General features: G+C 56.0%; 195 protein-coding genes, 10 tRNA genes, 3 rRNA genes, 2 other RNA genes and 1 riboswitch (2 of these 211 only partly in view). Of the genes, 123 read left to right on the top strand and 87 right to left on the bottom strand.

Annotated elements, in window-relative coordinates; genetic code table 11:
• A protein-coding gene (cspE, locus tag C3F35_RS10835; protein WP_032615822.1) for a transcription antiterminator/RNA stability regulator CspE crosses the window boundary here: on the top strand, positions 1 to 31 show its final stretch. 182 nt of this gene lie to the left of the window's left edge; 31 of the gene's 213 nt are visible here — the last part of the coding sequence; the start codon falls outside the window, past its left edge; the stop codon is at positions 29 to 31.
• 55 nt (positions 32 to 86) lie between these two features.
• On the opposite strand, the gene ghrB is transcribed toward cspE, so the two are convergent.
• The 6 genes from ghrB to C3F35_RS10805 form a co-directional block, all read right to left on the bottom strand.
• Complete coding sequence (ghrB, locus tag C3F35_RS10830; RefSeq protein ID WP_032615824.1) at positions 87 to 1061, bottom strand: glyoxylate/hydroxypyruvate reductase GhrB; 975 nt, start codon at positions 1059 to 1061, stop codon at positions 87 to 89.
• 27 nt (positions 1062 to 1088) lie between these two features.
• Positions 1089 to 2369, bottom strand: coding sequence for an MFS transporter (locus tag C3F35_RS10825; RefSeq protein WP_032615826.1), 1281 nt, complete (start codon positions 2367 to 2369; stop codon positions 1089 to 1091).
• Between the two features lie 108 nt (positions 2370 to 2477).
• A complete protein-coding gene (locus tag C3F35_RS10820; RefSeq protein WP_059308978.1) occupies positions 2478 to 3416 on the bottom strand; it encodes a sugar kinase in 939 nt (312 codons plus the stop codon).
• A 4-nt stretch (positions 3417 to 3420) separates the two neighbouring features.
• Complete coding sequence (locus C3F35_RS10815) at positions 3421 to 4170, bottom strand: sugar phosphate isomerase/epimerase family protein (RefSeq protein ID WP_103793562.1); 750 nt, start codon at positions 4168 to 4170, stop codon at positions 3421 to 3423.
• 101 nt (positions 4171 to 4271) lie between these two features.
• On the bottom strand, positions 4272 to 5288 hold the full coding sequence (locus tag C3F35_RS10810; protein WP_059308976.1) for a LacI family DNA-binding transcriptional regulator: 1017 nt from the start codon (positions 5286 to 5288) through the stop codon (positions 4272 to 4274).
• A 661-nt stretch (positions 5289 to 5949) separates the two neighbouring features.
• Positions 5950 to 6612 (bottom strand): OmpA family lipoprotein, encoded by a 663-nt coding sequence (locus C3F35_RS10805; protein WP_032615849.1) that lies wholly within the window; start codon positions 6610 to 6612, stop codon positions 5950 to 5952.
• Positions 6613 to 6828: 216 nt separating this feature from the next.
• Between C3F35_RS10805 and C3F35_RS10800 the strand changes: the two genes are divergently transcribed.
• Positions 6829 to 9108, top strand: a complete 2280-nt coding sequence (locus C3F35_RS10800) for a molybdopterin guanine dinucleotide-containing S/N-oxide reductase (protein ID WP_233211683.1) — start codon at positions 6829 to 6831, stop codon at positions 9106 to 9108.
• On the opposite strand, the gene C3F35_RS10795 is transcribed toward C3F35_RS10800, so the two are convergent.
• Together C3F35_RS10795 and tag are read right to left on the bottom strand one after the other, a co-directional pair.
• Positions 9071 to 9517 (bottom strand): N-acetyltransferase, encoded by a 447-nt coding sequence (locus C3F35_RS10795; RefSeq protein ID WP_103793564.1) that lies wholly within the window; start codon positions 9515 to 9517, stop codon positions 9071 to 9073. The two genes, C3F35_RS10800 and C3F35_RS10795, sit on opposite strands and share 38 nt — an antisense overlap.
• Positions 9495 to 10076, bottom strand: coding sequence for a DNA-3-methyladenine glycosylase I (gene tag / locus C3F35_RS10790; RefSeq protein ID WP_103793565.1), 582 nt, complete (start codon positions 10074 to 10076; stop codon positions 9495 to 9497). Before tag ends, C3F35_RS10795 begins: the two co-directional genes overlap by 23 nt.
• A 180-nt stretch (positions 10077 to 10256) precedes the next feature.
• On the opposite strand from tag, the gene C3F35_RS10785 reads away from it, so the two are divergent.
• From C3F35_RS10785 to dppF, 11 genes are all read left to right on the top strand, one after another.
• Positions 10257 to 10958, top strand: a complete 702-nt coding sequence (locus C3F35_RS10785; protein WP_032615858.1) for an autotransporter domain-containing protein — start codon at positions 10257 to 10259, stop codon at positions 10956 to 10958.
• Positions 10959 to 11152: 194 nt separating this feature from the next.
• Positions 11153 to 12355: an L-lactate MFS transporter gene (locus C3F35_RS10780; RefSeq protein WP_032615860.1), complete on the top strand. Its 1203-nt coding sequence runs from the start codon at positions 11153 to 11155 to the stop codon at positions 12353 to 12355.
• Between the two features lie 265 nt (positions 12356 to 12620).
• Positions 12621 to 14312, top strand: coding sequence for a kdo(2)-lipid A phosphoethanolamine 7''-transferase (gene eptB, locus C3F35_RS10775; protein ID WP_032615862.1), 1692 nt, complete (start codon positions 12621 to 12623; stop codon positions 14310 to 14312).
• Between the two features lie 91 nt (positions 14313 to 14403).
• Positions 14404 to 14480: transfer RNA gene (locus tag C3F35_RS10770), tRNA-Pro, on the top strand.
• A 35-nt stretch (positions 14481 to 14515) separates the two neighbouring features.
• Positions 14516 to 14647: non-coding RNA, RtT sRNA (locus C3F35_RS10765), on the top strand.
• 34 nt (positions 14648 to 14681) lie between these two features.
• Positions 14682 to 14813: non-coding RNA, RtT sRNA (locus C3F35_RS10760), on the top strand.
• A gap of 645 nt (positions 14814 to 15458) precedes the next feature.
• Complete coding sequence (gene dppA, locus C3F35_RS10745; protein WP_032615864.1) at positions 15459 to 17066, top strand: dipeptide ABC transporter periplasmic-binding protein DppA; 1608 nt, start codon at positions 15459 to 15461, stop codon at positions 17064 to 17066.
• Positions 17067 to 17227: 161 nt separating this feature from the next.
• Positions 17228 to 18247, top strand: coding sequence for a dipeptide ABC transporter permease DppB (gene dppB, locus C3F35_RS10740; protein WP_032615866.1), 1020 nt, complete (start codon positions 17228 to 17230; stop codon positions 18245 to 18247).
• 9 nt (positions 18248 to 18256) lie between these two features.
• Positions 18257 to 19159: a dipeptide ABC transporter permease DppC gene (gene dppC / locus C3F35_RS10735; RefSeq protein WP_103793566.1), complete on the top strand. Its 903-nt coding sequence runs from the start codon at positions 18257 to 18259 to the stop codon at positions 19157 to 19159.
• A gap of 10 nt (positions 19160 to 19169) precedes the next feature.
• Positions 19170 to 20153, top strand: a complete 984-nt coding sequence (gene dppD / locus C3F35_RS10730; RefSeq protein ID WP_032615870.1) for a dipeptide ABC transporter ATP-binding protein — start codon at positions 19170 to 19172, stop codon at positions 20151 to 20153.
• Entirely contained in the window at positions 20150 to 21163 is a 1014-nt protein-coding gene (dppF, locus tag C3F35_RS10725; RefSeq protein ID WP_059308972.1) for a dipeptide ABC transporter ATP-binding subunit DppF, read from the top strand. The genes dppD and dppF overlap by 4 nt, the downstream gene beginning before the upstream one ends.
• A 77-nt stretch (positions 21164 to 21240) precedes the next feature.
• Here dppF and coaA read toward each other — a convergent pair whose 3' ends face one another.
• Positions 21241 to 22191 carry a type I pantothenate kinase gene (gene coaA, locus C3F35_RS10720; RefSeq protein ID WP_103793567.1) on the bottom strand — a complete coding sequence of 317 codons (951 nt, stop codon included), beginning with the start codon at positions 22189 to 22191 and terminating at the stop codon, positions 21241 to 21243.
• Between the two features lie 337 nt (positions 22192 to 22528).
• Here coaA and C3F35_RS10715 point away from each other — a divergent pair.
• From C3F35_RS10715 to rpoC, 13 genes are all read left to right on the top strand, one after another.
• Positions 22529 to 22604 (top strand) — tRNA-Thr (locus C3F35_RS10715).
• Between the two features lie 8 nt (positions 22605 to 22612).
• Positions 22613 to 22697 (top strand) — tRNA-Tyr (locus C3F35_RS10710).
• A 117-nt stretch (positions 22698 to 22814) separates the two neighbouring features.
• Positions 22815 to 22889 (top strand) — tRNA-Gly (locus tag C3F35_RS10705).
• A 6-nt stretch (positions 22890 to 22895) separates the two neighbouring features.
• Positions 22896 to 22971 (top strand) — tRNA-Thr (locus tag C3F35_RS10700).
• A 118-nt stretch (positions 22972 to 23089) separates the two neighbouring features.
• The gene (gene tuf / locus C3F35_RS10695; RefSeq protein ID WP_059307073.1) at positions 23090 to 24274 is read left to right on the top strand and encodes an elongation factor Tu; all 1185 of its coding nucleotides are present in this window, start codon (positions 23090 to 23092) and stop codon (positions 24272 to 24274) included.
• A 230-nt stretch (positions 24275 to 24504) separates the two neighbouring features.
• A complete protein-coding gene (secE, locus tag C3F35_RS10690) occupies positions 24505 to 24888 on the top strand; it encodes a preprotein translocase subunit SecE (protein WP_003862342.1) in 384 nt (127 codons plus the stop codon).
• Between the two features lies 1 nt (position 24889).
• Positions 24890 to 25435, top strand: coding sequence for a transcription termination/antitermination protein NusG (gene nusG, locus C3F35_RS10685; RefSeq protein ID WP_003862341.1), 546 nt, complete (start codon positions 24890 to 24892; stop codon positions 25433 to 25435).
• A 156-nt stretch (positions 25436 to 25591) separates the two neighbouring features.
• On the top strand, positions 25592 to 26020 hold the full coding sequence (rplK, locus tag C3F35_RS10680) for a 50S ribosomal protein L11 (RefSeq protein ID WP_032615878.1): 429 nt from the start codon (positions 25592 to 25594) through the stop codon (positions 26018 to 26020).
• A 3-nt stretch (positions 26021 to 26023) separates the two neighbouring features.
• Positions 26024 to 26728: a 50S ribosomal protein L1 gene (gene rplA / locus C3F35_RS10675; protein ID WP_032615880.1), complete on the top strand. Its 705-nt coding sequence runs from the start codon at positions 26024 to 26026 to the stop codon at positions 26726 to 26728.
• 290 nt (positions 26729 to 27018) lie between these two features.
• A complete protein-coding gene (rplJ, locus tag C3F35_RS10665; RefSeq protein ID WP_024548056.1) occupies positions 27019 to 27516 on the top strand; it encodes a 50S ribosomal protein L10 in 498 nt (165 codons plus the stop codon).
• 66 nt (positions 27517 to 27582) lie between these two features.
• Positions 27583 to 27948 carry a 50S ribosomal protein L7/L12 gene (gene rplL / locus C3F35_RS10660; RefSeq protein ID WP_032615884.1) on the top strand — a complete coding sequence of 122 codons (366 nt, stop codon included), beginning with the start codon at positions 27583 to 27585 and terminating at the stop codon, positions 27946 to 27948.
• A 318-nt stretch (positions 27949 to 28266) separates the two neighbouring features.
• On the top strand, positions 28267 to 32295 hold the full coding sequence (gene rpoB / locus C3F35_RS10655) for a DNA-directed RNA polymerase subunit beta (protein WP_032615919.1): 4029 nt from the start codon (positions 28267 to 28269) through the stop codon (positions 32293 to 32295).
• Between the two features lie 76 nt (positions 32296 to 32371).
• Positions 32372 to 36595, top strand: a complete 4224-nt coding sequence (gene rpoC, locus C3F35_RS10650; protein ID WP_032615886.1) for a DNA-directed RNA polymerase subunit beta' — start codon at positions 32372 to 32374, stop codon at positions 36593 to 36595.
• A gap of 170 nt (positions 36596 to 36765) precedes the next feature.
• On the opposite strand, the gene C3F35_RS10645 is transcribed toward rpoC, so the two are convergent.
• From C3F35_RS10645 to C3F35_RS10600, 9 genes are all read right to left on the bottom strand, one after another.
• The gene (locus C3F35_RS10645; protein ID WP_032615888.1) at positions 36766 to 37083 is read right to left on the bottom strand and encodes a PTS lactose/cellobiose transporter subunit IIA; all 318 of its coding nucleotides are present in this window, start codon (positions 37081 to 37083) and stop codon (positions 36766 to 36768) included.
• Positions 37084 to 37086: 3 nt separating this feature from the next.
• Entirely contained in the window at positions 37087 to 37392 is a 306-nt protein-coding gene (locus tag C3F35_RS10640; protein WP_032615891.1) for a PTS sugar transporter subunit IIB, read from the bottom strand.
• A gap of 291 nt (positions 37393 to 37683) precedes the next feature.
• Entirely contained in the window at positions 37684 to 38817 is a 1134-nt protein-coding gene (thiH, locus tag C3F35_RS10630) for a 2-iminoacetate synthase ThiH (protein ID WP_103793547.1), read from the bottom strand.
• The gene (gene thiG, locus C3F35_RS10625) at positions 38814 to 39584 is read right to left on the bottom strand and encodes a thiazole synthase (RefSeq protein WP_103793546.1); all 771 of its coding nucleotides are present in this window, start codon (positions 39582 to 39584) and stop codon (positions 38814 to 38816) included. The genes thiH and thiG overlap by 4 nt, the downstream gene beginning before the upstream one ends.
• A 1-nt stretch (position 39585) precedes the next feature.
• Complete coding sequence (gene thiS / locus C3F35_RS10620; protein ID WP_059308968.1) at positions 39586 to 39786, bottom strand: sulfur carrier protein ThiS; 201 nt, start codon at positions 39784 to 39786, stop codon at positions 39586 to 39588.
• Entirely contained in the window at positions 39770 to 40525 is a 756-nt protein-coding gene (locus C3F35_RS10615) for a HesA/MoeB/ThiF family protein (protein ID WP_103793545.1), read from the bottom strand. Before C3F35_RS10615 ends, thiS begins: the two co-directional genes overlap by 17 nt.
• Positions 40518 to 41153 carry a thiamine phosphate synthase gene (gene thiE / locus C3F35_RS10610; RefSeq protein ID WP_103793544.1) on the bottom strand — a complete coding sequence of 212 codons (636 nt, stop codon included), beginning with the start codon at positions 41151 to 41153 and terminating at the stop codon, positions 40518 to 40520. Before thiE ends, C3F35_RS10615 begins: the two co-directional genes overlap by 8 nt.
• Positions 41153 to 43048 (bottom strand): phosphomethylpyrimidine synthase ThiC, encoded by a 1896-nt coding sequence (gene thiC / locus C3F35_RS10605; protein WP_059308965.1) that lies wholly within the window; start codon positions 43046 to 43048, stop codon positions 41153 to 41155. Before thiC ends, thiE begins: the two co-directional genes overlap by 1 nt.
• Before the next feature lie 77 nt (positions 43049 to 43125).
• A riboswitch (TPP riboswitch) is annotated at positions 43126 to 43234 on the bottom strand.
• A gap of 53 nt (positions 43235 to 43287) precedes the next feature.
• The gene (locus tag C3F35_RS10600) at positions 43288 to 43785 is read right to left on the bottom strand and encodes an Rsd/AlgQ family anti-sigma factor (RefSeq protein ID WP_032615904.1); all 498 of its coding nucleotides are present in this window, start codon (positions 43783 to 43785) and stop codon (positions 43288 to 43290) included.
• 95 nt (positions 43786 to 43880) lie between these two features.
• Between C3F35_RS10600 and nudC the strand changes: the two genes are divergently transcribed.
• The 6 genes from nudC to C3F35_RS10570 all read left to right on the top strand — a co-directional run bounded on the left by nudC (position 43881) and on the right by C3F35_RS10570 (position 48235).
• The gene (gene nudC / locus C3F35_RS10595; protein WP_077227923.1) at positions 43881 to 44654 is read left to right on the top strand and encodes an NAD(+) diphosphatase; all 774 of its coding nucleotides are present in this window, start codon (positions 43881 to 43883) and stop codon (positions 44652 to 44654) included.
• A gap of 40 nt (positions 44655 to 44694) precedes the next feature.
• A complete protein-coding gene (hemE, locus tag C3F35_RS10590; RefSeq protein ID WP_077227922.1) occupies positions 44695 to 45759 on the top strand; it encodes a uroporphyrinogen decarboxylase in 1065 nt (354 codons plus the stop codon).
• 9 nt (positions 45760 to 45768) lie between these two features.
• Complete coding sequence (gene nfi / locus C3F35_RS10585; RefSeq protein ID WP_032615910.1) at positions 45769 to 46440, top strand: deoxyribonuclease V; 672 nt, start codon at positions 45769 to 45771, stop codon at positions 46438 to 46440.
• Between the two features lie 41 nt (positions 46441 to 46481).
• Positions 46482 to 47072, top strand: coding sequence for a YjaG family protein (locus C3F35_RS10580; RefSeq protein WP_032615911.1), 591 nt, complete (start codon positions 46482 to 46484; stop codon positions 47070 to 47072).
• 186 nt (positions 47073 to 47258) lie between these two features.
• A complete protein-coding gene (gene hupA / locus C3F35_RS10575; RefSeq protein ID WP_032615913.1) occupies positions 47259 to 47531 on the top strand; it encodes a nucleoid-associated protein HU-alpha in 273 nt (90 codons plus the stop codon).
• A gap of 11 nt (positions 47532 to 47542) precedes the next feature.
• On the top strand, positions 47543 to 48235 hold the full coding sequence (locus tag C3F35_RS10570) for a DUF1481 domain-containing protein (RefSeq protein ID WP_103793543.1): 693 nt from the start codon (positions 47543 to 47545) through the stop codon (positions 48233 to 48235).
• 83 nt (positions 48236 to 48318) lie between these two features.
• Here C3F35_RS10570 and purD read toward each other — a convergent pair whose 3' ends face one another.
• A complete protein-coding gene (gene purD / locus C3F35_RS10565) occupies positions 48319 to 49611 on the bottom strand; it encodes a phosphoribosylamine--glycine ligase (RefSeq protein ID WP_032615915.1) in 1293 nt (430 codons plus the stop codon).
• A 15-nt stretch (positions 49612 to 49626) separates the two neighbouring features.
• On the bottom strand, positions 49627 to 51216 hold the full coding sequence (purH, locus tag C3F35_RS10560) for a bifunctional phosphoribosylaminoimidazolecarboxamide formyltransferase/IMP cyclohydrolase (RefSeq protein WP_032615916.1): 1590 nt from the start codon (positions 51214 to 51216) through the stop codon (positions 49627 to 49629).
• Positions 51217 to 51776: 560 nt separating this feature from the next.
• Between purH and C3F35_RS10550 the strand changes: the two genes are divergently transcribed.
• The 8 genes from C3F35_RS10550 to aceK all read left to right on the top strand — a co-directional run bounded on the left by C3F35_RS10550 (position 51777) and on the right by aceK (position 63186).
• Positions 51777 to 53316: ribosomal RNA gene (locus C3F35_RS10550) — 16S ribosomal RNA — on the top strand.
• Between the two features lie 85 nt (positions 53317 to 53401).
• A tRNA-Glu gene (locus C3F35_RS10545) sits at positions 53402 to 53477 on the top strand.
• 206 nt (positions 53478 to 53683) lie between these two features.
• A 23S ribosomal RNA gene (locus tag C3F35_RS10540) occupies positions 53684 to 56589 on the top strand.
• A 92-nt stretch (positions 56590 to 56681) separates the two neighbouring features.
• Positions 56682 to 56797: ribosomal RNA gene (rrf, locus tag C3F35_RS10535) — 5S ribosomal RNA — on the top strand.
• Together the 16S, 23S and 5S rRNA genes with 1 tRNA gene alongside form the textbook arrangement of a ribosomal RNA operon.
• 368 nt (positions 56798 to 57165) lie before the next feature.
• Positions 57166 to 58095: a homoserine O-acetyltransferase MetA gene (metA, locus tag C3F35_RS10530; protein WP_032615921.1), complete on the top strand. Its 930-nt coding sequence runs from the start codon at positions 57166 to 57168 to the stop codon at positions 58093 to 58095.
• Positions 58096 to 58365: 270 nt separating this feature from the next.
• Positions 58366 to 59967 (top strand): malate synthase A, encoded by a 1602-nt coding sequence (gene aceB / locus C3F35_RS10525; protein WP_103793491.1) that lies wholly within the window; start codon positions 58366 to 58368, stop codon positions 59965 to 59967.
• A 32-nt stretch (positions 59968 to 59999) separates the two neighbouring features.
• Positions 60000 to 61304 carry an isocitrate lyase gene (gene aceA / locus C3F35_RS10520; RefSeq protein WP_103793490.1) on the top strand — a complete coding sequence of 435 codons (1305 nt, stop codon included), beginning with the start codon at positions 60000 to 60002 and terminating at the stop codon, positions 61302 to 61304.
• A 124-nt stretch (positions 61305 to 61428) separates the two neighbouring features.
• Positions 61429 to 63186, top strand: a complete 1758-nt coding sequence (gene aceK, locus C3F35_RS10515; RefSeq protein WP_103793489.1) for a bifunctional isocitrate dehydrogenase kinase/phosphatase — start codon at positions 61429 to 61431, stop codon at positions 63184 to 63186.
• Here the strand turns inward: aceK and C3F35_RS10510 are convergent.
• A complete protein-coding gene (locus C3F35_RS10510; protein ID WP_032615930.1) occupies positions 63144 to 63566 on the bottom strand; it encodes an ASCH domain-containing protein in 423 nt (140 codons plus the stop codon). The two genes, aceK and C3F35_RS10510, sit on opposite strands and share 43 nt — an antisense overlap.
• Complete coding sequence (gene iclR, locus C3F35_RS10505; protein ID WP_072250920.1) at positions 63566 to 64390, bottom strand: glyoxylate bypass operon transcriptional repressor IclR; 825 nt, start codon at positions 64388 to 64390, stop codon at positions 63566 to 63568. Before iclR ends, C3F35_RS10510 begins: the two co-directional genes overlap by 1 nt.
• 194 nt (positions 64391 to 64584) lie before the next feature.
• Between iclR and metH the strand changes: the two genes are divergently transcribed.
• From metH to rluF, 3 genes are all read left to right on the top strand, one after another.
• Entirely contained in the window at positions 64585 to 68268 is a 3684-nt protein-coding gene (gene metH, locus C3F35_RS10495) for a methionine synthase (RefSeq protein WP_032615932.1), read from the top strand.
• A gap of 218 nt (positions 68269 to 68486) precedes the next feature.
• Positions 68487 to 70118 carry a Na/Pi cotransporter family protein gene (locus C3F35_RS10490; RefSeq protein ID WP_032615934.1) on the top strand — a complete coding sequence of 544 codons (1632 nt, stop codon included), beginning with the start codon at positions 68487 to 68489 and terminating at the stop codon, positions 70116 to 70118.
• A gap of 146 nt (positions 70119 to 70264) precedes the next feature.
• Complete coding sequence (rluF, locus tag C3F35_RS10485) at positions 70265 to 71140, top strand: 23S rRNA pseudouridine(2604) synthase RluF (protein ID WP_032615936.1); 876 nt, start codon at positions 70265 to 70267, stop codon at positions 71138 to 71140.
• On the opposite strand, the gene C3F35_RS10480 is transcribed toward rluF, so the two are convergent.
• The 3 genes from C3F35_RS10480 to rtcR all read right to left on the bottom strand — a co-directional run bounded on the left by C3F35_RS10480 (position 71141) and on the right by rtcR (position 74108).
• Complete coding sequence (locus tag C3F35_RS10480) at positions 71141 to 71413, bottom strand: DUF3811 domain-containing protein (RefSeq protein WP_032615937.1); 273 nt, start codon at positions 71411 to 71413, stop codon at positions 71141 to 71143. It lies immediately after the preceding gene.
• Positions 71414 to 71476: 63 nt separating this feature from the next.
• A complete protein-coding gene (panS, locus tag C3F35_RS10475) occupies positions 71477 to 72421 on the bottom strand; it encodes a ketopantoate/pantoate/pantothenate transporter PanS (RefSeq protein ID WP_059308958.1) in 945 nt (314 codons plus the stop codon).
• Positions 72422 to 72533: 112 nt separating this feature from the next.
• Positions 72534 to 74108 (bottom strand): RNA repair transcriptional activator RtcR, encoded by a 1575-nt coding sequence (gene rtcR, locus C3F35_RS10470; protein WP_103793487.1) that lies wholly within the window; start codon positions 74106 to 74108, stop codon positions 72534 to 72536.
• A 187-nt stretch (positions 74109 to 74295) separates the two neighbouring features.
• On the opposite strand from rtcR, the gene C3F35_RS10465 reads away from it, so the two are divergent.
• Positions 74296 to 75522: an RtcB family protein gene (locus C3F35_RS10465; RefSeq protein ID WP_077226927.1), complete on the top strand. Its 1227-nt coding sequence runs from the start codon at positions 74296 to 74298 to the stop codon at positions 75520 to 75522.
• A 5-nt stretch (positions 75523 to 75527) separates the two neighbouring features.
• Positions 75528 to 76316 carry a nucleotidyltransferase domain-containing protein gene (locus tag C3F35_RS10460; RefSeq protein ID WP_103793486.1) on the top strand — a complete coding sequence of 263 codons (789 nt, stop codon included), beginning with the start codon at positions 75528 to 75530 and terminating at the stop codon, positions 76314 to 76316.
• Positions 76317 to 76348: 32 nt separating this feature from the next.
• Here C3F35_RS10460 and lysC read toward each other — a convergent pair whose 3' ends face one another.
• A complete protein-coding gene (gene lysC / locus C3F35_RS10455) occupies positions 76349 to 77698 on the bottom strand; it encodes a lysine-sensitive aspartokinase 3 (protein WP_077226928.1) in 1350 nt (449 codons plus the stop codon).
• 304 nt (positions 77699 to 78002) lie between these two features.
• Here lysC and pgi point away from each other — a divergent pair, with 304 nt between their 5' ends.
• The gene (gene pgi / locus C3F35_RS10450; protein WP_032615948.1) at positions 78003 to 79652 is read left to right on the top strand and encodes a glucose-6-phosphate isomerase; all 1650 of its coding nucleotides are present in this window, start codon (positions 78003 to 78005) and stop codon (positions 79650 to 79652) included.
• 613 nt (positions 79653 to 80265) lie between these two features.
• A complete protein-coding gene (gene psiE, locus C3F35_RS10445) occupies positions 80266 to 80676 on the top strand; it encodes a phosphate-starvation-inducible protein PsiE (protein WP_032615949.1) in 411 nt (136 codons plus the stop codon).
• Positions 80677 to 80770: 94 nt separating this feature from the next.
• Here the strand turns inward: psiE and malG are convergent, their stop codons facing one another.
• From malG to malE, 3 genes are all read right to left on the bottom strand, one after another.
• Positions 80771 to 81661: a maltose ABC transporter permease MalG gene (malG, locus tag C3F35_RS10440; RefSeq protein ID WP_032615951.1), complete on the bottom strand. Its 891-nt coding sequence runs from the start codon at positions 81659 to 81661 to the stop codon at positions 80771 to 80773.
• A gap of 155 nt (positions 81662 to 81816) precedes the next feature.
• Positions 81817 to 83361 carry a maltose ABC transporter permease MalF gene (malF, locus tag C3F35_RS10430; protein ID WP_103793485.1) on the bottom strand — a complete coding sequence of 515 codons (1545 nt, stop codon included), beginning with the start codon at positions 83359 to 83361 and terminating at the stop codon, positions 81817 to 81819.
• 109 nt (positions 83362 to 83470) lie between these two features.
• Positions 83471 to 84661, bottom strand: coding sequence for a maltose/maltodextrin ABC transporter substrate-binding protein MalE (gene malE / locus C3F35_RS10425; protein WP_032615953.1), 1191 nt, complete (start codon positions 84659 to 84661; stop codon positions 83471 to 83473).
• Positions 84662 to 85030: 369 nt separating this feature from the next.
• On the opposite strand from malE, the gene malK reads away from it, so the two are divergent.
• From malK to ubiA, 5 genes are all read left to right on the top strand, one after another.
• Positions 85031 to 86140 carry a maltose/maltodextrin ABC transporter ATP-binding protein MalK gene (gene malK, locus C3F35_RS10415; RefSeq protein ID WP_032615954.1) on the top strand — a complete coding sequence of 370 codons (1110 nt, stop codon included), beginning with the start codon at positions 85031 to 85033 and terminating at the stop codon, positions 86138 to 86140.
• A 71-nt stretch (positions 86141 to 86211) separates the two neighbouring features.
• Positions 86212 to 87528, top strand: a complete 1317-nt coding sequence (locus tag C3F35_RS10410) for a maltoporin (protein WP_103793492.1) — start codon at positions 86212 to 86214, stop codon at positions 87526 to 87528.
• 113 nt (positions 87529 to 87641) lie between these two features.
• A complete protein-coding gene (gene malM / locus C3F35_RS10405) occupies positions 87642 to 88604 on the top strand; it encodes a maltose operon protein MalM (protein WP_103793484.1) in 963 nt (320 codons plus the stop codon).
• A gap of 181 nt (positions 88605 to 88785) precedes the next feature.
• Complete coding sequence (gene ubiC / locus C3F35_RS10400; protein WP_103793483.1) at positions 88786 to 89283, top strand: chorismate lyase; 498 nt, start codon at positions 88786 to 88788, stop codon at positions 89281 to 89283.
• A 12-nt stretch (positions 89284 to 89295) separates the two neighbouring features.
• On the top strand, positions 89296 to 90165 hold the full coding sequence (gene ubiA, locus C3F35_RS10395) for a 4-hydroxybenzoate octaprenyltransferase (protein WP_032615957.1): 870 nt from the start codon (positions 89296 to 89298) through the stop codon (positions 90163 to 90165).
• Positions 90166 to 90979: 814 nt separating this feature from the next.
• Here the strand turns inward: ubiA and plsB are convergent.
• Positions 90980 to 93409, bottom strand: coding sequence for a glycerol-3-phosphate 1-O-acyltransferase PlsB (gene plsB / locus C3F35_RS10390; RefSeq protein WP_103793482.1), 2430 nt, complete (start codon positions 93407 to 93409; stop codon positions 90980 to 90982).
• A gap of 155 nt (positions 93410 to 93564) precedes the next feature.
• Between plsB and C3F35_RS10385 the strand changes: the two genes are divergently transcribed.
• The 4 genes from C3F35_RS10385 to C3F35_RS10370 all read left to right on the top strand — a co-directional run bounded on the left by C3F35_RS10385 (position 93565) and on the right by C3F35_RS10370 (position 96385).
• Positions 93565 to 93933, top strand: coding sequence for a diacylglycerol kinase (locus C3F35_RS10385; protein ID WP_032615965.1), 369 nt, complete (start codon positions 93565 to 93567; stop codon positions 93931 to 93933).
• Positions 93934 to 94042: 109 nt separating this feature from the next.
• On the top strand, positions 94043 to 94651 hold the full coding sequence (gene lexA / locus C3F35_RS10380) for a transcriptional repressor LexA (protein ID WP_032615967.1): 609 nt from the start codon (positions 94043 to 94045) through the stop codon (positions 94649 to 94651).
• A 63-nt stretch (positions 94652 to 94714) separates the two neighbouring features.
• Positions 94715 to 96034 carry an MATE family efflux transporter DinF gene (gene dinF / locus C3F35_RS10375; RefSeq protein WP_103793481.1) on the top strand — a complete coding sequence of 440 codons (1320 nt, stop codon included), beginning with the start codon at positions 94715 to 94717 and terminating at the stop codon, positions 96032 to 96034.
• A 141-nt stretch (positions 96035 to 96175) separates the two neighbouring features.
• On the top strand, positions 96176 to 96385 hold the full coding sequence (locus C3F35_RS10370) for a CsbD family protein (RefSeq protein ID WP_032615972.1): 210 nt from the start codon (positions 96176 to 96178) through the stop codon (positions 96383 to 96385).
• Between the two features lie 69 nt (positions 96386 to 96454).
• On the opposite strand, the gene zur is transcribed toward C3F35_RS10370, so the two are convergent.
• Positions 96455 to 96970 carry a zinc uptake transcriptional repressor Zur gene (gene zur, locus C3F35_RS10365; RefSeq protein ID WP_032615974.1) on the bottom strand — a complete coding sequence of 172 codons (516 nt, stop codon included), beginning with the start codon at positions 96968 to 96970 and terminating at the stop codon, positions 96455 to 96457.
• Between the two features lie 112 nt (positions 96971 to 97082).
• On the opposite strand from zur, the gene C3F35_RS10360 reads away from it, so the two are divergent.
• The 4 genes from C3F35_RS10360 (at position 97083) to pspG (ending at position 100506) form a co-directional block, all read left to right on the top strand.
• Entirely contained in the window at positions 97083 to 97571 is a 489-nt protein-coding gene (locus C3F35_RS10360; RefSeq protein WP_032615976.1) for a cupin domain-containing protein, read from the top strand.
• A gap of 163 nt (positions 97572 to 97734) precedes the next feature.
• Positions 97735 to 99045, top strand: a complete 1311-nt coding sequence (locus C3F35_RS10355; RefSeq protein ID WP_103793480.1) for a conjugal transfer protein TraF — start codon at positions 97735 to 97737, stop codon at positions 99043 to 99045.
• An 80-nt stretch (positions 99046 to 99125) separates the two neighbouring features.
• Positions 99126 to 100121, top strand: coding sequence for a tRNA dihydrouridine(20/20a) synthase DusA (gene dusA, locus C3F35_RS10350; protein WP_059308948.1), 996 nt, complete (start codon positions 99126 to 99128; stop codon positions 100119 to 100121).
• 142 nt (positions 100122 to 100263) lie between these two features.
• Positions 100264 to 100506, top strand: coding sequence for an envelope stress response protein PspG (gene pspG, locus C3F35_RS10345; protein WP_032615982.1), 243 nt, complete (start codon positions 100264 to 100266; stop codon positions 100504 to 100506).
• 360 nt (positions 100507 to 100866) lie between these two features.
• On the opposite strand, the gene C3F35_RS10340 is transcribed toward pspG, so the two are convergent.
• Positions 100867 to 101850, bottom strand: a complete 984-nt coding sequence (locus C3F35_RS10340) for a quinone oxidoreductase (protein ID WP_032615984.1) — start codon at positions 101848 to 101850, stop codon at positions 100867 to 100869.
• 85 nt (positions 101851 to 101935) lie between these two features.
• Here C3F35_RS10340 and dnaB point away from each other — a divergent pair, with 85 nt between their 5' ends.
• From dnaB to C3F35_RS10310, 6 genes are all read left to right on the top strand, one after another.
• Positions 101936 to 103348 carry a replicative DNA helicase gene (gene dnaB / locus C3F35_RS10335; protein WP_032615986.1) on the top strand — a complete coding sequence of 471 codons (1413 nt, stop codon included), beginning with the start codon at positions 101936 to 101938 and terminating at the stop codon, positions 103346 to 103348.
• A gap of 205 nt (positions 103349 to 103553) precedes the next feature.
• The gene (gene alr, locus C3F35_RS10330; protein ID WP_059308947.1) at positions 103554 to 104633 is read left to right on the top strand and encodes an alanine racemase; all 1080 of its coding nucleotides are present in this window, start codon (positions 103554 to 103556) and stop codon (positions 104631 to 104633) included.
• Between the two features lie 507 nt (positions 104634 to 105140).
• A complete protein-coding gene (gene tyrB, locus C3F35_RS10325) occupies positions 105141 to 106334 on the top strand; it encodes an aromatic amino acid transaminase (protein WP_032615989.1) in 1194 nt (397 codons plus the stop codon).
• Between the two features lie 195 nt (positions 106335 to 106529).
• Positions 106530 to 107243 (top strand): acid phosphatase AphA, encoded by a 714-nt coding sequence (gene aphA / locus C3F35_RS10320; RefSeq protein ID WP_103793479.1) that lies wholly within the window; start codon positions 106530 to 106532, stop codon positions 107241 to 107243.
• 111 nt (positions 107244 to 107354) lie between these two features.
• Positions 107355 to 107771 (top strand): secondary thiamine-phosphate synthase enzyme YjbQ, encoded by a 417-nt coding sequence (locus C3F35_RS10315; protein WP_032615993.1) that lies wholly within the window; start codon positions 107355 to 107357, stop codon positions 107769 to 107771.
• Between the two features lie 2 nt (positions 107772 to 107773).
• Positions 107774 to 108127 (top strand): MmcQ/YjbR family DNA-binding protein, encoded by a 354-nt coding sequence (locus C3F35_RS10310; RefSeq protein ID WP_032615995.1) that lies wholly within the window; start codon positions 107774 to 107776, stop codon positions 108125 to 108127.
• Here C3F35_RS10310 and uvrA read toward each other — a convergent pair whose 3' ends face one another.
• Positions 108128 to 110953, bottom strand: a complete 2826-nt coding sequence (uvrA, locus tag C3F35_RS10305) for an excinuclease ABC subunit UvrA (protein WP_032615997.1) — start codon at positions 110951 to 110953, stop codon at positions 108128 to 108130. It abuts the gene before it with no gap.
• A 250-nt stretch (positions 110954 to 111203) separates the two neighbouring features.
• Between uvrA and ssb1 the strand changes: the two genes are divergently transcribed.
• Positions 111204 to 111734, top strand: a complete 531-nt coding sequence (gene ssb1, locus C3F35_RS10295; protein ID WP_032615999.1) for a single-stranded DNA-binding protein SSB1 — start codon at positions 111204 to 111206, stop codon at positions 111732 to 111734.
• A 97-nt stretch (positions 111735 to 111831) separates the two neighbouring features.
• Here ssb1 and C3F35_RS10290 read toward each other — a convergent pair whose 3' ends face one another.
• Entirely contained in the window at positions 111832 to 112113 is a 282-nt protein-coding gene (locus C3F35_RS10290) for a YjcB family protein (RefSeq protein ID WP_032616001.1), read from the bottom strand.
• A gap of 610 nt (positions 112114 to 112723) precedes the next feature.
• On the opposite strand from C3F35_RS10290, the gene C3F35_RS10285 reads away from it, so the two are divergent.
• Positions 112724 to 114052 (top strand): GGDEF domain-containing protein, encoded by a 1329-nt coding sequence (locus C3F35_RS10285; protein WP_223610485.1) that lies wholly within the window; start codon positions 112724 to 112726, stop codon positions 114050 to 114052.
• Between the two features lie 338 nt (positions 114053 to 114390).
• Positions 114391 to 115977: an EAL domain-containing protein gene (locus C3F35_RS10280; RefSeq protein ID WP_032616005.1), complete on the top strand. Its 1587-nt coding sequence runs from the start codon at positions 114391 to 114393 to the stop codon at positions 115975 to 115977.
• Here C3F35_RS10280 and soxS read toward each other — a convergent pair.
• Positions 115974 to 116300, bottom strand: coding sequence for a superoxide response transcriptional regulator SoxS (gene soxS / locus C3F35_RS10275; protein ID WP_039031951.1), 327 nt, complete (start codon positions 116298 to 116300; stop codon positions 115974 to 115976). The genes C3F35_RS10280 and soxS overlap by 4 nt on opposite strands.
• Before the next feature lie 98 nt (positions 116301 to 116398).
• Here soxS and soxR point away from each other — a divergent pair, with 98 nt between their 5' ends.
• The 4 genes from soxR (at position 116399) to C3F35_RS10245 (ending at position 121259) form a co-directional block, all read left to right on the top strand.
• The gene (soxR, locus tag C3F35_RS10270; RefSeq protein WP_032616010.1) at positions 116399 to 116857 is read left to right on the top strand and encodes a redox-sensitive transcriptional activator SoxR; all 459 of its coding nucleotides are present in this window, start codon (positions 116399 to 116401) and stop codon (positions 116855 to 116857) included.
• 273 nt (positions 116858 to 117130) lie between these two features.
• Positions 117131 to 117802, top strand: coding sequence for a glutathione S-transferase family protein (locus C3F35_RS10265; RefSeq protein WP_103793477.1), 672 nt, complete (start codon positions 117131 to 117133; stop codon positions 117800 to 117802).
• 309 nt (positions 117803 to 118111) lie between these two features.
• On the top strand, positions 118112 to 119461 hold the full coding sequence (gene ghxP, locus C3F35_RS10255) for a guanine/hypoxanthine transporter GhxP (protein ID WP_032616060.1): 1350 nt from the start codon (positions 118112 to 118114) through the stop codon (positions 119459 to 119461).
• Between the two features lie 151 nt (positions 119462 to 119612).
• Positions 119613 to 121259, top strand: a complete 1647-nt coding sequence (locus C3F35_RS10245; protein WP_032616015.1) for a Na+/H+ antiporter — start codon at positions 119613 to 119615, stop codon at positions 121257 to 121259.
• A gap of 94 nt (positions 121260 to 121353) precedes the next feature.
• Here C3F35_RS10245 and C3F35_RS10240 read toward each other — a convergent pair whose 3' ends face one another.
• Entirely contained in the window at positions 121354 to 122238 is an 885-nt protein-coding gene (locus tag C3F35_RS10240; protein ID WP_059308941.1) for a LysR family transcriptional regulator, read from the bottom strand.
• 101 nt (positions 122239 to 122339) lie between these two features.
• Here C3F35_RS10240 and C3F35_RS10235 point away from each other — a divergent pair, with 101 nt between their 5' ends.
• Together C3F35_RS10235 and C3F35_RS10230 are read left to right on the top strand one after the other, a co-directional pair.
• A complete protein-coding gene (locus tag C3F35_RS10235; protein WP_103793475.1) occupies positions 122340 to 122750 on the top strand; it encodes a CidA/LrgA family protein in 411 nt (136 codons plus the stop codon).
• Positions 122743 to 123432 carry an LrgB family protein gene (locus C3F35_RS10230; RefSeq protein WP_032616021.1) on the top strand — a complete coding sequence of 230 codons (690 nt, stop codon included), beginning with the start codon at positions 122743 to 122745 and terminating at the stop codon, positions 123430 to 123432. The genes C3F35_RS10235 and C3F35_RS10230 overlap by 8 nt, the downstream gene beginning before the upstream one ends.
• A gap of 74 nt (positions 123433 to 123506) precedes the next feature.
• Here C3F35_RS10230 and C3F35_RS10225 read toward each other — a convergent pair whose 3' ends face one another.
• Both C3F35_RS10225 and C3F35_RS10220 read right to left on the bottom strand, forming a co-directional pair.
• Entirely contained in the window at positions 123507 to 124784 is a 1278-nt protein-coding gene (locus C3F35_RS10225) for an ABC transporter substrate-binding protein (RefSeq protein ID WP_225321550.1), read from the bottom strand.
• 116 nt (positions 124785 to 124900) lie between these two features.
• Positions 124901 to 126196 carry a Gfo/Idh/MocA family protein gene (locus C3F35_RS10220; RefSeq protein WP_103793473.1) on the bottom strand — a complete coding sequence of 432 codons (1296 nt, stop codon included), beginning with the start codon at positions 126194 to 126196 and terminating at the stop codon, positions 124901 to 124903.
• 47 nt (positions 126197 to 126243) lie between these two features.
• Between C3F35_RS10220 and C3F35_RS10215 the strand changes: the two genes are divergently transcribed.
• A complete protein-coding gene (locus C3F35_RS10215; RefSeq protein WP_103793472.1) occupies positions 126244 to 127821 on the top strand; it encodes a hypothetical protein in 1578 nt (525 codons plus the stop codon).
• A 210-nt stretch (positions 127822 to 128031) separates the two neighbouring features.
• On the opposite strand, the gene actP is transcribed toward C3F35_RS10215, so the two are convergent.
• From actP to acs, 3 genes are all read right to left on the bottom strand, one after another.
• Positions 128032 to 129681 (bottom strand): cation/acetate symporter ActP, encoded by a 1650-nt coding sequence (gene actP, locus C3F35_RS10210; protein WP_032616029.1) that lies wholly within the window; start codon positions 129679 to 129681, stop codon positions 128032 to 128034.
• Positions 129678 to 129992 (bottom strand): DUF485 domain-containing protein, encoded by a 315-nt coding sequence (locus C3F35_RS10205; RefSeq protein WP_032616031.1) that lies wholly within the window; start codon positions 129990 to 129992, stop codon positions 129678 to 129680. Before C3F35_RS10205 ends, actP begins: the two co-directional genes overlap by 4 nt.
• A gap of 140 nt (positions 129993 to 130132) precedes the next feature.
• The gene (gene acs / locus C3F35_RS10200; RefSeq protein ID WP_103793471.1) at positions 130133 to 132091 is read right to left on the bottom strand and encodes an acetate--CoA ligase; all 1959 of its coding nucleotides are present in this window, start codon (positions 132089 to 132091) and stop codon (positions 130133 to 130135) included.
• 420 nt (positions 132092 to 132511) lie between these two features.
• On the opposite strand from acs, the gene gltP reads away from it, so the two are divergent.
• The gene (gene gltP, locus C3F35_RS10195; protein ID WP_032616035.1) at positions 132512 to 133825 is read left to right on the top strand and encodes a glutamate/aspartate:proton symporter GltP; all 1314 of its coding nucleotides are present in this window, start codon (positions 132512 to 132514) and stop codon (positions 133823 to 133825) included.
• An 88-nt stretch (positions 133826 to 133913) separates the two neighbouring features.
• On the opposite strand, the gene C3F35_RS10190 is transcribed toward gltP, so the two are convergent.
• Together C3F35_RS10190 and fdhF are read right to left on the bottom strand one after the other, a co-directional pair.
• Positions 133914 to 134588, bottom strand: coding sequence for a tetratricopeptide repeat protein (locus tag C3F35_RS10190; RefSeq protein ID WP_032616037.1), 675 nt, complete (start codon positions 134586 to 134588; stop codon positions 133914 to 133916).
• Positions 134589 to 134842: 254 nt separating this feature from the next.
• The gene (gene fdhF / locus C3F35_RS10185; RefSeq protein ID WP_103793470.1) at positions 134843 to 136990 is read right to left on the bottom strand and encodes a formate dehydrogenase subunit alpha; all 2148 of its coding nucleotides are present in this window, start codon (positions 136988 to 136990) and stop codon (positions 134843 to 134845) included.
• Between the two features lie 263 nt (positions 136991 to 137253).
• Here fdhF and C3F35_RS10180 point away from each other — a divergent pair, with 263 nt between their 5' ends.
• On the top strand, positions 137254 to 137985 hold the full coding sequence (locus C3F35_RS10180; RefSeq protein ID WP_032616044.1) for a response regulator: 732 nt from the start codon (positions 137254 to 137256) through the stop codon (positions 137983 to 137985).
• On the opposite strand, the gene C3F35_RS10175 is transcribed toward C3F35_RS10180, so the two are convergent.
• The 6 genes from C3F35_RS10175 to C3F35_RS10150 all read right to left on the bottom strand — a co-directional run bounded on the left by C3F35_RS10175 (position 137982) and on the right by C3F35_RS10150 (position 144288).
• Positions 137982 to 138995 carry a carbohydrate kinase family protein gene (locus C3F35_RS10175; RefSeq protein ID WP_104456749.1) on the bottom strand — a complete coding sequence of 338 codons (1014 nt, stop codon included), beginning with the start codon at positions 138993 to 138995 and terminating at the stop codon, positions 137982 to 137984. The genes C3F35_RS10180 and C3F35_RS10175 overlap by 4 nt on opposite strands.
• Positions 138992 to 139852, bottom strand: a complete 861-nt coding sequence (locus tag C3F35_RS10170; protein WP_059308934.1) for a ketose 1,6-bisphosphate aldolase — start codon at positions 139850 to 139852, stop codon at positions 138992 to 138994. Before C3F35_RS10170 ends, C3F35_RS10175 begins: the two co-directional genes overlap by 4 nt.
• Positions 139853 to 139862: 10 nt before the next feature.
• Positions 139863 to 140549: a D-lyxose/D-mannose isomerase gene (locus C3F35_RS10165; RefSeq protein ID WP_103793094.1), complete on the bottom strand. Its 687-nt coding sequence runs from the start codon at positions 140547 to 140549 to the stop codon at positions 139863 to 139865.
• A 130-nt stretch (positions 140550 to 140679) separates the two neighbouring features.
• The gene (locus C3F35_RS10160; protein ID WP_059308932.1) at positions 140680 to 141621 is read right to left on the bottom strand and encodes an ABC transporter substrate-binding protein; all 942 of its coding nucleotides are present in this window, start codon (positions 141619 to 141621) and stop codon (positions 140680 to 140682) included.
• Positions 141622 to 141775: 154 nt separating this feature from the next.
• Positions 141776 to 142771, bottom strand: a complete 996-nt coding sequence (locus tag C3F35_RS10155; protein WP_032616052.1) for an ABC transporter permease subunit — start codon at positions 142769 to 142771, stop codon at positions 141776 to 141778.
• Between the two features lie 2 nt (positions 142772 to 142773).
• Positions 142774 to 144288 (bottom strand): sugar ABC transporter ATP-binding protein, encoded by a 1515-nt coding sequence (locus C3F35_RS10150; protein ID WP_032616054.1) that lies wholly within the window; start codon positions 144286 to 144288, stop codon positions 142774 to 142776.
• 405 nt (positions 144289 to 144693) lie between these two features.
• Between C3F35_RS10150 and C3F35_RS10145 the strand changes: the two genes are divergently transcribed.
• Both C3F35_RS10145 and yjdP read left to right on the top strand, forming a co-directional pair.
• Positions 144694 to 146976, top strand: a complete 2283-nt coding sequence (locus C3F35_RS10145) for a hybrid sensor histidine kinase/response regulator (RefSeq protein ID WP_077226948.1) — start codon at positions 144694 to 144696, stop codon at positions 146974 to 146976.
• 72 nt (positions 146977 to 147048) lie between these two features.
• A complete protein-coding gene (gene yjdP / locus C3F35_RS10140) occupies positions 147049 to 147369 on the top strand; it encodes a DDRRRQL repeat protein YjdP (protein ID WP_032616058.1) in 321 nt (106 codons plus the stop codon).
• A 1527-nt stretch (positions 147370 to 148896) separates the two neighbouring features.
• Here the strand turns inward: yjdP and phnP are convergent.
• The 16 genes from phnP to C3F35_RS10055 all read right to left on the bottom strand — a co-directional run bounded on the left by phnP (position 148897) and on the right by C3F35_RS10055 (position 161104).
• Positions 148897 to 149655, bottom strand: coding sequence for a phosphonate metabolism protein PhnP (phnP, locus tag C3F35_RS10135; RefSeq protein ID WP_103793095.1), 759 nt, complete (start codon positions 149653 to 149655; stop codon positions 148897 to 148899).
• Between the two features lie 9 nt (positions 149656 to 149664).
• Positions 149665 to 150099, bottom strand: coding sequence for an aminoalkylphosphonate N-acetyltransferase (gene phnO, locus C3F35_RS10130; protein ID WP_059308930.1), 435 nt, complete (start codon positions 150097 to 150099; stop codon positions 149665 to 149667).
• Complete coding sequence (gene phnN / locus C3F35_RS10125) at positions 150092 to 150643, bottom strand: ribose 1,5-bisphosphokinase (RefSeq protein WP_103793096.1); 552 nt, start codon at positions 150641 to 150643, stop codon at positions 150092 to 150094. The genes phnO and phnN overlap by 8 nt, the downstream gene beginning before the upstream one ends.
• Positions 150640 to 151776, bottom strand: a complete 1137-nt coding sequence (gene phnM / locus C3F35_RS10120) for an alpha-D-ribose 1-methylphosphonate 5-triphosphate diphosphatase (protein WP_103793097.1) — start codon at positions 151774 to 151776, stop codon at positions 150640 to 150642. The genes phnN and phnM overlap by 4 nt, the downstream gene beginning before the upstream one ends.
• Positions 151773 to 152453: a phosphonate C-P lyase system protein PhnL gene (gene phnL, locus C3F35_RS10115; protein ID WP_032616075.1), complete on the bottom strand. Its 681-nt coding sequence runs from the start codon at positions 152451 to 152453 to the stop codon at positions 151773 to 151775. Before phnL ends, phnM begins: the two co-directional genes overlap by 4 nt.
• Before the next feature lie 54 nt (positions 152454 to 152507).
• Positions 152508 to 153263, bottom strand: a complete 756-nt coding sequence (gene phnK / locus C3F35_RS10110) for a phosphonate C-P lyase system protein PhnK (protein ID WP_032616077.1) — start codon at positions 153261 to 153263, stop codon at positions 152508 to 152510.
• A complete protein-coding gene (gene phnJ, locus C3F35_RS10105) occupies positions 153260 to 154105 on the bottom strand; it encodes an alpha-D-ribose 1-methylphosphonate 5-phosphate C-P-lyase PhnJ (RefSeq protein WP_103793098.1) in 846 nt (281 codons plus the stop codon). The genes phnK and phnJ overlap by 4 nt, the downstream gene beginning before the upstream one ends.
• Complete coding sequence (locus tag C3F35_RS10100) at positions 154098 to 155162, bottom strand: carbon-phosphorus lyase complex subunit PhnI (RefSeq protein ID WP_103793099.1); 1065 nt, start codon at positions 155160 to 155162, stop codon at positions 154098 to 154100. The genes phnJ and C3F35_RS10100 overlap by 8 nt, the downstream gene beginning before the upstream one ends.
• Positions 155162 to 155746: a phosphonate C-P lyase system protein PhnH gene (phnH, locus tag C3F35_RS10095; protein ID WP_032616083.1), complete on the bottom strand. Its 585-nt coding sequence runs from the start codon at positions 155744 to 155746 to the stop codon at positions 155162 to 155164. The genes C3F35_RS10100 and phnH overlap by 1 nt, the downstream gene beginning before the upstream one ends.
• Positions 155743 to 156195, bottom strand: coding sequence for a phosphonate C-P lyase system protein PhnG (gene phnG, locus C3F35_RS10090; RefSeq protein ID WP_059308924.1), 453 nt, complete (start codon positions 156193 to 156195; stop codon positions 155743 to 155745). The genes phnH and phnG overlap by 4 nt, the downstream gene beginning before the upstream one ends.
• Positions 156196 to 156921 carry a phosphonate metabolism transcriptional regulator PhnF gene (phnF, locus tag C3F35_RS10085; RefSeq protein ID WP_103793100.1) on the bottom strand — a complete coding sequence of 242 codons (726 nt, stop codon included), beginning with the start codon at positions 156919 to 156921 and terminating at the stop codon, positions 156196 to 156198. It abuts the gene before it with no gap.
• Between the two features lie 20 nt (positions 156922 to 156941).
• Positions 156942 to 157721 (bottom strand): phosphonate ABC transporter, permease protein PhnE, encoded by a 780-nt coding sequence (phnE, locus tag C3F35_RS10080; protein ID WP_032616090.1) that lies wholly within the window; start codon positions 157719 to 157721, stop codon positions 156942 to 156944.
• 486 nt (positions 157722 to 158207) lie between these two features.
• Positions 158208 to 159224, bottom strand: coding sequence for a phosphonate ABC transporter substrate-binding protein (phnD, locus tag C3F35_RS10070; protein ID WP_103793102.1), 1017 nt, complete (start codon positions 159222 to 159224; stop codon positions 158208 to 158210).
• 66 nt (positions 159225 to 159290) lie between these two features.
• The gene (phnC, locus tag C3F35_RS10065) at positions 159291 to 160079 is read right to left on the bottom strand and encodes a phosphonate ABC transporter ATP-binding protein (RefSeq protein ID WP_103793103.1); all 789 of its coding nucleotides are present in this window, start codon (positions 160077 to 160079) and stop codon (positions 159291 to 159293) included.
• Positions 160080 to 160212: 133 nt separating this feature from the next.
• Positions 160213 to 160644 carry a VOC family metalloprotein YjdN gene (gene yjdN, locus C3F35_RS10060; protein WP_103793104.1) on the bottom strand — a complete coding sequence of 144 codons (432 nt, stop codon included), beginning with the start codon at positions 160642 to 160644 and terminating at the stop codon, positions 160213 to 160215.
• A gap of 124 nt (positions 160645 to 160768) precedes the next feature.
• Positions 160769 to 161104 carry a zinc ribbon domain-containing protein YjdM gene (locus tag C3F35_RS10055; RefSeq protein WP_032616100.1) on the bottom strand — a complete coding sequence of 112 codons (336 nt, stop codon included), beginning with the start codon at positions 161102 to 161104 and terminating at the stop codon, positions 160769 to 160771.
• 589 nt (positions 161105 to 161693) lie between these two features.
• Here C3F35_RS10055 and crfC point away from each other — a divergent pair.
• Both crfC and C3F35_RS10045 read left to right on the top strand, forming a co-directional pair.
• Positions 161694 to 164051, top strand: a complete 2358-nt coding sequence (gene crfC / locus C3F35_RS10050; RefSeq protein WP_032616102.1) for a clamp-binding protein CrfC — start codon at positions 161694 to 161696, stop codon at positions 164049 to 164051.
• Entirely contained in the window at positions 164048 to 164926 is an 879-nt protein-coding gene (locus tag C3F35_RS10045) for a diguanylate cyclase regulator RdcB family protein (RefSeq protein ID WP_032616104.1), read from the top strand. Before crfC ends, C3F35_RS10045 begins: the two co-directional genes overlap by 4 nt.
• A 477-nt stretch (positions 164927 to 165403) precedes the next feature.
• Here C3F35_RS10045 and kdgT read toward each other — a convergent pair whose 3' ends face one another.
• A complete protein-coding gene (gene kdgT / locus C3F35_RS10035) occupies positions 165404 to 166399 on the bottom strand; it encodes a 2-keto-3-deoxygluconate transporter (protein WP_059308919.1) in 996 nt (331 codons plus the stop codon).
• A gap of 652 nt (positions 166400 to 167051) precedes the next feature.
• Between kdgT and proP the strand changes: the two genes are divergently transcribed.
• From proP to C3F35_RS09980, 11 genes are all read left to right on the top strand, one after another.
• Positions 167052 to 168554, top strand: a complete 1503-nt coding sequence (gene proP / locus C3F35_RS10030; protein ID WP_032616111.1) for a glycine betaine/L-proline transporter ProP — start codon at positions 167052 to 167054, stop codon at positions 168552 to 168554.
• 317 nt (positions 168555 to 168871) lie between these two features.
• Entirely contained in the window at positions 168872 to 170287 is a 1416-nt protein-coding gene (locus C3F35_RS10025) for an undecaprenyl-phosphate glucose phosphotransferase (RefSeq protein WP_032616113.1), read from the top strand.
• Positions 170277 to 171563: an outer membrane beta-barrel protein gene (locus C3F35_RS10020; protein ID WP_103793106.1), complete on the top strand. Its 1287-nt coding sequence runs from the start codon at positions 170277 to 170279 to the stop codon at positions 171561 to 171563. Before C3F35_RS10025 ends, C3F35_RS10020 begins: the two co-directional genes overlap by 11 nt.
• 1 nt (position 171564) lies before the next feature.
• Entirely contained in the window at positions 171565 to 172122 is a 558-nt protein-coding gene (locus C3F35_RS10015) for a polysaccharide biosynthesis/export family protein (protein WP_032616118.1), read from the top strand.
• Positions 172123 to 172124: 2 nt separating this feature from the next.
• Positions 172125 to 174242, top strand: a complete 2118-nt coding sequence (locus tag C3F35_RS10010) for a GumC family protein (RefSeq protein ID WP_032616120.1) — start codon at positions 172125 to 172127, stop codon at positions 174240 to 174242.
• Complete coding sequence (locus C3F35_RS10005) at positions 174239 to 175450, top strand: lipopolysaccharide biosynthesis protein (RefSeq protein WP_103793107.1); 1212 nt, start codon at positions 174239 to 174241, stop codon at positions 175448 to 175450. The genes C3F35_RS10010 and C3F35_RS10005 overlap by 4 nt, the downstream gene beginning before the upstream one ends.
• On the top strand, positions 175447 to 176823 hold the full coding sequence (locus tag C3F35_RS10000; protein WP_032616125.1) for a hypothetical protein: 1377 nt from the start codon (positions 175447 to 175449) through the stop codon (positions 176821 to 176823). Before C3F35_RS10005 ends, C3F35_RS10000 begins: the two co-directional genes overlap by 4 nt.
• The gene (locus C3F35_RS09995) at positions 176820 to 177818 is read left to right on the top strand and encodes a glycosyltransferase (RefSeq protein ID WP_098946280.1); all 999 of its coding nucleotides are present in this window, start codon (positions 176820 to 176822) and stop codon (positions 177816 to 177818) included. Before C3F35_RS10000 ends, C3F35_RS09995 begins: the two co-directional genes overlap by 4 nt.
• On the top strand, positions 177818 to 179029 hold the full coding sequence (locus tag C3F35_RS09990) for a glycosyltransferase family 4 protein (protein ID WP_103793108.1): 1212 nt from the start codon (positions 177818 to 177820) through the stop codon (positions 179027 to 179029). The genes C3F35_RS09995 and C3F35_RS09990 overlap by 1 nt, the downstream gene beginning before the upstream one ends.
• 1 nt (position 179030) lies before the next feature.
• A complete protein-coding gene (locus tag C3F35_RS09985) occupies positions 179031 to 180143 on the top strand; it encodes a glycosyltransferase family 4 protein (protein ID WP_032616132.1) in 1113 nt (370 codons plus the stop codon).
• Between the two features lie 2 nt (positions 180144 to 180145).
• The gene (locus tag C3F35_RS09980) at positions 180146 to 180553 is read left to right on the top strand and encodes a hypothetical protein (protein ID WP_077226960.1); all 408 of its coding nucleotides are present in this window, start codon (positions 180146 to 180148) and stop codon (positions 180551 to 180553) included.
• Between the two features lie 43 nt (positions 180554 to 180596).
• On the opposite strand, the gene galE is transcribed toward C3F35_RS09980, so the two are convergent.
• Positions 180597 to 181613, bottom strand: a complete 1017-nt coding sequence (gene galE / locus C3F35_RS09975) for a UDP-glucose 4-epimerase GalE (RefSeq protein WP_077226961.1) — start codon at positions 181611 to 181613, stop codon at positions 180597 to 180599.
• Between the two features lie 73 nt (positions 181614 to 181686).
• Entirely contained in the window at positions 181687 to 182661 is a 975-nt protein-coding gene (locus tag C3F35_RS09970; RefSeq protein WP_225321532.1) for a glucosamine inositolphosphorylceramide transferase family protein, read from the bottom strand.
• 382 nt (positions 182662 to 183043) lie between these two features.
• Between C3F35_RS09970 and C3F35_RS09965 the strand changes: the two genes are divergently transcribed.
• The gene (locus C3F35_RS09965; RefSeq protein ID WP_103793109.1) at positions 183044 to 184468 is read left to right on the top strand and encodes a DUF4832 domain-containing protein; all 1425 of its coding nucleotides are present in this window, start codon (positions 183044 to 183046) and stop codon (positions 184466 to 184468) included.
• A 567-nt stretch (positions 184469 to 185035) separates the two neighbouring features.
• Here C3F35_RS09965 and C3F35_RS09955 read toward each other — a convergent pair.
• The gene (locus C3F35_RS09955) at positions 185036 to 185707 is read right to left on the bottom strand and encodes a hypothetical protein (RefSeq protein ID WP_103793111.1); all 672 of its coding nucleotides are present in this window, start codon (positions 185705 to 185707) and stop codon (positions 185036 to 185038) included.
• 164 nt (positions 185708 to 185871) lie between these two features.
• Positions 185872 to 185947, bottom strand: a tRNA-Phe gene (locus tag C3F35_RS09950).
• Positions 185948 to 186119: 172 nt separating this feature from the next.
• Here C3F35_RS09950 and C3F35_RS09945 point away from each other — a divergent pair.
• Complete coding sequence (locus C3F35_RS09945) at positions 186120 to 186962, top strand: AraC family transcriptional regulator (RefSeq protein WP_059309155.1); 843 nt, start codon at positions 186120 to 186122, stop codon at positions 186960 to 186962.
• 36 nt (positions 186963 to 186998) lie between these two features.
• Complete coding sequence (locus tag C3F35_RS09940) at positions 186999 to 187589, top strand: LysE family translocator (protein ID WP_032616143.1); 591 nt, start codon at positions 186999 to 187001, stop codon at positions 187587 to 187589.
• Here the strand turns inward: C3F35_RS09940 and C3F35_RS09935 are convergent.
• The 5 genes from C3F35_RS09935 to aspA form a co-directional block, all read right to left on the bottom strand.
• Positions 187586 to 188161 (bottom strand): transcriptional regulator, encoded by a 576-nt coding sequence (locus C3F35_RS09935; RefSeq protein ID WP_032616144.1) that lies wholly within the window; start codon positions 188159 to 188161, stop codon positions 187586 to 187588. The genes C3F35_RS09940 and C3F35_RS09935 overlap by 4 nt on opposite strands.
• A gap of 47 nt (positions 188162 to 188208) precedes the next feature.
• Positions 188209 to 189918 carry a protein-disulfide reductase DsbD gene (locus tag C3F35_RS09930; protein WP_103793112.1) on the bottom strand — a complete coding sequence of 570 codons (1710 nt, stop codon included), beginning with the start codon at positions 189916 to 189918 and terminating at the stop codon, positions 188209 to 188211.
• Positions 189894 to 190217 carry a divalent cation tolerance protein CutA gene (cutA, locus tag C3F35_RS09925; RefSeq protein ID WP_032616146.1) on the bottom strand — a complete coding sequence of 108 codons (324 nt, stop codon included), beginning with the start codon at positions 190215 to 190217 and terminating at the stop codon, positions 189894 to 189896. The genes C3F35_RS09930 and cutA overlap by 25 nt, the downstream gene beginning before the upstream one ends.
• 113 nt (positions 190218 to 190330) lie before the next feature.
• On the bottom strand, positions 190331 to 191632 hold the full coding sequence (locus tag C3F35_RS09920) for an anaerobic C4-dicarboxylate transporter (RefSeq protein ID WP_103793113.1): 1302 nt from the start codon (positions 191630 to 191632) through the stop codon (positions 190331 to 190333).
• 114 nt (positions 191633 to 191746) lie between these two features.
• Positions 191747 to 193183 (bottom strand): aspartate ammonia-lyase, encoded by a 1437-nt coding sequence (gene aspA, locus C3F35_RS09915; RefSeq protein ID WP_032616148.1) that lies wholly within the window; start codon positions 193181 to 193183, stop codon positions 191747 to 191749.
• A 335-nt stretch (positions 193184 to 193518) separates the two neighbouring features.
• Between aspA and C3F35_RS09905 the strand changes: the two genes are divergently transcribed.
• Positions 193519 to 193989, top strand: coding sequence for an FxsA family protein (locus C3F35_RS09905; RefSeq protein WP_032616149.1), 471 nt, complete (start codon positions 193519 to 193521; stop codon positions 193987 to 193989).
• A gap of 78 nt (positions 193990 to 194067) precedes the next feature.
• Here C3F35_RS09905 and yjeH read toward each other — a convergent pair whose 3' ends face one another.
• The gene (yjeH, locus tag C3F35_RS09900) at positions 194068 to 195306 is read right to left on the bottom strand and encodes an L-methionine/branched-chain amino acid transporter (protein WP_032616150.1); all 1239 of its coding nucleotides are present in this window, start codon (positions 195304 to 195306) and stop codon (positions 194068 to 194070) included.
• A gap of 177 nt (positions 195307 to 195483) precedes the next feature.
• Between yjeH and C3F35_RS09895 the strand changes: the two genes are divergently transcribed.
• The 3 genes from C3F35_RS09895 (at position 195484) to C3F35_RS09880 (ending at position 198065) form a co-directional block, all read left to right on the top strand.
• The gene (locus tag C3F35_RS09895) at positions 195484 to 195777 is read left to right on the top strand and encodes a co-chaperone GroES (protein ID WP_032616151.1); all 294 of its coding nucleotides are present in this window, start codon (positions 195484 to 195486) and stop codon (positions 195775 to 195777) included.
• A 44-nt stretch (positions 195778 to 195821) separates the two neighbouring features.
• Positions 195822 to 197468, top strand: coding sequence for a chaperonin GroEL (groL, locus tag C3F35_RS09890; protein WP_032616152.1), 1647 nt, complete (start codon positions 195822 to 195824; stop codon positions 197466 to 197468).
• Between the two features lie 243 nt (positions 197469 to 197711).
• Positions 197712 to 198065 (top strand): DUF4156 domain-containing protein, encoded by a 354-nt coding sequence (locus C3F35_RS09880; protein ID WP_032616153.1) that lies wholly within the window; start codon positions 197712 to 197714, stop codon positions 198063 to 198065.
• A gap of 54 nt (positions 198066 to 198119) precedes the next feature.
• Here C3F35_RS09880 and epmB read toward each other — a convergent pair whose 3' ends face one another.
• Entirely contained in the window at positions 198120 to 199151 is a 1032-nt protein-coding gene (gene epmB, locus C3F35_RS09875) for an EF-P beta-lysylation protein EpmB (protein ID WP_059308910.1), read from the bottom strand.
• Between the two features lie 40 nt (positions 199152 to 199191).
• Between epmB and efp the strand changes: the two genes are divergently transcribed.
• The 3 genes from efp (at position 199192) to ecnB (ending at position 200208) form a co-directional block, all read left to right on the top strand.
• A complete protein-coding gene (gene efp / locus C3F35_RS09870) occupies positions 199192 to 199758 on the top strand; it encodes an elongation factor P (protein ID WP_032616155.1) in 567 nt (188 codons plus the stop codon).
• Positions 199759 to 199824: 66 nt separating this feature from the next.
• Positions 199825 to 199956, top strand: coding sequence for an entericidin A/B family lipoprotein (locus C3F35_RS09865; RefSeq protein WP_032616156.1), 132 nt, complete (start codon positions 199825 to 199827; stop codon positions 199954 to 199956).
• A 105-nt stretch (positions 199957 to 200061) separates the two neighbouring features.
• Entirely contained in the window at positions 200062 to 200208 is a 147-nt protein-coding gene (gene ecnB / locus C3F35_RS09860; protein ID WP_032616157.1) for a lipoprotein toxin entericidin B, read from the top strand.
• Between the two features lie 49 nt (positions 200209 to 200257).
• Here the strand turns inward: ecnB and C3F35_RS09855 are convergent, their stop codons facing one another.
• On the bottom strand, positions 200258 to 200845 hold the full coding sequence (locus tag C3F35_RS09855; RefSeq protein ID WP_032616158.1) for a helix-turn-helix transcriptional regulator: 588 nt from the start codon (positions 200843 to 200845) through the stop codon (positions 200258 to 200260).
• A 271-nt stretch (positions 200846 to 201116) separates the two neighbouring features.
• On the opposite strand from C3F35_RS09855, the gene sugE reads away from it, so the two are divergent.
• A complete protein-coding gene (gene sugE / locus C3F35_RS09850) occupies positions 201117 to 201434 on the top strand; it encodes a quaternary ammonium compound efflux SMR transporter SugE (protein ID WP_032616159.1) in 318 nt (105 codons plus the stop codon).
• Here sugE and blc read toward each other — a convergent pair.
• The 5 genes from blc to frdA form a co-directional block, all read right to left on the bottom strand.
• On the bottom strand, positions 201431 to 201961 hold the full coding sequence (gene blc / locus C3F35_RS09845) for an outer membrane lipoprotein Blc (RefSeq protein WP_032616160.1): 531 nt from the start codon (positions 201959 to 201961) through the stop codon (positions 201431 to 201433). The two genes, sugE and blc, sit on opposite strands and share 4 nt — an antisense overlap.
• An 86-nt stretch (positions 201962 to 202047) precedes the next feature.
• Positions 202048 to 202407 (bottom strand): fumarate reductase subunit FrdD, encoded by a 360-nt coding sequence (gene frdD / locus C3F35_RS09840; protein ID WP_032616161.1) that lies wholly within the window; start codon positions 202405 to 202407, stop codon positions 202048 to 202050.
• 10 nt (positions 202408 to 202417) lie between these two features.
• A complete protein-coding gene (frdC, locus tag C3F35_RS09835; protein WP_032616162.1) occupies positions 202418 to 202813 on the bottom strand; it encodes a fumarate reductase subunit FrdC in 396 nt (131 codons plus the stop codon).
• A 10-nt stretch (positions 202814 to 202823) separates the two neighbouring features.
• The gene (locus tag C3F35_RS09830) at positions 202824 to 203558 is read right to left on the bottom strand and encodes a succinate dehydrogenase/fumarate reductase iron-sulfur subunit (RefSeq protein ID WP_032616163.1); all 735 of its coding nucleotides are present in this window, start codon (positions 203556 to 203558) and stop codon (positions 202824 to 202826) included.
• Positions 203551 to 205341, bottom strand: coding sequence for a fumarate reductase (quinol) flavoprotein subunit (gene frdA / locus C3F35_RS09825; RefSeq protein WP_032616164.1), 1791 nt, complete (start codon positions 205339 to 205341; stop codon positions 203551 to 203553). Before frdA ends, C3F35_RS09830 begins: the two co-directional genes overlap by 8 nt.
• A gap of 310 nt (positions 205342 to 205651) precedes the next feature.
• Between frdA and epmA the strand changes: the two genes are divergently transcribed.
• The 3 genes from epmA to C3F35_RS09810 all read left to right on the top strand — a co-directional run bounded on the left by epmA (position 205652) and on the right by C3F35_RS09810 (position 208924).
• Positions 205652 to 206629, top strand: coding sequence for an elongation factor P--(R)-beta-lysine ligase (epmA, locus tag C3F35_RS09820; RefSeq protein WP_032616165.1), 978 nt, complete (start codon positions 205652 to 205654; stop codon positions 206627 to 206629).
• A 198-nt stretch (positions 206630 to 206827) separates the two neighbouring features.
• A complete protein-coding gene (gene yjeM, locus C3F35_RS09815) occupies positions 206828 to 208330 on the top strand; it encodes a glutamate/gamma-aminobutyrate family transporter YjeM (protein WP_103793114.1) in 1503 nt (500 codons plus the stop codon).
• A 276-nt stretch (positions 208331 to 208606) separates the two neighbouring features.
• Positions 208607 to 208924, top strand: a complete 318-nt coding sequence (locus tag C3F35_RS09810) for a DUF2645 family protein (RefSeq protein ID WP_032616167.1) — start codon at positions 208607 to 208609, stop codon at positions 208922 to 208924.
• Positions 208925 to 208970: 46 nt separating this feature from the next.
• Here the strand turns inward: C3F35_RS09810 and mscM are convergent, their stop codons facing one another.
• The 3 genes from mscM to rsgA all read right to left on the bottom strand — a co-directional run bounded on the left by mscM (position 208971) and on the right by rsgA (position 214430).
• On the bottom strand, positions 208971 to 212294 hold the full coding sequence (gene mscM, locus C3F35_RS09805) for a miniconductance mechanosensitive channel MscM (RefSeq protein ID WP_103793115.1): 3324 nt from the start codon (positions 212292 to 212294) through the stop codon (positions 208971 to 208973).
• Between the two features lie 16 nt (positions 212295 to 212310).
• A complete protein-coding gene (gene asd, locus C3F35_RS09800) occupies positions 212311 to 213279 on the bottom strand; it encodes an archaetidylserine decarboxylase (RefSeq protein ID WP_032616169.1) in 969 nt (322 codons plus the stop codon).
• A 98-nt stretch (positions 213280 to 213377) separates the two neighbouring features.
• Positions 213378 to 214430, bottom strand: a complete 1053-nt coding sequence (rsgA, locus tag C3F35_RS09795; protein ID WP_199186156.1) for a small ribosomal subunit biogenesis GTPase RsgA — start codon at positions 214428 to 214430, stop codon at positions 213378 to 213380.
• Between the two features lie 107 nt (positions 214431 to 214537).
• Between rsgA and orn the strand changes: the two genes are divergently transcribed.
• The 4 genes from orn to C3F35_RS09775 all read left to right on the top strand — a co-directional run bounded on the left by orn (position 214538) and on the right by C3F35_RS09775 (position 215678).
• Positions 214538 to 215083, top strand: coding sequence for an oligoribonuclease (gene orn, locus C3F35_RS09790; protein WP_032616171.1), 546 nt, complete (start codon positions 214538 to 214540; stop codon positions 215081 to 215083).
• A 198-nt stretch (positions 215084 to 215281) separates the two neighbouring features.
• Positions 215282 to 215357, top strand: a tRNA-Gly gene (locus C3F35_RS09785).
• Positions 215358 to 215438: 81 nt separating this feature from the next.
• Positions 215439 to 215514: transfer RNA gene (locus tag C3F35_RS09780), tRNA-Gly, on the top strand.
• Positions 215515 to 215602: 88 nt separating this feature from the next.
• Positions 215603 to 215678 (top strand) — tRNA-Gly (locus tag C3F35_RS09775).
• Positions 215679 to 215948: 270 nt separating this feature from the next.
• Here C3F35_RS09775 and queG read toward each other — a convergent pair.
• Positions 215949 to 217088: a tRNA epoxyqueuosine(34) reductase QueG gene (queG, locus tag C3F35_RS09770; RefSeq protein ID WP_059308905.1), complete on the bottom strand. Its 1140-nt coding sequence runs from the start codon at positions 217086 to 217088 to the stop codon at positions 215949 to 215951.
• Between queG and nnr the strand changes: the two genes are divergently transcribed.
• From nnr to rnr, 12 genes are all read left to right on the top strand, one after another.
• Positions 217087 to 218613 carry a bifunctional ADP-dependent NAD(P)H-hydrate dehydratase/NAD(P)H-hydrate epimerase gene (gene nnr / locus C3F35_RS09765; RefSeq protein ID WP_103793117.1) on the top strand — a complete coding sequence of 509 codons (1527 nt, stop codon included), beginning with the start codon at positions 217087 to 217089 and terminating at the stop codon, positions 218611 to 218613. The two genes, queG and nnr, sit on opposite strands and share 2 nt — an antisense overlap.
• The gene (tsaE, locus tag C3F35_RS09760) at positions 218606 to 219067 is read left to right on the top strand and encodes a tRNA (adenosine(37)-N6)-threonylcarbamoyltransferase complex ATPase subunit type 1 TsaE (protein WP_032616175.1); all 462 of its coding nucleotides are present in this window, start codon (positions 218606 to 218608) and stop codon (positions 219065 to 219067) included. Before nnr ends, tsaE begins: the two co-directional genes overlap by 8 nt.
• 16 nt (positions 219068 to 219083) lie before the next feature.
• Complete coding sequence (amiB, locus tag C3F35_RS09755; RefSeq protein WP_032616176.1) at positions 219084 to 220418, top strand: N-acetylmuramoyl-L-alanine amidase AmiB; 1335 nt, start codon at positions 219084 to 219086, stop codon at positions 220416 to 220418.
• Between the two features lie 9 nt (positions 220419 to 220427).
• Complete coding sequence (mutL, locus tag C3F35_RS09750; protein WP_032616177.1) at positions 220428 to 222275, top strand: DNA mismatch repair endonuclease MutL; 1848 nt, start codon at positions 220428 to 220430, stop codon at positions 222273 to 222275.
• Positions 222268 to 223218, top strand: a complete 951-nt coding sequence (gene miaA, locus C3F35_RS09745) for a tRNA (adenosine(37)-N6)-dimethylallyltransferase MiaA (RefSeq protein ID WP_032616178.1) — start codon at positions 222268 to 222270, stop codon at positions 223216 to 223218. The genes mutL and miaA overlap by 8 nt, the downstream gene beginning before the upstream one ends.
• An 85-nt stretch (positions 223219 to 223303) precedes the next feature.
• Complete coding sequence (hfq, locus tag C3F35_RS09740; RefSeq protein ID WP_032616179.1) at positions 223304 to 223612, top strand: RNA chaperone Hfq; 309 nt, start codon at positions 223304 to 223306, stop codon at positions 223610 to 223612.
• Positions 223613 to 223688: 76 nt separating this feature from the next.
• Entirely contained in the window at positions 223689 to 224969 is a 1281-nt protein-coding gene (hflX, locus tag C3F35_RS09735) for a ribosome rescue GTPase HflX (RefSeq protein WP_103793118.1), read from the top strand.
• 116 nt (positions 224970 to 225085) lie between these two features.
• On the top strand, positions 225086 to 226342 hold the full coding sequence (hflK, locus tag C3F35_RS09730; protein WP_077227713.1) for an FtsH protease activity modulator HflK: 1257 nt from the start codon (positions 225086 to 225088) through the stop codon (positions 226340 to 226342).
• Between the two features lie 2 nt (positions 226343 to 226344).
• Positions 226345 to 227346 (top strand): protease modulator HflC, encoded by a 1002-nt coding sequence (hflC, locus tag C3F35_RS09725; protein ID WP_032616182.1) that lies wholly within the window; start codon positions 226345 to 226347, stop codon positions 227344 to 227346.
• A gap of 266 nt (positions 227347 to 227612) precedes the next feature.
• Positions 227613 to 228911 (top strand): adenylosuccinate synthase, encoded by a 1299-nt coding sequence (purA, locus tag C3F35_RS09720; protein ID WP_032616183.1) that lies wholly within the window; start codon positions 227613 to 227615, stop codon positions 228909 to 228911.
• Between the two features lie 201 nt (positions 228912 to 229112).
• Positions 229113 to 229538 (top strand): nitric oxide-sensing transcriptional repressor NsrR, encoded by a 426-nt coding sequence (gene nsrR / locus C3F35_RS09715; RefSeq protein ID WP_032616184.1) that lies wholly within the window; start codon positions 229113 to 229115, stop codon positions 229536 to 229538.
• Between the two features lie 38 nt (positions 229539 to 229576).
• Positions 229577 to 230686 carry the start of a ribonuclease R gene (rnr, locus tag C3F35_RS09710; protein ID WP_032616185.1) on the top strand. The gene runs 1332 nt beyond the window's last position, so the window shows 1110 of its 2442 coding nt (coding positions 1-1110); the start codon lies at positions 229577 to 229579; its stop codon lies beyond the right edge, outside the window.

The following is a 230686-nucleotide window of genomic DNA, read 5'->3' as shown; positions in this document are numbered from 1 at the left end:
CCCAGCAGCTGGTAACGTTGTAAGCCTGTAAGCTTCCAACTCAGCTAAAAGAATTTAAAAACCCGCCTCTGGCGGGTTTTTTTCGTTCAGGGTTTGGCCTGCGGATTAACGCAGTTTTTATCGACCTTGCCCTGCAGGGCGTCGATCAGGTTATCCACTGCACAGGCCGCCATGTTGTAGCGCGTCTCATGCGTTGCAGAGCCAATGTGCGGCAGCGCCACGACGTTGGGCAGCTTCAGCAATTCTGAGCTGGCCGGTAGCGGTTCCTGCTCAAACACATCCAGCCCCGCCGCGTGGATCTCACCGTTTTTCAGCGCCGCAATCAGCGCCTGCTCATCCACCACTGGCCCGCGTCCCGCATTGATAAAGATGGCGGATTTCTTCATCTTCTCAAACTGCGCTTTACCCATCAGATGATGCGTCTCATCGGTCAGCGGCAGGATCAGGCAGACAAAGTCCGCTTCCTGCAACAGGGTATCCAGCTCACAGTAGCGTGCGTTGAAACGCTCCTCTGCTTCTTTATGCTGGCGGCGTGCGTTGTAGAGGATTGGCATGTTGAAACCGAAGTGGGCGCGCTGCGCCAGCGCCAGACCGATACGGCCCATCCCGACAATACCCAGCGTTTTGCCGTGCACGTCGGTGCCAAACCAGTCCGGGCCGATGCTTTTGGTCCATTCCCCGGCTTTAACGCGTTCGGCCACTTCCACCACCCGACGCGCGCTGCTGAGCACCAGCGCCATCAGCGTATCGGCCACGGTTTCGGTCAGTACGGTTGGCGTGTGCATCAGCAGGACGTTACGGGCATTCAGCGCATCGACGTCGAAGTTGTCATAGCCCACCGAAATGGTGGAGGTCGCACGAAGCTTCGGCATTTTTTCCAGCAGCGCGGCATCCACTTTTTCGCTGGAGCCGAGCAGCCCGACGGCACCCGCGAAGGCGTCAGCATGCTGCTGTACCGTCTCCGGGCTGAGGTTGTTGACCCGGGTGACGGTGAAATGATTTTCAAGGCGCTGCTGTAACGCATCAGGCAGGGCTTTATACAAAATGACGGACGGCTTCATGCTAATCTCCGTTGATATTTAAAGGGTTCAGGCGTGGCGTGCGCCGACGGGAATGTTTTGATTATTAGCAGGCTTAACAATCAAAGTAAGCCATACCGAGGCAAAAAGCGCCACCCCCATAAAGATGTACGAGGCCGACGGACTGCCGGTTGCACCGTTCAGATACCCCACAAACCACGAACCGAAGAAGGAACCCAGCGCACCCATGCTGTTGATGAGCGCCATCGCGCCGCCTGCTACGTTACGCGGTAGCATCTCCGGGATAATGGCAAAGAACGGACCATAAGGGGCGTACATGGCGGCACCGGCAATCACCAGCAGCGTATAGGAAACCCAGAAGTGGTTTGCCCCTACCGCCCACGAGCCGATAAAGGCGCAGGCAGCAATTAACAGCAGCGGCCAGACGAACAGCTTACGGTTTTGCAGCTTATCCGATGCCCAGGAGACCACGATCATGGCGATGGTCGCCGCCAGATACGGTACGGAAGAGAGCCAGCCCACCTCGACCATACCGAGGTTATCGCCCGCGCTACGGATGATGGACGGCAGCCACAGGACAAAACCGTAAACCCCGATGCTCCAGGTGAAGTACTGCATGCACAGCAGGATCACGTTGCGTGAACGGAAAGCTTCGCCGTAATTACGTACCGCTTTCAGCCCCTGCTGCTCTTTATCCAGCTGCGCCTGCAGCGCCGCTTTTTCATCTTCCGACAGCCATTTGGCCTGCGCGGGTTTGTCTTTTACCAGTACCCACCAGCAGAAGGCCCAGATCACCGCCGGAACGCCTTCAATAATGAACATTTCGCGCCAGCCGAAAGACTGGATCAGATACCCGGAGACTACCGACATCCACAGCACCGTCACCGGATTACCGAGAATAAGGAAGGTATTGGCGCGCGAGCGTTCGGATTTGGTAAACCAGTTGCTAATGTAGATCAGCATCGCGGGCATTACCGCCGCTTCCACCACGCCGAGGATAAAGCGAATGGCCGCCAGCGCCGGGATATTATTCACCACCCCGGTGAGGGAAGCACAGGCACCCCAGAGGATCAGGCAGATAAAGATCAGTTTGCGCACGCTGCGGCGTTCAGCATAAATCGCGCCGGGGATCTGGAAGAAGAAGTAGCCGAGGAAGAAGAGGGCACCCAGCAGCGAGGAGACGCCTTTGGTGATCCCCAGATCTTCGGTGATGCCTGCGGCGGATGCGAAGCTGAAGTTGGCGCGGTCGAGATACGCCAGGCTGTACGTGATGAACACGACAGGCATGATGTACCACCAGCGTTTTACTGCATTTGTTGCACTGTTCATAGGCTTGCCTCTGTGATTGAGGGGGTAACCGCCGCTGTCTGTAGGGTACAGGGTGGTCTGTTTGTTTATTTCCTCTCCCCTGTGGGGAGAGAGCCAGAGCGAGGGGACTTATGCTTCCAGTTGTTCTCGCGTCGGTAATCCTTCGCTGTCGCCCTGAACCTGAATCGCCAGCGAGCCGATGATATTGCCGCGGGTGATGGCCTGATGAAGCGTTTTACCTTCCAGCAGAGCACTGACCACGCCCACGGCAAAACCGTCTCCAGCGCCGACGGTATCGACAACGTTCTCGACCTTCACCGCTGCTACGGCACCTTGCTCGCCGTCGGCGGTTTTAAACCAGGCGCCGTCGGCCCCGGTTTTCAGGATCACGGCTTTCACGCCCCGGTTCAGATAAAAATCAGCGATCCCTTCCGGCGTCTTTTCCCCGGTCAGGATCTGGCCCTCTTTCACGCCGGGTAATACCCAGTCGGCCTGGAAGGCGAGGTGATTCAGCTTCTCCACCATCTCCGCTTCGCTTTTCCACAGCACCGGGCGCAGGTTCGGATCGAAAGAGATCGTCTTGCCCGCCGCTTTCATTGCGCCGGCAGCGTGATCGAGCAGGGCGTAAGAGCTGGGGGACAACGCCGCCGCCACGCCGCTCAAATGAAGATGCCTTGCTGCGGTAAACCAGACCGGGTTGAAATCCTCTACCGACAGGTGGCTTGCTGCCGAGCCTTTACGGAAATACTCCACGATGGGATCGGTTCCATCGGTAACCTTCGATTTAAGCTGAAAGCCCGTTGGATAACGGCCATCCAGGGTCACGCCTGCGGTCTCGATCCCCTCTTTTTTCAGAGTGTCGAGCACAAACTGGCCGAAGCTGTCATTGCCGACGCGGCTCACCCAGCCCACCTTCAGGCCGAGACGCGCCAGGCCGGTGGCGACGTTGAGTTCTGCACCGGCAACGCGCTTCATAAACTGATCGACGGCGCTAAGTTCGCCGGTTTTCGTGGCGACAAACATGGCCATGGCTTCGCCGATGGTGATGACATCCAGAGCATGCGGCATGGCGTTACTCCTCGCGCAGTAAATTGACGTAATGACGGGTGACAGCCGTCAGGTCTGGGCCTTCCAGCGGAAACTCAATTCCGCGTGGGGCGTCGGCAGGTAGCTGATCCAGCAGCGCCTGCCAGCGGGTGCTGTCATGATCCGGCGGCACGGCGCGATACTGTTGCTGATGGGGAACGGCGGCTTTTACATGAATATAGCTGACCGCAGGTGCCAGATGCTTCGCCGCCTCTTCCGGTGATTCTCCCACCCACAACCAGTTGCCCATATCAAAGGTCAGGGTCACCGGGAGATTCATCACCCGGCAGGCAGCTTTGAAACGCTGCATAGGGGCCAGCTGGCCATAGTTCGTCTGGTCATTTTCCACCACCAGCGTCATGCCGGTTTCATCCAGCAGGGCGCGCAGCGCATCGAGCTGCTGCCTATCGCTGAAATGACCGAGGGAGACTTTCAGCCACAGGGCATTGAGCGTCGCGGCTTCTTCAAGATAGCGGGGCAGCATGGGGTTGAGGATGCCATCCGGGGTAAACAGGGCATCGGGTGCGGAGTAGCAGGCCAGCAGGCCGAGCAGTTCAATGGAGCCAGCCAGAGTGGATAACGACGCCAGTTCGGCTTCGTTAAATAACTCCCGGCGGATCTCGACCCCGTCGGCACCCGCACCGGCGATCACGTGCAGGATGGCGCGTTGCCCCCCGGCTTCACGGACTTTGTCAGCGCCATACGCGGCGGTGACAACAATAATTTTTCTGCCCATTGGTGGACTCCATCACGTAGCTGATACTCTTTACGCTAGATGGAACCGGTTCCAAAGAAAAGTTCAGGATGCTGGATTTATGATCGCCATCACGAAGGGGGTTATCGGGCCGTGGAACCGCGGACGATCAGCTCGCCGGAGAAGACCTGCTCGCGCACCGCATCATCGGCGCCATTGATCCGGCGGACCACCTGCTCGACAGCGGCGAAACCAATCTGCCAGGTGGGCTGCTTGAGAGTGGTAATGCCCACGCCCGCCAGTTCGGCCCACTCCAGCTCGTCAAAGCCCAGCAGGCCGATGTCGCTCCCCCAGTGCAGACCAATGCGCTTCAGCGACCGGGCGACCTGTAGCGTTAACGCGCCGTTAGCGGAAATGACGGCTTTACGCATCCCGCGATGGCGGGTATGAAACTGGCGCAGGGCGTTGTCCAGCTGCTCAGACTCGTGAAGGGGAATTTCGACGTTTTCAGCCACCACGCCAGTATAGCGGGCAAGGGTGGTGCGAAAGGCGGTCAGGCGTTCGCGGCGGGTGTTGACCATCCCCAGGGGTTCGCTCAGGAACAGGATCGCTTCAAACCCTTGTTCAATAAGGTGTTCGGTGGCGGTGGTGGCGGCCTGGGTGTTATCCAGTCCCACCACATCGCAGGCAAAATCGGGAATTTTACGGTCAATCAGCACCATCGGCAGGGCAGACTGTTGCAGGCGGTTCAGTCCCTCTTCGCGCATCCCGACGGCGTTAACCACAATGCCTTCCACCTGATAACTGCGCAGCAGATCGAGATAGTGCAGCTCCTGGTCGACTTCGTTGTTGGTGTTACACACCAGCGGGGTAAAGCCTTTTTCCCGGCAGGCGGCTTCGATGCCGCTGAGGACATTTACGGAGTAGGGATTGGTGATATCGGCAATGATCAGGCCGATCAGGCGCGTGCGGCCATGCTTCAGGCCCCGGGCCATCAGGCTGGGGCGGTAATCGAGTTCGGCGATAGCCTGTTCAATACGGGCCAGCAGCGCGTCGGACAGCAGGTGTTTTTCGCCGTTGAGATAACGGGAAATGCTGGTTTTACCGGTTTTTGCGGCTTTCGCCACGTCGCTGATGGTGGGCCGTGTTGATTTGCTCATCGCTGATGTCCTTGCTTAGGGTGAGCATACCTTAACGCGAAAATGCCCGGTGGCGCTACGCTTACCGGGCCTGGGGAGTGTGCGGCCTGATGGCCTCACCCCGGCTCTCTCCCATAGGGAGAGAGAGAAAACCATCCCGAGCGCAGTCTGCTCCCTCCTCCTTTGAGGAGAATGAGAAAACCACACCGCGCACGGTCTGTCCCCTCTCCCCTTTGAGGAGAGGGTTAGGGTGAGGGGACATCTCTGCGGCCTGATGCCCTCACCCCGGCCCTCTCCCACAGGGAGAGGGAGAAAACCATCCCGAGCACGGTCTGCTCCCTCCTCCTTTGGGGAGAATGAGAAAACCACACCGCGCACGGTCTGTCCCCTCTCCCCTTTGGGGAGAGGGTTAGGGTGAGGGGACATCTCTGCGGCCTGATGCCCTCACCCCGGCCCTCTCCCACAGGGAGAGGGAGAAAACCATCCCGAGCACGGTCTGCTCCCTCCTCCTTTGGGGAGAATGAGAAAACCACACCGCGCACGGTCTGTCCCCTCTCCCCTTTGGGGAGAGGGTTAGGGTGAGGGGAAATCGCTACGGCCTGATGCCCTCACTCCGTCCCTCTCCCACGAGGAGAGGGTGCAAACATTAAAAACGGCAACCAGGTTGCCGTTTTGCTTTTACTTACTGCACCGGGCTTAAGGTGATCTCAACGCGACGGTTCTGCGCTTTGCCTTCTGCCGTGCTGTTGCTGGCGATCGGATTGGCCGGACCCATGCCGCTGGTGCGAATGCGATTTGCCGCGACGCTCTGAGTGATCAGCGCGCTGGCTACCGCGTCGGCACGCTGCTGGGAGAGACGCATGTTCAGATCCTGGCTGCCGGTGCTGTCGGTATAACCCAGCACGTTCACCGCGGTTTTTTCATACTCTTTCAGCACCATCGCCACGCCGGTCAGGGTGTTGGCACCCTCGGGTTTCAGCGTCGCGCTATTGCTGTCGAAGGTCACGTTGTTCGGCATGTTCAGAATGATGTTATCGCCACTGCGGGTGACGCTTACGCCGGTCCCTTTCATTTTGTCGCGCAGCTTCGCTTCCTGCACGTCCATGTAATAACCTGCACCGCCGCCCAGCGCTGCGCCTGCTGCGGCACCAATCAGGGCACCTTTGCCGCGATCTTTTTTCGAGGAGGAGAGGACGCCTACGCCTGCCCCAACCAGGGAGCCGATACCCGCGCCAATGCCTGATTTACCCGCTTCGCGTTCGCCGGTGTAAGGGTTGGTGGTGCAGCCTGAAACAACCAGTGCGCCGCTGACTACGGCGGCAATCATAAGTGCGCTTTTTTTCATCTTCTTTCCTTAAGCTTTTTTATTCTTTGCCACGACGGGCGTGGCGGTTGATTATGACGTGCAGTTACGGAGAAAATTCCGGGGATAACTCTTAAATTTGTGTCAAACCATAAACAGCCTCAATGAAGGCTGAAAAAACCTGCAACCGGCAATCCAGGAGCACACGCTGTGACCACTTCTACAAAAACCATTCTGACGGCAGCCCACTGGGGGCCCATGCTGGTCGAAACCGACGGCGACAAGGTGTTGTCATCCCGTGGCGCGTTGCCGACGCAGCACCCCAACTCCTTGCAAACCGCGGTGCGCGACCAGGTGCACAGTAAAACTCGTGTGCGCTGGCCGATGGTGCGTAAGGGCTTTCTGGCGTCACCCGAAAATCCACAGGGGGTGCGTGGGCAGGATGAATTTGTGCGCGTCAGCTGGGATCAGGCGCTGGATCTCATCGATGCGCAGCATAAACGTATACGCGAGAGTTATGGCCCGTCGTCGATATTTGCCGGTTCGTACGGCTGGCGCTCAAACGGCGTGCTGCACAAGGCGGCGACCCTGCTTCAGCGCTATATGAGCCTGGCGGGCGGCTACACCGGCCATCTGGGGGATTACTCTACCGGGGCGGCGCAGGCCATCATGCCCTATGTGGTGGGTGGCAACGAGGTGTACCAGCAGCAGACCAGCTGGCCGCTGGTACTGGAGCACAGCGAGGTGGTGGTGCTGTGGAGCGCTAACCCGCTCAATACCCTGAAAATTGCCTGGAACGCCAGCGACGAGCAGGGCATCCCCTATTTTGATGCGTTGCGTAAAAGTGGCAAACGCCTGATCTGTATCGATCCGATGCGCTCCGAAACCATGGATTTCTTTGGCGAGAGTGCCGAGTGGATCGCCCCGCATATGGGCACCGATGTGGCGATGATGCTGGGTATTGCCCATACGCTGGTGGAGAATGGCTGGCAGGATGAAGCCTTCCTTGCGCGTTGCACCAGCGGCTACGAGACATTTGCCGACTACCTTCTGGGCGCGACGGACGGCATCGCCAAAACCGCCGAGTGGGCTGCTGAGATTTGCGGGGTTCCGGCGGAGAAGATCCGCGAACTGGCGGCATTATTCCATAACAACACCACCATGCTGATGTCCGGCTGGGGTATGCAGCGCCAGCAGTTTGGCGAGCAGAAGCACTGGATGCTGGTCACCCTCGCGGCGATGCTCGGCCAGATCGGTACCCCGGGCGGCGGCTTTGGTCTTTCATACCACTTTGCCAACGGCGGTAACCCGACCCGGCGCGCGGCGGTGCTGGCTTCCATGCAGGGGTCGGTCAAAGGCGGTACGGATGCGGTGGATAAAATCCCGGTCGCCCGTATTGTCGAGGCGCTGGAAAACCCGGGTGGCTTCTATCAGCACAACGGTCTGGATCGCCACTTCCCGGATATTCGCTTCGTCTGGTGGGCGGGCGGAGCCAACTTTACCCATCACCAGGACACTAATCGCCTGATCCGCGCCTGGCAAAAGCCGGAGCTGGTGGTGATCTCTGAGTGCTTCTGGACCGCGGCGGCGAAGCATGCCGATATTGTACTGCCGGCGACCACCTCGTTTGAACGTAATGACATGACCATGACCGGCGATTACAGCAACCAGCATATGGTGCCGATGAAGCGGGTCGTGCCGCCGCGCGATGAAGCGCGTGATGATCTGGAGGTGTTTGCCGAGCTGAGCGAGCGCTGGGAGCAGGGCGGGGGCGAGCGCTTTACCGAAGGCAAAACCGATCTGGAGTGGCTGGAGACCTTCTATCAGATCGCCGGGCAGCGTGGCGCGGCACAGGGGGTGACGTTAGCGCCCTTTGACGAGTTCTGGGAGGCCAACGCCATTGTCGAAATGCCAGCGTCCGACGAGAACGCGAAGTTTGTGCGTTTCGCCGATTTCCGTCGCGATCCCGAGAATCATCCGTTGAAAACCGAGAGCGGTAAAATTGTCATTCATTCTGAGCGCATCGCCAGCTTCAACTATGCCGACTGTCCACCGCACCCGATGTGGCTGGAGCCGGACGAGTGGCAGGGTAATGCCGAGCCGGATCAGCTGCAGGTGCTCTCTGCTCATCCGGCGCACCGTCTGCACAGCCAGCTGAACTACTCCTCTCTGCGCGATCAGTATGCGGTGGCCGGGCGCGAGCCGGTGACATTACATCCGGATGATGCGAAAGCGCGCGGCATTGCCGATGGCGACGTGGTGCGCGTCTGGAACCATCGCGGCCAGGTGCTGGCCGGAGCGGTGGTGAGCGACGGCATCAAGCCGGGAGTGATCTGTATTCATCAGGGGGCATGGCCGGATCTGGATGCTGAGAATGGCGGAATTTGTAAGAACGGGGCGGTCAACGTGCTGACCAAAGATCTCCCCAGCTCGAAGCTGGGGAATGGCTGTGCGGGGAATACCGCGCTGGCGTGGCTGGAAAAATATCAAGGGCCGACGCTTACGCTGACGGCGTTTGATCCGCCTGCCAGCTCATAAGCCAGGTCGGGTGTTGGGTATCTTCCTGCCAGGCGCTGTCTTCAATACGAAAGCCCTGAGCATGGTAGAAATTCACCGCCCGGCTGTTCTTCTGGTAAACCTCCAGGCTTAACGACGGGTAGCGCTGCTGCACATGGTGGATCAGCGCGTGCCCGATCCCCTGTCCGGCATAAGCCGGGTCGACAAACAGCGCGCCGACATAGGCTGACTGCATCACACTGATAAAGCCGCAAAGCTGGCCTTTCTCTTCCCATACCCAGGTCTCTGCTGATGGCAGGTAGACCTCCCGTACCACCGGCTCGCTCTCCTGCCAGTACTGCGCATCAATAAATGGATGGGCCACGGTGGTGCTCTCCAGCCAGAGAGCCAGCAGTGGTTCGACATCGTCATTGAGCCATTTGCGGATCATCTTGACCTCCTGGATGGCAGTGGCAGGACGTGACGTGATCGTTAACCAGCCCGCAGGCCTGCATAAAGGAGTAACAGATGGTGGTGCCGACGAACTTGAAGCCACGCTTTTTCAGCGCCTTCGACAGGGCATCTGACGCGGGCGTAGAAGTGGGGATCCCGGCGAGTGTCGCCGCCTGGGTCACCTGTGGGGTGTTATCGACAAAGGACCAGACGAAATCGCAGAACTGCTCGCCATTCTCCTCCATCGCTAAATAGGCCCGGGCGTTGCCAATAATGGCTTCGATTTTGCCGCGATGGCGAATGATCCCCGCATCCAGTACTAACCTGTCGACGTCGGCGGTGGTCATCCCGGCGACAAGGACCGGATCGAACTGGTGGAAGGCGCGGCGGTAGTTTTCCCGTTTTTTAAGCACGGTGATCCAGGATAACCCGGCCTGCTGGCCCTCAAGGCAGATCATCTCAAACAAATTCTTTCCGTCAGTTTCCGGCACGCCCCACTCTGTATCGTGATAGGCGATGTAGAGTGGATCCTGGCTAACCCAGCCACAACGTTGCATCGGTTGTCTCCCTTTTTGCTCCTGAAATTTCAAAAATTTCAATCGGCCCGGCTTGACGTGTCATCTAAAGAGACAATAGTTAATACAGGCTGATACGCAACATTCTTCATGTAACCGCGTAGCCTCACTATAAACAATCACAAATATCGCCGAATTCGGCTCTTCTCTGGAGTCGCTTTGATGATTATAAAAAAAATAAGTGGCCGCCATGCCGTAGGCCTGGTGAGTTTCGTGGCCTGTCTGCTGACAGGCAACACAGCAAATGCCTGGCAACAGGAATATATCGTTTCAGATACGAAAAGTAATACCACTGAGCGTTATACATGGGATGACGATCACCCACCGCGTTATGAAGATATTTTAAAAGAGCGGATCCTCTCTTCACAAAATATGCCCGGACTGGCGCTGACGTTGCCCGATACGTCACCGACGGACGCCACCAGCACGATGAGCGTGGGCTGGAGTATTCCCATTATCCGCCGTGTCACCACCGGACCGGTTGCCGCCTGGCATTACGACGGCTCCACGCCCAATATGTATAACGAGTTTGGTGATAGCGTGAATACCCAATCGCTGACCGACCCGCTGTGGCACGCCAGCGTCAGCACCCTGGGCTGGCGCGTCGATACGCGGCTGGGCGATGTGCGACCCTGGGCGCAGATTAGCTATAACCAGCAGTTCGGTGATAATCAATGGAAGACGCAATCCGGGCTGGGGCGACTGACGCCGTCAACGCAGTACGGCAACTGGATGGATGTTACCGTTGGGGCCGATATGCTGATTAACCCCCATATGGCCGCCTATGCGTCAATGTCGCAGGCCGAGAATATGTCCACCGGGGAAGATTATCTCTATACGCTTGGTGTCAGCGCCAGGTTCTGAATACAGCGCATGAATGACCTGGTTTCCTCTTCTCTGGGGCGGGTATAGGCAGTCGTCCAGGTCATTCATTCCTGATTTTAGGCATTTCATTCCCGCCTCTCTGCACTTCATGCCGTTTTACCCCTGCTCATGTAGGGTTTTGGTTATCGTTGTCAGCAGTGAATTTCCCTTTTTTCTGCTGCAGGACAACTGCCATGAATACACCCTCTTATAATCGCACCCGCTGGCTGACCCTTATCGGTACCATCGTGACCCAATTTGCGCTGGGTTCAGTCTATACCTGGAGCCTGTTTAACAGCGCGCTTTCCGACAAACTCAATGCTCCGGTCAGCCAGGTGGCATTCTCCTTTGGTTTGCTGAGCCTGGGTCTGGCGCTCTCTTCCTCCGTGGCCGGTAAATTGCAGGAACGCTTCGGCGTGAAGCGCGTCACTATGGCCTCCGGGATTTTGCTGGGGGTCGGCTTCTTCCTGACCGCACACTCCAACAACCTGATGATGCTATGGCTAAGCGCCGGGGTGCTGGTGGGGCTGGCGGATGGCGCGGGCTATCTGTTAACCCTGTCGAACTGCGTGAAATGGTTCCCGGAACGTAAAGGGTTAATCTCCGCCTTTGCCATTGGTTCTTATGGTCTCGGCAGCCTGGGCTTTAAATTTATCGACAGCCACCTGTTGGCCACCGTCGGTCTGGAAAAAACCTTCATGATCTGGGGCGCTATCGTGCTGGTGATGATCCTGTTTGGGGCCACACTGATGAAAGATGCGCCGCAGCAGCAGGTGCAGACGGTCAACGGTGTTGTGGAGAACGACTTTACGCTGGCTCAGTCAATGCGTAAGCCACAGTACTGGATGCTGGCGGTAATGTTCCTGACTGCCTGTATGAGTGGCCTGTATGTTATTGGCGTGGCAAAAGATATTGCCCAGGGAATGGTGAAACTGGATGCCGCAACGGCGGCTAACGCAGTGACCATTATCTCTATCGCCAACCTCTCTGGCCGCCTGGTGCTGGGGATCCTGTCTGATAAAATCGCCCGCATCCGCGTGATCACTATCGGCCAGGTGGTGTCGCTGGTAGGGATGGCAGCGCTGTTATTCGCGCCGCTTAATGAAGTGACCTTCTTCGCCGCCATCGCCTGTGTTGCCTTTAACTTCGGCGGGACTATTACTGTCTTCCCATCACTGGTCAGTGAATTCTTCGGCCTGAATAACCTGGCAAAAAACTACGGCGTTATTTATTTAGGCTTTGGTATCGGCAGTATTTGCGGTTCGCTTATCGCTTCGCTGTTTGGCGGCTTTTATGTCACCTTCTGCGTTATATTCGCCTTACTTATCCTTTCCCTGGCGCTTTCCACTACTATTCGCCAGCCGCAGCGCGAAGTATTTAAACAAGCGCATGCCTGATTAAACCTCACCCTAAGGGCCGGATATTCCGGCCTTTTTTGTTTCTGCAAGACGTTACGAACACGTCATGAGTATGTCATCGGACTTGTTTTTTTGTAAATATTTGCAGGGATCACATTCTCTGTTGCCACTTTTCCTTTTCCCTGTGGTCTACTTACCGCGCTTAAAGACGTTTCCGATAACTGTCCCTGAGCAGTCAATTATCTTGTTTACTTTTTAACCAAAAGTGAAACGGTTTTACTTTACCTTTTTCCAGGTTGCATTAATGAAATATATCAAAGCGATGACGCAACAAAAGCTCAGCTTTTTGCTCGCGTTGTACATCGGTCTGTTTATGAATGGCGCGGTTTTTTTCCGTCGGTTTGATGGTTATGCGCAAGACTTTACCGCCTGGAAAGGAATCGCTGCGGTCGTTGAACTGGTTGCCACTGTACTGGTTACCTTCTTTTTGCTGCGTCTGCTGTCGTTGTTTGGACGGCGTATCTGGCGCGTACTCGCCACGCTGGTGGTGTTGTGCTCGGCGGGTGCCAGCTATTACATGACATTTATGAACGTGGTGATTGGCTACGGCATTATTGCCTCGGTCATGACCACGGATATCGACCTCTCGAAAGAGGTGGTCGGTTTGCACTTTATTCTCTGGCTGGTTTGCGTCAGCGTTCTGCCGCTGCTGCTTATCTGGAACAACCGCTGCCGCTATACGTTATTGCGCCAACTGCGTACGCCAGGGCAGCGCATCCGAAGCGCCGCGGTGGTGGTGCTGGCAGGATTAATGGTCTGGGGGCCAATTCGCCTGCTTGACCTGCAACAGAAAAACGTTGAGCGTACCTCCGGCGTGGATATGCCGAGCTACGGCGGTGTGGTGGCGAACTCGTATCTGCCATCCAACTGGATCTCTGCGCTGGGGTTATACGCCTGGGCGCAGGTGGATGAGTCCTCCGATAATAAATCGCTGATGAACCCGGCGAAGAAATTCACCTATCAGGCGCCGTCTGACATCGATGATACCTATGTGGTCTTCATTATTGGTGAAACCACGCGCTGGGATCATATGGGTATGCTGGGCTATGAGCGGGATACCACACCGAAGCTGGCGCAGGAGAAAAACCTTGTCGCCTTCCGCGGTACTTCCTGTGATACCGCCACCAAGCTCTCGTTGCGCTGCATGTTCGTGCGTGAAGGTGGCGCAAGCGATAACCCACAGCGGACCCTGAAAGAGCAGAACGTCTTCTCGGTACTGCGTCAGCTTGGCTTTAGCTCTGACCTCTACGCGATGCAGAGCGAGATGTGGTTCTACAGCAACACCATGGCCAACAATATCGCCTACCGCGAGCAGATTGGCGCCGAACCGCGTAACCGCGGTAAGAGCGTGGACGACATGCTGCTGATCGACGAGATGCAGCGCTCTCTGCAGAACAATGAGAACGGTAAACACCTGATCATCCTGCATACCAAAGGGTCGCACTTTAACTACACCCAGCGTTATCCACGCAGCTTTGCTAAATGGACGCCGGAGTGTAAGGGCGTGGATAAAGACTGCAGCAAAGCGCAGCTGATCAACTCTTATGACAACACGGTGACCTATGTAGATCACTTTATCGACAGCGTGATTGATCAGGTGCGCGATAAAAAAGCCATCGTCTTCTACGCTGCCGACCACGGTGAGTCGATTAACGAGAAAGAGCATTTGCACGGTACGCCGCGCAAGATGGCACCACCGGAGCAGTTCCGTGTGCCAATGATGGTGTGGATGTCCGACAAGTATCTGGAGAACCCGGATAAAGCCAAAATGTTTGCTCATCTTAAAGAGCAGGCGGAAATGAAAGTGGCGCATCGTCATGTGGAGCTGTACGACACTATTCTCGGTTGCCTCGGTTATACATCGCCAGACGGCGGGATTAACGAGAATAACAACTGGTGTAAAGTGCCTGACGGCGCGGCAAAAGCCGCAAAATAACTGGTCTGGCGACTTTATAGCCGATCGAAAGGCTTTTGCTAAATAAGGGATTGACGGAGGCAGAGCGTAGCAGTAAGATGCGCTCCGCATTCGGCGAGTAGCGCAGCTTGGTAGCGCAACTGGTTTGGGACCAGTGGGTCGGAGGTTCGAATCCTCTCTCGCCGACCACATTCGAAAACCCCGCTCATTTGAGCGGGGTTTTTTGCATCTGAAGGTTATGAGGATGAGAACCTCCGGGGAAGGAGATTCGACTCGAGCAAAGCGAGAGAACGTTGCTTCAGCAACGGCCCGCAGGGCGAGTCACGAAGTGACGAGTAGTCCTCTCTCGCCGACCACATTCGAAACCCCGCTCATTTGAGCGGGGTTTTTTGCATCTGAAGGTTATAAGGATGAGAGCCTCCGGGGAAGGAGGTTCGACTCGAGCGAAGCGAGAGAACGTTGCTTCAGCAATGGCCCGCAGGGCGAGTCACGAAGTGACGAGTAATCCTCTCTCGCCGACCACATTCGAAAACCCCGCTCATTTGAGCAGGATTCTTTGCATTTATCGCCCGCAGAAATGAATGCTTCGCAAGACTTACTCCGCATAATTCCACAAAATACGCCTTACCTCTGTTTAGCCCTGCCTGTTAACGTATTTGTGACATATTCCATTGTATTTTTTTATCTTTGGATTGATCTTTTTTCGCGTTGCTTATGGATAACCTCAGCATTTTCCCCTGTGCGTTTTAACGTTCATGGCATTTAGTGCGCAGATAATCGCCATTCTGAAAGAAAATTTACCCTGGTTGAATAAATGTTAATCACTGGTTGTAGCAGATTGCATAGAGAGTTGTGCTGCATCATGGCGGGTAGCATAAATTTCCCTGCTGAAAATACGCCCCGGTAGTTTTTTTAATCTTTGTTTGCCAATTCTCACACTTAGCGTAAATCCCCGTCACCTGTATTGACGTTTTCACATTCTGTTGACAGATTGTAGGGCACGAGGGGCAATTCAGGGAGGATCTGCGCTGCAACTCAGTCGCTATTCTGAAAGGAATCTCCATCCCTTATTACGCCTCAGGGCAACACCGACCGGACCGGGTAAAAAACAAATTAAAGGTCAGGCGGAGTAACACAACAAAAACATCACATTGGAGCAGAATAACAATGAGTATTTCCTTGAAGAAGTCAGGGATGCTGAAGCTTGGTCTGAGCCTGGTGGCTATGACCGTCGCAGCAGGCGTACAGGCAAAAACCCTGGTCTACTGTTCTGAAGGCTCGCCGGAAGGCTTTAACCCACAGCTCTTTACCTCTGGTACGACGTACGACGCAAGCTCTGTACCAATCTATAACCGTCTGGTTGAATTCAAAACCGGTACCACGGAAGTTATTCCAGGTCTGGCAGAGAAATGGGAAGTCAGCGAAGACGGTAAGACCTATACCTTCCACCTGCGCCAGGGCGTGAAGTGGCAGGACAGCAAAGACTTCAAACCTACGCGCGATCTGAATGCAGACGACGTGGTGTTCTCCTTCGATCGTCAGAAGAATGCTCAGAACCCATACCATAAAGTCTCTGGCGGCAGCTATGAGTACTTCGAAGGGATGGGCCTGCCAGACCTGATCAGCGAAATCAAAAAAGTGGACGACAATACCGTTCAGTTTGTACTGACGCGTCCAGAAGCACCGTTCCTGGCTGACCTGGCCATGGACTTCGCCTCTATTCTGTCAAAAGAATATGCCGACAACATGCTGAAAGCCGGCACGCCGGAGAAAGTGGACCTGAACCCGGTTGGTACCGGTCCGTTCCAGCTGCTGCAGTACCAGAAAGACTCCCGTATTCTGTATAAAGCGTTCGAAGGTTACTGGGGCACCAAGCCGCAGATCGACCGTCTGGTCTTCTCCATCACGCCTGACGCTTCCGTACGTTACGCTAAGCTGCAGAAGAACGAATGCCAGGTGATGCCGTACCCGAACCCGGCTGACATCGCGCGCATGAAGCAGGACAAAAACATCAATCTGATGGAGCAGGCTGGCCTGAACGTGGGCTATCTCTCCTTCAATACCGAGAAGAAACCGTTTGATGACGTGAAAGTGCGTCAGGCGCTGACTTACGCGGTGAACAAAGAAGCGATCATCAAGGCGGTTTATCAGGGCGCTGGCGTTGCCGCGAAGAACCTGATCCCACCAACAATGTGGGGCTACAACGACGACGTTAAGGATTACACCTACGACGTTGAGAAAGCGAAAGCACTGCTGAAAGAAGCGGGCCAGGATAAAGGCTTTACCGTTGAACTGTGGGCAATGCCTGTACAGCGTCCTTACAACCCGAACGCGCGCCGTATGGCCGAGATGGTTCAGGCTGACTGGGCGAAAATCGGCGTTCAGGCCAAGATCGTCACTTACGAGTGGGGCGAGTACCTGAAACGTGCTAAAGCAGGTGAGCACCAGGCCGTCATGATGGGCTGGACCGGCGACAACGGGGATCCAGATAACTTCTTCGCGACCCTGTTCAGCTGCGCAGCGGCGAAAGACGGTTCTAACTACTCTCGCTGGTGCTACAAGCCGTTTGAAGACCTGATTCAGCCAGCGCGTGCTGCAGAAGATCACAACAAGCGTATCGAACTGTACAAACAGGCTCAGGTTGTTATGCATGACCAGGCGCCAGCACTGATCGTCGCTCACTCAACCGTATACGAACCAGTACGCAAAGAAGTGAAAGGCTATGTGGTTGATCCACTGGGCAAACACCACTTCGAAAACGTTTCTGTTGAATAATAAGTAGGGTGTTCTCCCTCTCCTTTTGGGAGAGGGCAGGGGTGAGGGGCGTGCATGCACCCCCTCACCCTAATCCTCTCCGTCACGGAGAGGGAATTTACATTTGTGAGCAATACAGACGTCGCGCCCTCCCGCGTACGTCATTAGAGAGAATCCGGGTTATGTTGCAGTTCATCCTCCGACGTCTGGGACTAGTTATCCCCACGTTTATCGGTATCACCCTTCTCACCTTTGCCTTTGTCCATATGATCCCCGGTGACCCGGTAATGATTATGGCGGGCGAGCGTGGAATTTCTCCTGAACGTCATGCACAACTGTTGGCCGAACTGGGGCTGGATCAGCCTATGTGGCAGCAGTATCTCCACTATATCTGGGGTGTGATGCACGGTGATTTGGGTATTTCGCTGAAAAGCCGTCTGCCGGTGTGGGAAGAGTTCGTGCCGCGCTTCCAGGCAACGCTTGAGCTTGGTGTCTGCGCCATGATTTTTGCCGTCGCCGTGGGTATTCCGGTGGGCGTGCTGGCTGCGGTGAAACGCGGCTCCATCTTTGATCATACTGCCGTTGGCCTGGCGCTGACCGGCTACTCCATGCCTATCTTCTGGTGGGGCATGATGCTGATCATGCTGGTATCGGTGCAGCTTAACCTGACGCCCGTCTCGGGACGCGTCAGCGATATGGTCTTCCTCGATGATACTAACCCGCTGACCGGCTTTATGCTGATCGACACGGCTATCTGGGGCGAAGAGGGCAACTTTATTGATGCGCTGGCGCACATGATCCTGCCTGCCATGGTGCTCGGTACGATCCCGCTGGCGGTTATCGTGCGTATGACCCGTTCGTCAATGCTTGAAGTACTGGGCGAGGATTACATCCGTACCGCCCGTGCCAAAGGCCTGACCCGCATGCGGGTGATCATCGTTCATGCCTTGCGTAACGCCATGCTGCCGGTGGTGACCGTTATTGGTCTGCAGGTGGGGACGCTGCTGGCAGGGGCAATCCTGACCGAAACCATCTTCTCCTGGCCGGGACTGGGCCGCTGGCTGATTGACGCGCTGCAACGCCGTGATTACCCGGTGGTGCAGGGCGGTGTACTGCTGGTGGCGACGATGATTATCCTCGTCAACCTGCTGGTCGATTTGCTGTACGGCGTGGTGAACCCGCGTATTCGTCATAAGAAGTAAGGGGCCATCATGTCACAAGTTTCTGAAAATAAAGTGGTCGCAGCACCGGTGCCAATGACGCCGCTGCAGGAGTTCTGGCACTACTTCAAACGCAATAAAGGCGCGGTAGTGGGATTGATGTACGTTACCATCATGATCATTATCGCGGTGTTTGCGAACTTTCTTGCACCTCATAACCCGGCGGATCAGTTCCGCGACATGCTGCTGGCACCGCCAGCCTGGCAGGAAGGCGGAACATTCGCTCACCTGCTGGGTACCGACGATGTCGGTCGCGATGTGCTGTCCCGTCTGATGTACGGTGCGCGTCTGTCCCTGCTGGTCGGCTGTCTGGTGGTCGTGCTTTCGCTGATCCTCGGGGTTGTCCTCGGCCTGATCGCAGGTTACTTCGGCGGGCTGGTTGATAACATTATTATGCGTGTTGTCGACATCATGCTTGCCCTGCCGAGCCTGCTGCTGGCGCTGGTGCTGGTGGCCATCTTCGGTCCGTCGATCGGCAACGCCGCCCTGGCCCTGACGTTCGTGGCGCTTCCTCACTATGTGCGATTAACGCGCGCGGCAGTGCTGGTGGAAGTGAACCGCGATTATGTCACCGCGTCTCGCGTGGCGGGTGCGGGCGCGATGCGTCAGATGTTCGTCAACATTCTTCCAAACTGCCTTGCGCCGCTGATTGTTCAGGCGTCGCTTGGTTTCTCAAACGCCATTCTCGATATGGCTGCTCTTGGCTTCCTTGGCATGGGTGCGCAACCGCCAACACCGGAGTGGGGCACCATGCTCTCCGACGTGTTGCAGTTCGCGCAGAGCGCCTGGTGGGTCGTGACCTTCCCGGGTCTGGCGATCCTGCTGACGGTGCTGGCATTTAACCTGATGGGTGATGGTCTGCGTGATGCACTTGATCCCAAACTGAAGCAGTAAGAGGCACGAGATGGCGTTATTAAATGTAGATAAATTATCGGTGCACTTCGGTGACGTAGGCTCCGAGTTTCGCGCCGTAGATCGGGTTAGCTACAGCGTAAATCAGGGTGAAGTCGTTGGCATCGTGGGTGAGTCAGGTTCCGGTAAATCGGTCAGCTCACTGGCGATCATGGGTCTGATTGATTACCCGGGCCGCGTAATGGCGGAAAGCCTGGAGTTCAACGGTCAGGATCTGAAGCGCATTTCAGAAAAAGAGCGCCGCAACCTGGTCGGTGCCGAAGTGGCGATGATCTTCCAGGATCCGATGACCAGCCTCAACCCGTGTTACACCGTCGGTTTCCAGATTATGGAAGCGATTAAGGTGCACCAGGGTGGGAATAAGCAAACCCGTCGTCAGCGGGCAATCGATCTGCTGAACCAGGTCGGTATTCCTGACCCGGCCTCGCGTCTGGATGTTTATCCGCACCAGCTCTCCGGCGGGATGAGCCAGCGCGTGATGATCGCCATGGCGATTGCCTGTCGTCCGAAGTTGCTGATTGCCGACGAACCGACAACCGCGCTGGACGTGACCATTCAGGCGCAGATCATCGAGCTGCTGCTGGAGTTGCAGCAGAAAGAGAACATGGCGCTGATCCTGATCACCCATGACCTGGCGTTAGTGGCCGAAGCCGCGCACAAAATTATCGTGATGTACGCCGGACAGGTTGTTGAAACCGGCAACTCGCACGATATCTTCCGTGCGCCGCGTCACCCCTATACCCAGGCACTGCTGCGCGCCCTGCCGGAGTTTGCCCAGGACAAAGCGCGTCTGGCGTCACTGCCGGGCGTGGTGCCGGGTAAATATGACCGTCCGACCGGCTGTCTGCTGAACCCGCGTTGCCCGTATGCCACGGACAAATGCCGCATCGATGAGCCGGAACTCTATACCCTCAGCGACGGCCGTCAGTCTAAATGTCACTACCCACTCGATGACGCCGGGAGGCCCACACTATGAGTACGCAAGAGGCCACCATGCAACAGCCACTGCTGCATGCTATCGATCTGAAAAAACACTACCCGGTGAAGAAAGGGCTGTTTGCCCCGGAACGTCTGGTTAAAGCACTGGATGGCGTCTCCTTTACCCTTGAGCGCGGTAAGACATTAGCGGTGGTGGGTGAGTCCGGGTGTGGGAAATCCACACTGGGCCGCCTGCTGACCATGATTGAAACCCCGACCGGTGGCGAGCTGTATTATCAGGGCCAGGATCTGCTGAAGCACGATCCCGACGCGCAGAAACTGCGTCGCCAGAAAATCCAGATTGTCTTCCAGAACCCGTATGGCTCGCTGAACCCGCGCAAGAAAGTGGGGCAGATTCTGGAAGAGCCGCTGCAAATCAACTCTACGCTAAGCAAAGAGCAGCGTCGTGAGAAGGCGCTGGCGATGATGGCGAAAGTAGGGCTTAAGACTGAGCACTACGATCGTTACCCGCATATGTTCTCCGGCGGCCAGCGTCAGCGTATTGCTATCGCCCGTGGTCTGATGCTTGACCCGGATGTGGTGATCGCCGATGAACCGGTCTCCGCGCTGGACGTGTCCGTCCGTGCGCAGGTGCTGAACCTGATGATGGATCTGCAGCAGGATTTAGGCCTGTCGTATGTCTTCATCTCTCATGACCTGTCGGTAGTGGAACACATCGCGGATGAAGTGATGGTGATGTATCTGGGACGCTGCGTGGAGAAGGGGACGAAAGACCAGATCTTTAATAACCCTCGTCACCCTTATACCCAGGCATTGCTCTCTGCGACACCGCGCCTGAACCCGGATGAGCGCCGGGAGCGTATTAAGTTAACGGGTGAGCTGCCAAGCCCGCTTAACCCGCCTCCGGGCTGTGCTTTCAATGCCCGCTGCCGTCGTCGCTTTGGGCCATGTACCCAGTTGCAACCGCAGTTGAAAGACTACGGCGGTCAACTGGTGGCGTGCTTCGCTGTCGATCAGGATGAAAACGGCGAAAAGCCTCAGGTATAAGTCATAAAAAAACCGGCGAACTCGCCGGTTTTTTGTTTTCAGGCCCGGGCAAGCGACGTGCCGCCGGGCTTGTATCGTTACTTGCGCAGACGCACATGGTCGACAGCGTGTTTCTCACTCTTGGTGAGGATCAGGCTGGCGCGTTCCCGCGTTGGCAGGATGTTCTCTTTCAGGTTCACGTAGTTGATCTCGTTCCACAGCGAGGTCGCCACATTTACCGCTTCTGCTTCAGAAAGCTGGGCGTAGTTATGGAAGTAAGAGTCAGGATCGGTGAACGCCCCTTCGCGGAACTTCAGGAAGCGGTTGATGTACCAGTTTTGCAGCAGCGCTTCCGGCGCATCGACATAAATAGAGAAATCGACGAAGTCAGAGACAAACACATGATGCGGGTCATGCGGATAATCCATTCCACTCTGCAGAACGTTTAGTCCTTCCAGAATCAGAATATCCGGCTGTACCACCGTTTTGTCGCCGTCAGGGATGCGGTCGTAAATCAGGTGCGAGTAGACGGGGGCCGTCACGTTCGGCACGCCGGATTTCAGATCCGAAACAAACTTCACCAGACGGTGCATATCATAAGAGAGCGGGAAACCCTTCTTCTTCATCAGGCCGCGTTCTTTTAACACCTCATTCGGATGCAGAAAGCCGTCGGTAGTGATCAGCTCAACACTGCGGTGTTCAGGCCAGCGGCTCAGCAGCGCCTGCAAGACACGCGCGGTGGTGCTTTTACCCACGGCGACGCTGCCGGCAATACTAATGATATAAGGAATGCGTTGCCCGTTCGTACCGAGGAACTGCTCCAGTACGGCCTGTCGGCGGAGGTTGGAACTGATATAGAAATTCAGCAAACGCGATAGAGGCAAATATATTTCGGCCACTTCTTCAAGCGACAGGTCTTCGTTTATCCCTTTTAACCGTGCGATTTCGCCTTCCGTTAGGGTCATGGGGACGGAGTCACGCAGAGCAGCCCACTGGCTGCGGCTAAAATGGAGATAAGGCGTCATTAACGTTTGCTCTTTTTTGCTCATAAGCATGCTTGAGTGAAGCGTCTCATCCCACAGTAGGGGCTAGCCATGCGGGGTATGGCACATCACATAATAGTTAATTTTGGACAATGCGCAGGAGGGTAACACCAGATGAGCCGAATAATAAGAAAAAAAGTGGCCCAGTGTTGCGTTAAGCGGGAATGGTCACAGACAGTGTCTGCGACCTTTTGCAGTCAGTAAATGATGAATATTTGCGCGCATTTGCTTAGAAATACAGCGTTATTCTCTCTTCTCGCACAAAATGTGAGCGAAAGAACGATTTATGCAAATTTTTAGTTGCATGAACCTGCGGGTCTCCCTAAAATGCGCGCTACTTGATGCCGACTTAGCTCAGTAGGTAGAGCAACTGACTTGTAATCAGTAGGTCACCAGTTCGATTCCGGTAGTCGGCACCATCAAGTTCGGTGGGGTTCCCGAGCGGCCAAAGGGAGCAGACTGTAAATCTGCCGTCACAGACTTCGAAGGTTCGAATCCTTCCCCCACCACCACTTTCTGGCAGCGTTAACGCCGCCGGAGCTGGTTGGAAAAATTAACCAGCTCGAACTTAAAAAGAGAGAAATCTCTTTTTTTGTTACAGAAAGAACTGGGTAGCCGAGTTTCAGGATGCGGGCATCGTATAATGGCTATTACCTCAGCCTTCCAAGCTGATGATGCGGGTTCGATTCCCGCTGCCCGCTCCAATACGTGCTGATATGGCTCAGTTGGTAGAGCGCACCCTTGGTAAGGGTGAGGTCCCCAGTTCGACTCTGGGTATCAGCACCACTTCACTTCTCCCTCCCGTTTCTCTCTGTTTCAATGTAAATGAATTCAACAGTTCAGGCATTTCGCCTGGTTGATGTGGTGATATCACCGATTTATCCGTGTCTTAGAGGGACAATCGATGTCTAAAGAAAAGTTTGAACGTACAAAACCGCACGTTAACGTCGGTACTATCGGCCACGTTGACCATGGTAAAACAACGCTGACCGCTGCAATCACTACCGTTCTGGCAAAAACCTACGGTGGTTCTGCTCGTGCATTCGACCAGATCGATAACGCACCAGAAGAAAAAGCTCGTGGTATCACCATCAACACTTCTCACGTTGAATATGACACCCCGACTCGCCACTACGCACACGTAGACTGCCCGGGCCACGCCGACTATGTTAAAAACATGATCACCGGTGCTGCGCAGATGGACGGCGCGATCCTGGTTGTTGCTGCGACTGACGGCCCAATGCCTCAGACCCGTGAGCACATCCTGCTGGGTCGTCAGGTAGGCGTTCCTTTCATCATCGTGTTCCTGAACAAATGCGACATGGTTGATGACGAAGAGCTGCTGGAACTGGTTGAGATGGAAGTTCGTGAACTCCTGTCCCAGTACGACTTCCCGGGCGACGACACCCCAATCGTTCGTGGTTCTGCGCTGAAAGCGCTGGAAGGCGAAGCAGAGTGGGAAGAGAAAATCATCGAGCTGGCTGGCTACCTGGATTCCTACATCCCAGAGCCAGAGCGTGCGATTGACAAGCCGTTCCTGCTGCCTATCGAAGACGTATTCTCCATCTCCGGTCGTGGTACCGTTGTTACCGGTCGTGTAGAGCGCGGTATCATCAAGGTTGGCGAAGAAGTTGAAATCGTTGGTATCAAGGACACTGCTAAGTCTACCTGTACCGGCGTTGAAATGTTCCGCAAACTGCTGGACGAAGGCCGTGCCGGTGAGAACGTTGGTGTTCTGCTGCGTGGTATCAAACGTGAAGAAATCGAACGTGGTCAGGTTCTGGCTAAGCCAGGCTCCATCAAGCCGCACACCAAGTTCGAATCTGAAGTGTACATCCTGTCCAAAGACGAAGGCGGCCGTCATACTCCGTTCTTCAAAGGCTACCGTCCACAGTTCTACTTCCGTACGACTGACGTGACCGGTACCATCGAACTGCCAGAAGGCGTTGAGATGGTAATGCCAGGCGACAACATCAAGATGGTTGTTACCCTGATCCACCCAATCGCAATGGACGATGGTCTGCGCTTCGCAATCCGCGAAGGCGGCCGTACCGTTGGCGCGGGTGTTGTTGCTAAAGTTCTCGGCTAATTGCTGATAACATTTGACGCAATGCGCATGAAAAGGGCATCATTTGATGCCCTTTTTGCACGCTTTCGAAACAGAACCTGGCTCATCAGTGATTTTATTTGTCATAATCATTGCTGAGACAGGCTCTGAAGAGGGCGTTTTAGTCCGAAACGCAACAGAGCATTTCGGTTTGGTTCGCCTCGCTATCGCGGGGTGAAAATGTTTGTAGAATACTTCTGACAGGTTGGTTTATGAGTGCGAATACCGAAGCTCAAGGGAGCGGGCGCGGCCTGGAAGCGATGAAATGGGTAGTAGTAGCCGTATTGTTGATCGTAGCAATCGTTGGCAACTACCTTTATCGCGACATGATGCTGCCGCTACGCGCGCTGGCAGTGGTAATTCTGATTGCTGCAGCGGGTGGTGTCGCGCTGTTGACGACCAAAGGTAAAGCGACTGTCGCTTTTGCCCGCGAAGCGAGAACCGAAGTCCGTAAGGTCATTTGGCCGACTCGCCAGGAAACATTGCACACCACGCTGATTGTAGCTGCGGTTACCGCTGTAATGTCACTGATCCTGTGGGGACTGGATGGTATTCTGGTTCGCCTGGTATCCTTTATCACTGGCCTGAGGTTCTGAGATGTCTGAAGCCCCTAAAAAGCGCTGGTACGTCGTTCAGGCGTTTTCCGGTTTTGAAGGCCGCGTAGCAACGTCGCTGCGTGAGCATATCAAATTACATAATATGGAAGAGTTGTTTGGTGAAGTTATGGTTCCGACCGAAGAAGTGGTCGAGATCCGTGGCGGCCAGCGTCGCAAAAGCGAACGCAAATTCTTCCCGGGTTACGTGCTTGTTCAGATGGTGATGAACGATGCAAGCTGGCACTTAGTGCGCAGCGTACCGCGCGTAATGGGCTTTATCGGCGGCACGTCTGACCGTCCGGCGCCAATCAGCGATAAAGAAGTTGATGCGATTATGAACCGCCTGCAGCAGGTTGGTGATAAGCCGCGTCCGAAAACGCTGTTTGAACCGGGTGAAATGGTTCGTGTTAATGACGGTCCGTTTGCTGACTTTAACGGCGTGGTTGAAGAAGTGGACTACGAGAAGTCCCGCCTGAAAGTTTCCGTTTCTATCTTCGGTCGTGCGACCCCGGTAGAACTGGACTTTGCCCAGGTAGAAAAAGCCTAAGCAGCGATCAAAAAAGCGACGATTTAATCGTTGCACAGGGCGCGAGATTGGAATACAATTTCGCGCCTTTTGTTTTTATGGGTCTCGGCCCGTAAAACGATTTTTATTCACGGGGAGCCTCCTTGAGGCGCTATTACCCAATCAGAGGATTTTAGAATGGCTAAGAAAGTACAAGCCTACGTCAAGCTGCAGGTTGCAGCTGGTATGGCGAACCCAAGTCCACCAGTTGGTCCAGCTCTGGGTCAGCAGGGTGTGAACATCATGGAATTCTGTAAAGCGTTCAACGCCAAAACCGAATCCCTGGAAAAAGGTCTGCCAATCCCAGTCGTAATCACTGTTTACGCTGACCGTTCTTTCACTTTCGTTACCAAGACCCCTCCAGCAGCAGTTCTGCTGAAGAAAGCGGCTGGTATCAAGTCTGGTTCCGGCAAGCCGAACAAAGACAAAGTGGGTAAAATTTCCCGCGCCCAGCTGCAGGAAATCGCGCAGACCAAAGCTGCCGACATGACTGGTTCCGACGTTGAAGCGATGACTCGCTCCATCGAAGGTACTGCACGTTCCATGGGCCTGGTAGTGGAGGACTAAGAAATGGCTAAACTGACCAAGCGCATGTCCGTGATCCGTAACAAAGTTGATGCGACCAAACAGTACGACATCAACGAAGCGATCGCTCTGCTGAAAGAACTGGCTACCGCTAAGTTCGTTGAAAGCGTTGACGTTGCTGTTAACCTGGGCATCGATGCTCGTAAATCTGATCAGAACGTACGTGGTGCAACTGTACTGCCACACGGTACTGGCCGTTCCGTTCGCGTAGCCGTATTTGCCCAGGGCGCAAACGCTGAAGCTGCTAAAGCTGCAGGCGCTGAGCTGGTAGGTATGGAAGATCTGGCTGACCAGATCAAGAAAGGCGAAATGAACTTTGACGTTGTTATTGCTTCCCCGGATGCAATGCGCGTTGTTGGCCAGCTGGGCCAGGTTCTGGGTCCACGCGGCCTGATGCCAAACCCGAAAGTGGGTACTGTAACTCCTAACGTTGCTGAAGCGGTTAAGAACGCTAAAGCAGGTCAGGTTCGTTATCGTAACGACAAAAACGGCATCATCCACACCACCATCGGTAAAGTGGACTTTGACGCTGACAAACTGAAAGAAAACCTAGAATCTCTGCTGGTTGCGCTGAAAAAAGCGAAACCAACTCAGGCGAAAGGCGTGTACATCAAGAAAGTTAGCATCTCCACCACCATGGGTGCAGGTGTTGCAGTTGACCAGGCTGGCCTGAGCGCTGCTGCAAACTAATGCCTTTACGTGGGCGGTGATTTTGTCTACAATCTTACCCCCACGTTTGCTAACGAAAGTTAGCGGCTAAAGAATTTGTTCGTTGGAGCCTGGCCTATCCAGGCCTCCGTCGAAGACCGCAGGTGTTTCGCAAGAGACTTAATCCCCTGCGTAGACGGTGACAGAACGCTAAGATTATTTTTGGATACTCTGGCTTGTTTCTGCTCACCGTATTAAGACGCTCTTTCCGTTGGGAAGAGTGAAGTGAGTTCCGGGACATGAGTCTCGGCAAACATCCAGGAGCAAAGCTAATGGCTTTAAATCTTCAAGACAAACAAGCGATTGTTGCTGAAGTCAGCGAAGTAGCCAAAGGCGCGCTGTCTGCAGTAGTTGCGGATTCCCGTGGCGTTACTGTAGATAAAATGACTGAACTGCGTAAAGCAGGTCGTGAAGCTGGCGTTTACATGCGTGTTGTTCGTAACACCCTGCTGCGCCGCGTAGTTGAAGGTACTCAGTTCGAGTGCCTGAAAGACACGTTTGTTGGTCCAACCTTGATTGCATATTCTATGGAACACCCGGGCGCTGCCGCTCGTCTGTTCAAAGATTTCGCGAAAGCGAATGCAAAATTCGAGGTTAAAGCTGCAGCCTTTGAAGGTGAGTTGATCCCGGCATCGCAAATCGATCGCCTGGCAACCCTGCCGACCTACGAAGAAGCAATTGCACGCCTGATGGCAACCATGAAAGAAGCTTCGGCTGGCAAACTGGTTCGCACTCTGGCTGCTGTTCGCGATGCGAAAGAAGCTGCTTAATAGCAGTCATCTTTATCAAGTATTCGCTTACGTATAAACTTATTCTGATTTTCAGGAACAATTTAAATGTCTATCACTAAAGATCAAATCATTGAAGCAGTATCCGCTATGTCCGTAATGGACGTTGTAGAACTGATCTCTGCAATGGAAGAAAAATTCGGTGTTTCTGCTGCTGCTGCTGTAGCTGTAGCTGCTGGCCCGGTTGAAGCTGCTGAAGAAAAAACTGAATTCGACGTAATTCTGAAAGCTGCTGGCGCTAACAAAGTTGCTGTAATCAAAGCAGTACGTGCTGCAACTGGCCTGGGTCTGAAAGAAGCTAAAGACCTGGTAGAATCTGCTCCAGCTGCGCTGAAAGAAGGCGTGAGCAAAGACGACGCAGAAGCACTGAAAAAATCTCTGGAAGAAGCTGGCGCTGAAGTTGAAGTTAAATAAGCCAACCCTTCCGGTTGCAGCCTGAGAAATTAGGCTGATGGCTGGTGACTTTTTAGTCACCAGCCTTTTTGCGCTGTAAGGCGCCAGTAGCATTTCACACTGTTTGACTGCTGGTAGTCCTGACAATGCTTGTTTCTATCGACGACTTAATATACTGCGACAGGGTGCTCGCTCTGGGTAAATCGCAATGAAATGGTTTAAGCGTGATAGCAACAGGCATTGCGGAAAGTGTTCGATTTTCCGATCAACAAAATGGTGTTGCACAAACTGTCCGCCAATGGACAGATGGGTCGACTTGTCAGCGAGCTGAGGAACCCTATGGTTTACTCCTATACCGAGAAAAAACGTATTCGTAAGGATTTTGGTAAACGTCCACAAGTTCTGGACATTCCATATCTCCTTTCTATCCAGCTTGACTCGTTCCAGAAGTTTATCGAGCAAGATCCTGAAGGGCAGTACGGCCTGGAAGCAGCCTTCCGTTCCGTGTTCCCAATTAAGAGCTACAGCGGTAATTCCGAGCTGCAATACGTCAGCTACCGCCTTGGCGAACCGGTATTTGACGTTCAGGAATGTCAAATCCGTGGCGTGACCTACTCGGCACCGCTGCGCGTTAAACTGCGTCTGGTGATCTACGAGCGCGAAGCGCCGGAAGGCACCGTCAAAGACATTAAAGAACAAGAAGTCTACATGGGTGAAATTCCACTCATGACTGACAACGGTACTTTCGTCATCAACGGTACTGAGCGTGTTATCGTTTCCCAGCTGCACCGTAGCCCGGGCGTCTTCTTCGACAGCGACAAAGGTAAAACGCACTCATCCGGTAAAGTACTGTATAACGCGCGTATCATTCCTTACCGTGGTTCCTGGCTGGACTTCGAGTTCGATCCGAAAGACAACCTGTTTGTCCGTATCGACCGTCGTCGTAAACTGCCTGCGACCATCATTCTGCGTGCGCTGAACTACACCACTGAGCAGATTCTTGATCTGTTCTTTGAGAAAGTTGTCTTCGAAATTCGCGACAACAAGCTGCAAATGGAACTGGTGCCTGAGCGTCTGCGTGGTGATACCGCGTCGTTCGACATCGAAGCCGACGGCAAAGTGTATGTTGAGAAAGGCCGCCGTATTACTGCGCGCCACATCCGTCAGCTGGAAAAAGATGATATCAAACACATCGAAGTCCCGGTTGAATACATTGCTGGAAAAGTAGCTGCAAAAGATTACGTTGATGCATCCACTGGCGAGCTGATCTGCCCGGCTAACATGGAGCTGAGCCTGGATCTGCTGGCTAAGCTGAGCCAGTCTGGCCACAAGCGTATCGAAACGCTGTTCACCAACGATCTGGACCACGGTCCGTACATGTCCGAAACCGTACGTGTCGACCCAACCACCGATCGTCTGAGCGCGCTGGTAGAAATCTACCGCATGATGCGCCCGGGTGAGCCACCGACTCGAGAAGCGGCTGAAAGCCTGTTCGAGAACCTGTTCTTCTCCGAAGACCGCTACGATCTGTCCGCGGTTGGTCGTATGAAGTTCAACCGTTCTCTGCTGCGTGACGCGATCGAAGGTTCCGGTATCCTGAGCAAAGAAGACATCATCGAAGTGATGAAGAAGCTCATCGATATCCGTAACGGTAAAGGCGAAGTGGACGATATCGACCACCTCGGTAACCGTCGTATCCGTTCCGTTGGCGAAATGGCGGAAAACCAGTTCCGCGTTGGCCTGGTACGTGTAGAGCGTGCGGTGAAAGAGCGTCTGTCTCTGGGCGATCTGGATACCCTGATGCCTCAGGATATGATCAACGCCAAGCCGATCTCCGCAGCAGTGAAAGAGTTCTTTGGTTCCAGCCAGCTGTCTCAGTTTATGGACCAGAACAACCCGCTGTCTGAGATCACGCACAAGCGTCGTATCTCTGCACTCGGCCCAGGCGGTCTGACCCGTGAGCGCGCAGGCTTTGAAGTTCGAGACGTACACCCGACTCACTACGGTCGCGTATGTCCAATCGAAACGCCTGAAGGTCCAAACATCGGTCTGATCAACTCCCTGTCCGTGTACGCACAGACTAACGAATACGGTTTCCTTGAGACCCCGTATCGTAAAGTGACTGACGGTGTTGTAACCGACGAAATTCATTACCTGTCTGCTATCGAAGAAGGTAACTACGTTATCGCTCAGGCGAACTCCAACCTGGATGACGAAGGCCACTTTGTAGAAGATCTGGTTACCTGTCGTAGCAAAGGTGAATCGAGCTTGTTCAGTCGTGACCAGGTTGACTACATGGACGTTTCCACCCAGCAGGTGGTTTCCGTCGGTGCGTCCCTGATCCCGTTCCTGGAACACGATGACGCCAACCGTGCATTGATGGGTGCGAACATGCAACGTCAGGCGGTTCCAACTCTGCGCGCTGATAAGCCGCTGGTTGGTACCGGTATGGAACGTGCTGTTGCCGTTGACTCCGGTGTTACTGCAGTTGCTAAACGTGGCGGTACCGTTCAGTACGTGGATGCATCCCGTATCGTTATCAAAGTTAACGAAGACGAGATGTACCCGGGCGAAGCAGGTATCGACATCTACAACCTGACCAAGTACACCCGTTCTAACCAGAACACCTGTATCAACCAGATGCCATGTGTGTCTCTGGGTGAGCCAATTGAGCGCGGCGACGTGCTGGCTGACGGTCCGTCCACCGACCTTGGTGAACTGGCGCTCGGTCAGAACATGCGCGTAGCGTTCATGCCGTGGAACGGTTACAACTTCGAAGACTCCATCCTCGTTTCCGAGCGTGTGGTTCAGGAAGATCGTTTCACCACTATTCACATCCAGGAACTGGCGTGTGTGTCTCGTGACACCAAGCTGGGGCCAGAAGAGATCACCGCTGACATCCCGAACGTGGGTGAAGCTGCGCTCTCCAAACTGGATGAATCCGGTATCGTTTACATCGGTGCAGAAGTGACCGGCGGCGACATTCTGGTTGGTAAGGTAACGCCGAAAGGTGAAACCCAGCTGACGCCAGAAGAGAAACTGCTGCGCGCGATCTTCGGTGAGAAAGCGTCTGACGTTAAAGACTCTTCTCTGCGTGTGCCGAACGGTGTTTCCGGTACGGTTATCGACGTTCAGGTCTTTACTCGCGACGGCGTAGAAAAAGACAAACGTGCGCTGGAAATCGAAGAGATGCAACTGAAGCAGGCTAAGAAAGACCTGTCTGAAGAGCTGCAGATCCTCGAAGCTGGCCTGTTTGGTCGTATCTACGCGGTGCTGGTTGCCGGTGGTGTTGAAGCTGAGAAGCTCGACAAACTGCCACGCGACCGCTGGCTGGAACTGGGCCTGGCCGACGAAGAGAAACAAAATCAGCTGGAACAGCTGGCTGAGCAGTATGACGAACTGAAACACGAGTTCGAGAAGAAACTCGAAGCGAAACGCCGCAAAATCACTCAGGGCGACGATTTGGCACCAGGCGTGCTGAAAATTGTTAAGGTGTATCTGGCTGTTAAACGTCAGATCCAGCCTGGTGATAAGATGGCAGGTCGTCACGGTAACAAGGGTGTTATCTCTAAGATCAACCCGATCGAAGATATGCCGCACGATGCTAACGGTACGCCGGTAGATATCGTACTGAACCCGCTGGGTGTACCGTCTCGTATGAACATCGGTCAGATCCTCGAAACTCACCTGGGTATGGCTGCAAAAGGCATCGGCGACAAGATCAACGCCATGCTGAAACAGCAGCAAGAAGTCGCGAAACTGCGCGAATTCATCCAGCGTGCGTACGATCTGGGTACTGATGTTCGCCAGAAAGTCGACCTGAACACCTTCAGCGATGAAGAAGTGCTGCGTCTGGCAGAGAACCTGAAAAAAGGTATGCCAATCGCAACGCCAGTCTTCGATGGTGCGAAAGAGTCTGAAATCAAGGAACTGTTACAGCTGGGTGGCCTGCCAAGTTCTGGCCAGATCACTCTGTTCGACGGTCGTACCGGTGAGCAGTTCGAGCGCCAGGTAACCGTGGGTTACATGTACATGCTGAAACTGAACCACCTGGTTGATGACAAGATGCACGCGCGTTCTACCGGTTCTTACAGCCTGGTTACTCAGCAGCCGCTGGGTGGTAAGGCGCAGTTCGGTGGTCAGCGCTTCGGGGAGATGGAAGTGTGGGCGCTTGAAGCATACGGCGCAGCATACACCCTGCAGGAAATGCTCACCGTTAAGTCTGATGACGTGAACGGTCGTACCAAGATGTATAAAAACATCGTGGACGGCAACCATCAGATGGAGCCGGGCATGCCAGAGTCCTTCAACGTACTGTTGAAAGAGATTCGTTCGCTGGGTATCAACATCGAACTGGAAGACGAGTAACTCTCGCTCAAACAGGTCACTGGTGCCGGAGTAATTTCCGGCACCAGATTGTGCTAACTCCGACGGGAGCAAATCCGTGAAAGACTTATTAAAGTTTCTGAAAGCGCAAACTAAAACCGAAGAGTTTGATGCGATCAAAATTGCTCTGGCCTCGCCAGACATGATCCGTTCATGGTCTTTTGGTGAAGTTAAAAAGCCAGAAACCATCAACTACCGTACGTTCAAACCTGAGCGTGACGGCCTTTTCTGTGCGCGTATTTTCGGGCCAGTAAAAGATTACGAGTGCCTGTGCGGTAAGTACAAGCGCCTGAAACACCGTGGTGTGATCTGTGAGAAGTGCGGCGTTGAAGTGACCCAGACTAAAGTGCGTCGTGAGCGCATGGGCCACATCGAGCTGGCATCTCCGACTGCCCACATCTGGTTCCTGAAATCTCTGCCGTCCCGTATCGGCCTGCTGCTGGATATGCCGCTGCGTGATATCGAACGTGTTCTGTACTTCGAATCTTATGTAGTTATCGAAGGCGGTATGACGAACCTGGAACGTAACCAGATTCTGACCGAAGAACAGTATCTGGACGCGCTGGAAGAGTTCGGTGACGAATTCGACGCGAAGATGGGTGCGGAAGCGATCCAGGCCCTGCTGAAGAGCATGGATCTGGAGCAGGAGTGCGAGCAGCTGCGTGAAGAGCTGAACGAAACTAACTCCGAAACCAAGCGTAAAAAGCTGACCAAGCGTATCAAACTGCTGGAAGCGTTCGTTCAGTCTGGTAACAAACCAGAGTGGATGATCCTGACCGTTCTGCCGGTTCTGCCGCCAGATCTGCGTCCGCTGGTTCCGCTGGATGGTGGTCGTTTCGCAACGTCTGACCTGAACGATCTGTATCGTCGCGTCATTAACCGTAACAACCGTCTGAAACGTCTGCTGGATCTGGCTGCGCCGGACATCATCGTACGCAACGAAAAACGTATGCTGCAGGAAGCGGTAGATGCCCTGCTGGATAACGGTCGTCGCGGTCGTGCGATCACCGGTTCTAACAAACGTCCTCTGAAATCTTTGGCCGACATGATCAAAGGTAAACAGGGTCGTTTCCGTCAGAACCTGCTCGGTAAGCGTGTTGACTACTCCGGTCGTTCTGTTATCACCGTAGGTCCATACCTGCGTCTGCATCAGTGCGGTCTGCCGAAGAAAATGGCACTGGAGCTGTTCAAACCGTTCATCTACGGCAAGCTGGAACTGCGTGGCCTGGCCACCACCATCAAAGCCGCTAAGAAAATGGTTGAGCGTGAAGAAGCTGTCGTTTGGGATATCCTGGACGAAGTTATCCGCGAACACCCGGTACTGCTGAACCGTGCACCAACCCTGCACCGTCTGGGTATCCAGGCATTTGAGCCAGTACTGATCGAAGGTAAAGCTATCCAGCTGCACCCGCTGGTTTGTGCGGCATATAACGCCGACTTCGATGGTGACCAGATGGCTGTTCACGTACCGCTGACGCTGGAAGCCCAGCTCGAAGCGCGTGCGCTGATGATGTCTACTAACAACATCCTGTCTCCAGCGAACGGTGAGCCAATCATTGTTCCTTCTCAGGACGTTGTACTGGGTCTGTACTACATGACCCGTGACTGTGTTAACGCCAAAGGCGAAGGCATGGTGCTGACTGGCCCGAAAGAAGCTGAGCGTATTTATCGCGCTGGCCTGGCCTCTCTGCATGCGCGTGTAAAAGTGCGTATCACCGAATATGAAAAAGCTGAAAACGGCGAACTCGTTGCGAAAACCAGCCTGATTGACACGACCATTGGCCGTGCGATTCTGTGGATGATCGTACCGAAAGGTCTGCCTTTCTCCATCGTCAACCAGGCGCTGGGTAAGAAAGCGATCTCCAAAATGCTGAACACCTGTTACCGCATTCTGGGTCTGAAGCCGACCGTTATCTTCGCTGACCAGACAATGTACACCGGCTTTGCTTATGCAGCGCGTTCAGGTGCATCTGTTGGTATCGATGACATGGTCATCCCAGAGAAGAAACACGAGATCATCTCTGAAGCGGAAGCTGAAGTTGCAGAGATCCAGGAGCAGTTCCAGTCTGGTCTGGTTACCGCGGGCGAACGCTATAACAAAGTTATCGATATCTGGGCAGCGGCGAACGATCGTGTATCCAAAGCGATGATGGACAACCTGCAAACCGAAACCGTGATTAACCGTGACGGCGTCGAAGAGCAGCAGGTTTCCTTCAACAGCATCTACATGATGGCCGACTCCGGTGCGCGTGGTTCTGCAGCACAGATTCGTCAGCTGGCAGGTATGCGTGGTCTGATGGCGAAGCCAGATGGCTCCATCATCGAAACGCCAATCACCGCGAACTTCCGTGAAGGTCTGAACGTACTCCAGTACTTCATCTCTACTCACGGTGCTCGTAAAGGTCTGGCGGATACCGCACTGAAAACCGCTAACTCCGGTTATCTGACGCGTCGTCTGGTAGACGTTGCGCAGGATCTGGTGGTTACCGAAGACGATTGTGGCACCCTCGAAGGTATCACCATGACCCCGGTTATCGAGGGTGGTGATGTTAAAGAGCCGCTGCGCGATCGCGTTCTGGGCCGTGTGACTGCTGAAGACGTTCTGAAGCCGGGTACCGCAGATATTCTGGTTCCACGTAACACACTGCTGCACGAGCACTGGTGTGATCTGCTGGAAGCGAACTCTGTTGACTCCGTGAAAGTACGTTCCGTCGTATCCTGTGACACCGACTTTGGTGTATGTGCGCACTGCTATGGTCGTGACCTGGCGCGTGGCCACATCATCAACAAAGGTGAAGCTATCGGCGTTATCGCGGCACAGTCCATCGGTGAGCCGGGTACACAGCTGACGATGCGTACGTTCCACATCGGTGGTGCGGCATCTCGTGCGGCTGCTGAATCCAGCATCCAGGTGAAAAACAAAGGTAGCATCAAGCTCTACAACGCGAAGTCGGTTGTTAACTCTTCCGGTAAGCTGGTTGTGACTTCACGTAACACCGAGCTGAAGCTGATCGACGAATTCGGTCGTACCAAAGAGAGCTATAAAGTGCCTTACGGTGCTGTTATGGCGAAAGGCGATGGCGAACAGGTTGCTGGCGGCGAAACCGTAGCGAACTGGGATCCGCACACCATGCCGGTAATCACCGAAGTGGCGGGCTTTATTCGCTTCACCGATATGATCGATGGCCAGACGATTACTCGTCAGACCGACGACCTGACCGGTCTCTCTTCCCTGGTGGTTCTGGATTCTGCAGAACGTACCGCGGGTGGTAAAGATCTGCGTCCAGCACTGAAAATCGTTGATGCTAACGGCAACGACGTTCTGATCCCAGGCACCGATATGCCGGCTCAGTACTTCCTGCCAGGTAAAGCGATTGTTCAGCTGGAAGATGGCGTACAGATTAGCTCTGGTGATACCCTGGCGCGTATTCCTCAGGAATCCGGCGGTACCAAGGATATTACCGGTGGTCTGCCACGCGTTGCGGACCTGTTCGAAGCACGTCGTCCGAAAGAGCCGGCAATCCTGGCTGAAATCAGCGGTATCATTTCCTTCGGTAAAGAGACCAAAGGGAAGCGCCGTCTGGTGATCACGCCGCTGGATGGCAGCGATCCGTACGAAGAGATGATTCCAAAATGGCGTCAGCTCAACGTGTTTGAAGGTGAACGTGTAGAACGTGGTGACGTTGTTTCCGACGGTCCAGAAGCACCGCACGACATTCTGCGTCTTCGTGGCGTCCACGCGGTAACGCGTTACATCACCAACGAAGTACAGGACGTTTACCGTCTGCAAGGCGTTAAGATCAACGATAAGCACATCGAAGTTATCGTTCGTCAGATGCTGCGTAAAGCCACCATCGTGAATGCCGGTAGCTCCGACTTCCTCGAAGGTGAGCAGGTTGAATACTCTCGCGTCAAGATTGCTAACCGCGATCTGGAAGCGAACGGCAAACTCAGTGCGACCTTCGCACGTGACCTGCTGGGTATCACCAAAGCGTCTCTGGCAACCGAGTCCTTCATCTCCGCGGCATCGTTCCAGGAGACCACTCGTGTGCTTACCGAAGCAGCCGTTGCGGGCAAACGCGACGAACTGCGCGGTCTGAAAGAGAACGTTATCGTGGGTCGTCTGATCCCGGCCGGTACTGGTTATGCGTACCACCAGGATCGTATGCGCCGTCGCGCAGCGGGTGAAATCCCTGCTGCACCACAGGTGACTGCTGAAGACGCATCTGCCAGCCTGGCAGAGCTGCTGAACGCAGGCCTGGGCGGTTCTGACAACGAGTAATCGTTACGTCAGCCCATAAAAAAACCCGCTTCGGCGGGTTTTTTTTTGCCTGATACGCTGTGGTTATCTGGCCTGCTATTCGGTGTTATTGTTGCCCGGGGACGCTGCGTTTACCCGACCAGGAGTTTAAAGCTGTTACAGGCCCGGTAAGCGTAGCGCCACCGGGCGTATTAGTTCACCAGCGGCAAACGGCGATACAGCTCGATCATATCTCCCGCCAGATCCTGAATCACCATCGCATTCATGAGATGATCCTGGGAGTGAACGGTAATCAGGTTGACCGGCAGCTTGCCGGTTCCTTCATCCATACCAATCAGCTTCGTCTGGATGGTATGCGCATGCTTAACGAATTCACGCGACTCTTCCATCGCCTTTTCCGCATCGGCAAAATCACCTTTACGCGCCATCTGCAACGCGGTTAATGCTGAACTGCGGGCTGCACCTGCATTCACCAGCAGCTCCATAATGATGGTTTCTAAATCTTCCATGACTTACTCCAGCAGCTTGAGGGCTTTTTCGAGGACGGCATCGCCTTTCATCATGCCGTAATCCATCATGTCGATAACCGCGACCTTTTTGCCCAGTGGCTCTGCCTGTGCCTGAAGATTATTGAGTTCGTATTTGACCTGCGGGCCAAGCAACACGATGTCGGCTGCGGCAAGTTCATCTTTAAACTCAGCAACCGGGACGGCTTTGATGGTTACTTCGACCCCTTTTTTCTGCGCGGCGTCTTTCATGCGTTGAACCAGCATGCTGGTGGACATTCCCGCTGCACAGCATAAAACGATGTTCTTCATAGTCAGCCTCAATGTACATGTGTTTATTGATAATTATCCCGCGAGGCCCGCTTCGACAACCGCGTTACCGCGATTGTGTGTGAGTCATCACAAAGAAACCCGCTTTTTCTGAAACCGGTTACAACTGTTACAGTGCGGGGGAAGGCAGGGCGAAACGAGGAAGAAGCTTTCCGCCCTGGTCAGCATCCCTGCTGACGTAATGAGCATAAAAAATCCGGGCGAGAGCTGACAATCGCCCGTTAATGACGTTACGTAACGCCTCGTAAACATTTCATCGGCTTACAGGTTTTTTCAACCCGGCTGCGAGGCGCGTCCCAACCAGCTATCCCAGTCTTTCCACACTGGCTGCAATCCTTGTTGGCTAAGCGCCCCGGCAACCTCTTCCGGGCGACGGTTATCGTGCGGCGCAAACTGCTCCAGCTCGGGGTGATCATCGGCATAGCCGCCTGGCTGGGTTTTTGAAAAAGCACTGACGTTATTAATGGCCAGCGGAATAACGCGATCGCGAAATGCGGGGGATTCCCGGGTCGATAGCGATAGCTCCACTTCCGGTGCCAGCAGACGAAACGCGCAGATGGTCTGCACCAGCTGGCGTTCATCCATGATCGACGCCGGTGGGATCCCCCCGGCGCAGGGGCGCAGCCGTGGAAAGGAGATCGAGTACCGGCTCTGCCAGTAGTGTTGCTGCAGCCAGAGCAAATGTTCCGCCACCATAAAGTTGTCGACCCGCCAGTTGTCGGAAAGCCCGGTCAATGCTCCGAGGCCGATCTTATCGATCCCCGCGCGGCCCAGCCGATCTGGCGTTTCCAGCCGCCAGAAGAAGTCCTGCTTTTTACCTTTAAGATGGTGCCGGGCATACACCGCCTCGTGGTAGGTCTCCTGATAGACCAGCACGCCATCCAGCCCCAGCGTTTTAAGCTCGCCATACTCGGCCTCAGAAAGAGGCTGAACCTCCATTTGCAGCGAGGCGAACTGGCGACGAATGGCCGGGATATGGCGACGAAAATAGTCCATTCCCACTTTAGTCTGGTGTTCGCCGGTAACCAGCAGCAGGTGCTCAAAACCCATCTCGCGGATGGCAGCACACTCCCGGGCAATCTCATTTTCATCCAGCGTTTTGCGCTTGATGTGATTGCTCATGGAGAAACCGCAATAGGTACAATCGTTGGCGCACAGATTTGAGAGATAGAGCGGCACATAAAAGCTCACCGTGTTGCCAAAGCGCTGGCGGGTCAGGCGCTTCGCCCGCTGCGCCATCGGCTCCAGATAGCGGCTGGCGGCCGGGGAGAGCAGGGCCATCATATCCTCGCGCGTCGGCTGCCGGGCATTCAGGGCGCGCTCAACATCCGCAGGGGTTTTGCTGTTGATGCGCAGGCCAATATCGTCCCAGTCGAGCTGGCGCCAGCGATCGGTAAAAGTGTTCATGAGAAGGCCTCCAGAAATCCGGTTAACGGGCTGGTGGCCTGGGCTTCAACGCTTCGCGAACCGGGGCCAGACTGACGGGCCAGCACACCGGCTTCCACCGCCAGGCGGAAGGCTCGCGCCATAGTGACCGGATCGTCAGCGACAGCAATGGCAGTGTTGACCAGGACGGCATCGGCGCCCATCTCCAGCGCCTGTGCGGCATGGCTGGGCACGCCGATCCCGGCATCCACCACCACCGGTACGGTTGCCTGCTGAATGATGATCTCCAGCATTGCGCGGGTTTCCAGACCCTGATTGGAGCCTATCGGCGCGCCGAGCGGCATCACCGCCGCGCAACCCACCTCTTCAAGTCGTTTGCACAGCACCGGATCGGCACCGCAGTAGGGCAGCACCGTGAACCCCTCTTTGACCAGCATCTCTGCCGCTTTCAGGGTCTCGATGGGATCGGGCAACAGCCAGCGGGCATCGGGATGGATCTCGAGCTTCAGCCAGCGGGTCCCCAGCGCCTCGCGCGCCAGCCGGGCGGCGAACACCGCTTCCTCCGCGGTTTTGGCCCCGGAGGTATTGGGCAGCAGGCTTACACCTGCTTCCAGCAACGGCGCCAGAATGGCGTCATTGTGATTACGCAGATCGACCCGTTTCATTGCCAGCGTCACCAGCTGGCTGCCACTCTCACGAATCGCCTCCACCATCAGCTGCGGCGAAGCGAACTTCCCGGTGCCGGTAAATAGATGCGAATCAAAGGTTTTATCAGCAATACGTAACATCTCAGCCTCCGGCAATCACCTGAAAGAGCAGGATCTGATCGCCTTCGCGGACCTGCTGTTTATCCCACTGCTCACGCGGCAGGATCTGTTGATTCAGGGCCAGCGCGACCCCGGGTTTTAACTGGCGCAGCTGGTGGAGCAGGGTGGCGACGGTTAAGTCATCCCCGCACTGCATCGGTTCGTCGTTAAACAGGATCCGCATGCTGCCCTCCACACACCTGACAGCCGCTGGCACGCTGTAAAGCCAGTTGCCGCCAGCTCCCTGTCCGGGCATCGAACAGGCGCAGCGTATTGCGCGTTGTCTCGATGCCGCTGAGCAGTTTGATCGCCTCCAGCGCCTGCAAGGTGCCCATCACGCCAACCACCGGCCCGACGATCCCTGCGGTGCGGCAGTTGCGTTGCGGCTCGTCATCCTCCGGCCACACGCAGCGGTAGCAGCCCTGCGTCCAGGGCGGCGTCAACACCATCATCTGCCCGCCAAAGCCCACGGCGCTGGCAGTGATGAGCGGGGTATTGAGCAGCACGCAAGCGGCGTTAATTGCCTGACGGGTGGCCATATTATCGGTGCAGTCCAGCACCACGTCGGCGCGAGCGATCTCCTCCTGCAGCGCGTTGCCTTCCAGGCGCATCTGCAGGGCAATCAGCCGGATATCCGGGTTGAGTTGCTGTAGCCGACGCTGCGTCACGTGCGCCTTTGGCTGGGCGACGTCATCGGTGGTAAACAGGATCTGGCGCTGCAAATTACTCAGATGAACGTCGTCGTCGTCGGCCAGCACCAGGGTGCCGATCCCGGCTCCGGCCAGATACAGTGCCGCCGGCGCGCCTAACCCGCCGAGGCCCACCAGCAGGACCCGGCTGGCGAGCAGCTTTTGCTGCCCGTCAATGGCGATATCTTCCAGCAGGATTTGGCGGCTGTAGCGCATAAAGTCACGGTCATTCATCGCCCACCCCCGCCAGTTGCAGTAGCTGTGCCGTTGCCGCCTCCCAGTCATCGGCCTGGGTAATGGCGCTGACCACCGCAATACTTCCTACCCCGGTTGCCAGCACCGCCGGGGCGCGTTCCAGGCTGATGCCGCCGATAGCAACGGTGGGGTAATCCGCAAGGCGTTCAATATGGCTGGCTAACTGCTCCAGCCCTTGCGGGGCTGAAGGCATCTGTTTGGTCTGGGTCGGGAATACATGCCCGAGGGCGATGTAGGATGGGCGCGCCGCCAGCGCCACGTCGATCTCCATGTTGTCATGGGTCGAGACGCCGAGGCGCAAACCGGCGGCACGAATAAGCTCCAGTTCAGTGCTTTCCAGATCCTCCTGACCCAGATGCACGCCGTAAGCCTGATGCTTAATCGCTAGTCGCCAGTAGTCATTGATGAACAGGCGGGCATCGTAGCGACGCCCCAGGGCAACGGCCGCAATAATATCGGCTTCGACCTCGTCATCCTGTTTATCCTTGATACGCAGCTGGATTGTCTTTACGCCGACCGCAAGCAGACGTTCGATCCACGCCACGCTATCGACCACCGGGTACAGCCCCAGGCGAAAGGGTACGGGGGGGAAATCAGGCTGGTACATTAGGCCTCCTCTTTTTTGAGGTAGATTTCGCCGCCTTTGGCGCGGAAGCTTTGCGACATGTCCGCCATCCCTACTTCAATGGACTGCGCCGCAGCATAATCACGTACCTCCTGGCTGATTTTCATCGAGCAGAATTTTGGCCCGCACATGGAGCAGAAGTGCGCCACTTTGCCGGACTCCTGCGGCAGGGTTTCGTCGTGATAGGCGCGGGCGGTGAAGGGGTCGAGGGCGAGGTTGAACTGATCTTCCCAGCGGAATTCGAAGCGCGCTTTCGACATGGCGTTATCACGGATCTGCGCGCCCGGGTGGCCTTTCGCCAGGTCTGCGGCATGAGCGGCAATCTTGTAGGTGATCAGCCCCTGCTTCACATCCTCTTTGTTCGGCAGGCCGAGGTGCTCTTTCGGTGTGACGTAGCAGAGCATGGCGCAGCCGAACCAGCCGATCATCGCCGCGCCAATCCCGGAGGTGAAGTGGTCGTAACCCGGTGCGATATCGGTGGTTAGTGGCCCCAGGGTATAGAAGGGTGCCTCGTGACAGTGCTCCAGCTCCTCGGTCATGTTGCGACGGATCATCTGCATCGGCACGTGACCCGGGCCTTCAATCATCACCTGCACGTCATACTCCCAGGCGATTTTGGTCAGCTCGCCCAGGGTGTGTAGCTCGGCAAACTGCGCTTCGTCGTTGGCATCGCGAATGGAACCGGGACGCAGGCCATCGCCCAGCGACAGGGAAACATCGTACGCGGCGCAGATTTCGCAGATCTCGCGGAAGTGTTCATACAGGAAGTTCTCCTGATGATGGGACAGGCACCATTTCGCCATGATCGAGCCGCCGCGGGAGACGATGCCGGTCAGACGTTTAGCGGTCATCGGCACGTAGCGCAGCAGCACGCCCGCATGGATGGTGAAGTAGTCAACGCCTTGCTCGGCCTGCTCCAGCAGGGTGTCGCGGAACGCTTCCCAGGTGAGATCTTCCGCGATGCCGTTAACCTTCTCCAGCGCCTGGTAGATGGGCACCGTACCAATCGGCACCGGGCTGTTACGCAGGATCCACTCGCGGGTTTCGTGGATATAGCGGCCGGTGGAGAGGTCCATTACCGTATCCGCGCCCCAACGGGTGGACCAGACCAGCTTCTCTACCTCTTCCTCAATGGAGGACGTCACCGCCGAGTTACCGATATTGGCGTTCACTTTCACCAGGAAGTTACGTCCGATGATCATCGGCTCTGATTCCGGGTGGTTAATGTTGGCGGGGATAATGGCGCGGCCAGCGGCCACTTCGTCACGCACAAATTCCGGGGTGATGTTCTCCGGCAGGCGGGCACCAAAGCCTTCGCCCGGGTGCTGGTGGCGCAGCACTTCGCCACGAATACGCTCGCGGCCCATGTTTTCGCGAATGGCGATAAATTCCATCTCCGGCGTTACGATCCCTTTGCGGGCGTAGTGCAGCTGGGTTACACATTTGCCCGCTCTGGCCCGCTTCGGTGTCAGCAAGCCGGTGAAGCGCAGATCGTCCAGACCGTCGTCGGCCAGGCGCTCGCGGGTGTAAGCCGAGCTTTGCTCGTTCAGGGCTTCGCTGTCGTCACGGGCTTCGATCCACGGCTGGCGGAGCTTCGCCAGACCCTGCTGGACGTTAATAGCGATCGCCGGATCGCCGTACGGGCCGGAGGTATCATAGACCGGTACGGCTTCGTTCTCTTCAAACTGCGGGTTCTCTTTGCTGCCGCCGATTAACGTCGGGCTGAGCTGGATCTCACGCATCGGCACGCGAATATCCTCCTGCGAACCTGTCAGATAGATGCGTTTCGAGTTAGGGAAAGCAGTGCCTTCGAGAGTGTCGATAAAGTGTTGGGCGTGTGCGCGCTGTTCGCGGCGGGTCATTTTAGTGGCAGACATAGCTCGTTCCAGTAAGTTCAGGAAGTGGCTTGTCAGACGACGGATGAAGCAAGAGGAGATCGCCCGTTGGGCGATGCAATAAATTGACTCTTGTTCCCTTCGCAGGTCTTAACCTGATCAGGTTCCGCGGATCCCGAATTAACGGTCTCAGCCCGGCTTTCGCACTGGGCACTCCGACAAGAATAGGCTCCCCTACAACGGGAGCTGTGAATGTAAATTACGCGTTAACGAGAAATAACTCAAGCCGGTCGGGCGACGTTATCTTCGTTGCTCGCTTTCAGATTGTGATCCAGCGCAAGGGCGATCAGGCTGTCTTCCAGCGTAAAGCGTTGCTCCAGCGCCTCGCCGATATCGGAAAGCGCCTGCTGGAATTCCAGATAGTTATCCTGATCGATGGCGTTCTCCAGCGTGGAGTCGTAGTAATCCATGATTTGCTGAGTATTGGCTTCCAGCTGGGGGTAGAGCCTGGTGGCAGCTAACTGCGGACTGTTACCTTCCAGGTCACGGATAATGCGCTCATAAATATTGAAATGCCCGTTAGAGAGGTAATCAACAAGGCTCTGACAAAAATCGTCCAGCGCTTTTTCGTTCAGGCGCATATATGATTCTTTGCCAGGCTTAATGCCAACGAGATTGTAGTAGGCAACAAGCAGATGTTTACGCACGTGCAGCCAGCGATCGACCAGTTTGTTACATCCGCCAACGCGCTCTGTCAGGTTTTCTAGCTGGTTTAGCATGTTTGACTCCGCAAGGTTAAGATTAAAAGCTGCCCACCCAAAATGTAATAGTATTGTTACCAACATGCCTGTGAAGCAAAGGTAGTGCAATAGATATGGATCGTATAATTGAAAAATCGGATCGCGGCTGGTGGTTAGTCAGCCATGAACAAAAATTATGGTTGCCCGGTGGTGAATTACCATATGGCGAGGCCGGAAATTTCGATCTTGCGGGGCAACACGCACTAAATATTGGTGAGTGGAAGGGCGATTCTGTGTGGTTGATCCAACAAAATCGTCGTCACGATATGGGATCGGTGCGCCAGGTGCTCGATCTCGATGTCGGCTTGTTCCAGCTGGCGGGTCGGGCTGTGCAGTTGGCCGAGTTTTATCGTTCGCATAAATTCTGCGGCTACTGTGGCCATACCATGCACCCCAGCAAAACCGAGTGGGCGATGCTCTGCAGCCACTGCCGGGAACGCTATTACCCGCAAATCGCGCCGTGCATTATTGTCGCTATCCGCCGGGATGATTCCATCTTACTGGCGCAACATACCCGCCATCGCAACGGGGTGCATACCGTTCTGGCCGGATTTGTCGAAGTGGGCGAAACCCTGGAACAGGCTGTCGCGCGCGAAGTGATGGAGGAGAGCGGCATTAAGGTGAAGAATCTACGCTATGTCACCTCTCAGCCGTGGCCGTTTCCGCAATCGCTGATGACCGCCTTTATGGCCGAGTACGACAGCGGCGAGATCGTCATCGATCCGAAAGAGCTGCTGGCAGCCGACTGGTATCGCTATGACAACTTACCGCTCCTTCCCCCGGCAGGTACCGTGGCGCGCCGCCTGATAGAAGATACCGTGGCAATGTGTCGGGCTGACGATGTGTGACATGTTACACTGGGGATAAGACGCTTAAGGAACTGCAAAAATGACCGAACTGAAGAACGATCGTTATCTGCGTGCGCTGCTGCGCCAACCCGTTGATATCACCCCGGTATGGATGATGCGCCAGGCGGGCCGCTATTTGCCGGAATACAAAGCCACGCGCGCGCAGGCGGGCGATTTTATGTCGCTGTGCAAAAACGCGGAGTTGGCCTGTGAAGTGACGCTCCAGCCGCTGCGCCGCTATCCGCTGGACGCGGCGATCCTCTTCTCCGACATCCTGACTATCCCGGACGCCATGGGGCTGGGTCTGTACTTTGAAACCGGCGAAGGCCCGCGCTTTAGCTCGCCGATCAAGAGCAAAGCGGACATCGACAACCTGCCGATCCCGGACCCGGAACAAGAGCTGGGTTATGTGATGAATGCGGTGCGCACCATTCGCCGCGAGCTGAAAGGCGAAGTGCCGCTGATCGGTTTCTCCGGCAGCCCGTGGACGCTGGCGACCTACATGGTTGAAGGCGGCAGCAGCAAAGCCTTCACCGTGATCAAGAAGATGATGTATGCCGATCCGTTGGCGCTGCACGCCCTGTTGGATAAGCTGGCGAAAAGCGTCACCCTGTACCTGAACGCGCAGATCAAAGCGGGCGCGCAGTCGGTGATGATCTTTGATACCTGGGGTGGGGTGCTGACAGGCCGCGACTATCAGCAGTTCTCGCTCTATTACATGCATAAAATCGTTGATGGCCTGCTGCGTGAAAACGAAGGTCGCCGCGTGCCGGTGACCCTGTTTACCAAAGGCGGCGGTCAGTGGCTCGAAGCCCTGGCTGCAACCGGCTGTGATGCGCTGGGCCTCGACTGGACCACCGATATTGCCGATGCGCGCCGTCGCGTGGGAGACAAAGTCGCCCTGCAGGGCAACATGGATCCGTCTATGCTGTATGCTCCGGCCGCCCGTATTGAAGAAGAAGTCGCGACCATTCTGGCGGGCTTCGGTCAGGGCGAAGGCCATGTGTTTAATCTGGGGCACGGTATTCATCAGGATGTTCCGCCAGAACATGCAGGCGTGTTTGTGGAGGCGGTGCACCGACTTTCTGCCCAGTATCACCTGTAAGGAGTCGTTATGGATCTTGCGTCACTTCGCGCTCAACAACTTAAACTCGCTGCGTCGGTATCCCGTGAAGACCGGCTGGATAAAGACCCACCCGCGCTGATTGCCGGGGCGGATGTCGGGTTTGAGCAGGGCGGAGAGGTAACGCGGGCGGCGATAGTGTTGCTGACCTGGCCCGAACTGGAGTTGGTCGAGTATCAGGTAGCGCGTATCGCCACCACCATGCCTTACATCCCCGGCTTCCTCTCTTTTCGTGAATATCCCGCGCTGCTGGCCGCGTGGGATCAGCTTTCGCAAAGACCCGACCTGTTGTTCGTAGATGGCCATGGGATCTCCCATCCGCGCCGTCTCGGCGTCGCCAGCCATTTTGGCCTGCTGGTGGATGTCCCGACCATCGGGGTAGCGAAAAAGCGTCTCTGCGGTAAGTTTGAACCTCTGTCGGCTGAACCCGGCGCGCTGGCGCCATTGATGGACAAAGGCGAACAGCTGGCGTGGGTCTGGCGCAGCAAAGCGCGCTGTAATCCCCTGTTCATCGCCACCGGCCATCGCGTCAGTACCGACACCGCGCTCGCGTGGGTGCAGCGTTGCATGAGAGGCTATCGACTACCGGAGCCGACCCGCTGGGCCGATGCGGTGGCGTCCGGGCGTCCCGCTTTTGTTCGTTGGCAGGAAATTCAGCGCTGATTCAGGTAAACTGCGGCTAATTTTCGATTCGAGACTTCATCATGTTACAAAACCCGATTCACCTGCGCCTCGAGAAGCTGGAAAGCTGGCAGCATGTCACTTTTATGGCCTGTTTGTGCGAACGCATGTACCCGAACTATGCCATGTTCTGCAAGCAGACTGAATTTGGGGATGGCCAGCTTTATCGCCGTATTCTCGATCTGGTGTGGGAGACGCTGACGGTCAAAGATGCGAAGGTGAACTTCGATTCTCAGCTCGATAAGCTGGAAGAGGCGATCCCCGTAGCCGACGACTATGATGTCTATGGCGTCTATCCGGCAATTGATGCCTGTGTGGCTTTAAGTGAATTGATTCACTCGCGCCTGAGTGGCGAAACGCTGGAACATGCCATCGAAGTCAGTAAGGCCTCAATTACGTCAGTGGCGATGCTGGAGATGACCCAGGCGGGTCGTGAAATGACCGATGAAGAGCTGCGTTTAAACCCGGCTGTTGAGCAGGAATGGGACATTCAGTGGGAAATATTCCGTTTACTGGCAGAGTGCGAAGAACGCGATATCGAGCTGATTAAAGGCCTGCGTGCAGACTTGCGTGAGGCAGGCGAGAGTAACATTGGTATAAATCTTCACCAGTGAAACAATAAAACGTGATTTTACGCCTGTTTTGTCATACCTGTACTCTTCCCTTCTGCCCCCCGTCTGGTCTACATTTGGGGGGCGAAAATAAGTGGCTATCGGTGCGTGTATGCAGGAGAGTGCTTTTTTGGCATTTTCGTCGCACTCGATGCTTAGCAAGCGATAAACACATTGAAAGGATAACTTATGAACAAGACTCAACTGATTGATGTAATTGCGGACAAAGCTGACCTGTCTAAAGTACAGGCTAAAGCTGCTCTGGAATCCACCCTGGCTGCAATTACTGAGTCTCTGAAAGAAGGCGACGCTGTACAACTGGTAGGTTTCGGTACCTTCAAAGTGAACCACCGCGCTGAGCGTACTGGCCGCAACCCGCAGACCGGTAACGAAATCAAAATCGCTGCAGCTAACGTGCCAGCATTTGTTTCTGGCAAAGCACTGAAAGACGCAGTTAAGTAAGCCGCGTAGCAGTGAACAGTTTTATCGAGGGGGCGGTTTCGCCCCTTTTGTCTGTCTGGCGCCAGACAATGGCACTGGCAGGCATACTTTTGCTGTCTGCGTGCAGCCATGACTCCTCTCTCCCGCCTTTTACCGCCAGCGGTTACGCTGACAATCAGGGCGCAGTGCGTATCTGGCGTAAAGACACAGACGATGAAGTGCATCTGCTCTCCGCCTTTAGTCCCTGGCATAGCGGCAGTACCACTACCAGTGAATATCGCTGGCAGGGTGATACGCTGGCCTTCATCGACGTGAATATCTACAGCAAAGTGCCCGAGCATGTGCGGGTGCGTTTTGACGACCACGGTGAGCTGAGCTTTATGCAGCGCGACATCGGGGGTCTTAAGCAGCAACTCTCTACCGATCAAATTGACCTCTACCGCTACCGCGCCGAGCAGGTTCGTCAGACCAGCGATGCGTTGCGACAGGGACGCGTGGTGCTGCATCAAGGACGCTGGCACGCCGACAGCACCGTGACCACGTGCGAAGGCCAGACTCTGAAACCGGATCTTGATAGTTGGGCGATGGAACATATCGGACGCCGTCAGAGCCATTCATCTATGGAAGTGAGCGTTGCGTGGCTGGTTGCGCCGGAAGGATCACAGCTGCTGCTGGTGGCTAACGAAGATTTCTGTACCTGGCAGCCGACAGAGAAGAGTTTTTAAGTCCTGCAGATTAAGCCGGATGGCACTGACGCTTATCCGGCCTGGTCAAGAATCCCTCTCCCCTGAGGGAGAGGGTGAAGGGATTACTCCCCTTGCTCCCGCGCAATCGCACGATATCCAATATCGTTACGGCTGAAGCTACCGTTCCAGTGAATATCCGCCATCAGGGCATAGGCGCGCTGCTGCGCTTGTGCAACGGTATGGCCCAGTGCGGTAGCGCACAGGACGCGACCACCGTTGGTCAGCACACGATCGTCATCAGACAGCGTTGTGCCGGCATGGAACACCTTCGCATCTTCCACCTGTTCCAGCGGCAGACCGTGGATCTCGTCCCCGGTGCTGTAGTTGCCCGGATAACCGCCCGCCGCAATCACTACGCCCAGCGAAGCACGCTCGTCCCACTCGGAGGTTTTCTTGTCCAGCTTGCCTTCGCAGGCCGCCAGGCAGAGATCCACCAGATCGGATTTCATGCGCAGCATGATCGGCTGCGTTTCGGGATCGCCAAAGCGACAGTTGAACTCGATAACCTTCGGGTTGCCCTGCTTGTCGATCATCAGGCCCGCATAGAGGAAACCGGTATAGGTATTGCCTTCCGCTGCCATGCCTTTTACGGTTGGCCAGATGATGCGGTCCATGGTGCGCTGATGTACTTCATCAGTCACCACCGGCGCAGGGGAGTACGCACCCATTCCACCGGTGTTTGGGCCGGTATCAGCATCGCCAACGCGTTTATGATCCTGGCTGGTGGCCATCGGCAGCACATGCTCGCCGTCGACCATCACGATAAAGCTCGCCTCTTCACCGTCAAGGAACTCCTCGATCACGATACGGTGGCCCGCGTCGCCAAAGGCGTTACCCGCCAACATATCCTGAACAGCGGCTTCTGCCTCTTCGAGGGTCATCGCCACGATCACACCTTTACCGGCAGCCAGGCCGTCGGCTTTAATCACAATAGGCGCGCCTTTTTCACGTAAGTAAGCCAGGGCTGGCTCTACCTCGGTGAAGTTCTGATACTCCGCGGTCGGGATGTTATGACGCGCGAGGAAATCTTTGGTAAAGGCTTTTGAGCCTTCCAGCTGGGCGGCGCCTTCGGTTGGGCCGAAGATGGTCAGGCCCGCCGCGCGAAACGCATCCACCACGCCAATCACCAGTGGCGCTTCCGGGCCTACGATGGTCAGGTCGATCTTCTCGTTCTGGGCAAAGCTCAGCAGCGCCGGAATATCGGTTACACCGATAGCGACGTTCTGCAGGGTGGGTTCCAGCGCAGTACCGGCGTTACCGGGTGCTACAAAGACGGTTTTCACTTGCGGAGACTGCGCCGCTTTCCACGCCAGGGCGTGCTCACGCCCGCCGTTACCAATCACTAATACTTTCATTCTCTGCTCCGGGAATTAATGGCGGAAATGACGCATGTCGGTGAAGATCATCGCAATGCCGTGTTCGTCGGCAGCGGCAATGACTTCGTCATCACGGATAGATCCGCCAGGCTGGATCACGCAGGTGATGCCTACAGCCGCCGCCGCATCGATGCCGTCACGGAACGGGAAGAAGGCGTCAGAGGCCATGGCGGAGCCTTTTACTTCCAGACCTTCGTCACCTGCCTTGATACCGGCAATTTTCGCAGAGTACACGCGGCTCATCTGGCCTGCGCCTATCCCGATAGTCATGTTTTCTTTCGCGTAAACGATGGCATTGGATTTAACAAACTTCGCCACTTTCCAGCAGAACAATGCATCACGCAGTTCCTGTTCGGTTGGCTGACGTTTGCTGACTACGCGCAGGTCGGCTTCTGTCACCATACCCAGATCGCGATCCTGAACCAGCAGACCACCGTTGACACGTTTGAAGTCCAGGCCCGGAACACGCTCTGCCCACTGGCCGCAGGTCAGCACGCGAACGTTCTGTTTCGCCGCGGTGATTTTCAGAGCCTCTTCGGTAGCAGACGGGGCGATGATCACTTCAACAAACTGACGGGAGATGATCGCCTGAGCGGTTTCAGCATCCAGTTCGCGGTTGAAGGCAATAATGCCGCCGAACGCAGAGGTAGGGTCGGTTTTATACGCGCGATCGTAGGCATCCAGGATAGAGGTGCTTACCGCCACACCGCATGGGTTCGCGTGCTTGACGATCACGCAGGCTGGTTCGCTGAACTCCTTCACGCACTCCAGCGCCGCGTCGGTATCAGCGATGTTGTTATAGGAGAGCGCTTTGCCCTGAACCTGCTGTGCGGTAGCAACGGAGGCTTCTTTTACATCTTCTTCTATATAGAAGGCTGCCTGCTGGTGGCTGTTCTCACCGTAACGCATATCCTGCTTCTTAATGAAGTTCAGGTTTAAGGTGCGAGAGAAGCGACCAGAAGGGTCTTTGCTTTCGCCGTGATAGGCAGGTACCAGGCTACCGAAGTAGTTGGCGATCATGCTGTCGTAGGCGGCGGTATGTTCGAACGCTTTAATGGCAAGGTCAAAACGGGTGTCGAGATTCAGGGAGCCTTCGTTAGCGTCCATCTCTTTAATAATGGCGTCGTAGTCGCTGCTCTTTACTACGATGGCGACATCTTTATGGTTCTTGGCAGCGGAGCGCACCATGGTCGGGCCGCCGATATCGATATTCTCTACGGCGTCTTCCAGCGAGCAGCCTTCACGGGCAACGGTCTGGGCGAACGGATAGAGGTTAACGACAACCATGTCGATCGGCGCGATCCCATGCTGATCCATAATGCCGTCGTCCTGACCGCGACGACCCAGAATGCCGCCGTGAACTTTTGGGTGCAGGGTTTTGACGCGTCCATCCATCATTTCCGGGAAACCGGTGTAATCGGACACTTCGGTTACCGGCAGGCCTTTATCTGCTAACAGGCGAGCAGTACCGCCAGTGGACAGCAGCTCCACACCACGTGCAGAAAGTGCCTGAGCGAATTCGACGATACCGGCTTTATCAGAAACACTGAGCAGAGCGCGGCGGACTGGACGACGTTGTTGCATGGTAAATCCCCTGGATTTGACGATTACAGAGAGCGTTAGGTGAATTTTCTACATAAAAACTCAACTAACACACCTGGCAGGGCCTCTTTATTTAGCGCAAGCATTTTAACGAAAACGTTTGCGCAACGCTCGCACATTTTCACTTTTTCGTCGGGTTGTGGATAAGTCTGTTAATAATCAGGTGTAAGGCGGGGTTTTGCTGGGGAATGCAGCAGTCAGTCATTTTTCTGTCATTTAAGGGTTGCGGCCTGAAGAGAACTCCCTATAATGCGCCTCCATCGACACGGCAGATGTGAATCACTTCACACAAACAGCCGGGCCGGTTGAAGAGAAAAGCGTGAAATAATCGCTTGACTCTGAAAGAGGAAAGCGTAATATACGCCACCTCGCAACGGTGAGCGAAAGCCGCGTTGCACTGCTCTTTAACAATTTATCAGACAATCTGTGTGGGCACTCAAAGTGACATGGATTCTTAACGTCCTCGGACGAAAAATGAATACCAAGTCTCTGAGTGAACATACGTAATTCATTACGAAGTTTAATTCACGAGCATCAAACTTAAATTGAAGAGTTTGATCATGGCTCAGATTGAACGCTGGCGGCAGGCCTAACACATGCAAGTCGAACGGTAGCACAGAGAGCTTGCTCTCGGGTGACGAGTGGCGGACGGGTGAGTAATGTCTGGGAAACTGCCTGATGGAGGGGGATAACTACTGGAAACGGTAGCTAATACCGCATAACGTCGCAAGACCAAAGAGGGGGACCTTCGGGCCTCTTGCCATCAGATGTGCCCAGATGGGATTAGCTAGTAGGTGGGGTAATGGCTCACCTAGGCGACGATCCCTAGCTGGTCTGAGAGGATGACCAGCCACACTGGAACTGAGACACGGTCCAGACTCCTACGGGAGGCAGCAGTGGGGAATATTGCACAATGGGCGCAAGCCTGATGCAGCCATGCCGCGTGTATGAAGAAGGCCTTCGGGTTGTAAAGTACTTTCAGCGGGGAGGAAGGTGTTGTGGTTAATAACCACAGCAATTGACGTTACCCGCAGAAGAAGCACCGGCTAACTCCGTGCCAGCAGCCGCGGTAATACGGAGGGTGCAAGCGTTAATCGGAATTACTGGGCGTAAAGCGCACGCAGGCGGTCTGTCAAGTCGGATGTGAAATCCCCGGGCTCAACCTGGGAACTGCATTCGAAACTGGCAGGCTAGAGTCTTGTAGAGGGGGGTAGAATTCCAGGTGTAGCGGTGAAATGCGTAGAGATCTGGAGGAATACCGGTGGCGAAGGCGGCCCCCTGGACAAAGACTGACGCTCAGGTGCGAAAGCGTGGGGAGCAAACAGGATTAGATACCCTGGTAGTCCACGCCGTAAACGATGTCGACTTGGAGGTTGTTCCCTTGAGGAGTGGCTTCCGGAGCTAACGCGTTAAGTCGACCGCCTGGGGAGTACGGCCGCAAGGTTAAAACTCAAATGAATTGACGGGGGCCCGCACAAGCGGTGGAGCATGTGGTTTAATTCGATGCAACGCGAAGAACCTTACCTACTCTTGACATCCAGAGAACTTAGCAGAGATGCTTTGGTGCCTTCGGGAACTCTGAGACAGGTGCTGCATGGCTGTCGTCAGCTCGTGTTGTGAAATGTTGGGTTAAGTCCCGCAACGAGCGCAACCCTTATCCTTTGTTGCCAGCGGTTAGGCCGGGAACTCAAAGGAGACTGCCAGTGATAAACTGGAGGAAGGTGGGGATGACGTCAAGTCATCATGGCCCTTACGAGTAGGGCTACACACGTGCTACAATGGCGCATACAAAGAGAAGCGACCTCGCGAGAGCAAGCGGACCTCATAAAGTGCGTCGTAGTCCGGATTGGAGTCTGCAACTCGACTCCATGAAGTCGGAATCGCTAGTAATCGTAGATCAGAATGCTACGGTGAATACGTTCCCGGGCCTTGTACACACCGCCCGTCACACCATGGGAGTGGGTTGCAAAAGAAGTAGGTAGCTTAACCTTCGGGAGGGCGCTTACCACTTTGTGATTCATGACTGGGGTGAAGTCGTAACAAGGTAACCGTAGGGGAACCTGCGGTTGGATCACCTCCTTACCTTAAAGAACCTGCCTTTGTAGTGTCCACACAGATTGTCTGATGAAAAGTAAAAAGCAAGGCGTCTTGCCGAAGCAGACTATACGTCCCCTTCGTCTAGAGGCCCAGGACACCGCCCTTTCACGGCGGTAACAGGGGTTCGAATCCCCTAGGGGACGCCACTTGCTGGTTTGTGAGTGAAAGTCGCCGACCCCCATATCTCAAAACTGACTTCAGAGTCATGTTTGAGATATTTGCTCTTTAAAAATCTGGATCAAGCTGAAAATTGAAACGACGCACTGTGTCTGTTCCCCGTAACAGGAGCAGATGAAGGTGTGGTCGGGTCTCAGATTTCGCAATCATGAAGTGAAACAGCTTCGGGTTGTGAGGTTAAGCGACCAAGCGTACACGGTGGATGCCTAGGCAGTCAGAGGCGATGAAGGACGTGCTAATCTGCGATAAGCGCCGGTAAGGTGATATGAACCGTTATAACCGGCGATTTCCGAATGGGGAAACCCAGTGTGACTCGTCACACTATCGTTAAGTGAATACATAGCTTAACGAAGCGAACCAGGGGAACTGAAACATCTAAGTACCCTGAGGAAAAGAAATCAACCGAGATTCCCCCAGTAGCGGCGAGCGAACGGGGAGCAGCCCAGAGTCTGAATCAGCATGTGTGTCAGTGGAAGCGTCTGGAAAGTCGCAGGGTACAGGGTGATACTCCCGTACACGAAGATGCATATGCTGTGAACTCGAAGAGTAGGGCGGGACACGTGGTATCCTGTCTGAATATGGGGGGACCATCCTCCAAGGCTAAATACTCCTGACTGACCGATAGTGAACCAGTACCGTGAGGGAAAGGCGAAAAGAACCCCGGCGAGGGGAGTGAAATAGAACCTGAAACCGTGTACGTACAAGCAGTGGGAGCACCCTTGTGGTGTGACTGCGTACCTTTTGTATAATGGGTCAGCGACTTATATTCTGTAGCAAGGTTAACCGTATAGGGGAGCCGAAGGGAAACCGAGTCTTAACTGGGCGTTAAGTTGCAGGGTATAGACCCGAAACCCGGTGATCTAGCCATGGGCAGGTTGAAGGTTGGGTAACACTAACTGGAGGACCGAACCGACTAATGTTGAAAAATTAGCGGATGACCTGTGGCTGGGGGTGAAAGGCCAATCAAACCGGGAGATAGCTGGTTCTCCCCGAAAGCTATTTAGGTAGCGCCTCGTGAATTCATCTCCGGGGGTAGAGCACTGTTTCGGCTAGGGGGCCATCCCGGCTTACCAACCCGATGCAAACTGCGAATACCGGAGAATGTTATCACGGGAGACACACGGCGGGTGCTAACGTCCGTCGTGAAGAGGGAAACAACCCAGACCGCCAGCTAAGGTCCCAAAGTCATGGTTAAGTGGGAAACGATGTGGGAAGGCACAGACAGCCAGGATGTTGGCTTAGAAGCAGCCATCATTTAAAGAAAGCGTAATAGCTCACTGGTCGAGTCGGCCTGCGCGGAAGATGTAACGGGGCTAAACCATGCACCGAAGCTGCGGCAGCGACACTTAGGTGTTGTTGGGTAGGGGAGCGTTCTGTAAGCCGTCGAAGGTGACCTGTGAGGGTTGCTGGAGGTATCAGAAGTGCGAATGCTGACATAAGTAACGATAAAGCGGGTGAAAAGCCCGCTCGCCGGAAGACCAAGGGTTCCTGTCCAACGTTAATCGGGGCAGGGTGAGTCGACCCCTAAGGCGAGGCCGAAAGGCGTAGTCGATGGGAAACAGGTTAATATTCCTGTACTCGGTGTTACTGCGAAGGGGGGACGGAGAAGGCTATGTTGGCCGGGCGACGGTTGTCCCGGTTTAAGCATGTAGGCGGAGGTTCCAGGTAAATCCGGTACCTTTTAACGCTGAGGTGTGATGACGAGGCACTACGGTGCTGAAGCAACAAATGCCCTGCTTCCAGGAAAAGCCTCTAAGCATCAGGTAACATCAAATCGTACCCCAAACCGACACAGGTGGTCAGGTAGAGAATACCAAGGCGCTTGAGAGAACTCGGGTGAAGGAACTAGGCAAAATGGTGCCGTAACTTCGGGAGAAGGCACGCTGATATGTAGGTGAAGCCCCTGCGGGTGGAGCTGAAATCAGTCGAAGATACCAGCTGGCTGCAACTGTTTATTAAAAACACAGCACTGTGCAAACACGAAAGTGGACGTATACGGTGTGACGCCTGCCCGGTGCCGGAAGGTTAATTGATGGGGTTAGCGGCAACGCGAAGCTCTTGATCGAAGCCCCGGTAAACGGCGGCCGTAACTATAACGGTCCTAAGGTAGCGAAATTCCTTGTCGGGTAAGTTCCGACCTGCACGAATGGCGTAATGATGGCCAGGCTGTCTCCACCCGAGACTCAGTGAAATTGAAATCGCTGTGAAGATGCAGTGTACCCGCGGCAAGACGGAAAGACCCCGTGAACCTTTACTATAGCTTGACACTGAACACTGGTCCTTGATGTGTAGGATAGGTGGGAGGCTTTGAAGCGTGGACGCCAGTCTGCGTGGAGCCATCCTTGAAATACCACCCTTTAATGGCTGGTGTTCTAACGTGGACCCGTTACCCGGGTTGCGGACAGTGTCTGGTGGGTAGTTTGACTGGGGCGGTCTCCTCCTAAAGAGTAACGGAGGAGCACGAAGGTTAGCTAATCCTGGTCGGACATCAGGAGGTTAGTGCAATGGCATAAGCTAGCTTGACTGCGAGAGTGACGGCTCGAGCAGGTGCGAAAGCAGGTCATAGTGATCCGGTGGTTCTGTATGGAAGGGCCATCGCTCAACGGATAAAAGGTACTCCGGGGATAACAGGCTGATACCGCCCAAGAGTTCATATCGACGGCGGTGTTTGGCACCTCGATGTCGGCTCATCACATCCTGGGGCTGAAGTAGGTCCCAAGGGTACGGCTGTTCGCCGTTTAAAGTGGTACGCGAGCTGGGTTTAGAACGTCGTGAGACAGTTCGGTCCCTATCTGCCGTGGGCGCTGGAGAATTGAGGGGGGCTGCTCCTAGTACGAGAGGACCGGAGTGGACGCATCACTGGTGTTCGGGTTGTCATGCCAATGGCACTGCCCGGTAGCTAAATGCGGAAAAGATAAGTGCTGAAAGCATCTAAGCACGAAACTTGCCCCGAGATGAGTTCTCCCTGAGCCTTTAAGGCTCCTGAAGGAACGTTGAAGACGACGACGTTGATAGGTCGGGTGTGTAAGCGCAGCGATGCGTTGAGCTAACCGATACTAATGAACCGTGAGGCTTAACCTTACAACGCCGAAGCTGTTTTCGGTGACTGAGACAATTTTCAGCTGAACCAGATTAACCGGGTGGCCCGCGAGGCGGCCCGGACACAGAATTTGCCTGGCGGCTGTAGCGCGGTGGTCCCACCTGACCCCATGCCGAACTCAGAAGTGAAACGCCGTAGCGCCGATGGTAGTGTGGGGTCTCCCCATGCGAGAGTAGGGAACTGCCAGGCATCAAATCAGGTAAAAAGCCCATCCTCACGGATGGGCTTTTTACGTTGTGGCGCCGGGCAGCCGGACCCCACTGCATTTGCCGGGCATCAAAGCAGAACCCCGTACCGCAAGGTACGGGGTTTTTTGTCGTCTGCACGAAACCCTCAGGCCATACAACCCTGAAACCCAGAAACCGGCCGGATGGCGGCTTCGCCTTACCCGGCCTGCGGATCACGCCGCGCCGCCCGGCAATTCCAGCCGCACCTACTCCCCTTCCTTGAAACTTTCTCACCTTTCACATGCAGACTCGACATTTGGCTTATTCCTGGTTATTGTCAGCTATCTGGATGTCTAAACGTTTATACGTATGCTGTGAGGATATAAGGTTATGCCGATTAGGGTGCAGGACGAGCTACCAGCCGTCAATTTCTTGCGTGATGAGAATGTCTTTGTAATGACGGCATCGCGCGCTACAGGTCAGGAAATTCGTCCTCTGAAGGTGCTTATCCTTAACCTGATGCCAAAGAAAATTGAGACGGAAAACCAGTTCCTCCGCTTACTCTCTAATTCCCCGCTGCAGGTTGATATCCAGCTGCTGCGTATTGATGCGCGTGAATCCCGTAACACACCTTCAGAGCATCTCAATAACTTCTACTGTAACTTCGATGATATTCGCGACGAGAATTTCGATGGCCTAATCGTTACCGGTGCCCCGCTAGGTCTGGTTGAGTTCAACGATGTAGCCTACTGGCCGCAAATCAAGCAGGTACTTGAGTGGGCCAAAGATCATGTCACCTCTACGCTGTTTGTGTGTTGGGCGGTACAGGCGGCACTCAATATTCTTTACGGCATCCCTAAGCAAACGCGCACCGAAAAACTTTCTGGCGTCTATGAGCACCATATTCTGCACCCTCATGCATTACTGACGCGGGGCTTTGATGATTCCTTCCTGGCTCCCCATTCACGCTATGCCGACTTCCCGGCAGCACTGATCCGTGACTACACCGATCTGGAGATCCTGGCAGAAAGCGAAGAGGGTGATGCCTACCTGTTCGCTAGCAAAGATAAACGCATCGCCTTTGTCACTGGCCATCCTGAATACGATCCCGACACCCTTGCGAGCGAGTATTTCCGTGATGTCGAAGCGGGTTTAAACCCGGACGTGCCGTACAACTATTTTCCACAAAACGATCCGCAGAACAAACCGCGGGCAACCTGGCGCAGCCATGGCAACCTGCTGTTTACTAACTGGCTCAACTACTACGTCTACCAGATCACACCATACGATCTGCGCCACATGAATCCGACGCTGGATTAATCCTCTGACGATCCTCTTCCTGTAGCGTTTCAGCTCACCAGTTAAGGCACCTTCGGGTGCCTTTTTTATTTCCGAAATAAACTCCGCTTGATGACTAACTTTTAATTGCATAAATATCAGGCAGTTAAATGCATTTTAAATTAAAAATGGAAATAGTTTTTGATTTTACGATAAATCGAGATAGTCTTTATTTTGCTGAACGAAAACTACACAACGATCTTTCGTTCGCCTGGGGGAAGTGAATTTGGATCAATGACGAGGAGCAGCACAATGAATCAACAGGCAACCATTATCGATGAACTGGCGTTTAACCAACCGCATGGCGAGCAGGAGCAGCAGGTCCTGACGCCCGAGGCCGTTGAGTTTCTTACCGAGCTGGTGACCCGTTTCACGCCAAAGCGCAATAAATTACTGGCGGCACGTATCCAGCAGCAGCAAGACATTGATAATGGAAAGCTACCGGACTTTATTTCGGAAACCGCTTCCATTCGAGAAGGTGACTGGACGATTCGCGGCATCCCGCAGGACCTGCAGGATCGACGTGTGGAGATCACCGGCCCGGTGGAGCGCAAGATGGTGATCAATGCGCTCAATGCCAATGTGAAAGTCTTTATGGCCGATTTTGAAGATTCGCTGGCGCCCGACTGGAGCAAAGTGATCGAAGGGCAGATTAACCTGCGCGACGCGGTGAATGGCACCATCAGCCACACCAACGAAGCAGGAAAAATTTATCAGCTCAAGCCCAACCCGGCAGTCCTGGTCTGTCGTGTCCGCGGCCTGCATTTACCGGAAAAACATGTGACCTGGAATGGGGAAGCGATCCCCGGCAGCCTGTTCGACTTTGCCCTCTATTTCTTCCACAACCATAAAAATCTGCTGGCAAAAGGCAGCGGCCCCTATTTCTACCTGCCGAAAACCCAGTCCTGGCAGGAAGCGGCCTGGTGGAGTGAGGTCTTTAGTTATGCCGAAGATCGTTTCGGGCTGCCGCGCGGCACCATCAAAGCCACGTTGCTGATTGAAACCCTGCCGGCTGTGTTCCAGATGGACGAAATACTGCATGCCCTGCGTGACCATATTGTTGGCCTGAACTGTGGCCGTTGGGACTATATCTTCAGCTATATCAAGACGCTGAAAAATCACCCCGATCGTGTCCTGCCGGATCGCCAGGTGGTCACCATGGATAAATCATTCCTGAATGCCTACTCGCGTCTGTTAATCAAAACCTGCCATAAACGCGGCGCTTTCGCGATGGGCGGGATGGCGGCGTTCATTCCGAGCAAAGACAGCGAGCGTAACACCCAGGTATTGAAGAAAGTGAAGGCCGACAAAGAGCTGGAGGCCAACAACGGCCATGACGGCACCTGGGTGGCGCATCCGGGTCTGGCTGATACCGCCATGGAAGTCTTCAACCGCATTCTCGGTGATAACAAAAACCAGCTGCACGTCACGCGCGAGGACGACGCACCTGTCACCGCCGCCCAGCTGCTTGAGCCGTGCGAGGGCGAACGCACCGAAGAGGGAATGCGCGCCAATATCCGCGTGGCGGTGCAGTACATCGAGGCGTGGATTTCCGGCAACGGCTGTGTGCCGATTTACGGTCTGATGGAAGATGCCGCTACCGCCGAGATCTCACGTACCTCTATCTGGCAGTGGATCCATCATCAAAAGACCCTCAGCAACGGCAAACCGGTTACTAAAGCCCTGTTCCGCCAGATGCTGTCGGAAGAGATGCTGAACATTCAGGAAGAGCTGGGCGAGCATCGCTTCAGCAGTGGTCGCTTCGACGCCGCGGCACGCCTGATGGAACAGATCACCACCTCAGACGAGTTAATCGATTTCCTGACGCTGCCTGGCTACCGCCTGCTGGCGTGATTTCACCACATAACAATATGGAGCATCTGCACATGAAAACCCGTACCCAACAGATCGAAGCATTACAAAATGAGTGGACTCAACCGCGCTGGGAAGGCATTGAACGCCCTTACAGCGCAGAGGAAGTGGTGAAGTTACGCGGTTCGGTCAACCCGGAGTGCACCCTGGCACAGCTGGGCGCGGCCAAAATGTGGCGTCTGCTGCACGGAGAATCGAAAAAGGGCTACATCAACAGTCTCGGTGCATTAACGGGCGGCCAGGCGTTGCAGCAGGCGAAAGCAGGCATTGAAGCGATCTATCTGTCAGGCTGGCAGGTGGCGGCAGACGCCAACCTGGCCTCCAGCATGTACCCGGATCAATCCCTCTATCCGGCAAACTCTGTTCCGGCGGTGGTGGAGCGCATCAACAATACCTTCCGCCGTGCGGATCAGATCCAGTGGGCGTCCGGTATTGAGCCGCAGGATCCACGCTTTGTGGATTACTTCCTGCCGATTGTCGCCGATGCGGAAGCCGGTTTTGGCGGGGTACTGAATGCTTTCGAGCTGATGAAATCGATGATTGAAGCCGGTGCAGCGGCCGTTCACTTCGAAGATCAGCTGGCCTCAGTGAAGAAGTGCGGACACATGGGCGGCAAAGTGCTGGTGCCGACTCAGGAAGCCATTCAGAAACTGGTGGCGGCCCGTCTGGCTGCTGATGTGCTGGGCGTTCCGACGCTGGTGATTGCCCGTACCGATGCCGATGCGGCAGATCTGATCACCTCAGATTGTGACCCTTATGACAGCCCGTTTATTACCGGGGAACGTACCAGCGAAGGTTTCTATCGTACCCATGCTGGCATTGAACAGGCGATCAGCCGTGGCCTGGCGTATGCCCCTTATGCTGACCTGGTGTGGTGCGAAACCTCCACCCCGGACCTGGCGCTGGCTAAACGCTTTGCCGACGCCATCCATGCAAAATATCCGGGCAAACTGCTGGCCTATAACTGCTCCCCATCCTTCAACTGGCAGAAAAATCTGGACGATAAAACTATCGCCAGTTTCCAGCAGGCGCTGTCGGACATGGGCTACAAGTACCAGTTCATTACCCTGGCGGGCATTCACAGCATGTGGTTCAACATGTTCGACCTGGCGCACGCCTATGCTCAGGGCGAGGGCATGAAGCACTACGTCGAGAAGGTCCAGCAGCCGGAGTTCGAAGCCAGCAAACAGGGCTATACCTTTGCCTCGCATCAGCAGGAAGTGGGAACGGGCTACTTCGATAAAGTGACGACCATTATTCAGGGCGGCACCTCCTCCGTGACCGCACTGACAGGCTCAACCGAAGAAGCACAGTTCTGATCCCTTCACCCTGACCCTCTCCCCACAGGGGGGAGGGAACAAAAGGGCGTGAGTTATTACGGTTGGCACAATACAGCGTTACGCCTTCTCCCCTGTGGCGAGAGGGCAGGGGTAAGGGAGATCTATGTCGCGTGAGCTGGAGTTACTGATTGCACAAACCATTCTGCAGGGCTTCGATGCCCAGTATGGTCGTTTCCTTGAAGTGACATCCGGGGCGCAGCAGCGCTTTGAGCAGGCTGACTGGCACGCCGTGCAGCAGGCGATGAAGCAACGTATTCACCTTTATGATCACCACGTTGGCCTGGTGGTGGAGCAATTACGCAGTATTACCGGGCACACCATTACCGATGCCGCATTCTTACTGCGAGTGAAAGAGCATTACACCCACCTGCTGCCGGATTACCCTCGCTTTGAAATAGCGGAAAGCTTTTTCAATTCCGTCTATTGTCGGCTGTTCGATCACCGCTCTTTATCACCGGAGCGGCTCTTTATTTTCAGCTCTCAGCCTGAGCAACGTTTTCGTACCCTGCCGCGACCGCTGGCAAAAGACTTTTTCCCCGACCATGGCTGGGAAGCATTACTCACCAAAGTGTTAGCCGATCTCCCTTTGCGCCTGCCGTGGCAAAACCGTGCCCGTGATGTGGACTATATCATCGCGCATTTGTCCGAGGCGGTGGGGACAGAGACGCTGCAAAACAGCCATTTGCAGGTCGCTAACGAATTGTTCTATCGCAATAAAGCGGCCTGGCTGGTTGGCAAACTGATGACGCCCGACGGCACCGTACCGTTTTTAGTGCCCATACATCGTAGTGATGAAGGACAACTGGCGGTGGATACCTGCCTGACCACCAACACCGAGGCCAGCATCGTTTTCGGCTTCGCCCGCTCTTACTTTATGGTCTATGCCCCGCAGCCAGGGGCGCTGGTGGAGTGGCTGCGCGAGATCCTGCCTGGTAAAACCACCGCCGAACTGTATATGGCGATAGGGTGTCAGAAACACGCCAAAACTGAGAGCTATCGGGAATACCTGCACTATATCGCCCATGCCGACGAGCAGTTTATCGAGGCACCGGGCATTCGCGGAATGGTAATGCTGGTCTTTACCCTGCCGGGGTTTGACCGGGTCTTTAAGGTGATTAAGGATAAATTTGCCCCGCAGAAAGAGATGTCTGCCGCTCACGTCCGCGCCTGCTATCAGCTGGTTAAGGAGCACGACCGCGTTGGGCGAATGGCCGATACCCAGGAGTTTGAGAACTTCGTGCTTGATAAGCGACAGATTGCGCCGGAACTGATGGCGCTTTTGCTCCAGGAAGCGCCAGGCAAGATCACTGACCTGGGGGACCGGATTGCCATCAGCCATCTTTATATCGAACGCCGGATGGTCCCGCTCAATATCTGGCTGGAGCAGGCGGAAGGGCAGGTTCTCCACGACGCCATCGAAGAGTACGGCAACGCTATCCGTCAGCTGGCAGCGGCTAACATTTTCCCGGGCGATATGTTGTTTAAAAACTTTGGCGTCACCCGGCACGGACGGGTCGTGTTCTACGATTACGACGAAATTTGCTACATGACGGAAGTGAATTTCCGTGAGATCCCGCCGCCGCGTTATCCAGAGGATGAGTTCGCCAGCGAGCCGTGGTACAGCGTCTCACCCGGGGATGTCTTCCCGGAAGAGTTTCGGCACTGGCTATGTGCCGACCCGCGCATTGGGGCGCTATTTGAGGAGATGCATGCCGATCTGTTTCGGGCGGACTACTGGCGCAGGTTGCAAACACGCATTAAGAACGGGCACGTGGAGGACGTATACGCCTACCGCCGTCGCCAGCGGTTTAGCGTACGTTATGGCTGGCCAGTGAGTTCCACCACGGCAAACTCTTCGTAAATCAGCTCCATTTCCGGCGACCAGCTTCCTTCTCGCTCAAAGAACTGCTGATGAGCCGATTGCCAGTAAGCCAGGCTGAGATCGCCTTCCCCTTCCATGGCGGCCAGTTCGGCGGTCATTTCATCGAAACGTATCAGCCTGAGCGCGAGCGTGCGTATAACGCAGACGGCATCGCCTGCGCCGTTCAGCACAATATGGTACGCGCCGGGCGTGACGGGAGGCTGCTCCTGGCGGTAGCTGGCTAACGAACAGCAGGTGCCGCGCTTTTTACCGGCCACTACCAGCGCCGCCAGCTCGTCGGCCAATGTCGGCGAATCGCCAAAAGCCCAGCATAACGCCTGCGGATATTTATCCTGCCAGTAGGATTTTAACGTGCTCATCAGCGCGCTCCGCCGTACGCCAGCGTCACTTCTTTGGCAGCCTTAATCACCAGCGCGCCCAGCTCGGTCACCCGGTCATCGGTCATCCGCGAGATCGGCCCGGAAATGGAGATGGCGGCAAATGGCTCGCGATGCTCATCATAAATGCACGCCGCAAGGCAGCGCAGGCCGAGGGCATGCTCTTCATCATCAAAGGAGTAACCGCGCTTACGCGTCAGGGCTAAATCCTCTTTCAGATGTAACGGTGACACCAGCGTCGCGTGGGTATAAGCGTGTAAGCCTTTGCGATGCAACAGGCCGGTGACCTGCTCTTCGCTGAGCTGGGACAAAAATGCTTTTCCTGCTCCGGAGGCGTGCATCGGCAGCTTGCCGCCAATGGGGGCCGACATGCGCATCAGCTGGGTACACTGCACCTGGTCGATAATAATCGCCTGGTGATCGCTCTGGTCGAGCACCGCCAGGTTGACCGTCTCGCCGGAATCCTCCATCAGCTTACGCAGGATCGGGTGCACGATGGCGAGCAGGTTACGGCTCTGCAAAAAGCTGCTGCCGACGATAAACGCGTGGGCACCCACGGACCAGTGCCCCAGTTCGCCCACCTGACGCACAAAGCCCAGTTGCTGCATGGTGGTGAGCAGGCGATGGGTGGTGGAGTTCGGCAAGCCTGCCTGTTGGGCCAGCTCGGTCAGCGCCACGCTGCTGTGCGACTCGGCTATCCACTCCAGCAGTTTAAGGCCCCGCGTCAGAGACTGGACTTGTCCACCCGGCTGGGCGGTTGCGGCGGCGGGTTTTCTGCCGCGTTTAGCGGGAACGGTGGCGACCATGACAGGCTCCTTTTTCTGTATCGTGGAAATCATTTTCGTTTTATTTGGGCGTTTTGCAACCGCTATCCGTACTGATCGGAGCAGTTATAGTGAACATGTCTCATGTTACCGCGGTGTGACTTTTCCCTCTTGCAAGATTATGCCAGTATGGTCTGCTGGCCTTTTGGCCTGGTTGACCGTTGTCGGGAGCAAGTGTGAGCAGCAAAGTAGATCAACTGCGTGCGCAGTTAAATGAACGCATTCTGGTGCTGGATGGCGGTATGGGCACCATGATCCAGAGCTATCGTCTGAGTGAAGACGACTTTCGCGGCGACCGCTTCGCCGACTGGCCCTGCGATCTAAAAGGCAACAATGACCTGCTGGTTCTCAGCAAGCCAGAGATTATCGCCGCCATTCATTACGCCTATTTCGAGGCGGGCGCGGATATCGTTGAGACCAACACCTTCAACTCGACAACCATCGCCATGGCGGATTACCAGATGGAATCCCTGTCGGCGGAGATCAACTACGAGGCGGCCAAACTGGCGCGTGCCTGTGCCGATGAATGGACCGCCCGCACCCCGGAAAAACCGCGCTACGTAGCAGGCGTGCTTGGCCCGACCAACCGCACCGCCTCTATTTCACCGGACGTGAACGATCCGGCGTTTCGTAATGTCACCTTTGACCAGCTGGTGGCCGCGTACCGCGAGTCGACCCGTGCGCTGGTGGAAGGCGGTTCTGATCTGATCATGATTGAAACGGTGTTCGATACCCTCAACGCCAAAGCCGCAATCTATGCGGTGAAAGAGGAGTTCGATGCGCTGGGCGTGGATCTGCCGATCATGATCTCCGGTACGATCACCGATGCTTCTGGCCGTACCCTCTCAGGACAAACTACGGAAGCGTTTTATAACTCCCTGCGCCACGCCGATGCCCTGAGCTTTGGCCTGAACTGTGCGCTGGGGCCGGACGAACTGCGCCAGTATGTGCAGGAGCTGTCGCGCATCGCCGAATGCTACGTCACCGCCCACCCGAACGCCGGTCTGCCGAACGCCTTCGGTGAATACGATCTCGACGCCGGGACGATGGCGGCGCAGATCCGCGAATGGGCCGAATCCGGGTTCCTGAATATCGTCGGCGGCTGCTGCGGCACCACGCCAGAGCATATCGCCGCCATGAGCAACGCGGTGGCAGGCCTGGCCCCGCGCAAGCTGCCCGAACTGCCGGTTGCCTGCCGACTGGCCGGACTTGAGCCGCTGAACATCGGCGATGACAGCCTGTTTGTGAACGTGGGTGAACGTACCAACGTGACTGGCTCCGCGAAGTTCAAGCGCCTGATTAAAGAAGAGAAATACAGCGAAGCGCTGGACGTTGCCCGCCAGCAGGTTGAGAGCGGCGCGCAAATTATTGATATCAACATGGATGAGGGGATGCTCGACGCCGAAGCGGCGATGGTGCGTTTCCTTAATCTCATCGCCGGGGAGCCGGACATTGCCCGCGTGCCGATTATGATCGACTCCTCGAAATGGGAAGTGATCGAGAAAGGCCTGAAGTGCATTCAGGGCAAAGGCATTGTTAACTCCATCTCCATGAAAGAGGGTGTCGAACCTTTTATACATCACGCGAAGTTGGTGCGCCGCTACGGTGCCGCCGTGGTGGTGATGGCCTTCGATGAAGTCGGTCAGGCCGATACCCGCGAGCGCAAAATTGAGATCTGCCGCCGCGCGTACAAAATTTTGACCGAAGAGGTTGGTTTCCCACCCGAGGACATTATCTTTGACCCGAACATCTTTGCCGTGGCGACCGGGATCGAAGAGCACAACAACTATGCTCAGGACTTTATCGGGGCCTGTGAAGACATCAAACGCGAGCTGCCGCATGCCCTGATCTCAGGCGGTGTCTCCAACGTCTCGTTCTCGTTCCGCGGTAACGACCCGGTGCGTGAAGCTATCCACGCGGTATTCCTTTACTACGCCATCCGTAACGGCATGGATATGGGCATCGTCAACGCCGGGCAGCTGGCGATTTATGACGACCTGCCTGCCGAACTGCGCGACGCGGTTGAAGACGTGATTCTGAACCGCCGCGACGACGCCACCGAGCGCATGCTGGAGCTGGCTGAAAAATACCGCGGCAGCAAAGCCGACGACAGTGCCAACGTCCAGCAGGCCGAATGGCGTTCCTGGGACGTGAATAAGCGTCTTGAGTATTCGCTGGTGAAAGGCATCACCGAGTTTATCGAACAGGATACCGAAGAGGCACGCCAGCAGGCCACGCGCCCGATTGAAGTGATCGAAGGGCCACTGATGGACGGCATGAACGTCGTCGGTGATCTGTTCGGCGAGGGCAAAATGTTCCTGCCGCAGGTGGTCAAATCCGCTCGCGTCATGAAGCAGGCGGTGGCGTATCTGGAACCCTTTATCGAAGCCAGTAAAGAGAAAGGTTCCAGCAACGGCAAGATGGTGATCGCCACCGTGAAAGGCGACGTGCACGACATCGGCAAAAACATCGTCGGTGTGGTGTTGCAGTGTAATAACTACGAAATTATCGATCTGGGCGTGATGGTGCCGGCGGATAAAATCCTCAAAACCGCGCGCGAAGTGAATGCTGACCTGATTGGCCTCTCAGGGCTGATCACCCCGTCGCTGGACGAGATGGTCAACGTGGCGAAAGAGATGGAGCGCCAGGGCTTTACCCTGCCGCTGCTGATTGGTGGCGCGACCACCTCGAAAGCGCACACCGCGGTGAAGATCGAGCAGAACTACAGCGGGCCGACGGTATACGTACAGAACGCCTCGCGCACGGTAGGCGTGGTCTCGGCGTTGCTGTCAGCAACCCAGCGTGACGACTTTGTTGCCAGAACCCGCAAAGAGTACGAAACGGTGCGTATCCAGCACGCGCGCAAAAAACCGCGTACCCCGCCGGTGACCCTGGCGGCGGCACGGGATAACGACCTGGCCTTTGACTGGGCCAGCTATACGCCGCCCGTCGCCCATCGCCTGGGCGTGCAGGAGGTAACGGCCAGCATCGAAACCCTGCGTAACTACATCGACTGGACGCCGTTCTTTATGACCTGGTCGCTGGCCGGGAAATATCCCCGCATCCTCGAAGACGAGGTGGTGGGTGAAGAAGCCCAGCGCCTGTTTAAAGATGCCAACGACCTGCTCGACCAGCTCAGCGCAGAGAAAACCCTCAACCCGCGCGGCGTGGTGGGGCTGTTCCCGGCGAACCGCGTGGGGGATGATATCGAGATCTATCGCGATGAAACCCGCACCCACGTGCTGACGGTCAGCCACCATCTGCGTCAGCAGACCGAGAAGGTCGGTTTTGCCAACTACTGCCTGGCCGACTTCGTCGCGCCGAAGCTGAGCGGTAAAGCCGACTACATCGGTGCCTTTGCCGTAACCGGCGGGCTGGAGGAGGACGCGCTGGCGGATGCCTTCGAAGCGCAGCATGATGATTACAACAAAATCATGGTCAAAGCGATTGCCGACCGTCTGGCCGAAGCGTTTGCCGAGTACCTGCATGAGCGGGTGCGTAAAGTGTACTGGGGCTATGCACCGAACGAGAACCTCAGCAACGAGGAGCTGATCCGCGAGAACTACCAGGGGATCCGCCCGGCGCCAGGCTATCCGGCCTGCCCGGAGCACACCGAGAAAGGCACCATCTGGCAGCTGCTGGATGTCGAAGCCCATACCGGTATGAAACTCACGGAATCCTTCGCCATGTGGCCGGGTGCATCGGTGTCCGGCTGGTATTTCAGCCACCCTGACAGCAAGTACTACGCTGTGGCGCAGATCCAGCGCGACCAGGTAGAGGATTATGCCCTGCGTAAGGGGATGAGCGTCGCGGAGGTGGAGCGCTGGCTGGCGCCGAATCTGGGGTACGACGCAGACTAAGGTCACGTTTCCTTACAACAAACAGGGCACCCACAGGGTGCCCTGTCTCTTTCTGACATTTAAGACCTTATACTGAACGAAGGTTCCTTCGATATTGCCCGGTGGCGCTTTTGCTAACCGTACATGCGCCCAGGCGGGATAAGCCATCGCCGTCATCCGGCAAGACAGCCTGCAAGGAACCACAGGAAAACGGATAACGAAAAGGAGAACCGATACTCGTGTTGACACTGCTACATCTGCTTTCTGCCGTGGCGTTGCTGGTCTGGGGCACACATATTGTCCGCACCGGCGTAATGCGCGTTTTTGGCGCCCGCTTACGTACCGTCCTCAGCCGCAGCGTTGAGAAAAAGCCGCTCGCGTTCTGTGCCGGCATTGGCGTCACTGCGCTGGTGCAAAGCAGCAATGCCACCACCATGCTGGTCACCTCGTTTGTGGCTCAGGATCTGGTGGCGCTGACCCCTGCGCTGGTGATTGTCCTCGGCGCAGATGTCGGCACCGCGCTAATGGCGCGCGTATTAACCTTCGATCTCTCCTGGCTGTCGCCGCTGCTGATCTTCATTGGCGTCATATTTTTCCTTGGCCGCAAACAGACCCGCGCCGGGCAACTGGGACGGGTGGGGATCGGCCTTGGGCTGATTTTGCTGGCGCTGGAGCTGATCGTTCAGGCTGTCACCCCTATCACCCAGGCCAGCGGCGTGCAGGTCATCTTTGCCTCGCTGACTGGCGATATCCTGCTGGATGCGCTGATTGGCGCGGTGTTTGCCCTGATCAGCTACTCCAGCCTGGCGGCGGTGCTGCTTACCGCCACGCTCACCACGGCAGGGATCATCTCCTTCCCGGTGGCCCTGTGTCTGGTTATTGGTGCCAACCTCGGCTCCGGCCTGCTGGCGGTACTTAATAACAGTGCCGCCAACGCCGCAGCCCGTCGCGTGGCGCTCGGCAGCCTGCTGTTCAAGCTGGTGGGGAGTCTGGTCATCCTGCCGTTCGTCTATCCGCTCGCAAATCTGATGGACAACCTGCCGCTGCCAAAATCGGAGCTGGTGATCTACTTCCACGTCTTCTACAACCTGGTGCGCTGCGTGGCGATGGTGCCCTTTGCCGAGCCAATGGCGCGGTTCTGCAAGCGGGTCATCCGCGATGAGCCAGAGCTGGATGCGCGCCTGAAGCCGAAGCATCTGGATACCTCAGCCCTGGACACCCCGGCGCTGGCGCTGGCCAATGCCGCCCGGGAGACGCTGCGCATGGGCGATGCCATGGAGCTGATGCTGGAGGGGTTAAAAAAGGTCATGCACGGCGAGCCGCGGGAAGAAAAAGATCTGCGCAAGCTCGCGGATGATATCAACGTGCTCTATACCGCCATTAAGCTCTATCTGGCGCGGATGCCGAAAGATGAGCTGGCGGAGGAGGAGTCCCGCCGCTGGGCAGAGATCATCGAGATGTCCCTCAACCTGGAGCAGGCCTCTGATATCGTCGAGCGCATGGGGAGTGAAATCGCGGATAAATCGCTGGCGGCCCGGCGGGCGTTTTCCCTCGAAGGGGTCAAAGAGCTGGATGCGCTGCACGACCAGCTCCTCGCCAACCTGAAGCTGGCGATGTCGGTCTTTTTCTCCAGCGATCTGGCGAGCGCCCGTCGTCTGCGTCGTAACAAGCACCGTTTCCGTATCCTCAACCGCCGCTATTCCCACGCGCACGTTGACCGACTGCACCAGCAAAACGTGCAAAGCATCGAGACCAGCTCCCTGCATATGGGCCTGCTGGGGGATATGAAGCGTCTTAACTCGCTCTTCTGCGCGGTGGCATACAGTGTGATGGAGCAGCCGGACGAAGACGACAGCCGGGATGAGTATTAATCTGGATAACGCCTCGCAGGACCACACTGCGGGGCCTGATACGCAGGTCATGATGTTCAGCAAACCGGAGACCTGTCTCAGTGACCGTGGGCTGATCTTTTTACCAGCCCAAACCTAAGGTATATTTCGCCTCTACAGGAGAAATTATGCTGCCAACTCAATCCACCCGATTAAACAAATACATTAGCGAGAGCGGGATCTGCTCGCGCCGCGAGGCTGACCGTTACATCGAACAGGGCAACGTGTTTATCAACGGTAAACGCGCCACTATTGGCGATCAGGTTGTTCCTGGCGATGTGGTCAAAGTGAATGGTCAACTGATCGAGCCACGGAACGAAGAAGACCTGGTGTTTATCGCGCTGAATAAACCGGTTGGCATTGTCAGTACCACGGAAGATGGCGAGCGCGACAACATTGTAGATTTCGTTAACCACAGCAGCCGTATCTTCCCGATTGGCCGTCTGGATAAAGACTCTCAGGGGCTGATTTTCCTCACTAACCACGGCGATCTGGTGAATAAGATCCTGCGGGCCGGTAACGACCATGAGAAAGAGTACATCGTCACGGTCAACAAGCCGGTGACGGATGATTTCATTCGCGGGATGGGGGCGGGCGTTCCGATCCTCGGGACGGTCACGAAAAAGTGCAAAGTGAAGAAAGAGGCACCGTTCGCCTTCCGTATCACTCTGGTTCAGGGGTTAAACCGCCAGATCCGCCGCATGTGCGAACATTTTGGTTTTGAAGTAACGAAGCTGGAACGTACCCGCATCATGAACGTTAGCCTCTCCGGCATCCCGCTGGGCGAGTGGCGCGATCTGACCGACGACGAGCTGATTGAGCTGTTCAAGCTGATCGAGAACTCATCCTCAGAAGCGAAACCGAAAGCGAAGGCAAAGCCGAAAACGCAGGGCATCAAACGCCCGGTGGTCAAGGCGCCGCAAACGGAAGAGAAAAGCCGGGGCAAACCGGCCGGAAACGGCAAACGCTTTACCCAGCCAGGGCGCAAAAAGAAAGGGCGCTAATCAGCGCCTTCCACGGGTTGGGGTATTTGCCGACCAGGAAAATGTCGCCTCTTTATCCACCTTATAAGCCTGCTCTTTTCTCAGCTTGCGGGCTTTTTTAGCGTCCTGTTCACGCTGCGCCATCAGTTTGTCGATGTACTCTTTCTTCACGTGATTGGTTTCGGCGTTGGTCAGCAGTCGGCCATGGGCGATACGGGCGCGATCGAGCAGGGTTTTCAGTTCGCGCTGCTCGCTTTCCGTCATGTCTTTCTGGGTCAATCTCGGTGTGGACATACCTGAAGCCTCCTGTGGACGAGGCTTCAGTGTAAAGCATGCCTTCGCTGCCGCGAAGCTGAATTAACCTTCCTTCACCACATCGTGTTTCTTTTGGTCCTGGATCGGCTTACCTGACCAGTAACCCGCCAGCAGGGAACCGGAAAGGTTATGCCATACCGAGAACAGCGCGCCAGGCAGTGCCGCCAGCGGCGAGAAGTAAATTTTGCCGAGCGCAGCGGCCAGACCTGAGTTTTGCATCCCCACTTCAATCGCCAGCGTACGGCAGGTGGACTCGTCAAAGCCAAACAGCTTCCCACCCCAGTAGCCACCCAGCAGTCCGATGATGTTATGCAGCACCACAGCGATAATCACCACAAAACCGACAGAGGCGATGTGCGCCGCAGAGCCCGCCACCACGGCGCTGATAATCGCCAGAATGCAGACCATCGAAAACGCCGGCAGATACGACTCAAGGGCTTTCACCAGCCGCGGGAACAGGTGATGAATAATCAGCCCCAGCGCAATCGGGATCACCACGATTTGCAGAATGCTCAGCAGCATTCCCATCACATCCACCTGAATGTGGGCATCCACATACAGACGTGTCAGCAGCGGCGTCGCCACCACGCCCACCAGCGTGGAGACGGAGGAGATCGTCACCGACAGCGCCACATCCCCCTTCGCCAGATAGATCATCACGTTGGAGGCCGTACCGCTGGCCACGCTGCCTACCAGCACCATCCCGGCGGAGAGATCCGGCGGCATCTTAAAGGCGATGGCCAGCACCCAGGCGGCCAGAGGCATCACCAGGTAGTGCAGGAAAATCCCCGCCGCAACCGGTGCCGGGCGTGACAGCACGCGTTTAAAATCGTCGATTTTCAGGTGCACGCCCATGCCGAACATGATCAGCATCAGCAGCGTAGTGACCCACGGGCCAATGGAGGTAAAGGTGGTTGGCGTGTAATACGCGAGAACAGAGAGCAGCAGCGCCCATAACGGGAACAGCCGGGTGATAGCGGATAACATACGTATTCCTTGCGATTGTGTTGTGTCATGTAGTTATAAAAAAAGCCGGGTTCAAGCCCGGCTTAGAGATAGTGTTTATCCTGCTAATGATTTTTGTTCAACCAAATTTTCTTCATGATCCCGGGTGGAGGTGTTCCCAGCTCAGGCCAAAGCGGGCGAGATATTTGCGCAGCCTGTCGGCATCGTTAGGGTTGGCTTTCTTCATGCGCGAAACCGCAAAGAGTTCCCGTCCGGCCTCGGATAAAGAGGCGCTACGACGGCACACTTCCAGCACGGTTTCCAGCTGTCGCTGGTCGAAAAGATCCAGGTCCATGACCGGAGATGGCGCGGCGGTCTGCCAGCTCTCCTGCAGCCTGACGATCTCCTCCTCAACAAGCGCTAAGGTGATGCGCCCCTGTTCGGCAAGCGTGGCCATCCGCGCGACAGAGGAACCCAGTTCACGAAAGTTGCCGCGCCATAACGCCTGAGGCGAGTCAGCAAAACGCAAATAGCGCTCACGCGCCTCTTTGTCGAAACGCACCTGGGATTGCGTTTGCGTCGCGAAACGTTGCAGTTCGTACTCCACGTTGGGGGCGATATCCTCGCGACGCTGCGCCAGGCCGGGCAGGGCAAAACTCCACATATTGATACGCGCCCAGAGATCCTCACGAAAACGCCCTTCCGCCACCCACTGCCGCATATCCCGGTGCGTACCGGCAATCAGCTGAAAATCACTTTTTACCTCTTTATCGGAGCCAAACGGGAAGAAGGTTTTCTCTTCGATGGCTTTCAACAGCATGGCTTGTTCGTCGAGGCCCAGTTCAGCGATCTCATCTAAAAACAATACGCCGCCGTCGGCCTCACGCAGCAGTCCGGCGCGCGCGGTTGCCGCCCCGGTAAACGCCCCTTTGACATGGCCGAACAGGGTGGACATGGCGTTGTCCCCCCGCAGCGTGGCGCAGTTGACCGCCACCAGCCTGCCCGTCAGCTGATGGCGGGATTGCTTAAGCTGATATATACGGTTGGCGAGGAAGGATTTTCCGGCCCCTGTGGGGCCAGTCAGCAAAACAGGGGCGGTCGAGCGTAGCGCCACACGCTCGATCTGGTCGATGAGGGCGTTGAAGGTGGCATTGCGGGTATCAATCCCCGCTTTCAGGAACGAAATGGATTCCTGCTGCTCGCGCTGAAAGCGGCTGGTCAGCGTGGTATAGCGGCTTAAATCCAGGTCGATGATCGAGTAACGCCCGATGGGTACGGCCTCTTCGGAGGCATCCCTGCTGGCGGGGCCGGTCTGGATCAGGCTGGCGGGGAGATACCGCGCTTCGGTCAGTAAAAACCAGCAGATCTGTGCCACGTGGGTGCCGGTAGTAATATGCACCAGGTACTCTTCATTCTCGGTGTCAAACGTGTAGTGGGTGGCGAAGTCGAGGAACGCGGCGTAGACCTCTTCAAAATCCCAGGGATCGGCAATGGTGACGGGCCATGGGCGCACGGTGGTATGGGGTGAAAGCAGCCTGATGTCTTCCGTTATCTGTTCAGCCATCCCCCGATCCTGCGGCTGGTGGAGCAACTCCAGCCTGTCGACGGGGAGATCGGGCTGCTGGCAAAGGGCGACGGTCGGGCGCCATTTGCGTAAGCGGTTGGCCCGCTTGCCGCGTTTGTCCATCACCGTGCCCAGAACACCAATAACCACTCGCCGCTTTTTCATATTTATCCTGCAAGATAAAGATCGATACTAAAAGATAAAAATATTCTGCGGGTTAAGCAATATCTGGCGAGGCGTTGAAAATAAAAATCAATCTAATCAATTAGATAAATTTTATGTGTGGAGGCTAAGGATTCTGGCACGCTTCTGGCAATACTTCCGGTAACAGACAGTCCTGAGGGTCAGCACCATGAAAAAGAATGATTTTGACGTGTTAACGGCGCAGCACAGTGCGCCCGTAAAAATGTGGACGCATGGCGTGCCCGTGGAGCCAGAGGCGCGCGAGCAGCTGCTGAATACCGCGAAGATGCCGTTTATTTTTAAACATCTGGCGGTGATGCCGGATGTCCATCTCGGGAAAGGCTCCACCATTGGCAGCGTGATCCCCACCAAAGGGGCCATCATTCCGGCGGCGGTGGGGGTGGATATCGGCTGCGGGATGATTGCCGTGCGAACATCCCTTCTGGCAGCCGATCTGCCGGATAATCTTCACGGTCTGCGCAGCGCCATTGAGCAGGCGGTGCCACACGGGCGCACCAATACCCGCTCCCGTCGCGACAAGGGAGCATGGGAGAAGACGCCGGATGAAGTGGATAACCATTGGGCGACGCTGGCACCCCGTTTTAAAAGGCTGACGGATAAGTACCCGCAGCTGCTGAAAACCAATAACCATCAGCATCTGGGCACGCTGGGTACCGGAAATCACTTTATCGAGATCTGCCTGGACGAGCAGCAACGCGTGTGGGTCATGCTGCACAGTGGCTCGCGCGGCGTGGGCAACGCGATCGGCAATGTGTTTATCACTCTGGCGCAGAAAGATATGCAGCAGCATATCGCCAACCTGCCGGACAGAAACCTGGCCTACTTCCAGGAGGGGAGTCGGCACTATAACGATTACATCGAAGCCGTGGAGTGGGCGCAGGATTTTGCCCGCCATAACCGCGAGGTGATGATGGCGCGCGTGCTGGCCGCGCTCTCGCGCATTGTGCCAAAACCTTTCCTGACCCAGCAGGAGGCGGTGAATTGCCATCACAACTATGTCCAGAAAGAGCGGCATTTTGGTGAAGAGGTACTGGTGACGCGCAAAGGGGCGGTATCGGCGCAGAAGGGCGAGATGGGGATCATCCCCGGCTCGATGGGCGCGAAGAGCTTTATCGTGCGCGGCCTGGGCAATGAAGAGAGCTTTTGCTCCTGCAGCCACGGGGCAGGGCGGGTGATGAGCCGGACGGCGGCCAAAAAACGCTTCACCGTTGCCGATCAGATCCGCGCCACGGCCCATGTCGAGTGCAGAAAAGACAACGAGGTGATCGATGAGATCCCGATGGCCTATAAAGACATTGATGCCGTTATGGCGGCCCAGGCCTCACTGGTCGAAATCGTTCATACCCTGCGTCAGGTTGTGTGTGTAAAAGGATAAAAGAGATGACTGATAACGGTGTGGATACCGCCATGCGCGAGCGCGTGCGGCAGCAACTCCACGAAATAGAGCAGCGATTCAATGTCACCGTGCTGTACGCCTGCGAATCGGGCAGCCGGGGCTGGGGATTCGCCTCCCCGGACAGCGATTATGACGTGCGCTTCCTGTATGTGCATAAGCCTGACTGGTATTTACGCGTCGAACCGCAGCGGGACGTGATCGAGCTGCCCATAGACGACGAACTGGACGTCAGCGGCTGGGAGTGGCGCAAGGCGCTTGGCCTGCTTAAAGCGGCCAACCCTACGCTTATTGAGTGGCTGGATTCGCCGGTGGTCTATCAGCAGAGCGACAGGGTGATAACAGAGCTACGCACGCAGGTGCCCGCCTGGTTTTCCCCCGTTCGCGCGCGCTGGCACTACTACTCGATGGCGCGCAAAAACTTCCGCGTTTATTTACAGGACGAAGAGGTGCGGCTGAAGAAGTATTTTTACGTCCTGCGGCCGCTGTTAGCGGTGCGCTGGGTAGAGGCAGGAAAAGGCATGCCGCCGATGCGTTTTGCCGAACTGCTGGCGGGAAGCGAGCTTGATGCGGCGTTACGTCAGGAGATCGATGAGCTGCTGGCGATAAAACAGCGCGCGGGAGAAGCACAGTACGGCCCGAGACGCCCTTTGCTGCACGCTTTTATTCAGCATGAGCTCGAACGGGGTGAAAACCCACCCACGCTGCCCGACAGCCGCGATGGTGAGATAGCTTCGCTGGATTCACTGCTGATGAGAACGGTGTTGGCAGGATAAAAAAAGGCCCGGTTATCCGGGCCATGTTCATCTTACTCAAACAAGTTGTGATGCAGCTTCTGCACAACCTGCTCGGCTTCGGCGCCAGGCACCAGGAAGCACAGGTTGTAGCTGGATGCGCCATAGCAAATCATGCGGATGTTGAACGGCTCCAGCACGCCAAATACCTCTTTGCCCACGCCGCTGGCGCGGGACAGCTCGTTGCCGATGATGGCCACCAGGGCGAGATCTTCTTCCACCTCGACACGGCACAGTTCCGACAGCTCCATCAGCAGGGACTGGGTCAGCAGGGTATCGCCAGTGGAAGTGGAACCAGTGGTATCCAGGGTCAGGGCGATGTTCACTTCTGAGGTGGTCACCAGATCGACCGAGATGCTGTGGCGCGCCAGAATGCTAAACACTTCGGCCAGGAAGCCGCGGGAGTGCAACATGCTCAGGCTGTGCAGGGTCAGCAGGGTCTGCTTGCGACGCAGCGCCAGGGCACGGAACAGCGGCGGGTTTTCGGTGGTATTGCACACCATGGTGCCGCCCGCTTTTGGATCCTTGCTGGAGCCAACAAAAACAGGAATATCGCTGCGCACGGCAGGCATCAGCGTCGCCGGATGCAGTACTTTCGCACCAAAGGTCGCCATCTCAGCGGCTTCTTCAAAGGCGATCACATCAATACGTTTTGCCGCCGGTACCACGCGCGGGTCAGTGGTGTAGATACCGGGCACGTCCGTCCAGATATCCACGCGGGACGCCTTCAGGGCTTCGCCCAGCAGGGCTGCGGTGTAATCGCTGCCGCCACGGCCCAGCGTAGTGGTGCGGCCTTTGGCTTCGCTACCGATAAAGCCCTGGGTGATGACAATGCCTTCTGCCAGACGCGGTGCCAGCTGTTGGGTGGTCAGTTCGGCAATGGCGGTAATGTCCGGCTCGGCACGGCCAAAGCGGTCGCTGGTGCGCAGCACTTTACGCACGTCAAACCACAGCGAGTCAACGTTACGCTCGCGCAGCACTTCGACAAACAGCAGGGTCGACATCAGCTCACCGTGGCTGACCAGCTCGTCGGTCAGGGCGGTGGAGGTGGCCAGAGAGGCGGCTTCCGCCAGGGTGATGATATTTTCCAGCAGGCGCTCAATCTCTTCGCTGATCACGCTTGGATCGCGCAGGCGGCTAAGAATATCGAACTGAATTTTGTGCAGCGCTTCGAGCTTCGCCTGGCGCTCGTTCGCTTCCAGCCCTTCAGCAAGGGCGACCAACAGATTGGTGACGCCAGCCGAAGCGGACAGCACCACCAGGCGGGTATCAGGATCGGCCAGCACCACATCGGCGCTGCGGTTCATGGCGTCGTAATCGGCCACGCTGGTACCGCCAAATTTGGCGACAACAAAACTCGTCATAACAACCTCGTGTCAGGGAAGGAAAAAAGCGACCATGGCACAAGGACAAAATAGTTTTATCGGTGCAGGCGCAAATACCGTGTGTATAAATAAAATGTGCAGGGGATCCTGTCAACGCCGGGATTATGCGGATTTTTCATGCTGCCTTCCATATGAGAAACAGGACTTATAACAGCTATACTTTTGGAGCTTTTGAGCTGCACTTGATGCAGGCCAGGCCAATGGCATAAAAACCATCACAATTTTTGGCGACAGAGGCTACAATCGACCGAGGTCACAATTCTCAATTCAGAAGAGTATTGCTATGAAAAATATCAATCCAACGCAGACTTCAGCCTGGCAGGCATTACAGAAACATTTTGATGAAATGAAAGACGTCACCATCGCGGAACTGTTCGCGAAAGACGGCGATCGTTTCAGTAAGTTCTCCGCGACCTTCGACGATCAGATGCTGGTCGATTTTTCCAAAAACCGCATCACCGAAGAGACGCTGGCAAAACTGCAGGATCTGGCGAAAGAGACCGATCTGAGCGGTGCCATCAAGTCCATGTTCTCCGGTGAGAAGATCAACCGCACCGAAGACCGCGCAGTACTGCATGTGGCTCTGCGTAACCGTAGCAATACCCCTATTATCGTTGACGGCAAAGATGTGATGCCGGAAGTGAATGCCGTACTGGAAAAGATGAAAGCCTTCTCTGAAGCCATCATCTCCGGTAACTGGAAAGGCTACACTGGCCAGGCGATCACCGACGTAGTCAACATCGGTATCGGCGGCTCCGACCTCGGCCCGTTCATGGTGACCGAAGCGCTGCGTCCATATAAAAATCACCTCAACATGCACTTTGTCTCTAACGTCGATGGCACCCACATCGCCGAAGTGCTGAAAAAGGTGAACCCGGAAACCACGCTGTTCCTGGTGGCGTCCAAAACCTTCACCACCCAGGAAACCATGACCAACGCCCACAGCGCGCGCGACTGGTTCCTGAAAACGGCTGGCGACGAGCAGCATGTTGCGAAACACTTCGCGGCGCTCTCTACCAACGCCAAAGCGGTTGGCGAGTTCGGTATCGACACCGCCAACATGTTTGAGTTCTGGGATTGGGTAGGGGGCCGCTACTCCCTGTGGTCCGCTATCGGCCTGTCGATCATCCTCTCCGTGGGCTACGACAACTTTGTTGAGCTGCTCTCCGGCGCGCACGCGATGGACAACCACTTCGCCAACACCGCACCAGAGAAAAACCTGCCGGTACTGCTGGCGCTGATCGGCATCTGGTACAACAACTTCTTCGGCGCTGAAACCGAAGCGATCCTGCCGTACGACCAGTACATGCACCGTTTCGCGGCCTACTTCCAGCAGGGCAACATGGAATCCAACGGTAAATACGTTGACCGTAACGGCAACGCCGTGGATTACCAGACCGGCCCAATCATCTGGGGTGAGCCAGGCACCAACGGCCAGCACGCGTTCTACCAGCTGATCCACCAGGGCACCAAAATGGTTCCTTGCGACTTTATCGCCCCGGCCATTACGCACAACCCGCTGTCTGACCACCATCCGAAACTGCTGTCGAACTTCTTCGCGCAAACTGAAGCGCTGGCGTTCGGTAAAGCGCGTGATGTGGTTGAGCAGGAGTATCGCGATCAGGGTAAAGATCCTGCGACCCTGGACCACGTTGTGCCGTTCAAAGTGTTCGAAGGCAACCGTCCAACTAACTCCATCCTGCTGCGTGAGATCACCCCGTTCAGCCTGGGCGCGCTGATTGCCCTGTATGAGCACAAAATCTTCACCCAGGGCGCCATCCTGAACATCTTCACTTTCGACCAGTGGGGCGTGGAGCTGGGTAAACAGCTGGCTAACCGCATTCTGCCGGAGCTGGGTGATAACCAGGATATTAACAGCCACGACAGCTCTACCAACGGTCTGATTAACCGTTATAAAGCATGGCGTGCCTAATCTCGCTGCTGTGAACAGTTTCGGCTTATTGTCGTAATGCCGCTTAGTTAAGCCCGGTGGATTGTTCCGTTCACCTCAGGTTCAGCAGAAGATGGCATTCCACAACCCGTGAACGTGACAAGGGGGGCCGCCGGGCCCCCCTTGTCAATCCCCGCGGCCCCGCAATGAAACCGGTGCTTCGCACTGCGCTCACCTCCCGACCGGCTGCCTGCGGTCGGCTCAACGCGACATCCTGTCTCGATTCGCCTCTGGCCGCCATCCCTGGCGTCCAGCCCTTGTCATCCGGTCTCCGGTTCGCCGGTTTCAGCGGGGACTCAACACCCGTGCCACATTCAGGCGACTGAGAAGCGTGAGGGTGGGGGAGTCCGGCTGAACATCGCCGAAGCGATGACCGCAGCGGAGGGGGCATAAGCAGAGGTGCTGTAGTGAACGGAAGCTTTCCACTTCAGTCACTGAGAAGTACCGAATCGTTTAACTGACTGGCATTACGGCTTATTGCCGGCATTTTTTTACCTGCGGGTTTGCCACCTGAACAAAATATAAACAAAAAATATAGATCCCCGTCACATTTTTGCGTTATACAGGAACCTCGCCCCGGAGAATGAGGTGCTGTATGACATCCCTGACTCGCCCACGCGTTGAGTTTATCTCGACCCTTTTACAGACCGTGCTGAACCTGGGTCTGTTGAGCCTTGGCCTGATTCTCGTCATCTTCCTCGGTAAAGAGACGGTGCATCTGGCTGATGTGCTTTTTGCCCCTGAGCAAACCAGCAAATACGAGCTGGTTGAAGGGCTGGTGGTTTACTTTCTTTACTTCGAATTTATCGCCCTGATCGTTAAGTACTTTCAGTCGGGCTTTCACTTCCCGCTTCGCTACTTTGTCTACATTGGGATCACCGCGATTGTGCGGCTGATCATCGTCGATCATAAATCGCCCCTCGACGTGCTGCTTTATTCGGCGGCCATCCTGCTGCTGGTGGTTACGCTCTGGCTGTGCAACTCGAAGCGACTGAAACGGGAATAAAAAAAGGGCGGCCCGAGGGCCGCCGAATACAGTCACAAGTTTGGATCAAGACATCAAGGCAAAGTTGAGGGTTGCAGTGGTATAACAATGATACTTAACCTTTCACGCCCCCTGCGGTCAGGCCGTTCACCAGCCAGCGCTGGGCCAGCAGGAACACGACGGTGATCGGGATAGCGGAGAGTACGGCGGCTGCGGCAAAGTCGCCCCACAGGTAGTTTTGTGGGTTGAGGTATTGCTGCATCCCTACCGCCAGCGTGTAGCTGTTCACATCACGCAGCAGCAGTGACGCGACCGGCACTTCAGTGATTGCGGCGATAAACGACAGAATAAAGACGACCGCCAGAATCGGCACCGACAGGGGCAGCAGCACCAGACGGAATGCCTGCCAAGGGGTTGCGCCATCCAGCGATGCCGCTTCTTCCAGCGAATTATCGATAGTTTCGAAATAGCCTTTGATGGTCCACACATGCAGTGCGATGCCGCCAAGATAGGCGAAAATCACCCCGCCGTGGGTGTTCAGGCCGATGAACGGCACATACTGGCCGAGGCGGTCGAACAACGCATACAGGGCCACCAGCGACAGGACCGCCGGGAACATCTGGAAAATCAGCATCCCTTTCAGCAGTGTCGCTTTCCCTTTAAAGCGCATACGGGCAAAGGCGTAAGCGCAGGTGGTGGAGAGGGTCACGATACCAATCGCGGTGATGGTGGCGACTTTCACCGAGTTCCACAGCCACAGCAGTACCGGGAACGGCGGCGGCGTGACGCGGCCATCGGCGTGTTCCACGCTGAAGCCCAGCGCCAGTTTCCAGTGCTCCCAGGAGATTTGCTCCGGGATCAGGCTACCGGTGGCGAAGTTGCCGGAACGCAGGGAGATGGCGATAACCATCAGCAGCGGGAACATGATCGCCGCGATAAAAATCAGCAGCCCTAGGTGCGTAATCAGCAGGCGCAGCTTTTGAGATTTGGGTTGGACCATAGCCATAATATTCTTTACTCCTTAACACCGCTCCAGGCTATTTTGCTTGCCGTTTTGAACGCTGACAGTGCTCAGAATCCTCACGTACTTCGTGTACGCTCCGGTTCTTGCGTGCTGGCAGCGCCCAAACTGGCTGCGCCAATAACGCCTGGTGATTCCAGTTAGTCAAATTTCATGCGTGTGGCTTTCAGGTTCACCACTGCCAGCGCGCCTACCAGCAGGAAGATCAGGGTGGCGATGGCCGCCGCCAGACCGAAGTCCTGGCCCCCGCCGCCTTCAAAGGCGATACGGTAGGTGTAGCTCACGAGCAGGTCGGTATAGCCGGCCGGCGTGGTGGTGCCGAGACGGTCCGGGCCACCGTTGGTCAACAGCTGAATCAGCACGAAGTTGTTAAAGTTAAAGGCGAAGCTGGCGATCATCAGCGGCGTCAGCGGCTTGATCAGCAGCGGGAGCGTAATCTTAAAGAAGTTCTGGAACGGGGTTGCACCGTCCATCGCCGAGGCTTCGTACAGGTCATCCGGGATCGCCTTCAACAGCCCCATGCACAGGATCATCATGTACGGATAGCCGAGCCAGGTGTTGACGATAACGATCATCGTACGGGCGGTGGTCGGGTCGCTGAACCAGGCCGGTTTAATGCCAAACAGCCCGCTCAGCATCATGTTGATTTCGCCAAAGCTCTGGTTGAACAGACCTTTGAAAATCAGAATCGAGATGAACGACGGCACGGCATACGGCAGGATCAGCAGGACGCGGTAAATCGCTTTCCCTTTTAACGCTTCCCACTGCACCAGGCAGGCCAGCACCATGCCGACGGCCACGGTCAGGAGCACGGTCAGTACCGAGAAGACCACGGTCCAGACGAAGATAGCAAAGAAGGGCTTCTGGATGCCTTCGTCGGTAAAGACGCGGGTAAAGTTGTCCCAGCCGATGGTGACGGTATAGCCCGGGCTGAGTTTATCGTCGCCCCAGTTGCCGTCAGCATTCACAGACTGGTAAAAGCCGATGTCGTTGTTCGGACGGTACTTCACGCCGGTCTGGTTGTTGGTCAGCGTGCTGTCATTGCCCAGCGTATAGAGCGGGCGGGTACCGGAGAACTGGCGCAGCGAGCTCATGATCACTTTGCTTTCATCTGGCAGTTCGGCGGTCAGTTGGGTCAGCGCCTGGCGGTTCTGGGTGATGACACGCAGGTTAGCGCGCTCCCCTTCTGGCAGGGCGTCTGCTTCTTTCAGGGCCAGTTTCTGCTCGCCGCCAAATTTAAAGGCGTCGGAGACGTAATATTTGTTCGTGGTCGTGTCAGTCAGCGCCAGCTTCCACTCATCACCGGCCGGGTAGAGGCCAAAGTTGAAGGTCTTACCGGCCTGATAAGAACGGTCCATCAGCACCTGCTGGGCGCGCTCTTGCGCAAGCTGGTTGGTGCTGCTGTAGTTGGTGAAGGCAATGGCGATGGTGCAGATCAGCGGGAACAGAACAAACAGTCCCATCCCGGCCACACCCGGATAAACATAGCGCCAGGCGTAAGCTTTACGATTCGCAAAAATATAGAGGCCGACCGCGCTTAAGATCAGCGTCATGGCGGCAAACAGGTACTCCCCCTGGGCGTACATCAAAACAATAAGGTAACCCACCAGCAAACCCAGCAGACCAATCACTGACCATTTCAGCGTGTCGCTTTGCCACCAGTGTTTCTTTTTAACGACATCCATGGGGATCTTCCTCTACAACAATTAAACAACCCTCATCCCAGGCCTCTCCCTGAGAGAGAGGCCTTCTCCCTCAAGAGAGAAGGCCGGGATGAGGGGGTTACAGCCTGTCTTACTTGGTAATACGACCCTGAGCATCTTTCAGCGCGGCATCCACAGTCTGACGACCGCTGGCGGCGTTGATCACCGCAGTACGGGTGGCATACCAGAAGGCAGCCATCTGTGGGATGTTCGGCATGATTTCGCCTTTCTCGGCGTTGCTCATGGTGGCGGCGATGCGTGGATCTTTCGCCAGCGTTTCCTGGAAGGATTTCAGCGCCACAGCACCCAGCGGTTTATCCTTGTTCACTTCTTCCAGACCCTGATCGGTCAGCAGGTAGTTTTCCAGGAACTCTTTCGCCAGCTCTTTGTTCGGGCTGGCGGCGTTGATACCGGCACTCAGCACGCCAACGAACGGTTTAGACGGTTTGCCATTGAAGGTTGGCAGTACCGCGACGCCGTAGTTGATTTTGCTCTTATCGATGTTGGACCACGCCCACGGACCGTTGATGGTCATCGCGGTTTCGCCCTTGTTGAACGCGGCTTCAGCGATGGAGTAATCGGTGTCTGCGTTCATGTGTTTGTTCTTGATCAGGTCAACCAGGAAGGTCAGACCCGCTTTCGCGCCTGCGTTGTCCACGCCGACATCTTTCACGTCATATTTGCCGTCAGCAAATTTGAACGCGTAACCGCCATCGGCAGCAATCAGCGGCCAGGTGAAGTACGGCTCTTGCAGGTTGAACATCAGCGCGCTCTTACCTTTCGCCTTCAGCTCTTTATCCAGTGCCGGGATCTCTTCCCAGGTTTTTGGCGGGTTAGGAACAAGATCTTTGTTGTAAATCAGGGAGAGCGACTCAACCGCTACCGGGTAAGCAATCAGCTTGCCGTTGTAACGCACGGCATCCCAGGTGAACGGGAACAGCTTGTCCTGGAAGGCTTTATCAGGAGAAACTTCTGCCAGCAGGCCAGACTGTGCGTAGCCACCGAAACGGTCATGCGCCCAGAAGATGATATCCGGGCCGTCGCCGGTCGCCGCAACCTGCGGGAATTTCTCTTCCAGTTTGTCCGGGTGTTCAACGGTGACTTTGATGCCGGTATCTTTCTCGAATTTTTTACCCACTTCGGCCAGGCCGTTGTAGCCTTTGTCGCCGTTAATCCAGATTACCAGCTTACCTTCTTCAATTTTGGCGAGCGCCGGAGCGGAGATCATCATTGCTGCAAGGGCGGACAATGCGAAAACGCGTGCGCCAGTCTTGATATTCATATCTGCCATCCTTTTTGGTGATGTGCTGTGGATACATGAGGTGGTTCAACGTCGCTCAGTCTCCTTATTTGACATCCTCTTTCCATCCTCCCGTCCCCTACGCCCCACCCCCGTTTTATGTGATCTGCGTTGCATAAAATTGAGTTATGTGTCCCAGCGCACATAAAAGTACGGTGAATTTTGCCAGTGACATCACGAATTTAGCCTCAGCCCCCGAGCCGCGCTGGTGGAGTCCTCTCTCTCATCCTCCCGCCTCCTCCCCCATAAAAAAGGCAGGGGGTGGAGGATTCGCGACGCGTTGCGATACCGCATAGTCAGCCCATATTGAATGTTTCTGTCGATGACAGGTTGTAACGAAGGGAGTAGGGCATGGCGAGCGTAGAACTGCGTAACGTAACGAAAGCCTGGGGTGACGTGGTGGTATCGAAAGATATCAACCTCGATATTCAGGAAGGCGAATTCGTGGTTTTTGTTGGCCCGTCAGGCTGTGGTAAATCCACGCTGCTGCGCATGATTGCCGGTCTGGAAACCATCACCAGCGGTGATTTGATGATTGGCGATACCCGTATGAACGATATCCCGCCTGCGGAGCGCGGCGTCGGGATGGTATTCCAGTCCTATGCACTTTATCCCCATCTCTCCGTTGCCGAGAACATGTCGTTCGGCCTGAAGCTGGCCGGCGCCAAAAAAGAGACCATTAACCAGCGCGTGACCCAGGTTGCCGAAGTTCTCCAGCTGGCACACCTGCTGGAGCGTAAGCCGAAGGCGCTCTCCGGTGGTCAGCGTCAGCGTGTGGCGATTGGCCGTACGCTGGTGGCAGAGCCGCGCGTGTTCCTGCTCGATGAGCCGCTGTCGAACCTCGACGCCGCGCTGCGCGTGCAGATGCGTATTGAAATCTCCCGCCTGCACAAGCGTCTGGGCCGCACCATGATTTACGTCACCCACGATCAGGTCGAAGCGATGACCCTGGCCGACAAGATTGTGGTGCTGGATGCCGGTCGCGTGGCCCAGGTGGGCAAACCGCTGGAACTCTATCACTACCCGGCAGACCGCTTTGTTGCGGGCTTTATCGGCTCGCCAAAGATGAACTTCCTGCCGGTCAAAGTCACCGCCACCGCCATTGAACAGGTTCAGGTTGAACTGCCTAACCGCCAGCAGGTGTGGTTACCGGTAGACAGTGCAAACGTACAGGTAGGGGCAAACATGTCCCTCGGGATCCGCCCTGAGCATCTGCTGCCGAGCCACATCGCTGATGTGACGTTGGAAGGCGAGGTTCAGGTGGTTGAGCAACTTGGTCACGAAACACAGATTCATATCCAGATCCCAGCCATTCGTCAGAACCTGGTGTACCGCCAGAATGACGTGGTGTTGGTAAAAGAGGGTGCCACATTCGCTATCGGCTTGCCGCCAGAGCGCTGCCATCTGTTCCGAGAAGATGGCACTGCATGTCGTCGGTTGCACCAGGAGCCAGGCGTTTAAGCAATCCCAATAATAAGCACGAAACCATCAGGTGAAGTGTTCAAAGAAAAGCAATGATCTCAGGAGATAGAATAATGATTACTCTGCGCAAAGTCCCTCTGGCGGTCGCCATTGCGGCAGGCATCCTGTCTGCCCAGGCCGGCGCTGTCGACTTTAAAGGTTATGCTCGTTCTGGCATTGGCTGGACCGGGAGTGGTGGCGAACAGCAGTGTTTCCAGGCAACAGGTGCACAAAGTAAATACCGTCTTGGTAACGAATGTGAAACCTATGCCGAGCTGAAACTGGGCCAGGAAGTGTGGAAAGAGGGCGACAAGAGCTTCTACTTCGACACCAACGTAGCCTACTCCGTTTCACAGCAGAATGACTGGGAATCAACCAGCCCGGCCTTCCGTGAAGCAAACGTGCAGGGTAAAAACCTGATTGAATGGCTGCCAGGCTCCACCATTTGGGCCGGTAAGCGCTTCTATCAGCGTCATGACGTCCACATGATCGACTTCTACTACTGGGATATTTCAGGTCCTGGTGCAGGTATCGAAAACATCGATCTGGGCTTCGGTAAACTCTCTCTGGCAGCAACCCGTTCTTCTGAGTCCGGCGGTTCTGCAACCTTCGCCGATCGTGATGCCAATGGCGATCGCATTTATGACAACGTCGTACCTAACGATGTCTTCGATGTTCGTTTAGCGGGCATGGAAATCAACCCAGGCGGTACCCTGGAGCTGGGCGTTGACTACGGTCACACCAACATTCCAGACGATTACTACCTGCAGCCTGGCGCCTCTAAAGATGGCTGGATGTTCACTGCTGAACACACCCAGAGCATGCTGAAAGGCTTTAACAAGTTCGTTGTGCAGTACGGCACGGACTCTATGACCTCTAACGGCAAAGGTATTCCACAGGGCGGTAGCGTTGATAACGACGGTTCTATGATCCGCGTGATCGACCACGGTGCGATCACCCTGGCTGACCAGTGGGACCTGATGTACGTCGGTATGTACCAGAACATTGACCGCGACAACAACAACGGCACCGAGTGGTGGACCGTCGGTGTTCGTCCAATGTTCAAATGGACGCCAATCATGTCCACCCTGCTGGAAGTTGGCTACGACAACGTTAAATCTCAGAAAACTGACGATACCAACAACCAGTACAAAATCACCCTGGCACAACAGTGGCAGGCAGGCGACAGCATCTGGTCTCGTCCGGCTATCCGTGTCTTCGCAACCTACGCCAAGTGGGATGAGAAATGGGGCTACGCGAACAACGGCAGCGATAAGCAAGCAGGTTACACCCCTGGCGTAGCGTATAACGACACTTCTGCACGCACCTTCAGCCGTGGCGACAACGATGAGTGGACCTTCGGTGCCCAGATGGAAATCTGGTGGTAATACGTAACACCTGATGTATTGACCTAAAAGAGGGGCGCAAGCCCCTCTCTTCATAGGGTGCTGCGCGCTATTGCCTGGCCACCGCAGTGCTGATGCTATCTGAGGTAAACATAATGAAAATGAAGAAAAGTCTCGTCGCGCTGTGCCTCTCCGCAGGGTTACTGGCAAGTGCTCCCGCCGTCACCCTGGCGAACGTCAATTTTGTACCGCAAAACACCAGCGCCGCGCCTGCTGTACCGGCTGCCGCACTGCAACAGTTAGTCTGGACGCCTGTCGACCAGTCTAAAACCCAGACCACCCAGCTTTCTACCGGCGGCCAGACCCTGAATGTGCCGGGGATCAGCGGCCCGGTGGCGGCCTACAGCGTGCCTGCCAATATCGGTGAAATCACCCTTACGCTGACCAGTGTAGTGAACAAGCAAACCAGCGTATTCGCCCCGAACGTGCTCATTCTGGATCAGAACCTGACGCCATCGGCCTACTTCCCAAGCGAATACTTTACCTACCAGGAGCCGGGTGTAATGAGCGCTGACCGCCTGGAAGGGGTGATGCGCCTGACGCCTGCGCTGGGCCAGCAAAAGCTGTACGTCCTGGTGTTTACCACTGATAAGGATCTGCAGCAAACCACCAAACTCATCAACCCGGCAAAAGCCTATGCTAAAGGCACCGGCAACGCCGTACCGGATATCCCGGATCCGCTTGCCCGCCACGTCACCGACGGCGAGCTGAAGCTGAAAGTTTCTACCAATAATGCCTCCAGCGTGCTGGTCGGCCCGCTGTTTGGTTCTTCCGGCCAGGGTCCGGTCACCGTGGGTAACACCGCAGCACCTGCCCCGGTCTACGCCGCGCCAGCCGCTGCACCGGCTACTGCTGCTGCTCCTGTTGCCGCCCCGGTCGCCGCGAAGAAAGCCGAGCCGGTGCTGAATGACACCGAAACCTACTTCAATCAGGCCATTAAACAGGCAGTTGCTAAAGGTGACGTCGATAAGGCGCTGAAACTCCTCGATGAAGCCGAGCGTTTAGGCTCGACCACTGCCCGTTCCACCTTTATCAGCAGTGTAAAAGGCAAGGGGTGACCGTCTCCCCACAGTGCTGATTTTGTCAGTAGTTTGGTGCGCCCTTGCGGGCGCACTTTTTTTGCGCTGACTGCCGCTGTTGCATCTCTGTTGCGATAATGTTCGCTAGTTCACGTTTGCCCGCCCCCATTCCGCGTTTCTGCGATACAATAGCTTCACGTTATGTATCGGAGAGTCAGGCATGTCACACCCCGCGCTTTTGCTCCTGCGCGCACTGCGTAATTTTGACGAAATTCCTGCGCTGGAACCGGAGCAGCTCGACTGGCTGCTGCTGGAAGATTCCATGACCAAACGTTTTGAGCAGCAGGGCAAAAAGGTCACCGTCACCCTCATTCAGGAGGGATTTGTCACGCCTGACGCGGTGGCAGATGAGCTGCCGTTGCTGCCGAAAGAGGCACGTTACTGGCTGCGGGAGATCCTGCTCTGTGCCGATGGCGAGCCGTGGCTGGCCGGGCGCACCGTGGTGCCTGAGTCCACCCTCACCGGGCCGGAGATGGCGCTGCAACAGATGGGCAAAACCCCGCTGGGGCGTTATCTGTTCACCTCCTCCGAGCTTACCCGTGATTTTATCGAGATTGGGCACGAGGCCGGGCTATTGGGACGCCGTTCCCGCCTGCGCTTGAGTGGTAAACCCTTGATGCTGACCGAGCTGTTTTTACCGGCGTCGCCGCTGTACTAAGAGGAAGAAAAAATGGAGAGGAGTCTCACGCAGAACAAGCTGCTGGCGTACCACCGCCTGATGCGAACCGACAAGCCGATCGGTGCGCTGCTGCTGCTGTGGCCGACGCTGTGGGCGCTGTGGGTGGCTACCCCCGGCCTGCCGCCGCTGTGGATCCTGGCAGTGTTTGTGGCGGGCGTCTGGTTAATGCGCGCGGCGGGCTGTGTCGTCAACGACTATGCCGACCGTAAGTTTGACGGCCATGTAAAGCGCACCGCTAATCGCCCGCTGCCGAGCGGCGATGTCACCGAGAAAGAGGCCCGCACGCTGTTTGTGGTGCTGATCCTGCTCTCGTTCCTGCTGGTGCTGACCCTGAACACCATGACCATTCTGCTCTCCGTGGCAGCGCTGGCGCTGGCCTGGGTCTACCCGTTTATGAAGCGCTACACCCACCTGCCGCAGGTGGTGCTGGGTGCCGCCTTTGGCTGGTCGATCCCGATGGCGTTTGCCGCCGTCAGCGAAAGCGTGCCGTTGAGCTGCTGGCTGATGTTCCTGGCCAATATCCTTTGGGCCGTGGCCTACGACACGCAATATGCGATGGTCGATCGGGACGATGATCTGAAAATCGGCATCAAATCCACCGCCATTCTGTTTGGTCGTCAGGACAAGCTGATCATCGGGATTTTGCAGGTCGCGGTGCTGGGGTTAATGGTGGGCATTGGTTACCTGAACCAGCTTAACGGCGCATTTTACGCGGCGATCGCGGCGGCGGGCGTGCTGTTCATCTATCAGCAAAAGCTTATCGCAAACCGCGAGCGCGAAGCCTGCTTTAAAGCGTTCCTGAACAATAACTATGTAGGGCTGGTGTTGTTCCTGGGTCTGGCGGTGAGTTACTGGGCGTAAACAATGCCCGGTGGCGAGGTAAAAAAATGACAGCCTAAAGGCTGTAATGCCAGTCAGTTAAGCACTTTGATATTTCTAATTGACTGAGGTGGAAGGGTTCTGTTCACTAAAGTACCTCTGCTTTATGTCCCTTCCGCTGCGGTGAACGTGCCAGGGGGGGCCGCCTCCCCCCTGGCTACCCCGGCTCCCGGCAAAGAAAATCGCCGCTTCGCGGAATATTCGCCCCATCCCCGGGGCTCACCCCTTCGGGGCCAGCGCAGGTGCTGTTCAACATTGCTCCCGGCAATTTTGTCCTCAGCTTATTCCCTCCAGCTTTCGGGTCGGGCACCAGCCTGCATCCCTGCAGGCTATGCCCTCTCGGCGCGTCCCTGCGCCTCGCCCCGGCCTTACGGAAACGCTTCGTCGATTTTCAGCCGGATTCACGCTCCCTCACGCTTCTTAGTCGCCTGAAAGGGGCACCGGTGTTGAGTCCCCGCTGAAACCGGCGAACCGGAGACCGGATGACAAGGGCTGGACGCCAGGGATGGCGGCCAGAGGCGAATCGAGACAGGATGTCGAGTTGAGCCGACCGCAGGCAGCCGGTCGGGAGGTGAGCGCAGTGCGAAGCACCGGTTTCATTGCGGGGCCGCGGGGATTGACAAGGGGGGCCCGGCGGCCCCCCTTGTCACGTTCACGGGTTGTGTAATGCCATGTTCTACTGAACATGAGGTGAACGGAACAATCCATCGGGCTTAACTGACTGGCATTACAGCCTTTCGGCTACCATTTTTTATGTTTGCTCCCTCTCCCGGTGGAAGAGGGGCGGGGGCGGGCATCAGACCGCAGACTCGCCCTGCGTTGCGCTCTCAATCGTTAAGCGCACGTCAGAGGTAATCAGGTCTGCCAGCATCTGGTACACCTTCATCGTCTCTTCCGGCTCGGCATCACCACTGTCGCTGATATAACCCTCGTCACGCAGCGTTAACACCAGTGAACTGAATACCGCTTTATCGAAGAACTCCGGCGCGTTGATGCCGTGCAGCATCGAGAGACGCTGTGCCAGCGTGCGGCTCTCTTTCTCCAGCGTACCGCGGTTGATCGACGGGTTGGCGCTCAGCAGCCAGAAAGTAATGGCATAGCGCTGCACGGTTTCGCGTGCGCCTGCCGCCAGCAGTTGCAGCGTGCGCGCCCGGGACGGGTTGATCAGCAGAAGGTCATCTTTCTGCGAAATCAGGCCCTGGCGGGTCAGCTCTTCAATCTGCTTATCCAGCACCTCGGCCAGCTCGTCGTTGTTCCAGCGCAGGAACAGCTCGGCTTTCAGCATCGGGTAAAGGGCGGTGACATGCTCCAGGAGCGCCTGACGGGTGATCTGGCGATGCTGGGTGATGATGGCCGCCATCAGCGAAGGCAGCATCAGCATATGCGCAATGTTGTTGCGGTAATAGGTCATCAGCACCGCCTGCTCGCGCGGCAGAATGATGATATCGCCGATGGTGTCCTTCTCGACCTCAAACTTGTTCATCTGCAGCGCGTGCTCAAGCAACTCGCTGGCGCTGGCGGTCGGCACCGTGGCGTCTTCCGCGTACGGCACGTTGCGCAACAGGTTCAGGTAGCAGTCGAGCTGCTCGGTCAGCTGCTCGCGGGTAAGCGAACGCTGGCGAGAGCCAAGCAGGGCGGTACAACACAGGTTCATGGCGTTGGCCGCACCGGCGTTGTTAATGCGCACCATCAGATCGGCGGCAATGGCGTTAACCGTTGGCGTCAGCCAGGCCGGACGCACTGCTTCGATCGGGTCGATGGACTCACGCCACTCCGGCACACGGTGATTCAGGTAGGTAATCAGCGGCATAGGTTCGCCGAAGTTCACATACCCCTGGCCGAGGTTACGCAGCTTGCTCAGGCCCCGCAGCATCTGCAGCAGGCTCTCTTTCTCTTTGGTGGCGCCGCGCAGCTCTTTGGCGTAGGTGCCCACTTCCATCACGTGCTCGTAACCGATGTAAATCGGCACCAGGGTGATTGGACGCGTACCGCCACGCAGCATCGCCTGAATGGTCATCGAAAGAGTGCCAGTCTTAGGATCGAGCAAACGCCCGGTACGGGAACGGCCGCCTTCCACGAAGTATTCCACCGAATAGCCACGGCTGAACAGCTCGCCCAGATACTCGCGGAACACGGTAGAGTAGAGCTTGTTACCTTTAAAGGTACGGCGAATAAAGAACGCACCCAGACGGCGGAAGATCGGGCCTGCTGGCCAGAAGTTGAGGTTGATACCCGCAGCGATATGCGGCGGCACCAGCCCCTGGTGATAGAGCACATACGAGAGCAGCAGGTAGTCCATGTGGCTGCGGTGGCAGGGTACATAGACAATCTCATGGCCGTCGTGGGCAAGCTGCCGCACACGCTCGGCGTTGTGCACGTTAATCCCCTGATAGAGACGGTTCCAGGTAAAGCTCAGGATACGGTCGCTAAGGCGGATCATCTCGTAGGAGAAGTTGGCCGCAATCTCTTCCATCAGGGCGATGGCGTTTTGCTGCGCCTTCTCGTGGGAGATTTTTTTGCTGCGCGCTTCGTCTTCGACGGCACGGGCAATGGCTTTTGAGGCCAGCAGCTTGTTAAACAGATCCTGGCGAGCAGGCAGGCGTGGGCCTACCGCGGCAAGACGCTGACGGGCAAAGTGCATGCGCGCCACACGTGCCAGCTTCTGGGCGATGGTCTTATCCGTACCGTGTTCATCGGCCATGCGGCGCAGTGAAACTGACGGTGAAAAACGGACAAAGCTGTCGCGGCCAAGCCAGTTGACGGCGAAAAATTTCTGCACCCCGTTGAGCATACGCAACGGCGGATTCTCTTCGCCTTTATCGCGCCCCGGACGACGGCCAAACATGACCGACACGGGCACCATCTGCACATCCAGCAGCGGGTTGCTGCGGTGCAGATCGAGGTAATCATGGAACAGCTTGATCGACTCTTCTTTCGGTGTGTACCAGGTGAACACGCGAGGGCCACCGTGGATAAAGATGTAGCGCGGCAGTTGGGTGCCGTCGATCTCCAGCGGCTCCAGCGGATCGGGGAGATCGTGCGCCAGACATTGGGCGCGCAGCGTCAGCAAGTCGGCCTTCGAGTTATAAGGCAAAACGTACATAATAGGACGCGAGTTATCGAGTCCTAACTCCAGCGTAGGAACCGCCGGAATAGACTTGCTTTTTACCAGGACGCTTAATGGTAAATTAAGTAATTTGTAGTAAATTCGTGGCCAGCCAGACATAAACGATGTAAAGCCTCTGGTTAAAAATGCAATTGCGGCGCAAGGATAACAGAAAGCGCGCAAAATTTCTGTTGTTACCCGTCATACTTCCGGTGGCTGCGCAGGGCGCTTAAACCACCGTTTCTGACGCTATTTTCGAAGAAAGGTTTCTTTTAATGGCCAATAATACCACTGGGTTAACCCGAATCATTAAAGCTGCCGGCTATTCATGGAAAGGCATCCGTGCTGCCTGGATCAATGAAGCCGCATTTCGCCAGGAGGGTGTTGCTGTCATCGCGGCGATTATTATTGCCTGCTGGCTGGATGTGGATCCCATCACCCGCGTATTACTGATTGGCTCGGTGATGTTGGTGATGATAGTCGAAATTCTGAACAGTGCGATCGAGGCGGTAGTAGACCGTATCGGCACTGATTTTCACGAGCTGTCGGGCCGGGCGAAAGATATGGGTTCTGCCGCAGTGCTGATGGCGATTATCGTTGCGTTGTTTACCTGGGTCACGCTGCTTTGGGGACATTTACGATAAGCCTTCAGAAACCGCAAAAGTCTCTGGTTTTTTATGCGGTTTGTGGTTCCAAAATCACCTTTAGCTGTATATACTCACAGCATAACTGTATATACACCCAGGGGGCGGAATGAAAGCGTTAACGACCAGGCAGCAAGAGGTGTTTGATCTCATTAGGGATCATATCGGCCAGACGGGTATGCCGCCGACGCGTGCAGAAATCGCGCAGCGTCTGGGCTTCCGTTCTCCAAATGCCGCTGAAGAGCACCTTAAGGCACTGGCGCGCAAGGGTGTACTTGAAATTGTCTCCGGTGCGTCTCGCGGCATTCGTCTGCTGGTTGAAGCGGAAGAGGGTCTTCCCCTCGTCGGTCGTGTCGCCGCCGGTGAACCGCTGCTTGCGCAACAGCATATTGAAGGCCACTATCAGGTCGATCCTGGCATGTTTAAACCGAGCGCAGACTTTCTGCTCCGTGTTAGCGGCATGTCGATGAAAGATATCGGTATTCTGGACGGTGATCTGCTGGCAGTCCATAAAACTCAGGACGTGCGTAACGGGCAGGTTGTGGTCGCACGTATCGATGATGAAGTGACCGTTAAACGCCTGAAAAAGCAGGGTAACACTGTGCAACTGCTGCCGGAAAACAGCGAGTTTTCCCCGATTGTTGTCGACCTGCGTGAAAATAACTTTTCCATCGAAGGCCTGGCGGTTGGCGTCATCCGCAACGGTGAATGGTTATAATGCTTTTCTGACAGACTGCGGCAGTGTCGCAGTCTGGTTTTCTTGCCTCTGGCGAACATTTCCATGTCTCTCCTGACTTCTTCAGACAAGGCGTTGTGGCGTCTTGCACTTCCCATGATCGTCTCCAACATCAGCGTTCCTCTGCTTGGGCTGGTGGACACAGCGGTGATTGGTCATCTCGATTCGCCCGTCTATCTGGGTGGTGTCGCCATCGGCGCGACGGCAACCAGCTTCCTGTTTATGCTGCTGCTCTTTTTGCGCATGAGCACTACCGGGCTTACCGCTCAGGCCTATGGCGCGAAAGATCCGCTGCGTCTGGCCCGTGCACTGGTGCAGCCGCTGATCCTGGCGCTGGGCGCAGGGTTAATGATTGTGCTGCTGCGCACGCCGCTTATCGATCTGGCGCTGCATATTGTCGGTGGTAGCGAGGCCGTCCTGCATCAGGCGCGGCGCTTCCTTGAGATCCGTTGGCTCAGCGCCCCGGCATCGCTGGCTAACCTGGTGCTGCTCGGCTGGCTGTTGGGCGTGCAGTATGCCCGGGCACCGGTGATCCTGCTGGTGGTGGGCAACCTGCTCAATATCGTGCTGGATGTGTGGCTGGTGATGGGGCTGAAGATGAACGTGCAGGGCGCTGCCCTGGCGACTGCTATCGCGGAATACGCTACCCTGCTGATCGGCTTATGGATGGTCTGGCGGGTATTGGCGCTGCGCGGTATTTCGCTGGCGCTGCTGAAAACGAGCTGGCGCGGCAACATCCGTAAGCTACTGGCCCTCAATCGCGACATCATGTTGCGCTCGCTGCTGCTGCAACTCTGCTTCGGGGCGCTGACGGTGATGGGAGCACGGCTAGGGCCGGAGATTATTGCCGTCAACGCCGTGCTGATGACCTTGCTGACCTTTACCGCTTACGCGCTGGATGGCTTCGCCTATGCGGTCGAGGCGCACTCCGGGCAGGCCTATGGCGCACGGGAAAGCGGCCAGCTGCGGGAAGTGTGGCGGGCGGCCTGCCGTCAGTCTGGCCTGGTCGCGCTTACCTTTGCCCTCATCTATGCCCTGGCAGGCGATCAAATCATTGCCCTGCTGACTTCACTGCCCGAGCTGCGCGAGCTGGCGAGCCACTATCTTATCTGGCAGGTGATCCTGCCGGTGGTGGGCGTCTGGTGCTATCTGCTGGATGGCATGTTTATCGGTGCCACTCGCGGGGCGGAGATGCGCAACAGCATGGCGGTGGCCGCCGCCGGGTTTGGCCTGACGCTCTTCACCCTGCCGTGGCTGGGCAACCATGGTTTGTGGCTGGCCCTGAGCGTGTTCCTGGCCCTGCGCGGGCTGTCTCTGGGCTGGATCTGGCACAGGCACTGGCGCAACGGCAGCTGGTTTTCATAGCGGCCTCGCCTTGCCAAATGGTAAAAGATTCCGAATAACAAACCTAACGCCGCAGGCTTATCTATAATTATTATCACGTCCAGCACGAAACGTATTTCAGGACGAACTTAACCTTAACGACCGAACGAAGAGGAATGGATGATGAATAAAGACCAAGTCGGCGGTAACTGGAAACAATTCAAAGGTAAAGTGAAAGAACAGTGGGGCGACCTGACCGATGATGACATGACCGTCATCGAAGGTAAACGTGACCAGCTGGTGGGTAAAATTCAGGAACGCTATGGTTATGAGAAAGACCAGGCGGAGAAAGAAGTTGGTGACTGGGAAACCCGTAACAACTATCGCTGGTAATTAACCTATACCCGCAGGTACACGGATGTACGCCCAGGGCGACCTTACAGGTCGCCCCTTTTTTTGCCCTCAGCGCGGCTTTTTCTTCAGCTGGATAGAGTGATCGTGCTGGCAATCTTCCTGATGGCGGCAGGCTTCCACTTCGACGCAGTTACGGCACAGGCCGTGCGCCTCAATCACGTTGTGACGCAGGGCAAAGCCCATCTTCGCTGCCAGGGTATGCATGATATCTTCCACCCCTTCCGCGCCCTCTTCCTTCACGCTGCCACAGCGGTCACAGATAAACATCGCAGAGGTGTGGGTCGGCTGATCGAACAGATGGCACAGCACATAGCTGTTGGTCGATTCCACCTTATGCACAAAGCCCTGCTCCAGTAAAAAATCGAGCGCCCGATATACGGTAGGCGGCTTGGCCTGAGGCTCGCTTTCACGCAGCAGGTCGAGCAGATCGTAGGCGCTGATGGCCCCGTTTTGCAGACTCAGCAGACGCAACACTTCAAGGCGCTGCGGAGTCAGGCGCACATTGCGTTGCGCGCACAGCTTTTCGGCTTGCGCTAACAGTGCCTGCATTGTGGTCGTTTCCATTTTGCACCTCGAATAACGTGGAATAACAAACCGCCACTTTACCATGTTCTGGCCCAAACGCCGAGATCCACCGGGTGTGCTACCCTGACGAAAAACCACAGGGGATGAAAAGATGAAAAGACCGGACTGCATTCGACACTGGCGTGAAGTAGAAGGTGCTGACAACTCGACCTATCCTGACAGCCCAGAGCGTTTCTCCATTGGCGCGCCGCTGGCCCGTGCGCTGGGGCTTGGCCGCCTCGGTATCCACCACGAACGTCTGCCGCCCGGACGTCGCACTTCTTATCCTCATGCCGAAAGCGATGAAGAGGAATTTATCTTTGTGCTCGAGGGTTATCCCGAAGCCTGGATCAACGGCTATTTATGGAAGCTGGAGCCGGGGGATAGCGTGGGTTTTCCTGCCGGGACGGGGGTCTGTCACACCTTTATTAATAATACCAGTGAAGATGTGCGGTTATTAGTCGTGGGTGAAGCAAATAAAAAACATAACCGAATTTATTATCCGCTGAATCCGGTATATGCCGCCACGCGCGAAGATCGCTGGATCGATCATCCGCCGCAATTTTTTGGACCTCATGATGGAAAACCAGGGCAAAAATAATTTCTTGTTCTATACATATTTAAAAAGATAAGAAAATCAACGAGTTATCTAATACGAAAGTTTAGATAAATTCGTCGCCTAATACTTTTTTCACAAAGGACGTATGCCCCTGCGCGGCATTTAGCTGCCGGGGTTTATTCACCCACAATAAGTCAGGTGTCCTGTGAAAATAAAATTCAAATTTTCTGTGGCGGGAATTGCCACCGCTTTTCTTTTGTCTAATCAGGCCGGAGCTGCAAATACATGGACGGAAGCACGCGGCGATGCAATGGGTGGGACTGGCGTTGCGTCGGCGCATTATAGCAGTGGGGTATTGATCAACCCGGCCCTGCTGGCAAAATCCCAGGCGGAAGATGACGTCGCCATTATATTTCCCTCGGTGGGGGCGCAAATCAGCGATAAAGACAATCTGCAGGATAAGATCGACGAAATCAGCGATGAGATCCGCGCCGATCAGGAGATGATCGACGATCTGACCGTAGCGAGGATCATGGCCGATCCGCAGGGAACGCTCAGTGAGCTTCAGGGTGCCGCAGGCAGTCTGGCCGACCAGCTGGAGTTTCTTGAGGGAAAAACCGCGCACGGCAACGCCGGGGCAGGGATCGCCGTCAGTATTCCCGGCTCGGGGCTGTCGCTGGCGTTTGTCGCTAAGGCCAATGCCCACGCGCGCGTCAGCTCGGAGATCGATCAGCAGGATATCGATTTTCTTCGGAGATTGCAGGGCAGCATGGGGATGACCAACCAGATGGCGTTGGGTGCGGCGCGAAACGGCAGTGACGTGATTACCCGCAACCTTAACTCCATCGCCAAGGGCAGGGCGGCGATCGTCTCTGATTACGGCGTGGCGATTGCCCGCCAGTTTGATTTCAACGGCCTGCCGATTTCGGTCGGCGTGACGCCAAAGCTGCAACAAACCTGGCTCTACAACTACACCACCTCCATCTATACCTATGACAGCAGCGACTTTAACAGCAGCCGTTACCGCAATGACGATACCAGTTTTAACGTTGATGTCGGCGTTGCAGTGGACCTCGGTGAAAACTGGACGGTCGGTCTGAGCGGGCAGAACCTGTTGTCCCGCGACATTGATACCAACGATATCCGCGTTCTCAACGGGCGTACCGGGCAAGAGGTGAGTTATCAGGATACCTGGCAGATCCGCCCTCTGGTCACGGCGGGGGTGGCCTGGCATACCGGCCTGTTAACCCTCAGCGTCGACGGCGATCTGACTCAAACCCGGGGCTTCAAAAGCGAAGAAAATTCGCAGTATGTCGGGGCGGGGGCAGAGGTCTCTCTGCTGGGCTGGCTGGCGGTGCGCGGCGGCTTTCGCGGTGACGTGAAGGGCAACGACAGTAACGTCTTTACCGGCGGGCTGGGCTTCGCCCCCTTTAACACCGTGCATATCGATCTGACCGGCATCGTCGGCGAGGATGAAACCTGGGGGGCCGGAGCGCAATTTAGCGTGAGGTTCTGACAGGAACCGGAGGCGCTCTGCCTCCGGCAAATCTGTGCTATAGTAGCGCCCCCTTTTCACCAGATGCTTAAAATTTCGCCATGTCGTCAGAAAACTCGTCCATCTATCCTGCTCACCGTTTTTCCATCGCGCCGATGCTCGACTGGACAGACAGACACTGCCGCTACTTCCTGCGTTTGCTGTCGCGCCATACTCTGCTCTATACCGAGATGGTGACCACCGGGGCGATTATTCATGGCAAGGGCGACTACCTCGCCTTCAGCGAAGAAGAGCATCCGGTAGCCTTGCAGCTCGGCGGCAGCGATCCGGCCGCGCTGGCGCACTGCGCGAAGCTGGCAGAAGAGCGCGGTTATGACGAGATCAACCTCAACGTTGGCTGCCCCTCCGATCGTGTGCAGAACGGCATGTTTGGTGCCTGCCTGATGGGCAATGCGCAGCTGGTGGCCGACTGCGTGAAAGCGATGCGCGATGTGGTCTCCATTCCGGTGACGGTCAAAACCCGTATCGGCATCGACGATCAGGACAGCTACGAATTTCTCTGCGACTTTATCGGCACGGTAGCCGGCAAGGGCGAGTGCGACATGTTTATCATCCATGCCCGCAAAGCCTGGCTTTCTGGCCTTAGCCCGAAAGAGAACCGTGAGATCCCGCCTCTGGATTACCCGCGTGTCTATCAGCTGAAGCGTGATTTCCCGCAGCTGATCATGTCGATCAATGGCGGTATCAAGTCTCTGGACGAGGCCAAAGCGCATTTAGCGCATATGGATGGCGTAATGGTGGGCCGCGAGGCGTACCAGAACCCGGGCGTGCTGGCGGCGGTCGATCGCGAAATCTTTGGTGTGGATTGCGCCGATCGCGATCCGGTCGCGGTGGTGCGGGCAATGTACCCCTACATTGAGCGTGAGCTGAGCAACGGCACCTATCTGGGCCACGTGACCCGCCACATGCTGGGTCTGTTCCAGGGGATCCCGGGGGCGCGCCAGTGGCGTCGTTACCTGAGTGAAAACGCCCATAAAGCGGGAGCCGATATCGAGGTGCTGGAGCAAGCGCTGCGTCTGGTGGCAGACAAGCGATAATTTTCACTAAAACCTGGTCAAATTCACCACGCCCGGCACCGCATTGCCGGGCGTTTTTATTTACTATCAATCACTTATTTTTGGCACGGATCTTGTAATGGTCATAGCAGCGTATCGTTGTTATGCATTACTGGAGAGAGCCATGCTGGAACTACTTTTTGTGATTGGATTTTTTGTCATGCTGTTGGTAACCGGCGTCTCGCTGCTAGGGATCATTGCCGCATTGGTGGTTGCCACCGCGGTGATGTTTATCGGCGGGCTGTTTGCCCTGATGCTAAAACTGCTGCCGTGGTTGCTGTTGGCCGTGGCGGTGGTGTGGGCGATACGGGCGATTAAATCGCCAAAAATCCCACGCTATCAGCGCAATAACCGCTTTCGTTACTAAGGTATTGAGCGGTTCGTCACATCCTTGCAACTTTTACGGCAGCATTGCTTAGAACAGAATAGGATTTAGTTATCGAATCTGTCACTATTGCCGCCGTTAAAGAATTCATCGTGCTGTACCCTACATACAGCCGAACTAAAAAAAGAAAGGGCTTCCTCCGGGAAGCCCAATTTCTTTCTGACCCGTTATCATTCCTGCCGCAAATGCGTTGACTGCTTTCATTCACCCCAGTCACTTACCTGAGTAAGCTCCCGGGGTTCATTCAATTGTCGCGTTACCCGGCCTTTGGCCTCACCCCTTCGGGGCCAGCGCAAGCGCTGTTCAAAGCGGTTAAGCGTTTCGTCCTGCAACATGAATTATTCAGGGGATCAGCAGACTCGACCCCTGCGTCGCCCGGCTCTCCAGCACTTCATGCGCCCGTTGCGCATCAGCCAGCGGATATTTCTGCGCCTCCGCCACATCCACTTTAATGACGCCGCTGGCAATCAATGAGAACAGCTCATTGCTGGCCTCAACCAGTTCGTCATGATTAGTGATGTAGCCTTGCAACGAAGGACGAGTGGCGAACAACGACCCTTTCTGGTTGAGAATGCCGAGATTCACCCCGGTCACCGGGCCGGAGGCGTTACCGAAGCTGACCATCAGGCCGCGACGTTGCAGACAATCCAGCGAGGCTTCCCAGGTGTCTTTGCCCACCGAGTCATACACCACGCGCACCTTTTTACCGCCGGTGATCTCTTTCACCCGCTCCACAATGCTCTCTTCGCGGTAGTTGATCACCTGCCAGGCACCCGCCTGAAGCGCGCGCTGTGCCTTTTGCGCGTTGCCGACGGTGCCGATCAGTTTGGCGCCCAGCGCTTTTGCCCACTGACAGGCAATCAGCCCAACGCCGCCTGCGGCCGCGTGGAACAGGAACTGTTCATCGGGTTTGATCTCGTAGGTTTTACGCAACAGATAAAACACCGTTAACCCTTTCAGGAAGGAGGCGGCGGCCTGCTCAAAGGAGATGGCGTCAGGCAGAATGGCGGCTTTATCTGCCGGGACATTGTGGATCGAGCTGTAGGCGCCGAGGGCAGATTGCGCATACACCACGCGGTCGCCCTCTTTTATATGCTTAACGGCGCTGCCCACTTTGACCACTACGCCCGCCGCTTCGGTGCCCAGTCCGCTTGGCAGAGCCGGGGGCGGATAAAGGCCTCCGCGGATATAGGTATCGATATAGTTAATACCAATGGCTTTGTTTTCGACCTGGACTTCGTTATCGCCAGGCGCGGTGGGGGTAAACTCTACCGCTTTGAGAACGTCCGGGCCGCCGTGCTTATGAAATTCAATACGCGTTGCCATTTATCCTCCAGTGACATTTGGGTGGGGCAAATGTGATGAATCATGGTAAAATATCGACCCCATTTCTATCTCGGCTCCCTTCACTATGGCAGGAAATAAACCCTTCAACAAACAGACTGAGCCCCGCGAGCGCGATCCGCAGTTAGCCGGGTTAAAAGTCCCGCCGCACTCGATTGAAGCGGAACAGTCGGTGTTGGGCGGTTTAATGCTGGATAACGAACGCTGGGACGATGTTGCCGAGCGCGTTGTCACCGACGATTTCTATACCCGCCCGCACCGCCATATCTTTACCGAGATGGCGCGTCTGCAGGAGTCGGGCAGCCCGATTGACCTGATCACGCTCGCGGAATCGCTGGAGAGACAGGGACAGCTGGAATCCGTTGGCGGCTTCGCCTATCTGGCCGAGTTATCGAAAAATACCCCAAGTGCGGCGAACATCAGCGCCTACGCCGATATCGTGCGCGAACGTGCGGTTGTGCGCGACATGATCTCCGTTGCCAACGAAATCGCAGAAGCCGGTTTCGATCCGCAGGGGCGTAACAGCGACGAGCTGCTCGATCTGGCCGAATCCCGGGTATTTAAAATCGCGGAAAGCCGCGCCAATAAAGACGAAGGGCCAAAAAACATTGCCGAAGTGCTGGACGCCACCGTCTCGCGTATCGAGCAACTGTTCCAGCAGCCGCATGACGGGGTAACCGGGGTTAACACCGGCTATGACGATCTGAACAAAAAGACCGCAGGTCTGCAGCCTTCGGATCTGATTATCGTCGCCGCGCGTCCGTCGATGGGTAAAACCACCTTTGCGATGAACCTCGTCGAAAATGCGGCGATGTTGCAGGATAAACCGGTTCTGATTTTCAGTCTGGAGATGCCCTCCGAGCAGATCATGATGCGTTCTCTGGCCTCGCTGTCGCGCGTGGATCAGACCCGCATTCGTACCGGCCAGCTGGACGACGAAGACTGGGCGCGGATCTCCGGCACCATGGGCATTCTGCTGGAAAAACGGAACATCTATATCGATGACTCCTCCGGCCTGACGCCGACGGAAGTACGTTCCCGCGCGCGCCGCATTGCCCGCGAGCATGGCGGCATTGGCCTTATCATGATCGACTACCTCCAGCTGATGCGCGTTCCGTCCCTGTCGGATAACCGTACCCTGGAGATTGCCGAAATCTCCCGCTCGCTGAAGGCGCTGGCGAAAGAGTTGCAGGTGCCTGTTGTGGCGCTGTCGCAGCTTAACCGCTCTCTGGAACAGCGTGCCGATAAGCGCCCGGTAAACTCCGACCTGCGTGAGTCTGGCTCCATCGAGCAGGATGCTGACCTCATCATGTTCATCTACCGTGATGAGGTGTATCACGAGAACAGCGATCTTAAAGGCATCGCAGAAATTATTATCGGTAAGCAGCGTAACGGCCCGATCGGTACGGTGCGGCTTACCTTTAACGGCCAGTGGTCACGCTTTGATAACTATGCGGGCCCGCAATACGACGACGAATAGCGCTTCCTCATCCTTCACGCCGCAGGGGCGTTGACTGCGCCCGCTCACCCCGGCTTACTAAGCTCCCGGGGTGAACGGGCTTGTCACGTGACTCGGCTGCGTCCTCGCCCCTTCGGGGCCAGCGCAGGCGCTGTTCAAAAACGTGATAGCGTTTTTGTTCTGCATCGTGAATGATTCTGGAGAGTCTTTTTATTAAGGAATTCAAATGCAAGCGGCAACTGTAGTCATTAACCGCCGCGCTCTGCGACACAACCTGCAACGCCTGCGTGAACTGGCTCCCGCCAGCAAACTGGTTGCAGTCGTGAAAGCGAACGCTTACGGACACGGTCTGATCGAGACCGCGCGAACGCTCCCTGATGCAGACGCCTTTGGCGTCGCCCGTCTCGAAGAAGCCCTGCGCCTGCGCGAAGGGGGGATCACCCAGCCAATACTGCTGCTCGAAGGCTTCTTTAATGCCGCCGATCTGCCAACCATCGCCGAAAAACAGCTGCATACCGCCGTGCACAACAGAGAGCAGCTCGAGGCGCTGGAGAACGCGGTGCTCAGCGAGCCGGTTACCGTGTGGATGAAGCTCGACACCGGCATGCACCGCCTCGGCGTGCGCCCGGAGCAGGCTGAGGCTTTTTATCAGCGTTTAAGCCAGTGCCAGAACGTTCGCCAGCCGGTCAATATCGTCAGCCATTTTGCCCGCGCCGATGAGCCGGAATGTGGCGCGACCGAACAGCAGCTCGATATCTTCAATACCTTCTGTGAAGGCAAGCCGGGCTTACGCTCGATAGCGGCCTCCGGCGGTATCTTGCTCTGGCCGCAGTCCCACTTCGACTGGGCGCGTCCGGGCATTATTCTGTATGGCGTTTCACCGCTGGAGGGCAAACCCTGGGGGCCGGACTTCGGTTTTCAGCCAGTGATGTCACTCACTTCCAGCCTGATTGCGGTGCGCGAGCACAAAGCCGGTGAACCGGTGGGCTACGGCGGCACCTGGGTCAGCGAGCGCGACACCCGTCTGGGCGTGGTGGCGATGGGCTATGGCGACGGTTACCCGCGCGCGGCCCCATCCGGTACGCCAGTGCTGGTCAATGGCCGCGAAGTGCCTATTGTCGGCCGTGTCGCGATGGACATGATCTGCGTTGACCTCGGGCCAGAGGCGCAGGAGAAGGCGGGCGATCCGGTGATCCTGTGGGGAGAAGGTTTACCCGTGGAGCGAATCGCGGAAATTACAAAAGTGAGTGCTTACGAACTTATCACCCGACTGACGTCGCGGGTGGCAATGCACTACCTCGACTGATATCGACTTTCCCTCAATTCTGTATGAGTGAGAAACCCGCACGGACTGCTCTCTCTCCCTTAGGGAGAGGGCTGGGGTGAGGGGGAGCATGCGACTGAGGTGATTGTTCCGTTCACCTTAGGTTCTACACTTCTCTGCCAGCCGCGTCGCGGTGCACTCAGCTTATGCCTTCAGGCTTTCGGGTCGGGCACCAGCCAGCATCCCTGCAGGCTATGCCCTCCCGGCGCATCCCTGTGCCTCGCCCCGGCCTTCCGGAAACGCTTCGACGATTTTCAGCCGGACCAGGGAGTCGCTGTAAGTTATTTATCCCCTTAGAACGCCGACATGGCTTTAAGGGCAATAAAATACTGGGGAGCCCTCGGCCTTTTAGAGCCAGAGTGAGGGGAAACAGGCCGCACCGCAGGTTCTGTCGCCCACACCTCATCTTCCTTAACATCCTCTCGATCTTCTGCCGCTTCCGGTTTATTGTTGAATTCCCTGCCTCATTATTACCCGGAGAACCATCGCGTGTTCCAGAAAGTTGACGCCTATGCTGGCGACCCCATCCTCTCCTTAATGGAGCGTTTTAAAGAAGATCCGCGCGGCGATAAAGTTAACCTCAGCATCGGTCTTTATTACAACGAAGCCGGCATTATTCCGCAGCTGCAGGCGGTGGCCAAAGCCGAAGAACGTCTGAACGCTACGCCGCACGGCGCCTCGCTCTATCTGCCGATGGAAGGGCTGAACAGCTATCGTCACACCATTGCCCCGCTGCTGTTTGGTGCAGACCATCCGGTGCTGGTGGAAAAGCGTGTCGCCACCATCCAGACCCTGGGCGGCTCAGGCGCGCTGAAGGTTGGCGCAGACTTCCTGCACAAATATTTCCCGGAATCCGGTGTCTGGGTGAGCGACCCGACCTGGGAAAACCACGTCGCCATCTTTGAAGGCGCGGGCTTCACGGTGAACACCTACCCGTGGTTTGACGATCAGAGCAATGGGGTGCGCGTTGGTGCGTTACTGGAAAAACTGAGCACTCTGCCGGAACGCAGTATCGTGCTGCTGCACCCGTGCTGCCATAACCCGACCGGTGCCGATCTGACTAACGATCAGTGGGATGCCGTAATTGAGGTGCTGAAAGCGCGCAACCTGATCCCGTTCCTCGACATTGCCTATCAGGGCTTTGGTGCCGGGATGGAAGAGGACGCCTATGCCATTCGCGCCATCGCCAGCGCTGGCCTGCCGGCACTGGTCAGCAACTCCTTCTCCAAAATCTTCTCCCTGTATGGCGAGCGTGTGGGTGGCCTTTCCGTGGTCTGCGAAGACCAGGACGCTGCCGGGCGCGTGCTTGGCCAGCTGAAAGCCACCGTGCGTCGTATCTACTCCAGCCCGCCAAACTTTGGTGCGCAGGTCGTGGCGACCGTACTGGGCGACGACGCACTCAAAGCCGAGTGGCTGGCGGAAGTGGAAGCGATGCGTACCCGTATCCTTTCCATGCGCCAGACGCTGGTCGATGTGCTGAAAGAGGCGGTGCCGGGGCACAACTTCGACTACCTGCTGCAGCAGCGCGGCATGTTCAGCTACACCGGCTTCAGCGCGCAGCAGGTGGATCGCCTGCGCGATGAGTTTGGCGTCTACCTGATTGCCAGCGGACGTATGTGCGTGGCAGGCCTGAACAGCAGCAACGTTCAGCGCGTGGCGCAGGCCTTTGCCGCTGTAATGTAAGTACTTACTCGCGGCCTCCTTGCGTTGACGAAGGGGGCCGCAATCAGGAAACCCCGCGCTGTGATATCCCTCCTTTTATTACGCCTTTAATGAAGAATTTCCTTTCATTCCCCTCCCGCTGCGGTTATTTTCGATGTGGTTTTTGACCATCCGCTCAAAAATAAACAATAACGGTTTGAATATTCAGGGGTTAATATGCGCAAGATCACACTGGCTTTCAGCGCTGCCTGCTTATTACTCTCGCTTAGTCACCCGGTAGTCGCGCGCCCCTCATCACCCCCACCGTTATATACCGGTACCAACGCCGCCAGACTGGCCGAACAGGAGCCGATCCATTGGGTGTCTGTTACCCAGATAGAAAACAGCCTGATGGGACGTCCGCCCATGTCAGTGGGATTTGATATTGATGACACCGTCCTGTTCTCCAGCCCGGGCTTCTGGCGGGGTAAAAAGACCTGGTCACCGCAGAGCGAGGATTACCTGAAAAATCCGGCCTTCTGGCAGCAGATGAACAACGGCTGGGATGAGTTCAGCATTCCGAAAGAGGTGGCCCGCGCGCTGATTGCCATGCACGTAAAGCGTGGCGACAGGATCTGGTTTATTACCGGGCGTCATCCTAGCCGAACCGAAACCGTCACCAAAACCTTGCAGGACGCCTTTCTGATCCCCGCCGCGGCCATGAACCCGGTCATTTTTGCCGGTGACACATCGGGCATAAACAACAAAGCGTTGTGGATGGAGCAGAAACAGATCAAGATTTACTACGGCGACGCCGATAGCGACATCGCCGCAGCTCGCGAGGCAGGCGCCAGAGGCATTCGGGTGCTGCGCGCCTCCAACTCGACGTACAAACCGCTGCCGCAGGCAGGGGCGTTTGGCGAAGAGGTGATCGTCAATTCAGAATACTGAGTGCCCGGGACGGAAAAGTCGCTTTTTTAAGCAGATTTACCCGCTACGGGTTTTACCTTTCGTCGTATTGCTGCACACTTAGAAGGATTATCCTGTAACACGGAGCAGCACATGTGGTATCAGCAAACCCTGACCCTGCGCGCCAGGTCTCGTGGTTTTCACCTGGTGACGGACGAGGTCCTTGGACAGATCCGCGATCTTTCCCGCATCAACGTCGGTTTACTGCATCTTTTGCTGCAACACACGTCAGCCTCTCTCACGCTCAACGAGAATTGCGATCCCACCGTCCGTTCCGATATGGAGCAGCATTTTCTCAAATCCGTTCCCGACGGTGCCCGCTGGGAACATGATGATGAGGGGCCAGACGACATGCCTTCCCATATTAAATCCTCCATGCTGGGCGTCTCTCTGCTGCTGCCGGTGAATCATGGCCGCGTGCAGCTGGGCACCTGGCAGGGGATCTGGCTGGGAGAACATCGTATCCATGGCGGTTCGCGCAAAATTATCGCTACGCTACAAGGGGAATAATGATGACAATTTCGGAGATACTTCAGTACTGCATGAATAAGCCGGGTGCGGAGCAAAGCGTGCACAGTGACTGGAAGGCAACCCAGATTAAAGTCGCAGACGTGCTGTTTGCGATGGTGAAAGATGTGGAGGGGCGTCCGGCGGCCTCGTTAAAAACCAGCCCGGAACTGGCGGAGCTGCTGCGCCAGCAGCATACCGATGTGCGTCCCAGCCAGCACCTGAATAAAGCCCACTGGAGCACGGTCTACCTGGATGGGTCGATACCGGATTCGCAGATTTACTACCTGGTGGATGCCTCTTACAAACAGGCGGTGGAACTGCTGCCGGAGATGACCCGGCAGCAGCTTTCGGTGTAACTACTTCAAAAGAGGCTTAAGGAAGCGGGCCGTGTGTGAGGCTTCGCATTCCGCGACGGTTTCCGGGGTGCCGGAAACCAGGATTTCGCCGCCGCCGCTGCCGCCTTCCGGGCCGAGATCGACAATCCAGTCCGCGGTTTTAATCACGTCCAGGTTGTGCTCAATCACCACGATGGTGTTGCCCTGATCGCGCAGCTGGTGCAGCACGTCGAGTAACTGCTGGATATCGGCAAAGTGCAGACCGGTTGTTGGCTCATCCAGAATGTATAGCGTCTGACCGGTGCCGCGCTTGGACAGCTCACGCGCCAGCTTCACGCGCTGCGCTTCACCGCCCGACAGCGTGGTCGCCGACTGGCCCAGACGAATGTAGGTCAGACCGACATCCATCAGGGTCTGGAGCTTACGCGCCAGCGCCGGAACGGCATCAAAGAACTCACGTGCTTCTTCAATGGTCATATCCAGCACTTCGTGGATGGTCTTGCCTTTGTACTTAATTTCCAGCGTTTCGCGGTTATAGCGCTTGCCTTTGCACTGGTCGCACGGCACGTAGATATCCGGCAGGAAGTGCATTTCGACTTTGATCACCCCATCGCCCTGACAGGCTTCGCAGCGACCACCGCGCACGTTAAAGCTGAAACGACCTGGCGTATAGCCGCGCGAACGCGATTCCGGCACGCCAGCAAAGAGTTCACGTACCGGCGTAAAGACACCGGTATAGGTCGCCGGGTTAGAACGCGGAGTACGACCAATCGGGCTTTGATCGATATCGATCACCTTGTCGAAATGCTCCAGACCGGTAACGTCGCGATACGGCGCTGGCTCAGCCAGGGTCGCACCGTTCAACTGCGTCTGAGCAATCGGGAACAGGGTATCGTTGATTAGCGTCGATTTACCGGAACCTGACACACCCGTAATACAGGTGAACAGGCCAACCGGCAGGGTCAGCGTGACGTCTTTCAGGTTGTTGCCACGCGCCCCGGTGAGCTTCAGCACTTTTTCCGGATTCGCAGGCACGCGCTGTTTCGGCACTTCAATCTTGCGCTTGCCGCTCATGTACTGGCCGGTCAGGGATTCCGGTACCGCCATAATAGCGTCCAGCGGCCCTTCTGCCACAACCTGACCACCGTGGACGCCAGCCCCCGGGCCGATGTCGATCACGTGGTCGGCCGCACGAATGGCATCTTCGTCATGCTCAACCACAATCACCGTGTTACCGAGGTTACGCAGGTGGATCAGCGTGCCGAGCAGGCGTTCGTTGTCGCGCTGGTGCAGGCCGATAGACGGCTCATCCAGCACGTACATCACCCCGACTAAGCCCGCACCAATCTGGCTCGCCAGACGGATACGCTGCGCTTCGCCGCCGGACAGGGTCTCTGCCGAGCGGGAGAGGGTCAGGTAGTTCAGGCCGACGTTGACCAGGAACTTGAGGCGATCGCCGATCTCTTTCAGCACTTTCTCGGCAATTTGCGCACGCTGACCGGAGAGCTTCAGGTTGGTGAAGAAGTCCATCGCGTGGCCGATGCTCATGTCCGAGATGGTCGGCAGCGGCGTGTTTTCAACATACACGTGGCGCGCTTCGCGACGCAGACGGGTGCCGTCACAGGTCGCGCAGGAGCGATTGCTGATGAACTTCGCCAGCTCTTCACGTACCGCGCTGGATTCCGTCTCTTTGTAACGGCGCTCCATGTTGTGCAGCACGCCTTCGAACGGATGACGGCGTACCGAGGTATCGCCGCGATCGTTCATGTATTTGAACTCGATGTTCTCTTTCGCGGAACCGAACAGGATCACCTTGTGTACGGTTGGGCTGAGGCTACCCCACGGCGCTTCGACGTCGAATTTGTAGTGTTCCGCCAGCGACTTCAGCATCTGGAAGTAGTAGAAGTTACGCTTATCCCAGCCGCGGATCGCGCCGCCTGCCAGCGACAATTCCGGGTTCTGGATCACCCGGTCAGGATCGAAATACTGCTGCACGCCCAGACCATCGCAGGTCGGGCACGCGCCCGCCGGGTTGTTGAACGAGAACAGACGCGGTTCCAGCTCGCGCATGCTGTAACCGCACACCGGGCAGGCAAAGTTGGCCGAGAAGAGCATTTCGTCTGCTTTCGGGTCGTCCATATCGGCAACCACGGCCGTACCGCCGGAGAGATCCAACGCGGTTTCGAACGACTCCGCCAGGCGCTGAGTCAGATCGTCACGCACCTTAAAGCGATCGATGACCACTTCAATGGTGTGTTTCTTTTGCAGCTCCAGCTTCGGCGGATCGGAAAGATCGCACACTTCCCCGTCAATACGGGCGCGGATATAGCCCTGGCTTGCCAGGTTTTCCAGCGTTTTGGTGTGCTCGCCTTTACGCTCTTTAATGATTGGTGCCAGCAGCATCAGGCGTTTGCCTTCCGGCTGCGCCAGCACGTTATCCACCATCTGGCTGACGGTCTGGGCCGCCAGCGGAACATCGTGATCCGGGCAGCGCGGCTCGCCCACGCGGGCATACAGCAGACGCAGGTAGTCATGGATTTCGGTGATGGTCCCGACGGTGGAACGCGGGTTATGGGAGGTCGACTTCTGCTCAATAGAGATGGCCGGCGATAACCCTTCGATATGGTCGACGTCCGGTTTTTCCATCAGCGACAGGAACTGGCGCGCATAAGCAGAGAGCGATTCGACGTAACGACGCTGCCCTTCGGCATACAGGGTGTCGAAAGCCAGTGAAGATTTGCCTGAGCCTGAAAGCCCGGTCACGACGATCAGTTTGTCGCGAGGGATGACGAGGTTGATATTCTTGAGATTGTGGGTGCGGGCGCCCCGAACTTCTATCTTATCCATTCACCTTTCCCGGTAGGTAGATACACGGAATGCCTGGTTTGTTTGAAGGACAACCGGCAGAAACGATTAATTATGACACAAATTGACCTGGCTGGATATACAGTATTGGAATGCAAATTCTGGTGACTTGTGCAACAATGTATCCTTCGTGAGAACTCTGGAAGATGCTTCGAAACTATCGAAAGACCACGTGGAAATGGTACACTCGCGCGCTACACTCTTTTCAGACAAGTTTTCAGGAGACACGATCATGGCCAGCAGAGGCGTAAACAAGGTGATTCTCGTCGGTAATCTGGGCCAGGACCCGGAAGTACGCTATATGCCGAGTGGTGGTGCAGTGGCCAACATTACGCTGGCTACTTCCGAATCCTGGCGTGATAAAGCGACCGGCGAGATGAAAGAGCAGACCGAATGGCACCGCGTTGTGCTGTTTGGCAAACTGGCCGAAGTGGCCGGTGAATATCTGCGTAAAGGCTCCCAGGTCTATATCGAAGGCCAGCTGCGTACCCGTAAATGGACCGATCAGTCCGGCGCAGAAAAATACACCACTGAAGTGGTGGTAAACGTCGGCGGCACCATGCAGATGCTGGGTGGCCGTCAGGGCGGTGGCGCACCAGCAGGTGGCGGCCAGCAGCAGCAGGGCGGTTGGGGTCAGCCTCAGCAGCCTCAGGGCGGCAACCAGTTCAGCGGCGGCGCGCAGTCTCGCCCGCAGCAGCAGCCGTCTGCACCAGCGCAGTCTAACGAACCGCCAATGGATTTCGACGACGATATCCCGTTCTGATAATCAGAACCTGCGTTTCGCAACAACAAAAAACCCAGACCGCGGTCTGGGTTTTTTATTTACAGTTTTTCTTTTCAGAATGTCTCGCCCACAGGCATCAGGTGTACATCATTGGCCAGTCTGGTGGCGTATGGCTCATCGCCTCGACCATTACCGCTTTAACGTTATTCCAGATCGCCGCCACATCCAGCAGGGTGATACCCAGCAGGCCGGTGGCAAACCAGCATGCCGCCGCCAGACCCAGACAGGTGCTGATCACCGCCAGAACGGCGTAATCCGATTTACGAAACTGAATGTTCAGCGTGCTGGCCAGAAACATCAGCACCGCGCTCAACAACTCCCAGCGTGCAAACACAACGCCAGTGGTAATAGCTGCCATAAAAACGATCCTCAAAGATAACCGCCGCCGGGTAAAGCGCGACGTTGCCCACACACTGTGGCAAACTGGCTATCGGCAGGCTCAGACTGACAACAATGAAACAATGTTTCTTGTTACATAAGATGTGTGAACTATATCACATTTGTTCTTTTATTCGCCACTGGGCAAATGCATAAAAATAGCGATTTTTAAACCATGCTGTCAGCATGGTTATAATTGCTTGAAATATATATTTAGTCTGCCATGCGCTGTATTTATGATAACTTTGCTGATAATTCATCAGGATAAGAAAACATGTACAGAGCGAAGGCCGATGTACAATATTTACAGCCTCAGAGGTATGGATTATGCTTCTTCCGGTTGCTTAATATGTTCGTAATAAATAAATCAGGCTTGAGCTTTTTTTCTGTTTATTCTTTTTTCTTTTAATTTTACACACGCGTCTCTGGAAGATTCTCGGATTCATGTATCTGACTGAATGTCATTTCATTCCTGATTAATTCGTTGCGGTATTTCTGTCTCGTTAATGAGCTGCGAATAAACAATGAAGCAAGTAAATCGAGAAAATATTAATGACAGTACCCGGGCCTTGCATGCATTAGCTAAATTAATGCCAAAACTATCCTCCCATGCCACCTTAACGTCTCTGCTGGAGACGATAAATTATACCTTTGGCGCCCAGCTCAGCTGGGTAATGATGCAGGATGAGACGGGCCAGCCGCAGCTGGTCAGTGCCGGTGAGTTAACCTGCCATCCGCTGGAAATTAATGCTTTTCTTGCCAGCCTGTTATTGCAACGTCATCAGCGTTCATGGCAGACAATCGGCTGGAAAGAGAATACCGGCACGCTGATATTCCCTCCCGGCCATCCGGGACACCATCAATTACAGTGCGGGGTGCTGTGTAAAATGGCCCCGCATCAGCACGGCTACTTCTTCCTTGGGTTTACGCAGCCGCAAAGCCCCCTCACTGTGCTGAAAGAGGTGGTGATTATCCTCGTGGAAAAGCTGAAGGATGTTGTCACCGGGCTTGTCGCCCGAGAGCGCACGGCAAAAGAGATGCAGCGGATGATAGCCCAGTACAAAACACTGTTTGAACGGGCGCCGGTGCTGATGAACTCGTTCGACAGAAATAGCCGCTGCGTGTTGTGGAATGCCGAATGCGAAAAGGTGTTTGGCTGGACGATGGCGGAGATCAACGCCCATCCCGATCCGCTGGCGCAGTTTTATCCTGACCCGGAGATGCGTCGCCGGGTGCATGAGTCGGTCAACACCACCCCGCTGAACGACATGTACGAATGGCACCCGGTGCGCCGGGACGGGATGCAGCTGACGATCCTGTGGTCGAACATTTCCCTGCCGGACGGCTCAATCCTCAATATCGGGCTTGATATTACCGCCCGTAAAAACGCGGAGCGGCTTCTGGAAATGAAGGCCATGACCGACGATCTGACGGGCTGCTTAAATCGTTTTGCCATCCTGCAGCAAATTGCCGTTGCCCTTGAAGCCAGCCAGCGACAGGAGGCCGACAGCTACTTCTCAGTCCTGATGTTTGACCTGGATTTCTTCAAACAGATTAATGACCAGTGGGGCCACCTGGTGGGGGATGCCGCGCTGGTGCACTTCTGCGACTGCCTGCGGGCGCTGATCCCCCCAGATGCAGCGCTGGGCCGGGTGGGTGGAGAAGAATTTTTACTGCTGTTGCCGAAGACCCGCAGCGACACGGCGGTGCAGCTTTCCACCCGTCTCCGCCAGGCGCTGACCGTGACGCCGCTTAACGTGGGCACCCGAATGCTGACCCTTTCCTTTAGCGCAGGGGTCGTGGAGGTGAGCGGCGAACCGCACGATACCTCCTCGCTACTCATTAGCGCAGATAAGGCACTTTACGATGCCAAACGCGCGGGAAGAGGAAAAACAATCGTCGCGGTTGATTATTTATAAATCACTTTAATCATTATCATGGGATAAATAGCACAAAATCTCATGATGAAGTTGCGCTTTTTACATGCTGTAGGTAGTTTGAGTTAATCGACGACATTCTGTTGAGTTATCCGGGAGCCTGGCTTTCGACACCGGTAATTATTTTACTTAATAACCAGGAAACGAATACTTTCAGTTTGGCTTACGGACAAATATTATCGGCATAACCAAATATTAGGTTATTGGTGTTAAAAGTCAGTTGCTAACTTCGCATGATTCATGCAACGTAATCACCTGTTTAGCAAAGCATCCGGCCTTCATGATTACAGGCACATAAAAAGCAGGGATATAGGGCGGAAATGAATCGTAACGCACGGGACAAGGTGCTGAGGATAGTCGGGGTTATCATGGTAGTTTTGCTACCTGTGATGCTTGCGCTATGGTTTGCCCAGCAACGCGCGATTAACGAAACAAGCAGCCAACTTCGTTCCTTTGCAAAACTCGCTTTAGACAAAACTGAACTGGTCATTCAGCAGGTTGAGCTGGCTCGTCATGCTGCCGAACAGTATTCGGGCGATATTTGCACGCCGGCACACCGACAAAATATGTTGAATATCGTCCGGGGGCGACTCTACATTGCTGACCTGGTGTATGCGCAAGGCCGTGAATTCCTTTGCTCAACGACGAGCACCCCCGAGAATCCGTATACCATTTCCGCCGCCAATTACCAACGCCAGCCTGACGTCTCTATCTATTATTACCGCGACACCCCGTTTTATGAGGGATATAAAATGACCTATATGCAGTTAGGTCATTATGTGGTGGTGGTTAACCCCCTGACGTATAGCGAAGTAATGTCTTCTGACCGATCCCTGGCGTGGGGAGTATTTGATACGGTCACCAATACCTTTTTCTCCGCCAGTGAACAGGCTAATCAGAGTGAATTGAAAACCCAGATTAGCAATGACGATCTTATATTCCAGAATGAAGGCCGTTTTTATACGATTGTTCGCTCGGACAAGCGCCCGATTGCCGCCATTGTCTCAACGACTAATCAACGTTTTTATGAAGTCCTTTATCACCAGGCGACATTAACTCTGCCGCTGGGGATGATCAGCAGCATTATTATTTTATTAATGTGGTCGAGAACACGACGCGAATTTAATTCTCCGGGGCGCTTATTGCATCGGGCATTAAATAAAAGACAGCTTTGCCTGCACTACCAGCCCATTATCGATATCAAAACCAATGTCTGTGTCGGGGCTGAAGCGTTATTGCGCTGGCCGGGTTTTAACGGCCCGGTAATGAGTCCGGTAGAATTTATTCCGCTGGCAGAAGAAGAGGGCATGAGCGAGCGCATTACCGACTATGTAGTGGAAGAAGTCTTCAGCGATCTGGGTCCGTTTCTCGCCTGCAATCCGCATATCTATATCTCCATTAACCTGTCGGCAACGGACTTCCACTCTTCACGCCTGATTGCGATGATCACCGATAAAGCCCGCCACTACAATGTCCGGGCGCAGCAAATCAAAATTGAAGTGACCGAGCGTGGGTTTATCGACGTGCCGAAAACGACGCCGGTAATTCAGGCGTTTCGTCAGGCGGGTTATGAAGTGGCGATCGATGATTTTGGTACCGGCTATTCCAACCTGCACAACCTCTATTCGCTGAACGTCGATATCCTGAAAATCGATAAATCTTTTATCGATACCCTGACGACCAACAGCACCAGCCACCTGATTGTCGAGCACATCATCGAAATGGCTCAAAGCCTGCGCTTAAAAACCATCGCCGAAGGGGTGGAAACACCGGAACAGGTCACCTGGTTAAACAAGCGCGGCGTGCAGTATTGTCAGGGCTGGCACTTCGCGAAGGCGATGTCGCCGCAGGATTTCATGACCTGGCAGCAACAGCCTGTCGCGGCATCACTCGCCCACAGTCACTAGTTCAGCTGATGACGATAGTCGCTGGGAGTACGATCAAACTCGCGGCGGAATACGCGGGAAAACGTCTGCTGGGAGACATAGCCCAGATCCATGGCGATATCAAAAATAGGGCGCTGGGTGGTGCGTAACGCCTGAGCCGCCAACAATAATCTGCGTTGCCGAATGTACTCGCCCAGCGTCTGGTGCATGACGGCGCGGAACATTCTCTGTAAATACCATTTCGAGTAACCCGACTTTTTAGCCACCACATCAATACTCAAGGGTTGATCGATATGGTCATCCATCCATTCAATAAGTGTCTGAATAATTTGTTGATGCGACATAGAGCAGCCTCTTTCTGGTTACACCTGTATCGGTTAATTCGTCGTTTTGTCTGCGGGCGAGTATAATTCCTCAAGTTAACTTGAGGTAAAGAGGTTTTATGGAAAAGAAATTACCGCGGATTAAATCGCTGCTGACGCCGGGCGAGGTGGCAAGGCGTAGCGGCGTGGCGGTGTCGGCTCTGCATTTCTATGAAAGCAAAGGGTTAATTAAGAGTATCCGCAACACGGGCAACCAGCGCCGTTATACCCGCGATGTGCTGCGCTATGTGGCGATCATCAAGATTGCCCAACGCATCGGGATCCCGCTGGCCACCATTGGCGAGGCGTTCGGCATCCTGCCTGAGGGGCATACGCTGAGTACAAAGGAGTGGAAAGCACTCTCGTCACAGTGGCGCGATGAGCTGGATCGGCGCATTCATACCCTGGAGGCGCTGCGCGACGATCTTGACGGCTGTATTGGCTGCGGATGCCTGTCGCGCAGTGACTGCCCGCTGCGTAACCCTGGCGATAAGCTGGGCGAGCAGGGCACCGGCGCGCGGTTGCTGGAAGAAGATTAGCCCGACGCATAAAAAACTAAAGCGCCATACAGGCGCTTTAGTTTATTTCCGGTCTTTGTCTTTCTCTCTATCCCGCTGGTTCACAGGAGGGTTTCCCCCGACATCAACACCCCTCAGTCGAGCATGGTTTGGAGGTTCCGGTTTGTGCTGACAATTTAAGTCTAGGCCGGGAGGCCGGGTTTGCCAGTTCCACAGCGCACAAAATAGGCGAAATTTTTTCGCCAGGTTGTGCAATTTTCTATAGTTAGTGGGTAAGCCCAACTGGAGATGTCCATGATTAAGGTCCACCACCTCAACCAGTCCCGATCCCAGCGTGTGCTGTGGGCGCTGGAAGAGCTTTCTCTGCCGTATCAGATTGAACGTTATCAGCGTGATAAGACGATGATGGCACCCGCCGCATTGCGAAAAGTTCACCCGCTGGGTAAATCCCCGGTGCTGGAGGATAACGGCCTGATTCTGGCGGAATCGGGGGCGATCCTCGAATATTTGCAGGAGACCTACGATCCTACATCGCAGCTCAAGCCGCAGGATCGCGAGATGAAACTGCACTACCGCTTCTGGCTTCACTACGCGGAAGGTTCCCTGATGCCGCTGCTGCTGATGAAGCTGGTTTTCTCCAGCCTCGGTAAACCGCCGATCCCGTTTGGCCTGCGCTCGCTGGGCAAAGTGCTGGGGCAGGGGGTGCAAAAGGCGTATCTCAACCGTCAGCTGGAAACCCACGCCCGTTTTCTGGAGTCCTGGCTGAAGGATCACCGCTGGTTTGCCGGGGATAACCTCAGCATGGCGGACGTGCAGATGAGTTTTCCGGTGTTTGCCCTGCTGGAGCGTGGCGGCATCGCGGATCTCCCTTATCTGCAAACATGGATGAAAAACGTCGAAATGCGTCCGGCCTGGCAGCGGGCGATCCAGCAGGGCGGTCCGTTCGAAATCCCTGGCAAATCCTGAACGAACCCTGAAAATGTTATCAAATTGCGCATTCACGATAACGTTTGCGCATACTCTGGTTATTTCTTCACCGCCCCGCAGGAAAATAAGCGAAAAACGGCAAAGTTAAGTTGAAAATGCCCGTGTTCAGGACGGATAATCGTTTGCCTTTAATTCAACACCCGTTTTGTCAGCGTGAAGCTAAACGTTTGCTTTTTTTATGACGCCCCTCTTTGTCATAAACGCAGCACAGGGATATGACGTTTCGCTGGTCGTGGAGTGTCCATCACGCTGACCGACGACGATTATAATTTTCAGGGGATGTTTTCTATGTCTACGCCATCTGCGCGTACCGGCGGTTCACTCGACGCCATGTTCAAAATTTCTGCCCGCGGCAGCACCGTGCGTCAGGAGATCGTTGCCGGTCTGACGACCTTCCTGGCCATGGTCTACTCGGTGATCGTGGTGCCGGGCATGCTGGGCAAAGCCGGTTTCCCACCGGCGGCGGTCTTTGTCGCCACCTGTCTGGTTGCCGGTGTCGGCTCCATCGTGATGGGTCTGTGGGCCAACCTGCCGCTGGCAATTGGCTGCGCCATCTCACTGACCGCCTTCACCGCGTTCAGCCTGGTGCTGGGCCAGCAGATCAGCGTCCCGGTTGCGCTGGGCGCCGTGTTCCTGATGGGTGTGCTGTTCACCATCATCTCTGCCACCGGTATCCGCAGCTGGATCCTACGTAACCTGCCGCAGGGCGTTGCGCACGGCACCGGCATTGGTATCGGCCTGTTCCTGCTGCTGATTGCCGCCAACGGCGTTGGCCTGGTGATCAAGAACCCGCTGGACGGTCTGCCGGTTGCGCTGGGTGATTTCGCCAGCTTCCCGGTGATCATGTCGCTGATTGGCCTGGCGGTGATCATTGGTCTGGAAAAACTGAAAGTGCCGGGCGGCATCCTGCTCACCATTATTGGCGTCTCTGTTGTGGGGCTGATTTTCGATCCCGCGGTACACTTCTCCGGTGTATTTGCCATGCCATCCCTGAGCGATGAAAACGGCAACTCGCTGATTGGCAGCCTGGATATCATGGGCGCGCTGAACCCGGTTGTCCTGCCAAGCGTGCTGGCGCTGGTGATGACCGCGGTCTTCGACGCCACCGGTACCATCCGCGCGGTAGCGGGCCAGGCGAACCTGCTGGATAAAGACGGTCAGATCATCGATGGCGGCAAAGCGCTGACCACCGACTCCCTGAGCAGCGTCTTCTCCGGTCTGGTGGGTGCTGCGCCAGCAGCGGTATATATCGAATCGGCGGCGGGTACGGCGGCAGGCGGTAAAACCGGTCTGACGGCGATCACCATCGGCGTGCTGTTCCTGTTGATCCTGTTCCTTGCCCCGCTGTCCTATCTGGTTCCGGCGTACGCAACTGCCCCTGCGCTGATGTACGTTGGCCTGCTGATGCTGAGCAACGTGGCTAAAATTGATTTTGCCGACTTCGTTGACGCGATGGCCGGGCTTATCACCGCGGTGTTCATCGTGCTGACCTGTAACATCGTTACCGGCATCATGATCGGCTTCGCATCACTGGTGATCGGGCGTATCGTCTCCGGTGAATGGCGTAAGCTGAACATCGGTACGGTGGTGATTGCCGTGGCGCTGGTAGCGTTCTACGCGGGCGGCTGGGCTATCTAAGCTGTCAACTGCGCAAACAGACGGGTGGCTAAGGCCGCCCGTTTTTATTTTCGGAACACATCTTGTTGCCTTATGCGTTACTCTGAGGGAGATACACTGTGGCAAGATGCCAGTGATGTAAACGTACCAAAACCTCGCAAACAGGGAACGCATGGAAATCTTCTTCACAATACTCATCATGACCCTTTTGGTCTCCCTCTCCGGGGTAGTTACCCGCGTACTGCCCTTCCAGTTACCGCTGCCGCTGATGCAGATCGCCATCGGTGCTCTGCTGGCATGGCCGACGTTCGGATTGCATGTCGAGTTTGATCCTGAACTGTTTCTGGTGCTGTTTATCCCGCCTCTGCTGTTTGCCGACGGCTGGAAAACCCCGACGCGGGAATTTCTTGAGCATGGGCGCGAGATCCTGGGGCTGGCGCTGGCGCTAGTGGTGGTCACCGTGGTGGGGATTGGTTTTCTCATCTACTGGGTGGTGCCGGGGATCCCGCTGATACCGGCCTTTGCGCTGGCGGCGGTGCTGTCGCCCACCGATGCCGTGGCGCTGTCCGGTATCGTTGGTGAAGGACGCATTCCGAAGAAAATCATGGGTATTTTGCAGGGCGAAGCCCTGATGAACGACGCCTCCGGCCTGGTGGCGCTGAAGTTTGCCGTCGCCGTGGCGATGGGCACCATGATCTTCACCATCGGCGGGGCATCCGTTGAATTCTTGAAAGTGGCGATTGGCGGCATTCTGGCCGGGTTTGTGGTGAGCTGGCTGTATGGCCGTTCGCTGCGCTTCCTTAGCCGCTGGGGCGGCGACGAGCCTGCCACGCAAATCTTACTGCTGTTCCTGCTGCCGTTCGCCTCTTATCTGATTGCGGAACACATTGGCTTCTCCGGCATCCTGGCGGCGGTGGCGGCCGGGATGACCATCACCCGCTCCGGTGTCATGCGCCGCGCGCCGCTGGCGATGCGCCTGCGCGCCAACAGCACCTGGGCGATGCTGGAGTTTGTCTTCAACGGCATGGTGTTCCTGCTGTTGGGTCTGCAACTGCCGGGGATCCTCGAGTCCTCGCTGGTGGCGGCCGAGGCCGACCCGAATGTTGAAACCTGGATGCTGTTTACCGACATCGTGCTGATTTACGCCGCGCTGATGCTGGTACGTTTCGGTTGGCTGTGGACGATGAAAAGATTCAGCGTGCGTTTCCTGAAAAACAAACCGATGGAGTTTGGTTCCTGGACCACGCGTGAGCTGCTGATTTCCACCTTCGCCGGGGTGCGTGGGGCCATTACCCTCGCCGGTGTGCTTTCCATTCCGCTGCTGCTGCCGACTGGCGATGTCTTCCCGGCGCGCTACGAGCTGGTGTTCCTGGCGGCAGGGGTGATTCTGTTCTCCCTGTTTGTTGGCGTGGTGATGCTGCCGATCCTGCTGCAACATATGGAGGTGGGCGACCACGTTCAGCAGCATAAAGAGGCGCGTATCGCCCGGGCAGCAACGGCTGAGGTGGCGATTGTCACCATCCAGAAGATGGAGGAGCGTCTGGCCGCCGATACCGAAGAGAACATCGATACCCAACTGCTGAAAGAGGTGAGCTCGCGGGTGATTGGTAACCTGCGCCGCCGTGCCGATGGCCGCAACGACGTGGAAAGCTCGTTGATGGAAGAGAACCTTGAACGCCGCTTCCGCCTGGCTGCGCTGCGCTCGGAACGCGCAGAGCTGTACCACCTGCGTGCCACCCGGGAGATCAGCAACGAGACGCTGCAAAAACTACTGCACGATCTCGATTTGATGGAAGCGTTGTTGATAGAGAAGCAGTAGGGTGAGTGCGGTCTGATGCTTTGACCCCGGCCCTCTCCCACAGGGAGAGGGTGCAAACACTAAAAACGGTAACCTGGCGGTTACCGTTTTGCGTTTACCCCGGCACCCAAAACCCTTCGCAGCATTTCAGCCAGGCCTGGGCGCTGTGCGACAGATACACTCCCTCCCGCCAGATCATCCCCAACTGCCAGTGCAGGTCGCTCTGCAGCGGGATCCAGCGCAACGTGTTTTTATCCAGCCGCTCGCAGATGGGCTGCGGCAAAATCGCGATCCCAACCCCCGCCTGAACCATCGCAGCCAGAAAGTCCCACTGTCCACTGCGCACCGCGATGCGCGGCTTAACACCGTGCTGGCTGAACAGCTGCATCAGCTGGCGGCTGAGGGCAAAATCTTCGTTGTAGATCAGCAGCGGGTGCTCGGCCAGCAGTTCAGGATTAATGGTGTCGAGGGTCAACCAGTTGCCGGAGCGCGGCACCAGCACGCACAGCGGGTGGCTGAACAGCGGCAGTGCCGTCAGACCGCTGTCCTCCTCCACGGGCAGGGCGGTCATCGCCAGATCCAGCTCGCCGTTGATCACCGCCTGCTGGACGGTTAAGCCACCAAATTCAGAAATTTTCAGCTCCACGCCGGGATAGCGCTGGCGAAACAGGCCGATAGGCCCGGCCATCATCATCCCCACCATCGGCGGAATACCGAGGCGTAATATGCCTTTGTTAAGGTGGTTGATGTCGCCAAGCTCCGCCTCCAGCTGGCGAAATTCCGCGAGGATCGCCAGACCGCGCTCAAACACCACCCGACCGGTGTCGGTTAACAGCAGCTTACGCCCGTCGCGGATCAGCAGGGTACAGTTCAGTTCATCTTCGAGGTTTTTCAGCATTTTGCTGATGGTGGGTTGGGTGACAAAAAGCTTCTCCGCAGCGCGGGTGAAACTCTGCTGGCGTACCACTTCGACAAAGTAACGCAGCGTGCGTATGTCCATGACTATTCCTCGAAACTATACCTTTGATGATTTTAATTCATTTCAGTCAATTACGGGCGCTGACTATACTGGCGCTCCGTCTCATTTTGAGGAAATCCCCCATGACCGTGGCGTTAGGTCGCGTTACGCCTGCCGTCGTGCAACGACTCCAGGTACCGGTTCAGGTACTGCTTTACGCGGGTCTTTTTGTCTTCGCTGAATACCTTGTTGGCTGGCTACATCTGCCGCTGCCGGCCAATCTGGTCGGGATGGTGCTGATGTTCAGCCTGATCCTCTGCCGCGTTATTCCCCTGAATTGGGTGCGGGCAGGCTCACGCTGGCTGCTGGCAGAAATGCTGCTGTTTTTTGTGCCCGCGGTGGTGGCGGTGGTGAATTACGTCCAGCTGCTGATGGTGGATGGCTGGCGCATCTTTGCGGTGATCGCCCTGAGCACGCTGATGGTGCTGGGTGCCACCGCGTGGGTGGTGGATAAAGTCTATCGCTTTGAGATCGGCAGGCAGAAACATGACTAACTTTCAGGTCAGCGTGCTCTGTCTGGTGGTCACGCTGATTATCTATTTCGCCAACAAGCGCCTGTATCGTCGCTTTCGCAAACTTCCCCTGATGCCGCTGGTCTTCACCCCGATTTTGCTGGTAATGATGCTGGTGTGGGGGCATATCTCCTGGCAGAACTATATCGGTGAAGCGCACTGGCTGCTGTGGCTGCTCGGCCCGGCGACCATCGCCTTTGCGGTGCCCGTGTACGACAACCTCGCGGTGATCAAACGCCACTGGATGTCGCTTTCGGCCGGGGTGATCACCGCCACGGTGGTGGCCGTCACCAGCTCGGTCTGGCTGGCGCGGTTGTTTACCCTGTCGGATGAGATCCAGCGCAGCCTCGCGGTGCGTTCCGTCACCACGCCCTTTGCGCTGGCCGCGGCAAAACCGCTCGGCGGGCAGCCGGATCTGGTGGCGCTGTTTGTGGTTGTCACCGGGGTGTTTGGCATGGCGGTGGGGGACATGCTGTTTTTGCGGCTCTCGATCCGCGAAGGGATGGCGAAAGGGGCCGGATTTGGTGCCGCCTCCCATGGCGCTGGCACTGCCCGCTCCTATGAGCTGGGCCAGCAGGAGGGAGTGGTCGCCAGCCTGGTGATGATGCTCTCCGGCGTGGTGATGGTGCTGGTGGCACCGCTGGTGAGCTGGTTAATGTTCTGAGTCTTGCCCGGCGGCACGGCGCTTGCCGGGCCTGCGGTTCTCCAGGTCGGTAAGCGCCGCGCCACGCGACGATACTAACGGTTCAAACGCCGCACAATCCGTTCCACCTGCTGGCGAAAATCCGCTGCGACCTGGGCGGGGAGCTGGCCCTGCTCCAGTTTTTCCCGCGCGGCGGTGAACCTGTCGATCACCTGCAAATCCTCAATATAGGGCGTGGCGACGGCGGTCGTGTGCAGCGACTGCGCCTGGCGCAACCCGGCGATCACCGGATCCTGCGGGTCAATCAGCCCCTGCTCTGTGAGCTGTGTTTCCGCCGCCTTGTTAAGCGGAATGCCACGCTCCAGCCCCAGCGCCTCTACCGACTTAGGATCGTTAAGCAGGTAGTTCACCAGGATCGCCGCCTCTTTGGGATGTTTCGTGGATTTTGCCACCGACAGCATCTGCGCCGTTTTGAAATACACCCCCGATTCCTCCGTCCCGGGCTGCATGACGTAATCCCCCAGCACCAGCTTCGCGGGCGGGGTCATGTTGTTGGCAAACATGCGAATGGTGATGTTCCAGGTGAACAGGCCGCCCCATTCGCCGTTGATCCACGGCTTCATCTCATAGAGGTTGCCTTTGCCGTAGGAGGAGAGGGTTTTGGGTGACGGCAGAACGTGGTCATCGCTCAGGCGCTTCACAAAGCGGAAGGCCTCATCCCACTGCGCGTCGTTCCAGGCGAAGGTGCCGTCGCTATTGAACATCGGCTTGCGGTGCGTCTGCATCATGTAGGCATTGAGCAGCAGAATGACATCCTGATCGACCATAGTGTAGGGATAGTAGTTGTTGCCCAGTTTCTGCTGGAAGGTTTTCCCGGCGGCAAAAAACGCCTCCCAGTTTTTCGGGTACGCCAGCCCGGCTTTCTGCCAGGTCACGTCGTTATAGTAAAAGACCGGGGCGTTGACGGAGACCGGCAGGCCGTTGAGCTTGCCGTTGATTGTGGTGGATTGCAGATCCTGAGCCTGATACTGGCTTAAATCCAGCTCCGCTTTCAGCTTGTCGAGATCGTAATACCCGTCGCCGTTTTTGGAGAAGATTATCAGCCACGGCCAGTTGGTCTGCATCACATCCGGCTCGGTGCCGCTCGCCATCTGGGTGGTCAGGCGCGAAAGATGCCCGTCCCAGCCGGTGTATTCGGCCTTCACTTTGATATCCGGGTGTGACTTTTCGAAGGCGTCCAGCGCCTTCAGCGTGGCCTGGTGGCGGCTGTTGCCACCCCACCACGACATGCGTAATTCAACGGGCTGCGCCCAGGCAGAGGTACAGGTAAATAACAGCGATGCGATGACACCTGACAGGAGTTTATTCATTATTTATCTCCGGAATTTTTATTATTAAACAGGTGAGTAACGACACAATACTGACCAGTCGCGCTGGCGCGGCCTCCTGCCGCGCCAGCGCGGCCTCCTGCCGCGCCTTCATCATGCTCTTAGCGTTTCGTCAGACGGGAAACCAGCTCGAACTCCTTAAAATTGACCGGACGTTGCTGCTGCATGGAGATATTGCCCGCAATCCCGGTCAGGATGGACATAGCCCCTGCCCGGTGGTCGGCCGCGCGCTGCAGCGGATCCTGGCCCGGCGTGCCAAACAGGTCGGCCAGCATGGCGTTATCGCCACCGCCGTGGCCCCCTTCACCGAGGCTGAATTCCGCTTTCCAGGGTTCGGCAAACATCGGGAAGACGGTGAGATCGCACTGCTCCAGGCTGCCCTCGTTTTCGCGATCGCCCCCGGCGTTGACGTAGGACTTCTCGACGATCTTCATCTCCAGACGACCTTCAGTGCCGTTAAAGACCACGTTCAGCCCTTCCCACGGCAGGTAGGCGTTAAGGGAGTAGGTGAGCTGCACCTGATTTTGATATTTAACCAGCACCGACAGGGTGTCTTCGATGTTGATGCCGTCGCTGAACACGCTCTGGTCGCGGAAGTAGTTATCTTCATGCTCGGCATCGAGATAGAGCGCCTTAAGCTGGGCGTTCTCCGCCATCTGCAGGGCAAACGGATCCGCTTTCGCGTCGGCAAAGCCGTGGGCGCGTGGGTAGAACTTCGTCACGCCGCGCTGCTCGGCGTTCTCCCTGCCGTAGAATTGCAGGCTGCCTTCGGCGTAAACCCGTTCCGGGTAGCTGCCGAGCCAGAAGTTCATCAGATCGAAATGGTGGGTAGATTTGTGTACCAGCAGGCCGCCACTGTTGCGCTTTTCCCGGTGCCAGCGGCGGAAGTAGTCTGCGCCATGTTCGGTGTTGAGCAGCCACTCAAAGTGTACCGAAGTAACCTTGCCAATCGTGCCCTGCATCAGCAGCTCGCGCACCTTGCTGTGGTGCGGGGCGTATCGGTAGTTGAAGGCCACCCGCACGCTGCGGCCGGTCTCTTCGATGGCGTCGAGAATGCGCAGGGCGCGTTGTTCGTCGATGGTCATGGGTTTTTCGGTGATCACATCGCATCCGGCGTGCAGCGCCCGAACGATGTAGTCGTCATGGGTGCGATCCATGGTGGTCACGATGACAACATCGGGACGCGTTTCGCGGATCATCTCTTCAAACTGCGCCGCCTGCCAGAGGGAAACCGGCTCTGCCCCTTCGTTTTTTAATAGCTGCCGGGCATACTCCATGCGCGTCCTATTGGTATCGCAGAAGGCGACCAGTCTGGCATTTTCCCGCCAGGCACCGCCGATGGCGGAAATATATAAACCAGCACGACCACCGGTTCCTACCAGAGCATAATTTTTCATGGCATCCTCGAGTCAAATAGCAAAATAAATATCAGCAAGGTGACGCAATGAAACGTATTCCACATCAGTTGATGGAGCTGAACAGCACTTTTATCTGGCACTGGCCCTGGTTTATTCAGGGGGTGAAAAGCGCGAAACAGCACGGTTTCACTGGGATCATCCTGCACCAACAGGAACTGCTTTCGGTACTTGCGACGCCCTCGGCATTAAGTCAAAAGCTCAACGTCGAGAACCTTATTCATCAGCAAAATTACGCCCTGCAATATTTAATCCGCGTCGATCGCTATCTGGCGGAAAATAACTTATCGTTCTGGCTGCAAGGGGAGGCCGCGCCTGATGACGATATTATTAAGCGTAAATTTCCTGAACTGACGTTCGACGAAAAAAGCGCGCCGGATTTCTGGCACCATTTTTATGCCGCCATATTGCATCCGCTATTACACGCCTTGCCCCACCTCAGCGGGCTTATTCTCAGCCTGACGACACCGGACTTTCAGACCACCCGCTGGCAGCAAAGCCTGCATGATGTCTGGAGCCTGCTGCGCGCCCGGGGCAAAAAGCTCATCCTGCGCGACTTTATTGATAACAGCTGGCCGCGACAGCAGCTGGCTAACATTCTGGCGACGCTCCCGGACGACGTCCGGGCCTCGGTTAAAGCCACGGAGCTGGATTACCACCCCGGCTTTGCCAACCATCCGCACATCGCCACCCTGCCGGGGCATAAAAAGTGGATCGAGTACGATCTCTTCGGCACCGGTTACGGCTGGACCGCGCTGCCGTGTTATCTGGGCGATGAGATCAGCGGGCGCTTAAGCTGGGCGCTCAGCGCGGCCGAAAACGAAATCGAAGCTATAACTTCCCGTGTGAGCTGGCAGTGGCTGCCCGACAGCCGGGTGATGGACTCCGCCAACGCCATCAACCTGTTCGGTCTCACCGCCGCCAACCAGGCCGCCGATGCGGCGTTGCCCGCCACCTTCGATCGCTGGGCGGAACATCATCAGCTCGGCTTTCGCTCTTTGCAGGACAAGCATCAGCTCTCGGCCATTGTCCACGCCAGCTACGACTGGTTGTGTAAAACGCCAAACCTCCTCGGGCGACGGCTGCACTACCAGAGCCAGATCCCGGAGAGCATTGCCCAGGCGCAGCAGCTGCTGCATATGGACACCCGCAGCGCCAACTGGCTGCACGCCTGGCAGCCGCTGATGCCCGCCGACGATCCTGCGCTGGGCAAAGAGCAGCGTGAGCGGATGGCGCTTGAGAAAGAAGCCGCCTGCTTCCTCGCATCACGCACGCTGCAAAACCTGCGGGAGCTCATGCCGCGGATAACCTGCCAGGACGACACCCTGGCGACCCTGCTCGCCGCCTGGCGCAGCGCGGAAATCTACAGCCAGATGTTCTCCCACGTGGCCGCCGCGGTGACCGATGTGTTGTGGCGGGATCACTACGGTGCGAACAGTCTGCCTGCTGACACCCTGCAGAAGCATCAGCAGCGGCTGCTTCACTACACCGACACCCTGAATCGCTGGCTGGCGGACCCACCCGCCAGCGGCCCCTTGTTCCTGCCGCTACTCCTCAGCCCGGAGCGGCTGGAGCGCTTTGCCAGAAGCCTGAGCGAGTCGCTGTGACTAAAGCATAAAAACTGAGACGGGGATTGTCTGTACGGGGGGCAGAGGGAAAGCCGGGGATTGAGGTGAAATCGGGAAAAGTGTGATGGCCTTTGCGAATTGTAGATAAAGCCTGTGATGCACATCGGCTTTTTCCGTTCAGGTGACGTGATAAACGTCACCAGAAGGGGAAAAAAATGTGATCCCCGACCAGCGGCCGGGGAGGGGGTTTTAGTGCGCGCGGCCCTGTTCGACGCCCAGGCCGGTTTGTGAACGGATAAACTGGGCGCGGAATTTCTCACGCTCCAGGTTACCTTCTGGCGAGTTATCGGTAGCGGAGAAGAACCAGATGCCGATGAACGCCACGGCAATAGAGAACAGCGCCGGGTATTCATACGGGAAGATGGCGCTTTCGTGGCCGAGGATCTGCACCCAGATGGTCGGGCCGAGGATCATCAGGATCACCGCCGTCAGCAGCCCCAGCCAGCCGCCAATCATCGCGCCGCGTGTGGTCAATTTAGACCAGTACATGGAGAGCAGAATGATCGGGAAGTTGCAGCTTGCCGCAATGGAGAAGGCCAGTCCCACCATAAAGGCGATGTTCTGTTTCTCGAACAGAATGCCGAGCAGGATCGCCACCACACCCAGTACCAGCACGGTGATTTTGGAGACTCGCAGCTCGTCGCGCTCGCTCGCGCCTTTACGGAACACGTTGGCGTAGAGGTCGTGCGATACCGCAGAGGCACCAGCCAGCGTCAGCCCGGCCACCACCGCAAGGATAGTGGCGAAGGCCACGGCAGAGATAAAGCCGAGGAACAGGTTGCCACCCACCGCGTCGGCAAGGTGTACCGCCGCCATGTTGTTACCGCCGATCAGCGCACCCGCCGCGTCTTTAAACGCCGGGTTCGCCCCCACCAGCATGATCGCGCCAAAGCCGATGATAAAGGTCAGAATGTAGAAGTAACCCATAAAGCCGGTGGCGAAGAAGACGCTCTTACGTGCTTCACGCGCATCGCTCACGGTGAAGAAGCGCATCAGGATATGCGGTAAGCCCGCCGTACCAAACATCAGCCCCAGGCCAAGAGACAGTGCGGAAATCGGGTCTTTGACCAGCCCGCCCGGGCTCATGATCGCTTCCCCTTTCGGATGCACCGCCATCGCTTCGGTGAACAGGTTATTGAAGCTAAAGCCGACGTGCTTCATTACCATAAAGGCCATAAAGCTGGCACCGAACAGCAGCAGCACCGCTTTGATGATCTGTACCCATGTGGTGGCGAGCATGCCGCCAAACAGCACGTACATCACCATCAGTACGCCAACCAGGACTACCGCAACGTGATAGTTCAGGCCGAACAGCAGCTCAATCAGCTTGCCGGCACCCACCATCTGCGCAATCAAATAGAGGGCCACAACCACCAGCGAACCGCAGGCAGAGAGCATACGGATGGGGCCTTGTTTCAGACGATAGGAGGCGACGTCTGCAAAGGTATAGCGCCCGAGGTTACGCAGGCGCTCGGCAATCAGGAACAGAATGATCGGCCAGCCGACGAGGAACCCGAGGGAGTAAATGAGGCCATCATAGCCGGAGGTATACACCAGCGCGGAGATCCCGAGGAAGGAGGCGGCGGACATAAAGTCACCCGCAATCGCCAGCCCGTTCTGGAAGCCGGTAATGTTTCCGCCCGCCGTGTAGTAATCGTTACGGGAGCGCACGCGTTTCGATGCCCAGTACGTGATGTACAGCGTCAGCACGACGAAAATCAGGAACATGATGATCGCCTGCCAGTTGGTTGGCTGACGCTGAACCTCGCCGGTAATGGCATCTGCCGCATGGGCAGCAAAGGGAAGTGTGGCGGCAAGCGCCGTCAGAACTCGCTTCATGATGCTTTTACCTCGTGCAGGACAGCCTTATTAAGACGATCGAATTCGCCGTTCGCACGCCAGACGTAGACGCCCGTCAGCACAAACGAAATGATGATAACGCCAATGCCAATGGGAATACCGCGCGTGACGCTGGTGCCGGCGTGCAGCGGCGTACCAAGCCAGTGCGGCGCAAAGGCGATCAGTAAAATAAAGCCGACGTAGATAATCAGCATGATGATGGAAAGAATGAAGGCGAACCGTTGCCGTTTTTCGACAAGCTCCCTGTAGTGCGCACTGTTCTCTATCTGCTGACAAATATCGTTATTCATCAGATTCTCCAGAAGTATCGGTAGGGTTGAGGTTTATTGTTATTCCCTCTCCCGGAGGGAGAGGGTTAGGGTGAGGGTGAAGGAAGGAGCGGTCTGATGCCCTCACCCCAGTCCTCTCCTGCAGGGAGAGGGAGAAAAAATTACGAAGGCATTGCGATGGCCTGCTTCTCTTCGAGCAGTTTGTCCACCACGCCAGGATCGGCGAGCGTTGAGGTATCGCCTAAGTTGCTGGTATCGCCCGCGGCGATTTTGCGCAGAATACGGCGCATGATCTTGCCGGAGCGGGTTTTCGGCAGTGAGTCGGTCCAGTGCAGTACGTCCGGGGTGGCAAGCGGGCCGATCTCTTTACGTACCCAGTTACGCACTTCGGTGTACAGTTCCGGCGACGGCTCTTCGCCGTGATTCAGCGTGACGTAGGCATAAATCGCCTGGCCTTTGATGCTGTGGGGAATACCGACGACTGCCGCTTCGGCAATCTTCGGATGCGATACCAGCGCCGATTCAATCTCGGCAGTGCCCAGACGGTGCCCGGAGACGTTCAGCACGTCGTCCACGCGACCGGTGATCCAGTAGTAGCCATCTTCATCACGACGCGCACCGTCGCCGCTGAAGTACATGTTTTTGAAGGTGGAGAAATAGGTCTGCTCGAAGCGATCGTGATCGCCAAACAGCGTGCGCGCCTGGCCCGGCCAGGAGTCGGTGATCACCAGGTTGCCTTCGGTCGCGCCTTCCTGCGGATTGCCCTCGTTATCCACCAGCGCAGGCTGTACGCCGAAGAACGGACGGGTTGCCGAACCCGCTTTCAGCTGGGTCGCGCCTGGCAGCGGGGTGATCATGAAGCCGCCGGTTTCGGTCTGCCACCAGGTATCGACAACCGGGCACTTCTCGTTACCGATTTTCTTCCAGTACCACTCCCAGGCTTCCGGGTTGATCGGCTCACCCACGGACCCGAGGATGCGCAGGGAGGAACGGTCGGTCCCTTCAATGGCCTTGTCGCCCTCGGCCATCAGCGCACGGATCGCGGTTGGCGCGGTATAGAGAATATTGACCTGGTGTTTGTCCACCACCTGGCTCATGCGCGCCGGGGTTGGCCAGTTTGGCACCCCTTCGAACATCAGCGTGGTCGCGCCACAGGCCAGCGGGCCATACAGCAGGTAGCTGTGACCGGTGACCCAGCCCACGTCGGCGGTACACCAGTAAATATCACCCTGATGATAATCAAAGACATATTTGAAGGTGGTCGCGGCATAGACCAGATAGCCGCCAGTGGTATGCAGCACGCCCTTTGGCTTGCCGGTGGAGCCGGAGGTATAAAGGATAAACAGCGGATCTTCTGCGTTCATTGCTTCTGGCTGGTGCTGGTCGCTCGCCTGCTCAATCAGGTCGCTCCACCACAGGTCGCGGCCCTCATGCCATTCAACCGCATTACCGGTGCGCTTGAGCACAATCACGCTGTTGACGCTGTTCACACTCGGGTTTTTCAGCGCCTCATCGACGTTCTTTTTCAGCGGAACGGCACGGCCCGCACGCACGCCTTCGTCGGCGGTAATCACCAGTTTTGAACTGGAGTCGATAATGCGACCGGCAACCGCTTCCGGTGAGAAGCCGCCGAAGATGACGGAGTGGACCGCGCCGATGCGGGCGCAGGCCAGCATCGCGACGGCCGCTTCCGGCACCATTGGCATATAGATAGCGACCACATCACCTTTTTTGATGCCCTGGGCCAGCAGGACGTTGGCAAAGCGGCAGACATCGCGGTGCAGTTCGCGGTAGGAAATATGTTTGCTCTGGGATGCGTCATCGCCTTCCCAGATGATGGCCGTCTGATCGCCGCGCTCGGCGAGATGACGATCCAGGCAGTTGGCGGCGAGGTTCAGCGTGCCGTCTTCATACCATTTAATAGAGACATTGCCGGGGGCAAAGGAGGTGTTCTTGACCGTTTGATAAGGGGTGATCCAGTCAAGGATTTTGCCCTGTTCGCCCCAGAAGGCGTCAGGGTTGGTAATCGACAGCTGATACTTCTCCTGGTACTGCTCCGGGTTGATCAGGCAGCGGTCCGCAATATTTGCGGGAATGTCGTGTTTATGGACCTGGCTCATGGTTTTTGTTCTCCTTGTAGAATGTTAATAATATGTCGCAAAAACGTTAATTGTAGGGGCTTTGGAACCTTTGTTTACTATTTGGGCGACAGATCACGCAAAAATTAAAGAGTTCGAAAATTGAGCAAATGACACTTTGCAGAAAAATAATTACTCTTGAGGATTATTTGCATTTATAGATAAAAAAGCGTTTTTATAACAAAAGGTTATTTATCATTACTGATATAAATTAGCGTGATAACGCCTTTTGTCAGTCAAATGCCTCGTTCTTAAAGGCTTGCGCAGCATGCCGTGCAAATGGTACTGATACCGCGCGTTAAAAAACCCCATAAATGAACGCAACACAATTCATACCCTTTCAGTATGTGTCGTCCCCGCCGTTTTACGAGTACGAACACTTCATTGAGGAAGTCTCTTGTTATGAAAAATTTGAAAGTCAGCCTGGCCTGGCAAATTTTGCTGGCCCTTGTGCTGGGTATCTTGCTGGGCAGTTATCTGCATTATCACAGTGACAGCCGCGAATGGCTGATCGCCAACTTACTGTCGCCAGCCGGTGATATCTTTATTCATCTGATCAAGATGATTGTGGTGCCAATTGTCATTTCGACGCTGGTGGTCGGGATTGCCGGGGTCGGCGACGCGAAGCAGCTCGGCCGTATCGGCGCAAAAACGATTCTTTATTTCGAAGTGATCACTACGGTCGCGATCATTCTTGGCATCACGCTGGCGAATGTGTTCCAGCCTGGCGCGGGTATTGATATGTCGCAGCTGGCGACGGTGGATATTTCGAAATACCAAAGCACAACCGCAGAAGTGCAAAGCCATTCTCATGGCCTGATGGGCACGATCCTGTCGCTGGTGCCGACCAATATCGTGGCGTCGATGGCGAAGGGCGAAATGCTGCCGATCATCTTCTTCTCGGTGCTGTTTGGTCTGGGCCTGGCGTCGCTGCCCTCCACCCATCGCGAGCCGCTGGTGACCGTGTTCCGCTCCATCTCTGAAACCATGTTCAAAGTCACCCATATGGTGATGCGTTATGCGCCGGTTGGGGTATTCGCGCTGATCTCCGTGACGGTGGCGAACTTCGGTTTTGCCTCCCTGTGGCCGCTGGCGAAGCTGGTGCTGCTGGTTCACTTCGCCATCCTGTTCTTCGCCCTGGTGGTGCTGGGGCTGGTGGCGCGGATATGTGGCCTGAGCATCTGGATCCTGATCCGCATCCTGAAAGACGAACTGATTCTGGCGTACTCCACCGCCAGCTCCGAGAGCGTGCTGCCGCGTATTATTGAGAAGATGGAAGCCTACGGGGCGCCTGCGTCAATCACCAGCTTTGTGGTGCCGACCGGTTACTCGTTCAACCTCGACGGCTCCACGCTGTACCAGAGTATCGCGGCGATCTTCATTGCCCAGCTGTACGGTATCGACCTCTCCCTGTGGCAGGAGATCGTACTGGTGCTGACGCTGATGGTGACCTCAAAAGGGATTGCTGGCGTGCCGGGCGTATCGTTTGTGGTTCTGCTGGCGACGCTGGGTAGCGTGGGTATTCCGCTGGAAGGGCTGGCGTTTATCGCCGGTGTTGACCGTATCCTCGACATGGCGCGTACCGCGCTGAACGTGGTGGGTAATGCGCTGGCGGTGCTGGTGATTGCCAAGTGGGAACACAAATTCGACCGTAAGAAAGCCCTGGCGTATGAACGCGAGGTGCTGGGCCGTTTCGATAAGACGGCTGACCAGTAGTGTAAAAAAAGCCCGGTGGCGCTGCGCTTACCGGGCCTACCATACTATTCCCTCTCCCCTTTGGGGAGAGGGTCAGGGTGAGGGGATTTTACTCCCCGCTCAACGCATCAAACTCCTCGCAGCCGGTATCAAACCCTTCGCTACAGCTCAGATTAAACCAGTACAGCGCCTTCTGTTTATTGGGGGTGATAAACCCGGCCTCGCCCTGATGAAACACCTGACCTGCCCAGTATTCCGCGTAACCCGTGCGCGAGAGGGCGGAGCTTTGCTTAAACCACTGCGCGGCCTGCACATCATCCTGCGCCACCTCCACGCCGTTGGCGTAGATCAACCCCAGCAGCAGTTGGGCATCGACAGCGGCGTCATCCTCGGTATTCGCCGCGGCTTTATGCAGTAAGGTCAATGCCTGCGGGTAGTCGGTTTGCCCGGCACGGGTATTCACCAGCAACCGCGCCAGCATCACCGCACCCGGCGAGCTGCCCGCCACCGTGGCCTGCTGCGCCAGCCCCTTTGCCTGGGTTAAATCGCCGTGTTTAAACTTGATTTGCGCCAGCAGCGCCATGGCATCGATATCGCCGTTTTTGGCCGCTTTTTCGGCCCAGGTTTCGGCCTGCTTATCATCACCCGAGCTGTAATAGGTTTCGGCAAGGTAATACTGCGCGCGGCTGTCGCCCGCCTCAGCCTGCTTCAGGTACTGGCCGCCAATCTCTTCGGCGCCCACCAGGGAAGAAAAAAGGATCAATAAAAGATAAAGAGATTTCATGCGTTATTTTCGTAGGGGTAGATAACGGGCAGTATAAGCGTGGGACGAGAAGAAAAAAATGGGTGCATTAAGACCTCCACTATCCACAAGCCGGGCGGGTTTCCCCGCCCGCTGACGTTAGCCTGCCGCGCAGGCTGATTTAGCCGCCACGTCGTGCTGTTCATCCTTTATACCCGTCATACATCACGTAGCTGACGCCTGTAAAAATGGAGTGAATACTCACCCCATTTTTTTATGGTTCCGTTAATTAAGCCTTAGCCTGTGGCCATTTCACGTAAGGTATTTTTCAGTTTGTTATATTCCTCAAGAACATATTTTTCGGCAGCCGATTGATCCGCAATGGGTTCCACGCGCACCGCACAATATTTATATTCCGGCGTTTTGGTTATTGGGCTTAAATTCTCCGTCACCAGCTCGTTACAGGCGCCGATCCACCACTGGTAAGTCATGTACACTGCCCCGACGTTTGGCCGGTCACTCACCTGAGCGCGGGAAATGACCCGGCCTTTGCGTGAGTTGACCCACACCAGCGCCTCATCCTCAATGCCCAGCCGTGCGGCATCCTCAGTGTTAATCTGCACATAGCCGGGTTCATCGGCCAGCGCTGACAGGGCCGCACAGTTGCCGGTCATTGAGCGGCAGGAGTAGTGACCCACTTCGCGCACCGTGGACAGCACCAGCGGATAGTCGTCATCCAGCTTATCAATGGGGGCCATCCAGTCGCAGGTGAAGAACTGCGCCAGCCCGTTCGGGGTATCAAATTTTTCCGCGAACAGGTACGACGTGCCCTGATCTTCTGGCGATTCATCCCGGCAGGGCCACTGGATATAGCCCAGCTCGCCCATCTTTTCGTAGGTTGCGCCCTTAAAGCCCGGACACAGCTGGCGCAGCTCATCCCAGATTTGCTGGGTGTTGTCATAGTGCATCGGATAACCCATACGGGTCGCAATCTCGCTGATGATCTGCCAGTCGGTTTTCAAATCCCACTTTGGCTCGACCGCCTTAAAGAAACGCTGGAAACCGCGATCGGCGGCGGTGTAAACCCCTTCATGCTCGCCCCAGGAGGTGGACGGCAGGACGACATCCGCCACCGCCGCGGTTTTGGTCATAAAGATATCCTGAACAATCACCAGCTCCAGATCGGCAAAGGCCTGACGCACCGCCGGAAGTTCGGCATCGGTTTGCAGCGGATCTTCGCCCATGATGTAGGCCGCCCGCACCTCGCCGTGAGCCACACGGTGCGGCAGTTCGCTGATGCGGTAACCGGGATGCGCAGGCAGGCTCGCCACGCCCCAGGCTTTGGCAAATTTCTCGCGGTTTTCTGGCAACTTAACAAACTGGTAGCCCGGGTAGGTATCCGGCAGCGCGCCCATGTCGCAGGCCCCCTGCACGTTATTCTGGCCGCGCACCGGGTTGACCCCAACGTGGGCTTTGCCGAGATTGCCGGTCAGCATCGCGAGGCTGGTGAGCGAGCGCACCGTCTCTACTCCCTGCCAGAACTGGGTGACACCCATCCCCCACAGCAGGGTGGCCGTTTTCGCTCCGGCATACAGACGCGCGGCCTGGCGGATCTCTCCCGCACTCACGCCGGTAATGGCCTCGACCGACTCCGGCGTATAGCGTTCAACGATCTTACGGTACGCCTCAAAGCCTTCCGTGCGGGCAGTGACGAAGGCCCGATCGTAGAGCTGCTCGGCAATAATCACGTGGCCGATGGCATTAAGCAGGGCGATGTTTGAGCCGTTTCGCAACGCGATATGCATATCGGCAATGCGCGCGGTTTCGATGCGCCGCGGATCGCAGACGATAATTTTGGCCCCGTTCTGCTTCGCGCGCAGAATGTGGTTCGCGACGATCGGATGTGAATCCGCCGGGTTATAGCCGAAAATTAACACCAGATCGGTGTTATCAATCTCGTTGATGGCATTGCTCATGGCGCCATTCCCGACCGACTGGTGCAGACCTGCAACCGAGGGGCCGTGTCAGACGCGTGCGCAGCAGTCGACGTTGTTGGTGCCAATCACGGCGCGCGCAAATTTTTGCATGATGTAGTTGGTTTCATTCCCGGTGCCGCGCGAGGAGCCGGTGGTCTGGATCGCATCCGGGCCATGCTGCGCCTTGATGGCGCTGAGACGACGGGCGACGTAATCCAGCGCTTCATCCCTGGCGACGGACTCCAGCTTGCCGCCACGTGTGCGCCGGATCATGGGGGTTTTCAGCCGCGGGGTCAGGATTTGGGTGTCGTTGATAAAATCCCAGCCGTAGTAGCCCTTCAGGCACAGCTTGCCCTGGTTGGTTTTCCCCCCGGCTGCCTCGGCACGGACGATGCTGCCGTTATCGACGACCAGGCTTATCTTGCAACCTGATGCGCAATAGGGGCACACCGTGATGACGTTTTTCATCGGTCTCGCTCCAGTGTAAATGATGCTGACGTGTTGGTTTATTATGCGGCTTGCAGGCCACATTCTTATTGTGGGATTGCCCTGACTTTACGGGTGAATTCGGGTCAAAACCCTGACAGAAAACAGGCCCACGTCAAAAAATGCGACGGCGAAAGCGATGGGGATGTGACGGCGGTTGAAGATCCGCAAGGGAAAGGACGTTTTGGCTGGAGCCTTGCACATAATGGGCCAGACTGATCACTATCTCCCTGATGGAATCCAGTATGAAACCAGCAATTCTGGTGGTCGATGACGACACCGCGGTCTGCGAACTGTTGCAGGACGTCCTCAATGAGCACGTCTTCACTGTCCATGTGTGCCATAACGGCCAGGATGCCCTGCGTCTGGCGCAGCAAGCGCCGGAGATCGCGCTGGTGCTGCTGGATATGATGCTGCCGGATATCAATGGCTTGCAGGTGCTACAGCAGTTGCAAAAGCAGCGCCCCGAGCTGCCGGTGATCATGCTGACGGGCCTGGGCAGTGAATCGGACGTGGTGGTCGGCCTGGAGATGGGCGCCGACGACTACATTGGTAAACCCTTCAACCCCCGGGTGGTGGTGGCGCGCGTCAAAGCCGTGCTGCGCCGCACCGGTGCGCTGGCGGCAGAGCCGGTGGCCGTGCGGGCAGCCGGGATCAGTTTTAACGGCTGGACGCTGGACACTACCCGCTGTGAATTGATCGACGCCCGGCGCGGCGTGGTCGCCCTGACCCAGGGCGAGTACGGTTTGTTGCTGGCGCTGACGCAAAACGCGCGTCGGGTACTCAGCCGGGAGCAGCTGCTGGAGCTGACCCACAGCGAAAGCGCGGAGGTGTTCGATCGCACCATTGATGTGCTGATCATGCGCCTGCGACGCAAAATTGAAATTAACCCCCATCAGCCGCTGCTGATCAAAACCATCCGTGGGCTGGGCTATGTCTTTGCCGCCGACGTGCTGCACGGTGACAGGGCGGCCTAGGCCAGCGGATTCTCCTCGATAAAGTGCTGTAACTCCGCAAGGTTTTTTGCCCCGTCGATGGCGTTGGCCGCCAGCAGGCTGGCCCGCGCACAGGCATGCGCCATGCGGATGCTCTCCGCCAGCGACAGCGAGTCGTGGCAGCCATACAAAAAACCCGCGCAGAAGGCATCCCCCGCGCCGACGCTGCCGACGATCTCCTCCTGACTCAGCCGCCACGAAGGGATCCAGCCTCCTTCTTCGCCCGGCTCTTGTCCCCAGGCCCCTTCCGGGCAGTGGATCACCACCCGCGCCTTCACCCCGGCCGCCAGTAGCTCTGCCGCCGCCGCGGCAATATTGGCGATCGCGGGCCCATCCTGGTCATCGCGCGTTGGCAGGCCGCTGAACTCGCCCGCCTCCAGCTCGTTGATCACCAGATAATCGAGATGGCGCAGGGCAGGGAGCACCAGCGGCTGATAGCGCGGATCGCCCTTGCGCGACACGAGGTCGAGAGAGGTCTGGAACCCCAGCTCGCGCATCTGCGCCAGCAAGCGCGCGCTGCGGGTGCCGTACTCATCATCCGGCTTATCCAGGCTGTCCAGCAGCAGGAGATAGCCCAGATGGAAGATTTTCATGCTCTGATCGAGCCGGTCAAAGGCGGGCAGATCCAGCAGCCGGTTGGCCCCCGGCGAGTGGAAAAAGGTGCGCTGGCCGCTGGGGTCGGTCATCACCTGTGACATGGAGGTAGGGGCAAACGTGGTGCGCTGCACCCGCTGGCGGTTGACGTGATACTGGTCGAGCATAGCGAGAATGTAATCCCCGTCGTGATCGTCCCCAACCAGTCCCACCGCCTGCAGCGGGAGCCCGGCACGCATTTTCGCCAGGGTCAACAAGACGTTGAGCGGTGCCCCGCCGGTGGCGCGCTCGCTGTGGGTGATCTCCGCCAGCCAGCCGCGCTCGGGCCACTGCACAATCTGATGAACATGATCCACCAGCATGTTGCCCGCCGCGATAATCCCCCGGCGTTCCATCATGCGTACCCCGCGCTGCCAAAGGTGCGCATCTGCGCGGCCACGGTGTCGGTGATCGCCTCTTCGATGCCGAGCAGCAGTTCAGCAAACTCATCGTACAGCGGCTGTCGGTTGGCCATCCGCTGTTCCACCGCCGCCAGCGCCGCCTGCGACATGCCGGTGTAGAAGTTAATTTTGTGGATCCCGAGTTCAATGGCGCGACGGAAATCGGCGTCGCTGATCCCGGACCCGCCGTGCAGCACCAGCGGCAGGCCGGTTTGCTGCCGGATGGCATCAAGACGGGCAAAATCGAGCTTCGGCTCGCCCTTGTACTTGCCGTGAGCGTTGCCAATCGCCACCGCCAGCGCATCGATGCCGGTCTGATCGACAAACTCCCGCGCCCGCAGCGGATCGGTAAAAAGCGCTTCGTCGGCATGACCATACAGGGCGCCGCCCTCATCGCCACCGACGGCACCGAGTTCCGCCTCCACCGACACGCCCACCGCGTGGCACATCTTCACCACTTCCCGCGTCTGGCGGATGTTCTCTTCGTAGCTCAGGGTGGAACCGTCAAACATCACCGAGCTAAAGCCTAAACGCAGCGCCCGCACCACCGCTTCGAAATGCAGGCCGTGATCGAGATTCAGCACCACCGGAATATCATGCCGGGCGGCTTCGAATTTCACCGCCTCCACCAGTGAATCGAGCGACACATACTTAAAATGCACTTCGGCAATGTTGATGATAAAAGGCGAATTCTCCTGGCGAGCCGCGGCAAACAGTGCCCGCAGGAAGTGAGAGTCGAGGACGTTAAACGCCCCCAGTGCGTAACGGTGTTCGCGGGCGTGCGCCAGCCCGTCGGCGAGAGAGATAAGCGGCATGATTCACTCCTTACAGGCGAAACAGGCTGTATTCATTGCACAGGACCAGCACGGCCGGTTCGTCTTCATCGATATTGTTATAGCGGGCGGTAGGGTGCAGGAAGTGGTTGTCTGTCTCGTCGTCATTGACTGACGAGACTTCACCCACCAGCACATCACCAAAGCCCTTTTCACCCCAGAAGCTGTGGTATAAGCCGGGCGGCAGGCAGATGCTCTCCCCCGGTGCGAGGCGGATATGGCTGCCTGCCACGTGGGTCTGCTGGCATCCATCAATGGCGACCTTGATATCGCCAGCCTCTTTCTGTTCATGCTCATCGGCATTCCACAGCTCAACAATCAGGTTCCCGCCGCCGCGGTTGATGATGTCTTCGCGTTTGCGCCAGTGAAAATGCAGCGGCGTCACCTGGCCCTCACGCACGTGCATGATCTTCTCGGCATAGCATTTGTTCCAGGGTTTGCCGCCGGGAGAGCCGTTGCGCAGGGCAAAGAGGGTTAAGCCCTGCGTCGCAAAGTTATCGCCGCCGAAGGCGGTCACATCCCAGCCGAGCCGCAGGTCGAACACTTCTTGCCAGGCATCGGCGTAAAGCTGCTGCCAGCGGCCAGGGGGGAAGCTGGCAAAGGGGGGTAAATGCACATCGTGCATCGAGAAAAACTGTCGTGTGTGGCCGAGGATCTCGTTAATTTCGGAGCGTTTCATAATGACTCCTTGAGTGATGTGCAAATATTACCTCTCACCCTAACCCTCTCCCCATAGGGGAGAGGGAATCTGAACACCCTCTGCCCTATGGGGAGAGGGCCGGGGGGAGGGGCATCAGGCCGCACAAGGCTTACTTAACCGTCCAGCCTTTATAATTGCCGACGTTGCTCTTATCGATCATCGTCACCGGGATCAGCACGGGCTCTTTCGGCGCGGGTTTGCCCTGTAATATGTCATAGCCGATCTCAACCGCTTTCGCCGCCATGACCTGCGGATCTTGCGCCGGGGTGGCGATAAACAGGGAGTTTTCGCGCTTCAGCGCCTCTTCGGCATCCGGCGAACCATCGACGCCCACAATAAAGAACTCATTACGTTGCGCCTGTTTTGCTGCCAGATCGGCACCGATCGCGGTCGGATCGTTGATGGCAAACACGCCGTCGATCTTCGGATTGGCGGCCAGCAGGGAGGTCATTACCTCCAGCCCACCGTCACGGCTGCCTTTGGCGTTCTGGTTCCAGGAGAGCACTTTAATATCCGGGTGGCGCTTGAATTCAGTCTGGCAACCTTCCACGCGGTTTTGTACCGCAGAGACCGGCGGTCCGTTGATGATCACCACGTTGCCTTTGCCTTTCAGGCGGTCGGTGATCAGCTTACAGGCCATCTCACCGGCCTGGGTGTTGTTGGAGGTAATGGTCGCATCGGCACCCTCTGCCGCGACGTCAACCGCCACCACCACGATCCCGGCGTCTTTCGCGCGCTTCACCGCCGGGCCGATCCCTTTTGAATCCGCGGCGTTAAGAATGATCATATCGACCTTCGCGGCGATAAAGTTATCAATCTGAGAAACCTGCTGGCCGAGATCGTAGCCGCTGGACACCAGCGTCACTTTCACGTTATCCCCCGCCAGTTTGCGCGCTTCCAGCTCCGCGCCTTTGGTGATCTGCACAAAGAACGGGTTGGCCAGATCGCCCACCGTCACGCCGATGGACTTCAGCTCTTTGGCCTGGACAAACGGACTTGCTGCAAGCAGTGCGCCAGCACAGAGCGCGGTAACTAATGGCTTTAATCTCATGCTGTATTCCTCACGTAGGGTTTTCCCGTCATCCTTCTGGCCGCAGATGCGTTGGCTGCGCGCATTCACCCGAATCACTGACGACAGTCAGCGCATCGGGATTCATACACTTGCCGCCTTCCTGCGACCAGAATGATTCAGGGAAATATTGTTGTTATGCACTTTGATGGTGTCGGGTACGGTATTTGTCGATCAGCACCGCAATGATGATCACCGCCCCTTTGATCACCAGTTGCCAGAAATAGGAGACGCCCATCAGCGTCATGCCGTTGTTAAGGGTGGCGATAATCAGCGCGCCTACCAGCGTGCCGGTGATGGTGCCGATCCCGCCGACAAAGCTGGTGCCGCCGAGGATCACCGCCGCGATGGCGTCCAGCTCATAGCCGGTGCCGAGGTTGCCGTTGGCGCTGTACAGCCGCGAGGCGCTCATCACCCCGCCGAGGCCCGAGAGCAGGCCGCTCATGCCGTAGACAAACAGCAGCACCAGCCAGACCTTGATGCCCGTTAAGCGCGCGGCCTGCATGTTGCCGCCTACCGCGTAGATATGAACCCCGAGCGTGGTGCGGCGCAGGATGAACCAGCAGACCGCGATCACCGCGAGGGCAATCACCACCAGCCATGGCACCGGCCCGAGATAGTTATTGCCGATCCATTCAAAACTGATGCTGGAGTTGATCACCGTGGTGCCGTCGGCGAGCAGGTACGCCGCGCCGCGCAGCGCCGTATAGGTGCCGAGCGTGACGATAAAGGGCGGTAGCCCGGCAAAGGCCACCAGCGCCCCGTTAAAGGTGCCGAGCACCAGCCCGAGCATCAACGCCGCTGGCACCGAGAGCATGGACAACTCCGGCATCAGCGAGACCACCATCGCCGCCACCGCGGTGGTACCCAGAATCGAGCCGACCGAGAGGTCGATACCGCCGGTCAAAATAATGAAGGTCATCCCCGCCGCCAGCACGATGTTGATCGACGCCTGGCGGGTAATGTTCAGCAGGTTGCTTTCGGTAAAGAAGTTTGGCGCGATAAAGCCAAATACCGCGACAATCAGGATCAATATCGGCAGGATACCGATGGTTTGCATCAGATCGCCCATCAGCATTTTTTTGGCAGAGGCCGCTTTGGCCACCTGTTGCGGAGTGTTTGGTTGCGTCATGATTATACCGCCCGATGATGAGAGTCGTTAACGCCGGTCGCCAGCGTCATGATGTTTTCTTGTGTGATATCGGCCCGATGGAGTTCACCGGCAATGCTCCCTTCGCGCATGACATACACGCGATCGCTCATGCCGACCACTTCCGGCAGTTCGCTGGAGATCATCAGGATCGCCACCCCTTTGCGCGCCATCTGGTTCATGATCCGGTAGATCTCGCTTTTGGCACCCACGTCCACGCCGCGGGTCGGCTCGTCGAGGATCAGAATGCGTGGGCTGATCGCCACCCAGCGGGAGATGAGCAGCTTTTGCTGGTTGCCGCCGGAGAGACCGCCCGCCCGCACCTGGGAATGCGGGACGCGAATATTGAGCAGGGCGATGGCGTCATCGGAGATGGACTGCGCTTTTTTGCGATTCAGCATGCCAAAGGTGGCGTCGCGCTCCAGCGTCGCCATGGTGATGTTCTCCTGTGCCGCCAGTTCCAGAAACAGCCCCTGCTCCTTGCGGTTTTCGGTTAAAAAGCCAATCCCGTGGTCGATGGCGGCGCGCGGGGAGTGGATCACCACCGGCTCGCCATCCACTTCAATCATTCCGCCCGTGGCCTTACGCACACCGAAAATCAGCTGCGCCAGTTCGGAACGTCCGGCACCTACCAGCCCGGCAAGGCCGACGATTTCGCCGGAGCGCACCTGCAGGCTGCAGGGCTGCACTTTGCCGCCGTCGGTCAGGTGGTGGACGTTCAGGCGCGGGCTGCCGAGCGGGATATCGCGCTCTTTGTTGAACAGATCGCTCAGTGGCCGCCCGACCATCATCCGCACCAGTTCAGAGGCGTTGAGCTTGTCGCGGGTCAGACTGCCGACGTACTGCCCGTCGCGCAGCACGCTAACCCGGTCGGATAACTCATAGACTTCGGCCATGCGGTGGCTGATATAGATGATCGCCATCCCTTCGTCGCGCAGGCGCAAAATCAGCTCGAACAGACGGTGGGTCTCGCGTGAGGAGAGGGCGGCGGTGGGTTCATCCATTACCAGAATGCGGCTGTTGCGGTGCAGCGCGCGGGCAATTTCCACCTGCTGCTGCTCGGCGATGGTCAGCTTCATCACCAGGTCGGTGGCTTTGAAATGGGCGCCAAGACGATCGATCACCGCCTGCGCCTGGGCCGCCATCTCTTTGCGCTGCACCAGCCCACCGCGTGACAGCTCGCTGCCAAGGAAAATGTTCTCTGCCACGGTGAGGTTAGGGGCGAGCTGCATCTCCTGATAGATCAGGGTGATACCAGCCGCCAGGGCATCTTTCGGGCCTTTGATGTTAAATGGCTTGCCGTCGATCAGGATCTCGCCGCTGGTGGCGATGTAGGCCCCGGCGAGGATCTTCATCAGCGTGCTTTTTCCGGCGCCATTTTCGCCCATTAAGGCGTGGATCTCGCCGGGGTAGACCGTCAGATCCACACCCTTCAGCGCGTGAAAGCTGCCAAAGGTTTTGGCAATGTTGCGCATCTCTAAAACCGGGGTTCTGCTCATGGCGGATCTCCTGTGACGTTCGATATCCGCACTTCATCACATCCCGGTAAATGCAAAATGTCAGAAGTCGTTCATATTTGTCATAGTTATGAATAGTTAATGTGGATCACAGTTACGCCACTGAATCGCTTTCTCCCCTCACCCCGGCCCTCTCCCCAAAGGGGAGAGGGAGTAACGGTTCCCTTTCCCCTTTGGGGAAAGGGCGTACAGTCCACTCTGGCCTGTGGGAAAAGGGGGCTGTTCCCTTTCTTCTTTGAGGAAGGGTGTAACTGTTCACGCTCTCCTTTGTGGAAGGGGTTAACTGTTCCCTGTTCCCTTTGGCGGGGAGTCACTGTTCCCTCTCCCCTTTGGGGAGAGGGTTAGGGTGAGGGGTAAGAGCCTCAAACCGCACAGGAGCTGACATAAATGCCCTCACGCCGTCCCCCCTTCTTCGCCAGTGCACGTGGTCGCCTGCTGATCTTTAATCTACTGGTAGTAGCGGTAACCTTAATGGTCAGCGGCGTGGCGGTGCTGGGCTTCCGCCATGCCAGCCATATCCAGGAGCAGGTACAGCGTCAGACGCTGGACGACATGACCGGCAGCATGAACCTGGCGCGTGAAACCGCCAACGTGGCGACGGCGGCAGTCAGGCTATCCCAGGTGGTAGGGGCGCTGGAGTATAAAGACGAAGCCAACCGCCTGAAACAGACCCAGACGGCACTGGTTCACGCGCTGGAACAGTTGGCCGATGCGCCACTGGCGCAGCAGGAGCCAGCCCTGGTGAAGAGGATCATCCAGCGCAGCAATGCGTTACAGCAAAGCGTGACCGGCATGCTGGAGCGCGGGCAGCGACGCCACCTGGAGCGTAACGCCCTGCTCAGTTCGCTCTACCAGAGCCAGAGCTATCTTCGCCATCTGCAGGACATTAACCGTCGCTACGCCAGTAACCTGCCCGACGCCCGGCTGCTCAGTGAGATGGACCGGCTGATTGCCGCCGCCATCGAAACCCCCTCGCCGCGCGCGACTATTCAGCAGTTGGATACGGTAACGGCGATGCTGCCCCGCCAGGCCATACAGCCTGCGGTGAGCTTCGTGCTGCCCGATTTCAACGCCGAGCTGAACAAGCTCGGCCCGCTCTCCGGGCAGCTGGAAGAGAGCGATCTGGCGATCAGCTGGTATATGTTCCACATCAAGGCGCTGGTGGCGATCTTAAACAGCGATATCAATCAGTATGTGGAGCAGGTGGCGCAGGCCTCCCGGCAGCGCACCGCCGAGAGCCATCAGGAGCTGCGCTCGATCAGCGTCTTTATCACGGTATCTGCCGTGCTGGCGCTGATCATCACCGCCTTTGCCTGCTGGTATATCTACCGCAACCTGGGCACCAACCTGACCGCCATCTCCCGGGCGATGTCGCGGCTGGCCCACGGCGAACAGGATGTCTCGGTGCCTGCGCTACAACGCCGGGATGAGCTGGGCGAACTGGCCCGGGCATTTAACGTCTTTGCCCGTAATACCGCCTCGCTGGAGCACACCACCCGGCTGCTGAAAGAAAAAACCTCGCAGATGGAGGTGGATCGCCTCGAACGTCAGGGGCTGGAAGAAGCGCTGCTGCACAGCCAGAAGATGAAGGCCGTCGGGCAGTTGACGGGCGGGCTGGCGCATGATTTCAACAACCTGCTGGCGGTGATCATCGGTAGCCTGGAGCTGGCCGATCCCCATTCGCCGGATGCCCCGCGCATCGGCCGCGCGCTGAAGGCCGCCGAACGCGGAGCGCTGTTGACCCAGCGTCTGCTGGCGTTTTCCCGCAAGCAGTCCCTGAACCCGCACGCGGTGGAGATGAAGCCCCTGCTGGAAAACCTGGCCGAGCTGATGCGCCACTCCCTGCCTGCAACGATTGTGCTGGATATCGAAGCGCAAACCCCGGCATGGTCCGCGTGGATTGACGTCAGCCAGCTGGAAAACGCCATCATTAACCTGGTCATGAACGCCCGCGATGCAATGGAAGGGCAAAGTGGGACGATCAAAATTCGCACCTGGAACCAGCGCGTGACCCGCAGCGACGGGCGCAGGCAGGACATGGTGGCGCTGGAGGTGATCGACCACGGCAGCGGGATGTCGCAGGAGATAAAGTCCCGGGTCTTTGAACCGTTCTTCACCACCAAACAGACCGGGAGCGGCAGCGGGCTGGGGCTGTCGATGGTCTACGGCTTTGTGCGCCAGTCCGGCGGGCGGGTAGAGATCGAAAGCGCGCCGGGGCAGGGCACCACCGTGCGGCTGCATCTGCCGCGCGCCACCCTACAGGCGTTACCCGCGCCGGAAGCAGGGGCAACCACCGCCTTGCCGCCAGGCGACCGGTTGGTGCTGGTGCTGGACGATCAACCCGACGTCCGGCAGACGCTGTGCGAACAGCTGCACCAGTTGGGCTACCTGACGCTGGAGGCCGAGACCGGCGAACAGGCGCTGCAGATGCTGAATGCCTCTGCGGATATTGAGATGTTTATCAGCGATTTAATGCTGCCCGGCAATCTGAGCGGCGCCGAGGTGATTCAGCATGTGCGCCAGCATTTCCCGCATCTGCCGGTGCTGCTCATCAGCGGTCAGGATCTGCGTCCTGCGCATAACCCGCAACTGCCGGACGTGGCGCTATTACGTAAACCCTTTACCCGCGAGCAGCTGGCGCAGGCGCTGCAAAAAGCGGTCAGAATTTGAGATTCCTCCGCTACTCGCGCTACCTGCCGTTCATTACCGTAAAGCCAGCTCAACCGCTGTGAGACTGGCTTTATGAAACGTTACTCCACCGCTCTGTTATTTGGTCTGCTCTCTTTAACCAGCCAGCTGGCGCATGCCGACATCGTAGATGAGGCGATTGGCAATATTCAGCAGGCGATCAACGACGCTTATAATCCTAACAGCAGCCGCAACAATGATGACGATGACCGATACGATCAGCGGCGTCAAAGCGACAGCCGACAGTATGACGATCGCCGCAGACAGCTTGAGGACCGGCGTCAGCGTCTGGATGAGCGGCAGCGCCAGTTGGATGAAGACCGGCGTCGCCTGGAAGATGACGAACGGCGGTTAGAGGATGATTACGATCGTTAAGTACGTGTGGCCTGATGCCCTGACTCCGGCCCTCTCCCGCTGGGCTGAGGGCTCCCCACAAAAAATAGGCTCGGTCGGGCCCCTCTCCTGATACTGGCACGGTCAGCTCCCGCTCCTGATACTGGCACGGTCGGCCCCCTCTCCTGATACTGGCACGGTCGGCCCCCTCTCCTGATACTGGCACGGTCGGCCCCCTCTCCAGATATTGGCACGGTCGGCTCCCTCTCCCCTTTGGGGAGAGGGTTGGGGTGAGGGGAACATGCGGCTCAGGTGGTGGTTCCGTTCACCTTAGGTTCTGCACTTCTCTGCCAGCCGCGTCACCCGTGAATGTGGCTCCCTCTCCCCTTTGTGGAAAGGGTTGGACTGAGGGATCCCCCATAAAAAATGGGCACAGTCGGCTCCCTCTCCCCTTTGGGGAGAGGGTTGGGGTGAGGGGAACATGCGGCTCAGGTGGTGGTTCCGTTCACCTTAGGTTCTGCACTTCTCTGCCAGCCGCGTCACCCGTGAATGTGGCTCCCTCTCCCCTTTGGGGAAAGGGTTGGACTGAGGGATCCCCATAAAAAATGGGCACAGTCGGCTCCCTCTCCCCTTTGGGGAGAGGGTTGGGGTGAGGGGAACATGCGGCTCAGGTGGTGGTTCCGTTCACCTTAGGTTCTGCACTTCTCTGCCAGCCGCGTCACCCGTGAATGTGGCTCCCTGTCCCCTTTGGGGAAAGGGTTGGGCTGAGGGATCCCCCATAAAAATGGGCACGGTCAGCTCCCTCTCCCCTTTGGGGAGAGGGTTGGGGTGAGGGGAACATGCGACTCAGGTGGCGGTTCCGTTCACCTTAGGTTCTGCACTTCTCTGCCAGCCGCGTCACCCGTGAATGTGGCTCCCTGTCCCCTTTGGGGAAAGGGTTGGACTGAGGGATCCCCCATAAAAAATGGGCACAGTCGGCTCCCTCTCCCCTTTGGGGAGAGGGTTGGGGTGAGGGGAACATGCGGCTCAGGTGGCGGTTCCGTTCACCTTAGGTTCTGCACTTCTCTGCCAGCCGCGTCACCCGTGAATGTGGCTCCCTCTCCCCTTTGGGGAAAGGGTTGGGCTGAGGGATCCCCCATAAAAAATGGGCACGGTCGGCTCCCTCTCCCCTTTGGGGAGAGGGTTGGGGTGAGGGGGAACATGCGACTCAGGTGGCGGTTCCGTTCACCTTAGGTTCTGCACTTCTCTGCCAGCCGCGTCACCCGTGAACGTGTGAAGAGGGCTCGCCGCCGCCCCCTTCACAATCCCGGCTCCCGGCAAAGAAAATCGCCGCGTCGCGGTGCACTCAGCTTATTCCTCCAGGCTTTCGGGTCGGGCACCAGCCTGCATCCCTGCAGGCTATGCCCTCTCGGCGCGTCCCTGCGCCTCGCCCCGGCCTTCCGGAAACGCTTCGTCGATTTTCAGCCGGACAGGGGAGTCGCTGTAAGTCGTTTAAAATATTGTGATTATTTTATTGCTTTAAGGGCAAATGACTGGGGATCCCTCAGCCCACGGGGAGAGGGAGAAACCTTAATCCAGCATCAGTACCATCCCGTCATACCCCGCCTCGATTCCCTCTGGCAGCGGGTTGTCCATCATCCACACGTCAAACTGATGGCTGATATGGGTCAGGATCACCTGTGGACACCCGATCACCGCGTTCAACGCAACAACGGTATTCAAATCACAATGGTTGCGCGGCGTCTCGTCCCGCGGCTCGTGGCTGCAGTCAATCACCATCACCTGCGGGTGGTTGTTAACTAAAAACTTCACCGTTTTCTCCGGCAGCCCGGCGGTATCAGAAAGCCAGGCCACCCGGCTGTAGGCGCTCTCCAGCAGGTAGCCAAACGTCAGCTTCGAATGGTTGAGCGGCAGCGGCGTGACCCGCAGGCCCTGGAGTTCAAACACCACGAATGGCTCCAGCGTATGGCTAAAGTCGAGGATGCCAGGATGTTTAAACAGATCGTCGCAGCCCGCCTCGTCCGGCGGGCCGTATACCGGGATGGTCGCCCCCACGCCCCAGCGCAGCGGGAACAGCCCCTGGACATGATCCATATGGTAGTGAGTGAGCAAAAACTGCTGAAAACTGCCCGCGGGCCAGTCGTCCATCAGGTGGGGGATCCCCGCATCCAGCAGCGTGATCGCGTCGTTGAATTTGACCACCGCGCTACAGGGACGGCGACGATAGTCGTCCTGCAAACGCGCCCGACGGCAGGCCGGACAGTCGCAGCCAAAAGCGGGCACCAGCTGGGCACCGCCGGTGCCTGTTAACGTAATGGTCAGACTCATAGCGTCCCCTTACAGCGGTTTGGTGAAGCGAAAATGGCTCTGTGTGTACCCTTCACGAAGGTAAAAGCGGTGCGCGTCGAGGCGCTTTACGCTGGTGGAAAGCTCTGTCATCTCTGCGCCAGCCTGGCGCGCAAATTCCTCGGCCCAGGCCAGCAGCTGGCTACCCACCCTCAGTCCCCGCGCCTGCGGCATGACGACCAACTCCTGAATTTCGCCGATCCAGTTGGCATGATGCAGATGAAACTGCATATGCAGGCCGATCATGCCGATAATGTGTCCATTCTGTTCGGCCAACTGGTAACGCATGTTGTGATCCAGCAGGTTGGCCGCAAAACCGGCGTGAAAAGCCGATCTGTCCAGCTCGGCCTGTTTTAGTTCGCAAATCAGGCCGTATACCGCGTCAACGTCCTCCGCAGTGGCGGGACGCAACTCACACTCAGGCATGGTTTTTCTCCTTCTGGTGGATCAGTGAAAGAAAGTTATCGACGGACTGAAGCAAACTGCCGTCGTTATTCAGGACAGGGCAGTGGGACGGAGTGTAGCGCGCGGCGCGCTCCAGCCGCAGGTCGATCTCTCTGGCGTTCTCCCGGCCACGGCGTTGCAGGCGCTGGCGCAGAATGTCTGGCGACACCTGCAGGCAGACGGGCAGCAGCGCCCCGGCATAACGCGCCTGAGCCTGTGGAAGATGCGCGCGCGAACCGTTCACGACCACATCAAACCCCGCGTGTAGCCACAGGTCGATCTCCAGGCCCACCCCATAATAATAGCCGTTAGCGTGCCAGCTCAGGGCAAACAGTTGCTGCCCTGCGCGGGTAAAAAACTCTGGCTCGCTGAGGGCGATGTGGTTTTCACTCCCCGCGCTGGCGGGGCGGGTAATGTAGCGATGCGCCACCAGCAGCTGCGGGTGTGTCTGCTGGCGCAATGCTGCCAGCAGACTGTCTTTACCGGAGCCGGACGGCCCCATTAACCAGATCACTCTTCCCATCAGAACACCCGTTTTCCCTGACGCCAGACGTGGTCGATATGAATATGCTCGCCTTTGCGGTGCGCCAGCACCAGGTCCGCGCGTTTGCCTTCGCCAATCACCCCGCGATCGTGCAGGTTCAGGGCCTGCGCCGGGTTTTTTGTCACCAGACGGATCGCCTGCGGCAGGGTAAAGCCGTTCCCTGTATCGTCGGCCACCCGGAACGCCGCATCCAGCAGGCTGGCGGGATAGTAATCGGAGGAGAGAATGTCCAGCAGCCCGAGCGATGCCAGCGAACTGGCCGCCACGTTGCCGGAGTGCGATCCGCCGCGCACGATGTTAGGGGCACCCATCAGGACGTTCATCCCGTGCTGGCGGGACGCTTCTGCGGCCTCAAAGGTGGTGGGGAATTCGGCGATCACGCTGCCGAGCTGGTGTGATTCCAGCACATGATCCGCCGTGGCATCGTCGTGGCTGGCCAGGGCGATGTGGCGCTCCCGGCACAGCGCGGCAATGGCCTGGCGATTGGGCTGCGACCAGCGGGCGGCCAGCGCCAGTTGCTCCTCTTCGTAGCGCGCCATCTGCTCGTCATTGAGAGAGTATTTTCCCTGATAATATTCGCGGTACTTTTCGATATTGGCGAACTGGCGCTGGCCGGGGGAGTGATCCATCAGCGACACCAGGGTCACCGGCTCGCGGCCTACCAGCTTCTCGAACAGCGGCAGGGTGGTGTGATGGGGTAGCTCGCAGCGCAGATGCAGACGATGCTCGGCGCGGTTGAGGCCGCGTTTTTGCGTCTCTTCCACGGCGTTGATCATCTTCTCCAGATTCTCCAGACGGTCGCCGCCGTCGCGCACGTCGCCAATCGCCACCGCGTCCAGCACGGTGGTGATCCCGCTGGCGACCATCATCCCGTCGTGGCTACTCATTGCCGAGTGGGCCGGCCAGTCCACCTTTGGCCGCGGGGTGAAGAATTTGTCCATGTTGTCGGTGTGCAGCTCAATCAGCCCCGGCAGCAGCCAGCCGCCGTCGCCGTCCATCGCCTGTGGCGAGCGGCTCGGGGTTTCGGCAAAAGCCCGAATGACGCCGTCCTGAACCTCGATGGAGCCGTCAACGACCTCGTTTTCCAGCACCAGTTTTACGTTGTTTACGATCATGCGGTGATCCCCATCGGGTGCAGTCGATCCGCCACGCGATCCCGCACTGCATCGTCGTGGAAGATCCCGACGATCGCCGCGCCGCGCGCTTTGGCCTCTTCGATCAGTTCAATGACCGCCGCGCTGTTTTTCGCATCCAGCGAGGCGGTCGGTTCATCGAGCAGTAAAATCGGGTAGTCGACGATAAAGCCGCGGGCGATGTTTACCCGCTGCTGCTCGCCGCCGGAAAAGGTCGAAGGGGCGAGATGCCACAGGCGCTCCGGTACGTTGAGACGCGTCAGCAGGCTGGCAGCTTTGGCGGCGCAGGTCTCGCGCGGTACGCCAAGATCCAGCAAGGGCTGCATCACCACTTCGAGCGCCGGGACGCGCGGGATGACCCGTAAAAACTGGCTCACCCAACCGATGGTGGTGCGCCTGACATCCCGCACCTTGCGCGCTGGGGCCTGCACCAGATCCACCCATTCATCGCCGTGACGGACATGAATGTGCCCTTCGTCAGGCAGATAGTTGGCGTACAGGGAGCGCAGCAGCGTGGATTTTCCACTGCCGGAGTGGCCGTGCAGCACCACGCATTCGCCATTGTTGACCTCCAGAGAGGCATTTTGTAGCACCGGCAGGCGGACGCCGTTTTGCTGGTGGAGCACAAAGGTTTTACTGACGTTTTCTACGCGGATCATAATAGGTTCCTGGGTCCGATTGCCGGGTAAGCCACAGCCGCCACCCGGCAAAAATCAGTTCTGCAATACCGATGACACCAGCAGCTGGGTGTACGGATGATGGGGATCGTCGAGCACGCGGTCGGTTAGCCCACTTTCCACCACCTCGCCGCTCTTCATCACCAGCAGGCGGTCTGCCAGCAGGCGGGCAACGCCTAAATCGTGGGTGACAATGACCACGGCCAGGTTCAGCTCCACCACCAGACCGCGCAGCAGATCCAGCAAACGCGCCTGAACAGACACGTCCAGCCCACCGGTGGGTTCATCCATAAACACCAGCTTCGGATGCGTGACCAGGTTGCGGGCGATCTGCAGCCGCTGCTGCATCCCCCCGGAGAAGGTGGTCGGCAGATCATCGATGCGCGAGGCCGGAATTTCCACCTCTTCCAGCCAGTGCTGGGCGGTGGCGCGGATGTTGCCGTAGTGTCGCGCGCCGGTCGCCATCAGCCTTTCACCGATATTGCCCCCCGCCGACACCTGACGGCGCAGGCCATCCATCGGATGCTGATGCACCACTCCCCACTCGGTGCGCAGCAGGCGGCGGCGGTCGGCCTCGCTCATGCCGTACAGCGACTGGTCTTCATATAAAATCTCGCCGTTCTGCGGGGCCAGACGCGCGGAGATCGCCTTCAGCAGGGTGGTTTTGCCGGAGCCGGACTCGCCGACAATCCCCAGCACTTCGCCCGGCCACAGGTCGAACGATACGCCGCTGAAGCCTTTGCCCGGCGCATAGAGGTGGGTCAGGTTATTGACCGAAAGCAACGGTTTCATTGGCTGAGGGCCTCGCTCTGTTGGCGGCAGTAATCCGTGTCGGAGCAAACAAATATCCGCTTGCCCGTGTCATCCAGTACCACTTCATCGAGATAGCTGTGTTTCGATCCGCAGATGGCGCACGGCTCGTCCCACTCCTGTACCGTAAACGGGTGGTCATCGAAGTCGAGGCTCTCGACCCGCGTGTAGGGCGGCACGGCGTAAATACGCTTTTCGCGTCCGGCCCCGAACAGCTGCAATGCGGGCATCATGTCCATCTTCGGGTTATCGAATTTCGGGATCGGGGAGGGGTCCATCACGTAGCGACCGTTGACCTTCACCGGGTAGGCGTAGGTCGTGGCGATATGGCCGAAGCGGGCGATGTCTTCGTACAGCTTCACCTGCATCACGCCATACTCTTCCAGGGCGTGCATGGTGCGGGTTTCGGTTTCGCGCGGCTCGATAAAGCGCAGCGGCTCCGGGATCGGAACCTGGAAAATCAAAATCTGATCTTCGGTGAGTGGGGTTTCCGGGATGCGGTGGCGGGTCTGGATCAGCGTGGCGTCTTCGGTGCGCTCGGTGGTGTTCACCCCGGTAACGCGCTGGAAGAACTGGCGGATCGACACCGCATTGGTGGTGTCGTCGGCGCCCTGGTCGATGACCTTCAGCACGTCCGCTTCGCCAATCACGCTGGCGGTGATCTGAATACCGCCTGTGCCCCAGCCGTAAGGCATCGGCATTTCACGCCCGCCGAACGGCACCTGATAGCCAGGAATGGCCACCGCTTTGAGGATGGCGCGGCGGATCATGCGTTTGGTTTGTTCATCCAGATAAGCAAAGTTATAGCCGCTGAGGTTAGCCATTTTTGCGCTCCCGTTGCAGACGTTTCAGTAGCTCCAGTTCAGCCTGGAAATCGACGTAATGCGGCAGCTTAAGGTGCGAGACAAACCCGGCGGCCTCCACGTTATCCGCGTGGGCCAGCACAAACTCTTCGTCCTGCGCCGGGCCGCTGATGTTCTCGTCATAGTCCGGGGCCTGGAGGGCGCGATCCACCAGCGCCATGGCCATGGCCTTGCGCTCGCCCATGCCGAATACCAGCCCGTAGCCGCGGGTGAAGTGCGGCGGCTCCTCCTCTGGGGCGATAAAGCCATTCACCATTTCGCATTCTGTCATCAGCAGTTCGCCGACGTTCACCGCAAATCCCAGCTCTTCCGGCACAATCTCCACATTGATATAGCCGCTGCGAATTTCACCGGCGAACGGATGGTTACGCCCGTAGCCGCGTTGGGTGGAGTAGGCCAGCGCCAGCAGATAGCCCTCGTCACCGCGCATTAACTGTTGCAGGCGCGAGGCCCGCGAGCAGGGATAGACCGGCGGGGTGCGGGTGATGTCGTCCGGCTCGTCGCCGCGATCTTCCTCTGCTTTCGCCAGCCCCTGGTTTGCCAGCAGGCTAAAGACGTGCGGGGAGGCGGAGGATTGCGCCTCGCTGCTGTTCAATTGCGGGGCTTCGCCATTCGCCAGCAGGGTGAAATCGAGCAGGCGGTGGGTGTAGTCGTAGGTGGGGCCGAGCAGCTGACCACCGGGGATATCTTTATACACTGCCGAAATGCGCCGCTCGAGGCGCATATCCGCCGTATTCAGCGGCTTACTCACCGCCAGCTTTGCCAGCGTGGTGCGGTAGGCGCGCAGCAGGAAGATGGCTTCGACGTTATCGCCGCTGGCCTGTTTCAGCGCCAGCGCCGCCAGCTCGCGGTCGGCAATGCCGCCTTCGGTCATGACCCGGTCGACGGCAAGGTTGAGCTGCTGTTCTATCTGGGCGACTCTCAGCTCGGGAAGCTGCTCATCACCCCGGCGTCTGTGTTCCTGCAAGGCATGGGCGGCGGCGATCGCCTTCTCGCCCCCTTTGACGGCAACGTACATCAGCACACCTCCACATGGGTGGTGCGCGGGATCGCCAGCAGGCGTTCGCCGCAGGTTAACAGCAGGTCGATCCCCAGCGGGAACGGGTGCGGGCGCTCGGTCAGCTCATGAATAATGCACTCCGGCAATTGCGGGGCGACCATCCGCTCCTCAGCGATCCCGGCGCCGGTCAGGCGCAGCATGCGGCCACCGCTCAGGCTCGGCACCTGCAAAATCAGGGTGGCGCTGGTCTCCGGTGCCACGGCGCTGCCTTCGCTCAGGGCGTTAAGCTGCTCGTGGCCGATCTGCTCGTCAGCGACGGCGAACACCGCCAGCTGGGGTTGATCCACCAGCGGGGCGCTGGTGTGAAAACGCAGGTTCGAGCTGACGATATCGTTACTAACCGCGCCCGACAGCCAGACCGGGGTGTCGTTGTCGGCCAGCGTCAGCAGCACGCTGGTGGTGGCGAGGTTCAGCGGCTGCCAGCCGTGTTTTAACTGGTGCAGGGAGACGATCACCCCCGGTTCGCTCATCGCTTTCAACAGACGGCGAAAACTGTGTTGGGCATCCTGCACGGCAAGGGTAAAAGCGGGTTGAAGGGTCATGCGTTGTCTCCGCGAACGAGCGTAAAGAAGTCGACCCGGCTGGTGTTCACCTCGGCCTGACGCGCGGCAAGGCGTGCGGCGCGGTCGGCTTCCAGCGGGGCAATAAGGGTTTCCATCAAGGTCTGGAAGTGAGGCGCCTCCTGCAACAGGGCATCCACAACAGCGCACTGCTCGGCATGCGGTTTGTTACGCCCGAGCAAATAGCTGTAGCCGAGCGTGCCGCTGGCGAGGCGCACCACGGCACGGGTCAGGGTGGCGTCACCGGCAAAGTAGCGCGCTCCGGTGCCGCCCATCCGCGCCTGGATCTGCACCAGCCCGATTTCCGGGGCGCGGATGAGTTCGTAGTCCGGCGTCAGGTTGAGCGCCGAAAGACGGGCCTGTAACGCCGCAGGCTGGCTGTGGGCCAGCACGGCCATCCAGTGCTGGCGGGTGGAGGTATCGAAATGCATTCAGTGCTCCATGGTGAATTCAATCATGTCGGCGCGGGTCAGGCTGACGGAGTACTCCGTCGCGTCGATCTCGCCGTCACGGTGGTTGAGGGTGCGCACGCAGAGCAGGGGGGCCATGTTAGGAATTTCCAGCACCTTGCTCTCTTTGGCCTGCGCGCGGCGGGCGCTGATGCGCGTCTGGGTGCGTTTCAGGGCGACACCGGTGGCCTCGAACAGAAAGTCGTGCAGCGAGCCGCTGGAGAAGTTTTGCAGCACCGGCCAGAGGGCCATATCCGCGAAGTAGTGGTCGATCTGGCATACCGCCACGCCGTTCACCCGGCGCAGGGTGCGTAGGTGGATCACGTTATCGCCCTCCTTGATCCCCAGCGCATCGGCGACGTGGCTGGAGGCCGGACGCAGCACCGAAAGCAATTTTTCGCTGGTGGGGTGACTGCCCTGATCCAGCAGGTTCTGGCTGAAGCGTGCCTGGGCGTTGAGCGGGTAGTCGAATGGGCGCATCAGCACCAGCACGCCAACCCCCTGCCGACGCTGCACCCAGCCGCGCTCGACCAGCTGATCGATAGCGCGGCGCAGGGTGTGACGGTTCACTTCATAGCGGTCGGCCAGCTGCTGCTCGGCGGGGAGGTAGTCCCCGCAGCGGTAATGGGTACGCAGCTCCACTTCGAGTTTTGCCGCAATCTCTTGCCAGCGGGTTGGGTAACTGGTCGGATGTCTGGATAAGTGCATACAAATCAAAGCCTCGCTTCTCAGATGAAGTGCTTACGCAAACGTTGAGAAAGGAAATCCAGCAGGCTGACCGTGATGATAATGAGCACCATCAGGGCACAGGTTTGCTGGAACTGGAAACCGCGAATCGCTTCCCACAGGGTGACGCCAATCCCGCCAGCGCCGACCATGCCCACCACCGTGGCGGAGCGTACGTTGGACTCAAAGCGGTAGAGGGAGTAGGAGATGAGCAGCGGCATCACCTGCGGCAGGACGCCGTAGAGGATCTCCTCCAGCTTGTTGGCCCCGGTAGCGCGAATGCCTTCGACCGGGCCTGGCTCAATGGCTTCCACCGCCTCGGAGAGCAGCTTGGAGAGCACGCCGGTGGTGTGGATGAACAGCGCCAGCACCCCGGCGAACGGCCCGAGACCGACGGCGACGACGAACAGCATCGCAAAGACCATTTCGTTGATGGCGCGGCAGGCGTCCATCAGGCGACGCACCGGCTGGTAGATCCACCAGGGCACGATGTTGTCTGCGCTCATCAGGCCAAAGGGAATGGAGAGCACCACGGCCAGCGCGGTTCCCCAGACGGCGATTTGCAGGGTGATGGCCATTTCGCCGAGGTAGTCCTGCCACTGGCTAAAATCTGGCGGGAAGAAGTCGGCGGCGAAGGTCGCCATGTTGCCGGAATCCTGAATCAACGTGAGCGGGGCCATTTCGGCCCCCTTCCAGGAGATAACAAGGACCGCCAGCAGGATGGCCCAGCTGATCAGCGAGAACCAGCTGCGCTTCGGCGGTGGGACGGTGATGGTTTGCATGTTGGCTCCTTTGTGCGTTCTTCCTCTCCTTGTGGGAGAGGGCCGGGGAGAGGCATTAGCGTGCGTACTTTCCCCTCACCCTAACCCTCTCCCCATAGGGGAGAGGGGACTGTTCGGTGCGGTTTTTTACCCTCAGCCCATAGGGGAGAGGGGACTGCTCGGTGCGGTTCTTTACCCTCAGCCCATAGGGGAGAGGGGACTGCTCGGTGCGGTTTTTTACCCTCAGCCCACAGGGGAGAGGGGATTGTTCGGTGCAGCTTTTACCCTTTTCCCATAGGGGAGAGGGGACTGTTCGGTGCGGTTTTTTTACCCTCAGCCCATAGGGGAGAGGGGACTGTTCGGTGCAGTTTTTTACCCTCAGCCCACAGGGGAGAGAGGACTGCCCGGTGCAGTTTTTTTCCCTCAGCCCACAGGGAGAAAGGCCTGTCGGAGCCTTTTTTACCCTCTCCCCTGGGGGGAGAGGGCAGGGTGAGGGGTGTAAAAGTGTTACTGCACTGCTTTATTCACGCTGGTCATCGCGCCCAGCGCGGCGGTCAGACGGTCGAGATCGTCCAGCTGCGCCTGAATTTCAGACATCTTGCTGCTCTTCTCTTCGTCCTTCAGGCCCTTGTTCTCTTTCACGCCCTGGATCTGCTTGAACAGCGCCAGCTGGCGAATCGGCACCAGTTGCAGGTCGCTGGAGGCGCGGAACGGTGCCCAGCCCAGGCGTTCCAGTACGGTCTTCTCTTCGGCGGTTTTGCCGTAGTTCATAAAGAAGTCGTACACCTTGTCCTTGGTGCTTTCGGAGAGGTTTTTACGCCACACAATCGGGTCGCCCGGGATCAGTGGCGATTTCCAGATCACCTTCAGCTCTTTCAGCTTGTCCGGGGCGGAGGTTTTCAGCTTGTCGAGGTTTTCAGTGTTGTTGGTCGCAACGTCCACCTGCTTGTTGGCGACGGCCAGGGCGTTGGTTTCATGCCCGGCGTTGACCGTGCGTTTGAATTCGCTGGTGGAGACGTTGTTTTTGGCGAAGACGTAATAACCCGGGACCAGGTAGCCCGAAGTGGAGTTCGGGTCGCCGTTGCCAAAGGTGAGGTCTTTACGTTTGGCGAGCATGTCGTTGAGGTTGTTGATCGGGCTGTCTTTGTTGACGATCAGCACGCTCCAGTAACCCGGGGAGCCGTCGGCGGCTACCGTCTGGGCAAAGACCTGGCCGTTAGCGCGATCCACGGCTTCCATTGCCGAGAGGTTGCCGTACCAGGCGATATCGACTTTGTTAAAGCGCATCCCCTGGATGATGCCCGCATAGTCCGGGGCGAAGAAGGCGTTCACTTTGATCCCCAGTTTGCTTTCCATGTCTTTCAGGAAGGGTTCCCACTGCGGCTTCAGGTTCTGCTGTGATTCCGTCGAAATGATGCCAAAGTTCAGCGCCTTTTCTTGCTCCTGTGCAAACGCAGGGTTCACCAGGGTGCTAAGGCTGAACAGGCTGGTAAAGGCCAGCGCGGCAACGGCTTTGTAGCTCATCTATATTCCTCACGTTGACATTGTTCCAGGCTATTTCACTTGCCAGCCTGGTCTTTTCGGGTTTCGTTACGCAGCCTGCGCGTTTTCTTCGACGCGAGTAATGCTGCGGTAGAGATGGTCAAAACGGTCGTTATCAAACTGATGGCTGGCGCCATCAAAGAACACGTGCCCCTGTCGCAGGGCGACGATGCGCTCGCAGTAGCGCAGGGCGTAATCCACCTGATGCAGCGTCACCACAATGGTGATGCCGTCTTTCTGGTTAATGTCGTGCAGGGTTTCCATCACGATGCGGGCCGACTCGGGATCCAGCGAGGCAATCGGCTCATCGGCGAGAATGATTTTGGCTTTCTGCATCAGCGCCCGGGCAATCGCCACGCGCTGCTGTTGTCCACCGGACAGGGTGGAGACGCGCTGGTGGGCGAAGTGGGCCATCCCGACGCGGGTCAGCGCTTGCAGCGCTTCCTGTTTTTGCGCGGGGGAGAACCAGCGCAGGCAGGTGCGCCAGAACGGGGTGCTGCCGAGCGCGCCGATCAGCACGTTTTCCAGCACCGTCAGGCGGTTCACGAGGTTGAACTGCTGGAAGATGTAGCCGGTCTGCGCGCGGCTTTTACGGATATCGCTCGCCAGACGGCCGGCGCGCTGCACGGTATTGCCCAGCAGCTCCACGTGGCTGTCTGATGTTTTATCGCAGGTGATAAGGCCGCTTAAGTGGCGCAGAAGAGTCGATTTACCTGAACCGAATGGCCCCAGCAGCGCTACCATTTCGCCCTGCTGGACGGTCAGATCAACGGCATGCAGGGCCTTATTGTGATGGAAGGTCTTGCTCAGTTTCTCGACGCGGATGACGGTTTGCATGGATGAGGCCTCGATTCAAATGTGGCCTCATGCTGGCGGATCTATGTGACGTTTAGGTTAAGTGTTGGTTGCAAGGATTTGAAGAGTTGACGTGAAAGCGATGACAGGCGAGCGCGAGCGCCCGCCGCCGGGATTAGGGCTGTTTAACGACGTTGATCATCCAGGGTACGCCGTATTTATCGGTCACTTTGCCGAAGCCGTGCGCCCAGAAGGTCTCCTGCCAGGCCATGTCAATGTTGCCGCCTGCGGCCAGGTTATCGAACCAGCGCTTGCCTTCGGCGACATCCTGGGTGTCGAGCACCAGCGTAAAGCCGGAGTAGGTGGCATTACCGCTGAGCGTACCGTCGCTCATCATGATGTCGCTGCCGGCGATGCGGACGTTGGAGTGGGCGATAGCGGAGTCCGGGAAGGACATGCCGGACGGACAGCCCTCTTCGCTATTGTCGTCTTTGGGCATTTCGCCGAAGGTGATTTTATAAAGGAGTTCAGCGCCGACGGCCTGCTGATAGAAGGCGGTAGCCTCTTCGCAGTTACCGGCGAACGAGATGTAGGGACTTAACGGCATAATCGTTACCTCAGGTAAAGAGAAGCCCGTTAAGTGTAGTTCGGTATTTGTTGGCCGGATAAGCGTAGCGCATCCGGCAAAAGCGCCCGGCGTCGCGTCGCTTGCCGGGCCGACAAAAGAGGGATCAGTTCTTTTTCACGAACTCGGATTTCAGCTTCATTGGGCCAAAACCGTCAATTTTGCAGTCGATGTTGTGGTCGCCTTCAACCAGGCGGATGCCTTTTACTTTGGTGCCGATCTTCAGCATCGACGAACTGCCTTTGACCTTCAGATCTTTAATGACGGTGACGTTATCGCCGTCGGCCAGCAGATTGCCGTTGGCATCTTTAACGATCAGCTCATCGCTCTCTTGCGCAGGTTCTGCGTTGTTCCATTCGTAAGCGCATTCCGGGCAAATGAACATACCGTTATCTTCGTAGGTATATTCAGAGTTGCATTTAGGGCAGTGTGGCAGTGACATGGTGTTCTCCTCAAATAGTGCGAACCGGCGGCAATCAGGCCCGCCAAAAATCGACAGGTTGTCGAAAAAGGCGGCAAGTATAACGCATGTCCTTACAGTTGTCGGTGACATTATTTTTCGCTTTTGACGAAAAAAAGTCTTTTCAATGACACCCTTTGTCAGTGACTCAGGCGATGCTAGCGGTCAGACGCAGGCGAGAAACGCGCCTGATTAAAAGCGACAATATTTTATTGCGGCAAATTGATACGCCGTGCTATTTCAGATAAGGTTAAGGCGCTAATGATATTTAACTTACTTGCTTTAATAGCCATCCCCGGTCTGCAAGGGATGTTTTGCCCCTCATTTTTGGTGGGTAACAAACCATGGTTTTTCCTGACGTTTTTAAAAATTGAGCTACGCTCTTAATCTTTCGGTTTCCCTGACCGAAGGAGCGTACTTCGCTGCGTTAACCGTTAAAAGAATATATTTTCACTGTTGCTACAGAATTATATGGCTTCGAACATATTTACAACACGTAATCATATAAGCCGATCCTTCATTCTTAAAAACAATTCGGTTATATAAAATTTGTGTTAGGGAAGGCTTTAGTATGCACACACAAACAATATTTGAATTGAGCCAGGAAGCCGAAAGGCTGCTGCAACTCTCCTTGCAGAATCTTGAGGCACTAAGCACCATGCCTGCTGCGATGCTGGACAACGCCACGTCGGCCCTTACCGGCGAAACCAGCAATGTTTTACCTCTGCATTTTAGTACCCGTGGCTTAGAGGCGCAGCAGTCGATGCTGAATAATGAGCTGCGCAAAATTACCCGCCTGGAGATGGTGCTGGCGATCGTGGGCACCATGAAGGCCGGAAAGTCCACCACCATTAACGCCATTGTGGGCACGGAAGTGTTACCTAATCGCAATCGCCCGATGACTGCGTTGCCGACGCTGATCCGCCATACGCCTGGCCAGAAAGAGCCGGTGCTGCATTTTTCTCACGTCGCGCCTATTGATACATTAATAAAGCAAATGCAAAAAAAGCTCGCCAATTACGATCGCGGCAAGCTGGCGCAACAGTTAGAAATTGATAAAGATATGAATGCGCTACTTGGGCGTATTGAAACGGGTGAGGCATTTGAAAAACATTATTTAGGCGCGCAGCCGATATTTAATTGTTTAAAAAACCTGAACGATTTAGTCCGCCTTTCTCAGGCGCTGGGCACCGATTTTCCGTTCCCGGCCTATGCCGCGATCGAAAATATCCCGGTTATTGAGGTGGAATTTGTGCACCTGGCCGGGCTGGATGCTCATCTGGGGCAATTAACCCTGCTGGATACCCCAGGGCCGAACGAGGCCGGGCAGCCGCATCTGCAAAAAATGCTCACCGAGCAGCTCGCCCGCGCGTCGGCGGTGCTGGCGGTGATGGACTATACCCAACTGAAGTCGATTTCGGACGCCGAGGTGCGGCTGGCGATTTCCGCCGTCGGGAAATCGGTGCCGCTGTACGCGCTGGTCAATAAGTTCGATCAGAAAGACCGCAACAGCGATGATGAAGAGCAGGTGCGGGCGATGATCTCCGGCACCCTGATGAAGGGCCATATCTCCCCGGGCCAGATCTTCCCGGTGTCGTCGATGTGGGGATACCTGGCGAACCGGGCGCGTCACGAACTGGCGCTGCACGGTAAATTGCCTGACCACCAGGAGCAGCGCTGGGTGCAGGACTTTGCCGAAGCCGCGCTGGGTCGCCGCTGGCGGACCGCCGATCTGGATGATATTGAACACCTGCGCCACTCTGCCGATCTGTTGTGGGAAGACTCCCTGTTTGAGCAGCCGATCCGCAAGCTGATTTATGCCGCTTACGCCAACGCCTCGCTGTATGCGTTACGCTCCGCGTCACATAAGCTGCTGAACTACGCCCAGAACGCCCGCGAGTACCTGGATTTCCGCTATCAGGGGCTGACGGTGGCCTTCGACGAGTTGCAGCACAATATTACCCGTCTGGAAGATGACATGGCGCTGCTGCACTCCCGCCAGGCATCGGTGAGCGATGAGGTGCGGCATGAGGTGAGTCAGGCCCTGAGCGCCACAGATCTGTTTTTCGCCGCCCAGCAGAGCGAGATCAAGCGCGCCATCGGACATGTCTTCGATCCCGATAATATGCTCGACCTGGCGGGGTTTGACCCGCATAAGCAGCGTGCTGATGCCGCGGCGACGCCCGGCCAGCTGGTGCTGGAGGATGAAGGCCAGGCGCAAATCCTGTTGAGCAAAATCCGCTCTGCCTGTGAGCTGATCATGCTGGATGCGCAGGCAAAAATCGGTCGTGAACTGGCGCTGCGTTTCGACCAGCTGGAGTCTACGCTGGCGCGGGCGCTGAACGACGCCATGCGCCCGATTGAAACGCGCATTAAAGAGGAGTTGAGCCATGCCGGTTTCCGCGCTCGGATCAGCTTCCCGGCGTTTCAGGCCAGCCAGCTTAACTTCAATACCCGCGGGTTGTTCAGCGATGCCATCGCCGAGGAGAGTGAGCCTGCCGGTCAGTCCCAGGGCGCTGGCAGCGCGCTGCGCGAGACGGTCTCCCGCTGGTTGAACAATCCGGGCTGGGGCTGGGAAGATTACGTGATGACGCGAACGCGGTATGTTATTAACGTGTCACAGCTTCATGAGAAATTTAATCAGCATATTGATCACTTTTGTGAACAAATCCGTAAAGCTTTGTCCGCCCAGGTCGATGTCTCTGTTACAGCGGGTATGGCGACATTCTTCGCAGAATTCTCGTTATGCCTTGCAGGGTTACAGGAAAGCTTGCGTGATAGCCTCGCGGTGCGCCAGCAAAATGAGCATGCCACACGCGCGCTCAGCCAGCTGTTGCAGCAATGTATTACGACTGCGACGTGGATTCAGGAAGATACCCGACTGTTACGCGATGATATTCAAACGCTATTCGCGGCAGAGCAACCATGACAAAACAATTACTGGACGGTCCCGGACGGACGCTGGAATGCATACATCCTAAATTTATGGTCGACCTGGTGCAGGGGGCTGACGCGCAGCGTCACGCCTCTGTGGGGTCGCAACAGCAGCACTTTCGTGAACGTTTAACTCAGGAGATCATGGCGCAGGCTCAGCTTCGTCAGTGGGCGATGGGGGGAATGTTCAGCGAAAATGCTGTGCTGCGACTCGGGCTGGCGGAGAAGCTGGCGGGCATGGTTGATCCCGGCCACCTGGCGCTGACCCGCATGACCCAGGCGCTGAATACGATGCGCCAGCAGGCCAGCCTGCGCAATCAACCCGCCATTGGCCTGGTACATCAGTACGAAATCCTCTCCGCCCATTTCCATCAACGCGCGCAGTTTAAAGAGAAGGCGTTAACCCAGCGCGGGTTAACGGTGCAGGCTGGCGTTCACAGCGAACAGATTTTTACCCGCTGGCGGGCCGGACACTATGACGGCTGGTCGCTGGCCGGGCGCGGCTATGTGGTGCTGGAAGAGCTGCGCTGGGGGGCATTCGGTGACGCCTGTCGGCTGGCGAATGCGGATGTCAGCGCCATGCTCAAAGACAACCTGCGTAGCATGGTGGCCAACTACCTGGCGCAGGGGATCAATGCGGCCCCCACGACCCGTCATTTTTATCACCAGTGGCTGACCACACCCAGTACGCCGGGGATTATCGACCATAAAGATATGCTTGGCTGGCTGGGGGACTGGTGTGATGCCGACAGGCATCCGGTGTGCTGGTCGGTGACGCAGAGCTGGCAGAATGTGGCGCTGGGCATGCCGAGACTCTGTTCGGCGGCAAGGCTGGCAAAAGCGATGGTGGAAGAGGTGTTTGGAGAGTAGTTGATTCCCTCTCCCCTTTGGGGAGAGGGTTAGGGTGAGAGGAATATGCTGCACCGGTGGTTGTTCCGTTCACTTCCAGTCCATTGCTTCTCTGTTAATACGGAACCGGTGAACGTGCCAGGGTGGCTCAATCGCCACCACCCTGGCGACCCGGGCTCCCGGCAAAGAAAATCGCCGCTTCGCGGAATATTCGCCCCATCCCTGGGGCTCACCCCTACGGGGCCAGCGCAGGCGCTGTTCAAAATTGCTCCCGGCAATTTTGTCCTCAGCTTATTCCTTCAGGCTTTCGGGTCGGGCACCAGCCTGCATCCATGCAGGCTATGCCCTCTCGGCGCGTCCCTGCGCCTCGCTCCGGCCTTCCGGAAACGCTTCGGCAATTTTCAGCCGGACCAGGGAGCCGCTGTAAGGCATTTATTGTTCTGAAGGCACTGCACTGCTTTAAATGCAAAACCCTCCTTGTGGGGGAGGGCTTACATCTTAGTGGTGCAGAGATTCAACTACTTGCTGTTCCTCGGCTTTCGCCGGAACCTGACCAAAGCGTTTGGCATACAGCGCGGTGATAATTGGTACCAGAATCGCCGTCACGATGACGCTGGCGGCAACCAGCGCAGTGGCGGATGCGGCTACCGGTTCGAACGCCGGGTTAATCTGGGCGATAATAACCGGGTTCGCCACGGCAGCACCCGCTGCGGAAGAGGCGGCGACACCCGCAGTACCATTCCCTCCACCGATAACACGGTCGGCAATAATCAGCGGAATACCGGTGATAATGATAACCGCCACACCCAGCACGATACCCAGCAGGCCGGTATCCAGAATCACGTTCAGGTTGATGGTGTTACCCAGCGCGAAACCGAAGAACGGGATCAGTACCGGTGTCGCTTTGCTGAAGAAGTCGCGCAGATCGTGGTCGAGGTTGCCGAGGGCAAAACCGATCAGGAACGGCAGGATGGCACCGACAAAGTGGTGCGGTTCAAAGGAGGCCAGACCGGCGGAGCCGAGGATCAGCATGGTCATCAGTGGGCCGGATTCCAGAGACATCAGAACGAAGGCGCCGGACTCTTCTTTGGTGCCGTACTGGTTCATCAGGCTGGCGTAGAGGCCGCCGTTGGTCATGTCCATCGCAGAGACAATCGCCAGCACAGAGAGGCCCGCGAAGAAGCCGGTCTGAATGCCATTTTCCGGGATAAACATGGCGCAGATCATCGCCACTACCCATGCGACGGCAATTTTAGTAATAACCAGCGTGCCGGATTTACGTAATACCGTGCCCGTTGCGCGTAAATTAATGGAGGCGCCGATACAGAAGAACCATACCGCCAGAATCGGAACGGTTCCGGTAATCATGCCTTTAGTGAACCCACCAAAATAGGCTCCGGTATTAGGTGCTAAGGTATTTAAAATTGCACCCAGTACCAGCGGTACCAGCATCATCCCTCCGGGGATGCGTTCAATCGTGGCTTTAATCTTCATCATTAACCCTCACATCTCATCACGCATCGCCAGCGGACAAGAGATATTTAATAATCTAATGAATTCAACGAATTGTGACTTGAAGGTGTCAGGCGTTTCGTCGTTCATACAGCAGATATAACCAGTCTGGTTTTTTTAAACCTTCATCTGAAGGCCACCTGACTCGTTTTGACGCGCTTATGATGCGATCGTTGGAATGATGATTCAATGAAAATAAAACAGCGTTTTAGTTATCTCCATCACATATTTTAAGGAAACACGAATTGTGCATCTTGCTAATTAAAATGGCTGTGAATGCATTGTAAAAAAATGTCGTCTTTTTTTGATTTGACAGCAAATAATAACGGCTGAAAGCGTATTTTCAGAGGCGGGTATAAGAAAGAGCGCATTGGGGGTTATTTACAGTTTTGACACTTCCGTTAAAAACCTTAAACATATATGTGAAGTTGATCACAAATATAAACGCTGGTAGGGTATTGGCTCCATTTACAGCCCAGACAGGCGTCACAGGTTCGGTTGTACCGCTCCGAAAGGTCAGTGTAAGTAAACCTGCTACGCTTGAGAAAGGAGAATGCGCATGATGCGCTTCCCGGGTTCCACAGAGCGCGTTTTAGTGCGGTGGTGAGGACTGGGCTAATTTACGAGGATAGCCATGCTGAAAAGGAAAAAAGTAAAACCGATCACTCTGCGCGACGTTACCATTATTGATGACGGCAAGCTGCGCAAAGCGATCACCGCCGCCTCGCTCGGTAATGCGATGGAATGGTTCGATTTCGGTGTATACGGCTTCGTGGCCTATGCACTGGGTAAAGTCTTCTTCCCTGATGCCGATCCCAGCGTGCAGATGATTGCCGCCCTCGGGACCTTCTCTGTTCCCTTCCTTATCCGCCCGCTAGGGGGTCTGTTCTTCGGGATGCTGGGGGACAAGTATGGCCGCCAGAGGATCCTCGCGATTACCATTGTGATTATGTCGATCAGTACCTTCTGTATCGGCCTGATCCCGTCATATGCGAGCATCGGCATCTGGGCACCTATTCTGCTGCTGCTGTGTAAGATGGCCCAGGGCTTCTCGGTCGGGGGCGAATATACCGGCGCATCCATTTTTGTGGCCGAATACTCTCCTGACCGCAAACGCGGCTTTATGGGTAGCTGGCTTGATTTCGGCTCTATTGCCGGGTTCGTGCTGGGTGCTGGGGTCGTAGTGTTGCTCTCCACCGTGGTGGGCGAAGAGAACTTCCTCTCCTGGGGCTGGCGTATTCCGTTCTTCCTGGCGCTGCCGCTGGGGCTGATTGGCCTCTATCTGCGTCACGCGTTAGAAGAGACCCCGGCGTTCCAGCAGCATGTTGATAAGCTGGAGCAGGGCGATCGCGAAGGTCTGCAGGAAGGGCCAAAAGTCTCGTTCAAAGAGATCGCGACCCGTCACTGGCGTAGCCTGCTGACCTGTATTGGTCTGGTGATTTCCACCAACGTGACCTATTACATGCTCCTGACCTACATGCCGAGCTACCTGTCGCATAACCTGCACTATTCAGAAGATCACGGCGTGCTGATCATCATCGCCATCATGGTCGGGATGCTGTTTGTGCAGCCGATTATGGGCCTGTTGAGTGACCGCTTCGGACGTCGTCCGTTCATTATCCTCGGCAGTGTCGCGCTCTTTGTGCTGGCTATCCCGGCCTTCATAATGATTAACAGCGATGTGATCGGCCTGATTTTTGCTGGTCTGCTGATGCTGGCGGTGATCCTCAACTGCTTTATTGGTGTGATGGCCTCGACGCTGCCAGCGATGTTCCCGACGCACATCCGTTACAGCGCCCTGGCGGCAGCCTTTAACATCTCGGTACTGATTGCCGGCCTGACGCCGACGCTGGCGGCCTCGCTGGTGGAGAGCACCCAGAACCTGATGATGCCTGCTTACTATCTCATGGTCATTGCAGTGATTGGCCTGATTACCGGCCTTTACATGAAAGAGACGGCGAACCTGCCGCTGAAAGGGGCGACGCCTGCCGCGTCTGACCTTCAGGAAGCCAAAGAGATCCTGCGTGAGCACCACGACAACATTGAGCAGAAGATAGAAGATATCGATGCTGAAATTGCCGAGCTACAGGCGAAGCGTAGCCGGCTGGTCGATCAACATCCCCGCATTAATGAGTAAATAAAAAACCCGGCGCCCGCCGGGTTTTTTTTCATACCCAAATGGAATACAACGAAAGTTTATTGGCGGTTTTATTGAATAGTGCTTACGCTGTATATAAGCGGATGTCTCTATAAAATCGGCGCTTTCTTCTTTATAAGGGGTATGTATGCTGAGTTTTACACCCATCTAGTTGTTTACGCAGCCATCGTCTGAAATGCTGCCTCTTTTCGGTGACTGCTCTTTCCCCGAAACGGCATTTTACCTTTTTTAAATATATCCCTTGGTGCCACAGCACAAAAAAATAATACCGAGACTCATTCTAAGTAGGTCTGGACATGCTGAGAAATTCGCAAAAGATCACCCATGGAAGTTACTCAGTATTCATTAAATTAATTGATTTCTTCTCAATTAATTTAATTTTAATCCTGAGTGGATGGGTATTGGAAATGGAGTCGTTCGATACTGTAATTCTGATCAGCTTATTGTACTCGACCGCCTTTTTGCTGTTTGGTGAATACACGCAGTGCTATCTTTATCGACCTAAAAACAATAAGTTGCGAAATCAAAGACGTCTGTTTTTGACGGCTTTTTTTGCCATTCTTTTTATCGGCATGGTGCGTCTGCTGGTCGCGAAATTATACGCCCTGGGCTACGTCAGCTTTATCGATGTGCGCAATATTCCTGCCATGCCGCTCTGGTATGCCTCACCGGTCATTTTCCTGTACGTGGTTCGTCTGATTATTTTCAAGCTGTCAGCGAAAAAGAAAATAAGGGTGGCAATCATCGGGATTACCGATAACGGCCTGGCGGCGGAGCGGGCGCTGCGTCTGGAGTACGCCGACGTCCAGCTGGAGCTTGCCTTCTACGATGAACGCGGCCCGGAGCGCCTGGGCGAGCTGGCCACCAAAATTACCAGCCCCTATAACGGAACGGTGATCAAGCTGGTTGAAGAAGCCAATGCTGGCAGAGTCGATGAAATCTATATTGCCCTGCCGATGGTGGCGCTGGAGCGCATCCGCCATTTTCTGGCGATGATGTCCGACACCACCGTGGATACCTATATCGTGCCGGACTTTTACGCCTACAGCACCAACACCTCCCAGATCCGTTCCATCCACAACCTGCAGACCATCGGCATCTTTACCTCCCCGCTGGATGGCGGTGGATCGATTATTAAACGCGCAGAAGATCTGGTTTTGGGCAGCGTGATTATGGTAATGATTGTCGTGTTAATGATCGCTATTGCCATCGGTATCAAACTCACTTCACGTGGGCCTGTTTTCTTCAAACAGGATCGCTATGGCCTGAGCGGGCAGAAGATTAAAGTCTGGAAGTTTCGGACGATGAAGGTGATGGAAAACACCGACAAGGTGGTTCAGGCGACACGAGACGACCCTCGCGTCACCCGCTTTGGCGCATTCTTACGTCGGACATCTCTGGATGAACTGCCGCAGTTCATTAATGTAATACAGGGGAATATGTCTATTGTCGGTCCACGACCGCACGCCGTGGCGCACAATGAGCTTTACCGTAAGCAAGTCGAAAATTACATGATTCGCCACAAAGTAAAGCCTGGGATCACAGGTTTAGCGCAAATTAATGGCTATCGTGGCGAAATTGATGCGCTATATAAAATGGAAAAGCGAGTCCAGTACGACATTGAATATATTCAGAACTGGTCCTTTTGGTTAGATATAAAAATCATCATTAAAACCATTTTTAAGGGATTTGTCGGTAAGAATGCATACTAAAATTATTATTATCGCTGGGATTATAGCGTCTCCGGTCGCTCTGGCAGATTTAACACCAAAATCACACATTGGCTGGGCAGGCATCGACTTTAAAAGCCACGTGGGTGTGGATTATGGGCATAACGATAACGTGACCTTCCAGCATCACGATAGCGACGCCAAAGGCTCCGACTTTCAGGGGCTGAAGCCCGTTATAAGCCTGAACGGCGAGCGGGGCCAGGATAAGTACCTGTTGATGTACTCCGGGGATTATCGTCACTACTCCAGCGATTCTACGGACGATTATGACGATCACGTTTTCCGCTTTAACGGGGACTGGCGTTTTGGTCTGATGCACGGCTTGAGCCTGAAACTGGAAGATTCGCTCGGCCATGAGGAGCGCGGGCGTGGCGTGACGGAGGGGTTCCTGCCTGAACAATTCCGGCAATTTGGCGTCACGTCACCCTTAACCACCAATCTGTTTAACAGCGAGCTACGCTATAGTTATGGCGCACCGAACGGACGTGGGCGGGCTGACCTGGCACTGATGCACCGTGAGTGGACCTTTGGCAATACTGGCCAGGTTGAAAGCAAGGATGAGGACTTTGCGCAGTATATCAGGGAGCAGGAGTGGGACGAAAATACCCTCATTGCAGAAATTTTCGATCAGTACACATCTAAGACGCGTTTTCGCTATAGTTTTATTACCAACCAGTTTCGTTATGGCCATGCGTCAGAAAAAGACAGTAATGAATATTATTTGCGTTATGGGATTCAGTCGCAAGTAACGGGTAAAACAAACGTCGACGCAAACGTGTCGTGGCTCTATAAAACGTTTGAAAATAACCCCGGTTCAAAGGATTTCAACGGGATTAACTGGGATATTCTGGGTGAGTGGCGACCTCTTCAACAGTCAATTTTTACGTTAAGAACATCCCAAAGTATTAAAGATCCCTCCGAAGCTGGCGGATATAATTTAGTGACGGAATACGGCGTCTCCTACAAACATCTCTGGATGAATGACCGCTTAACGACGTTGCTTGATTATGCATACATCACGGAAGACTACAAAGATCAGGACAAAGATCGTCACGACAAGAATGGCGTGTTTTCTTTTATCGTAGGTTATGACCTCACACCATCGATTAACTTTGGTGTGGAATATCATCTTGATACGCTTAAGTCTAATAAAGATACAGATACCTTTACCATCGGCCCCAACGACGATCGCGTAGTGACCGAAACGTTGGGCTATGATCAATCTTTGATTATGCTTACAGCTAAGGTTCAGATTTAAAATGAAAATAATGAAACTGTGCGCATTTTTACTCCTCAGCATTGTTTTCGCCGGCTGCAAATCAACGCAGCCGACGCTAATGGACAATAGCGTGGTTGATACAGCAAATTATTTACTCGGGGCCGGTGATACCGTCAACATTAACGTTGCCGGTCAACCTGACCTGACCATGAAAGTAGTACTTGATAATAGTGGGGCTATTAATTACCCCTATATTGGCAAGCTTGAATTAAAGGGCAAAACCGCCAGTCAGGTCGATGCAGAGATTACGCAACGCCTGCAAAAAGGGTTTGTGCTCAATCCCATGGTGACGGTGAATATTGCTGAATTCCGCAAATTCTATATCTCTGGTGAGATCGAGAATCCTAATGGTTATGCCTATGAACCGGGGCTGACCGTGGAAAAAGCGATTGCGTTAGGCGGGGGATATACCGACCGTGCAGACCGCAGCGATCTCAGTATTCGACAATCATCCACTGGCGAGTTACTCGAAAATGTTGATGTGACTCACTCCGTGCTCCCCGGTGATCTCGTAATTATTGGCATAGGGTTCTTCTGACCATGAAACTATCAATAGTGGAAAATGGCAAAAAACGAGAAAGCGCTATCGATATCTCCAGATTTGCCAGTGAAATTAAAAAGAACTCCTGGAAAATCCTTCTCTCCGGCATCATTGCCGGGGCGATTGCCTGGCCACTAATGAGTTTAATGCCGTCAAAATATGTCTCTACTGCCACGGTCCTGCTCAAAGCCCAGCCCGATAATGTGACCCCTTTCCAGAAGGTAGAGGGGTACGACTCAACCCGTAACGGTTATTACGAAACCCAAAACGCGCTGATGCAGTCGCGCGTTGTGCTGGAGCAGGCGGTTCGCACCATGAAGCTGGACCAAAATCCAGCGTTCAACGGTAACGACGACGGCGCAGCGGGGAAAGAGAACGAGCAGCAGCGGATCGAAAATGCGCTGAAGACGCTGAACAAAAACCTCACCATTAACAGCGTGCGCACGACCCATCTGGCCACCGTCTCGTATGAGTCAACCTCGCCGCAGCTGTCGGCAGACATTGCTAACGGGGTGGCCGAATCCTTTATCAGTTACAGCTTAGGGCTGAAGCAAGAGAAAACGCGGCAGGCCAGCGAAGATACCCAGCACAAGCTGGCGTTGCTCAAGGAGCAGATGATCCAGCAAAAAACGGCGCTGGATAACTATCTGGCAAAAGCGGGGTTACTGACCTTCCGTGGCGTTGACGGTTTTGAAACCGAACAGATGGGTATTGTCACTAACCGGCTGGCGAATGCCACCGAACGCCGGGTAGCCGCGGAATCTCTCTATAACGAAGTGCGTTCCGGTAGCGGTAACGTCATCTCGCTGCCGTCGATTTCAAATCATGCCCAGATCCAGGATTTACGCATTGCGTTGATCCAGGCAAACAGCGAGCTTTCTCAACTGGAGAAAACGTACGGGCCACAGCACGACAAAGTGATCCAGGCGCGGGCGCGTATCAGCGCAATCCAGGCGCAAACGGCGATGACGCTGCGAGAACAGCAGGCCGGATTACGCCAGAACTATGAAGCGGCGCTGGCGGATGAAAAAAATTACCAGAAGCAGCTGGATGAACAGAGAGCGAACTTCCAGAGGCTGTCGATGAAGCGTGATGGCTACAACGAGCTGAAGCTGGCGCTGGATAAAACGGAAGAGATGTACAAGGTGATCTACCAGCGTACGCAGGAGCTGACGCTGCCGGGCACCTATACCGATGCCGACGCGGAGATCTACGATCCGGCCGTGCCCGCCGCGCGTCCAGTGAAGCCGAACAAACCGCTGCTGATGCTGATGATCGTGCTGCTGGTGATGCTCTTCTACGTGATGTACATCATGGTGAAAGCCGCGACGGATCGGTCAGTGAATACCCTCAGCCAGATGCAGAAACGGCTTAACCTCATGCCGCTGGGTGAAATCCGCCGTTTCAAAGGCGTGGGAGGACGGGGCAAAATCCGCGACCTGATGACCAGCGATCCGCTGAATGCCGACATCATTCATAGCATACGCACGCAGATCATGCTGAACAGCCATCCGTTGCAGGTCATCGCCGTGACGTCGGCGGAAGCGGGCGAGGGGCGGTCACTGCTGGCCAACCTGCTGGCGAACTCTTTTAGCTTCGATCAGAAAACCCTGCTTATCGATATGGACTTCTTCAACAACGACGGACTGTCGGGCGAGCTGGCCTCCCCGAAAGCACCGGGCGTGGCAGAAGTGCTACGCGGTGAGGGCGACACTGACACGGTCCTGGTGAAGGTTAACGATAAGCTCGACTTCTTGCCGCGCGGTAATACCCCGGTCTCCGCGCTGCTGCTGCTGTCGCCTGAACGCCTGAAACCGCTGCTCGATACGCTGCGTAGCCGTTATCAGCGCATCATCATTGATGCGGCCGCGGTTAACCAGAGCCAGGAGGTGCAACTGGTGAGCCAGGTGACGGACGGGCTGCTCTTCGTTCTGAAAGCGGGCCAGAACCGTGCCGATACCCTTGCACAAGCCGTTGATAAAGTGGCCAGCGATCGCTGCGTGGTCATTGGCGGAGTGCTGAATCAGGTAGTGGATAAAAATCTGGAGAGCAAAGAGGGGCTGCGTTCACTTAATTACCATACCCATGAACTGATGAATAACACAGGCCGGGCATGAGTTTACTCAGGAGCGCCTCCACGATCGCGGGCTCATCAGTTATTTCACAACTGATTGGCGCCCTGTCGATCTGGCTCATTTCGCATAAGTACGATCTTGGCGAAGTGGGGCTTTACGCGCTCAACTACAGTATCGCCCTGATCGGGGCACAGGTGTGTACCTTTGCCTCGCAGCTGTTGATTCCCCGGCAGCAGGATGACGAGCTGGCGCAGAACGTGGTGTTTTGTCTCCTGCAAAGCCTGACGATTGCTGTTCCCTATGCCGTGCTGACGGGCTGGTTGTTTCATCAGAATATGCTGTTTCTTTATCTGCTTACGCTCTCGAATACCTGGGTGCTGGTGGCAGAAAACCTGTCGCTGCGCACGGCAAACTTCCGTTTTCTGGTGGTGCAGCGCATTTCCGTCTCGGTCGTGGTGGTGGTGTCGGTCCTCCTCACCCGCGAGGTGATGGCGTTTTACTGGATGTGGGCGATCCTGATGATGGCGCTGACCAGCGCCTGCATTGTGCGGGCCTTTGATATTCGCTCCATCACCCTGCATCACCTGCGGCTCTCCAGTAATCTGGCGTTTCTGAAAAAAAATATTCATCACGTCACGAAGGTGGGCAGTGCCGAAGTGCTGGCGATGGCGAACAACAATCTTCCGATTATGCTGATCAACTTCTGGTTCTCGGCCTTAACGGCGGGTTACTTTTCGGTGGTCAGCCGCTTCTGTCTGGCCCCGGTGGTGATTGTCGGCAATGCGGTGCGCAATACCATTTTCTCGAAATGGTCGATTGATTTCAGAAACAACGTCTTCAATTACGAAGAGTACACAAAGGTCCGTCTGCTGCTGCTGGTGCTGGGTGTGATCTGCACGCTGGGCGTGTTTATCTTCTACCCGATTGTGATGAATCTGGGTTTCAGCGAGGAGTGGATCGCCTCCGTGCCAACCTCGCGCTACATGTTGCCGTACCTGTTCCCGGCGCTGGCGGTCTGTCCGCTGACGGTCATAGAGCTGATCTTCGGCTCGCACCGCTATTTCCTGCGGATCCAGCTTGAGCAACTGGCGATCGTGGTGATCGCTTTTGTCGTTGTGCCCTATTTCTACAATGACTACGCGACATCCATCATATTATTTTCGATTCTGACGTTTATCCGCTACGCCTTTATCTACCTGAAGGTAAACAAGCGCGCCGACATTCTGAAAAACGGGTCAGTGACATCATGAATCTTAATACCGGACATTATTTACAAAGCCTCGCACTGCTGACCCTGATCTTCTGCGGGCTGGTGCAGTATTTCACGGGGGAGCTGGCGGTGCTGTGGCTGCCCTTTGTCATGACGCTGATCATGGCCGGTTTTCTGGTGCTGCAGAGCCGCGATGAACCCGTGCGGATGGATGCCCAGGAGACGATTATCCTGACGCTGTATGGCGCCTTTATCGTGCTGTCCGGTATTTCGACCCTCTTCCAGGGCGGGGCGCTGATTACCCTTATCGGGTTCAAGAACGAAATTGGACTGTCGCTGGTGATGCTCTGCCTGCTGCTGGGGTTCTGTCGGGAATCGCAGATCTATCAGGTGACCCGGGCGCTGTACTGGGTCTTTTACATTCAGTTCCCGGTGGCGATTTACCAGCTGATTTTTGTTCTGCCGGAGCGCGTAGCGCTTCGCGGCGAGGCGGAAAAATGGGACTCCGTGGTGGGGACCTTTGGCGGCGATCCTATGGGCGGCGGCAATACAGCCGCCATGGGGCTGTTTTGTCTGCTGATCATGCTGCTGAAAGTCTCGGAATATAAGCATGGGCTGACCAGCTTCAAATCCATGGCGCTGCATATCGTGCTGGGGTTTGTGATGTGCATCATTGGCGAAGTCAAATTCGTGATCCTGCTATCGCCCCTGCTGCTGGGCTGGGTGTGGCTGACCCCCTCTTGGGTCAAAGAGGCGAGTAAAGTTAACCTGGCCGTGCTGCTCTCTATTCTGCTCGGCATGGCGCTGCTGATCGTGCTGGCAGTCGTCGCGCTGGCCTATACTTACACCTCGGCCTATGGCGTGGACACGGCGGAGAACCCCTTTGTGGTCTTCCTCGACTCCATGAGCTACATCTTCGATCCCGATTTTATTACGCCTGGCGGGGAGGTGGGACGATTTACCTCTCTGCTGTTCTGGGCACAGCATAACGATCTGTCCGGGCTACCGGGAACGCTGTTCGGCTACGGTCTGAACGCCACCAACAGCGGCAGCTCCGTCTCTCCGGGCTTTCTGCATCAATACTACAACCTGTATCTCGATAGTACGTCCCTGAGTATGTTGTTATGGGAAGTGGGCATTGTGGGGACGTTGCTGTTTGTGGGCTTGTTTATCTACATCCTGAAGGCGGTCCGGCCTCAGCCGCTGCTGTCGGTTGAGCAGCTTGATAAGCCGGACGTGCAGCTGCTGAGCTTTGCCCCGGCGTTTAACGTCTTCGCCATCGCCTGTCTGCTCAGCCTGCCCTACAGCCAGATACTGATGATTACGCCGATGTTGCAGTTGTTGTTTTACATGTCGTTAGGTTCCAGTTTGATTATTCGCCGGACCGTACGCCGTTATACGGGGCTTTATTGATGTACAAACCGTTTATTACCGTAAGTATCAAAACCTTTAACGAAGCCGAATGTATTGAGAAAACCATCGACAGTATTCGCCGCCAGATCGGTGAGTATCCGCATAAGATTATTGTGGCCGACAGTCTCTCAACAGATAACACCCAGCAACTGGCCAGCGATAAAGGGGTGATGGTGGTGTCGTTAACCGAGCCGACAGACCGCTGCTGCGGTGTTGGACATCAGCTGGGCTACCTTCACAGCGAAGGGGAGTTCATCCTGCTGATGGATGGCGATATGGAGCTGGAGCCAGGTTTTATCGATCATGCGGTGACGTTTTTGCAGAACAACCCAACGTACGCTGGCGTGGCCGGTACGGTGGAGATGGACGACGCCTCAAACTACGAATTCACCTCCCGCAAGCAGCGCATTAATAAAATCTACCCGCTGGGCGACAGCGACCATCTGGGCGGCGGCGGTCTGTACCGTCTGTCGGCCATCGCCGATATCGGCTATCTGACCAACCGCAGCCTGCACGCCTATGAAGAGGCGGAGTTAGGTATTCGTCTGCTGGCCGCGGGCTATAAACTGCATCGCCTGAACGTGCCCTATTTCCGGCATACCTCTTATACGATGCCGACCTTCAGAATGCTGCGCTATCGCTGGAAGAGCGGCTTCCATCAGGCTCCCGGCGAGCTGCTGCGCAGTGCATGGGGTAAACCCTGGTTCCGCGATGCGCTGATGATGGTGAAAAACGAAGTGATCTTTGCGAGTTACATCCTCATCGTGGTGATTGCCTTTTTCACCTTCGACGTCAGCCTGATTGATATTGCGCTGTTGCCGCTGCTGGCCTTTATCCTGCTAAAAACCATTCGCAACCGCTCGTTAAAAAACGGCTTGAACAGCGTGATTAACCTCGCCGTGCTCTCTGCCGGGCTGATAAAAGGCCTTTTCCGCCCGCAGCGCGATCCCCGGATCCCGCCGGACAATAAAGTTATTCATGAACAGGTAGAGTAATGAAAGTCTTACTGGTGAATAAGTTCTTCTTTATCAAGGGAGGAGCGGAGACGGTCTATTTTCAGGAACGCAACATGCTGAAAGAGGCCGGTGTGGAGGTGATCGATTTCTCCATGCAGCATGAGAAGAACTTCCCCTCGGCGTATGCCGAACACTTCGTCAGCAATGTTGATTACCACAACGGGGGAGGCCTGCTGGCGGGGGCGAAGACCGCTATCAACTTTATTCACAACCGGGAGGCCTGTAAAAAAATGCGGGCGCTGATGGAGCAGACGCGCCCGGAGATCGTCCATTTCCACAATATCTATCACCAGCTGACGCCGGCCCTGATCAAGGTCGCCCGGGATTTCGGCTGCAAAACCGTCCTGACCGCCCACGACTATAAGATTATGTGCCCTTCGTATTCGATGCTGCGCGACGGCAAAGTGTGCGATGCGTGCGTTACGGGCAGCGTGTTTAATGCGTTTCGCTATCGTTGTCAGGAAGGCTCGGCGGCGAAGAGCCTGCTGCTGTCGCTGGAGGCGACCTGGCAGTACATCGCGCAAAATTATCAGGCGCTGGACGTGATTGTCTCGCCGAGCGAGTTTCTGCGTAACGAGCTGAAACGCTCGCTGCCGGACTCCCGCATCGATGTGATTGTGAACGGTATCGACGACAGCCACACCCCGGAAGCCGGCACGGATCAAGGTTATCTGCTGTACGTCGGGCGACTGAGCCGGGAGAAAGGGGTTCCGACCCTGGCCCGGGCGCATCAGTTAATGCGCAATAACATCCCCTTAAAAATTGTCGGCCACGGGCCGCTGTATGACGAGATGGTGGTGGACTATCCCAACGCAGAGTTCCTCGGCTATGTGCAACAAGGCCCGGCGCTGGATGCGCTAATCCAAAATGCCCGGGCCGTGGTGCTGCCGTCAGAGTGTTATGAAAACTGCTCCATGGCGGTGCTGGAGGCGATGTCCTTCGCCCGGGCAGTGGTGGGAGCACGCATTGGCGGGATCCCGGAGCAGATACGTCACGGTGTGGAAGGATTGCTGTTTGAACCTGGCAACGCTCAGGATCTGGCCGATGCGCTGGACGTGATGGCGGAAAACCCGGCGCAGGCCCATGAGATGGGGCTGAAAGGCCGGGTACGGCTGTGCCAGAAATACTCACTGCGCAAGCACATGGACACGTTGCTGTCGCTCTATCGCGAGCTGCTCGCCAGGCCATAATATGCCAAAAAAAATCACAGTATTGGGTACGCGCGGGATCCCCGATGTGTTAGGCGGCGTTGAAACCCATTGTCAGAATTTGTACCCGGCTATCCGGCAGCAATATGACGTGGAGATTTGCGTGATTGCCCGGTCACCTTATGTGCCTTATCGCCGCTCGAGCTATAAAAATGTCGAGACGCTGGCGATCTGGGCGCCCAAAAAACGCAGTTTCGAAGCCATCGTGCATTCTGTTATTGCTGCGTTGAGGACATTTGTTGACCGATCCGATATTGTGCATGTTCACGCCATCGGACCTGGCCTGGTGGTGCCGTTGTTACGCCTGATGGGCAAACGTGTGGTCTTTACCCACCATGGGCCGGACTACGAGCGCCAGAAGTGGGGCCAGATGGCGAAAAAAATTCTGATGCTCGGCGAGAAAATGGCGGTGAAGTATGCCCACGAAGTGATTGTGATTTCTGAGGTGATCAACCAGTTGATCCAGCAGAAATACCATCGCTACGACGCGCATCTGGTCTATAACGGTGTTAACGTGCCGGAGCCACTGGCTGACGAGACGATCGACAGGATCCTCGGACGTTATGAGTTACAGCCCAGGCGCTATATCGTGATGGTCGGGCGATTCGTGGAAGAGAAGGGGATGCATGATGCCATCGCCGCTTACCAGCAATCGGGCCTGACCCTGCCGCTGGTGTTGGTCGGGGATGCGGATCATGACACGGAGTACAGCATCCACCTGAAGCAGCTTGCGTTTAAGACGCCGGGCGTTGTCATGACCGGCTTTTTAAAAGGTGAGGCGCTGCAGGTCGTTTTCTCGCAGGCCTCGCTGTTTGTGATGCCCTCTTACCATGAGGGATTGCCCATTGCGCTGCTGGAGGCGATGTCATTTTCCCTCCCGGTGGTGGTGAGCGATATTTTGCCGAACCTTGAGGTCGGCTTACCGGCTGAGACCAGTTTTAAGCTGGGTAATGTCGCTGATTTGGCCGATAAAATGACCCGTTGGGCGAACGCGCCCCGGATTGATTACGGTGATTTTTTGCAGCGTTACAACTGGGATGAAATCGCCAGAAAAACCGTGTCCATTTACCATAGATTAGATAAAACAATAGGTTAAATTTGACCAGTAACACCAGACACCCGATTGTTATCGATCGTTTTTATGAAGTTCTTGATAAGGACGTGAGTGCCCAACTGACCCCGGAGCAAAAAGAGGAGATCGAGAACGCGATTGTCTCGATTACCCTGGCAACGCGGCACCGGATCGACATCCGTAAAAGTTTTCCTTTCTTCGGCAAACGCCTCTATATGGTGTTCTTACTGGGGCGGGATCTGCGCGCCCGCTCGCGCCCGGAGTCGAAGCTGTCGCGGATCGTGGTGACCTTTCTTATCCTGTTCGCCACGCTGTTCTTGCTGTGTTGCGTGCTGCTGACGCTGTATATGATCAAATCCGCGCTGGGAATAGACATCTTCCAGCACTTTCACGTCGGGATTTGGGACTGGTGGCTCAACCTGAAATACCAGTAGCTAACGGGTGCCGGATGCGGGCACCTGTTTGCCTTGCCCTGTCTCAGGCGCTGTAGCCGCCGGGATTGTTCTTCTGCCAGTTCCAGGCATCGCGCATCATCTCCTCCAGGTTGCGCGTGGCCTGCCATCCCAGATGCTGACGTGCGAGCGAAGAATCTGACCAGCACTCTGCCACGTCGCCGGAACGTCTGCCGACCACCCGGTAATTGATTTTGGTCTGGGCAGCTTTTTCAAAAGCCTTAATCAGATCAATCACCGAATAGCCCACCCCGGTCCCGAGATTGATGGCCTTAAACGCCTCGCCATCGGCTTTATGATCCAGTGCGGCCAGGTGACCATGGGCGAGATCCATCACGTGAATATAGTCGCGCACGCCGGTGCCGTCCGGCGTCGGATAGTCATCCCCAAAGACGGTCAGACATGGCAGCTTGCCGATAGCGACCTGAGAGATATAGGGCACAAGATTATTCGGGATACCGTTCGGATCTTCTCCCAGACGCCCGGAAGGGTGTGCGCCAACGGGATTAAAATAGCGCAGGCAGGTGATCCTGAAGTGCGGCTCGGCAACGGAGTAATCCCGTAAAATATGCTCCACCATCAGCTTCGACGTTCCATACGGGTTGGTGGTGCCGCCGGTTCGCGACTGTTCGCTTAAAGGAACCGATTCGGGATTGCCGTACACCGTGGCCGATGAGCTGAAAATAAGACTGTGTACGCCCGCACGCTGCATTTCATCCAACAGCACCATGGTCCCGACGACATTATTTTCATAATAGGCGAGGGGACGTGCAATGGAATCTGAGACGGATTTAAGTCCAGCGAAATGGATAACGTCGGTAATGTTATGTTGCCTGAAAAGCGTTTTTAACGCATCGCGATCCAGAATATCCGCGATACAGACCACCGGCTTTTTACCCGTTAATTCTGCGACCCGGATTAATGACTCCTGCGAGGCATTGGAAAGGTTATCGATGACGACCACCTCTTCGCCTCTTTCCAGTAATGCTAACACCGTATGTGAACCAATATAGCCTGCTCCACCCGTGACCAGAATTGCCATAATAAATCCCCCAAAAAGCCAGCAACTGCCGGCACAAAAATGTGCCGGAACAGAGATGCGCTTTTGCAGTGTTTTATTTTGTCGCTCTGGTTAGCGTAGTGCGACTTTCCTGGATTGTCACTTTGTTAAACAGCCGTTTACGGTGATTAACCATAATTTTATACGCCAGCTTTTTAAGCGTAGAGAGCAGGCTGAATGTCAGGTGCTTGGTATCATAGACAATATAGTTGTCGGTAAAATTTAACGTGTGAATACCGTCGCTGTTATTAATCGACGCGCTTATTTTCCCTACCAGTTTCTCTTCATAGTTATGCGGGGTTAAGCTGGTCAATTCTTTAATAAAAATGGATTTCCCGTACACATCAGGATTGCTTTCCTGAGTGAAAATGTAGGTTTTGTTGTTGATTGAGTATGGCTTTCCGGCCCCGCGGAAATGCACGTTGCAGACATCCAGGTTTGGGGAGATCCGCTTCCAGTCGCCCAGAATGCCCTCTGAAGTATGAATAACCAGCTCGTTATCCATGGTGGTTGAGACCAGGTAACTGACGCCATTCAACTCAAAGACCACGTTATCCGTGACGGCCATGTCGGAGACCAGCACCTTGACCTTTTCCCAGCGCGCGGGGAAATCGACGGACTGGAACAGAATCACCTCTTTGCGTTCTGACGACTCGGGGATCATGAACAGTTTACCGTCGAGCTGGAACAGGAAGGGGAAAGAGAGATGACATTTTAAATCATCAAATCCTTCCAGCTTCAGGTCCTCGATCTCTTCGAGTGCTTTATTGAGGATACGGCAGCGCAGCACCCCCTTCGAGTTAAGAAAGGAAAACGCTTCATAAAAAACATACAGCCGATCGTCTTTATCAATAATAAAGGGATCGGCCTGGAAGATATATTTTTTATGAAGCTGCTGTGCTTTACTGTTTGTGAGGATATCCAGCGTATTATCCGGGAAAACGTGCTGGCCATTGCTGTTAATGACCATGATGTCCCAGGACTCATGGAAAAACAGCTTTTTGATTATCCTGTTATTTTTATTAAACATTTTACCATGCTTCTCATTAGGAAATATTAATCATTCCAGAAATGAGCGGCTGTCCAGGTGTTCAGAGGCATCACAAGATAATCCAGACATTCACTATTTCCAGAGCATTTACATTACTTTGCAAAGAGTCTGTATCAGCATTAAAATTTACTTCAGGTTCGGGCCATGGTCAGGGCGCAGGAGTGTTGTCATAAAAAATGCATAATTAGCGCGTTAGAAGGGATTATTCCTGCGTATAACAACCCTATGTCCAATCCTTATATAAGGAAATAATAGAAATGGGTGAGTTCGGGATATATCGCATGAAATACAATGAAGTCATCTTCAGCGCGGGCTTGGCAGCTGCGACGTTATTACAGGGCGTGGGTGTAAGGGGTATTTAATGCGCTTAGGGGAGTTGCGATACAAAAAAAATCGACTGCTGCTACTGGTCGCCGGGGCGCTCGCGTTCTCGCCGGTATGGGCGAAAGCGGAAAGTACGCAACCGCTGCAAAGGGTGAATCCTCCGGCCATGAGCGGGCTGTTGACCAACCCGGGCACTGGCGTGGCCCGTTTTCACAATCAGGACTTAAGCATCGCGCAATACCCGACAACGGGCCTTGAGTATCGTCGCTATTACTGGACCGAAGTGGAACCGCAGGAAGGGCAATACAACTTTGCGCTGGTGGATGAAGGGTTTGCCGCTGCGGCTGCGCAGCAGCCAGCAATGAATGTCGGACTGCGGTTTATGATCCTCGATGGGCCAGAGTCGGGTTCAGAGATCCCGCAATGGCTGATCAATAAAGGGATCAAAGGCACCTGGACGCCGGATCATAAGACCTTTGTGCCAGATCTGGATGATCCCATCTATCTGGCCTACGCCCAGCGTCTTCTCCAGGCGTTTGGCGCGCGTTACAACAACAACCCGGAGCTGGCTTTTATCGACATTGGGATGGTCGGCGCGTGGGGAGAGTGGCATAACAGCAATTTCCCGAGCCTGCCGCCGTTGCAGGAACGCTATCCCCCTGAACTGCTCAACCGCTATGTCGATATGCACTTCAGTGCCTTCCCTGACACCCCTAAAATCATGCTGCTCAACGGCTATGATTCCGTGGCCTATGCGGTGAAGAGAGGGGCGGGCTGGCGTGCTGACTGCTGGGGCGACTGGCGCAACTTTAGCCCCAACTGGAGCCATATGCGCAATGATTACCCGGAGCGCCTCACGGCGGCAGAGACGGCCTGGCCGGGGTTCGACCAGGCATGGAAAAAAGCCCCCGTCAGCCTGGAGATTTGCGGCCACATGGCGGAGTGGCTGAGCGAGCAGAAGTATTCCCGGGAAGAGGTGCAGGCCACCTTTGACTGGGCCCTGGCGCAGCATGCCAGCACCCTGAACCTGAAATCCACCGAGGTGCCGCAGGCGTATCGCGATATCCTCGACAACGCGCTGACAAAAATCGGTTACCGTTTCCGGGTCGTGTCGCTGACCCATCCGCCGAGCGTCCATGCGGGGCAGGCTGTTACGCTCAACAGCGAATGGTCCAACGATGGGGTGGCACCCATTTATCTGCGCTATACCCTCGCCTGGCGTTTACAGGACGCGCGCGGGAATACCGTCGCACAGGGCAGCGCCGGGGATGATATCCGCCAGTGGCTACCGGGCAAGCATAGCTCGGCATACCCGCTTGCAACCCCACGTAACCTGGCGTCAGGGCACTATCTGCTGGACGTGGCGATGGTGGACAGAAATAACAAGGCGCGTATCCAGCTGGCTAACGAGGGGAAGCTGAGCGATGGCTGGTATCGGCTGTCGTCGGTGATGATTAATTGAAGGGCAGGCTGACCCGGCTGGTGTCTTTCCATCCCGGTGCGGTGGCGCGGTTCTGATAAAAAGCCCCCGCAGGAGGGGGGCTATGCTCAGTAATAATAGATATAAGGTTTACGAGGAAGAGGGAACAAAACGCCATCGGGATCGGCTCCCTTCATGATCCGCGCAATAGCCGCGGACTCCTTTGCCCGACGCGGCCGGGTTATAAACATACGTGTCCGGGCGGAAGGGCAATGACGGGCATTCCAGTCAGGCCAGCATCCCGCGGTGCGATTGCGGTGGTGCATCATCTTGCCTTCAAAACCGGGGTAGCCAACGTGGCAATGGGGTTTTGGTTTCCCGTTCCGTTCACGATCTTTTCTTGTGTTAAATACAGACATTTCAGGTACCTGGTTATGAATAGTTACCTCATATGTCCTCCTTACATGTTTCTTCGTCGTGTGCGTCTCTTCTGCATACCTGCGGCGCTGGTGCCCACACATTCAGCAAGAGCTATTGCACGGTATCTTTTCGTAACCGCCGGATGTTTGGGCTGCTGTTACCCGTAGCCAGAAGGGGGGCCTTGCAGGCTTATTCTTTTATTTTCAGGGATGTGCAGACAGGGTGGCCTGAATAACAGACATGTGCCGGCACGTCAGACATCCAGTGACGTTCTCCGCGAGCACGAAAGTCTGCAATGGCAGTTTCAATCACCGCCCGGTTTAACCTGTCAGCGTCAACGACCATCTGCAAACCCACCCCGAAAGCGTATCCCGGCAAGATGCGGTAACCGCAGTAAATGGCTGGCGGATTATCCCGCGCGATTTCCAGCGCCCGTTTATCGACGAAATCATGAAAAGTTAAGCCGTCAAACTGTGGGTAGTGTCGTTGGGGTTTACGCAGCCATGTCTTGCCCTGGCTACTGGCGTCAGGAATGAAATCCACGTGCATTAAGTCATCTTTTTCAGCGGCATCTAACTCCGACAGGGCCTCATTGAAAGCGATGTCTTCTACGGCATCGGCAAAAGCCACATTGGCTGTGACGATCTCTGCGTTCCAGAAAAGAGCGGGATCGTGACTGAGAAAGAGAATATCGCTCCAGGTCCACTGGCCGCTGGCGAGTGCGACATCCTGGTCGCATTCGTCAAAGAAGATGCCGCCCAGCCTGTCACGTTCACGATAGATAAGATTTTTGACTCGTAAGGCTTTAGCCCGACGCTTTCGACGCGAAAGAGACGTGAATGGCGTATGTTTCTGGCCCATGAGGATCTCTGCGAATGTTCGCTGGGAGAAATCCAGCCGGTCAGGCTACCTGAAAGGGTTTAACGTTGGAAGCTTTTGATGGGGGGAATAGGGAATGTAGTGCGATGGAGAGTCCGGTTCTCCAAAAGCAAAAACCCGCCTTTTGGGCGGGTTCTTTAGAATAGTGGTGCCCGGACTCGGAATCGAACCAAGGACACGGGGATTTTCAATCCCCTGCTCTACCGACTGAGCTATCCGGGCAACGGGGCGCATTAAACCGCAATCACGTACGGGCGTCAACCTTATTTCTGGAAAAGCTGTTCAACTGCTTAAGTTTGCGGCAATCTGTCGGTTTGCGCGTCGATTTTGCACAAATCTTCCAGACATAAAGGTGAACCGGGGCAATGCTGAAAGCGAAAAAGGGGGCGCGACAGTGAACGACTGGCTTGAGCTGCGACAGCATGCGGATACAGGAATTGAAACCATCAAGGCGCACTTTGAAGGGCACGCCTACGATCCGCACTGGCACGACAGCTATCTGGTGGGGATCACCCTCAGCGGCACGCAGCAATTCCATTGCCGCCGTAAGCGCTATCTTAGCCATCCGGGGGATGCGTTCCTGCTTGAGCCGGGTGAGATCCATGACGGTGACGCACCCGTCGCGGGCGGTTTCACCTATGTGACGTTCTACCTCGACGAGCGCTGGCTCCTCAACACTCTGCATGGCCTTTATGAGGCCACACCCGGCAGTTATTCTCTGCATTTCTCGCAAATCCTGACCCGCGAGCCGCAGCTGGCGCACACCATCGGCAATACCTTTGCGGCGCTGCACAATGACGAGATGAAGATCGTGCAGCAGAGCACGATGGATAATCTGCTGGCGCAGCTCACGTCCCATAGCCACTGGCGTAAAAAATTACCGTCACAGTTGCAGAGCGCAGCGGTGGCGCATCGGGCGCGGGACTATCTCTATGCCCATCTGGGCGACAATATCGGCCTGTCCGATCTGGCCCGGGAAACCGGCACCGATCGCTTCACGCTCACCCGCTGCTTTAAGCGAGAGTTCCACCTGGCGCCGCATGCCTGGCTCATTCAACTGCGTCTGGCCAAAGCGCGGCAGTTTCTGGCGCGTGGGGATCAGCCCGTCGATGTGGCGGCGGCGCTGGGGTTTGCCGATCAAAGCCATCTGGGCCGCTGGTTCCAGCGGGCTTACCGTATCACGCCTGCCCACTACCGTCGGTTGTGCACAAACCTTCCAGACGTTTCCAGAAAATAGCGGCACTGTCAGGACTCTTATAATAAGGAGTCACCTGTGAATCTAATGCCGTTTCTGTTATTTGCTTTTGTCGCCTCGATAACGCCAGGGCCAACCAACATCCTTGTACTGACCAACAGCCAGCATTTCGGGGTCAGAGCAACCCTGCCGGCGCTATTGAGTGCCTGCGTGGCAGCCAGTGCCATTGTGCTGATTTCCGGGGCCGGAGCGGGTGAGATGCTGCATCAGTATCCGCTGGTGCGTCAGGTGATGAGCTGGGCCGGGGTACTGTGGTTAAGCTGGATGAGCTGGCAGCTCTTTTGTGCGCCAGCGGCAAACGTCTCCCGCGACACGCATACCCGCTTCACCGCGCGGGCGGCGGCGTTACTGCAGGTCATTAACCCTAAAACCTGGATGATGGCGCTGGCGGTGGTCAGCCTGTTTGCCCCTGCGGGAGAGGGTGCATTGCGGGATATCGCGCTGATGGCGCTCTGGTTTCTGCTAATCTCCGTGGCCTGTCTGCTGTGCTGGGCATGGCTGGGACAGGCGGTAAACAAAGTGTTTCGGACCGCTGCGGCGATGGTGCGTTTTCAGCGCCTGATGGCGCTGTGTCTGTTCATCTCTGCCTGGGCGGGAATGCTGGCTTAAGTCAGCGCTCCACCTTTGCGACACTGCGCAAAGTGCAGAATATCTTCCGCCAGCCGCTGGGCGGTATCGACATCGGCCTGGCTGCGGTTCACCAGCATCCGGCTTAGGCAGCCTTCAATAATCAGATCCATCTGCTTTGCCACCATCGCCGGATCGTCCACTTCCAGCGTGGTCAGCAGTTCATGCGTAAAGTCATGCGAGGCGCGTTTTTGCTGATCGGCAAGCTGGTGGATCGGGTGGCCCGGATCCGGGTAAAAGGTACAGGCGGCAATAAACAGGCAGCCCGGATAGCGATGGTTACGCACGCATTCGGTCAGCGCAGAGTAGCGCGCCAGTAATTTTTGCTCTGCCGAAAGCTCGGTGTTGAGCATCAACTGTCTGCGCCAGGTATCCACCTGCTGGCTGAGATAACGCAGGGAATCGTACAGTAGCGCCTCTTTATCGGGCCAGAAACGACGTAGTTCATCCAGAGGATAATTAATACGTTCGGCAACCATTTCCAGCGAGGTGCTGGCTATCCCTTGAATTTCAAGTAATTGCAGGGTTGCACCCAGAACATCTTCACGTTGCACGGTTTTCTCCTCCGTTTACTTTCGTACTTTCCCATTTGAAGTGTCGTTTACGGTTGGCGATCGCGCAAATGCGCACTGAACGCGGCGGCATCCATAAAACCCGTTACCCGCTGTGCGGGCTGCTCTTCACCTTGTGCGTTGAAAAACAAGATAGTCGGCAGGCCGAGCACGTTAAGCTCCTTAAGCAGGGCCTTATCCTGCGGGCTGTTCGCCGTGACGTTAGCCTGCAGCAGGACGGTCTCTTTCAGGGCATTTTGCACCTGTGGATCGCTAAAGGTGTATTTTTCAAACTCTTTGCAGGCGACGCACCAGTCGGCGTAGAGGTCGAGCATCACCGGTTTTCCCTCTGCCTGTGCCAGCGCGCGGTGTAATGCGTCGACATTGTCGACAGGCGTGAAGTTCAGGTGCGCCTGGCTTTGCGCAGTAGGCGCACTAAAGGCCCAGTCCTGCAACGGACGCACGCTGACCAGCGCGGCAGCCAGCAGCAGGATCTGCACCAGGCGGATCCATGGCGTGCGGGCGTTCAGACTGCTGATAAAGGCCCAGCTAAAGAAGGCGACGCCCAGCATGGCCCACAGCCGCAGGCCCCAGACATCACCGACCACGCGCTCCAGCAGGAACACCGGCAGGGCCAGAATGACAAAACCAAAGGCGGTTTTTACCGTCTCCATCCACGGGCCGCTCTTCGGCAGCAGGCGGTTGCCAAACACCGTGACCAGGATCAGCGGCAGACCCATCCCGAGGGCATAGAGATACAGCGTGCCGCCGCCGAGCCACATATTGCCGCTCTGAGCGATATACAGCAGGATCGCGCTGAGCGGGGCGGTGGTGCAGGGCGAGCAGATCAGCCCGGCAATAGCTCCCATTGCAAATACCCCGCCGACAGATCCACCCTGCTGGCGGTTGCTCATCAGCGTTAAACGGGTTTGCAGGGAGGAGGGCAGTTGCAGGCTGAACAGGCCAAACATCGACAGCGCCAGCAGGATAAAGACCGCCGACAGCCCGATCAGCACCCAGGGATGCTGGAGCGCCGCCTGAAACTGTAATCCGGCTGCCGCGACGACCAGACCGAGCGCGGTATAGGTGAGCGCCATCCCCTGAACGTAGATAAAAGCCAGCAGCAGCGCACGGCCTGTGGAGAGCCGCTGTTTACCGCCGAGAACGATGCCCGAAATCAGCGGATACATGGGCAATACGCACGGCGTAAAGGCGATACCGATGCCAATTAACAGCGCCCAGAGCGCGGAGAAGGGCAGCGCAGTGCCGCTTTCGTCCTTCGCCCCGGTCCTCTCTTCTGAGGGGGGAGGGGCAACAGCAGGTTGGGCGGCTGCTTTCACTTCACTGAGGGGAATTACTTTGGTTTCGGGCGGGTAGCAGAGACCGGCATCGGCACAGCCTTGATAAGTCACCGTCAGCGTAGCGCCTTTATCGGCCTGCGCGACGGCAACAGGCACAGACAGCTGGCCCCGGTAGATTTCACTTTTGCCGTAAAATTCGTCTTCGTGCGCTACCCCGGCGGGCAGCTGGAGTGGACCTACCTGCGCCTGAGCGGGCGTAATGCTGATCTGCTTGCGATAGAGGTAGTAACCCTCTTTTACCTGCCAGTTGAGATTCAGGTCATGTTGGTTTTGCTGAAAATCGAAGACAAAAGCCTGGTCGGCAGGCGTGAAATTCGAGCGGCCGGGCGCGTCAAATAACCCGGCAAAAACTGATGTGCTGCACAGCAGCAGGATCAGCGTAAGGAAGCGTTGAGCCATGAGAGATAGTCGTTATCACCGTGGAGCACTGGCAGCACCAGCAGTTCCGGGGTCTGGTAAGGATGATGCGATTTGAGGCAGTCGAGGAGTGCTTGCTGATGGGTCACGCTGGATTTGAGGAGCATCTGCACTTCGTACTCCTGTTCCAGCTTGCCTTCCCAGTAGTAAAGGGAGGTGGCGCCGGGGAGGATGGTCACGCAGGCTGCAAGCTTATCTGCCAGCACTTTGGCGGCAAGATCCTGGGCGGTAGCTTCATCGGGAGCGGTACACAGAACAACAACAGTGTCGGGCGTATTCACAAGTCGACCTCGGTATCGCGAAAAAAATTACTATATCACGACCGGCCGCTGCTCATTAATGAATCGGGCCGCTAAGCGGCCCGACTTTAACTCTTTTTACAACCGAAAGCGGTTTACAGCACAATGCCGCCGATGATGAAGCCGAGCACGACACACAGGGTAATGGCAATCACGCCCGGGGTCAGGAAGGCGTGGTTAAACACGTACTTACCGATACGGGTAGAGCCGGTATCATCCATCTCGACCGCGGCCAGCAGCGTTGGATAAGTTGGCAGAACAAACAGCGCGGAAACGGCCGCAAAAGAGGCAATCGCCGTCAGCGGAGAGACGCCCAGCATCAGTGCCGCAGGCATCAGCGCCTTAGTGGTCGCCGCCTGGGAGTAGAGCAGGGTCGCAGCAAAGAACAGCACCACCGCCAGCAACCACGGGTAGTTATGCAGCAGATCGCCCGCAACGGTCTGGATATCGGTGATATGGGCTTTCACGAAGGTATCACCCAGCCAGGCCACACCCAGTACGCACACACAGGCGCTCATACCGGATTTGAAGGTGCTGGCGTTGAGTACTTCGCTGGTGTCGATTTTACAGGTGATGCTAATCAGCGTGGCGATGGTCAGCATGAACACCACGATCGCTTCGTTACGTGGCAGAACCGGGTTCTGAATCAGCCCCACGGTATCGCTGATGGCGGTCGCGTAGAACATCACCGCGATGATCCCGATCAGGAACAGCAGCACGGAGCGTTTAGCGTGTGGCTTCAGGACAAAGGCCTGGCTGCCGCGCAGCTTCACTTCACCTTTTGCCAGACGCTCCTGATAGACCGGATCGTCTTTCAGCTCGGCACCGAGGAAGTTACAGAACACCGCGGTGATCATTACCGCAATCAGGGTGACCGGAATACAGATTGCCAGCAGCGTCAGGTAGCTTACGCCCAGCGGCTCGAGGATCCCGGCAAAGAACACCACCGCCGCAGAGATAGGAGACGCGGTGATAGCAATCTGTGACGCGACAACGGCAATGGAGAGTGGACGAGAAGGACGGATGCCCTGCTCTTTCGCCACTTCGGTAATGACCGGCAGGGTGGAGAACGCGGTATGGCCAGTACCGGCCAGAATCGTCATAAACCAGGTTACCAGCGGGGCGAGGAAGGTAATGTATTTCGGGTGGCGGCGCAGCATACGCTCCGCCAGGCTCACCAGGTAGTCCATCCCCCCGGCAACCTGCATGGCGGCGATAGCGGCGATAACCGCCATAATGATTTCAATAACGTCGAACGGAATAGCGCCGGGTTTAATTTGAAAAATGAGAGTAAGGACAAGTACGCCAAGACCGCCGGCGAAACCGATGCCGATCCCCCCGAGCCTTGCCCCTAAATAGATCGCCAACAGGACGACGACGAGTTCTGCTCCAAACATGAGTGCCTACCTTGCTTATTAACAAGTTGATATTGAATTGTTGTGTTTTGGTAAAGCCTAAAAACAAAAAAGGCACGTCAAGTGACGTGCCTTCATGAAGATTAACCTGAACTGTTATTGTTCACTTTCATCCGTATATCTTTTTGCTTTATAGGCCGGGTGCATTAAGTTTTGTGCGGAGAAGATATCATCCAGCTCAGCTTCTGTCAGCAAGCCACGCTCAAGTACGACCTCTCGTACGCTCTTACCGGTTTCGGCACAGATCTTACCAACGATGTCGCCGTTGTGGTGACCGATGAACGGGTTGAGGTAGGTGACGATACCGATGGAGTTATAGACGTAGCTTTCACACACCGCTTTGTTCGCCGTGATGCCGTTGATGCATTTCTCCAGCAGGTTGTAGCAGGCGTTGGTCAGAATGTGAATCGACTCAAACATCGCCTGGCCAATCACTGGCTCCATCACGTTCAGCTGCAGCTGGCCCGCTTCCGAGGCCATGGTGACAGTAATGTCGTTCCCGATGACTTTGAAGCACACCTGGTTAACCACCTCTGGCACCACCGGGTTCACTTTGGCTGGCATGATGGACGAGCCTGCCTGCAGTTCTGGCAGATTGATTTCGTTCAGACCTGCACGCGGGCCTGAAGAGAGCAGGCGCAGGTCGTTACAGATTTTGGAGAGCTTCACTGCCAGACGTTTCAGGGCGCTGTGCACCATGACGTAAGCACCGCAGTCGGAAGTGGCTTCGATCAGGTCTTCCGCTGGCACAACCGCCAGGTTGGAAACTTCGGCCAGCTTCTGCACTGCCAGCTGCTGATAGCCATCCGGGGTATTCAGGCGTGTACCGATGGCCGTAGCCCCAAGGTTCACTTCCAGCAGCAGTTCAGAGGTGCGCATCAGGTTGCGGGTCTCTTCATTCAGCAGCACGTTAAATGCGTGGAACTCCTGGCCGAGGGTCATTGGCACCGCGTCCTGCAGCTGGGTGCGGCCCATTTTCAGGATGTCCTGGAATTCGACGGCTTTATTCTGGAAACCTTCACCCAGTTGGTTAATGGCATCAACCAGCTTCACCACGGAGGCGTAAACGGCGATACGGAAACCGGTCGGGTAGGCGTCGTTGGTGGACTGGCATTTATTGACGTGATCGTTCGGGTTCAGGTACTGGTACTCACCTTTCTGGTGGCCCATCAGCTCAAGACCGATGTTTGCCAGTACCTCGTTGGTGTTCATGTTCACCGATGTCCCCGCGCCGCCCTGATAGACGTCGACCGGGAATTGATCCATGCACTTGCCATTGTTCAGCACTTCATCGCAGGCGGCAATGATGGTATTGGCAATGTTTTTCGGAATGGTTTGCAGCTCTTTGTTCGCCATGGCTGCCGCTTTCTTCACCATCACCATGCCACGCACAAACTCAGGGATGTCGCTGATTTTGCTGTTGCTGATGTAGAAGTTTTCAATCGCTCTCAGAGTGTGAACACCATAGTAGGCATCCGCTGGAACTTCCCTGGTACCCAACAAATCTTCTTCGATACGAATGTTGTTTAACATGTGAACCTTCTTTTCAAGCTGCCGATTGATTGTACTAAACACACAGTACATCTGTGGTTATGTCTATTTTCTGACCGACGATTATCCCCTGAATCGACCAGATACCCGGAATGATATGCTGATGATAGCGAAATGCCGTAACCTGGATCACTTATTATCGACCCCGTAACATGATATTTATCAATATGTGAAATGAGTCACCGCTTCAATATTTCCAAAAAAAATATCCGTGCAAACCGATTGAATTTTGACTAAACGCCTCCATTTCAGACAGACGCGAATCGCAAATTGATACCGACAGGGGCCTTAAGGCGTCTGCCACACAGGAGAAGCCATTGCGCTGGATACCGTTAGTTGCCATTTTCCTTTATGTTTACATAGAGATATCTATTTTTATTCAGGTCGCCCATGTGCTTGGCGTCCTGCTGACGTTAATCCTGGTGATTTTCACGTCGGTCATTGGTATGTCGCTGGTGCGTAATCAGGGTTTCAAAAATTTCCTGTTAATGCAGCAGAAGATGGCCGCAGGCGAAAGCCCGGCGGCGGAGATGATCAAAAGCGTGTCGCTGATTATTGGCGGTATCCTGCTGATTATTCCCGGCTTCTTCACCGATTTCCTCGGCCTGTTGCTGCTCTTCCCGCCAGTGCAAAAGTTGCTGACGCTGAAGCTGATGCCGCACCTGCGTTTTAACCGGATGCCGGGCGGCGGATTTAGCACCGGCCCAGGTAACGGCGAGACGTTTGACGGGGAATTCCAGCGCAAAGATGACCAGCGCGACCGTCTGGATCATAAAGACGACCGTTAAGATATTTTGCCCGGCGGCGCTGCGCGTACAATGGGCCTACGGTTTTGTAGGCCAGGTAAGCGAAGCGCCATCCGGCGCTTACACTGCACTCCGCTTCGGCAAGAACCACCACAGCCCCGCCAGCATCACAATGGCGTACAGACTCTTCCATCCCACCATCGCCAGCAGCAGTAAGCACAGCACCCCACCGATCACCGCCAGCGCCTTATAGCGGCCTTTCAGCAGGCGGCAACCCGCCAGCATGCACAGCAGATAGATCATGATGAATATGCCGTTGGCATAGACGATAAGCGCGTCGAGGTTGATGTCCAGCCAGTAGATCGCCAGCGTGCTCAACACGCAGCAGCCCAGCACGGCGTTCAGCGCGTTGAGCGGCAACTGGCGTTTCGACAGACGCGACAAACGGCTGTCCGGCTTATACAGCGCCTGGGACCATACCAGCCGGGCAAAACTCTGGATGTAGATATTCAGGCTGGCGAAGCAGGCGAGATAGCCAATGACGCAGGCGATCCACAAAGCCTTCACACCAAACAGCTGCACTACAATGGCTGGCAGCGAGGCCGCCGCGGCCATATCGGCACCATAGGCGGTGAAATGAAGGACCAGGACCGTACAGGCCCAGTAGACCGTGCCCGCCAGCAGCAAGCCAATCATCAACGCCCGTGGGAAATCGCGTTCTGGCTGTTTGAATTCCGAGGCTAAGTGGGCGAAAGCTTCCAGGCCGACAAAGCACCAGAACATTACGGAAAGGGCGGCGAAAAGCTGTGAATGGTCGATATCAGTCACGGCAGGGAAGGGGATAGCACTAACGTTAATTTCCCCGGCCCACCAGATGGCGGCGATCAGCGCCACAATCAGCACCGCAACCAGCGTCTGGAGGTTGGCACTCGAGCTTGCGCCCCGTGAACCGACCCACCAGACAATCGCCAGGGTACCCAATTCGGCCAGCAGCAGTTGCGCGTCATGCCAGCCAAACAGTGCCTGACCAAAGCCTGTCGCGATATGCAAGGCAGCCGGTAAGCCTACGGGGATCACGGAGAGGAATAACCAGCCGGTCACGCGCTCCAGGCGTGGGCCAAACGCCATCCCGACAAAATGCGCCACCCCGCCGGCACTGGGAAAGTGTCGCCCGAGAATGGCAAAGACAATCGCCACCGGAAACACCAGCACGATTAACACTGGCCATGCCCACAGACTGTTATCACCTGCGACCAGGGCAGCCAGCGCCGGTACGGCAAACACCCCCGTACCCAGTAATGACGTTGAAAGTAAGCCTACACCCTGTGCGAGTCCCAGCTCCTGTTTGAGTCCACTCATTCCGTTGTCCTGCCGCCATCAAAAGAGAGGCGATGGTAACACTTTCGCAAATTTTTTTTCGACTACCCCTTGAAGGGGTAAAACCCCATCCCCATCTCTCTGGGCACTAGCCGGAAAACCGCTTACGGCCCGGCGTCACCCATAACTGATAATGACTTTCTCAAAGGAGAGCTATCAATGAGTATTCGTCCGTTACATGATCGTGTGATCGTCAAACGTAAAGAAGTTGAAACTAAATCTGCTGGCGGCATCGTTCTGACCGGTTCTGCAGCAGCGAAATCAACTCGTGGCGAAATCATCGCTGTCGGTAAGGGTCGCATTCTGGAAAACGGAAATGTGCAGCCTCTGGACGTTAAAGTTGGTGACATCGTTATTTTCAACGATGGCTACGGTGTGAAGTCCGAGAAGATCGACAATGAAGAAGTGTTGATCATGTCCGAAAGCGACATTCTGGCAATTGTTGAAGCGTAATCCGCGAACGACACTGAACATACGAATTTAAGGGAAAGATTAAAATGGCAGCTAAAGACGTAAAATTCGGTAACGACGCTCGTGTGAAAATGCTGCGCGGCGTAAACGTACTGGCAGATGCAGTTAAAGTAACCCTGGGTCCAAAAGGCCGTAACGTGGTTCTGGACAAATCCTTCGGCGCGCCGACCATCACCAAAGACGGTGTGTCCGTTGCGCGTGAAATCGAGCTGGAAGACAAGTTCGAAAACATGGGTGCTCAGATGGTGAAAGAAGTTGCCTCTAAAGCGAACGACGCTGCAGGCGACGGCACCACCACTGCAACTGTACTGGCGCAGGCAATCATCACTGAAGGCCTGAAAGCCGTTGCTGCGGGTATGAACCCGATGGATCTGAAACGTGGTATCGACAAAGCTGTCGTTGCTGCTGTTGAAGAGCTGAAAGCGCTGTCCGTACCGTGCTCTGACTCTAAAGCTATTGCTCAGGTTGGTACCATCTCCGCTAACTCCGACGAAACCGTAGGTAAACTGATCGCTGAAGCGATGGATAAAGTCGGTAAAGAAGGCGTGATCACCGTTGAAGACGGTACCGGTCTGGAAGACGAACTGGACGTGGTTGAAGGTATGCAGTTCGACCGCGGCTACCTGTCCCCATACTTCATCAACAAGCCGGAAACTGGCGCAGTAGAACTGGAAAGCCCGTTCATCCTGCTGGCTGATAAGAAGATCTCCAACATCCGCGAAATGCTGCCAGTTCTGGAAGCCGTTGCGAAAGCAGGCAAACCGCTGGTTATCATCGCTGAAGACGTTGAAGGCGAAGCGCTGGCAACCCTGGTGGTTAACACCATGCGTGGCATCGTGAAAGTGGCTGCGGTTAAAGCACCTGGCTTCGGCGATCGTCGTAAAGCCATGCTGCAGGATATCGCAACTCTGACTGGCGGTACCGTGATCTCTGAAGAGATCGGTATGGAGCTGGAAAAAGCCACTCTGGAAGATCTGGGCCAGGCGAAACGCGTTGTTATCAACAAAGACACCACCACCATCATCGATGGCGTGGGTGAAGAAGATGCCATCCAGGGCCGTGTGACTCAGATCCGTAAGCAGATCGAAGAAGCCACCTCTGATTACGATCGCGAAAAACTGCAGGAACGCGTAGCGAAACTGGCTGGCGGCGTTGCGGTAATCAAAGTCGGTGCAGCTACCGAAGTTGAAATGAAAGAGAAGAAAGCTCGCGTTGACGATGCCCTGCACGCGACCCGTGCTGCGGTAGAAGAAGGCGTGGTTGCTGGTGGTGGTGTTGCTCTGGTTCGCGTTGCAGCGAAACTGGCTGGCCTGACCGCTCAGAACGAAGACCAGAACGTGGGTATTAAAGTTGCGCTGCGCGCAATGGAAGCACCACTGCGTCAGATCGTTTCCAATGCCGGTGAAGAGCCGTCTGTTGTAGCGAACATGGTGAAAGCGGGCGAAGGTAACTACGGTTACAACGCAGCGACTGAAGAATACGGCAACATGATCGACTTCGGTATCCTGGACCCAACCAAAGTGACCCGTTCTGCTCTGCAGTACGCGGCCTCTGTTGCGGGTCTGATGATCACCACCGAATGCATGGTGACCGACCTGCCAAAAAGCGACGCGCCTGATTTAGGTGCTGCTGGCGGTATGGGCGGCATGGGTGGAATGGGCGGCATGATGTAATTGCCCTACGCCCTGCATATTTCAGGCTGTAGATGCGTTGGCTACGTTCGCGAACCCCAGTTACTTACTGGGGATTCAGAAACTTGCCGCCTTCCTGCAACCAGAATGATTTGGGCGTATACCTCGCAGAAATGAAGAAACCCCCGGTCAGAAATGACCGGGGGTTTTTCTTTTGGTCATCTTTTTAGTATAAGGTTTAGACGCGGGCAGCGAGTGCTCAACTTTTTGAAAACGAGGAATAACATGCGCGTTAACGTTTGTGCAGGGATTGTAGGAGCAGCACTGCTGCTGGCGGGGTGTAGTTCCGGTAATGAGCTGTCTGCTGGTGGGCATAGCGTTCGCTTTGTAGAAGATAAGCCGGGCAGCGAATGCCAGCTGATTGGCACCGCTACGGGCAAACAAAGCAACTGGCTTTCCGGGCAGCATGGCGAAGAGGGCGGTTCAATGCGTGGTGCAGCGAATGGTCTGCGTAACCAGGCGGCAGAGATGGGCGGGAATGTGATTTATGGCGTCAGCAGCCCGACGCAAGGCCTGTTATCAAGCTTTGTACCGACTGCCAGTGAAATGCAGGGCCAGGTTTATAAGTGTCCGAATTGATATGCTGTGCCTCTCTCTGCGCGATCGGAAAGAGGCTCAACTTTCTCTTCTTGCTTAACTCTCTTGTTTCAGCCCTAAATCAAGCGGTGTTTTACTCGGTTGACCGCCAATTTCCCGGGCTAACCTTGGCACCATGTACCCTGATACCAGGGTCAGCAGTTCACGCATAATGGCGCGGGCTTCATCATCATTCACCATGAAATGCGCGGCGCCCTGCACCTTATCGAGCACATGGATGTAATAAGGCATCACCCCCGCATCAAATAAGGCATTGCTCAGGTTAGCGAGGGTGTGGGCATTATCGTTCACGTCGCGCAGCAGAACGCTCTGATTAAGCAGTGTTACTCCGGCCTGGCGTAAGCGGGCCATTGCCGCCCGGAATGTCTCGTCAATCTCGTTAGCATGGTTGATATGGTTAACCAACAAGATTTGCAACGAAGACCGCGCAAGACGTGCCGTGAGTTCTTCAGTAATACGCGCCGGGATCACAATCGGTAAACGGCTATGAATGCGTAACCGCTTGATATGCGGGATCGCTTCCAGCTGGGTGATCAGCCAGTCCAGCTCATGATCTTTCGCCATCAGCGGATCGCCGCCAGAGAAGATAATCTCATCCAGCTCAGTATGAGAAGCAATGTAGTCGAGCGCGGCCTGCCAGTTGCGCTTGTTGCCCTGATTGTCGGCGTACGGGAAGTGACGACGGAAGCAATAGCGACAGTTTACTGCACAGCCGCCCTTAACCAGCAGCAGGGCGCGATTACGGTACTTATGCAGTAAACCGGGCACCACGCTGTTCTGCTCTTCGAGGGGATCGGTGCTAAAACCCGGAGCGGAGATAAACTCATCCTGGGCTGTGAGCACTTGTTTTAACAGCGGATCATCGGGATTTCCTTTCTCCATGCGAGCCACAAAAGCACGTGGAACGCGCAGGGGAAAAAGACGTTTCGCTTCACGTCCGGCGAGAAGTTTTTCATCATTATCCAGATCCAACAGATGAAGCAGTTCATCAGGACGGGTGATTACATCGGCAAGTTGCGATAACCAATCTTCTCTGGACGGGGTATTTAGGGTTACAATATGCGCCATTTTGTGGCTTAGCTACCAGTTAACAATTTCAGAGGGCCTTATGGCGACTTACTATAGCAACGATTTTCGTGCCGGTCTTAAAATCATGATGGACGGCGAACCGTACGCGGTTGAAGCCAGCGAATTCGTTAAACCAGGTAAAGGTCAGGCATTCGCACGCGTTAAGCTGCGCCGCCTGCTGACCGGTACCCGTGTAGAGAAAACCTTCAAATCCACCGACTCTGCTGAAGGCGCAGACGTGGTTGATATGAACCTGACCTACCTCTACAACGACGGTGAATTCTATCACTTCATGAACAACTCCACTTTCGAGCAGCTGTCTGCTGACGAGAAAGCGGTAGGTGACAGCGCTAAATGGCTGCTGGATCAGGCAGAGTGCATCGTGACCCTGTGGAACGGCCAGCCTATCGCTGTGACCCCACCAAACTTCGTTGAACTGGAAATCGTTGAAACAGACCCAGGTCTGAAAGGCGATACCGCAGGTACTGGCGGTAAGCCAGCCAAGCTGTCTACCGGTGCCGTGGTTAAAGTTCCACTGTTCGTGCAGACTGGCGAAATCATCAAAGTGGATACCCGCTCTGGTGAATACGTATCTCGCGTGAAGTAATTCACTTCGGGATGAAAGGCGCAGTTTTTTGCTGCGCCTTTTTGACCGAAAAAGGATTCATGGACGATGCAGCGCACAATCAAAATTTTCCTGCTGATGATCCTTGCTGGCTCACTGCTCACCGGCTGCAATACGGCCCGTGGCTTCGGGGAAGACATTAAAAGCCTCGGCCATGCCATTTCGCACGCCGCCTCCTGATTTTTCTTCTTTTCCTAAAAATTCTTCCTTTTCCATCACTCGCCGGGATCCTGGCTATGCTTATGTAGCTGTACACAATAACTTTGGCTAAAAAAGGAAGACATTATGCTTAAGAAAACATTTGTAGCGATCTTTTCGGTTCTGGTGCTTTCGTCTGTACTGACGGCCTGTAATACCACTCGCGGCGTCGGTGAGGATATCTCCTCTGGCGGTAGCGCGATTTCTGGTGCGGCAACTAAAGCACAACAGTAATCTTGGGCGGTACGGTGCTGAATACGTCGCCGTACCCTCAGTTTCCCCCTCAGGGTAGTGACAGAAACGGCGAGTACCGTGTATCCATGTGCAATTTCATTCGAATATTGCGCTTGTAGGTGTAAACCGTTTTCCCGTGAATACTCAGTTTACTGGCAATCTTCTGGTTGCTGGCGCCGTCCATCCATAGCGTTAACACTTTCTCTTCCTGGCGCGTCAGTAATGGCGTTGCGACAGGTCCAGGTTCACTGATTTCTTGTGAGGCTAATGCCTCATTAATTGTCTGCGCCAGTATCGCCAGCGGGATCGTTTTGGCTAATGATGCCCACAAGGGAAAGGTATTCATAAAGGCCGACGTTTCAGGTTGTTCCTCTGATTGCAGTAAAACAAAAGGCACGGTTTCACTGGCGCTCATCAGAGAAGAGAGCTGCTGGATATGTTGTATGTCTGACGTAAACCCCTGCAAATCTGCAATTACCAGCGTCGGTTTCCATTGCAGAATATGCTCTCTGGCCAGAAAGAGATTGTTAAGGCCCGTTACCAGAACGGGGGAGGGGAACAGCCCTGAATGATTGATCCACATTTCCAGGCCCATGCGGGTGTAATGACACCGGTCAATCAAAAGAATTTTGAACATTTGGTTTTCGCAATCGGCAAAGTGAAGTCGCTTCCGGCATCGAGGAAGTCACTCATAGTAAAGAAGTCGGATGAGTTATAAATGGCGGAATTTCGCAGCTAATTACGTCTATTTCTTGCATTCAAATGGTTAACTATGGCCAGAAACAAAGACGTTGAAAAATGAATGCATGCTCTTCACAATAAGTTGTTCACCTGCCTTACAGGACGACCTGTAAGCGCTTCTCTCATCGGGGACGGCCCCAGACTGTTATTTAAGTTAAGGAGCCTTTATGTCCTGGATTATTCTTTTTATTGCCGGTTTACTCGAAGTGGTTTGGGCCATTGGCCTGAAATACACCCACGGATTCACGCGTCTCACGCCCAGCATTATTACCGTTTCTGCGATGATCGTGAGCATTGTGCTGCTCTCCTGGGCCATGCGTTCGCTGCCCGTAGGGACGGCTTATGCAGTGTGGACGGGGATTGGTGCGGTAGGCGCGGCCATTACCGGGATTTTACTGCTGGGTGAGTCTGCGAGCCTGGCGCGTATTGCCAGCCTCGCATTGATCGTCGCCGGGATTATTGGGCTGAAGCTCAGCACTCACTAATGGGTCTGCTCAACCCAGACCAACTGGCTGATATCAAATCCCTGACGGCTGGCAGAGTCCAGCAATCTCTGTTTCATCTCATCTGAAATCGTTGGTGTGCGGGAAAGAACCCACAGGTAGTCACGATCGGCCCCGCACACCAGCGCATGCTGATAATTTTTATCCAACGCAATCACGTTATACCCGCCATAAAAAGGACCGATGAAAGAGGCTTTCAGCGCGGCGGTGTCAGACGCGCCGGTAAAGTAGGCTTTCCCCGTCATTTTTTGCCACATGCCGCGGTCAGGATTATAGCCACGGTTGATGACCTGGATTCCGCCGTCGCTCATCAGGCTGTAGTGAGCCGTTACCTGTTGTAAGGCACGCTCATAGCGATGGTCAAAACGGGCAATTTCATACCAGGAACCCATAAACTGCTGGGCGTTAAAGGGCCGGACGACAGTCACGCCCTGAGGCGGGGCAGGCGTACTACAGGAAACAACCAGAAATGCAGCGGCAACGGCGGCGATGACGGGCAGGATGCGCATAGGCGTTTCCTTACAGGATTTTTCATAAGTGTAGAACCTGTCAGGAATTTTGCTCTCCCACCAACAGGTGGGAGAGCGGAGGAAGATCACATAAACACAACGGCAACCAGCGTGACCACGCTGAGAATGGCGGCCAGTCCGTAGAACACCCATTTCCCGTTAGGGACGTGGATCTTCAGGTCGTGCATGGCGTGATGAATGCGGTGCAGGCCACACCACAGCGGCAGCACGATCATCAGGAAAATGAACACCCGGCCAATAAGGCTATGGGCAAAAGCCAACACCCGCTCGTAGCCCAGCGCATCGCCGGGGTAAAGCCCCAGCGGCAGCATAATGCCCACCAGCAGAATAATGACCGGCGCGATAATGGCGCACCACATACCACCTGCCCCGAAGAGTCCCCAGAAGACTGGCTCATCAGAACGTTTTGGAGTTGGATTAATCACAGAGGTCTCCTTACCAGAACAGGGCTACGCCAAGAACAACCACGGTCACGACCGCAGTCACCGCCCAGAGTCCTTTGATGATCGGCTCTGGCCCCAGCTTTTCGTTTTTGACGATAATATTTGCCGCTTTCGGCGCCAGCTCAAACCAGGTTTTGGTATGCAACAGCGCTGCCGCCAGCACGATGATATTCAGGATCACCACAATAGGGTTCTGCAGGAATCCAACAAAACCGGCCCAGGTTTCAGGCCCGTGCTTAAGGGCAAACAGACCGTACAGCAGTTCGATGCTGAACCACACCGCCGGCACCGCCGTGCCTTCACGCAGCATATAGAAGCGATAAAACGGCAGATTTTTCCACCAGGTGGACGGCATCGGCCGGACATAGGCTTTGCGTTTAGTCGTCATCATGCACTCCTTAGCGTGGTTTCAGGGTAGCGATAAGAAAGTCTTTCGAACTTTCTACTTTGCCCTGCTGGATCGCGGCGGCCGGGTCGACATGCTTCGGACACACTTCCGAGCAGTAGCCGACGAAGGTACAGGTCCAGACGCCGTTCTGGCTGTTCAGCTGCGCCATACGTTCTTTCTTACCGTGATCGCGGCTATCTTCGTTGTAGCGATGCGCCAGGGTAATCGCGGCTGGGCCAATAAACTCTGGATTCAGACCAAACTGCGGGCAGGCGGCATAACAGAGACCGCAGTTAATGCAGCCGGAGAACTGATGATATTTAGCCATCTGTGCCGGGGTTTGCTTGTTCGGCCCCTGTTCCGGCGTGCGCGGGTTGCCAATAATGTACGGCTTGATGGCTTCCAGGCTCTCGATAAAGTGGGTCATGTCGACCACCAGATCGCGCTCAATCGGGAAGTTAGCCAGCGCTTCGACCTTCATCCCTTTCGGGTATTCACGCAGGAAGGTCTTACAGGCCAGTTTGGGCACCTTGTTGACCATCATGCCGCAGGAGCCGCATATCGCCATACGGCAGGACCAGCGGTAGCTCAGGTCCGGCGCCAGGTTGTCTTTAATGTAGCCAAGCGCATCCAGCAGGGAGGTCTGCTCATCGTAAGGCACGTCATAGAAAGTGCTGTGCGGCGCGCTGTCTACTTCCGGGTTGTAGCGCACCACTTCCACTTTCATTGTTTGCATCTCAGCCATTTGTCGTCTCCTTCTTCTCGGCTGCTTCCGCTTCTGCACCGTACACACGTTTCGCCGGTGCCAGCGTGGTGATCTTCACGTCGCTGTAGTCCAGACGGGTAGAGCCGTCTGCATCGCGATAAGCGAGGGTATGCTTCAGGAAGTTCACGTCGTCACGCTCCGTGCAGCCTTCGTCCAGGCGCTGGTGCGCACCGCGCGACTCTTTACGTGCGAAGGCGGAGTGCGCCATACATTCGGCCACATTCAGGCCATGACCCAGCTCAATGGTGTAGAGCAGATCGGTATTAAAGACGCTGGAGGTGTCAGTCACGCGTACCCGTTTGAAGCGCTCCTGCAGCTCGGCCAGTTTGTCGATGGTCTTCTGCATCAGCTCCGGTGTACGGTAAATGCCGCAACCTTCTTCCATGGACAGACCCATTTCGTCGCGGATCTTCGCCCAGTTTTCAGTGCCTTCCTGATTAACCAGCTTTTTCAGGCGCTGCTCCACATCGGCCACCTGCGCATCAAGCGCGGCACTGTTAGCGGTGCCAGCCGTCGCAGCGCGTGCCACGGCTTGTTCACCAGCAAGACGGCCAAACACCACCAGTTCTGCCAGTGAGTTTGAACCCAGACGGTTAGCGCCATGCAGGCCGACGGACGAACATTCGCCCACCGCAAACAGCCCTTTAATACGGGTTTCACACTGCTGATCGGTTTCGATACCGCCCATGGTGTAGTGCGCGGTTGGGCGTACCGGAATCGGATCTTTGACAGGATCGACGCCCACATACGCTTTCGACAGTTCGCAAATGAAGGGCAGACGTTCCAGCAGCTTCTGCTCACCCAGGTGGCGCAGGTCGAGATAGACCACATCGCCGCGTGGGGTTGGAATGGTGTTGCCTTTACGCCACTCGTGCCAGAACGCTTGTGACACTTTGTCGCGCGGGCCGAGTTCCATGTATTTGTTTTTCGGCTCACCCAGCGGGGTTTCGGGACCCATGCCGTAATCCTGCAGATAGCGATAGCCATCTTTATTGACCAGAATGCCGCCTTCGCCGCGGCAGCCTTCAGTCATCAGAATGCCGGAGCCGGGCAGGCCGGTTGGGTGATACTGGACGAACTCCATGTCGCGCAGTGGAATGCCATGCTGTAACGCCATGCCCATTCCGTCGCCCGTCACGATGCCGCCGTTGGTATTGTAGCGATACACGCGTCCGGCACCGCCGGTGGCCATCACCACCGCATTGGCGCGGATCTGCACCAGCGTGCCTTCCATCATGTTCATCGCCACCAGGCCGCGGGCCTGGCCGTCATCGACCAGAATGTCGAGGACGAAATGTTCGTCGAAGCGTTGGATCTGCGGGAACTGCAGCGAGGTCTGGAACAGGGTGTGGAGCATATGGAAGCCGGTCTTATCGGCGGCAAACCAGGTACGTTCAATCTTCATGCCGCCGAAGCGACGCACATTGACGCTGCCATCTTCACGACGGCTCCAGGGGCAACCCCACTGCTCCAGCTGGGTCATTTCCGTTGGGCAATGATGAACGAAATAATCAACGACATCCTGTTCGCACAGCCAGTCGCCACCGGCAACGGTGTCGTGGAAGTGATACTCAAAGCTGTCATGATCCTGCGCGACGGCGGCGGATCCTCCCTCCGCGGCGACCGTATGGCTGCGCATCGGGTAGACTTTTGAAATCAGGGCAATTTTAGCGTTTGGGTTAGCCTGGGCTGCAGCAATTGCTGCGCGTAATCCCGCTCCGCCTGCGCCTATAATGGCAAGATCGGCTTGAAAGGTATGCACGACATTCCTCCAGATTTTTGATATTTCGCATCTCAGCTACCCTGAGGTAGTGCACGGCCCGGTAAGGCGAATGCGAAAGCGATTCCACTGCTCCTTTATGGGTAACGCAGTATAGCCTTAGGAAAGAAGGGGAAATTTGACGTGTTCGATTTTTTTGCGGTTCTTTCCCGCGATTTATCACTGTAATTGATGAATCACGTCACGAAATTATTGGAAGTTATGAAAACCACAAAATTGACTGTGCAAAATTTGTCTCTGCCATAGGTTACGAGTAGACTTCGTCCCCTTGTCTGAAATCGGAGAACTTCTCATGAGCGAAACGGCCACCTGGCAGCCGAGCGCATCCATCCCCAATCTTTTAAAACGCGCAGCAATTATGTCGGAGATCCGCCGCTTCTTTGCCGACCGCGGTGTGCTGGAGGTGGAAACGCCCTGCATGAGCCAGGCGACGGTAACGGATATTCACCTGGTGCCGTTTGAGACCCGTTTCGTTGGCCCTGGTCACTCCCAGGGGATGAATCTCTACCTGATGACCAGCCCGGAATACCACATGAAGCGCCTGCTGGCGGCGGGATGTGGCCCGGTATATCAGCTGTGCCGCAGTTTCCGTAATGAAGAGATGGGGCGTCATCACAACCCGGAATTCACCATGCTGGAGTGGTACCGGCCGCATTATGATATGTATCGCCTGATGAACGAGGTGGACGACCTCCTGCAGCAGGTACTGGAGTGCCCGGAAGCCGAAACCCTCTCTTATCAGCAGGCTTTCCAGCGCCATCTGGAAATTGATCCGCTCTCTGCGGATAAAACCCAGCTGCGCGAAGTGGCGGCAAAACTGGATCTCAGCAACGTTGCCGATACTGAAGAAGATCGCGACACGCTGCTGCAGCTGCTCTTCACCTTTGGCGTTGAGCCGCAGATTGGCAAAGATCGTCCGACCTTTGTCTATCACTTCCCGGCAAGCCAGGCGTCACTGGCGCAGATCAGTACCGAAGATCACCGCGTGGCGGAGCGTTTCGAGGTGTACTTTAAAGGTATTGAACTGGCGAATGGTTTCCATGAACTGACCGACGCCCGTGAACAGCAGCAGCGTTTTGACCAGGATAATCGCAAGCGTGCCGCGCGCGGCCTGCCGCAGCAGCCTATCGATCACAATCTGTTGGGCGCGTTAAAAGCCGGCTTGCCGGACTGCTCCGGCGTGGCGCTGGGGGTTGATCGTCTGGTGATGCTGGCGCTTGGCGCAGAGCAGCTTGGCGACGTGATTGCATTTACGGTCGATCGCGCATAATAAAATGCCGGGCGGTGCGCGTCTCTGCCCGGTATGCCTCCCTCCCTGGCAATAAATTCCTCAGTAATTATTAATGACATCAATAACTTCCAGTGCCGCGTAACGCAGGCTATTTTCCTAATTTGCCCTGAATAGCCACACTGTTCATCTGGTCATCTGCTACCATCCGCGCAGTTTATTTTCGCTTTGGATGGTTCTATGTCCCACTCAATGAAAAAGATGACCCTGACCGGTCTCATCCTGATGATCTTTACGTCAGTGTTTGGTTTTGCCAATAGCCCCTCGGCGTTTTACCTGATGGGCTACAGCGCGACGCCGTTTTATATCGTCTCTGCTCTGTTCTTCTTTATTCCGTTTGCGCTAATGATGGCGGAGATGGGGTCCGCTTATCGCAAGGAAGAGGGCGGGATTTACTCGTGGATGAACAACAGTATCGGCCCGCGCTACGCATTTATCGGCACGTTTATGTGGTTCTCTTCCTACGTGGTCTGGATGGTCAGTACGGCCGCCAAAGTGTGGGTGCCTTTCTCGACGTTTCTCTTTGGAGCAGATAAAACGCAGGTCTGGTCTTTGGCTGGACTTAGCTCCACGCAGGTCGTCGGGATTCTCGCGGTCTGCTGGATGATGCTGGTAACGCTGGTGGCATCGAAAGGCATCAACAAAATCGCACGCATAACCGCCGTGGGCGGTATTTCAGTCATGTGTCTGAACCTGGTCCTGCTGCTGGTGAGCATCGCGATTTTGTGCCTCAACGGCGGCCATTTTGCGCAGGAGGTGAATTTCGTTTCGTCACCTAACCCGAGCTATCAGTCCGGCCTCGCGATGCTCTCCTTTGTGGTGTTTGCGATCTTTGCCTACGGCGGTATTGAAGCCGTGGGCGGCCTGGTCGATAAAACCGAAAACCCGGAAAAGAACTTTGCCAAAGGGATCATCTTCGCGGCGATGGTTATCTCTGTCGGCTACTCGCTGGCGATTTTCCTCTGGGGGGTGAGCACCAACTGGCAGCAGGTATTAAGCAACGACACCACTAACCTTGGCAATATTACTTACGTGCTGATGAAAAGCCTGGGGATGACGCTCGGACAGGCAATGCAGCTGACGCCGGATACGGCCACGACGATGGGCGTCTGGTTTGCGCGTATCACCGGCCTGTCGATGTTCCTCGCCTATACCGGTGCTTTCTTCACGCTGATCTATTCACCGCTAAAAGCGATTATCCAGGGAACACCAAAAGCGCTGTGGCCGACCCGCATGACGCAACTCAACACGGCAGGCATGCCTGCGAATGCCATGTGGATGCAGTGTCTGCTGGTCTGTGTGTTTATTCTTCTGGTGTCGTTCGGAGGGGATACTGCTTCTGCGTTTTATAACAAGCTGACCCTGATGGCGAACGTATCAATGACGCTGCCCTATCTTTTCCTGACCCTGGCGTTCCCGTTCTTTAAGGCGAAGCAGGATCTCGAACGTCCGTTCGTGATTTTCAAAACCCGCGCCGCCACGCTGCTGGCAACGACCGTCGTCGTGCTGGTGGTAGCCTTTGCAAATATTTTCACCGTGATCCAGCCGGTTATTGAGGCCAACGACTGGAGCAGCGCGTTGTGGATGGTCGGCGGCCCGATCTTCTTCTCGCTGATGGCGATGGGGATTTATGAGAATTACCGTCGTCGCGTAGCGCAATCACCGATTTGGGTGGCTGACTGAGTTCGCTATTCCCCTACTGCCTGAAAGTGTGCGGGGAGTAGGGGGTATTGCATCTTTGCGATGTAATCCTTTGTGGCAAGCCGGGCATCCGAACCGATAATCTGACAGATGAACACATCATTCTGGCAGGCTCACGATGTAACAGAGATACCCAAAGAAGTACGGGTAATCGCATTGCTTCCATTCACCAGCCCGTGGGTCAGTCTTCACGAGTATACGGTGAGACGCATAATTGCGAAAAAAAGCGCGATCATGGCCATCTTAGAAGGTATTTAAGTGAGCTATAAAATATTTACGCTTGGGATCATCTGGCTGTGCTTATCGATTATCGTCACTGTTATCTTCTCAACACAGGATAAGGAATGGTGGATTGGAGAAGAGAACATCAAAAACATCTGTGACCTGATGGCGTATGTCGAGAATGATGATATCCGCGATTTCGGAATGCTCAGTACGTTCCCGATTTTTTTACCTGCGCTGTATGCTTTTTTGATAAAAAAAGCCCATCACGGATTTCTGTACCTTATAACAATACTCATCGCAGGCATCTGGTTATGGCGATTTGTTTTCAGGTACCAGTTTTGTCTTGGGTAAAATCGCAGGCAAAAAAGCCAGCCACTGATGCGGCTGGCTTTTATTTTTACAAACTTCCCGCCGGGCGTGTCTTCGCCGCTGACGTTAATGTTCTTCCCGTCTTACGTCCGTCCAGGGTTTCCAGTCGCATCTGGAACGGTGGGAATGGCATGTCGATACCGTGTTCACGGAAGCCTGCCAGAATCAGCTGGTGGATCTCATGACGCAGCGGCATGCGATGACCCATTTCGGCCGCATAGATACGCAGCTCGAAAATCTGGATCCCCTGTTGTAAATCCACCAGGAATACTTCCGGCTCCGGCGTGCTGATTACCAGCGAACAGCGCTCGGCCGCGGTATAGAGAATTTGCGTCACCTCTTCGCTGTTGGCATCTGACGGGGCCGGTACGGTCAGTACCACACGCGTCACGGAGTCCGACAGCGACCAGTTGATAAACTGCTCGGTGATAAACGCCTTGTTAGGGACGATAATCTCTTTGCGATCCCAGTCGCTGATCGTGGTGGCGCGGGTGTTGATCTTCGTAATGCTGCCGGTCAGATCGCGGATCGTCACGGTATCGCCAATACGGATCGGCTTTTCAAACAGGATGATCAGGCCTGAGATAAAGTTGGCGAAGATCTCCTGCAAGCCAAACCCAAGCCCGACACCGAGCGCGGCTACCAGCCACTGCAACTTCGACCACTCGATGCCGATCATCGAGAAGCCCACCAGCCCGCCAAACACCATCAGCAGGTATTTGGTGATGGTGGTAATGGCGTATCCGGTGCCCGGGGTGAGATCCAGATGCTGCAACAGGGCCAGCTCCAGCAGCGCCGGGAAGTTACGGATTAGCTGGGTGGTGATGATGAACACCAGAATGGCGATCAGCACCGCGCCGAGCGTAATCGGCTCCAGGCTTTCCACACCCTGAACCGTCGAGGTCACATCCCAGAGGGTAATGTTTTCCAGGAAGCCAAACGCTGAATGGATTTCCGACCACAGCACAATGACGGACAGCAGCGCGATCAGCATCAGAATGGAACGGACCAGGCGCAGGGACTGAGTACTGATGGCATCCAGATCCAGCTCCGTTTCATCGACCTCCACCGTTCCTTCCGTACTGAGCATATGGGCTGGCTCTTCTTCGCCGCGCGCACGTTGGGCGAGAATTTCGGCACGACGGTTTTTCGCCCGGTCGAAGGCCAGACGACGACGCTGAATCAGCATCCAGCGGCGAATAACGTGGTAGACCACCAGCAGCAGGAACCAGATTGCTACCGAGGTTTCAAGACGCGCCAGTAGCGCCTGGGCAGTGGCCAGATAGCCGACGGCTGCCGCCAGAATCGCCGCCAGCGGGGCGCTGAGCAGCAAATTCCACAGCATATGGTTGACCATGTTATCGCCGCTGCCCTCTTTGTCGAGATAGAGCGGGATCCCGGCTCTCTTCAGACTTAGTGTGACCACAGCCAGCGCGCCGCAAATCAGGATGAAACACAGGCGGCCGAACGAGCCGGAAAACTCCCTGTCGTTCAGATTATCAAACATGATTAGCGCCATGATCAGCGGCACAATCAGCCCGATGCTCATCAGGTAGTAGCGCATCGCCCGCGCCACGCGGTGACGCGGCCAGCCAAAGTGGGCGACAAACAGGCCATTCGGCCGGGCGAAGGTGGCGCAGATCATCACGACCCACAGCAGCGGCACGGTGGCGGTTACCCCAAAGCCAATCGCCACCGCCAGCGGGTAAGGCCAGGCTTCACGCAGGCCATAACCCAGGGTCATCCACAGTACCGGAAGCGGCGAGGCCACCAAAATCGACCAGAAGACCGTACGCAGCGTGAGCCAGAAATGGTCCTGGGTCACCTTACCGACGCGCGCGCTGGAGCGGTCGAGGAAGCGGGTGAAGTGACGGCGGGAGTAAATACTGAATCCAACCAGAATTAATGCGCCAAGCAGCGGGAAAATCGTCTCCTTGCTGGTGAGCATCATCACGCTGGCTTTACCAAGCTGGCTGAAGGTATCCAGCGAAATCAACCGCCGCAGATCCTGAACAATATCAAGCGGCCAGGAGAAGGTGATCGGGCGTACGTCCGAGGTCCAGAACAGATAGCGGTGAGTGGCCTCGTTGACCTCTTTTAACGCATCTTCCAGCTGGCTATTTGAGACTTTCAGTTTGGTCAGCTCGAGCAGCAGCGTATCGCCCCCCTGTAACAGGGAGTTCAACAACTCGCGCTGGGTGCGCAGCTGGGCTTCCAGAATGCGGTTTTGCTCGGCGGTGAGCGGCTTGCCGTCCGGCTGGTGGATCTGGCGCAGCTGCGGCTGCTTATTCAGCAGATCTTCAAAGCGCAGACGCTGCACACGCAGTTGCGCCATTTCGGTATCAAGCTGCTGGGGTTTTGGCATTTCAGGAAGACGGGCAACCTGGGCGCGCAGGGCTTCACCAAGCAGGTTCGATGAGCCAAGCCACTGCGACTGCTCGCGCAGCGTATTCAGCGCCTGACGTACCTGTAGCGTTTGATTGGTGGCCTGGCGTTGCTGGGAAGCCACCAGATCCATGCGCTGCGCCTGCTGGTTGAGCGCGGCAGAAAGCTCGCGGTTAACCTTAAACTGCTCGACGATACCGGCGGGCAGGTTCTCGCTGTTTTCCGCCAGCAGTTCAGTGCTTTCCAGCGCCCGCTCGGCTTCGCGCTGGCGCTGGCTGTTGAGTTGATTGCGCAGCGCCTGGAGATAAGCATCCAGCTGCTCGCCCTGTTTTTTCGCCAGCTCAGAGCGCATACGCGCCAGCTCCTGGCGATTGTTGGCCGAAAGCTGCGCCAGCTCCAGTTCATCTACCCTGGCTTTTAACCTGGCAGATTCCGCCTGTAGGCCGAGATTTTGAGCCTGGCTGAGGGCGTTAGCGCCGGTTTGCGCTCCGGCCCGGCGTTCTACCTCATTGAGCTGACGGCGGGCATCGGTTTGCTGCTGAGGTAGCTGGTTCAGGGAGTCCGCAATATCGCGGGCGCGCTCCTGCTCCTGCTGCGCCTGGCGGGTTTTTTCCAGTAACTGGCTGCTGACCTGCAGGATCTCCTGATTCAGGGTGTCAGAGGTCATGCCCGCAGGCACCTGGCGCGGCTCTTCACGGATATCGCTCAGCTGCGCACGCAAGGTTTGTGAAAGTTTGGGGAAGTTATCGATGACCTGCTGATACTGCGCGGCGCGCTCAAGGGAGGCTTTACGCTCCTCAAGCGCGTTCAGGGCAGCCTCGAGCGCCTCAACGGTTTCTGGCTGGGCAGGCTTTGCCGCCTTCGCCTGCTCGAGTTCCTGTGATATTTGTTTACTGTCAGGGGCGTTCGCGGCGTACGCCCCCGTACTGAGGCACCAGGCCATCAGCAAAGTGATAATCAGGCGCACGTCAGTTTACCTTTGCTTAGCTTGCGTCTTTTTTGTCATCAACCAGCGGGCTGGCTTCGAGTTCAGCGGCGATCTCTTCGTCTGACAGCGGGGCAGGCTCTGCGTCCGTTGTGACGAAAGGCTCCGTCGAAACCGCCAGCGGCTGGCCGAGTTTGGTTACGGACAGGCTTTCGAGCTGCTCTACCAGCTTCACTTTACCCGGAGCAAACAGGTTGATTACAGTGGAGCCGAGCTTGAAGCGGCCCATCTCCTGACCCTTCAGCAGCGCCACGGAGCCTTCGCTTTCACCCTCAGGCCAGGTCCAGCGTTTAATCACGCCTTCGCGCGGTGGCGTAATGGTGCCCGCCCAGACGGTTTCAATGCTGCCGACAATGGTGGCACCCACCAGAATCTGCGCCATCGGGCCAAACTCGGTGTCGAACAGGCAGATAACGCGCTCGTTACGGGCAAAAAGGTTCGGGACATTTTGCGCGGTCAAATGGTTCACCGAGAACAGATCGCCCGGGACGTAGATCATTTCACGCAGAATACCGTTGCACGGCATATGCACGCGGTGATAGTCGCGTGGCGACAGGTAGGTGGTGGCAAAGGAACCATTGCGGAACAGATCCGCCATCAGGTAGTTACCTGCCAGCAAAGCTTCCAGGCTGTAGTTATGGCCCTTAGCCTGCAGGATCTTGTCGTTTTCGATCGCGCCCAGCTGGCTGATCACGCCGTCAGCAGGCATCACCAGCACGTTCGGGTCGGTATTCAGCGGACGCACTTCATCGCGCAGTGGGCGTACGAAGAAATCGTTAAAGGTGCGGTAGCTGGCGGTATCCGGCTTCTGCGCTTCACGCATATCGACCTTGTAGTATTTCACGAACAGATCGATTACCAGCTTGGTCAGCCAGCCCGCTCGTTTGCTCGCGCCCCAGCCCGCCAGGCGAGTGAGCCACAGTTTTGGCAGAATGTATTGAAGCGAAAGTTTAAATGAGTTTAACAAGGTAGCCTCCAGGCCATTGTTTTGTCGTTCCTGAACCGGCTGTCAGACAGCCGGAACCTGAAAAAAGGGGACGATTTTAGCGACGCTTAGCTTAGTTGTCAGTCATCAGATTCAGAAAAGCTTTTACGCGTTTTTACCTGCGCCATGCTGTCGAGAATATGGTGATAGTTGGCAAAACGGGTTTCCGCAATTTCACCGTTTTCGACCGCGGCACGAATGGCGCAGCCAGGGTCGTTATCGTGCTTACAGTCACGGTATTTACACGCGCCTAAATAGTCGAGGAACTCGACAAAGCCGTTAAAGATCTGATCGGGTTCGAGATGCCACAGACCAAATTCACGCACCCCCGGGGAGTCGATAACATCGCCGCCGTGCGGGAAGTGATACAGACGTGAGGCAGTGGTGGTGTGCTGACCCAGACCGGAGTTGTCAGAGACATCGTTAGTCAGAATCTCTTGTTGTAGACCCAGCAGGTTGTTCAGCAGGCTGGATTTGCCTACGCCGGACTGACCGGCAAAAATGCTGATGCGATCGGTTAATGCCTCTTCGAGCGGCTGCAGGCCATTCTGCGTCCGGCTCGCGACCATCAGCACGCGATAGCCAATCTTGCGATAGATATCCATCTGCTCATTAACGAAGTCCATGCCTTCGCTGTCGAGCAGATCGATTTTGTTCAGGACAATCAGCGGCTCTACTTGCAGGGTTTCACAAGCGACGAGATAACGGTCGATAATATTCAGCGACAGCTCGGGCAGGATCGCCGAGACAATGACGATCTGATCGATATTGGCGGCAATGGGTTTTACGCCGTCGTAGAAGTCCGGGCGCGTCAGAACCGACGTGCGCTCATGCACGGCTTCAACGATGCCTTTCACCGTCACGCCTTCTGCTGCAGCTTTACCCGGACGCCAGACCACGCGGTCACCGGTTACCAGCGAGCGGATGGTGCGGCGAATATTGCAGCGGTGAACCTCGCCATCACCCGATTCCACATCAGCATGCATACCGAAGCGGCTAATCACTACGCCTTCAGCGGGTTCGCCAAACAGGTTGTCGTCGTAATCGACCTTCTCCGAAGTGGTTTTAAGACGGCGCTGGTGATTGGCTTTCACGCGGCGCTGCTGCCCTTTGGAGAGTTTATTTTTACTCAATCGTGCTGGCTCCTGGTCGCCCATATTGGGCAAAACCTCTATGATACACACTAATTAATACTAGTTAACCTGCCACGGCCGGTTATACGAGAAGGGTGGAAAATAACATGAGTGCAGATGAAAACAATCTGATTTGGATTGATCTGGAGATGACCGGGCTGGATCCCGAGCGCGATCGCATTATTGAGATCGCCACACTGGTAACCGATGCGAACCTGAATGTGCTCGCGGAAGGGCCAACCATTGCCGTGCATCAGTCCGATGAGCAACTGGCGCTGATGGATGACTGGAACGTACGTACCCACACCGGCAGCGGCCTGGTGGACCGCGTGAAAGCCAGCACCCAGGGCGACCGCGAAGCCGAGCTGGCTACCCTTGAGTTCCTCAAGCAGTGGGTACCGCAGGGTAAGTCACCGATTTGTGGTAACAGCATCGGCCAGGATCGCCGTTTCCTGTTTAAGTACATGCCGGAGCTGGAAGCCTATTTCCACTACCGCTATCTCGATGTCAGTACCCTGAAAGAGCTGGCGCGCCGCTGGAAGCCGGAAATGCTGGATGGCTTTAAGAAGCAGGGGACGCATCAGGCCATGGACGATATTCGTGAGTCAGTGGCGGAACTGGCGTATTACCGCGAACATTTCATTAAACTGTAAGCGAGAACCCCGGCGGTGCTGCAGTTGCCGGGGCTAAACCGCTATAACGATTTAAAAATGCGCAATGTGACGAATATTGCAGCACTTGAATTAAATTTATAAAAAAACGCTTTTGGGGGGGTTGCAGCAGAAAGGATTTCTCGTATAATGCGCCTCCCGTAACGACAGAGAATTCATCGTTACGACAGCACAGATTTTGCGGGAATAGCTCAGTTGGTAGAGCACGACCTTGCCAAGGTCGGGGTCGCGAGTTCGAGTCTCGTTTCCCGCTCCAAATCTGTTCGCTGTGCAGTAAGACCACCAATCGCAGGCTTTCAGGTTGCAACAAAGCAGCAACGTGAAAGACGAAGATTAAGCGGGAATAGCTCAGTTGGTAGAGCACGACCTTGCCAAGGTCGGGGTCGCGAGTTCGAGTCTCGTTTCCCGCTCCAAAATTTGAAAAGTATCGCAAGATACACACCACCAAAATCGCAGACTTTCAGGTTGCAACCAAGCAGCAGCGTGAAAGACAAAGATTAAGCGGGAATAGCTCAGTTGGTAGAGCACGACCTTGCCAAGGTCGGGGTCGCGAGTTCGAGTCTCGTTTCCCGCTCCAAATTTTTTCTCCTCTTCCAGATATCCACCGCGGCAAGCCCCGCCGGGGATGATTTGTTTCATTTCTGACAAACTCTTCTTAACAGACTTATCCACAGCTTTGTTAATTTTCTGCGAATAGCCAAATACTTCGCCTGATGAATAGTAACTTTATAATTTATTGAAAATTATAGAGAAAATATCATTTCAAAATGTTAAGCCGATCACTTGACCAATAGCCTGGCCCAGATGGTTTCTGGCTTTTAAATTTTATTCACAGGCTGTGGAAACATCATGCATCCCGCGGCAGCCCTTTTTCGACCACCCGGACCAGCCTGTTTTTCTGCGGTAATTGCACCTCTACAGCACAGGCGTTTCGCCTGGCGATTTGCTGCGCAACCGCCCATTCTATGTGTTCATCAAGAAGTGGGTGCTCACCTCGGCGACTTTCCAGAGCCTGAATATTGGCTTCATCCCAGGGAGCATTTCCCAGCGCGACGGCGATATTACGCAGCCAGCGCAAGTGCCCGATACGGCGAATAGCCGATCCCTCCGTTACCTTTAAAAACCAGGCTTCACTCCAGCCAAACAGCTCAATGAGCGGCGGAGCGTGCAGGGCCTTGCGCGGACTGAAGTCGTCCTCTTCCGTTAACTGTGAATAACGGTTCCACGGGCAGATCAGCTGGCAGTCATCGCAGCCATAAATGCGATTGCCGATTAACGGCCTGAACTCTTCCGGGATCGCCCCTTCAAGTTCAATGGTCAGATAGGAGATGCAGCGGCGGGCATCGACGGTGTAAGGCTCTACGATGGCGCCGGTAGGGCAGATAGTCATGCAGGCGACACAGCGCCCACAGCCATCTTCAACCGGCTTATCCACCGGCAGGGGGAGATCAATCAGTAGCTCGCCCAGGAAGAAAAAGGAACCGGCGTCGCGGCTGAGGATAAGTGAGTGCTTACCTGTCCAGCCAAGTCCCGCTTTTTCAGCCAGGGGCCGCTCAAGAACAGGCGCGGAATCGACAAAGGGTCTAAAATTCAGCGTGGCGCATTGCTGCTGGATCATTTCCCCCAGCTTTTTGAGCCGGTTACGCAACAATTTATGATAATCACGCCCCAGGGCATAACGGCTGACGTATCCCAGCGTGGGGTCTTTTAGCGTGCTGGCAAAAGCGGCCCGGGCGGGAAGGTAGTTCATCCGCACACTGATCACGCGCAGCGTTCCCGGCAGCAGTTCATGCGGGCGGGCGCGCATCATGCCGTGACGCGCCATCCACTCCATCTCGCCGTGGTATTGATTATCCAGCCATGCCTGGAGTTTTGGCTCACTGGCAGAGAGATCGGTATCGGTGATACCCACGTGTTGAAAACCAAGCTCAGCGCCCCACTGTTTAATGTTTTGCGCTAACTGATTGAGATCGAGGGGCTGTGACATGACGGACCATACTGTGAAGAAAAACCCCGCAAGTATACCACATTCTGTCTGGCCGGCGGAGGCGCTACGTCGCGTCGAACAAGAGGCTGCAGACAGCATTGGTATGACGCTTTATGAACTGATGCAGCGCGCGGGTGAGGCAGCGTTTGCCGTTGCCCGCAGGGCGTATCCGCAGGCCAGACACTGGCTGATCCTGTGTGGCCATGGCAACAACGGTGGCGATGGTTATGTCGTCGCACGCCTGGCGCTGGCCGCCGGTATAACCGTGACGCTGTTGGCGCAGGAGAGCGACAAACCGCTTCCCGAAGAGGCTGCAAAAGCGCGGGAAACCTGGCTGGAGGCGGCGGGGGTGATCCATGCTGCAGATACGGCCTGGCCCGAAGAGGTCGATCTGATCGTCGACGGCCTGCTGGGAACGGGGTTACGTAGTGCGCCACGTAATGAGATTGCCAGATTAATCGCGCACGCTAACCACCACCCGGCCTCCATCGTTGCGCTGGATGTGCCCTCCGGGCTGAACGCCCAGACGGGCACCACGCCCGGCGACGTCATTCACGCTAACCATACGGTGACCTTTGTTGCCCTCAAGCCCGGCCTGTTGACCGGGAAAGCGCGTGATGTCGTCGGGGAACTGCACCATAACGCCCTCGGGCTGGAAGGCTGGCTTGCCGGACAAGAGACGCCCATCAGCCGCTTTGATGCTTCGCAACTGGCGCAATGGCTACCTCCGCGTCGTCCTACCTCCCATAAGGGCGATCACGGCCGACTGGTGATCATCGGCGGCGATCACGGCACCGCAGGGGCTATCCGCATGACCGGCGAAGCGGCGCTGCGAACGGGGGCAGGGCTGGTGCGCGTTCTGACCCGCCGCGAAAATATTGCCCCGATCGTCACCGCCCGGCCTGAGCTGATGGTACACGAACTGACCGCTGAGGCGCTGGACGACAGCCTGCAGTGGGCCGATGTGGTCGTAATTGGCCCCGGTCTGGGACAAGCGTCCTGGGGTAAAGAGGCGTTACGCAAGGTCGAGAACTTTCGGCACGCCATGCTTTGGGACGCTGACGCGCTGAACCTTCTGGCAATCAACCCGGATAAACGTCACAATCGCATCCTGACGCCGCACCCCGGCGAGGCCGCGCGTCTGCTTAACTGCAGCGTTGCAGAAATTGAAAGCGATCGCTTACATTCTGCCCAGCGTCTGGTAAAACGTTACGGTGGTGTGGTAGTGCTGAAAGGCGCTGGCACCGTCGTCGCCAGTGAAAGCGGAATGTCAGGTATTATTGATGCCGGCAATGCGGGCATGGCGAGCGGCGGTATGGGCGATGTGCTTTCCGGTATTATCGGGGCGTTGCTCGGACAGAAACTGGCGCTTTATGATGCTGCCTGCGCAGGCTGCGTCGTGCATGGTGCAGCCGCCGATCGGCTGGCTGACCAGTACGGTACGCGCGGCATGCTGGCAACCGATCTTTTTGACACGCTACGGCGTGTTGTTAACCCGGAAATAATTGACGTAGAAAATGATTAATCGAGTGATCCCTTTACCCGACGAACAGGCAACTTTAGATCTCGGCCAGCGCGTGGCGCAGGCCTGCAAGGGCGCAACCGTCATTTATCTGTATGGCGACCTTGGCGCGGGTAAAACCACCTTTAGCCGGGGCTTCTTACAGGCGCTGGGACATCAGGGAAACGTGAAAAGCCCGACCTATACGCTGGTGGAGCCGTACACCCTGGATAACCTGATGGTGTACCACTTCGATCTCTATCGCCTTGCCGATCCTGAAGAGCTGGAATTTATGGGGATCCGTGACTATTTCGCCAACGATGCCATTTGCCTGGTAGAGTGGCCGCAGCAGGGTACGGGCGTCTTGCCTGACCCGGATGTTGAAATTCACCTGGAGTATCAGGCGCAAGGGCGTGAAGCCCGCGTCACTGCTGTCTCCGCATCAGGTCACTCCATACTGGCGCGGTTGGCCGGTTAAAAGAAGAGATAACGGGATGATTAATCGCGTTAAAAGTTGGTTGATGGCTGCAACGGTGCTGTTTTGTGCCCAGACCGGGGCAGCAACGTTGTCCGATATTCAGGTGTCCAACGGCGACAATCAGGCCCGGATCACCTTCAGCTTTATGGGCGATCCTGAGTATGCTTTTTCGCAGGACGATAAGCGCAGCGTCGCACTGGATATCAAACAGACCGGTGTTATCAAAGGGTTGCCGCTGCAGTTCAGCGGCAATAACCTGGTGCATAGCATTCGTTCCGGTACGCCGAAAGACAATCAGTCCTTGCGTCTGGTGGTCGATTTAACGCAAAACGGCAAGACCCGGGCGGTGAAGCAACAGAACGGCGCGAACTACATGGTGATTTTTACCATCAACGCCGATGCACCGCCGCCGCCTCCACCACCACCGGTAGTGGCAAAGCGGGTGGAAGCGCCTGTGGTTGCACCGCGTCCTTCAGAGCCAGCCCGCAATCCGTTTAAATCCGGCAGCGATCGTATTACCAGCGTCACCAGCAGCAATACCGTGACCCGTCCGGCCGTCCAGGCGCGCCAGACAAACGGCGATAAGGTTATCATTGCGATTGATGCAGGACACGGTGGCGATGATCCTGGCGCTATCGGACCGGGCGGCACGCGTGAGAAGAACGTGACTATCGCCATTGCCCGTAAGCTGCGAACCCTGCTGAACAACGACCCGATGTTTAAAGGTGTATTAACCCGTGACGGCGATTATTTTATCTCGGTCATGGGCCGTTCTGACGTGGCGCGTCAGCAGAACGCTAATTTCCTCGTTTCTGTGCATGCCGATGCGGCTCCCAACCGCAGCGCGACGGGGGCATCCGTATGGGTGCTTTCCAACCGTCGTGCTAACAGTGAAATGGCAAACTGGCTTGAGGAACATGAAAAGCAATCCGAGCTGTTGGGCGGGGCAGGTGACGTGCTGGCGAACAGCCAGTCGGATCCCTACCTGAGCCAGGCGGTACTGGATTTACAGTTCGGCCATTCCCAGCGTGTCGGGTATGATGTAGCGACTAACGTCCTGAATCAGCTGCAAAGTGTGGGTTCCCTGCATAAGCGCCGCCCGGAACATGCCAGCCTGGGCGTGCTGCGTTCGCCGGATATCCCGTCCATTCTGGTCGAAACTGGCTTTATCAGTAATAACGGTGAAGAGCGACTGCTGGGCAGCGATAACTACCAGCAGCAGATTGCCGAAGCGATTTATAAAGGCCTGCGTAACTATTTTGATACGCATCCGCTCCAGTCTGCACCGCAGGGTGGCGCGGCGCAGACAGCCAGCGCCGTATTACCGGGCGAGTCGACCTCGACCAACTAAGGAGATTTCATGCCGATTCAGGTTCTGCCGCCGCAGCTTGCGAACCAAATCGCCGCCGGTGAGGTGGTAGAACGCCCTGCGTCGGTCGTGAAAGAGCTGGTGGAAAACAGTCTCGATGCGGGTGCGACCCGCATCGATATTGATATTGAGCGCGGCGGCGCGAAACTCATCCGTATTCGTGATAACGGCTGCGGCATCAAAAAAGAGGAGCTGGCGTTAGCGCTGGCCCGTCATGCAACCAGCAAAATCGCCTCCCTTGACGATCTCGAAGCCATCATCAGCCTCGGTTTTCGCGGCGAAGCGTTGGCGAGTATCAGCTCTGTCTCCCGCTTAACGCTCACTTCCCGCACGGCAGAGCAGCCGGAAGCCTGGCAGGCTTACGCCGAAGGCCGGGATATGGACGTGACGGTTAAACCCGCCGCGCACCCGGTGGGCACCACGCTGGAAGTGCTGGATCTGTTCTACAACACCCCCGCGCGGCGCAAATTTATGCGCACCGAGAAAACCGAATTCGGCCATATCGACGAGATTATTCGCCGCATCGCGCTGGCGCGTTTCGATGTCACCATCAATTTGAGTCATAACGGCAAGATGATGCGCCAGTACCGCGCCGTGGCGCAGGGCGGGCAAAAAGAGCGCCGACTGGGTGCAATCTGCGGTACGCCCTTCCTTGAACAGGCGCTGGCGATTGAGTGGCAGCATGGCGATTTGACCCTGCGCGGCTGGGTGGCGGATCCGAAAGCGAGCAGCGCGGCATTTGCTGAGATCCAGTATTGCTACGTGAACGGGCGCATGATGCGTGACCGCCTGATCAATCATGCGATCCGCCAGGCGTGCGAGGATAAACTCGGTGCCGGAGAGCAGCCCGCTTTTGTGCTCTATCTGGAGATCGACCCGCATCAGGTGGACGTTAACGTTCATCCGGCCAAACATGAAGTGCGTTTTCATCAGTCACGGCTGGTGCATGACTTTATCTACCAGGGCGTGTTGAGCGTGTTACAGCAGCAGGCCGATCCGACCCTGCCGTTGACTGATGTGGCACCTGCGCCGCGTCCTATCCCGGAAAACCGCGTAGCGGCGGGTAAAAACCAGTTTGCAGAACCGGCTGTCGCACGTGAACCGGCCGCGCCGCGCTTTGCATCCAGCGGATCGGCCCCGCGAGCATCGGGTGCCAGCTACCCCCATGCCCAGCCGGGTTACCAAAAGCAGGCGGGCGCGGTCTATCGCACATTGCTTGATACCCCAGCTCCCGCACATAAAGCAGAAGATAGCGCGCCCGCGGCCCCTACGCTGGCGGGGCATAGCCAGAGTTTTGGTCGGGTGCTGACCATCGTAGCGCCGGATACTGCCCTGCTGGAGCGTGACGGCCAGCTGGCGCTGTTGTCCCTACCGGTCGCCGAACGCTGGTTAAAGCAGGCGCAGCTTGCCCCCGGGCCGCATCAGGCCTGCGCCCAGCCGCTGCTGATCCCGGTGCGGATAAAAATCTCGGCGCAAGAGACGCAGGTCATCCAGCGTTATCAAACGGCGCTGGCTGAAATGGGCATCCAGATGGTGACCGAAGCGCACCATGTCACGCTTCGGGCCGTGCCTTTACCCTTACGCCAACAAAATTTACAAAACTTGATTCCTGAACTGATAGGCTACCTGGCGCAACAAACGACGTTTGATGCCGCCAACACCGCGCAGTGGATCGCTCGCCAACTGGCCAGCGAACATTCGACGTGGAGTATGGCGCAGGCGATCACGGTGCTGGCTGAGGTCGAACGCCTCTGCCCGCAGCTGGTGAAAGCGCCGCCGGGTGGTTTATTACAACCTGTAGATCTACATTCGGCGATGAACGCCCTGAAAAATGAGTGACTTGAGTAATACCAGCCTGCCTAAGGCGATATTTTTGATGGGGCCAACGGCCTCCGGCAAAACAGCGTTAGCCATTGAGTTACGTAAAGTTTTGCCAGTAGAGTTGATTAGCGTTGATTCCGCCCTTATTTATCAGGGGATGGATATCGGTACAGCAAAGCCGAACGCAGACGAATTACGCGCCGCGCCGCACCGATTACTGGATATCCTTGACCCGGCGCAGGCGTATTCGGCGGCAGATTTTCGTCGCGATGCGCTGGCGCAGATGGCAGAGATCAGTGCGGCAGGTCGTATCCCCCTGTTAGTGGGTGGAACCATGCTCTATTTCAAAGCCTTACTGGAAGGGTTATCGCCATTGCCATCGGCAGATCCTGAAGTAAGAGCAAAAATTGAGCAACAGGCGGCAGAGCAGGGATGGGGTGCGTTGCATGAACAACTGGCTGAAATCGATCCGGTTGCCGCAGCACGTATTCATCCAAATGATCCGCAAAGGCTTTCCCGGGCACTGGAAGTTTTTTTCATTTCGGGTAAAACTTTAACGGAACTGACGCAAACGTCAGGAGAGGCTCTGCCGTATCAGGTGCATCAGTTCGCCATCGCCCCGGCGAGCCGTGAACTGCTCCATCAACGAATTGAGCAGCGTTTTCATCAGATGTTAGCTTCAGATTTTGAAGCAGAAGTGCGGGCGCTATTTGCCCGTGGAGATTTGCATACGGATATGCCTTCCATTCGTTGTGTGGGTTATCGCCAGATGTGGTCATACATTGAAGGTGAAATATCACATGATGAAATGGTTTATCGAGGTATTTGCGCCACGAGACAGTTAGCGAAACGCCAGATGACCTGGTTGCGCGGTTGGGACGGTATTCACTGGTTAGACAGTGAGAAACCGCAGCAGGCGCTACAAGATGTGTTACAGGTTGTTGGTGATATCGCAGACTGAATGTGTACAATTAAGCCGTATCGTGCGCAATTTTTCAGAATCGCAAGGTTCTAAGTACAAAACAAGCATATAAGGAAAAGATAGAATGGCTAAGGGGCAATCTTTACAAGATCCGTTCTTGAACGCACTGCGTCGTGAACGTGTTCCAGTTTCTATTTATTTGGTGAATGGTATTAAGCTGCAAGGTCAAATTGAGTCTTTCGATCAGTTCGTGATCCTGTTGAAAAACACGGTCAGCCAGATGGTCTACAAGCACGCGATTTCTACTGTTGTTCCGTCTCGCCCGGTATCTCATCACAGCAATAACGCTGGCGGCGGTTCCAGTAACTACCATCATGGCAGCAACGCACAGGGCTCTTCTGCGCCTGCGCAGGACAGCGAAGAAACCGAATAAGGTTACTGGCTGTTATTTCCATATCGGGGAGCCAGGTTTCTGCGTTCCCCGCTGATCTTTTTAGAGAGGTTTACGCTTGTTTGACCGTTATGATGCCGGTAAGCAGGCGGTGCTGGTACACATCTATTTTTCGCAAGACAAAGATATGGAAGATCTCCAGGAGTTTGAATCTCTGGTCTCTTCCGCCGGTGTCGAAGCAATGCAGGTGATTACCGGTAGCCGTAAAGCGCCGCACCCAAAGTATTTTGTTGGTGAAGGTAAAGCAGTAGAGATTGCGGATGCCGTTAAAGCGACTGGCGCATCAGTCGTGCTTTTTGATCACGCCCTGACACCGGCCCAGGAACGCAACCTGGAACGTCTGTGCGAATGTCGTGTTATCGATCGAACGGGTTTGATTTTAGACATTTTTGCTCAACGTGCGCGTACTCATGAAGGGAAGCTGCAGGTTGAGCTGGCGCAGTTGCGCCATCTGGCAACGCGCCTGGTGCGCGGCTGGACACACCTTGAAAGACAGAAAGGCGGGATTGGTTTGCGTGGCCCGGGTGAAACCCAGCTCGAAACCGACCGTCGCTTGCTGCGTGGCCGTATAATGCAAATCCTCTCACGGTTGGAAAAAGTTGAGAAACAACGTGAGCAAGGGCGCCGCTCCCGACAGAAAGCAGACATTCCGACGGTGTCGCTGGTCGGTTATACCAACGCCGGTAAATCCACCCTGTTTAACCAGATCACTGAGGCCCAGGTTTACGCCGCAGACCAGCTGTTTGCGACCCTGGATCCGACGCTGCGCCGCATTGATGTAACGGATGTCGGTGAAACCGTGCTGGCGGATACCGTTGGGTTTATCCGCCATTTGCCGCACGATCTGGTGGCTGCGTTTAAAGCCACCTTGCAGGAGACCCGTCAGGCGACGTTGCTGCTGCACGTGATTGACGCTGCGGATGTACGTCTGCAGGAAAACATTGACGCAGTGAATATCGTGCTGGAAGAGATTGATGCGCACGAGATCCCAACGCTGCTGGTGATGAACAAGATCGATATGCTGGACGGTTTCGAACCGCGTATCGACAGAAATGAAGAGAACATACCGATTCGGGTCTGGCTTTCTGCCCAGACCGGTGTCGGTGTACCACTGCTTTTCCAGGCCTTAACAGAACGTCTTTCCGGTGAAGTGGCCCAGCACACGCTGCGTCTACCGCCCGAGGAAGGCCGACTGCGCAGCCGTTTTTATCAGCTTCAGGCGATAGAAAAAGAGTGGATGGAGGATGACGGCAGCGTGGGGTTGCAAGTGCGTATGCCGATCGTTGACTGGCGTCGCCTCTGTAAACAAGAACCTGCGCTGGTCGACTACGTCGTCTGACCGGAAAGGAGATGCCTGAAGGTTTTTGCCCTTTGGGATACCCCAATCGCCATGGATGCTCCGGCATACCAGGCCTTTGAAGGTATATCACCGCATAACAAATATGGAGCACATACATGGCGTGGAATCAGCCCGGTAATAACGGACAAGACCGCGACCCGTGGGGGAGCAGCAATAATCAAGGCGGCAACTCCGGGGGAAATGGCAACAAAGGTGGTCGCGAGCAGGGGCCACCCGATCTGGATGATATCTTCCGCAAGCTGAGTAAAAAGCTGGGCGGTCTTGGCGGTGGTAAAGGCACTGGCGGCGGTACTGGCCAGGGGCCGCGTCCTCATATGGGCGGTCGCGTAGTGACTATTGTTGCGGCTGCAGCGGTAATTATCTGGGCTGCCAGCGGGTTCTACACCATCAAAGAAGCCGAGCGCGGTGTTGTCACTCGTTTCGGTAAGTTCAGCCATCTGGTTGAGCCAGGTCTGAACTGGAAGCCAACCTTTATCGATGACGTTAAGGCGGTAAACGTTGAATCGGTGCGTGAGCTGGCGGCATCCGGCGTGATGCTGACGTCTGACGAAAACGTGGTGCGCGTTGAGATGAACGTGCAGTACCGCGTGACCGATCCACAGCACTATCTGTTTAGCGTGACCAGTGCGGATGACAGCCTGCGTCAGGCTACCGACAGCGCCCTGCGCGGCGTGATCGGCAAATACACCATGGACCGTATTCTGACCGAAGGTCGTACCGTTATTCGTAGCGATACCCAGCGCGAGCTGGAAGAGACCATTCGTCCGTACAACATGGGTATCACCCTGCTGGACGTCAACTTCCAGGCTGCTCGTCCGCCGGAAGAAGTGAAAGCAGCGTTTGACGATGCGATTGCTGCCCGTGAAAACGAACAGCAGTATATCCGTGAAGCGGAAGCATACATCAACGAAGTCCAGCCACGTGCAAACGGTCAGGCACAGCGTATCCTCGAAGAAGCGCGCGCCTATAAGACTCAGACTATCCTCGAAGCTCAGGGTGAAGTGGCGCGTTTCGCGAAACTGCTGCCTGAATATAAAGCCGCACCGGAAATTACCCGCGAGCGTCTCTATATCGAGACCATGGAGAAAGTGCTGAGCCATACCCGTAAGGTACTGGTGAATGACAGCAAAAATGGCAACCTGATGGTTCTGCCACTGGACCAGATGCTGAAAGGCGCAAACGCCACTGGCGCGAAGAACGACACCAGCGGAGCGAATAACCTGCTGCGTCTGCCACCTGCGTCATCAGGCAACTCCAGCGCAAACACCACCTCTTCTTCAAACGATGGTGACATCATGGACCAACGCCGCGCCAACGCGCAGCGTAACGACTACCAGCGTCAGGGGGAATAACGATGCGTAAGTCAGTTATTGCGATCATCATCATCGTGCTGGTCGTGCTTTATACCTCTATTTTTGTCGTCAAAGAGGGCGAGCGCGGAATTACCCTGCGTTTTGGCAAAGTCCTGCGTGACAGCGAAAACAAACCACTGGTTTACGAGCCGGGTCTGCACTTTAAGATCCCGATGATCGAATCGGTTAAAACCCTGGATGCCCGTATCCAGACCATGGATAACCAGGCCGATCGCTTTGTGACCAAAGAGAAGAAAGACCTGATTGTCGACTCGTACATCAAGTGGCGTATCAGTGATTTCAGCCGTTACTACCTGGCAACCGGCGGCGGCGACGTCTCCCAGGCCGAAGTGCTGCTGAAACGTAAGTTCTCTGACCGTCTGCGTTCTGAAATTGGTCGTCTGGATGTAAAAGACATCGTGACCGACTCCCGTGGTCGTCTGACCCTGGAAGTGCGCGATGCCCTGAACTCCGGCTCTGCTGGCACCGAAGATGAAGTGACCACGCCAGCGGCTGACGATGCGATCGCCAAAGCGGCTGAACGTGTTCAGGCTGAGACCAACGGCAAAGTGCCGGTAATCAACCCGAACAGTATGGCTGCATTAGGTATCGAAGTGGTTGACGTGCGTATCAAGCAGATCAACCTGCCGACCGAAGTGTCCGAAGCGATTTACAACCGTATGCGCGCTGAGCGTGAAGCGGTAGCCCGTCGCCATCGTTCACAGGGTCAGGAAGAGGCTGAAAAGCTGCGCGCAACCGCAGACTATGAAGTGACCAAAACGCTGGCAGAAGCTGAGCGTCAGGGTCGTATCCAGCGTGGTGAAGGCGATGCCGAAGCCGCTAAGCTGTTCGCGGATGCGTTCAGTCAGGATCCAGACTTCTATGCCTTTATTCGTAGCCTGCGTGCATACGAAAGCAGCTTCCAGAGCAATCAGGATGTGATGGTACTCAGCCCGGACAGCGATTTCTTCCGCTACATGAAGTCTCCGACTGCTGGCCGCTGATTTTCACCGTCTGAATACGAAAATGGCGTCTCTTTGAGGCGCCATTTTTTTATTCGTACTCAACCAACAAGTGTTTTCCATCAGGCTACATTTTTGTCTATCCGGCTCTTCTTGTGATGAAAACAAGCGTGCCACACAAGATATTGAGGTAATCGTTTAACTGAACATGAACCCGGCAATTTCGGCGAAATTTGTATACAAAAAAAGCTGAACATCATCAAAACCGATGGTAGAATCCATTTTTAAGCAATCGGTGATTTTGAAAAATGGGTAACAACGTCGTCGTACTGGGCACCCAATGGGGTGACGAAGGTAAAGGGAAGATCGTCGATCTTCTGACTGAACGTGCTAAATTTGTTGTACGTTATCAGGGTGGTCACAACGCGGGCCATACTCTCGTAATCAACGGTGAAAAAACCGTCCTCCATCTTATTCCATCAGGCATTCTTCGTGACAATGTGACCAGCATCATCGGTAACGGTGTTGTGCTGTCTCCTGCTGCGCTGATGAAAGAGATGAAAGGCCTGGAAGACCGTGGCATCCCGGTTCGCGAACGTCTGCTGCTCTCTGAAGCCTGTCCGCTGATCCTCGACTACCACGTTGCGCTGGATCTGGCACGTGAAAAAGCGCGTGGCGCGAAAGCGATCGGTACTACCGGTCGTGGTATTGGCCCGGCTTACGAAGATAAAGTTGCACGTCGCGGTCTGCGCGTTGGCGACCTGTTCGACAAAGCTACCTTTGCTGAAAAACTGAAAGAAGTGATGGAATATCACAACTTCCAGCTGGTGAACTTCTACAAAGTTGACGCGGTTGACTACCAGAAAGTGCTGGACGATGTGATGGCCGTTGCCGACATCCTGACCGGCATGGTTGTTGATGTGTCCGATCTGCTGGACCAGGCGCGTCAGCGTGGCGATTTCGTCATGTTCGAAGGTGCGCAGGGTACGCTGCTGGATATCGACCACGGTACCTATCCGTACGTAACCTCCTCTAACACCACCGCGGGTGGCGTGGCGACCGGCTCTGGCCTGGGTCCACGTTATGTGGATTACGTTCTGGGTATCATCAAAGCTTACTCCACTCGCGTGGGTGCAGGTCCATTCCCGACCGAACTGTTTGATGACATCGGTGAGTTCCTCTGCAAGCAGGGTAACGAGTTTGGCGCGACCACTGGTCGTCGTCGTCGTACCGGCTGGCTGGATGCGGTTGCTGTGCGCCGTGCAGTGCAGATCAACTCCCTGTCTGGCTTCTGCCTGACCAAACTGGACGTCCTGGACGGCCTGAAAGAAGTGAAAATCTGTGTTGCCTACCGTATGCCGGATGGCCGCGAAGTGACCACCACTCCGCTGGCTGCTGACGACTGGCAGGGCATCGAGCCGATCTACGAAACCATGCCAGGCTGGTCTGAAACCACCTTCGGCGTGAAAGAGCGTAGCGGTCTGCCACAGGCGGCTCTGAATTACATTCAGCGTATCGAAGAGCTGACCGGTGTGCCGATTGACATTATCTCTACCGGCCCGGACCGTTCTGAAACCATGATCCTGCGCGACCCGTTCGACGCATAATCGTGGTTTTGCCCGGCGGCGCTGCGCTTGCCGGGCTGACAAAACGCAATGTAGGCCGGAAAGCCATGCGCATCCGGCTTTTTCTTTCTCCTTCCCTCCTTTCAGTCCAAATAAATTCGCCGTTAACTATCTGGCTGGTTTATCATCATTAATGAATATCTCTGCGGATATACCGCGATTTACCCTTTTCCTGAGGTTGATGTGCAGTTAACAAGTTTCACCGATTACGGATTACGTGCGCTGATCTACATGGCGTCGTTACCCGCTGGACAGATGACCAGTATCTCTGAGGTGACAGAGGTGTACGGCGTGTCCCGTAATCATATGGTCAAAATAATCAATCAACTTAGCCGTGCTGGATATGTTGCTGCCGTCCGCGGGAAAAATGGCGGCATCCGCCTCGGTAAACCGGCACAGAGTATTCGTGTTGGCGATGTGGTACGTGAACTGGAGCCATTGTCTCTGGTGAACTGCAGCAGCGCGTTCTGCCACATTACCCCTGCCTGTCGTCTGAAACAGGCGCTTTCAAAGGCCGTGCAAAGTTTTCTCATGGAGCTGGATAACTACACGCTGGCCGATTTGGTTGAAGAGAATCAACCGCTGTATAAATTATTGCTGGTGGAATGAAGAAAACTTCCACCGGAGATGACAACGGAGGAACCGCTATGTCACAAGATCCTTTCCAGGAACGCGAAGCTGAAAAATACGCTAATCCTATCCCAAGCCGCGAGTTCATCATTGAACACTTAACTAAACGCGAAAAACCCGCTAACCGTGAAGAACTTGCCGTTGAATTAAACATTGAAGGCGAAGAGCAGATTGAAGCCCTTCGCCGTCGTCTGCGTGCGATGGAGCGCGATGGACAACTGGTCTTTACCCGCCGTCAGTGCTATGCCCTGCCAGAACGTCTCGACTTGCTGAAAGGCATCGTGATTGGCCACCGAGATGGTTTTGGCTTCCTGCGCGTCGAAGGCCGCAAGGACGACCTATATCTCTCCTCTGAACAGATGAAGATGTGCATCCATGGCGACCAGATCCTGGCCCAGCCGCTGGGTGCCGATCGTAAAGGTCGTCGTGAGGCGCGCGTGGTGCGTGTCCTGGTGCCGAAAACCAGCCAGATCGTGGGTCGCTACTTCACCGACGCTGGCGTCGGTTTCGTGGTGCCGGACGACAGCCGCCTGAGCTTTGACATCCTTATTCCACCGGAAGAGGTGATGGGCGCGCGGATGGGCTTTGTGGTGGTCGTTGAACTGACCCAGCGCCCAACTCGTCGCACCAAAGCGATCGGTAAGATTGTTGAAGTGCTGGGCGATAACATGGGCACCGGCATGGCCGTGGATATGGCGCTGCGCACCCACGAAATCCCCTACGTCTGGCCAAAAGCGGTTGAAGAGCAGATTGAAGGCCTGAAAGAGCAGGTGCCGGAGTCGGCAAAAGAAGGCCGCGTGGATCTGCGCAACCTGCCGCTGGTCACCATCGATGGCGAAGATGCCCGTGACTTTGATGACGCCGTCTACTGCGAGAAAAAACGTGGCGGCGGCTGGAGGCTGTGGGTGGCGATTGCGGATGTAAGCTATTACGTTCGCACAGGTACGCCGCTGGATGGTGAAGCGCGCAACCGCGGCACCTCGGTATACTTCCCGTCCCAGGTCGTGCCGATGCTGCCAGAGGTGCTCTCCAACGGTTTGTGCTCGCTTAACCCGCAGGTTGATCGTCTGTGCATGGTGTGTGAAATGACCATCTCCACCAAAGGGCGTTTAACGGGCTACAAATTT

This window comes from Leclercia sp. LSNIH3, assembly GCF_002935105.1.
In the GTDB taxonomy this organism is placed as follows: Bacteria; Pseudomonadota; Gammaproteobacteria; order Enterobacterales; family Enterobacteriaceae; genus Enterobacter; species Enterobacter adecarboxylatus.
Note: the sequence above shows the minus strand (reverse complement) of the source record. Positions and strands in the feature narration are given on the sequence as shown.

Coding starts and splice junctions, on each gene's coding strand:
- C3F35_RS10055 (WP_032616100.1), bottom strand. CDS start 161,104: ATGTCACTGCCACACTGCCCTAAATGCAACTCTGAATATACCTACGAA.
- C3F35_RS10285 (WP_223610485.1), top strand. CDS start 112,724: ATGCCAAAACTATCCTCCCATGCCACCTTAACGTCTCTGCTGGAGACG.
- C3F35_RS10265 (WP_103793477.1), top strand. CDS start 117,131: ATGATTAAGGTCCACCACCTCAACCAGTCCCGATCCCAGCGTGTGCTG.
- hflK (WP_077227713.1), top strand. CDS start 225,086: ATGGCGTGGAATCAGCCCGGTAATAACGGACAAGACCGCGACCCGTGG.
- C3F35_RS10100 (WP_103793099.1), bottom strand. CDS start 155,162: ATGTACGTTGCCGTCAAAGGGGGCGAGAAGGCGATCGCCGCCGCCCAT.
- ghrB (WP_032615824.1), bottom strand. CDS start 1,061: ATGAAGCCGTCCGTCATTTTGTATAAAGCCCTGCCTGATGCGTTACAG.
- C3F35_RS10005 (WP_103793107.1), top strand. CDS start 174,239: ATGAGTTTACTCAGGAGCGCCTCCACGATCGCGGGCTCATCAGTTATT.
- efp (WP_032616155.1), top strand. CDS start 199,192: ATGGCGACTTACTATAGCAACGATTTTCGTGCCGGTCTTAAAATCATG.
- C3F35_RS10580 (WP_032615911.1), top strand. CDS start 46,482: ATGTTACAAAACCCGATTCACCTGCGCCTCGAGAAGCTGGAAAGCTGG.
- soxR (WP_032616010.1), top strand. CDS start 116,399: ATGGAAAAGAAATTACCGCGGATTAAATCGCTGCTGACGCCGGGCGAG.
- groL (WP_032616152.1), top strand. CDS start 195,822: ATGGCAGCTAAAGACGTAAAATTCGGTAACGACGCTCGTGTGAAAATG.
- C3F35_RS10315 (WP_032615993.1), top strand. CDS start 107,355: ATGTGGTATCAGCAAACCCTGACCCTGCGCGCCAGGTCTCGTGGTTTT.
- malE (WP_032615953.1), bottom strand. CDS start 84,661: ATGAATATCAAGACTGGCGCACGCGTTTTCGCATTGTCCGCCCTTGCA.
- panS (WP_059308958.1), bottom strand. CDS start 72,421: ATGTTATCCGCTATCACCCGGCTGTTCCCGTTATGGGCGCTGCTGCTC.
- nusG (WP_003862341.1), top strand. CDS start 24,890: ATGTCTGAAGCCCCTAAAAAGCGCTGGTACGTCGTTCAGGCGTTTTCC.
- nudC (WP_077227923.1), top strand. CDS start 43,881: ATGGATCGTATAATTGAAAAATCGGATCGCGGCTGGTGGTTAGTCAGC.
- C3F35_RS10310 (WP_032615995.1), top strand. CDS start 107,774: ATGACAATTTCGGAGATACTTCAGTACTGCATGAATAAGCCGGGTGCG.
- pspG (WP_032615982.1), top strand. CDS start 100,264: ATGCTGGAACTACTTTTTGTGATTGGATTTTTTGTCATGCTGTTGGTA.
- rplA (WP_032615880.1), top strand. CDS start 26,024: ATGGCTAAACTGACCAAGCGCATGTCCGTGATCCGTAACAAAGTTGAT.
- metA (WP_032615921.1), top strand. CDS start 57,166: ATGCCGATTAGGGTGCAGGACGAGCTACCAGCCGTCAATTTCTTGCGT.
- C3F35_RS10235 (WP_103793475.1), top strand. CDS start 122,340: ATGACCGTGGCGTTAGGTCGCGTTACGCCTGCCGTCGTGCAACGACTC.
- dppA (WP_032615864.1), top strand. CDS start 15,459: ATGAGTATTTCCTTGAAGAAGTCAGGGATGCTGAAGCTTGGTCTGAGC.
- C3F35_RS10795 (WP_103793564.1), bottom strand. CDS start 9,517: ATGATCCGCAAATGGCTCAATGACGATGTCGAACCACTGCTGGCTCTC.
- amiB (WP_032616176.1), top strand. CDS start 219,084: ATGATTAATCGCGTTAAAAGTTGGTTGATGGCTGCAACGGTGCTGTTT.
- sugE (WP_032616159.1), top strand. CDS start 201,117: ATGTCCTGGATTATTCTTTTTATTGCCGGTTTACTCGAAGTGGTTTGG.
- C3F35_RS09970 (WP_225321532.1), bottom strand. CDS start 182,661: ATGTTTAATAAAAATAACAGGATAATCAAAAAGCTGTTTTTCCATGAG.
- thiC (WP_059308965.1), bottom strand. CDS start 43,048: ATGTCTGCCACTAAAATGACCCGCCGCGAACAGCGCGCACACGCCCAA.
- C3F35_RS09865 (WP_032616156.1), top strand. CDS start 199,825: ATGCAGCGCACAATCAAAATTTTCCTGCTGATGATCCTTGCTGGCTCA.
- soxS (WP_039031951.1), bottom strand. CDS start 116,300: ATGTCGCATCAACAAATTATTCAGACACTTATTGAATGGATGGATGAC.
- C3F35_RS10780 (WP_032615860.1), top strand. CDS start 11,153: ATGAATACACCCTCTTATAATCGCACCCGCTGGCTGACCCTTATCGGT.
- C3F35_RS09895 (WP_032616151.1), top strand. CDS start 195,484: ATGAGTATTCGTCCGTTACATGATCGTGTGATCGTCAAACGTAAAGAA.
- dnaB (WP_032615986.1), top strand. CDS start 101,936: ATGGCAGGAAATAAACCCTTCAACAAACAGACTGAGCCCCGCGAGCGC.
- dinF (WP_103793481.1), top strand. CDS start 94,715: ATGTCTCTCCTGACTTCTTCAGACAAGGCGTTGTGGCGTCTTGCACTT.
- plsB (WP_103793482.1), bottom strand. CDS start 93,409: ATGTCTGGCTGGCCACGAATTTACTACAAATTACTTAATTTACCATTA.
- rluF (WP_032615936.1), top strand. CDS start 70,265: ATGCTGCCAACTCAATCCACCCGATTAAACAAATACATTAGCGAGAGC.
- C3F35_RS10785 (WP_032615858.1), top strand. CDS start 10,257: ATGATTATAAAAAAAATAAGTGGCCGCCATGCCGTAGGCCTGGTGAGT.
- C3F35_RS10010 (WP_032616120.1), top strand. CDS start 172,125: ATGAAACTATCAATAGTGGAAAATGGCAAAAAACGAGAAAGCGCTATC.
- thiS (WP_059308968.1), bottom strand. CDS start 39,786: ATGCGGATCCTGTTTAACGACGAACCGATGCAGTGCGGGGATGACTTA.
- C3F35_RS10640 (WP_032615891.1), bottom strand. CDS start 37,392: ATGAAGAACATCGTTTTATGCTGTGCAGCGGGAATGTCCACCAGCATG.
- lysC (WP_077226928.1), bottom strand. CDS start 77,698: ATGACGAGTTTTGTTGTCGCCAAATTTGGCGGTACCAGCGTGGCCGAT.
- coaA (WP_103793567.1), bottom strand. CDS start 22,191: ATGAGCAAAAAAGAGCAAACGTTAATGACGCCTTATCTCCATTTTAGC.
- C3F35_RS10810 (WP_059308976.1), bottom strand. CDS start 5,288: ATGAGCAAATCAACACGGCCCACCATCAGCGACGTGGCGAAAGCCGCA.
- C3F35_RS10145 (WP_077226948.1), top strand. CDS start 144,694: ATGCCCTCACGCCGTCCCCCCTTCTTCGCCAGTGCACGTGGTCGCCTG.
- aphA (WP_103793479.1), top strand. CDS start 106,530: ATGCGCAAGATCACACTGGCTTTCAGCGCTGCCTGCTTATTACTCTCG.
- rplK (WP_032615878.1), top strand. CDS start 25,592: ATGGCTAAGAAAGTACAAGCCTACGTCAAGCTGCAGGTTGCAGCTGGT.
- purD (WP_032615915.1), bottom strand. CDS start 49,611: ATGAAAGTATTAGTGATTGGTAACGGCGGGCGTGAGCACGCCCTGGCG.
- C3F35_RS10170 (WP_059308934.1), bottom strand. CDS start 139,852: ATGCCGCTTATCTCTCTCGCCGACGGGCTGGCGCACGCCCGCGAACAC.
- tuf (WP_059307073.1), top strand. CDS start 23,090: ATGTCTAAAGAAAAGTTTGAACGTACAAAACCGCACGTTAACGTCGGT.
- iclR (WP_072250920.1), bottom strand. CDS start 64,390: ATGGTCGCCACCGTTCCCGCTAAACGCGGCAGAAAACCCGCCGCCGCA.
- malM (WP_103793484.1), top strand. CDS start 87,642: ATGAAAATGAAGAAAAGTCTCGTCGCGCTGTGCCTCTCCGCAGGGTTA.
- actP (WP_032616029.1), bottom strand. CDS start 129,681: ATGAAGCGAGTTCTGACGGCGCTTGCCGCCACACTTCCCTTTGCTGCC.
- phnO (WP_059308930.1), bottom strand. CDS start 150,099: ATGCCTGAGTGTGAGTTGCGTCCCGCCACTGCGGAGGACGTTGACGCG.
- ubiA (WP_032615957.1), top strand. CDS start 89,296: ATGGAGAGGAGTCTCACGCAGAACAAGCTGCTGGCGTACCACCGCCTG.
- C3F35_RS10600 (WP_032615904.1), bottom strand. CDS start 43,785: ATGCTAAACCAGCTAGAAAACCTGACAGAGCGCGTTGGCGGATGTAAC.
- C3F35_RS10240 (WP_059308941.1), bottom strand. CDS start 122,238: ATGGACATACGCACGCTGCGTTACTTTGTCGAAGTGGTACGCCAGCAG.
- dppD (WP_032615870.1), top strand. CDS start 19,170: ATGGCGTTATTAAATGTAGATAAATTATCGGTGCACTTCGGTGACGTA.
- eptB (WP_032615862.1), top strand. CDS start 12,621: ATGAAATATATCAAAGCGATGACGCAACAAAAGCTCAGCTTTTTGCTC.
- rpoB (WP_032615919.1), top strand. CDS start 28,267: ATGGTTTACTCCTATACCGAGAAAAAACGTATTCGTAAGGATTTTGGT.
- C3F35_RS10045 (WP_032616104.1), top strand. CDS start 164,048: ATGACAAAACAATTACTGGACGGTCCCGGACGGACGCTGGAATGCATA.
- tsaE (WP_032616175.1), top strand. CDS start 218,606: ATGATTAATCGAGTGATCCCTTTACCCGACGAACAGGCAACTTTAGAT.
- C3F35_RS10290 (WP_032616001.1), bottom strand. CDS start 112,113: ATGGCAGCTATTACCACTGGCGTTGTGTTTGCACGCTGGGAGTTGTTG.
- phnP (WP_103793095.1), bottom strand. CDS start 149,655: ATGAGTCTGACCATTACGTTAACAGGCACCGGCGGTGCCCAGCTGGTG.
- hflC (WP_032616182.1), top strand. CDS start 226,345: ATGCGTAAGTCAGTTATTGCGATCATCATCATCGTGCTGGTCGTGCTT.
- phnK (WP_032616077.1), bottom strand. CDS start 153,263: ATGAAACCGTTGCTTTCGGTCAATAACCTGACCCACCTCTATGCGCCG.
- purH (WP_032615916.1), bottom strand. CDS start 51,216: ATGCAACAACGTCGTCCAGTCCGCCGCGCTCTGCTCAGTGTTTCTGAT.
- tag (WP_103793565.1), bottom strand. CDS start 10,076: ATGCAACGTTGTGGCTGGGTTAGCCAGGATCCACTCTACATCGCCTAT.
- uvrA (WP_032615997.1), bottom strand. CDS start 110,953: ATGGATAAGATAGAAGTTCGGGGCGCCCGCACCCACAATCTCAAGAAT.
- C3F35_RS09930 (WP_103793112.1), bottom strand. CDS start 189,918: ATGGCTCAACGCTTCCTTACGCTGATCCTGCTGCTGTGCAGCACATCA.
- C3F35_RS10510 (WP_032615930.1), bottom strand. CDS start 63,566: ATGAGCACGTTAAAATCCTACTGGCAGGATAAATATCCGCAGGCGTTA.
- psiE (WP_032615949.1), top strand. CDS start 80,266: ATGACATCCCTGACTCGCCCACGCGTTGAGTTTATCTCGACCCTTTTA.
- phnL (WP_032616075.1), bottom strand. CDS start 152,453: ATGATCCGCGTAGAAAACGTCAGTAAAACCTTTGTGCTCCACCAGCAA.
- C3F35_RS10020 (WP_103793106.1), top strand. CDS start 170,277: ATGCATACTAAAATTATTATTATCGCTGGGATTATAGCGTCTCCGGTC.
- C3F35_RS10015 (WP_032616118.1), top strand. CDS start 171,565: ATGAAAATAATGAAACTGTGCGCATTTTTACTCCTCAGCATTGTTTTC.
- crfC (WP_032616102.1), top strand. CDS start 161,694: ATGCACACACAAACAATATTTGAATTGAGCCAGGAAGCCGAAAGGCTG.
- nnr (WP_103793117.1), top strand. CDS start 217,087: ATGACGGACCATACTGTGAAGAAAAACCCCGCAAGTATACCACATTCT.
- ssb1 (WP_032615999.1), top strand. CDS start 111,204: ATGGCCAGCAGAGGCGTAAACAAGGTGATTCTCGTCGGTAATCTGGGC.
- nfi (WP_032615910.1), top strand. CDS start 45,769: ATGGATCTTGCGTCACTTCGCGCTCAACAACTTAAACTCGCTGCGTCG.
- dusA (WP_059308948.1), top strand. CDS start 99,126: ATGTCGTCAGAAAACTCGTCCATCTATCCTGCTCACCGTTTTTCCATC.
- phnF (WP_103793100.1), bottom strand. CDS start 156,921: ATGCACTTATCCAGACATCCGACCAGTTACCCAACCCGCTGGCAAGAG.
- C3F35_RS10230 (WP_032616021.1), top strand. CDS start 122,743: ATGACTAACTTTCAGGTCAGCGTGCTCTGTCTGGTGGTCACGCTGATT.
- C3F35_RS10180 (WP_032616044.1), top strand. CDS start 137,254: ATGAAACCAGCAATTCTGGTGGTCGATGACGACACCGCGGTCTGCGAA.
- malK (WP_032615954.1), top strand. CDS start 85,031: ATGGCGAGCGTAGAACTGCGTAACGTAACGAAAGCCTGGGGTGACGTG.
- hupA (WP_032615913.1), top strand. CDS start 47,259: ATGAACAAGACTCAACTGATTGATGTAATTGCGGACAAAGCTGACCTG.
- zur (WP_032615974.1), bottom strand. CDS start 96,970: ATGGAAACGACCACAATGCAGGCACTGTTAGCGCAAGCCGAAAAGCTG.
- kdgT (WP_059308919.1), bottom strand. CDS start 166,399: ATGAAGATTAAAGCCACGATTGAACGCATCCCCGGAGGGATGATGCTG.
- phnJ (WP_103793098.1), bottom strand. CDS start 154,105: ATGGCTAACCTCAGCGGCTATAACTTTGCTTATCTGGATGAACAAACC.
- rplL (WP_032615884.1), top strand. CDS start 27,583: ATGTCTATCACTAAAGATCAAATCATTGAAGCAGTATCCGCTATGTCC.
- queG (WP_059308905.1), bottom strand. CDS start 217,088: ATGTCACAGCCCCTCGATCTCAATCAGTTAGCGCAAAACATTAAACAG.
- ubiC (WP_103793483.1), top strand. CDS start 88,786: ATGTCACACCCCGCGCTTTTGCTCCTGCGCGCACTGCGTAATTTTGAC.
- purA (WP_032616183.1), top strand. CDS start 227,613: ATGGGTAACAACGTCGTCGTACTGGGCACCCAATGGGGTGACGAAGGT.
- lexA (WP_032615967.1), top strand. CDS start 94,043: ATGAAAGCGTTAACGACCAGGCAGCAAGAGGTGTTTGATCTCATTAGG.
- mutL (WP_032616177.1), top strand. CDS start 220,428: ATGCCGATTCAGGTTCTGCCGCCGCAGCTTGCGAACCAAATCGCCGCC.
- C3F35_RS09855 (WP_032616158.1), bottom strand. CDS start 200,845: ATGTTCAAAATTCTTTTGATTGACCGGTGTCATTACACCCGCATGGGC.
- ghxP (WP_032616060.1), top strand. CDS start 118,112: ATGTCTACGCCATCTGCGCGTACCGGCGGTTCACTCGACGCCATGTTC.
- C3F35_RS10215 (WP_103793472.1), top strand. CDS start 126,244: ATGAAACGTATTCCACATCAGTTGATGGAGCTGAACAGCACTTTTATC.
- C3F35_RS10465 (WP_077226927.1), top strand. CDS start 74,296: ATGAAAAAGAATGATTTTGACGTGTTAACGGCGCAGCACAGTGCGCCC.
- hemE (WP_077227922.1), top strand. CDS start 44,695: ATGACCGAACTGAAGAACGATCGTTATCTGCGTGCGCTGCTGCGCCAA.
- pgi (WP_032615948.1), top strand. CDS start 78,003: ATGAAAAATATCAATCCAACGCAGACTTCAGCCTGGCAGGCATTACAG.
- hfq (WP_032616179.1), top strand. CDS start 223,304: ATGGCTAAGGGGCAATCTTTACAAGATCCGTTCTTGAACGCACTGCGT.
- aceB (WP_103793491.1), top strand. CDS start 58,366: ATGAATCAACAGGCAACCATTATCGATGAACTGGCGTTTAACCAACCG.
- aceA (WP_103793490.1), top strand. CDS start 60,000: ATGAAAACCCGTACCCAACAGATCGAAGCATTACAAAATGAGTGGACT.
- C3F35_RS10340 (WP_032615984.1), bottom strand. CDS start 101,850: ATGGCAACGCGTATTGAATTTCATAAGCACGGCGGCCCGGACGTTCTC.
- yjdN (WP_103793104.1), bottom strand. CDS start 160,644: ATGCCGTTAAGTCCCTACATCTCGTTCGCCGGTAACTGCGAAGAGGCT.
- phnE (WP_032616090.1), bottom strand. CDS start 157,721: ATGCAAACCATCACCGTCCCACCGCCGAAGCGCAGCTGGTTCTCGCTG.
- C3F35_RS09990 (WP_103793108.1), top strand. CDS start 177,818: ATGAAAGTCTTACTGGTGAATAAGTTCTTCTTTATCAAGGGAGGAGCG.
- thiG (WP_103793546.1), bottom strand. CDS start 39,584: ATGTTACGTATTGCTGATAAAACCTTTGATTCGCATCTATTTACCGGC.
- orn (WP_032616171.1), top strand. CDS start 214,538: ATGAGTGCAGATGAAAACAATCTGATTTGGATTGATCTGGAGATGACC.
- C3F35_RS10190 (WP_032616037.1), bottom strand. CDS start 134,588: ATGAAATCTCTTTATCTTTTATTGATCCTTTTTTCTTCCCTGGTGGGC.
- aceK (WP_103793489.1), top strand. CDS start 61,429: ATGTCGCGTGAGCTGGAGTTACTGATTGCACAAACCATTCTGCAGGGC.
- rplJ (WP_024548056.1), top strand. CDS start 27,019: ATGGCTTTAAATCTTCAAGACAAACAAGCGATTGTTGCTGAAGTCAGC.
- C3F35_RS10150 (WP_032616054.1), bottom strand. CDS start 144,288: ATGAGCAGAACCCCGGTTTTAGAGATGCGCAACATTGCCAAAACCTTT.
- alr (WP_059308947.1), top strand. CDS start 103,554: ATGCAAGCGGCAACTGTAGTCATTAACCGCCGCGCTCTGCGACACAAC.
- C3F35_RS10155 (WP_032616052.1), bottom strand. CDS start 142,771: ATGACGCAACCAAACACTCCGCAACAGGTGGCCAAAGCGGCCTCTGCC.
- C3F35_RS10800 (WP_233211683.1), top strand. CDS start 6,829: ATGCTGGTCGAAACCGACGGCGACAAGGTGTTGTCATCCCGTGGCGCG.
- C3F35_RS09880 (WP_032616153.1), top strand. CDS start 197,712: ATGCGCGTTAACGTTTGTGCAGGGATTGTAGGAGCAGCACTGCTGCTG.
- frdC (WP_032616162.1), bottom strand. CDS start 202,813: ATGACGACTAAACGCAAAGCCTATGTCCGGCCGATGCCGTCCACCTGG.
- malG (WP_032615951.1), bottom strand. CDS start 81,661: ATGGCTATGGTCCAACCCAAATCTCAAAAGCTGCGCCTGCTGATTACG.
- blc (WP_032616160.1), bottom strand. CDS start 201,961: ATGCGCATCCTGCCCGTCATCGCCGCCGTTGCCGCTGCATTTCTGGTT.
- epmA (WP_032616165.1), top strand. CDS start 205,652: ATGAGCGAAACGGCCACCTGGCAGCCGAGCGCATCCATCCCCAATCTT.
- C3F35_RS10360 (WP_032615976.1), top strand. CDS start 97,083: ATGAAAAGACCGGACTGCATTCGACACTGGCGTGAAGTAGAAGGTGCT.
- thiH (WP_103793547.1), bottom strand. CDS start 38,817: ATGAACACTTTTACCGATCGCTGGCGCCAGCTCGACTGGGACGATATT.
- C3F35_RS10480 (WP_032615937.1), bottom strand. CDS start 71,413: ATGTCCACACCGAGATTGACCCAGAAAGACATGACGGAAAGCGAGCAG.
- C3F35_RS10245 (WP_032616015.1), top strand. CDS start 119,613: ATGGAAATCTTCTTCACAATACTCATCATGACCCTTTTGGTCTCCCTC.
- C3F35_RS10175 (WP_104456749.1), bottom strand. CDS start 138,995: ATGATGGAACGCCGGGGGATTATCGCGGCGGGCAACATGCTGGTGGAT.
- C3F35_RS09955 (WP_103793111.1), bottom strand. CDS start 185,707: ATGGGCCAGAAACATACGCCATTCACGTCTCTTTCGCGTCGAAAGCGT.
- miaA (WP_032616178.1), top strand. CDS start 222,268: ATGAGTGACTTGAGTAATACCAGCCTGCCTAAGGCGATATTTTTGATG.
- phnG (WP_059308924.1), bottom strand. CDS start 156,195: ATGCATTTCGATACCTCCACCCGCCAGCACTGGATGGCCGTGCTGGCC.
- C3F35_RS10385 (WP_032615965.1), top strand. CDS start 93,565: ATGGCCAATAATACCACTGGGTTAACCCGAATCATTAAAGCTGCCGGC.
- dppF (WP_059308972.1), top strand. CDS start 20,150: ATGAGTACGCAAGAGGCCACCATGCAACAGCCACTGCTGCATGCTATC.
- C3F35_RS10815 (WP_103793562.1), bottom strand. CDS start 4,170: ATGGGCAGAAAAATTATTGTTGTCACCGCCGCGTATGGCGCTGACAAA.
- C3F35_RS10460 (WP_103793486.1), top strand. CDS start 75,528: ATGACTGATAACGGTGTGGATACCGCCATGCGCGAGCGCGTGCGGCAG.
- proP (WP_032616111.1), top strand. CDS start 167,052: ATGCTGAAAAGGAAAAAAGTAAAACCGATCACTCTGCGCGACGTTACC.
- dppC (WP_103793566.1), top strand. CDS start 18,257: ATGTCACAAGTTTCTGAAAATAAAGTGGTCGCAGCACCGGTGCCAATG.
- C3F35_RS10280 (WP_032616005.1), top strand. CDS start 114,391: ATGAATCGTAACGCACGGGACAAGGTGCTGAGGATAGTCGGGGTTATC.
- yjeH (WP_032616150.1), bottom strand. CDS start 195,306: ATGAGTGGACTCAAACAGGAGCTGGGACTCGCACAGGGTGTAGGCTTA.
- C3F35_RS09965 (WP_103793109.1), top strand. CDS start 183,044: ATGCGCTTAGGGGAGTTGCGATACAAAAAAAATCGACTGCTGCTACTG.
- yjeM (WP_103793114.1), top strand. CDS start 206,828: ATGTCCCACTCAATGAAAAAGATGACCCTGACCGGTCTCATCCTGATG.
- aspA (WP_032616148.1), bottom strand. CDS start 193,183: ATGTTAAACAACATTCGTATCGAAGAAGATTTGTTGGGTACCAGGGAA.
- phnH (WP_032616083.1), bottom strand. CDS start 155,746: ATGACCCTTCAACCCGCTTTTACCCTTGCCGTGCAGGATGCCCAACAC.
- yjdP (WP_032616058.1), top strand. CDS start 147,049: ATGAAACGTTACTCCACCGCTCTGTTATTTGGTCTGCTCTCTTTAACC.
- galE (WP_077226961.1), bottom strand. CDS start 181,613: ATGGCAATTCTGGTCACGGGTGGAGCAGGCTATATTGGTTCACATACG.
- C3F35_RS10160 (WP_059308932.1), bottom strand. CDS start 141,621: ATGAGATTAAAGCCATTAGTTACCGCGCTCTGTGCTGGCGCACTGCTT.
- C3F35_RS10000 (WP_032616125.1), top strand. CDS start 175,447: ATGAATCTTAATACCGGACATTATTTACAAAGCCTCGCACTGCTGACC.
- gltP (WP_032616035.1), top strand. CDS start 132,512: ATGAAAAATTTGAAAGTCAGCCTGGCCTGGCAAATTTTGCTGGCCCTT.
- phnC (WP_103793103.1), bottom strand. CDS start 160,079: ATGCAAACCGTCATCCGCGTCGAGAAACTGAGCAAGACCTTCCATCAC.
- C3F35_RS10805 (WP_032615849.1), bottom strand. CDS start 6,612: ATGAAAAAAAGCGCACTTATGATTGCCGCCGTAGTCAGCGGCGCACTG.
- C3F35_RS10370 (WP_032615972.1), top strand. CDS start 96,176: ATGAATAAAGACCAAGTCGGCGGTAACTGGAAACAATTCAAAGGTAAA.
- dppB (WP_032615866.1), top strand. CDS start 17,228: ATGTTGCAGTTCATCCTCCGACGTCTGGGACTAGTTATCCCCACGTTT.
- C3F35_RS09985 (WP_032616132.1), top strand. CDS start 179,031: ATGCCAAAAAAAATCACAGTATTGGGTACGCGCGGGATCCCCGATGTG.
- C3F35_RS09830 (WP_032616163.1), bottom strand. CDS start 203,558: ATGGCTGAGATGCAAACAATGAAAGTGGAAGTGGTGCGCTACAACCCG.
- C3F35_RS10820 (WP_059308978.1), bottom strand. CDS start 3,416: ATGCCGCATGCTCTGGATGTCATCACCATCGGCGAAGCCATGGCCATG.
- rtcR (WP_103793487.1), bottom strand. CDS start 74,108: ATGAAAAAGCGGCGAGTGGTTATTGGTGTTCTGGGCACGGTGATGGAC.
- C3F35_RS10825 (WP_032615826.1), bottom strand. CDS start 2,369: ATGAACAGTGCAACAAATGCAGTAAAACGCTGGTGGTACATCATGCCT.
- phnM (WP_103793097.1), bottom strand. CDS start 151,776: ATGATCGTAAACAACGTAAAACTGGTGCTGGAAAACGAGGTCGTTGAC.
- secE (WP_003862342.1), top strand. CDS start 24,505: ATGAGTGCGAATACCGAAGCTCAAGGGAGCGGGCGCGGCCTGGAAGCG.
- ecnB (WP_032616157.1), top strand. CDS start 200,062: ATGCTTAAGAAAACATTTGTAGCGATCTTTTCGGTTCTGGTGCTTTCG.
- C3F35_RS09920 (WP_103793113.1), bottom strand. CDS start 191,632: ATGTTTGGAGCAGAACTCGTCGTCGTCCTGTTGGCGATCTATTTAGGG.
- C3F35_RS10220 (WP_103793473.1), bottom strand. CDS start 126,196: ATGAAAAATTATGCTCTGGTAGGAACCGGTGGTCGTGCTGGTTTATAT.
- C3F35_RS10025 (WP_032616113.1), top strand. CDS start 168,872: ATGCTGAGAAATTCGCAAAAGATCACCCATGGAAGTTACTCAGTATTC.
- malF (WP_103793485.1), bottom strand. CDS start 83,361: ATGGATGTCGTTAAAAAGAAACACTGGTGGCAAAGCGACACGCTGAAA.
- thiE (WP_103793544.1), bottom strand. CDS start 41,153: ATGTACCAGCCTGATTTCCCCCCCGTACCCTTTCGCCTGGGGCTGTAC.
- epmB (WP_059308910.1), bottom strand. CDS start 199,151: ATGGCGCATATTGTAACCCTAAATACCCCGTCCAGAGAAGATTGGTTA.
- C3F35_RS10615 (WP_103793545.1), bottom strand. CDS start 40,525: ATGAATGACCGTGACTTTATGCGCTACAGCCGCCAAATCCTGCTGGAA.
- C3F35_RS10205 (WP_032616031.1), bottom strand. CDS start 129,992: ATGAATAACGATATTTGTCAGCAGATAGAGAACAGTGCGCACTACAGG.
- phnD (WP_103793102.1), bottom strand. CDS start 159,224: ATGAGCTACAAAGCCGTTGCCGCGCTGGCCTTTACCAGCCTGTTCAGC.
- C3F35_RS10165 (WP_103793094.1), bottom strand. CDS start 140,549: ATGAAACGCTCCGAAATTAACGAGATCCTCGGCCACACACGACAGTTT.
- C3F35_RS10645 (WP_032615888.1), bottom strand. CDS start 37,083: ATGGAAGATTTAGAAACCATCATTATGGAGCTGCTGGTGAATGCAGGT.
- acs (WP_103793471.1), bottom strand. CDS start 132,091: ATGAGCCAGGTCCATAAACACGACATTCCCGCAAATATTGCGGACCGC.